212 protein-coding genes and 1 riboswitch (2 of these 213 running past the window's edge) are annotated in these 226,342 nt (G+C 64.1%); of the genes, 115 read left to right on the top strand and 97 right to left on the bottom strand.

Annotation, left to right across the window (positions count from 1 at the left end; translation table 11 throughout):
• The 8 genes from AB3N21_RS01300 to rpsA form a co-directional block, all read right to left on the bottom strand.
• On the bottom strand, window positions 1-267 hold the 5' portion of the coding sequence (locus AB3N21_RS01300; protein WP_367933514.1) for a PepSY domain-containing protein. It extends 252 nt beyond the left edge of the window; 267 of the gene's 519 nt are visible here — the first part of the coding sequence; the start codon lies at window positions 265-267; the stop codon falls past the left edge of the window.
• A 155-nt stretch (window positions 268-422) separates the two neighbouring features.
• Window positions 423-1,670 (bottom strand): tryptophan synthase subunit beta, encoded by a 1,248-nt coding sequence (gene trpB / locus AB3N21_RS01295; protein WP_367933513.1) that lies wholly within the window; start codon window positions 1,668-1,670, stop codon window positions 423-425.
• A 152-nt stretch (window positions 1,671-1,822) separates the two neighbouring features.
• Window positions 1,823-2,053 (bottom strand): N-(5'-phosphoribosyl)anthranilate isomerase, encoded by a 231-nt coding sequence (locus AB3N21_RS01290; RefSeq protein WP_367933512.1) that lies wholly within the window; start codon window positions 2,051-2,053, stop codon window positions 1,823-1,825.
• A 33-nt stretch (window positions 2,054-2,086) separates the two neighbouring features.
• Complete coding sequence (locus tag AB3N21_RS01285; protein ID WP_367933511.1) at window positions 2,087-2,734, bottom strand: phosphoribosylanthranilate isomerase; 648 nt, start codon at window positions 2,732-2,734, stop codon at window positions 2,087-2,089.
• A gap of 8 nt (window positions 2,735-2,742) precedes the next feature.
• Window positions 2,743-3,096 (bottom strand): lipopolysaccharide assembly protein LapA domain-containing protein, encoded by a 354-nt coding sequence (locus AB3N21_RS01280; protein ID WP_367933918.1) that lies wholly within the window; start codon window positions 3,094-3,096, stop codon window positions 2,743-2,745.
• A 7-nt stretch (window positions 3,097-3,103) separates the two neighbouring features.
• Window positions 3,104-3,388: an integration host factor subunit beta gene (gene ihfB / locus AB3N21_RS01275; RefSeq protein WP_171176765.1), complete on the bottom strand. Its 285-nt coding sequence runs from the start codon at window positions 3,386-3,388 to the stop codon at window positions 3,104-3,106.
• A gap of 246 nt (window positions 3,389-3,634) precedes the next feature.
• Window positions 3,635-4,249: a LysE family translocator gene (locus tag AB3N21_RS01270; RefSeq protein ID WP_367933510.1), complete on the bottom strand. Its 615-nt coding sequence runs from the start codon at window positions 4,247-4,249 to the stop codon at window positions 3,635-3,637.
• 145 nt (window positions 4,250-4,394) lie between these two features.
• Window positions 4,395-6,074 (bottom strand): 30S ribosomal protein S1, encoded by a 1,680-nt coding sequence (gene rpsA / locus AB3N21_RS01265; protein ID WP_171176769.1) that lies wholly within the window; start codon window positions 6,072-6,074, stop codon window positions 4,395-4,397.
• Between the two features lie 275 nt (window positions 6,075-6,349).
• On the opposite strand from rpsA, the gene AB3N21_RS01260 reads away from it, so the two are divergent.
• Complete coding sequence (locus tag AB3N21_RS01260) at window positions 6,350-6,742, top strand: hypothetical protein (protein WP_367933509.1); 393 nt, start codon at window positions 6,350-6,352, stop codon at window positions 6,740-6,742.
• An 11-nt stretch (window positions 6,743-6,753) separates the two neighbouring features.
• Entirely contained in the window at window positions 6,754-8,223 is a 1,470-nt protein-coding gene (locus AB3N21_RS01255) for a sulfatase-like hydrolase/transferase (protein WP_367933508.1), read from the top strand.
• A gap of 1 nt (window position 8,224) precedes the next feature.
• Here the strand turns inward: AB3N21_RS01255 and AB3N21_RS01250 are convergent, their stop codons facing one another.
• From AB3N21_RS01250 to AB3N21_RS01240, 3 genes are all read right to left on the bottom strand, one after another.
• Window positions 8,225-8,350 (bottom strand): hypothetical protein, encoded by a 126-nt coding sequence (locus AB3N21_RS01250; RefSeq protein ID WP_367933507.1) that lies wholly within the window; start codon window positions 8,348-8,350, stop codon window positions 8,225-8,227.
• A gap of 166 nt (window positions 8,351-8,516) precedes the next feature.
• On the bottom strand, window positions 8,517-10,199 hold the full coding sequence (locus tag AB3N21_RS01245; protein ID WP_367933506.1) for a tryptophan halogenase family protein: 1,683 nt from the start codon (window positions 10,197-10,199) through the stop codon (window positions 8,517-8,519).
• Between the two features lie 313 nt (window positions 10,200-10,512).
• Window positions 10,513-11,028, bottom strand: coding sequence for a hypothetical protein (locus AB3N21_RS01240; protein WP_367933505.1), 516 nt, complete (start codon window positions 11,026-11,028; stop codon window positions 10,513-10,515).
• Window positions 11,029-11,254: 226 nt separating this feature from the next.
• Between AB3N21_RS01240 and AB3N21_RS01235 the strand changes: the two genes are divergently transcribed.
• On the top strand, window positions 11,255-11,734 hold the full coding sequence (locus tag AB3N21_RS01235; RefSeq protein ID WP_367933504.1) for a YHS domain-containing (seleno)protein: 480 nt from the start codon (window positions 11,255-11,257) through the stop codon (window positions 11,732-11,734).
• A 54-nt stretch (window positions 11,735-11,788) separates the two neighbouring features.
• Here AB3N21_RS01235 and AB3N21_RS01230 read toward each other — a convergent pair whose 3' ends face one another.
• Window positions 11,789-12,406 (bottom strand): d(CMP) kinase, encoded by a 618-nt coding sequence (locus tag AB3N21_RS01230; RefSeq protein ID WP_367933503.1) that lies wholly within the window; start codon window positions 12,404-12,406, stop codon window positions 11,789-11,791.
• Between the two features lie 65 nt (window positions 12,407-12,471).
• Here AB3N21_RS01230 and bchE point away from each other — a divergent pair, with 65 nt between their 5' ends.
• The gene (bchE, locus tag AB3N21_RS01225; protein ID WP_367933502.1) at window positions 12,472-13,974 is read left to right on the top strand and encodes a magnesium-protoporphyrin IX monomethyl ester anaerobic oxidative cyclase; all 1,503 of its coding nucleotides are present in this window, start codon (window positions 12,472-12,474) and stop codon (window positions 13,972-13,974) included.
• Window positions 13,975-13,979: 5 nt separating this feature from the next.
• Here bchE and aroA read toward each other — a convergent pair whose 3' ends face one another.
• From aroA to miaB, 11 genes are all read right to left on the bottom strand, one after another.
• Entirely contained in the window at window positions 13,980-15,326 is a 1,347-nt protein-coding gene (aroA, locus tag AB3N21_RS01220) for a 3-phosphoshikimate 1-carboxyvinyltransferase (RefSeq protein ID WP_367933501.1), read from the bottom strand.
• A 158-nt stretch (window positions 15,327-15,484) separates the two neighbouring features.
• Window positions 15,485-16,195, bottom strand: coding sequence for a tRNA (guanosine(46)-N7)-methyltransferase TrmB (trmB, locus tag AB3N21_RS01215; RefSeq protein WP_367933500.1), 711 nt, complete (start codon window positions 16,193-16,195; stop codon window positions 15,485-15,487).
• A 68-nt stretch (window positions 16,196-16,263) separates the two neighbouring features.
• On the bottom strand, window positions 16,264-17,070 hold the full coding sequence (locus tag AB3N21_RS01210; RefSeq protein WP_367933499.1) for a sulfotransferase domain-containing protein: 807 nt from the start codon (window positions 17,068-17,070) through the stop codon (window positions 16,264-16,266).
• A 262-nt stretch (window positions 17,071-17,332) separates the two neighbouring features.
• Window positions 17,333-17,845, bottom strand: a complete 513-nt coding sequence (locus tag AB3N21_RS01205) for an AAA family ATPase (RefSeq protein ID WP_367933498.1) — start codon at window positions 17,843-17,845, stop codon at window positions 17,333-17,335.
• A 70-nt stretch (window positions 17,846-17,915) separates the two neighbouring features.
• Window positions 17,916-19,097, bottom strand: coding sequence for a methionine adenosyltransferase (gene metK / locus AB3N21_RS01200; protein WP_367933497.1), 1,182 nt, complete (start codon window positions 19,095-19,097; stop codon window positions 17,916-17,918).
• A gap of 5 nt (window positions 19,098-19,102) precedes the next feature.
• Window positions 19,103-19,153: riboswitch (SAM-SAH riboswitch) on the bottom strand.
• Window positions 19,154-19,195: 42 nt separating this feature from the next.
• On the bottom strand, window positions 19,196-20,701 hold the full coding sequence (lnt, locus tag AB3N21_RS01195) for an apolipoprotein N-acyltransferase (RefSeq protein ID WP_367933496.1): 1,506 nt from the start codon (window positions 20,699-20,701) through the stop codon (window positions 19,196-19,198).
• Window positions 20,698-21,585 carry a hemolysin family protein gene (locus AB3N21_RS01190; RefSeq protein WP_367933495.1) on the bottom strand — a complete coding sequence of 296 codons (888 nt, stop codon included), beginning with the start codon at window positions 21,583-21,585 and terminating at the stop codon, window positions 20,698-20,700. Before AB3N21_RS01190 ends, lnt begins: the two co-directional genes overlap by 4 nt.
• A gap of 35 nt (window positions 21,586-21,620) precedes the next feature.
• The gene (gene ybeY / locus AB3N21_RS01185) at window positions 21,621-22,115 is read right to left on the bottom strand and encodes an rRNA maturation RNase YbeY (protein ID WP_367933494.1); all 495 of its coding nucleotides are present in this window, start codon (window positions 22,113-22,115) and stop codon (window positions 21,621-21,623) included.
• 50 nt (window positions 22,116-22,165) lie between these two features.
• Complete coding sequence (locus AB3N21_RS01180) at window positions 22,166-23,197, bottom strand: PhoH family protein (RefSeq protein ID WP_367933493.1); 1,032 nt, start codon at window positions 23,195-23,197, stop codon at window positions 22,166-22,168.
• A 152-nt stretch (window positions 23,198-23,349) separates the two neighbouring features.
• Entirely contained in the window at window positions 23,350-24,114 is a 765-nt protein-coding gene (locus AB3N21_RS01175; protein ID WP_367933492.1) for an outer membrane protein, read from the bottom strand.
• Window positions 24,115-24,298: 184 nt separating this feature from the next.
• Window positions 24,299-25,618 (bottom strand): tRNA (N6-isopentenyl adenosine(37)-C2)-methylthiotransferase MiaB, encoded by a 1,320-nt coding sequence (miaB, locus tag AB3N21_RS01170; RefSeq protein ID WP_367933491.1) that lies wholly within the window; start codon window positions 25,616-25,618, stop codon window positions 24,299-24,301.
• 121 nt (window positions 25,619-25,739) lie between these two features.
• Here miaB and AB3N21_RS01165 point away from each other — a divergent pair, with 121 nt between their 5' ends.
• Both AB3N21_RS01165 and AB3N21_RS01160 read left to right on the top strand, forming a co-directional pair.
• Window positions 25,740-26,606 (top strand): hypothetical protein, encoded by an 867-nt coding sequence (locus tag AB3N21_RS01165; RefSeq protein WP_367933490.1) that lies wholly within the window; start codon window positions 25,740-25,742, stop codon window positions 26,604-26,606.
• 51 nt (window positions 26,607-26,657) lie between these two features.
• Entirely contained in the window at window positions 26,658-27,014 is a 357-nt protein-coding gene (locus AB3N21_RS01160; RefSeq protein ID WP_367933489.1) for a hypothetical protein, read from the top strand.
• A 13-nt stretch (window positions 27,015-27,027) separates the two neighbouring features.
• On the opposite strand, the gene AB3N21_RS01155 is transcribed toward AB3N21_RS01160, so the two are convergent.
• The gene (locus AB3N21_RS01155; protein ID WP_367933488.1) at window positions 27,028-27,825 is read right to left on the bottom strand and encodes a phytanoyl-CoA dioxygenase family protein; all 798 of its coding nucleotides are present in this window, start codon (window positions 27,823-27,825) and stop codon (window positions 27,028-27,030) included.
• An 89-nt stretch (window positions 27,826-27,914) separates the two neighbouring features.
• Here AB3N21_RS01155 and AB3N21_RS01150 point away from each other — a divergent pair, with 89 nt between their 5' ends.
• Window positions 27,915-28,811, top strand: a complete 897-nt coding sequence (locus tag AB3N21_RS01150) for a LysR family transcriptional regulator (protein ID WP_367933487.1) — start codon at window positions 27,915-27,917, stop codon at window positions 28,809-28,811.
• Here the strand turns inward: AB3N21_RS01150 and irrA are convergent, their stop codons facing one another.
• Entirely contained in the window at window positions 28,812-29,231 is a 420-nt protein-coding gene (gene irrA, locus AB3N21_RS01145) for an iron response transcriptional regulator IrrA (protein WP_171176813.1), read from the bottom strand.
• Between the two features lie 189 nt (window positions 29,232-29,420).
• Here irrA and fabA point away from each other — a divergent pair, with 189 nt between their 5' ends.
• Genes fabA through AB3N21_RS01125 form a run of 4 tightly spaced genes read left to right on the top strand, consistent with a single transcriptional unit; the run spans window position 29,421 to window position 32,472 of the window.
• Entirely contained in the window at window positions 29,421-29,930 is a 510-nt protein-coding gene (gene fabA / locus AB3N21_RS01140) for a bifunctional 3-hydroxydecanoyl-ACP dehydratase/trans-2-decenoyl-ACP isomerase (protein ID WP_367933486.1), read from the top strand.
• A 49-nt stretch (window positions 29,931-29,979) separates the two neighbouring features.
• The gene (gene fabB, locus AB3N21_RS01135) at window positions 29,980-31,209 is read left to right on the top strand and encodes a beta-ketoacyl-ACP synthase I (RefSeq protein WP_367933485.1); all 1,230 of its coding nucleotides are present in this window, start codon (window positions 29,980-29,982) and stop codon (window positions 31,207-31,209) included.
• Window positions 31,210-31,213: 4 nt separating this feature from the next.
• Window positions 31,214-32,005 (top strand): enoyl-ACP reductase, encoded by a 792-nt coding sequence (locus AB3N21_RS01130; RefSeq protein WP_367933484.1) that lies wholly within the window; start codon window positions 31,214-31,216, stop codon window positions 32,003-32,005.
• A gap of 59 nt (window positions 32,006-32,064) precedes the next feature.
• Window positions 32,065-32,472 (top strand): hypothetical protein, encoded by a 408-nt coding sequence (locus AB3N21_RS01125; protein WP_367933483.1) that lies wholly within the window; start codon window positions 32,065-32,067, stop codon window positions 32,470-32,472.
• 47 nt (window positions 32,473-32,519) lie between these two features.
• On the opposite strand, the gene AB3N21_RS01120 is transcribed toward AB3N21_RS01125, so the two are convergent.
• On the bottom strand, window positions 32,520-32,948 hold the full coding sequence (locus tag AB3N21_RS01120; protein WP_367933482.1) for a peptidylprolyl isomerase: 429 nt from the start codon (window positions 32,946-32,948) through the stop codon (window positions 32,520-32,522).
• 129 nt (window positions 32,949-33,077) lie between these two features.
• On the opposite strand from AB3N21_RS01120, the gene AB3N21_RS01115 reads away from it, so the two are divergent.
• The 12 genes from AB3N21_RS01115 (at window position 33,078) to AB3N21_RS01060 (ending at window position 44,897) form a co-directional block, all read left to right on the top strand.
• Window positions 33,078-33,764 carry a haloacid dehalogenase type II gene (locus AB3N21_RS01115; RefSeq protein WP_367933481.1) on the top strand — a complete coding sequence of 229 codons (687 nt, stop codon included), beginning with the start codon at window positions 33,078-33,080 and terminating at the stop codon, window positions 33,762-33,764.
• On the top strand, window positions 33,764-34,591 hold the full coding sequence (locus AB3N21_RS01110; protein WP_367933480.1) for an alpha/beta fold hydrolase: 828 nt from the start codon (window positions 33,764-33,766) through the stop codon (window positions 34,589-34,591). Before AB3N21_RS01115 ends, AB3N21_RS01110 begins: the two co-directional genes overlap by 1 nt.
• A complete protein-coding gene (locus AB3N21_RS01105) occupies window positions 34,588-35,562 on the top strand; it encodes a threonine/serine dehydratase (protein WP_367933479.1) in 975 nt (324 codons plus the stop codon). The genes AB3N21_RS01110 and AB3N21_RS01105 overlap by 4 nt, the downstream gene beginning before the upstream one ends.
• A complete protein-coding gene (locus AB3N21_RS01100) occupies window positions 35,559-36,014 on the top strand; it encodes a macro domain-containing protein (RefSeq protein WP_367933478.1) in 456 nt (151 codons plus the stop codon). Before AB3N21_RS01105 ends, AB3N21_RS01100 begins: the two co-directional genes overlap by 4 nt.
• Window positions 36,015-36,029: 15 nt before the next feature.
• A complete protein-coding gene (locus AB3N21_RS01095) occupies window positions 36,030-37,229 on the top strand; it encodes an endonuclease/exonuclease/phosphatase family protein (protein ID WP_367933477.1) in 1,200 nt (399 codons plus the stop codon).
• Between the two features lie 275 nt (window positions 37,230-37,504).
• On the top strand, window positions 37,505-38,380 hold the full coding sequence (locus AB3N21_RS01090) for a hypothetical protein (protein ID WP_367933476.1): 876 nt from the start codon (window positions 37,505-37,507) through the stop codon (window positions 38,378-38,380).
• A 217-nt stretch (window positions 38,381-38,597) separates the two neighbouring features.
• The gene (gene pcaD, locus AB3N21_RS01085) at window positions 38,598-39,386 is read left to right on the top strand and encodes a 3-oxoadipate enol-lactonase (protein ID WP_367933475.1); all 789 of its coding nucleotides are present in this window, start codon (window positions 38,598-38,600) and stop codon (window positions 39,384-39,386) included.
• A gap of 57 nt (window positions 39,387-39,443) precedes the next feature.
• The gene (locus AB3N21_RS01080) at window positions 39,444-40,781 is read left to right on the top strand and encodes an adenylosuccinate lyase family protein (RefSeq protein WP_367933474.1); all 1,338 of its coding nucleotides are present in this window, start codon (window positions 39,444-39,446) and stop codon (window positions 40,779-40,781) included.
• Window positions 40,782-40,853: 72 nt separating this feature from the next.
• Window positions 40,854-42,053, top strand: coding sequence for a TCR/Tet family MFS transporter (locus AB3N21_RS01075; RefSeq protein ID WP_367933473.1), 1,200 nt, complete (start codon window positions 40,854-40,856; stop codon window positions 42,051-42,053).
• Between the two features lie 83 nt (window positions 42,054-42,136).
• A complete protein-coding gene (locus tag AB3N21_RS01070) occupies window positions 42,137-43,243 on the top strand; it encodes a Zn-dependent alcohol dehydrogenase (protein WP_367933472.1) in 1,107 nt (368 codons plus the stop codon).
• A gap of 24 nt (window positions 43,244-43,267) precedes the next feature.
• Complete coding sequence (locus AB3N21_RS01065) at window positions 43,268-44,500, top strand: mandelate racemase/muconate lactonizing enzyme family protein (protein WP_367933471.1); 1,233 nt, start codon at window positions 43,268-43,270, stop codon at window positions 44,498-44,500.
• 115 nt (window positions 44,501-44,615) lie between these two features.
• Window positions 44,616-44,897, top strand: coding sequence for an ArsR/SmtB family transcription factor (locus tag AB3N21_RS01060; protein ID WP_367933917.1), 282 nt, complete (start codon window positions 44,616-44,618; stop codon window positions 44,895-44,897).
• 114 nt (window positions 44,898-45,011) lie between these two features.
• On the opposite strand, the gene AB3N21_RS01055 is transcribed toward AB3N21_RS01060, so the two are convergent.
• Entirely contained in the window at window positions 45,012-47,969 is a 2,958-nt protein-coding gene (locus tag AB3N21_RS01055) for an ABC transporter transmembrane domain-containing protein (RefSeq protein ID WP_367933916.1), read from the bottom strand.
• Window positions 47,970-48,224: 255 nt separating this feature from the next.
• Between AB3N21_RS01055 and AB3N21_RS01050 the strand changes: the two genes are divergently transcribed.
• Window positions 48,225-48,614, top strand: coding sequence for a DUF3307 domain-containing protein (locus AB3N21_RS01050; protein ID WP_171176847.1), 390 nt, complete (start codon window positions 48,225-48,227; stop codon window positions 48,612-48,614).
• A gap of 45 nt (window positions 48,615-48,659) precedes the next feature.
• Here the strand turns inward: AB3N21_RS01050 and AB3N21_RS01045 are convergent, their stop codons facing one another.
• On the bottom strand, window positions 48,660-49,118 hold the full coding sequence (locus AB3N21_RS01045; protein ID WP_367933470.1) for an Lrp/AsnC family transcriptional regulator: 459 nt from the start codon (window positions 49,116-49,118) through the stop codon (window positions 48,660-48,662).
• A 148-nt stretch (window positions 49,119-49,266) separates the two neighbouring features.
• On the opposite strand from AB3N21_RS01045, the gene AB3N21_RS01040 reads away from it, so the two are divergent.
• Window positions 49,267-52,680 carry an indolepyruvate ferredoxin oxidoreductase family protein gene (locus AB3N21_RS01040; RefSeq protein ID WP_367933469.1) on the top strand — a complete coding sequence of 1,138 codons (3,414 nt, stop codon included), beginning with the start codon at window positions 49,267-49,269 and terminating at the stop codon, window positions 52,678-52,680.
• Window positions 52,681-52,751: 71 nt separating this feature from the next.
• On the opposite strand, the gene AB3N21_RS01035 is transcribed toward AB3N21_RS01040, so the two are convergent.
• From AB3N21_RS01035 to AB3N21_RS01005, 7 genes are all read right to left on the bottom strand, one after another.
• On the bottom strand, window positions 52,752-54,056 hold the full coding sequence (locus AB3N21_RS01035) for an NAD(P)/FAD-dependent oxidoreductase (protein ID WP_367933468.1): 1,305 nt from the start codon (window positions 54,054-54,056) through the stop codon (window positions 52,752-52,754).
• Entirely contained in the window at window positions 54,053-54,727 is a 675-nt protein-coding gene (locus AB3N21_RS01030) for a TetR/AcrR family transcriptional regulator (protein ID WP_367933467.1), read from the bottom strand. The genes AB3N21_RS01035 and AB3N21_RS01030 overlap by 4 nt, the downstream gene beginning before the upstream one ends.
• Complete coding sequence (locus AB3N21_RS01025) at window positions 54,728-56,248, bottom strand: trimethylamine methyltransferase family protein (protein WP_367933466.1); 1,521 nt, start codon at window positions 56,246-56,248, stop codon at window positions 54,728-54,730.
• A complete protein-coding gene (locus AB3N21_RS01020) occupies window positions 56,245-58,647 on the bottom strand; it encodes an FAD-dependent oxidoreductase (RefSeq protein WP_367933465.1) in 2,403 nt (800 codons plus the stop codon). Before AB3N21_RS01020 ends, AB3N21_RS01025 begins: the two co-directional genes overlap by 4 nt.
• Window positions 58,648-58,766: 119 nt before the next feature.
• Window positions 58,767-59,396 (bottom strand): glutathione S-transferase family protein, encoded by a 630-nt coding sequence (locus AB3N21_RS01015; protein WP_367933464.1) that lies wholly within the window; start codon window positions 59,394-59,396, stop codon window positions 58,767-58,769.
• A 96-nt stretch (window positions 59,397-59,492) separates the two neighbouring features.
• The gene (locus tag AB3N21_RS01010) at window positions 59,493-60,638 is read right to left on the bottom strand and encodes an acetate/propionate family kinase (protein WP_367933463.1); all 1,146 of its coding nucleotides are present in this window, start codon (window positions 60,636-60,638) and stop codon (window positions 59,493-59,495) included.
• A gap of 425 nt (window positions 60,639-61,063) precedes the next feature.
• On the bottom strand, window positions 61,064-61,561 hold the full coding sequence (locus AB3N21_RS01005) for a class I SAM-dependent methyltransferase (RefSeq protein WP_367933462.1): 498 nt from the start codon (window positions 61,559-61,561) through the stop codon (window positions 61,064-61,066).
• Between the two features lie 230 nt (window positions 61,562-61,791).
• On the opposite strand from AB3N21_RS01005, the gene AB3N21_RS01000 reads away from it, so the two are divergent.
• From AB3N21_RS01000 to AB3N21_RS00980, 5 genes are read left to right on the top strand one after another with little or no spacing between them, the layout of a single operon-like run.
• Window positions 61,792-63,564 (top strand): dipeptide ABC transporter ATP-binding protein, encoded by a 1,773-nt coding sequence (locus tag AB3N21_RS01000; protein ID WP_367933461.1) that lies wholly within the window; start codon window positions 61,792-61,794, stop codon window positions 63,562-63,564.
• Window positions 63,557-65,473, top strand: a complete 1,917-nt coding sequence (locus tag AB3N21_RS00995) for an ABC transporter substrate-binding protein (protein WP_367933460.1) — start codon at window positions 63,557-63,559, stop codon at window positions 65,471-65,473. Before AB3N21_RS01000 ends, AB3N21_RS00995 begins: the two co-directional genes overlap by 8 nt.
• A gap of 13 nt (window positions 65,474-65,486) precedes the next feature.
• A complete protein-coding gene (locus tag AB3N21_RS00990; protein ID WP_171176870.1) occupies window positions 65,487-66,515 on the top strand; it encodes an ABC transporter permease in 1,029 nt (342 codons plus the stop codon).
• The gene (locus AB3N21_RS00985; protein WP_367933459.1) at window positions 66,512-67,666 is read left to right on the top strand and encodes an ABC transporter permease; all 1,155 of its coding nucleotides are present in this window, start codon (window positions 66,512-66,514) and stop codon (window positions 67,664-67,666) included. Before AB3N21_RS00990 ends, AB3N21_RS00985 begins: the two co-directional genes overlap by 4 nt.
• Window positions 67,663-69,018: a CoA transferase gene (locus AB3N21_RS00980; RefSeq protein WP_367933458.1), complete on the top strand. Its 1,356-nt coding sequence runs from the start codon at window positions 67,663-67,665 to the stop codon at window positions 69,016-69,018. The genes AB3N21_RS00985 and AB3N21_RS00980 overlap by 4 nt, the downstream gene beginning before the upstream one ends.
• 87 nt (window positions 69,019-69,105) lie before the next feature.
• Here the strand turns inward: AB3N21_RS00980 and AB3N21_RS00975 are convergent, their stop codons facing one another.
• Entirely contained in the window at window positions 69,106-71,490 is a 2,385-nt protein-coding gene (locus AB3N21_RS00975) for a mechanosensitive ion channel family protein (protein ID WP_367933457.1), read from the bottom strand.
• Between the two features lie 466 nt (window positions 71,491-71,956).
• On the opposite strand from AB3N21_RS00975, the gene AB3N21_RS00970 reads away from it, so the two are divergent.
• Genes AB3N21_RS00970 through AB3N21_RS00940 form a run of 7 tightly spaced genes read left to right on the top strand, consistent with a single transcriptional unit; the run spans window position 71,957 to window position 78,452 of the window.
• Complete coding sequence (locus AB3N21_RS00970) at window positions 71,957-73,171, top strand: glycosyltransferase family protein (RefSeq protein WP_367933456.1); 1,215 nt, start codon at window positions 71,957-71,959, stop codon at window positions 73,169-73,171.
• Complete coding sequence (locus tag AB3N21_RS00965) at window positions 73,168-74,418, top strand: glycosyltransferase family 4 protein (protein ID WP_367933455.1); 1,251 nt, start codon at window positions 73,168-73,170, stop codon at window positions 74,416-74,418. The genes AB3N21_RS00970 and AB3N21_RS00965 overlap by 4 nt, the downstream gene beginning before the upstream one ends.
• Complete coding sequence (locus tag AB3N21_RS00960; protein WP_367933454.1) at window positions 74,415-75,491, top strand: glycosyltransferase family 4 protein; 1,077 nt, start codon at window positions 74,415-74,417, stop codon at window positions 75,489-75,491. Before AB3N21_RS00965 ends, AB3N21_RS00960 begins: the two co-directional genes overlap by 4 nt.
• Window positions 75,488-76,069 (top strand): histidine phosphatase family protein, encoded by a 582-nt coding sequence (locus tag AB3N21_RS00955; RefSeq protein ID WP_367933453.1) that lies wholly within the window; start codon window positions 75,488-75,490, stop codon window positions 76,067-76,069. Before AB3N21_RS00960 ends, AB3N21_RS00955 begins: the two co-directional genes overlap by 4 nt.
• Entirely contained in the window at window positions 76,066-77,208 is a 1,143-nt protein-coding gene (locus tag AB3N21_RS00950) for a glycosyltransferase family protein (RefSeq protein ID WP_367933452.1), read from the top strand. The genes AB3N21_RS00955 and AB3N21_RS00950 overlap by 4 nt, the downstream gene beginning before the upstream one ends.
• Window positions 77,205-77,957, top strand: a complete 753-nt coding sequence (locus tag AB3N21_RS00945; RefSeq protein ID WP_367933451.1) for a polysaccharide deacetylase family protein — start codon at window positions 77,205-77,207, stop codon at window positions 77,955-77,957. The genes AB3N21_RS00950 and AB3N21_RS00945 overlap by 4 nt, the downstream gene beginning before the upstream one ends.
• Before the next feature lie 18 nt (window positions 77,958-77,975).
• Complete coding sequence (locus AB3N21_RS00940; protein WP_367933450.1) at window positions 77,976-78,452, top strand: class I SAM-dependent methyltransferase; 477 nt, start codon at window positions 77,976-77,978, stop codon at window positions 78,450-78,452.
• 106 nt (window positions 78,453-78,558) lie between these two features.
• Here AB3N21_RS00940 and AB3N21_RS00935 read toward each other — a convergent pair whose 3' ends face one another.
• Window positions 78,559-79,701: an alpha-D-ribose 1-methylphosphonate 5-triphosphate diphosphatase gene (locus AB3N21_RS00935; RefSeq protein ID WP_367933449.1), complete on the bottom strand. Its 1,143-nt coding sequence runs from the start codon at window positions 79,699-79,701 to the stop codon at window positions 78,559-78,561.
• Window positions 79,702-79,754: 53 nt separating this feature from the next.
• Here AB3N21_RS00935 and AB3N21_RS00930 point away from each other — a divergent pair, with 53 nt between their 5' ends.
• Complete coding sequence (locus AB3N21_RS00930; protein ID WP_367933448.1) at window positions 79,755-80,438, top strand: DUF1045 domain-containing protein; 684 nt, start codon at window positions 79,755-79,757, stop codon at window positions 80,436-80,438.
• On the opposite strand, the gene phnN is transcribed toward AB3N21_RS00930, so the two are convergent.
• The 8 genes from phnN to phnG form a co-directional block, all read right to left on the bottom strand.
• Window positions 80,420-80,965, bottom strand: a complete 546-nt coding sequence (phnN, locus tag AB3N21_RS00925) for a phosphonate metabolism protein/1,5-bisphosphokinase (PRPP-forming) PhnN (RefSeq protein ID WP_367933447.1) — start codon at window positions 80,963-80,965, stop codon at window positions 80,420-80,422. The genes AB3N21_RS00930 and phnN overlap by 19 nt on opposite strands.
• Window positions 80,962-81,645, bottom strand: coding sequence for a phosphonate C-P lyase system protein PhnL (gene phnL, locus AB3N21_RS00920; protein ID WP_367933446.1), 684 nt, complete (start codon window positions 81,643-81,645; stop codon window positions 80,962-80,964). The genes phnN and phnL overlap by 4 nt, the downstream gene beginning before the upstream one ends.
• Before the next feature lie 24 nt (window positions 81,646-81,669).
• Window positions 81,670-82,440, bottom strand: a complete 771-nt coding sequence (gene phnK / locus AB3N21_RS00915; RefSeq protein ID WP_367933445.1) for a phosphonate C-P lyase system protein PhnK — start codon at window positions 82,438-82,440, stop codon at window positions 81,670-81,672.
• Window positions 82,441-83,298, bottom strand: a complete 858-nt coding sequence (locus AB3N21_RS00910) for an alpha-D-ribose 1-methylphosphonate 5-phosphate C-P-lyase PhnJ (RefSeq protein WP_367933444.1) — start codon at window positions 83,296-83,298, stop codon at window positions 82,441-82,443. It lies immediately after the preceding gene.
• On the bottom strand, window positions 83,295-83,636 hold the full coding sequence (locus tag AB3N21_RS00905; protein WP_367933443.1) for an endonuclease domain-containing protein: 342 nt from the start codon (window positions 83,634-83,636) through the stop codon (window positions 83,295-83,297). The genes AB3N21_RS00910 and AB3N21_RS00905 overlap by 4 nt, the downstream gene beginning before the upstream one ends.
• A gap of 167 nt (window positions 83,637-83,803) precedes the next feature.
• Window positions 83,804-84,907, bottom strand: coding sequence for a carbon-phosphorus lyase complex subunit PhnI (locus AB3N21_RS00900; RefSeq protein ID WP_367933442.1), 1,104 nt, complete (start codon window positions 84,905-84,907; stop codon window positions 83,804-83,806).
• 3 nt (window positions 84,908-84,910) lie between these two features.
• Window positions 84,911-85,486, bottom strand: a complete 576-nt coding sequence (gene phnH / locus AB3N21_RS00895) for a phosphonate C-P lyase system protein PhnH (protein WP_367933441.1) — start codon at window positions 85,484-85,486, stop codon at window positions 84,911-84,913.
• Window positions 85,486-85,944, bottom strand: a complete 459-nt coding sequence (gene phnG / locus AB3N21_RS00890; RefSeq protein WP_367933440.1) for a phosphonate C-P lyase system protein PhnG — start codon at window positions 85,942-85,944, stop codon at window positions 85,486-85,488. Before phnG ends, phnH begins: the two co-directional genes overlap by 1 nt.
• 103 nt (window positions 85,945-86,047) lie before the next feature.
• On the opposite strand from phnG, the gene phnF reads away from it, so the two are divergent.
• Window positions 86,048-86,758, top strand: a complete 711-nt coding sequence (phnF, locus tag AB3N21_RS00885) for a phosphonate metabolism transcriptional regulator PhnF (RefSeq protein WP_367933439.1) — start codon at window positions 86,048-86,050, stop codon at window positions 86,756-86,758.
• A gap of 206 nt (window positions 86,759-86,964) precedes the next feature.
• Here the strand turns inward: phnF and AB3N21_RS00880 are convergent, their stop codons facing one another.
• The 5 genes from AB3N21_RS00880 to phnC all read right to left on the bottom strand — a co-directional run bounded on the left by AB3N21_RS00880 (window position 86,965) and on the right by phnC (window position 91,672).
• Window positions 86,965-87,579, bottom strand: a complete 615-nt coding sequence (locus tag AB3N21_RS00880; RefSeq protein WP_367933438.1) for a chloramphenicol acetyltransferase — start codon at window positions 87,577-87,579, stop codon at window positions 86,965-86,967.
• A 21-nt stretch (window positions 87,580-87,600) separates the two neighbouring features.
• Complete coding sequence (gene phnE / locus AB3N21_RS00875) at window positions 87,601-88,968, bottom strand: phosphonate ABC transporter, permease protein PhnE (protein ID WP_367933437.1); 1,368 nt, start codon at window positions 88,966-88,968, stop codon at window positions 87,601-87,603.
• A complete protein-coding gene (gene phnE / locus AB3N21_RS00870) occupies window positions 88,965-89,834 on the bottom strand; it encodes a phosphonate ABC transporter, permease protein PhnE (protein ID WP_367933436.1) in 870 nt (289 codons plus the stop codon). The genes phnE (AB3N21_RS00875) and phnE (AB3N21_RS00870) overlap by 4 nt, the downstream gene beginning before the upstream one ends.
• 65 nt (window positions 89,835-89,899) lie before the next feature.
• Window positions 89,900-90,802, bottom strand: coding sequence for a phosphonate ABC transporter substrate-binding protein (phnD, locus tag AB3N21_RS00865; protein WP_367933435.1), 903 nt, complete (start codon window positions 90,800-90,802; stop codon window positions 89,900-89,902).
• 66 nt (window positions 90,803-90,868) lie between these two features.
• Window positions 90,869-91,672 carry a phosphonate ABC transporter ATP-binding protein gene (gene phnC, locus AB3N21_RS00860; protein ID WP_367933434.1) on the bottom strand — a complete coding sequence of 268 codons (804 nt, stop codon included), beginning with the start codon at window positions 91,670-91,672 and terminating at the stop codon, window positions 90,869-90,871.
• Window positions 91,673-91,846: 174 nt separating this feature from the next.
• Between phnC and rpe the strand changes: the two genes are divergently transcribed.
• Together rpe and AB3N21_RS00850 are read left to right on the top strand one after the other, a co-directional pair.
• Window positions 91,847-92,536: a ribulose-phosphate 3-epimerase gene (rpe, locus tag AB3N21_RS00855; protein WP_367933433.1), complete on the top strand. Its 690-nt coding sequence runs from the start codon at window positions 91,847-91,849 to the stop codon at window positions 92,534-92,536.
• A 535-nt stretch (window positions 92,537-93,071) separates the two neighbouring features.
• A complete protein-coding gene (locus AB3N21_RS00850) occupies window positions 93,072-93,317 on the top strand; it encodes a hypothetical protein (RefSeq protein ID WP_367933432.1) in 246 nt (81 codons plus the stop codon).
• Between the two features lie 145 nt (window positions 93,318-93,462).
• Here the strand turns inward: AB3N21_RS00850 and AB3N21_RS00845 are convergent, their stop codons facing one another.
• The 7 genes from AB3N21_RS00845 to AB3N21_RS00815 all read right to left on the bottom strand — a co-directional run bounded on the left by AB3N21_RS00845 (window position 93,463) and on the right by AB3N21_RS00815 (window position 101,850).
• Window positions 93,463-94,953 carry a class I adenylate-forming enzyme family protein gene (locus AB3N21_RS00845; protein WP_367933431.1) on the bottom strand — a complete coding sequence of 497 codons (1,491 nt, stop codon included), beginning with the start codon at window positions 94,951-94,953 and terminating at the stop codon, window positions 93,463-93,465.
• 24 nt (window positions 94,954-94,977) lie between these two features.
• On the bottom strand, window positions 94,978-95,748 hold the full coding sequence (locus AB3N21_RS00840; RefSeq protein ID WP_367933430.1) for an oxepin-CoA hydrolase, alternative type: 771 nt from the start codon (window positions 95,746-95,748) through the stop codon (window positions 94,978-94,980).
• Complete coding sequence (locus AB3N21_RS00835; protein WP_367933429.1) at window positions 95,745-96,170, bottom strand: PaaI family thioesterase; 426 nt, start codon at window positions 96,168-96,170, stop codon at window positions 95,745-95,747. Before AB3N21_RS00835 ends, AB3N21_RS00840 begins: the two co-directional genes overlap by 4 nt.
• The gene (locus AB3N21_RS00830) at window positions 96,151-97,278 is read right to left on the bottom strand and encodes an acyl-CoA dehydrogenase family protein (RefSeq protein ID WP_367933428.1); all 1,128 of its coding nucleotides are present in this window, start codon (window positions 97,276-97,278) and stop codon (window positions 96,151-96,153) included. The genes AB3N21_RS00835 and AB3N21_RS00830 overlap by 20 nt, the downstream gene beginning before the upstream one ends.
• A gap of 4 nt (window positions 97,279-97,282) precedes the next feature.
• Window positions 97,283-98,473 carry an acyl-CoA dehydrogenase family protein gene (locus AB3N21_RS00825; RefSeq protein ID WP_367933427.1) on the bottom strand — a complete coding sequence of 397 codons (1,191 nt, stop codon included), beginning with the start codon at window positions 98,471-98,473 and terminating at the stop codon, window positions 97,283-97,285.
• A gap of 105 nt (window positions 98,474-98,578) precedes the next feature.
• On the bottom strand, window positions 98,579-99,754 hold the full coding sequence (locus AB3N21_RS00820) for an acetyl-CoA C-acyltransferase (protein WP_367933426.1): 1,176 nt from the start codon (window positions 99,752-99,754) through the stop codon (window positions 98,579-98,581).
• On the bottom strand, window positions 99,754-101,850 hold the full coding sequence (locus AB3N21_RS00815; protein ID WP_367933425.1) for a 3-hydroxyacyl-CoA dehydrogenase NAD-binding domain-containing protein: 2,097 nt from the start codon (window positions 101,848-101,850) through the stop codon (window positions 99,754-99,756). Before AB3N21_RS00815 ends, AB3N21_RS00820 begins: the two co-directional genes overlap by 1 nt.
• A gap of 291 nt (window positions 101,851-102,141) precedes the next feature.
• Between AB3N21_RS00815 and AB3N21_RS00810 the strand changes: the two genes are divergently transcribed.
• The 4 genes from AB3N21_RS00810 (at window position 102,142) to AB3N21_RS00795 (ending at window position 104,673) form a co-directional block, all read left to right on the top strand.
• Window positions 102,142-102,873, top strand: coding sequence for a type 1 glutamine amidotransferase (locus AB3N21_RS00810; RefSeq protein ID WP_367933424.1), 732 nt, complete (start codon window positions 102,142-102,144; stop codon window positions 102,871-102,873).
• Between the two features lie 180 nt (window positions 102,874-103,053).
• A complete protein-coding gene (locus AB3N21_RS00805) occupies window positions 103,054-103,872 on the top strand; it encodes a cyclase family protein (protein WP_367933423.1) in 819 nt (272 codons plus the stop codon).
• Window positions 103,873-103,874: 2 nt separating this feature from the next.
• Window positions 103,875-104,270, top strand: coding sequence for a carboxymuconolactone decarboxylase family protein (locus AB3N21_RS00800; RefSeq protein WP_367933422.1), 396 nt, complete (start codon window positions 103,875-103,877; stop codon window positions 104,268-104,270).
• A 184-nt stretch (window positions 104,271-104,454) separates the two neighbouring features.
• Window positions 104,455-104,673 (top strand): DUF1127 domain-containing protein, encoded by a 219-nt coding sequence (locus tag AB3N21_RS00795; RefSeq protein WP_367933421.1) that lies wholly within the window; start codon window positions 104,455-104,457, stop codon window positions 104,671-104,673.
• A gap of 19 nt (window positions 104,674-104,692) precedes the next feature.
• On the opposite strand, the gene AB3N21_RS00790 is transcribed toward AB3N21_RS00795, so the two are convergent.
• The 8 genes from AB3N21_RS00790 to AB3N21_RS00755 all read right to left on the bottom strand — a co-directional run bounded on the left by AB3N21_RS00790 (window position 104,693) and on the right by AB3N21_RS00755 (window position 113,906).
• Entirely contained in the window at window positions 104,693-105,973 is a 1,281-nt protein-coding gene (locus tag AB3N21_RS00790; RefSeq protein ID WP_367933420.1) for an aspartate aminotransferase family protein, read from the bottom strand.
• Window positions 105,974-105,982: 9 nt separating this feature from the next.
• Entirely contained in the window at window positions 105,983-107,086 is a 1,104-nt protein-coding gene (locus AB3N21_RS00785; protein WP_367933419.1) for a mandelate racemase/muconate lactonizing enzyme family protein, read from the bottom strand.
• A 118-nt stretch (window positions 107,087-107,204) separates the two neighbouring features.
• Entirely contained in the window at window positions 107,205-108,320 is a 1,116-nt protein-coding gene (locus tag AB3N21_RS00780; protein WP_367933418.1) for a mandelate racemase/muconate lactonizing enzyme family protein, read from the bottom strand.
• Window positions 108,317-108,601: a cupin domain-containing protein gene (locus tag AB3N21_RS00775; protein ID WP_367933417.1), complete on the bottom strand. Its 285-nt coding sequence runs from the start codon at window positions 108,599-108,601 to the stop codon at window positions 108,317-108,319. Before AB3N21_RS00775 ends, AB3N21_RS00780 begins: the two co-directional genes overlap by 4 nt.
• The gene (locus tag AB3N21_RS00770; RefSeq protein WP_367933416.1) at window positions 108,598-109,704 is read right to left on the bottom strand and encodes a mandelate racemase/muconate lactonizing enzyme family protein; all 1,107 of its coding nucleotides are present in this window, start codon (window positions 109,702-109,704) and stop codon (window positions 108,598-108,600) included. The genes AB3N21_RS00775 and AB3N21_RS00770 overlap by 4 nt, the downstream gene beginning before the upstream one ends.
• Window positions 109,701-110,279: a dimethylsulfonioproprionate lyase family protein gene (locus AB3N21_RS00765; RefSeq protein ID WP_367933415.1), complete on the bottom strand. Its 579-nt coding sequence runs from the start codon at window positions 110,277-110,279 to the stop codon at window positions 109,701-109,703. The genes AB3N21_RS00770 and AB3N21_RS00765 overlap by 4 nt, the downstream gene beginning before the upstream one ends.
• A complete protein-coding gene (locus AB3N21_RS00760; RefSeq protein WP_367933414.1) occupies window positions 110,276-111,358 on the bottom strand; it encodes an alcohol dehydrogenase family protein in 1,083 nt (360 codons plus the stop codon). Before AB3N21_RS00760 ends, AB3N21_RS00765 begins: the two co-directional genes overlap by 4 nt.
• Before the next feature lie 94 nt (window positions 111,359-111,452).
• Window positions 111,453-113,906, bottom strand: coding sequence for an FAD-dependent oxidoreductase (locus tag AB3N21_RS00755; RefSeq protein WP_367933413.1), 2,454 nt, complete (start codon window positions 113,904-113,906; stop codon window positions 111,453-111,455).
• 68 nt (window positions 113,907-113,974) lie between these two features.
• On the opposite strand from AB3N21_RS00755, the gene AB3N21_RS00750 reads away from it, so the two are divergent.
• The 14 genes from AB3N21_RS00750 to AB3N21_RS00685 all read left to right on the top strand — a co-directional run bounded on the left by AB3N21_RS00750 (window position 113,975) and on the right by AB3N21_RS00685 (window position 124,852).
• Complete coding sequence (locus AB3N21_RS00750; RefSeq protein ID WP_367933412.1) at window positions 113,975-114,862, top strand: MurR/RpiR family transcriptional regulator; 888 nt, start codon at window positions 113,975-113,977, stop codon at window positions 114,860-114,862.
• Complete coding sequence (locus tag AB3N21_RS00745; protein ID WP_367933411.1) at window positions 114,859-115,950, top strand: aromatic ring-hydroxylating dioxygenase subunit alpha; 1,092 nt, start codon at window positions 114,859-114,861, stop codon at window positions 115,948-115,950. The genes AB3N21_RS00750 and AB3N21_RS00745 overlap by 4 nt, the downstream gene beginning before the upstream one ends.
• Window positions 115,943-116,458, top strand: a complete 516-nt coding sequence (locus AB3N21_RS00740) for a hypothetical protein (RefSeq protein ID WP_367933410.1) — start codon at window positions 115,943-115,945, stop codon at window positions 116,456-116,458. The genes AB3N21_RS00745 and AB3N21_RS00740 overlap by 8 nt, the downstream gene beginning before the upstream one ends.
• Window positions 116,455-116,871: a GFA family protein gene (locus tag AB3N21_RS00735; RefSeq protein ID WP_367933409.1), complete on the top strand. Its 417-nt coding sequence runs from the start codon at window positions 116,455-116,457 to the stop codon at window positions 116,869-116,871. The genes AB3N21_RS00740 and AB3N21_RS00735 overlap by 4 nt, the downstream gene beginning before the upstream one ends.
• Before the next feature lie 5 nt (window positions 116,872-116,876).
• Window positions 116,877-117,695, top strand: a complete 819-nt coding sequence (locus AB3N21_RS00730; protein ID WP_367933408.1) for a hypothetical protein — start codon at window positions 116,877-116,879, stop codon at window positions 117,693-117,695.
• A 54-nt stretch (window positions 117,696-117,749) separates the two neighbouring features.
• Window positions 117,750-118,490, top strand: coding sequence for a sulfotransferase family protein (locus tag AB3N21_RS00725; protein ID WP_367933407.1), 741 nt, complete (start codon window positions 117,750-117,752; stop codon window positions 118,488-118,490).
• Between the two features lie 30 nt (window positions 118,491-118,520).
• The gene (locus AB3N21_RS00720) at window positions 118,521-118,913 is read left to right on the top strand and encodes a carboxymuconolactone decarboxylase family protein (RefSeq protein WP_171176964.1); all 393 of its coding nucleotides are present in this window, start codon (window positions 118,521-118,523) and stop codon (window positions 118,911-118,913) included.
• 194 nt (window positions 118,914-119,107) lie between these two features.
• Window positions 119,108-120,310: a 3-oxoadipyl-CoA thiolase gene (gene pcaF, locus AB3N21_RS00715; RefSeq protein WP_367933406.1), complete on the top strand. Its 1,203-nt coding sequence runs from the start codon at window positions 119,108-119,110 to the stop codon at window positions 120,308-120,310.
• 72 nt (window positions 120,311-120,382) lie between these two features.
• A complete protein-coding gene (gene paaA, locus AB3N21_RS00710; protein ID WP_367933405.1) occupies window positions 120,383-121,390 on the top strand; it encodes a 1,2-phenylacetyl-CoA epoxidase subunit PaaA in 1,008 nt (335 codons plus the stop codon).
• Window positions 121,391-121,473: 83 nt separating this feature from the next.
• The gene (gene paaB, locus AB3N21_RS00705; RefSeq protein WP_171176970.1) at window positions 121,474-121,758 is read left to right on the top strand and encodes a 1,2-phenylacetyl-CoA epoxidase subunit PaaB; all 285 of its coding nucleotides are present in this window, start codon (window positions 121,474-121,476) and stop codon (window positions 121,756-121,758) included.
• Window positions 121,758-122,528 (top strand): 1,2-phenylacetyl-CoA epoxidase subunit PaaC, encoded by a 771-nt coding sequence (gene paaC / locus AB3N21_RS00700; protein ID WP_367933404.1) that lies wholly within the window; start codon window positions 121,758-121,760, stop codon window positions 122,526-122,528. Before paaB ends, paaC begins: the two co-directional genes overlap by 1 nt.
• Window positions 122,529-122,534: 6 nt before the next feature.
• Window positions 122,535-122,996: a 1,2-phenylacetyl-CoA epoxidase subunit PaaD gene (gene paaD, locus AB3N21_RS00695; RefSeq protein WP_367933403.1), complete on the top strand. Its 462-nt coding sequence runs from the start codon at window positions 122,535-122,537 to the stop codon at window positions 122,994-122,996.
• 10 nt (window positions 122,997-123,006) lie between these two features.
• Window positions 123,007-124,080 (top strand): 2Fe-2S iron-sulfur cluster-binding protein, encoded by a 1,074-nt coding sequence (locus AB3N21_RS00690; protein WP_367933402.1) that lies wholly within the window; start codon window positions 123,007-123,009, stop codon window positions 124,078-124,080.
• Between the two features lie 13 nt (window positions 124,081-124,093).
• Complete coding sequence (locus AB3N21_RS00685; RefSeq protein WP_367933401.1) at window positions 124,094-124,852, top strand: Phenylacetic acid catabolic protein; 759 nt, start codon at window positions 124,094-124,096, stop codon at window positions 124,850-124,852.
• A gap of 132 nt (window positions 124,853-124,984) precedes the next feature.
• Here AB3N21_RS00685 and AB3N21_RS00680 read toward each other — a convergent pair whose 3' ends face one another.
• From AB3N21_RS00680 to paaG, 5 genes are all read right to left on the bottom strand, one after another.
• Window positions 124,985-125,272 carry a hypothetical protein gene (locus AB3N21_RS00680; protein ID WP_367933400.1) on the bottom strand — a complete coding sequence of 96 codons (288 nt, stop codon included), beginning with the start codon at window positions 125,270-125,272 and terminating at the stop codon, window positions 124,985-124,987.
• 90 nt (window positions 125,273-125,362) lie between these two features.
• Window positions 125,363-125,959 carry a TetR/AcrR family transcriptional regulator gene (locus tag AB3N21_RS00675; protein WP_367933399.1) on the bottom strand — a complete coding sequence of 199 codons (597 nt, stop codon included), beginning with the start codon at window positions 125,957-125,959 and terminating at the stop codon, window positions 125,363-125,365.
• Window positions 125,960-125,962: 3 nt separating this feature from the next.
• Entirely contained in the window at window positions 125,963-127,273 is a 1,311-nt protein-coding gene (gene paaK / locus AB3N21_RS00670; RefSeq protein ID WP_367933398.1) for a phenylacetate--CoA ligase PaaK, read from the bottom strand.
• A 15-nt stretch (window positions 127,274-127,288) separates the two neighbouring features.
• Window positions 127,289-127,717: a hydroxyphenylacetyl-CoA thioesterase PaaI gene (paaI, locus tag AB3N21_RS00665; protein ID WP_367933397.1), complete on the bottom strand. Its 429-nt coding sequence runs from the start codon at window positions 127,715-127,717 to the stop codon at window positions 127,289-127,291.
• Between the two features lie 2 nt (window positions 127,718-127,719).
• Complete coding sequence (paaG, locus tag AB3N21_RS00660) at window positions 127,720-128,505, bottom strand: 2-(1,2-epoxy-1,2-dihydrophenyl)acetyl-CoA isomerase PaaG (RefSeq protein ID WP_367933396.1); 786 nt, start codon at window positions 128,503-128,505, stop codon at window positions 127,720-127,722.
• Window positions 128,506-128,611: 106 nt separating this feature from the next.
• Here paaG and AB3N21_RS00655 point away from each other — a divergent pair, with 106 nt between their 5' ends.
• The 6 genes from AB3N21_RS00655 (at window position 128,612) to AB3N21_RS00630 (ending at window position 136,736) form a co-directional block, all read left to right on the top strand.
• Window positions 128,612-130,648 carry an FAD-dependent oxidoreductase gene (locus AB3N21_RS00655; protein WP_367933395.1) on the top strand — a complete coding sequence of 679 codons (2,037 nt, stop codon included), beginning with the start codon at window positions 128,612-128,614 and terminating at the stop codon, window positions 130,646-130,648.
• Between the two features lie 70 nt (window positions 130,649-130,718).
• Complete coding sequence (locus AB3N21_RS00650) at window positions 130,719-131,738, top strand: TRAP transporter substrate-binding protein (protein WP_367933394.1); 1,020 nt, start codon at window positions 130,719-130,721, stop codon at window positions 131,736-131,738.
• 61 nt (window positions 131,739-131,799) lie between these two features.
• Window positions 131,800-132,306: a TRAP transporter small permease gene (locus tag AB3N21_RS00645; protein WP_171176993.1), complete on the top strand. Its 507-nt coding sequence runs from the start codon at window positions 131,800-131,802 to the stop codon at window positions 132,304-132,306.
• A complete protein-coding gene (locus tag AB3N21_RS00640; RefSeq protein ID WP_367933393.1) occupies window positions 132,303-133,655 on the top strand; it encodes a TRAP transporter large permease in 1,353 nt (450 codons plus the stop codon). Before AB3N21_RS00645 ends, AB3N21_RS00640 begins: the two co-directional genes overlap by 4 nt.
• A 137-nt stretch (window positions 133,656-133,792) precedes the next feature.
• The gene (gene paaZ, locus AB3N21_RS00635; RefSeq protein ID WP_367933392.1) at window positions 133,793-135,823 is read left to right on the top strand and encodes a phenylacetic acid degradation bifunctional protein PaaZ; all 2,031 of its coding nucleotides are present in this window, start codon (window positions 133,793-133,795) and stop codon (window positions 135,821-135,823) included.
• A gap of 109 nt (window positions 135,824-135,932) precedes the next feature.
• Window positions 135,933-136,736 (top strand): PaaX family transcriptional regulator C-terminal domain-containing protein, encoded by an 804-nt coding sequence (locus AB3N21_RS00630; protein WP_367933391.1) that lies wholly within the window; start codon window positions 135,933-135,935, stop codon window positions 136,734-136,736.
• 32 nt (window positions 136,737-136,768) lie between these two features.
• Here the strand turns inward: AB3N21_RS00630 and AB3N21_RS00625 are convergent, their stop codons facing one another.
• The 6 genes from AB3N21_RS00625 to AB3N21_RS00600 form a co-directional block, all read right to left on the bottom strand.
• Window positions 136,769-137,014, bottom strand: a complete 246-nt coding sequence (locus AB3N21_RS00625; protein WP_367933390.1) for a MoaD/ThiS family protein — start codon at window positions 137,012-137,014, stop codon at window positions 136,769-136,771.
• Window positions 137,007-139,265, bottom strand: a complete 2,259-nt coding sequence (locus tag AB3N21_RS00620) for a xanthine dehydrogenase family protein molybdopterin-binding subunit (protein WP_367933389.1) — start codon at window positions 139,263-139,265, stop codon at window positions 137,007-137,009. The genes AB3N21_RS00625 and AB3N21_RS00620 overlap by 8 nt, the downstream gene beginning before the upstream one ends.
• Complete coding sequence (locus AB3N21_RS00615) at window positions 139,265-139,744, bottom strand: (2Fe-2S)-binding protein (RefSeq protein ID WP_367933388.1); 480 nt, start codon at window positions 139,742-139,744, stop codon at window positions 139,265-139,267. Before AB3N21_RS00615 ends, AB3N21_RS00620 begins: the two co-directional genes overlap by 1 nt.
• Window positions 139,741-140,607, bottom strand: coding sequence for a xanthine dehydrogenase family protein subunit M (locus tag AB3N21_RS00610; protein ID WP_367933387.1), 867 nt, complete (start codon window positions 140,605-140,607; stop codon window positions 139,741-139,743). Before AB3N21_RS00610 ends, AB3N21_RS00615 begins: the two co-directional genes overlap by 4 nt.
• A 447-nt stretch (window positions 140,608-141,054) precedes the next feature.
• Window positions 141,055-141,891, bottom strand: a complete 837-nt coding sequence (locus AB3N21_RS00605) for a tryptophan 2,3-dioxygenase (RefSeq protein ID WP_367933386.1) — start codon at window positions 141,889-141,891, stop codon at window positions 141,055-141,057.
• Between the two features lie 5 nt (window positions 141,892-141,896).
• The gene (locus AB3N21_RS00600) at window positions 141,897-142,670 is read right to left on the bottom strand and encodes an alpha/beta hydrolase (RefSeq protein WP_367933385.1); all 774 of its coding nucleotides are present in this window, start codon (window positions 142,668-142,670) and stop codon (window positions 141,897-141,899) included.
• A 121-nt stretch (window positions 142,671-142,791) separates the two neighbouring features.
• On the opposite strand from AB3N21_RS00600, the gene AB3N21_RS00595 reads away from it, so the two are divergent.
• From AB3N21_RS00595 to AB3N21_RS00570, 6 genes are all read left to right on the top strand, one after another.
• Window positions 142,792-145,086 (top strand): bifunctional salicylyl-CoA 5-hydroxylase/oxidoreductase, encoded by a 2,295-nt coding sequence (locus AB3N21_RS00595; RefSeq protein WP_367933384.1) that lies wholly within the window; start codon window positions 142,792-142,794, stop codon window positions 145,084-145,086.
• Complete coding sequence (locus tag AB3N21_RS00590) at window positions 145,083-145,550, top strand: MarR family winged helix-turn-helix transcriptional regulator (RefSeq protein WP_367933383.1); 468 nt, start codon at window positions 145,083-145,085, stop codon at window positions 145,548-145,550. The genes AB3N21_RS00595 and AB3N21_RS00590 overlap by 4 nt, the downstream gene beginning before the upstream one ends.
• Entirely contained in the window at window positions 145,547-146,344 is a 798-nt protein-coding gene (locus AB3N21_RS00585) for an enoyl-CoA hydratase family protein (RefSeq protein WP_367933382.1), read from the top strand. The genes AB3N21_RS00590 and AB3N21_RS00585 overlap by 4 nt, the downstream gene beginning before the upstream one ends.
• A gap of 81 nt (window positions 146,345-146,425) precedes the next feature.
• Entirely contained in the window at window positions 146,426-147,571 is a 1,146-nt protein-coding gene (locus tag AB3N21_RS00580) for an acyl-CoA dehydrogenase family protein (RefSeq protein ID WP_367933381.1), read from the top strand.
• Window positions 147,572-147,574: 3 nt separating this feature from the next.
• Complete coding sequence (locus AB3N21_RS00575; RefSeq protein WP_367933380.1) at window positions 147,575-149,197, top strand: AMP-binding protein; 1,623 nt, start codon at window positions 147,575-147,577, stop codon at window positions 149,195-149,197.
• 12 nt (window positions 149,198-149,209) lie between these two features.
• A complete protein-coding gene (locus AB3N21_RS00570; RefSeq protein WP_367933379.1) occupies window positions 149,210-149,605 on the top strand; it encodes a RidA family protein in 396 nt (131 codons plus the stop codon).
• Window positions 149,606-149,759: 154 nt separating this feature from the next.
• Here AB3N21_RS00570 and AB3N21_RS00565 read toward each other — a convergent pair whose 3' ends face one another.
• Window positions 149,760-150,620, bottom strand: a complete 861-nt coding sequence (locus tag AB3N21_RS00565; RefSeq protein WP_367933378.1) for a LysR substrate-binding domain-containing protein — start codon at window positions 150,618-150,620, stop codon at window positions 149,760-149,762.
• Window positions 150,621-150,747: 127 nt separating this feature from the next.
• Here AB3N21_RS00565 and AB3N21_RS00560 point away from each other — a divergent pair, with 127 nt between their 5' ends.
• From AB3N21_RS00560 to AB3N21_RS00520, 9 genes are all read left to right on the top strand, one after another.
• Window positions 150,748-152,292, top strand: a complete 1,545-nt coding sequence (locus tag AB3N21_RS00560; protein WP_367933377.1) for a trimethylamine methyltransferase family protein — start codon at window positions 150,748-150,750, stop codon at window positions 152,290-152,292.
• Window positions 152,292-153,605 (top strand): aspartate aminotransferase family protein, encoded by a 1,314-nt coding sequence (locus AB3N21_RS00555; RefSeq protein WP_367933376.1) that lies wholly within the window; start codon window positions 152,292-152,294, stop codon window positions 153,603-153,605. The genes AB3N21_RS00560 and AB3N21_RS00555 overlap by 1 nt, the downstream gene beginning before the upstream one ends.
• On the top strand, window positions 153,602-156,076 hold the full coding sequence (locus AB3N21_RS00550) for an FAD-dependent oxidoreductase (RefSeq protein WP_367933375.1): 2,475 nt from the start codon (window positions 153,602-153,604) through the stop codon (window positions 156,074-156,076). The genes AB3N21_RS00555 and AB3N21_RS00550 overlap by 4 nt, the downstream gene beginning before the upstream one ends.
• Complete coding sequence (locus AB3N21_RS00545) at window positions 156,073-158,484, top strand: FAD-dependent oxidoreductase (RefSeq protein ID WP_367933374.1); 2,412 nt, start codon at window positions 156,073-156,075, stop codon at window positions 158,482-158,484. Before AB3N21_RS00550 ends, AB3N21_RS00545 begins: the two co-directional genes overlap by 4 nt.
• A gap of 4 nt (window positions 158,485-158,488) precedes the next feature.
• The gene (locus tag AB3N21_RS00540; protein ID WP_367933373.1) at window positions 158,489-160,159 is read left to right on the top strand and encodes a thiamine pyrophosphate-binding protein; all 1,671 of its coding nucleotides are present in this window, start codon (window positions 158,489-158,491) and stop codon (window positions 160,157-160,159) included.
• Between the two features lie 310 nt (window positions 160,160-160,469).
• The gene (gene pcaC / locus AB3N21_RS00535; RefSeq protein WP_367933372.1) at window positions 160,470-160,847 is read left to right on the top strand and encodes a 4-carboxymuconolactone decarboxylase; all 378 of its coding nucleotides are present in this window, start codon (window positions 160,470-160,472) and stop codon (window positions 160,845-160,847) included.
• Entirely contained in the window at window positions 160,844-161,572 is a 729-nt protein-coding gene (gene pcaH, locus AB3N21_RS00530) for a protocatechuate 3,4-dioxygenase subunit beta (protein ID WP_367933371.1), read from the top strand. Before pcaC ends, pcaH begins: the two co-directional genes overlap by 4 nt.
• On the top strand, window positions 161,572-162,192 hold the full coding sequence (pcaG, locus tag AB3N21_RS00525) for a protocatechuate 3,4-dioxygenase subunit alpha (protein ID WP_367933370.1): 621 nt from the start codon (window positions 161,572-161,574) through the stop codon (window positions 162,190-162,192). The genes pcaH and pcaG overlap by 1 nt, the downstream gene beginning before the upstream one ends.
• A 31-nt stretch (window positions 162,193-162,223) precedes the next feature.
• The gene (locus AB3N21_RS00520) at window positions 162,224-163,054 is read left to right on the top strand and encodes a 3-keto-5-aminohexanoate cleavage protein (protein ID WP_367933369.1); all 831 of its coding nucleotides are present in this window, start codon (window positions 162,224-162,226) and stop codon (window positions 163,052-163,054) included.
• A gap of 115 nt (window positions 163,055-163,169) precedes the next feature.
• Here the strand turns inward: AB3N21_RS00520 and AB3N21_RS00515 are convergent, their stop codons facing one another.
• Complete coding sequence (locus AB3N21_RS00515; RefSeq protein WP_367933368.1) at window positions 163,170-166,382, bottom strand: reductive dehalogenase; 3,213 nt, start codon at window positions 166,380-166,382, stop codon at window positions 163,170-163,172.
• Between the two features lie 75 nt (window positions 166,383-166,457).
• Here AB3N21_RS00515 and AB3N21_RS00510 point away from each other — a divergent pair, with 75 nt between their 5' ends.
• On the top strand, window positions 166,458-167,360 hold the full coding sequence (locus AB3N21_RS00510; protein ID WP_367933367.1) for a LysR family transcriptional regulator: 903 nt from the start codon (window positions 166,458-166,460) through the stop codon (window positions 167,358-167,360).
• Between the two features lie 93 nt (window positions 167,361-167,453).
• On the opposite strand, the gene AB3N21_RS00505 is transcribed toward AB3N21_RS00510, so the two are convergent.
• The gene (locus AB3N21_RS00505; protein ID WP_367933366.1) at window positions 167,454-168,302 is read right to left on the bottom strand and encodes a LysR substrate-binding domain-containing protein; all 849 of its coding nucleotides are present in this window, start codon (window positions 168,300-168,302) and stop codon (window positions 167,454-167,456) included.
• A gap of 104 nt (window positions 168,303-168,406) precedes the next feature.
• Here AB3N21_RS00505 and AB3N21_RS00500 point away from each other — a divergent pair, with 104 nt between their 5' ends.
• On the top strand, window positions 168,407-169,111 hold the full coding sequence (locus tag AB3N21_RS00500; RefSeq protein WP_367933365.1) for an SDR family oxidoreductase: 705 nt from the start codon (window positions 168,407-168,409) through the stop codon (window positions 169,109-169,111).
• A gap of 88 nt (window positions 169,112-169,199) precedes the next feature.
• Here the strand turns inward: AB3N21_RS00500 and AB3N21_RS00495 are convergent, their stop codons facing one another.
• The 4 genes from AB3N21_RS00495 to AB3N21_RS00480 are packed head-to-tail and all read right to left on the bottom strand — an operon-like array spanning window position 169,200 to window position 174,917.
• The gene (locus AB3N21_RS00495) at window positions 169,200-170,480 is read right to left on the bottom strand and encodes an NAD(P)/FAD-dependent oxidoreductase (RefSeq protein ID WP_367933364.1); all 1,281 of its coding nucleotides are present in this window, start codon (window positions 170,478-170,480) and stop codon (window positions 169,200-169,202) included.
• 22 nt (window positions 170,481-170,502) lie between these two features.
• A complete protein-coding gene (locus tag AB3N21_RS00490) occupies window positions 170,503-171,540 on the bottom strand; it encodes an ACP S-malonyltransferase (protein WP_367933363.1) in 1,038 nt (345 codons plus the stop codon).
• Window positions 171,537-173,726 carry a dehydrogenase E1 component subunit alpha/beta gene (locus tag AB3N21_RS00485; RefSeq protein WP_367933362.1) on the bottom strand — a complete coding sequence of 730 codons (2,190 nt, stop codon included), beginning with the start codon at window positions 173,724-173,726 and terminating at the stop codon, window positions 171,537-171,539. Before AB3N21_RS00485 ends, AB3N21_RS00490 begins: the two co-directional genes overlap by 4 nt.
• Window positions 173,727-173,750: 24 nt before the next feature.
• Window positions 173,751-174,917, bottom strand: coding sequence for a pyridoxal phosphate-dependent aminotransferase (locus AB3N21_RS00480; protein ID WP_367933361.1), 1,167 nt, complete (start codon window positions 174,915-174,917; stop codon window positions 173,751-173,753).
• Between the two features lie 100 nt (window positions 174,918-175,017).
• Between AB3N21_RS00480 and AB3N21_RS00475 the strand changes: the two genes are divergently transcribed.
• The gene (locus AB3N21_RS00475) at window positions 175,018-175,917 is read left to right on the top strand and encodes a LysR substrate-binding domain-containing protein (protein WP_367933360.1); all 900 of its coding nucleotides are present in this window, start codon (window positions 175,018-175,020) and stop codon (window positions 175,915-175,917) included.
• A 30-nt stretch (window positions 175,918-175,947) separates the two neighbouring features.
• Here AB3N21_RS00475 and AB3N21_RS00470 read toward each other — a convergent pair whose 3' ends face one another.
• From AB3N21_RS00470 to AB3N21_RS00445, 6 genes are all read right to left on the bottom strand, one after another.
• On the bottom strand, window positions 175,948-176,616 hold the full coding sequence (locus AB3N21_RS00470) for a phosphoribosyltransferase (protein WP_367933359.1): 669 nt from the start codon (window positions 176,614-176,616) through the stop codon (window positions 175,948-175,950).
• Window positions 176,617-176,727: 111 nt separating this feature from the next.
• Window positions 176,728-177,885 (bottom strand): acyl-CoA dehydrogenase family protein, encoded by a 1,158-nt coding sequence (locus AB3N21_RS00465; RefSeq protein ID WP_367933915.1) that lies wholly within the window; start codon window positions 177,883-177,885, stop codon window positions 176,728-176,730.
• A gap of 106 nt (window positions 177,886-177,991) precedes the next feature.
• Window positions 177,992-178,783 (bottom strand): TIGR03084 family metal-binding protein, encoded by a 792-nt coding sequence (locus tag AB3N21_RS00460; RefSeq protein WP_367933358.1) that lies wholly within the window; start codon window positions 178,781-178,783, stop codon window positions 177,992-177,994.
• A 3-nt stretch (window positions 178,784-178,786) separates the two neighbouring features.
• On the bottom strand, window positions 178,787-180,754 hold the full coding sequence (locus AB3N21_RS00455) for an acetyl-CoA carboxylase biotin carboxylase subunit (protein ID WP_367933357.1): 1,968 nt from the start codon (window positions 180,752-180,754) through the stop codon (window positions 178,787-178,789).
• Between the two features lie 2 nt (window positions 180,755-180,756).
• Complete coding sequence (locus AB3N21_RS00450; RefSeq protein WP_367933356.1) at window positions 180,757-182,376, bottom strand: acyl-CoA carboxylase subunit beta; 1,620 nt, start codon at window positions 182,374-182,376, stop codon at window positions 180,757-180,759.
• Between the two features lie 13 nt (window positions 182,377-182,389).
• Window positions 182,390-184,153 (bottom strand): acyclic terpene utilization AtuA family protein, encoded by a 1,764-nt coding sequence (locus tag AB3N21_RS00445; protein ID WP_367933355.1) that lies wholly within the window; start codon window positions 184,151-184,153, stop codon window positions 182,390-182,392.
• 120 nt (window positions 184,154-184,273) lie between these two features.
• Between AB3N21_RS00445 and AB3N21_RS00440 the strand changes: the two genes are divergently transcribed.
• Window positions 184,274-184,879: a TetR/AcrR family transcriptional regulator gene (locus tag AB3N21_RS00440; protein ID WP_367933354.1), complete on the top strand. Its 606-nt coding sequence runs from the start codon at window positions 184,274-184,276 to the stop codon at window positions 184,877-184,879.
• Window positions 184,876-186,033 (top strand): acyl-CoA dehydrogenase family protein, encoded by a 1,158-nt coding sequence (locus AB3N21_RS00435; RefSeq protein ID WP_367933353.1) that lies wholly within the window; start codon window positions 184,876-184,878, stop codon window positions 186,031-186,033. The genes AB3N21_RS00440 and AB3N21_RS00435 overlap by 4 nt, the downstream gene beginning before the upstream one ends.
• Before the next feature lie 240 nt (window positions 186,034-186,273).
• Here AB3N21_RS00435 and AB3N21_RS00430 read toward each other — a convergent pair whose 3' ends face one another.
• Window positions 186,274-186,840: a TetR family transcriptional regulator gene (locus AB3N21_RS00430; protein WP_367933352.1), complete on the bottom strand. Its 567-nt coding sequence runs from the start codon at window positions 186,838-186,840 to the stop codon at window positions 186,274-186,276.
• A 292-nt stretch (window positions 186,841-187,132) separates the two neighbouring features.
• On the opposite strand from AB3N21_RS00430, the gene AB3N21_RS00425 reads away from it, so the two are divergent.
• Together AB3N21_RS00425 and AB3N21_RS00420 are read left to right on the top strand one after the other, a co-directional pair.
• Window positions 187,133-187,597, top strand: coding sequence for a DUF1348 family protein (locus AB3N21_RS00425; RefSeq protein ID WP_367933351.1), 465 nt, complete (start codon window positions 187,133-187,135; stop codon window positions 187,595-187,597).
• Between the two features lie 14 nt (window positions 187,598-187,611).
• Entirely contained in the window at window positions 187,612-188,238 is a 627-nt protein-coding gene (locus AB3N21_RS00420; protein ID WP_367933350.1) for a pyridoxamine 5'-phosphate oxidase family protein, read from the top strand.
• Between the two features lie 227 nt (window positions 188,239-188,465).
• On the opposite strand, the gene AB3N21_RS00415 is transcribed toward AB3N21_RS00420, so the two are convergent.
• Window positions 188,466-190,157, bottom strand: coding sequence for a thiamine pyrophosphate-binding protein (locus AB3N21_RS00415; protein ID WP_367933349.1), 1,692 nt, complete (start codon window positions 190,155-190,157; stop codon window positions 188,466-188,468).
• 103 nt (window positions 190,158-190,260) lie between these two features.
• On the opposite strand from AB3N21_RS00415, the gene AB3N21_RS00410 reads away from it, so the two are divergent.
• Genes AB3N21_RS00410 through AB3N21_RS00400 form a run of 3 tightly spaced genes read left to right on the top strand, consistent with a single transcriptional unit; the run spans window position 190,261 to window position 192,154 of the window.
• Window positions 190,261-190,950, top strand: a complete 690-nt coding sequence (locus tag AB3N21_RS00410; protein WP_367933348.1) for a GntR family transcriptional regulator — start codon at window positions 190,261-190,263, stop codon at window positions 190,948-190,950.
• 7 nt (window positions 190,951-190,957) lie between these two features.
• Window positions 190,958-191,698, top strand: coding sequence for an aspartate/glutamate racemase family protein (locus AB3N21_RS00405; protein ID WP_367933347.1), 741 nt, complete (start codon window positions 190,958-190,960; stop codon window positions 191,696-191,698).
• Between the two features lie 60 nt (window positions 191,699-191,758).
• Window positions 191,759-192,154: a hypothetical protein gene (locus tag AB3N21_RS00400; protein ID WP_367933346.1), complete on the top strand. Its 396-nt coding sequence runs from the start codon at window positions 191,759-191,761 to the stop codon at window positions 192,152-192,154.
• 57 nt (window positions 192,155-192,211) lie between these two features.
• Here AB3N21_RS00400 and AB3N21_RS00395 read toward each other — a convergent pair whose 3' ends face one another.
• Complete coding sequence (locus AB3N21_RS00395) at window positions 192,212-192,859, bottom strand: TetR/AcrR family transcriptional regulator (RefSeq protein WP_367933345.1); 648 nt, start codon at window positions 192,857-192,859, stop codon at window positions 192,212-192,214.
• Between the two features lie 78 nt (window positions 192,860-192,937).
• On the opposite strand from AB3N21_RS00395, the gene AB3N21_RS00390 reads away from it, so the two are divergent.
• From AB3N21_RS00390 to AB3N21_RS00355, 8 genes are all read left to right on the top strand, one after another.
• Window positions 192,938-194,254 (top strand): flavin-containing monooxygenase, encoded by a 1,317-nt coding sequence (locus AB3N21_RS00390; RefSeq protein ID WP_367933344.1) that lies wholly within the window; start codon window positions 192,938-192,940, stop codon window positions 194,252-194,254.
• The gene (locus tag AB3N21_RS00385) at window positions 194,251-195,153 is read left to right on the top strand and encodes a bile acid:sodium symporter family protein (RefSeq protein ID WP_367933343.1); all 903 of its coding nucleotides are present in this window, start codon (window positions 194,251-194,253) and stop codon (window positions 195,151-195,153) included. Before AB3N21_RS00390 ends, AB3N21_RS00385 begins: the two co-directional genes overlap by 4 nt.
• A complete protein-coding gene (locus AB3N21_RS00380; protein ID WP_367933342.1) occupies window positions 195,150-196,076 on the top strand; it encodes an SDR family oxidoreductase in 927 nt (308 codons plus the stop codon). The genes AB3N21_RS00385 and AB3N21_RS00380 overlap by 4 nt, the downstream gene beginning before the upstream one ends.
• Complete coding sequence (locus AB3N21_RS00375; RefSeq protein ID WP_367933341.1) at window positions 196,073-196,831, top strand: SDR family NAD(P)-dependent oxidoreductase; 759 nt, start codon at window positions 196,073-196,075, stop codon at window positions 196,829-196,831. The genes AB3N21_RS00380 and AB3N21_RS00375 overlap by 4 nt, the downstream gene beginning before the upstream one ends.
• Window positions 196,832-196,990: 159 nt before the next feature.
• Window positions 196,991-199,465, top strand: a complete 2,475-nt coding sequence (locus tag AB3N21_RS00370; RefSeq protein ID WP_367933340.1) for a heavy metal translocating P-type ATPase — start codon at window positions 196,991-196,993, stop codon at window positions 199,463-199,465.
• A gap of 9 nt (window positions 199,466-199,474) precedes the next feature.
• The gene (gene cueR / locus AB3N21_RS00365; RefSeq protein ID WP_171177086.1) at window positions 199,475-199,864 is read left to right on the top strand and encodes a Cu(I)-responsive transcriptional regulator; all 390 of its coding nucleotides are present in this window, start codon (window positions 199,475-199,477) and stop codon (window positions 199,862-199,864) included.
• 91 nt (window positions 199,865-199,955) lie between these two features.
• Window positions 199,956-200,828: an NAD(P)-dependent oxidoreductase gene (locus AB3N21_RS00360; protein WP_367933339.1), complete on the top strand. Its 873-nt coding sequence runs from the start codon at window positions 199,956-199,958 to the stop codon at window positions 200,826-200,828.
• A gap of 194 nt (window positions 200,829-201,022) precedes the next feature.
• Window positions 201,023-204,079 (top strand): aminotransferase class III-fold pyridoxal phosphate-dependent enzyme, encoded by a 3,057-nt coding sequence (locus tag AB3N21_RS00355; RefSeq protein WP_367933338.1) that lies wholly within the window; start codon window positions 201,023-201,025, stop codon window positions 204,077-204,079.
• Between the two features lie 69 nt (window positions 204,080-204,148).
• On the opposite strand, the gene AB3N21_RS00350 is transcribed toward AB3N21_RS00355, so the two are convergent.
• Both AB3N21_RS00350 and hemP read right to left on the bottom strand, forming a co-directional pair.
• A complete protein-coding gene (locus AB3N21_RS00350; RefSeq protein WP_367933337.1) occupies window positions 204,149-204,625 on the bottom strand; it encodes a hypothetical protein in 477 nt (158 codons plus the stop codon).
• Window positions 204,622-204,789 carry a hemin uptake protein HemP gene (gene hemP, locus AB3N21_RS00345; RefSeq protein ID WP_171177094.1) on the bottom strand — a complete coding sequence of 56 codons (168 nt, stop codon included), beginning with the start codon at window positions 204,787-204,789 and terminating at the stop codon, window positions 204,622-204,624. The genes AB3N21_RS00350 and hemP overlap by 4 nt, the downstream gene beginning before the upstream one ends.
• A 289-nt stretch (window positions 204,790-205,078) precedes the next feature.
• On the opposite strand from hemP, the gene AB3N21_RS00340 reads away from it, so the two are divergent.
• Window positions 205,079-206,002 (top strand): MBL fold metallo-hydrolase, encoded by a 924-nt coding sequence (locus AB3N21_RS00340; protein ID WP_367933336.1) that lies wholly within the window; start codon window positions 205,079-205,081, stop codon window positions 206,000-206,002.
• Between the two features lie 294 nt (window positions 206,003-206,296).
• The gene (gene gph, locus AB3N21_RS00335) at window positions 206,297-206,956 is read left to right on the top strand and encodes a phosphoglycolate phosphatase (protein ID WP_367933335.1); all 660 of its coding nucleotides are present in this window, start codon (window positions 206,297-206,299) and stop codon (window positions 206,954-206,956) included.
• On the opposite strand, the gene AB3N21_RS00330 is transcribed toward gph, so the two are convergent.
• A complete protein-coding gene (locus tag AB3N21_RS00330; protein WP_367933334.1) occupies window positions 206,935-207,342 on the bottom strand; it encodes an acyl-CoA thioesterase in 408 nt (135 codons plus the stop codon). The two genes, gph and AB3N21_RS00330, sit on opposite strands and share 22 nt — an antisense overlap.
• A 220-nt stretch (window positions 207,343-207,562) precedes the next feature.
• Here AB3N21_RS00330 and AB3N21_RS00325 point away from each other — a divergent pair, with 220 nt between their 5' ends.
• The 10 genes from AB3N21_RS00325 (at window position 207,563) to speB (ending at window position 218,917) form a co-directional block, all read left to right on the top strand.
• Complete coding sequence (locus tag AB3N21_RS00325; protein WP_367933333.1) at window positions 207,563-208,834, top strand: imelysin family protein; 1,272 nt, start codon at window positions 207,563-207,565, stop codon at window positions 208,832-208,834.
• Between the two features lie 388 nt (window positions 208,835-209,222).
• Window positions 209,223-209,516, top strand: a complete 294-nt coding sequence (locus AB3N21_RS00320) for a bacterioferritin-associated ferredoxin (protein WP_367933332.1) — start codon at window positions 209,223-209,225, stop codon at window positions 209,514-209,516.
• Complete coding sequence (gene bfr / locus AB3N21_RS00315; protein ID WP_367933331.1) at window positions 209,464-209,949, top strand: bacterioferritin; 486 nt, start codon at window positions 209,464-209,466, stop codon at window positions 209,947-209,949. The genes AB3N21_RS00320 and bfr overlap by 53 nt, the downstream gene beginning before the upstream one ends.
• The gene (locus tag AB3N21_RS00310) at window positions 209,909-211,456 is read left to right on the top strand and encodes a di-heme oxidoredictase family protein (RefSeq protein ID WP_367933330.1); all 1,548 of its coding nucleotides are present in this window, start codon (window positions 209,909-209,911) and stop codon (window positions 211,454-211,456) included. Before bfr ends, AB3N21_RS00310 begins: the two co-directional genes overlap by 41 nt.
• A 3-nt stretch (window positions 211,457-211,459) precedes the next feature.
• Window positions 211,460-212,473, top strand: a complete 1,014-nt coding sequence (locus AB3N21_RS00305) for an imelysin family protein (RefSeq protein WP_367933329.1) — start codon at window positions 211,460-211,462, stop codon at window positions 212,471-212,473.
• A gap of 1 nt (window position 212,474) precedes the next feature.
• Window positions 212,475-213,560 (top strand): DUF1513 domain-containing protein, encoded by a 1,086-nt coding sequence (locus tag AB3N21_RS00300; RefSeq protein ID WP_367933328.1) that lies wholly within the window; start codon window positions 212,475-212,477, stop codon window positions 213,558-213,560.
• A gap of 107 nt (window positions 213,561-213,667) precedes the next feature.
• The gene (gene speA, locus AB3N21_RS00295; protein ID WP_367933327.1) at window positions 213,668-215,554 is read left to right on the top strand and encodes a biosynthetic arginine decarboxylase; all 1,887 of its coding nucleotides are present in this window, start codon (window positions 213,668-213,670) and stop codon (window positions 215,552-215,554) included.
• A gap of 24 nt (window positions 215,555-215,578) precedes the next feature.
• Window positions 215,579-216,790: a saccharopine dehydrogenase family protein gene (locus tag AB3N21_RS00290; RefSeq protein ID WP_367933326.1), complete on the top strand. Its 1,212-nt coding sequence runs from the start codon at window positions 215,579-215,581 to the stop codon at window positions 216,788-216,790.
• A 105-nt stretch (window positions 216,791-216,895) separates the two neighbouring features.
• Window positions 216,896-218,065: a carboxynorspermidine decarboxylase gene (gene nspC / locus AB3N21_RS00285; protein WP_367933325.1), complete on the top strand. Its 1,170-nt coding sequence runs from the start codon at window positions 216,896-216,898 to the stop codon at window positions 218,063-218,065.
• 9 nt (window positions 218,066-218,074) lie between these two features.
• The gene (gene speB, locus AB3N21_RS00280) at window positions 218,075-218,917 is read left to right on the top strand and encodes an agmatinase (RefSeq protein ID WP_367933324.1); all 843 of its coding nucleotides are present in this window, start codon (window positions 218,075-218,077) and stop codon (window positions 218,915-218,917) included.
• Here speB and AB3N21_RS00275 read toward each other — a convergent pair.
• Entirely contained in the window at window positions 218,893-219,780 is an 888-nt protein-coding gene (locus AB3N21_RS00275) for a LysR substrate-binding domain-containing protein (protein WP_367933323.1), read from the bottom strand. The two genes, speB and AB3N21_RS00275, sit on opposite strands and share 25 nt — an antisense overlap.
• Window positions 219,781-219,891: 111 nt before the next feature.
• On the opposite strand from AB3N21_RS00275, the gene AB3N21_RS00270 reads away from it, so the two are divergent.
• Together AB3N21_RS00270 and AB3N21_RS00265 are read left to right on the top strand one after the other, a co-directional pair.
• Window positions 219,892-221,271 carry an MmgE/PrpD family protein gene (locus tag AB3N21_RS00270; RefSeq protein WP_367933322.1) on the top strand — a complete coding sequence of 460 codons (1,380 nt, stop codon included), beginning with the start codon at window positions 219,892-219,894 and terminating at the stop codon, window positions 221,269-221,271.
• The gene (locus AB3N21_RS00265; protein WP_367933321.1) at window positions 221,268-222,821 is read left to right on the top strand and encodes a trimethylamine methyltransferase family protein; all 1,554 of its coding nucleotides are present in this window, start codon (window positions 221,268-221,270) and stop codon (window positions 222,819-222,821) included. The genes AB3N21_RS00270 and AB3N21_RS00265 overlap by 4 nt, the downstream gene beginning before the upstream one ends.
• A gap of 42 nt (window positions 222,822-222,863) precedes the next feature.
• Here AB3N21_RS00265 and AB3N21_RS00260 read toward each other — a convergent pair whose 3' ends face one another.
• A complete protein-coding gene (locus AB3N21_RS00260) occupies window positions 222,864-223,472 on the bottom strand; it encodes an HD domain-containing protein (protein ID WP_367933320.1) in 609 nt (202 codons plus the stop codon).
• A gap of 99 nt (window positions 223,473-223,571) precedes the next feature.
• On the opposite strand from AB3N21_RS00260, the gene AB3N21_RS00255 reads away from it, so the two are divergent.
• The 3 genes from AB3N21_RS00255 to AB3N21_RS00245 all read left to right on the top strand — a co-directional run.
• The gene (locus tag AB3N21_RS00255; protein WP_367933319.1) at window positions 223,572-224,411 is read left to right on the top strand and encodes a LysR family transcriptional regulator; all 840 of its coding nucleotides are present in this window, start codon (window positions 223,572-223,574) and stop codon (window positions 224,409-224,411) included.
• 108 nt (window positions 224,412-224,519) lie between these two features.
• Entirely contained in the window at window positions 224,520-225,185 is a 666-nt protein-coding gene (locus AB3N21_RS00250; protein ID WP_367933318.1) for a response regulator transcription factor, read from the top strand.
• Window positions 225,182-226,342: the 5' portion of a sensor histidine kinase N-terminal domain-containing protein gene (locus AB3N21_RS00245; protein ID WP_367933317.1), read on the top strand. Its footprint extends 225 nt past the window's final position; 1,161 of the gene's 1,386 nt are visible here — the first part of the coding sequence; its start codon is at window positions 225,182-225,184; its stop codon lies off the right edge, out of view. Before AB3N21_RS00250 ends, AB3N21_RS00245 begins: the two co-directional genes overlap by 4 nt.

The following is a 226,342-nucleotide window of genomic DNA, read 5'->3' as shown; positions in this document are numbered from 1 at the left end:
GATACCGCCCCCCTGCAGGTCTCGGGCGGTGGCGGGCTCGGTCTCCTGCTTGACGATCTGGCCGGTGGACCGGTCATAGACAACTTCCAGCTTGGTCGTTCCCCTGATGGCCTCGACCTTGGTCTGGGTCGGGCCGTTCTTGACTTCGGTTGTCCGGAACCCCTGCTGCGCCAGCGTGTCGATCACACGGTCGGCGAAGGTCTGTGCATTCGCTGGCAAAACAGCGGCAATTGCCATAGCGGCAGTCAAGGCATACATACGCTTCATCCCGGTCTCCATCTGCGCTTTGCCCGCCGGGGAAAAACCGGGCGGGTCCCGCGTCGATGGGACCACGAGGGGACGGTTAGGCCCATCTGCATGAGGTTTATTTCGGGCCGCATAAACCTGCAGACCTATACGCCTAAACCAAAGTTACATGCGGCTCAGATGGCCTCCCGGCCCTCGGTGTCGGACATGTCAAAGCCCAAATACTTGGCGACCGTCTGCACATCCTTGTCTCCCCGTCCGCACATGTTCATGCAGATCAAGTGATCCTCGGGCAGGTCAGGGGCGATTTTCATCACATGGGCCAGCGCGTGGCAGGGCTCGAGCGCCGGGATGATCCCCTCGGTCGCGCAGCACAACTGGAACGCCTCAAGCGCCTCCTTGTCAGTGATCGAGACATATTGGGCGCGCCCCACTTCGTGCAGCCAGGAATGTTCGGGGCCGATGCCGGGATAATCGAGACCCGCCGAGATCGAATACCCCTCGAGGATCTGACCGTCATCGTCCTGCAGCAGATAGGTGCGGTTGCCGTGCAACACGCCCGGGCGGCCTCCGGTCAGCGAGGCGCAATGCTCCATCTTAGCGTTCACACCCTTGCCACCGGCCTCGACACCGATGATGTTGACCGACTTGTCGTCCAGGAAGGGATAGAATAGCCCCATCGCGTTCGATCCACCGCCGATGGCGGCAATGATCGTATCGGGCAGACGGCCTTCGGCCTTGTGCATCTGCTCCTTGGCTTCCTTACCGATGATCGACTGAAAGTCGCGCACCATCGCCGGATAGGGGTGCGGACCGGCCACGGTGCCGATGCAGTAGAACGTGTCGCGCACATTGGTCACCCAGTCGCGCAGCGCGTCGTTCATCGCATCTTTCAGCGTACCGCGCCCGGACGTCACCGGGATCACCTCGGCACCCAGCAAACGCATGCGGAACACGTTCGGGGCCTGACGCTGAACGTCATGGGCACCCATGTAAACCACGCATTTCAGGCCAAACTTGGCGCAGACCGTGGCTGTGGCCACGCCATGCTGCCCTGCCCCGGTCTCGGCAATGATCCGGGTCTTGCCCATGCGGCGCGCCAGGATGATTTGGCCCAGCACGTTGTTGATTTTGTGCGCGCCGGTGTGGTTCAGCTCATCCCGCTTGAGATAGATCTTGGCCCCGCCCAGATGCTCGGTCAGCCGCTCGGCAAAGTAGAGCGGCGAGGGGCGGCCCACGTAGTTGGCCCAGAGGTCGTCCATCTCGGCCCAGAAGGTGGGATCATCCTTGGCCTTTTCGTATTCCTCTTCCAGCGACAGGATCAGCGGCATCAGGGTTTCGCTGACGAACCGTCCGCCGAAGATGCCGAAGCGTCCCTGTTCATCGGGTCCGGACATGAAGGAGTTGAAAAGGTCGTTGGCCATGGTCGCGCCCTCTGTTGGGTTTTGTCTGTCCTAGAGCGCGCGGGCGGCAAGGGCAAGCCAAGGCATTTCGAAATGCCTTGAGAAACGCGGTTTTCAAACGGCGTTCAAAGCCGCTTACAAGCGGCTTGGGCAAGGGCTTTCGAAAGCCCTTGTCAGCGCACCATCCGAATGGGGTTGTCGTTGCAGAAGATCACGAAATGGCGCCCGTTCTCGACTGCCTGGAACCCGCGCCGTTTGACCTCGCGGGCAAAGACCGCCCGTCCGACCAGCCGCTCGACATCGCGGACCTGCCGCTTGACGATACCACCGCGCATCGCCTCATTCGAGCCAAAGACCTGCGACAGCCAGAGTTCAGGGGTCAGGTGTTCCGGTAGCTTGGCCATGCCGCACTTTCCCCGGTCATAGTTAATGTCGGGTTAAGCCCGGGCCGCGTCCAGAAATGCACGGATGCGCCCGCTGTCCTTAACCCCGGGCGCGCGTTCCACTCCGGACGAAACATCGAGCTGCCGCGCCCCGGTCATGCGGATGGCCTCGGCCGCATTATCCGGTGCCAGCCCCCCCGCCAGCATCCAAGGTCGCCGCCAGTATTTACGGCCCGCAAGCAAGCGCCAGTCGAAGGACAGGCCATTGCCACCAGGCAATTCCGAGTGTTTGGGCGGCTTGGCGTCAATTAAAAGCTGATCGGCCACATCGGAATAGAGGTCGATCTGGGCCAGATCCTCTTCATCGGCCACACCAACGGCCTTCATCACCGGCAGGCCATACCGATCCTTCACCTCGGCCACGCGGTCGGGACTTTCCTGCCCGTGAAGCTGCAACATGTCCAGTGGAACCGAAGCCAGAATATGATCCAACTCGGCATCCGTTGCATTCACCGTCAGGGCCACCTTGGCAACGCCGGGCGGCACCTCGGCGGCCAGTTGGGCAGCTAGAGGCACATCAATGTAGCGCGGGGATTTGGGGAAGAAGACAAGACCCACGTACCGGGCTCCGGCCTCGACCGCAGCACGCACATGTTCCGAAGCGGTCAGACCGCATATTTTGACGCTGATGTCGGACGACATGAGGGCCCTCAGGCGGCGGCATCGTCAAGGATCGCCAGAACCTCGTCTTTGCCTTCATTCTGCTTTTTCTTGAGCGACTTCACCTCGCGCTCAAGTCGGCGCACCTCGCGGTGCTTCACATCGGCCTGACGGCGATGCTTGTGTTCGCGCAGCCATTCCCAGATGAAACCGATCACCAGACCTGCCACAACCCCGCCCAGCACAACCAGGAACAATGGCAGCGCGATGGTGAAGTTGAACCCCAGCAGATCGGCCAGATCATCCGGCATCAGCTTGAGGGTGACAAAGGCACGGTTTGCCAGCGACACCGAGATCAGGACGATCCCCAGCGCCGCGAGGAAGGCATAGCGAATGTAACGCATCATGAGTTCAGGCTTTTCCGTTCAAACGATCCCGCAGCAGTTTGCCTGTCTTGAAGAACGGCACATGCTTTTCCTCCACATGCACCGTTTCGCCGGTTCTTGGATTGCGACCAATGCGCGCGTCGCGCTGTTTTACCGAAAACGCGCCAAAGCCGCGCAACTCCACCCGGTCGCCCCGGGCCATGGCATCGGTCACCTCTTCGAACACCGTGTTCACGATCCGCTCGACGTCACGCTGATAGAGATGCGGGTTTTCATCGGCGATTTTCTGGATCAGTTCAGAACGGATCATGTGCTGTTCCCCTCCCAAGGCAACGTGGTGGCGATGTGTTATTAGTCTGGGAGTATAGGAAAAAATCCGGTTCGGGGAAACGACGTGTGGTGCCGCTTTCGTCGGTTTTTTGGGCGGTTTGCGGGCGGATATCCACGACTCGGTGCCGCTCGGCATAACTTCGCCGTTGCCGCGACGCAGCAATGCGCCCCGCGGCGGGCATCCGGGAAGCCATTGATTCGGAACGCAAAGCGATGGCGTTTGAGGTCAGCGGTCAGCGCGCGCCAGCGACAGGCCGACGCTTGAGGCGAAGTAAAACAGCCCGGTCAGCCGGTGCCGCAGCCGCCCCAGCCGCCGGATCGGCCGCCGCGCGGTCTGGGCCATGGCGGCCCAGCAGAGATCACTGCCAAAGATGACAACCAGATGGATCAGTGCGGCCAGAACCAACCCTTGTGACCCGGCGCTCACCGGCACGAACTGCGGCAGGAAGGCCGCACTGAACAGCAATGTCTTGGGGTTGATCAGGGCCATGCCCAGCCCCTGCCAGAACACCAGCCGGACCGGGCGGCCCGAGGCCGCGACCTCGGGCATGTCACGTGCGCCCTGCCGCCAGGCGGTCACACCGAGATAGAAGAGATAGGCGACCCCCACCCATTTCAGCCAGAGAAACGCGCCTGCGGCCAGATGCAGCAAGGCGCCAAGACCTACCACCACCAGCGCAAGCTGCAGCGCGATGCCCAGCGTGGTACCTAGAACAGTGATCGCACCAAAACGGAACCCATGCGCCAGCGTGTTGGCAATGATCAACGCCACGTTGGGTCCCGGGATGGCCACCAGAACGGCGGTCGCCACGATCAGCGCCAGGATCAGGTCTAGGGGCATCTGTTCTCTCCGTCAGCGGGCATGTCTTTGCCCGAAACTGACTTATACCACAGATGGCAGCCGTGGTACCGATCAGAAACCGGCGAACAAAAAAAGCCCCGCAGCCAGCGCTGCGGGGCCTTCCATTCCTCGAAAGCCGTAAGGCTTAGTCGCCCGACTTGAGCGCTGCGCCCAGAATGTCGCCCAGCGATGCACCCGAATCCGACGAACCGTACTGTTCCACGGCCTCTTTCTCTTCGGCGATCTCGCGTGCCTTGATCGACAGGCCCAGACGGCGGGTCTTGCTGTCGACATTGGTGACGCGGACGTCGACCTTGTCACCAACCGAGAAGCGTTCGGGGCGCTGCTCGGCGCGGTCACGCGACAGGTCCGAACGGCGGATGAAGGATTTCATGCCCTCGTATTCCACCTCGATGCCGCCATCTTCGATTGCGGTCACGTTCACAGTCACGATCGAGCCACGCTTCACGCCGCCCACGGCTTCGGCGAACTTGTCGCCGCCCAGGGCTTTGATCGACAGCGAGATACGCTCTTTCTCGACATCCACTTCCGAGACAACCGCCTGAACGACGTCGCCCTTGCGGTAGTTCTGGATGGCATCCTCGCCCCGCTCGTCCCAGCTGAGGTCGGACAGATGAACCATGCCGTCAATGTCGCCGTCGAGGCCAATGAACAGACCAAATTCGGTGATGTTCTTGACTTCGCCTTCGACCTGAGTGCCCTCGGGGTGCGTCTCGGCAAAGACTTCCCACGGGTTGCGCATGGTCTGCTTTAGGCCCAGAGACACGCGGCGCTTGGCACCGTCGATTTCCAGAACCATGACGTCGACTTCCTGGCTGGTCGAAACGATCTTGCCGGGGTGGACGTTCTTCTTGGTCCAGGACATCTCGGACACGTGAACCAGACCTTCGACGCCCGGCTCCAGCTCAACAAACGCACCGTAGTCGGTGATGTTGGTGACGCGGCCCTTGTGCACCGAACTCAACGGGTACTTGGCGCCGACCAGATCCCACGGATCTTCCTGCAACTGCTTCATGCCCAGGCTGATGCGGTGGGTTTCCTTGTTGATCTTGATGACCTGAACCTTGATGGTCTCGCCGATCGACAGGATTTCCGACGGGTGGTTCACACGGCGCCATGCCATGTCGGTGACGTGCAGCAGGCCGTCAACGCCGCCCAGGTCAACGAATGCACCGTATTCGGTGATGTTCTTGACGACACCCTCGACGGTCTGACCTTCGGACAGGTTGCCGATGACCTCGGCACGCTGTTCGGCACGCGATTCTTCCAGGATTGCGCGGCGCGACACAACGATGTTGCCACGGCGACGGTCCATTTTCAGAATCTGGAACGGCTGCTTCAGACCCATCAGCGGGCCAGCGTCGCGCACGGGGCGGACGTCAACCTGCGAGCCGGGCAGGAACGCAACAGCACCACCCAGATCGACGGTGAAGCCACCTTTGACCCGGCCAAAGATTGCACCTTCGACGCGCTGGTCGTCGGCATATGCTTTTTCAAGACGGTCCCATGCCTCTTCACGGCGGGCCATCTCGCGCGAGATGACAGCTTCGCCACGGGCGTTTTCTGCGGCGCGCAGGTAAACTTCGACCTCGTCACCAACAGCGATTTCAGGGGCTTCGCCGGGATTTGCGAATTCTTTCAGATCGACGCGGCCTTCCATCTTGTAGCCTACGTCGATGATGGCCTGGCCCGCTTCAACAGCGATCACCTTGCCTTTGACGACAGTACCCTCTTCGGGTGTGTCCATTTCGAAGCTTTCGTTCAGGAGGGCTTCGAAATCCTCCATCGATACGTTTTGAGCCATGAGGTCTCAGGTTTCCTTTTCACTTCGGTTTTTCTGGCCGAGCGGTTGTCTCCGCCGGTCTTAGGGGTTGGTCCGGGCGACCTGGGTCTCATGCCGCAAAACAAAGAGGGCCGGACGCTCCCGACCCTGCTCGTCTCTTTCTTTTATGGCTCACATCGCCTTGTCGACGCGCGTGTCTTAGTCCGGGTTTCACCAAAAGGCAAGCCCGCTCATCAGGCGAGTTGCGGCATGCCGCGCATATGCTAGGGTCCCGGCAGACGCGAGGGAGGATCACGATGACCTTTGAAGAGGCGCTTGCCGTTCAGTCGCTTTGGGTGCGGATCTGGGTGACCTGGCTGGTCATCGGCGCCTTCATCCTTCCGTTGGGGCTTCTGATCTGGCGCAACACCAGAATCGCCGGGCTGGTGACGGTCGCCGCCAGCGTCGTGGCCGGGATGGGCGTCCAGTGGATTTACGACCAGCTTGGCTATGTCCGCCTGATGGGTCTGCCGCATATCATCATCTGGGTGCCGGTTGTCCTGTATCTCTACAGGCTGCAGGGCAACAGGGAACTGTCGCCATGGGCGGTTCGGCTGATCTGGGTCATCATGGCGACACTGCTGGTGTCTCTGGCCTTTGATATCGTCGATGTGGGTCGCTACGCGCTTGGCGAGCGGGAACCGTTCTGAAGGGATCGGCAATGACACCAAATTTTCTGGTCATTATTTCGGACGAGCATCGCAAGGACGCGATGGGCTGCGCCGGGCATCCGATTGTCAAAACGCCGAACCTGGACGCTCTGGCCGCGCGCGGGACACTGTTCGAGGCCGCATATACCCCCTCGCCCATGTGCGTGCCGACCCGGGCGGCGCTGGCAACTGGCAACTGGGTGCACCGGACCGGCCACTGGGACAGCGCCACGCCTTATGCGGGCGAGCCCCGTAGTTGGATGCGGCAGCTCCGCGATGCGGGGCGCGAGGTGGTGTCCATCGGCAAGCTGCATTTTCGCTCGAACAAAGATGACAATGGGTTCTCGCAGGAAATCCTGCCCATGCATGTGGTGGGCGGCGTCGGCTGGGCCGTTGGCCTGCTGCGTGAGAACCCGCCACCCTACGACTCGGCAGAGGAACTGGCGGGCGACGTGGGCACAGGCCCCAGCACCTACACCGAGTATGACCGCGCCATCACCGAAGCCGCCGAGGCCTGGCTGGCCGATCCGACACGGGGTGAACAGCCCTGGGCGGCTTTCGTCTCTCTGGTCAGCCCCCACTACCCGCTGACCTGCCCCGAGGAGTGGTATGCGCTCTACGATCCGGCCAAGATGGATCTTCCGGTGGGCTATGGCGAAGGGCTGCCGGACCACGAAGAGCTGCGCAACATCGCCGATTTCTTCAACTACGGCGACTATTTCGACGAGCAGAAGATGCGCGAGGCCAAGGCGGCCTATTACGGTCTGACCTCTTTCATGGACAATTGCGTGGGCCGTGTTCTGCGCACGCTTGAGGCCAGCGGGCAGCTTGAAACCACAGTGGTGCTCTATGTCTCGGATCACGGCGACATGATGGGGGATCAGGGGTTCTGGACCAAGCAGGTGATGTATGAGGCCAGCGCAGGCGTGCCGATGATCGCCGCCGGGCCCGGTGTGCCCGTCGGGCATCGCGTTGCGACCTGCACCAATCTCACCGACATCGCCGCCACCGCGCGCGAGGTCTGTGGCGTGGCTGATGACGTGGGCAATGCGGGGCAGCCCGGGCAGTCCCTGCGTGTTATCGCCAGCGCGCCCGATGACCCGGACCGCACGGGTTTCAGCGAATACCACGATGGCGGGTCAAAGACCGGCAGCTTCCTGGTGCGTTGGGGGCGGTGGAAGTACGTGCATTATGTCGGCCAGCCGCCGCAGCTGTTCGATCTGCAGAGCGACCCGCACGAACAGGTGAACCGCGCCATGGACGGGGTGAACGACCCTGATATCCGCGCGGCACTGACCGAAGGCGAGCGCCGTCTGCGTGCCATCTGTGATCCGGACGAGGTCAACGCCCGCGCCTTTGCCGATCAGCGCCGCAAGATCGAGGAACTGGGCGGTGAAGAGGCCTGCCGCACCGCCTTTGTCTTCAACCATACGCCGACGCCCACCGAACAGGACGAAATGCGCGAGGGCTCGCCGCTGTAGCTCAGAGTTCCTCGCCCTTCTTCAGCAACTCCTCGATCAACTGCCGCTGCAGGTTGCAGCTGTCACCGCCACCGAACTGCCCCGCCCCGCCGGAATAGAGCGTGCCGTAGGTCTTGGCGGTGTTCACCCCCTGAGCGAGACCCCACGATCCCTACGCATCCCACACTGAATTTTTGCATCAGTGCGCTACCAAGACCAATTTGAAACCCTAGTGGCCGTCCTGAAGGCAGAGGTTTAACTCTCCGCCCCCATCTTCATCTCAAAACACTCTCCGCGCGGACCGCACAGAATTTCTAGAACAGTTGCAAATCCTTCACGCCGCACTGGATTTCGGCGAAGTTCGGCATGTTCTGAATCGCCACGGGTGCCGGTGCCGCGCCCGGCACCGCCACTGTCGGTTTCGCCGCCGCCTTGCCAAAGGCTGGTCGCTCCAACTCCCCTCGGATATCGAGCAGCAGCGTTTTGTGATCCGGCATCGTTTTGAGTATCTGGGCGAGGTCCACTTTCGCACCCTTCCACCACTGGAACCAAATCGGTTTCTTCAACGGCCGCAGACGATCGCGGATGCCAGTACCATATCCCGTGTCATAGACTTGTTTGCCCAAAAGAACCGTCTGATACACGCGAAAGTTAAATAGCGTTGCGAACTCGATATCGCTTTCAATTGGCAGGCGGTTCTGCCACAAATCCAGGTTCTCGGCCAACCGGTCCGGCAGCTTCATCTCTGTACGCGCGTCGATCCAATATTGATCATCCGTGCGGTTGCCCAATCGATAGTGCAGACAGATGAACTCCAGAACCTCGTTATAGAGCTTATCCATCTGCCGATTATATCTGGCCCGCAGGGACGGCTCGATGTCTCGCGTCGGCAAATGCTCGGCGAACCAGCGTATTGCATGGTCAATCATATGGATCGCGGTACTCTCAAGCGGCTCAATAAACCCCCCGGACAGACCGATCGCCAAACAGTTCTTGACCCAGGCATTGCGTACGCGCCCTACACGCATCGGGATCACGCGCGGCGTCAGGCCCTTTCCGCTGTCACCCAGCCATTCGAGGTATTCATCCGCCGCCTGATCATCGGTACGATGGGCGGACGAGTACACGTATCCTGTGCCCACACGGTTGTAGAGCGGCACCCGCCATGTCCAACCTGCGCCAAGTGCGGTAGACCGTGTGACGCTTTCGATCTTGTCTGGATCGGGATGCTCGACCTGCAACGCCATGGCGCGATCGTTTGGCAAATAATCCGAGTAATCCAGAAACGGCTCGCCAAGTGCCTGGTTGATGATCAGCCCGCGGAACCCGGTGCAATCTACGACCATCTCGATGTCATGGCGGCCTTTACGCTCCAACATCAGGTGGCTGACGTTGCCCTGTTCATCCAGCTCAACCGATTGCACCTCATCCTGGATGTGTTCCACACCGCGTTTCGTGCAAACCTTGGTGAGCATACCTGCGAATTTCACAGCGTCCAGGTGATAGGCATAGCCAAAGCGCTGCTCGAATTCGGGCTGACCCAATTGCCGCGCGCCTTTGCACAGGCGGGCCAGATCATCGTGTGGCGAGATGGATTGGGTAAAATCCCGATCCCCATTGCCGAAGCGCAAGAAATACTCGGCAGCCTCCAAGCCCTCTAACAACTGGCCATGGGCAAAGGGGTTGACGTAATCAATGCGATTTCCCTTGGCGTCCTTGTTCCAATTGCAGAACTTGACACCGAGTTTGAACGACGCGTTGGTCTCGCAAAAAAAATCCCGCTCCGAAATGCCCGCCTGACGGAGCGTGACCGGCATGCGCGGCACCGTGGCCTCGCCTACACCCACGGTCGCGATATTGGGGCTCTCGATCAGACAGATGCGCGGGCGATCCCTTTGCGCTGAAGTGCGAGAAAACACCATATCCAGGATCAGCGCGGTCATCCAACCCGCCGTGCCACCACCCACGATGGTGATTTTGCGCAAACGATTATTCATGTATTTCTGTCCCTGTTGGCTCGGGGGATTATATTGCTGCCGCCCCTTTTTAGGTTTTGGGGTTTGTATAGCAGCTTTCCCTTTTGGCTTGAGGAGAACTATAGCAGCTTTCCTGCGTCCAGCTAGAGCCTATGACGCCCCAAGCCAGCATGCCCAACCGGCCCCCGCGACCGACAGTGACGGACCCTTCGCCCCCAAGGGCTCCGCACAAAACGCCAAGCGTTCAAAACAACCCCCAACGCGTATCTTACTCTGCATGGTGGCTTCTGCGAGACAGGCTGGCATCAGGGTAAGCGCGAATTCTAGGCGTGTGTCAGATTTCTTCGCCTTTTTTCAGAAGTTCTTCGATCAGAGCGCGCTGCAGATCATGGCTGTCGCCCCCTCCGAATTCCGCCGCACCACCGGTGTACAAGGTGCCGTAGGTCTTGGCGATGTTCACGGTCTGGGCCAGACCCGAGATCAACTGGTCCTTGTCCAGTCTAGACAAGGGGTGGATGAACGCAGCCCATAAAGTACCATTGGCGATCGCATAACGCGCATCCAGCGTACTGTCGAAATTCGCCTGCATCATGCGTTGCAGGTCCTCGGGCGACAAATCTGCGGCGCTGCCGATTGCCACCATCGCCCGCATCCGGTCCGCAGCGGTATCTGTGACAACCAGCACCGTTACGTCCGCAACCGTCAACTCAAACCCCGGCCCAAGCGGTTGCGCCTCGGGGTCAAGTGCAAAAATGATGTTGCCCAACCGTTCATAGGTCATCGGCGGCTCGGCCTCCTGCGCCGAACAAAGGCCGGCGAGCAGGGTCAGGACAAGGGCAAGTCGGATCATCGGCATGGCTCCCGGGTGGTGATCCCGCCAGCCTAGGATGCCAGCCACGCTCAGGCGATACACAGCTTGGTGAACCAGCCCGTTTTGCCGTTCCCCCGCCGCTTTGAACGATCTGCAAGAAACTCTGGCGGATCGGCGATAACGCCCCCGGCCACCCCCTCCTACCTTGAGCGCATCGGGCCAGCAACGGTCCCGTCCTGAAACCCAGATTTGAAGAGGAAACCCGATGAAGTCCTTCGTTCTTACCGCGCTGATCGCCGCCCTGCCATTGGCCGCCGCGCCTGCTTTTGCCGCTGACGAGATCAACGTCTCGAACGGCATCTCCGCCGCCGGAGCTCCCTTGGCCGCCCATGGGGTGGATCTGGTCGCGCTGGTCAACAACGGCAACCCGGTCGAAGGGTTCGCCAACTACTCGTCGACCTATGACGGCGCGTCCTACTATTTTGCCTCGGAAGACAATCAGAAAGCGTTCGAGGCCAACCCGGCGGCCTACCTGCCCCAGCATGGCGGCTTCTGCTCGTACGGGGTGTCGGTGGGCAAGAAGTTCGACGGCGATCCGGATCAGTATGTGCTGGCCGATGGTAAGCTGTTCCTGTTCCTGAACGCGGCCACCCGGTCGGCGTTCCTGGAGGATCTCACCGGAACCGCCGCGACCGCCGACGATCAGTGGGCCAAGATCAAGCACGTCGCCGTCGGCGAACTGTAAGGTCCACCAAGTTGTCGGGGTGAGGCTCCAGGCCCGGCAACCGCCCGCGAAAGATTACCCTTTCGCGGGCATCTTTGCTTCGACGGCAGCAATGCCGGCGGCCAGCGCCGCCTCGATGCTCAGGTCTGACGTGTCGAGCGAGACCGCATCCTCGGCTGGCTTCAACGGCGCCTCGCTGCGGTCCGTATCCCTCGTATCGCGTTCCCTGACATCGGCCAGCACCTGCGCGCGGTCCACATCCGCGCCTCTGGCGCTAAGCTCCAGATAGCGCCGCTCGGCCCGCACCTCGGCACTGGCCGTCACGAACAGCTTCACCTCGGCCTCGGGGCAGATCACCGTCCCGATATCGCGCCCGTCCAGAACCGCCCCACCCGAGCGCCGCGCAAAGGCGCGCTGGAAATCCACCAACGCCGCGCGGACCTCGGCGATCACCGCCACCTTGGACGCCGCCTGCGCCACGTCCGCCGTGCGCAGATCATCCCTTTCCAGATCCTCCGGAACCAGCGCCCGGGCCGCATCGACCGGCTGTTCGCCATCCAGCATCCGGCGGCCCACCACCCGGTAGAGCAGGCCAGTATCCAGATGCGCCAGCCCGAAATGCGCGGCGACCCCTTTCGAGATCGTACCCTTCCCTGCCGCTGCCGGGCCGTCGATGGCTACGGTAAATCTCATCATCTTCTCCGGAAAATCTGCACGGGTAAGGCCTTAGCAACAGGGTGAACGGAAAGGAACCGAAAATGCGACTTACCCTGCTGCATCCACCTCACACCGCGATCGGAAGCCGAATCCCGAAAGAGAACCTGCCCCCGTTCGGCCTGCTCTGTATCGGTGGACCCCTGATCGATGCCGGGCATCAGGTCTCACTGGTCAACGCGGATCTCGGCCCGATGCGCTTGGCGGACTGCGTCAACGCTGTTCTTGAAACCGACCCGGACGTGGTGCTGATCGGCCATTCCGGATCAAGCTCTGCCCACCCGACCGTTCTTGAACTCTCCGCCATGATCCGAGCCGTCAGACCCCAGGTGAAGATCATCTATGGCGGCGTCTACCCCACCTATCATTGGAAAGACGTACTGAAGGAGTGCGATGCCATCGACATCATCATCCGGGGTGAGGGCGAGGCCACAACACCGGCTGTCATCGCAGCGCTGGAAACCGGGCGCGATCTCTCGGCAATCCCCGGCATCGCCTACCGTGGCGACACAGGCCAAATCCGCGCGACCGCGCCCGCGTCGGTTCTCACCGATCTCGATGCGCACAGGATCGGGTGGGAACTGATCGATTTCGACGACTATTCCTATTGGGGCGGGCTGAAATCGGTGATCCTGCAGTTTTCACGAGGCTGTCCGCATCTGTGCAGCTATTGCGGTCAGCGGGGATTCTGGACCCGCTGGCGCCATCGTGATCCGGTGAAACTGGCCCGCGAAATCGCCTGGCTGGTGCGCGAACAAGGCGTCGAACTGGTCAATCTTGCCGACGAAAACCCCACATCCTCTCGCCGCAAATGGAAGGCGTTTCTTGAGGCGCTGATTGAAGAGAACGTCAACGTCACGCTGATTGGATCGACCCGCGCCGATGACATCGTGCGCGACGCGGACCTGTTGCCGCTCTACAAGAAGGCTGGTGTTCTGCGGTTCCTGCTGGGGCTGGAAAGCACGGATGAAGCAACGCTGTGCAAGATCCGAAAAGGCGGGACCACGACCAAGGACCAGCAGGCCATCCGACTGCTGCGAAACCACGGCATGATCGGGCTGTGTACCTTCGCCGTCGGGTTCGCGGATGAACGCGACCGGGATTTTCTGAAGATCCTGCGCCAGCTCATCCGATACGATCCAGATCAGATCATGTCGATCTACGCGACCCCTCACCGCTGGACCTCGTTCTTCGGAACGGTGCGCGGTCATCAAGTCATCCAGCCCGACCTGCGCCGTTGGGACTACAAGCATCAGGTCGTCGAAACACCGAATATTCCGGCCTGGCGGGTCTTTTTTTTTGTGAAAACGATTGAGGTCGCAGTGACCCTGCGCCCCCGCAACATCTGGCGGCAATTGACCCAGACCGACCCGGACCTGAGGCATGCCATGCGCTGGTACAGCCGTATGGGCCGCCGGGTGATCCTGCACGAGGTCTGGCAGTTTCTGTTTCGGACCCGCCGCAGCCGAGCGGGCACCGTGGCAGAGTTCTTGGGCGGGGCTGAACAGCTGCCCGAAAATGCGATGGCCCGACTGCCGCGCAAATGAACCCGTCAGTCGCGAACCAGTTTCGCACCCAGACCTGACATCAGCGGCTCGAAGATCGGGAAGGAGGTCGCAATCGGGCCGCCGTCATCCACCGAAACCGGCGCCTTGGCGCCCATTCCCAGCACCATGAAGGACATGGCGATCCGGTGGTCCAGAAAGCTCTCGCAGGTGGCGCCACCGGGCACCTGCCCGATGCCCAGCCCGTCGACCGTCCACCAGTCATCGCCCTCGTCCACCGTCACACCATTGGCGCGCAGGCCGCAGGCCATGGCGTCGATGCGGTCGCTTTCCTTGACGCGCAACTCCTTGACGCCGCCCATCATCGTGGTGCCCGTCGCATTCGCTGCAACCACCGACAGCACCGGGTATTCGTCGATCATCGAGGCCGCACGCTCGGGCGGCACGGTGATGCCCTTCATGTCGGGCGAATAGCGCGCGCGCAGGTCGGCCACAGGCTCGCCGCCCTCTTCGCGCATGTTCTCGAAGGTCAGATCGGCGCCCATCTCCTGCAGCGTGTAGTAGAGACCGGCGCGGGTCGGGTTGAGGCCGATATTCGACACCAGCACATCCGATCCCGGTGTGATCAAAGCGGCGCAGACCGGAAAGGCGGCACTGGACGGATCGCGCGGCACCGCGATCTCCTGCGGCTTCAACTCAGGACGCCCGGTCAGGGTGATCACCCGACCCTCGTCGGTCTCCTCGACCGTGATCTCGGCGCCAAAGCCCGCCAGCATCCGTTCCGAGTGATCACGGGTCGCTTCCTTCTCGATCACCACCGTCTGGCCCGGCGCATTGAGCCCCGCCAGGAGGACGGCGGATTTCACCTGCGCCGAAGGCACCGGCACCTCGTAACGCACCAGCACCGGATCGGCGGCCCCCACGATGGTCATCGGCAGCCGCCCGCCCGCGCGGCCCACCGACCGGGTGCCGAACAGCGCCAGCGGATCGGTCACCCGCGCCATCGGGCGCCCGTTCAGGCTCGCATCCCCAGTAAAGGTCACGGAAATCGGAGAAGTCGCCATCGCGCCCATGATCAGCCGCACGCCTGTACCCGAATTGCCGCAGTCGATCACCTGATCCGGCTCGGCAAAGCCGCCAACGCCAACTCCGTGCACCGACCAGTTGCCACCGCCGTGATTGACCACTTCGGCGCCAAAGGCCTGCATCGCCTTGGCCGTGTCCAGCACATCCTCACCTTCAAGCAGGCCCGAGATTTTCGTCTCGCCCACCGCCATCGCGCCTAGGATCAACGAGCGGTGCGAGATCGACTTGTCGCCCGGCACCTCTGCCGTGCCGGTCAGCGGGCCGCAGGGATGCGAGGTCATCGGGATGGGCGTGCCGTGTCCGGACATGGGGGCTCCTTTTGCGCTATCATCACTGGCCGATTAGCGAATTGGCGCCACAGGGTCCAGCACCAAAGCCTCTACCGCTTCTTCTCGCTGATAAATACGCATATCCCGCAGGCCCCGCCGGGCGCACCGACAGGCAGGATCGCAACCGCTCCCGCCGCTCAACCGGCGCGACGAAAGGTCAGATAGTGGGGAACACGCCCCTCGCGCAGAGCTTTCTGCTCGTACCGGGTCGAAATCCAGTCATCCCACGGCGCGCGCCAATCCGAGGGGCGTTCGGCCAACCATTCGAACCCGGCCTTCGGCACCTCTTCCAGCGTCTGGCGCACATAATCGGGAATATCCGTCGCCACCCGAAAGATCGCGCCGGGTTTCAGGACCCGGGCCAGAGGTTCCAGATGCTCGGGCGTCACGAACCGGCGGCGGTGATGGCGCTTTTTGGGCCAGGGGTCGGGATAGAGCAGGAACGCGCGCGAGATGCTCTGATCGGGCAGCACGTCGAACAGATCGCGCGCATCACCCGCATGCACCGCCAGATTGCTGACCCCGGCGCGGCGGATCTTGCCCAACAGCGTGGCGACGCCGTTGATATAAGGCTCAGCCCCGATGATTCCGATACCGGGATTGCTTTCCGCCTGATGCACCAGATGCTCGCCGCCTCCAAACCCAACCTCGAGCCAGACAGGCCGCCCGCCGAACAGCCCTCCCAAATCCAGCGGCGTGCGCTCGGGATTACTGTCCCAATCGACGGCGCCGGGCGCGAACGCGGCCAGATCCTCGTCCAGATAGGCCTTCTGGCTCTGCTTCAAGGATTTGCCCTTGAAACGGCCGTAGAAGTTGCGACGGGGTCTTTGAGGATGGTCGGTGTTCATGCGCACGGCCCATAAATGCTTGGGTCTTGAGAGGCAAGCCGGTGTCCTGTTTGATCCCCCAAATACCCCTACCGGTCCTGCGAGCTCAACCCATATCCCATGTCCTGCAACACGTCGCCGCAGCGGGTCTCGAAAGCCGCAATATCCTCGGGTGACATCTCATCAAGGAATGCCCCGGACACCCCCCGCCGGACGAACATCGCATCCTTTGGCCAGACCTCGTTGTCCCAACCCTGTTTCTTTTCGCGCTTTTGCATCCGGGAAAAGGACGAAGTGGAAATGACCTGCGCCAGCCGCTCGTCGTCGCAATTTATATCCAAAAATTTGGCGACACGGCGCAGCTGCGGCTGGGGATCGCCCAGAAGGTCTTCGTACCGAACCGTCAGGACCTCGGCCCCATACGGATTTGTTTTCCAGCTTTTGGTGTGTTCCCACCAGTTTGCGTAGACCTTGTCGGTCTCGCCCATCAAATCGGACATGGAGCCGGTATAGCCCAGGGCCTTTCGAAAATGCCAATACGAGACAAGCGCGTCCCGCCCATCCCGGACCAGATGAATGACGCGCCGAAATTGAGGCTGCGGCATGTGATGAGATTTAAAAACCATGGTGTCGGACATGACCACGCCGGTACGGTTCTGATGCAGATCCGGAACCAGTGTCTGGATCAGACGATCCGGTGCGTTGGAGCTGTCCACACCATATTGCAAGCCGGCGACGAGGCATTGCATCCACGTATTGCCGGATTTCGGCCAGGCAGCGATCACCACATCGCTGTCACGGACCGCCTCCACGTCAAACCGCGCCAGCCCGTATTGCTGAAAGGTCCTGGCATCGAGCCGCACCTTTGCCTGCCTCAGCAGCCGTCTTAACCCCATGAGTGTCGTTCCCCTTGTCAAAATCGCGATAGCGCATCGCATGGCGCTGAACGCCGGGCAAGAGCTGGGGATTTCAACCAATCTCGTCAAGGTAAGATAACTTACCAAGCTCCATTCGGGCCATTTGCCGCACGCAACCGGCAAACGGCTTGCTGCACTGCGTCCTTTGGGCCGAGGCACGGCCCCAGAGAGGCCCGATATCCTTATGTGACGGCGCGCAAAACTCGCCAAAAAAGCAGGCAATCTCCACCATACTCAGTCTCTATCTCGCCAAAAACTCGGACAGAAAATCCTCGACCTGCCGCCGCGACGTCAGCACACGGACGTTGCGGCGGCCCCGCCAGTCGTCGATGAACCGAAGCGCGCGCAGGCGTCCGTTGCTGTCATAGCTCCAGCAAAACTCCAGAAAGGCACGGTCAAACCGTTCGGGGCAGTTCGGCCCCATATCCGGCCGGGTATGGCCGTGGAAACGCAATGACCGCCACAGAACCCGCCACATGCGCAACACGCGGGGCATGTCGAGGAACACGATCAGATCGGCACGTTCCGCCCGGTATGCCATCGAGGCGGAGTGGTTGCCCTCGAACACCCATTCCGGGCGGTCGGCAGCTTCCTTTGCCAGGCGCATCGCCTCGGTCTTGTCGCGCTCGACCCAATCGCCCAGCCAGTAGATCGGATCCATATGCACCACCGGAAGGCCCATCCGTGCGCCGAGTTTCCGGCCAAGCGTGGACTTGCCCGAGCCCGGCCCGCCGATGACCATGATCCTCTGCATCACCCGTCCTCACCAATGCAAAACGGGCGGTCACTGAAACCGCCCGTTCAACTTAACCAATGGAACCGGATCAGACTGCTTTTTTCAGCGCGTCCACCAGATCCGCGCGTTCCCAGCTAAAGCCGCCATCGGCGCTCGGCTCGCGGCCGAAATGGCCGTAAGCCGCAGTGCGTTGATAGATCGGCTTGTTGAGCCCCAAATGCTTGCGGATACCGCGCGGGGTCAGGTCCATGACTTCGGCCACCGCCTTTTCGATCTCCGCGGGTGCGACCTCGCCCGTGCCGTGAGTGTCGGCGTAGATAGACAGCGGTTTGCTGACACCGATGGCATAGCTGAGCTGAATGGTGCAGCGCTCGGCCATGCCCGCCGCGACTACGTTTTTGGCCAGATAGCGGGCCGCGTAGGCCGCCGAGCGGTCCACCTTGGTCGGGTCCTTGCCCGAGAAGGCTCCGCCGCCGTGCGGGGCGGCCCCGCCATAGGTGTCCACGATGATCTTGCGCCCGGTCAGGCCGGCATCGCCATCGGGGCCGCCGATGACGAACTTGCCGGTGGGGTTCACATGCCACTCTGTCTCGTTCGTAAGCCAGCCCTCGGGCAGCACTTCGCGGATGTAAGGCTCAACAAGCGCGTGAATATCGGCGCTGGTCAGCGCCTCGTCCAAATGCTGGGTCGACAGGACGATCGAACTGACACCGACCGGCACACCGTCGCGGTAGACCACCGAAAGCTGCGATTTTGCGTCCGGGCCAAGCGTCGCTTCGCTGCCGTTTTTGCGCACCTCGGCCAGGCGGCGCAGAATCGCGTGGGAATACTGGATCGGCGCCGGCATCAGCGCCGGCGTCTCGGTGGTGGCGTAACCGAACATGATGCCCTGGTCGCCCGCCCCCTCGTCCTTGTCTTCTGCTGCATCCACACCCTGCGCGATATGCGCGGATTGTTCGTGCAGCAAGTTGGTCACCTCGCAGGTGTTCCAGTGGAACTTGTCCTGCTCGTAACCGATATCCTTGATGCAGTCGCGGGCGATCTGGTCGATCCGCCCCATATATTCGCGCAGCTTGTTCTGATCCGACAGCCCAACCTCTCCGCCGATGACCACGCGATCGGTGGTGGCAAAGGTTTCGCACGCAACGCGCGCTTCGGGTTCTTCGCTGAGAAAAGCATCAAGTACGGCATCGGAAATCCGGTCACAGACCTTATCCGGGTGACCTTCGGATACGGATTCCGAAGTGAAAATGTAGTTCTGTCGGGACATGAAAGCGCTCCATTGAGATAACAGCCCGTCACGCCAGGAAGCCGTTGTGACGGGCGACGGACGAGATACGCGCTGCCGCACGAATGGTCAATCGGTAATTATCTCCCGGCAGGACGGGTGATGCGCAACAGCCCCAACGTCAGGACGATCAGCAGCAGTAGCACAGGACTGTCGCCAGTCCTGGCATAGAGCGTCGGCGACACAGGCGCGAGCAGCTGTGCGTCGACATAACCTGCTTCACCCAGAGGCAGCGACGCCTCGATCCGCCCCAGCGGGTCGATCATCGCCGAGACGCCGGTATTGGCCGTCCGGATCATCGGCAATCCCTGTTCAATTGCCCGCATCCGGGCTTGGGCGAGGTGCTGATAGGGGCCCGACCAGGTTCCGAACCACGCATCGTTGGTGATCTGCAGCAGCATCTCGGGCCGATCCGGTGCAGCCAGGATGTCCTGCGGAAAGATCGCCTCGTAACAGATCAGGGGCAGAGCCCGGCCCAGGGCGCCAAGCTGGATCAGCCTCGCCCCCGGGCCAGAGCTGAACCCCTGCCCGGCATTGGCCGCAAATCCATAGAGCCCGAAGCGCGCCATCAGATCGCCGAAGGGCACGTATTCGCCGAAAGGCACCAGATGGTGTTTGTCATAGAGCCCCACCTGAGCACCGCTTTCATCCAGATAGATCATGGAATTGTAGATGCGCGCGCCGCCGCGGCGCTGAATGCCCAGCACCACCGGGCTGCCTTGCGCCGCATCAGCGATTACCGACAACGTTTGCTCGGCATTCTCCAGCCAAACCGGGATCGAGGTTTCCGGCCAGACGATCAGGTCCGGGCGGGCGCCTTCGGCCGTGAACCCGACCTGCCTCTGAAAGAACACCGGCGCATAGGCCGGATCCCATTTCTGATGCTGCGGCGCGTTGGGCTGAATCAAGCGGACGGTTTTCCCTGTCGAGGTCACCTCAGGGCGGGTCGCGCTATATCCCAGTGCGGCAGCAGCGAAGAGTAGCGCGGGCAGCGCATGTCCTGCCAACGCGCGTGTTCCGCGCCATCCGGCCAACGACAGGCCAAGCGGCAGTGCGATTGCGAGGGTCAGGGCACCCAGAGCGTTCGGGCCGACAAGCGCCAGCATCTGTGCTGCACCGGTGTCCACCCAGATTTGCGCCAGCCCGGCCCATGGGAACCCGGTCAGCACGTAACCGCGCGCGAACTCCGCCAATGAAAGGACGAGAACCAACAGCCAGATCTGAGCACTGGCCGAGCGTCCGGGGCTTTTGGCCAGCCAGAAGGCCGCCGCCCAGAACAACGCCAGCCCGCCCGCCATGAAGACCAGCGCAAAAGGCGCCATCCACGCGTGGCGTTCGGGGTCGACCATGAAGGGCTCGACGATCCAGATCAGCGCGTAACCGAAATACCCGGTCGCGAAAGCCCAACCCAGCCACGCCCCGCGTCCGCGCGTTTCGCAGGACAGAAACAGGCGCGGCAGGCAGATCAGTGCTGCCAGCGTTGCCACCCAAATCCCCAGCGGAGCAAGCCCAAAGGCCGCGAGAACACCGAGCGCGCCCGCTCCGGCCATGCGCTGCCAGAATGGCCCGCCTGCCGATAGGTTCATGCGGCGCGGTCCGACAGCATGACGCGCAAACGTTTGATACGGCGGGGATCGGCGTCGATCACCTCGAACTCGGGACCATCCGGATGCAGCACCACCTCACCGCGCGCCGGAACCCGGCCCGACAGCATGAAGACCAGCCCGCCCAGCGTTTCGATGTCTTCTTCATCGACATCCTCGTGATGGGTCAGCGAGCAACCAATCTCGGCTTCGAACTCCTTGAGCGGCGTGCGGGCCTGCACGATGTAGCAGCCCAGTTTCTCTTGCACCCAGAGTTGATCCTCGTCGGCGTCGTGTTCATCTGCGATCTCACCAACGACCTGTTCGATCAGGTCCTCAATGGTCAGCAAGCCGTCAACGCCGCCATATTCGTCGATCACCAGCGCCATGTGGCGGCGTTCGGTCTGCATCTTGGTCAGCAGCACGCCGATGGGCATCGACGGCGGCACGAAGAGCAGCGACCGCAGCATGGCGGTCAGATCAAGCTCGGTGGAGTTGCCGTTGAACCCGTGCGTGAGGGCAAAGTCCTTGAGGTGGACAAAGCCTAGCGGCGTGTCCAGCGTGCCTTCATAGACCGGGATGCGGGTCATACCGCTGTCGCGGAACACCTGCACCAGTTCATCTTTGGAAATGGTGTTTGGGACCGAGACGATTTCCGCCGTTGGAATGGCCACATCCTCGACCCGCATGCGGCGGAGGTTGATCATGCCGCGCGGCTGTACTGCCGAGGCCGGATGGCCGTTGACCTGCGCGTCTTCCGGTGTTTCGGAGGAAGAGAATGCATCCATGATGCGGGAGAAAAATCCGGTTTTCTCTTCGGTTATGTCATCGCCGTTCTCGGGTTGCGCGCTTTGCGCCGCCATAGAACTGCCGTCTGTGTCGCCCATTTTCCTGTTCCAAATGACCGGGCCCCGGGGCCCACTTATTCAGTATATGGGTTATCGATACCCAATTTGCCAAGTATCTCGATTTCGAGCCCTTCCATCAAGGTGGCGTCAGGGTCACGGATATGGTCGTACCCCAGAAGGTGTAACAGCCCGTGAATCAGCAAATGCGCGGTGTGATCGGACATGGTTTTTCCCGTCGCCTCCGCCTCACGCGCGCAAGTGTCGTAGGAAATCGCGATATCACCCAGCGCGATCTCACCGGTGAAATCGGGCTCAGGCGCGTGCGGCTGCCCGCCGGGGGTGTCGGCGGACAGATCCTCGGCGGGCCAGCTCAACACATTGGTGGGCTGCGGCTTGGCACGGAATTCCGAGTTCAACTCGGCGATGCGGGCATCGTCGCAACCCAGCACACTGATTTCGCAAATCTCTGAATCCAGACGCTGGTGCGCCAAAGTGACCGCAATCGCACGGTCGGCCAGTGCTTCGAGGTCCTGCCAGCGGGGGTCTTCCAATGTCAGATCGACGGTCATCTGCGGTCTCAGCCCAAGTGGGGGCCAGCCCCCACACCCCCGGGATATTTTCAAACAGAAGAAGGTTGGGGACGGCCTGAATCGGCCTCATACGCCTCAATGATGGCGGCGACAAGCGGGTGACGCACAACATCCTTGGAGGTGAAGTAGTTGAAGCCGATATTCGGAATGGTCTTGAGCAGCCGTTCCGCATCGGTCAGCCCCGATTGCACGCCGCGCGGCAGGTCGACCTGGCTGCGATCACCAGTGATCACCATGCGGCTGCCCTCGCCCAGGCGGGTCAGGAACATCTTCATCTGCATGGTGGTGGCGTTCTGCGCCTCGTCCAGCACCACGAACGCATTGGCCAGCGTCCGGCCACGCATGAAGGCCAGCGGCGCGATCTCGATCCGTTTTTCCTCGATCAGCTTGGCCAGCTGCTTACCCGGAAGGAAATCGTTCAGCGCGTCATAGAGCGGCTGCATGTAGGGATCGACCTTGTCCTTCATGTCGCCGGGCAGGTAGCCGAGCTTTTCACCCGCTTCGACCGCCGGGCGGCTGAGGATGATGCGGTCCACATGGCCGCCCATGAACATCGACACGCCCACGGCCACAGCCAGATAGGTCTTGCCGGTGCCTGCCGGGCCGATGCCGAAGGCCAGTTCGTTTTCGAACAGAGACCGGACATAGGCCTTTTGCGCGTCGGTGCGCGGTTCGACCAATTTCTTGCGGGTCTTAATCTCGACCGTTTCGCCCTTGAACATCTCAAGCTGGTCACCGTCACGGACGCCGGTGCCCTGCTCGGAATTGCCCATGCGCAGCTCGCGGTCCACATCCGCCGCCTCGACCGGGCGGCCCGCCTGCAGGCGGTCATAGAGCGCGTGCAGCACCTCGGCGGCCTGCTTTTGCGGCGCCTCTTCTCCGAGGATCGCCAGCTGATTGCCGCGGCGCAGAATCTGCACGGACAAGGCGCGCTCGATCTCGGCCAAGTTGCGGTCATATTCACCGCACAGGTCGATCAGCAATCTGTTGTCTGGAAATTCAACAAGCACCTCGTTGGGGGGCATGTCTTGTGGCGGTGGGGTCACTGCACCGATGGCCAATCCGTTCTCCTGTCTTGGCGTTTGTTTCGACCGTAGCCAAGTTGCCCTTGGCAGCGCAAGCGCCAAGGGCAAAAAATCGTGGCTTGCCTGACGGAAACTTCGGAACCGATCGGTTTCAGAACTGGCCCCGCCAACAACTCCCACATCGCAGATCAGAAGTTATAATTCAGACCCAGGCGAACGTTGCTGAAACTGGGCGTCGCAACCGTCGAGGACCCGTCGGAATCAGTCAGCGTGTAGGAGCTTATTCGGGTGTAATCCACTTCGAACACCAACGACAGACGGTCGTTGAGATTGTGTTCGACCCCAAGTCCCAGCAAGAACCCGTCTCGGTCCGACTGATCGGATACGTCGATCAGATCACCACCTGCAAAGCCGGTCACCGCATAATCCAGATCGCCCCGCACATAGCCGAGCGTGCTGTAATACAACGTGTTGCCCCGGACACTGGTGATGCCACTCTTGAGCCGGAATGACTTGGCGTTTTCCAGCTCAACCTCGGCTGAATGCGTGCTGGCAACAAACGAATCCGAAATGCTTCCGGTATCGTATCCCAACTCGAACGCGTACACCCATTTGCGATCAACCAGTGGCAGCCAGTTGCGCCAGCCGAACCGCAGGCCAAAACTTGTTCCGCTGGGCGTCAGGGTTCCTGGGCTGGCTACAAGTGTACCGGCCGGGTTTGTATGACCGATATCGTCGTCCTGACCAAAGGTGTATCCGACGGTACCGCCGACGTAGAAACCACTCCAGTCAAACTCGCGGGCCTTGGGCCGAAGTACTTCAGGATCAGCGACCGGATCGAGGACATTCCCTGCGGCTGCGTCTGACGCCACCAGGGAACACATGCCCATGATGGACGCGCTGACCAGCAGGCGCGTGCAGGCGGCAGGTCTCCTGCCGACTTTCTTAAACATTTGAAACCTCATTCACTCATTACTTGGCAGACGACGCTGCCCGGATATCCTGACACAATTGTGTCGGCTTTTCGGCGCTCGCGGGAATTCAGCTCGTTTGCGAAATCGTTACGTAAAACTTCATCTAAATTAACGCCAAACATTCGCTGTCTCCCTTATGGCCTGGCAGGGCCTCGCCCGGTTGTCAGACAAGTTCTCCTGCCAAAGAATTTGCTCCCGAAGCGGTGATCCGCACGCGTCGCAGATCACCGGATGTAACGTTGGCCCCGCCAACATGGACCGCGTGCAGATATTCCGATTTGCCGACCATCTGCCCCTCGAGCCGTCCTGCTTTTTCAAAGAGCACACGGACCTCGCGGCCGACCATGTCATCCTGTACCTCCCGCTGATGGCGGGTGATCAGGGCCTGCAGGCGATGCAGGCGGTCCGTGGCCTTATCCTCGGGCACCTGCGGACGTTCGGCGGCCGGGGTGCCGGGGCGGGTCGAATACTTGAAGGAATAGGCGTAGCCATACCTGACCTCTTCCACCAGATCGAGCGTGGCCTGAAAATCCTCTTCGGTCTCTTCGGGGAACCCGACGATGAAATCACCCGACATCAGAATATCGGGGCGCGCTGCCCGAATACGTTCGACCAACCGCAGATAGCTGTCTGCCGTATGGCTGCGGTTCATCCGTTTCAGGATCTTGTCCGAACCCGCCTGCACCGGCAGGTGCAGATAAGGCATCAGCTTGTCGCAGGTGCCGTGCGCCTCGATCAGGTCGTCGGTCATGTCGTTGGGATGCGAGGTGGTAAAACGGATGCGCTCAAGCCCGTCGATCTTGTTCAACTCCCAGATCAGCCCGGCCAGAGACGTATCTCCGTTCGGCCCGGCGCCGTGATAGGCGTTGACGTTCTGCCCCAGCAGCGTGATCTCACGCACCCCGCGTTCGACCAGATCGCGGGCCTCGGTCAGGATGCGGTCGGCAGGACGGCTGACCTCGGCACCACGGGTATAGGGCACCACGCAGAAGGCGCAGAACTTGTCACAGCCCTCCTGCACGGTCAGAAACGCCGTGGGGCCGCGCGTGGCCTTGGGGCGGCTTTTCAGTTTCTCGAACTTGTCCTCTTCGGGGAAATCGGTGTCCAGAGCCTTTTCGCCCGCGCGGGTCTTGGCCTCCATCTCGGGCAGGCGGTGATAGCTCTGCGGGCCGACCACCAGATCGACCAGCGGCTGGCGACGCATGATTTCCTCGCCTTCGGCCTGCGCCACGCAGCCCGCAACCCCGATCTTGAGGTCGGGCTTGTCCGCCTTCAGCCCCTTGAACCGGCCAAGCTCGGAATACACCTTCTCCGCCGCCTTTTCGCGGATGTGGCAGGTGTTGAGCAGGATCATGTCCGCGTCATCGGGGCTTTGCGTCTCGACATAGCCCTGCCCGCCCAGCGCCTCGGCCATGCGTTCACTGTCGTAAACGTTCATCTGGCAGCCGTAGGTTTTGATGAACAGCTTTTTGGGTTCAGACATGGAGCGGGCCTTTGTAGTCGCAGGATCGGCGCCATGTATCCGGATCAGGCACCGCTTGCAATGCTGGCGCAATTACCCGAATTTGCCCCCGAAAGCCAGAAGTTCGCATCAGGACCGCCATATGCGCTATGCCACGCTCGACATTTTTCTGAAAACCGGCGCCGGTGTGCTGGCCAAAGGGCCTGTCGCGATGGTTTTTGTCGAGGACGATGTCGAGGTCGAGGCCACCCTGCACCATCATCTGGACCGCGGCTTCAAGACTGTCCTGGCGTTCATGCCCGACGCCTTTCAACTGCCCGAAGAGGTCGAGGCGCAAATACACCGCATCTCGTTTCAGTGCGGGCCGCGCGAGGTCGTCGTGACCGCGATCAACCAGATCATCGACGCCGCACCGGGCATCTGGATGTACTACTGCTATAACGCCGAGTTTCTGTTCCATCCCTTCTGCGAATCCCGAACTGTCGGAGAGATGCTGGCCTTTCACACCGAGGAACGGCGCGACGCGATGCTGGCCTATGTCATCGACCTCTACGCCGCCGATCTGAATGCGCACCCCAACGCGGTCTCGCGGGACGAGGCGCTGCTGGACAGGTCCGGCTACTACGCCCAATCCCGCTGGGACACGCAGAACAACTGCGCGCTGGACCGGCAACTGGATTTCTTTGGCGGCGTGCGCTGGCGGTTCGAGGAACACATCCCCTTCAACAGCCGCAAGATCGACCGCATCGCGCTCTTCAAATCCAAACCGGGCCTGAAGCTGCTTGCGAACCACACGTTCAACGAGCCGGAGTACAACACCTATGCCTGCCCCTGGCACCACAACCTGACGGCGGCCATCTGTTCCTTCCGCACCGCCAAGGCGCTCAAGCGCAACCCCGGCTCGGCCTTCGAGATTCAGAGCTTTCGCTGGCGCAATTCGGTTCCGTTCGACTGGACTTCGGGTCAGTTGCTGGATCTGGGGCTGATGGAACCGGGGCAGTGGTTCTGAACTGAGCCTGATTGCAGAAAATTTGGAAGCGCACCTGACAGGAGTTGATCCTTGCGGAAGAAATACACAAAGAACCTAACCAAACTCACCTATTTCGGAATTGATGAGAACATCCCGGCGGGCGAAACAGTCGAAGTTAATCTACGTGATCTATTGAAGGTGCATGCGACACTTCAGGAGTTAAACCGCTTTTTTCATCAGCCACTCCACTACGACAGCTTGGAGGACGTTGAGGAGTATTTGGGAACATATCGCAGCAACCGTGCCCTGAGGCTAATAAACGTCGCGCGCGGTCAGCTCATGCGCCACATGTTTCCGAAAAAGTTAGAGCAGATGTTTGACGAGGGCGTTTTTGACCCCCCCGAGAGGCCATATTACTTTCGTGCGCGCAGGAAGCGCAAAGCTTAAGAACTCCTGGCTTTCATCGCCTCAAGAGAATCGGGAACCAATCCTCGCGCAGGCGTTGGCCCGGCTGCATGTCGTGGCCGGGATAAGGCGGCGAGGTGCGGCCCGGGCGCTCGACATAGCGCGCGTCGTCGCCCACCAGACGCAGCGAAAATGCACGGCGGCGTGACGGCGACGTGTTGCCACGCGCGCCGTGCAGGATGCGATAGTTGAAGGCCACGGCGTCGCCCGGCTCCATCTCGAACTCGGCGATCTTCATCCCTTCGGCGTCGGGATCAGGGATTGGCATGTACTGGCCTTCGTCCGGAAAGAACCCCTCTTCCGAAACCCAGCGGGTCGGCAGCACCTCTTTCTCCCACAGATGCGAGCCCGCCACGCAGCGCAGCGTCGCCTCTTTCACCGGATCGAGCGGCGACCAGAAGCTGACGGTCTGCTGCCCCTCGACAAAGTAATATGGCCCGTCCTGATGCCAGGGCGTCGCCATCGAGGTGCCGGGTTCCTTGACTAGCACGTGATCATGGAACATCTGCACGCTGTCCGATTGCATCAGGTCGGCCGCAACCTCTGCGGCCGGAGAGGTTTCGATCACCTCGCGAAACTGCAGGATGCGGGTCCAGTTGCAGTAGTCATCGAAGAACCGCCCGGTCTCACCCTCTTTCTTGTTTTCCGAAGCATACGGCCCCGGCTCGGCCATGTTCGCATCGATACCCGCGCGCAGGGTGTCGACATGATCGGAAAAAAGGCCGCGCACCAGAACGACGCCATCGCGCTGATAGGTGTCGATCATCTCGGGGGTGACGAGCGGATGGGGCATGGGGGCCTCCGAATGGCTGTTGGCCCGGTGATTTGCCCATAGTTGCAATTCGTGTTCAAATCATATCTCCGAAAAACGAACATAACCTGATGTTATATCTGACACTCCGCCACTACGAATATGTCTGCGCCATCGGACGGCAGGGCAGCCTGTCGGCGGCGGCAGGGCAGCTCAATGTCTCGCAACCCGCCCTGTCGGCAGCGCTGACCCGGATCGAGGCGCATCTGGGCCATCCCCTGTTCATCCGCCGCCGCGGCGCGGCCATGGCGGTGACGCCGCAGGGGCGGCGCTTCATCGACGAGGCCGAAGCGCTGCTGGCCCGCGCCGCCCGGATCGAAGACCCGGCCCACCCCCGCCCCGCCGCGCGCCGTTTGCGACTGGGATGTTTCGTCGATCTGGCCCCATTCCAGTTGGCCCCTGCCCTGCACGGCCTGCGCGTTGCGTTACCGGATGCGACCGTCACCTATCGGGCAGACGGGTTCGAGGCGCTGATCTCGGCCATGCTGAAAGGGCAGATCGACATCGCGCTGACCTATGATCTGGGCATGGATGCGGGGTTTGCGCGGCAACGGCTGTTCGAAAGCCACCCCAACGCGCTGGTAGCCCCGGATCACCCGCTGAACGAACAGGGCCGGATTTCATTGGAGACCCTGACCTCCCATCCACTGATCCTGTCCGAGGAGGGTCTGTCAGCCCAACACGTACTGGGCCTCTTCCGCCGCAAGGGGCTGAACCCGGTTGTGGCGCATCGGGCGGCCTCGCTGGAAATCCTGCGCAGCCTCGCCGCGCATGGTGAAGGGGTCGGTGTCAGTTATACCAACCCGCCCGCCGCCGCCAGCTATGACGGCAAGCCGCTTGTCAGCCTGCCTATCCCGGACCCCGAGGCGCGCGAATCCGTGGTGCTGGCCCGACATGGAACCGGCCCTGCCGATCCGCTGGTGGCAGAAGCGACGGAGGTACTATCGGAAATGTTCAGGCAGGACTGATCAGGCCTTGCGGCGCAGGCGGATCACCACATCGACCGAGGCGATCTCGACCCCGTCCGGAGCTTCGGGCAGCCGCTGGATCACCAGCTGCTCGGACGGAGCATCCGACAGCCGCCCCTCATCCTCCCAGAAGAAATGCGGATGGTCGTGGGTGTTGGTGTCGAAATAGCTTTTCGAGCCATCCACCGTGATCTCCTGCAACACGCCCGCGTCGCAGAAGGCACGCAGCGTGTTGTAGACGGTGGCAAGCGAGACGGCGGCGCCGGTGGACTTGGCGGCTTCGAACAGGCTCTCGGCGGTCACGTGGCGATGCTTGCCGTCGCCAACCAGCAATTCGGCCAGCGCAACACGCTGCCGGGTCGGTCGCAGACCGGCAGTGACCAACCAATCGGTGGCGATTTCCTGGCTCTGTGGCGTCATGACTTATCATCCGCGTTTCGCTGACAGTATATATAAGGCGCCCCCGGGCGGAAATTCAAATGAAATTCATTCGCAACGGTTGGCTTTACAGTCACGACATAGAGCGTGGCCGCTCTTGCAGGACCTTGCGCACGGGTGCTAGAGGGGGCCTGATACGACGGACAGAACCATGGCAGGAGAGGCGGCAGAATGGCCCAATTCCCGAGCAGCTTTGACAAGGACGATCTGCTGAAATGCGCCCGCGGCGAGTTATTTGGCCCCGGCAACGCACAGCTGCCCGCCCCGCCGATGCTGATGATGGACCGGATCACCGATATCTCCGGCGATGGCGGTGCCCATGGCAAGGGCCATGTGGTGGCCGAATTCGACATCACACCGGAGCTTTGGTTTTTTGACTGCCATTTCCCCGGCAACCCGATCATGCCCGGCTGCCTGGGTCTGGACGGGTTGTGGCAGCTGACCGGTTTCAACCTGGGCTGGCGCGGCTGGCAGGGGCGCGGCTATGCGCTGGGTGTGGGCGAGGTCAAGCTGACCGGCATGGTCCGCCCGGACCGCAAGATGCTGACCTACCACATCGATTTCACCAAGGCGCTGCAGACCCGCCGCCTGACCATGGGTGTGGCGGATGGCCGGGTCGAGGCCGATGGCGAGTTGATCTATCAGGTCAAAGACATGAAGGTTGCATTGTCGGAAAGCTGACCCCAGCTTGACCGGCGGGCACTAGGGAACGGAACACAGGAGTACGCTTATGCGTCGCGTCGTCGTCACCGGTCTGGGGATCGTCTCCTCTATCGGGAACAATGCCGAAGAGGTCACCGCATCGCTCAGGGCCGGGAAATCCGGCATCGAAGCGAACGCGCAGATGGTCGAGCATGGCTTTCGCAGTCAGATCGCCGGATCGCTGAAGATCGACGTGACCGAGCATGTGGACAAGCGTACCCTGCGCTTTATGGGCCCCGGCGCGGCTTATGCCCATATCGCCATGAGCCAGGCGATTGCCGATTCCGGTCTGAGCGAAGATCAGGTGGTCAATCCGCGCACCGGGCTGGTGGCCGGATCCGGCGGCCCCTCGACCAGCGCCATGCTGACCGCGCATCAGACGGTTTTGAAAAACGGCGCGACCAAGCGGATCGGACCCTTTGCGGTGCCGAAATGCATGTGTTCGACCATATCCGCGAACCTCGCGACGGCGTTCAAGATCAAGGGCATCAACTACTCGATCACCTCGGCATGCTCCACCTCGCTGCATTGCATCGGCAATGCGGCGGAACAGATCATGCTGGGCAAGCAGGACGTGATGTTTGCAGGCGGCGGCGAGGAGTTGGACTGGACCCTCTCCTGCCTGTTCGACGCTATGGGCGCGATGTCGTCGAAATACAACGACACGCCCGAGAAAGCGTCGCGCGCCTTCGACCAGGATCGCGACGGTTTCGTGATCTCCGGCGGTGGCGGCATCGTGGTGCTGGAAGAGTTGGAACACGCGAAGGCGCGCGGCGCCAAGATCTATGCCGAGGTGACCGGCTATGCAGCCACTTCGGACGGGCATGACATGGTGGCCCCATCAGGCGAGGGCGGCGAACGCGCCATGCGGCTGGCGCTGGCCACCCTGCCCGAGGACCGCAAGGTCTCGTACATCAACGCGCACGGCACCTCGACCCCGGTGGGCGACGTGGGCGAGGTCGAAGCCGTGCGCCGCATCTTCGGCGAGGGCAACGTGCCGCCGATCTCCTCGACCAAATCCATGACCGGGCACGCGCAGGGTGCGGCGGGCGCGCTCGAGGCGATCTTTTGCCTGCTGATGCTGCGGGGTGACTTCATCACGCCGTCGATCAATGTCGACACGCTGGCTGAGGGCATCCATCCCGGCGAAGTCGCAACCGAGGTTGTCGAAAACGCCGGTCTGGACAGTGTCATGACCAACAGCTTCGGCTTTGGCGGCACCAACGGGTCAATGGTCCTTTCCAAGTATCACGGGTGAAAAAATGTCGGATCTTATGAAAGGCAAACGCGGCCTGATCATGGGGGTGGCCAACGACCGCTCCATCGCCTGGGGTATCGCCAAGGCCATGCACGAAGCCGGTGCCGAGCTGGCATTCACCTATCAGGGCGAAGCGTTCGGCAAACGGCTGGAGCCGCTGGCCCAGAGCGTCGGCAGCGATTTCATGGTGGACGCGGATGTGACCGACGACGCCTCGCTGGACCGCGCCTTTGACGAACTGGCAGCGCGTTGGCCCACCATCGACTTCGTGGTCCATGCGATTGCCTATTCGGACAAGTCCGAGCTGACGGGCCGGTTCCTGAACACCACACGGGCGAATTTCAAGCATTCGATGGATGTCTCGGCTTATTCCTTCATCGAGGTGGCGCGCCGTGCATACCCGCTGATGAAAGACAATGGCGGCTCGCTGCTGACGCTGACCTATCAGGGTTCGAACCGGGTGGTTCCGAATTACAACGTGATGGGCGTGGCCAAGGCGGCGCTGGAATCGGCGACCCGCTATCTGGCCAACGACCTTGGCCCTGACGGCATCCGCGTCAACGCGATCTCGCCTGGCCCGATGAAAACGCTGGCCGGTGCCGCCATCGGTGGCGCGCGCAGAACCTACAAGTTCTGTGACCAGAACGCGCCCATGCGCTCGAACGCCACGCTCGAAGCGGTGGGCGGTACGGCCGTCTACCTGACCTCGGATGCAGGCGCCTGCACCTCGGGTGAGATCATCCGGGTTGACGGCGGTTTCCACGTTCTGGGCATGCCACAGCCGGACTCAATGTGACCTGATCTTTCCCCGGGCTTGCCAAGTTTTGACCACACTCGCTTGGCAGGCTCGATGCTATGGCACAGGTAGATACGGAATTTGACACCCCCACAAATCAACCCTCGATAAGGGCCGGAACGGTCATGCGCCTCATGCTTCTGCTGATGTGCGGCGCGATGATGGGACTCGTCGTTTTGTCCCTGCCCTCGGTGAGACTCCAAATCAGCAGTCTCGCGGGTTTTTCCACGACAACCGAAGCGCCCACTGCGGCCATGATTGCCGAAGCACCTGCCGTCGAAGTCTCGGTTGCCGATGTCGTTTCATCCGAAGCGCCTGCCGACTCCAAAGCGTCCGCAATCACGCTCAACTGGGACCTGTCGCCGGATTTCGGCGGTGATTCCGCGTCCGACCCGGAAATCCAGGTCAGCCAGAACACCAATACCAAGGTCACGATCCGGCATGGCGTGACCGTTATCGGAGACTGAGGCGTTTCCGCGATCAGCCGAAACGCCACCGCGCCGCAGTCAACGCATCAGTTGATCGACACCACTTCGATATCAAAGATCAGGTCCTGCCCGGCCAGTGGGTGATTGGCATCCAGCGTCACCGTTGCCTCGTCCACCTCGACCACCGTCACCGGCAGGGCCTGCCCTTCCGGCGTCTGCATCTGTAACTGTGTGCCGAGCTCAAGCGGGATGTCGTCCGGGATGCCTTCACGCGGAATTGCCTGACGCATGGCCGGGTTGATCGGGCCGTAGGCCTCAACACAGGGCACCTCGACCTTCTTCGTGTCACCAACCGTCATACCGGACATGGCCGCATCCAGACCGGCGATGATCTGGCCCGATCCCACCACAAACTCCAACGGATCGCGCCCTTCGGAACTGTCGAAGGTTTTGCCGTCCAGCAGCGTGCCGGTGTAGTGGATGCGAACCGTGTCGCCTTGTTTGATTTCGTTCATGGGGTCTCCGGTCCGTTGCTGAATTGGGTCAAGGCGCCCACCCTAGGAGGTCTCACACCAATGTAAACCCTTGCCCCTTCCCCACCCTGCCCGCCTGTGCAAACCTGCGCGCGAAAAGGGGAGAGGACGATGCCGATCACAACCTGCATTTTCGATGCCTACGGCACGCTGTTCGATGTAGCGGCCGCCGCCCGTCAGGCGGCTGCCGAGCCGGACCACGACGCGCTGCGCGACAGGTGGCCGGAATTGGCGAACCACTGGCGCCTCAAGCAGTTGCAATACACTTGGCTGCGGGCGATCACCGATGCGCATACCGATTTCTGGGAGGTGACGCAGAACGGGCTGGACTGGGCATTGGAAGCGACCGGCTTGGACGGAGACGCCGCCCTGCGCCAGCGACTGCTGGATCTTTATTGGGAGTTGCAGGCCTACCCCGAGGTGCCCGAAATGCTGCGCGCGCTGAAGACGGCGGGCAAGCAGACAGCGATCCTGTCGAACGGCTCTCCGGCGATGCTGGACGGAGCGGTGCAGTCGGCGGGGATCGGAGACGTTCTGGACGATGTGCTGTCGGTCGAAAGCGTCGGCATCTTCAAACCCGACGCGCGGGTCTACGATCTAGTGCAAGGCCGGTTCGGCGGTTCCCGCGAAGAAGTGCTGTTCGTCAGCTCCAACGGCTGGGACGCGGCCGGCGCCAGCGGCTATGGCTTCACCACTGCCTGGGTCAACCGCGCGAGCGAGCCGATGGACCGCTTGCCGTGGACGCCTGCCCATGTACTGTCCGATCTGACAACGATTCCGCAACTTGCAGGGGCCTGATGGCGTTCTTCACCACTTCCGACGGCAAGCAGCTTTATTTCGAGGATACCGGGAGGGGCCAGCCGCTGTTGTGCCTGCCCGGGCTGACCCGTTGCAGCCGCGATTTTTCGTTTCTCGCGCCGCATGTCACCGACCTGCGGATGATCGCGATGGACTACCGGGGGCGCGGACGGTCGGATTATGACCCCGACCACATGAATTACAACATCCTGCGAGAGGCGCAGGATGTGATCGAATTGCTGGACCATCTGGCACTGGAGCGGGTCACCATTCTCGGCACCTCGCGTGGCGGGCTGATCGCCCTGACGCTGGCCGCTGGCCACCCGCAGCGGCTGGCCGGGGTAATCCTGAACGACGTGGGGCCGGTGGTCGAACTGGCAGGCATTGCCCGGATCATGGAATACGTGGGCAAAGCGCCCACCTCGAAAACCCACGATGAGGCAGCACATCTGCTCAAGGACGCCGCAGCGTCGCAATTCCCCGGCGTGCCGCTGGAGGTCTGGCGTAAACAGGCCGAAATCCAGTATGACGCCACGCCCGACGGGTTGAAACTGCGTTACGATCCGGCGCTTTATACCGCACTGGTCGAGCAGGCCGCCGCCGGACCGCCCCCGGACCTGTGGCCTCTCTTCGACGCCCTGAACGGCATTCCCACCGGCGTGATCCGGGGCGCCAATTCCGATATCCTCGGGCCCGCAACACTGGCCGAGATGCACGCCCGTCACCTAGGCCTGATCTCGGCTAACGTGCCGGATCGTGGCCACATGCCGTTTCTCGACGAACCGCAATCCCTCGACATCATCCGCCGCGTTCTGGAGGCTGCATGAGCTCCTTGCAAATGATCGAAGCCGCCGCCGAACGGTTGAACAGCCACGCCCGACGCACGCCGCTGCTGAGCTCCCCGTTTCTGGACGAGATCGCCGGACGGCAGGTGCTGGTGAAACCGGAATGCCTGCAACATACCGGCAGCTTCAAGTTCCGCGGCGCCTGGTCGGCAGTCTCGGCGCTGGATCAGGATAGCCGCCAGCGCGGTGTTATCGCCTTTTCCTCGGGCAACCATGCCCAGGGCGTGGCGATGGCGGCGGCGAAACACGGTGTGGCGGCAGTGATCGTCATGCCCTCGGACGCGCCGCAGCTCAAGATCGACAACACCCGCGCGCTGGGGGCCGAGGTGGTGCTTTACGACCGTGCCAGCGAAAGCCGGGAAGAGATCGGTGCGGCGCTGGCTGCCGAACGCGGCCTGACCCTGATCAAGCCTTATGACGAGCCGCAGGTGATCGCCGGACAGGGCACCACCGGGTTGGAAATCGCCCAACAGGCGGCAGAACTGGGCGTGACTGAAGCAGATGTGCTGATCTGTTGCGGCGGCGGCGGGCTGACCTCTGGCATCGCGCTGGCATTCGAGGGGCACGCGCCCGGGCTGCGACCCCGGCCATGCGAGCCCGAAGGCTTTGACGATGTGAAACGCTCGCTGCTCTCGGGCGGGATCGAACGCAACAACCGGACCTCGGGCAATATCTGCGACGCGATCCTGACGCCCGCGCCGGGGCAGATCACGTTCCCGATCCTCAAACGCCTCTGCGGCCCCGGCCTGAGCGTGTCCGAAGACGAGGCGATGCAGGCGATGTCACTGGCCTTCAACCGGCTCAAGATCGTGCTGGAGCCGGGCGGCGCCGTCGCCCTCGCCTCGGCTCTCTTCCGCCGCGACGAGATTGAAGGTGATGCGGTGATCGCGGTGGCCTCGGGTGGCAACGTGGACCCGGACGTCTTTCGCACGGCCTTGGAGCGGCACCCATGAACCGGCGCGAGGGAGACCTGATCGCGCTGGCCCTGCAGCGCGAATTCGACGTGATCGTGCACGGCTGCAACTGCTTTCACACCATGGATGCGGGCGTCGCCAAATTCATTGCCCGCACCTTCCCTGAGGCGCTGGCCGCCGACCGGGCCACCGAACATGGCAGCCGCACCAAGCTGGGCACGGTCTCCGTCGCCCAGACCATCCGTGACGGCCATGAAATCACCATCGTCAACGCCTATACCCAGCACCATTGGCGCGGAACCGGACGGCTGGTGGACTACGACGCCCTGAGTACCTGTTTCGGCCTTATCGCCCGGCGCTTTCCCGCCGCCCGCATCGGCTATCCCATGATTGGTGCGGGGCTGGCGGGCGGCGACTGGGACGAAATTGCACCTATGATCGACACCGCCCTGACCGGGCTCGACCACACACTGGTCGTCCTCCCTTCCTGACACGCGGAGCCTCTTTTGACCCGTTTCACCATCGCCTCGTTCAACGTCAAGAACCTGATCGGACCGGATCAGGAGTATTACGAGTTCCAAAGCTACACGCCCGAGGAGTATGCGTGGAAACAGGACTGGCTGGCCGATCAATTGCTGACCATGGATGCCGACATCGTGGGCTTTCAGGAAATCTTCGACGAGGCCCCCCTGCGCGACCTGATCGAGGAAACCGACAAGCGCGGGGCCGAGGCTAATGCGGCCACGGTCCCCGGCCCCTCCAAGCGCTATCACAAGCGGGCGATTTTCCGGAAACTGGCCTTTGGCGGTTATGGCGAGGCGGCACTGGCCTTTGCCCCGAACGCCTCGGACAGCGGTGAGCCCGGCCGACGCCGCCCCGGCCTCGCAATACTGTCGCGCAACGGGTTCGAGGGCACGCCCGAGATCATCCAGACCCTCCCCGAACCGCTGACCATCCCGATGTCGGCCTTGGGTGGTGGCTCGGATGCGGGGCATTACACAATCCGCCGCACCTCGCGCCCCATTCTCAAGGCGCGCATCCCGGTGGGCGACACCGTGATCACCGTGTTCAACTGCCACCTCAAATCCAAGCTGGGCGAGTACATCACCCCCGAAGGCGCCGACTTCGCGCCCGAGGCCGACCTGACCAACTACGACCCGCTGGGCCGCGCCATGGGCTCGCTGCGCGCCGCCCTGCGCCGGATGGCCGAGGCGTGGCTCTTGCGGCGCGAGATCGTGGCCGAGCTGGAACGGGGTCACCCGGTCATGGTTCTGGGCGATTTCAACGATGGCGAACATGCGGTGAGTTCCGAGATCATCTCGGGCGAGGTGCCGTTCAAGAACTACTCATGGATGCTGCGCCATGACGCCAGCCACGCCAATGACCGCTACACGCGAGAAGAGAACCGCCAGATCACCGAAGACGTGGATCGCCTGCGCCTGCGCTCGGCGGAAAAGATGTTCGTCCGCAAATCCCTGCGCGACATGGTCTACACCTCGGCCTTCGGCGGCATCTACGAAAGCATCGACCAGATCTACATGTCGCGCCATTTCGATGGCACCCATGGTGGGGCCATCGGCGAGATGGACTACTACAGCGTCTTCAACGACCACCTGACCGACGGCAGCCACCCCGAGGCGCCCTACAACAAGCTCGCCTCGGATCACGGCCAGATCATGGCGCATATCCGGCTGGGTGAGGATTAGGGCCGGAGGCGCGGGTAGTGGATCAACGGGCCATGGATGAGCACGATGGAAGGGCCACTGGAAAATACAGTCGAATGGCAACTCCGAGCCCGAAGTGTAACGAACCCTTGGTTAAAATGCTGCACAGTGAAGGCAATGTCTGTATCGGAAAAAAGCAGGCTCTTCGCGCTTCATCGTCATAGTCGCGCCATAATACTGGCGGAATTACTCAATATCGCGCACCTGAAACCACATATCTGTTTGGAAGGGGCACGTGCGGTTCTTGACCGCCTCTTATGGGACTCATTGTCAAATCATTCACTTTGTCGTTTGGCGTTTTTGGGCGCATGATCCTTCCCATTCTTGCCATCATGGTTGTTTCGTCCATCTTATGGGGCCTGCTGAACCTCATCTCGGGAGGATATCTGAGTTTTCTGAGCGGACCAATCACTGCGACCTTCATCGGCCTCTTTGGCATTCGCACGGCTCTTGCTCTCATGGGCGACAACCGCCGCACGGAATATGAAATCCTGATACTATATTCTGTTCTTTATGGCGTTTTCCTCCTCATCGCGAAGGGCGGGGCGCTCTTGCTATCCGACATTGCTGCGGTGGCCTACGCCGATTGGCGACTTGGCGATGCCGTCTCGTTCCGCAATTTCCTGAATGCAGAGAAGTCGCTTCAATTGGCCTTTGGGTTTTATGCACTTAGTGCAAAAGCCGTTGTGTCGCTGGTGATGTACACGTCGGTCTGTGTGGTCATGGCCGTTCCGCTTGCCAGTGCGGCGCGGGCCGCAGGCCGCGGAACCCCGAGCGCCGGCTTTTTCGCTGGAGCGGGACGCAGTTTTATCCCGTTGTTTTGTATCTTTGCTGTGTCATTCTTCCTTCAGTTCTTCTTCGAACTGTTCACTTCTCTGTTTGCAATGATTCCGCTCTTATTGTCGGTAATATCAATCGTGTTCTCTCAGACTATTCCAGACTTTGACCTCGATGCCCTTTTGAAAGGAGCAGCTGCAAGCGCAGGCCTTTTGTGGCTCCATTCTTGGATCTGGGCCGCTTCCGCCGTGGCGCTGGGGAAAGCGGACCAAAGTTCCGAACAGCAACTCACTGCTGCTCCCGCTCAGGCGGCGACGACAATAGACATGCGCGCCTTGCGGAAATCTCGTGAATAGAAGTTTCTTGCATAAAGCGGACTTTGGCGAAATTTGAATGTGGGACCGTCTTGTCCCTCAAACTGACCGTTAGCTTGATCCGCGAGCATCCGCTCAGCAAACGCTGTGATCGCCACATTTACCGACCATTTGCCGCCTCACCCCCACGGCACCCACTTTACCTCGCGCTTCCGGCGCGACTAGGGTGCGGCAGGAGCCATGCACGAGGAGAGTGCCGATGCAGATCGCCGATCTGGGGGATGTCCAGCTTCACTATCGGATCGACGGCGATCCGGAGGGCGCGCCAGTTGTCTTTGCCAACTCGCTGGGCACCGATCTGCGCCTGTGGGACGCGATGCTGCCACTGCTGCCCGGGGGGCTGAAGCTGATCCGTTACGACAAACGCGGGCATGGGCTGTCCTCCGCGCCGTCTGGCCCCTACTCCATGGGTGCGCTGGTGCGCGATGCCGAGGCGTTGCTGGATATGCTCGAGGTGCGCGATTGCGTCTTCGTGGGTCTTTCCATCGGCGGCATGATCGCGCAGGGGCTGGCGGTCAAACGCCTGGACCTGATCCGCGCGATGGTGCTGTCGAACACCGCCGCCAAGATCGGCACCCCGGCCATGTGGGACGACCGCATCGCCGCCGTCCGCGCGGGCGGTATCGAGGCGCTAGCCGACAGCATCATGGAGCGCTGGTTCTCCAAGGCCTTCCGCGCCACGCCCGATTTGAGCGCTTGGCACAACATGCTGACCCGGCAACCGGCCGAGGGCTATGTGGGCTGCTCCGCCGCCATTTCCGGCACCGATTTCTACACGCCCACCAGCGGCTTGCGTCTGCCGACGCTGGGTATCGCAGGCAGCGAGGACGGCTCGACCCCACCCGATCTGGTGCGCGAAACTATCGACCTGATCCCCGGCTCGCAGTTCCGCCTGATCCGCAAGGCGGGGCATCTGCCTTGCGTGGAACAGCCCGAGGAATATGCCGCCATCCTCACGCAATTCCTGCGGGATGCAGGCCATGTCTAATCCGTTGGCCGTGCATCGGGGACAAGCTGCACCCTCCAAAAACGAAAGGCAGATCTGATGGCCGGCTCCGTCTTTGACAGCGCGCTCTTCTCGCGGCTTTTCCCGACCGGAGAGCTGGGCCGCCTCTTCACCGACAGCGCCGAGCTGCGCGCCATGCTGCTGGTCGAGGGGATGCTGGCCAAGGTGCAGGGCGATCAGGGGATCATCCCGGTTGAAAGCGCTCAGGCCATCACCCGCGCGGCGATGGAGGTGCAACTGGACCCCGACGCATTGGCGCAGGCGACAGGTGAGAACGGCGTCAGTGTTCCGGCGCTGGTTACGGCCTTTCGGACCGAGATGCAGGCGCCGGAACATGCCGCCTTTGTGCATTGGGGCGCGACCTCGCAGGATATCATCGACACCGGCCTGATGCTGCGCCTGCGTCAGGCGCTGAGCCTGATCGAGGCCGACCTGACCGCAATTTTGAACAGCCTTGGCGATCTGGCCGAAACCCACGCCAACCTGCCCATGCCCGCCCGCACCTATGGCCAGCACGCTACACCCACCAGTTTCGGCGCGGTGATTGCAAGCTGGGGGATGCCCCTGCTGGGGCTGCTGGATGAACTGCCGGGGCTGCGGCAGCGATACCTGTTGGTCTCGCTCTCAGGCGCGGCGGGCACCAGCGGCGCGCTGGGTCCGCAAGCGGCAGAGACACGCACGGCGCTGGCCAAGCTGCTCAACCTACAGGACCCGGGCCACAGCTGGCACACCGACCGCGCGCCGGTGCTGCGGCTGGCCGACTGGTTCACCCGCGTGACGCTGACGCTCGGGAAGCTGGGCGAGGATGCCGTCGAACTCAGCCAGACCGGGATTGGAGAGATCCTGCTGGGCGAAGGCGGAGCATCCTCGACCATGCCCCAGAAACAGAACCCGGTGGCGCCCTCGGTTCTGGTGGCGCTGGCACGGCAGCAGGCGGGGCTGTCTGGCGTATTGCAGGGGGCCGCGATGCATCGCTACCAGCGCGACGGTGCGGCGTGGTTCACCGAATGGATGTGCCTGCCCCAGATCGTTCTGGGCGCCGGGGCCGCCGGCCAGACCGCGCGTGCGCTGACCGAACGGATCAAGCCCAACCCGGACGCCATGCAGGCCGCACTCGACAGCCATCTGGGCATGATCCATGCCGAGGCGCTGAGCTTTGCGCTGGCCGAACACATGCCCCGCCCCGAGGCGCAGGCGGCCACGAAGTCGCTCTGCCGCGAAGCCACCGAGACGTCAATGCCGCTGCGTGATGTCGTCGCCCGTTATTGGCCGCAGATCGATACCGCCCGCCTGTTCGACCCGGGCGAGCAACTGGGGCTGGCCCCCGACGAGGCCCGCAATTTCGCCCGCAAAGTGACGGAACGTCCGAACGGCTGATCGCAAGACCGCCCCTTTCCCGCCAGCACCGGCGCGGCTACGGTCGCGCCAGAACCAATGTCCCGAGCCTGCATGCGCCTGCCGTTCCTCTTCGTGCTGACAACCGTGATGATCGACGCCATGGGCATCGGTCTGATCATGCCGATCATGCCCGACCTGATCGTCGAGGTTCAGGGCGGCTCGCTGGCCGACGCGGCGATCTGGGGCGGTATCCTCAGCACCGCCTTCGCGGCCATGCAGTTCCTGTTCGGCCCGGTGCTGGGCAATCTCTCGGACGCCTATGGGCGCAGGCCGGTGCTGCTGGTGTCGCTCTTCGTGATGGCGCTGGACTACATCGTGATGGCCATCGCGGGCAGCATCTGGCTGCTGCTGGCGGGCCGCATCGTCGGCGGCATCACGGCGGCCACACACTCGACCGCCTCGGCCTACATGGCCGACGTGTCGAAACCGCATGAAAAGGCGGCCAATTTCGGCCTGCTGGGTGCGGCCTTCGGCGTCGGCTTCGTCCTCGGCCCGATGATCGGCGGGCTGCTGGGAGAGTTCGGGACGCGCGCGCCCTTCTGGGCCGCCGCAGCGTTCGCCGGGTTGAACTTTGTGATCGGCTGCTTCGTGATGACCGAGACGGTGACCGACGCCAACCGCCGCCCCTTTCACTGGCGCCGCGCCAGCCTGTTCGGTGCGTTCCGCGCCATGACCAACATCCCGAACATCGCGCCGCTCTTGTGGGTCTACTTCCTCTATTCGGTCTCGATCTACGTCTACCCGGCAATCTGGTCCTACTTCACGCAGGAGCGTTTCGGCTGGTCGCCGCAGATCATCGGCCTGTCGCTGGGCATCTACGGCATCGGCATGGCAGCCGTACAAGGCGGCCTGATCCGGCCCATCATCCGCTGGCTGGGCGAGCGCGGGGCGGTGATCTACGGGTTTGTGTTCGAGGTCGTTAGCTTCCTTCTGCTGGCGTTCCTCACCAACGGCACCATCGCCCTGATGCTGATCCCTATCACAGCCCTTGGCGCGGTGGTCACCCCCGCACTGCAGGCGATCATGTCCAAATCCGTGCCTGATGCGCAGCAGGGAGAGTTGCAGGGCGTGCTAACGGCGGTGCATGCGCTGTCGATGATCGTCTCGCCTCTGGCGATGACGGCAGTTTTTGCGCAATTCACCCGTGAGGGCACGCTGTTCTACCTGCCCGGCGCCCCGTTCCTCGTCGCGCTGGTGCTGATGGTCATCGGGTCCGTGATCTTTCTGCGCGCAAGGATATCCGTAGCGTAAGAACGACACAGGCGTGACGGTTTCCACCTTGCAGAGCGCCCTGCCACAGGCCACCGTGAGCGGCAGGAAACGGGGAGAGTTCCATGCAGACCATCAAGGCGGCCGTGTGCCGGGAGTTCAACACACCTCTGGTCATCGAAGAGGTCCAGATCGCCCCGCCCGGCATGGGCGAGGTCGAGGTGACGCTGGATGCGGTGGCGATCTGCCATTCCGACATCACCTATGCCAGCGGCGCCTGGGGCGGGTTCCTGCCGGCGGTCTACGGGCATGAAGCTGCGGGCGTGATCTCGGCCGTCGGCGAGGCTGCAAGCGACTTCAAAGTGGGCGACTCGGTGGTCGTCACCCTGATCCGTGCCTGCGGTTCCTGCCCCTCCTGCGCGGGCGGCAAGCCCACGATCTGCGAAACGCCGTATGACACCGTGAAGGGCCCGCTGCGCACCGCCGATGGCGGCCCGCTGGACCAGGCGATGGCCTGCGGCGCCTTCGCGGAGAAAGTGGTGGTCAACCACCGCCAGATCGTGCGCATCCCCGATACCATGGCCAAGGATGTGGCCAGCCTGCTGTCCTGCGGCGTCATCACCGGGGTCGGCGCAGCGGTGAACGCCGCCCAATTGCGCCCGGGTCAGGACGTGGTGGTAATCGGCGCGGGCGGCGTCGGGCTCAACGCCATTCAGGGCGCCCGCATCGCAGGCGCGCGGCGGATCGTGGCCGTGGACATGACCGAGGAAAAACTTGAGATCGCCAGGGAATTCGGCGCCACCCACGGCGTTCTGGCCACGCTCGATGCGCCGTGGAAGGCCTCCTACAAGGCGCTCGGAGGGCGCGGAGCCGACGCGGTGCTGATCACCGTCGGCGCCATCCCCGCCTATGATCAGGCGCCGCGCTATCTGGGCCGAGGCGGCAGGGCAGTCATGATCGGCATGCCACATTCCGGCGCACAGGCCAGCTATGAGCCGGTCATTCTGGCCGCCATCGGTCAGGGGCTGATCGGGTCCAAGATGGGCGATGTGGTGATCCAGCGTGACATCCCGTGGATGATCGACCTTTATGAACAGGGGCGGCTAAAGCTGGATGAACTGATCTCGGGCCGCTGGTCTTTGGAGCAGATAAACGAGGCCATCGCCGACACCAAGACTGGCAGTGCCAAACGCAACGTGATTGTGTTCGACCGGGGCGCGGTGGCGGGCTGAAGCCCGCCCTACGGAGGAGAGCCGATGAAGCTGCAAGATCTCGATGTGATCGTCACCGCGCCGCCCGCCCCCGGCTGGGGCGGGCGCTATTGGATACTGGTGAAGGTGACCACCGATACCGGCATCACCGGCTGGGGCGAATGTTATGCCTCATCGGTGGGGCCCGAGGCGATGACGCATGTCATCCGCGACGTGTTCAACCGGCACATGGCGGGCGAAAACCCGGAAAACACCGAACTGATGTTCCGCCGCGCCTATTCCAGCGGCTTCACCCAACGCCCGGACCTGACGGTGATGGGCGCCTTCTCGGGGCTTGAGATTGCCTGCTGGGACATTCTCGGCAAGGACCGCGACCGCCCGGTTCATGCGCTGATCGGCGGGCGGATGAACGACCGTATCCGCGCCTATACCTATCTTTACCCGCTGCCGCAGCACGATCTGACCGGGTTCTGGACCTCCCCCGAACAGGCCGGGGAATGCGCCGCCGAAATGGTCAGGCAGGGTTATACGGCAGTCAAGTTCGATCCGGCGGGGCCCTACACCTTGCGTGGCGGCCACATGCCCGCGATGACCGATATCTCCCTGTCGGTCGCCTTCTGCAAGGCCATCCGCGAGGCGGTGGGCGACAAGGCCGACCTGCTGTTCGGCACCCATGGCCAGTTCAACACCGCAGGCGCGATCCGCCTGGGTCAGGCGCTGGAGCCCTATTCGCCGCTCTGGTTCGAGGAACCCACACCCCCCGACAATATCGGGGACATGGCCCGCGTCGCCCGCAATGTCCGCATCCCGGTGGCAACCGGCGAGCGGATGACCACCAAGGCCGAGTTCGGTGCCGTCCTGCGCGCGGGCGCGGCGGAAATCCTGCAACCGGCCCTGGGCCGCGCGGGCGGGATCTGGGAGATGAAGAAGGTCGCCGCCATGGCCGAGGTCTTCAACGCACAGATGGCCCCGCATCTCTATGCCGGACCGGTGGAATGGGCCGCAAACATCCACCTCGCCGCCTCGATCCCCAACATCCTGCTGCTGGAGAGCATCGAGACACCGTTCCACGACGCGCTCATCAAGGGCTCGATCCGGGTCGAAAACGGCTTCGTCACCCCACCCGAGGCGCCGGGGCTGGGCATCGAGGTGGACGAGGATCTGGCCCGCGCCCATCCCTATACCGGTGACGGGCTGCACCTGGAGATGCAGGAAGAGCCCTGCAACTACAAAGGCGGCAATGCTTTTCAGGGCGGCGCCCCGGCGCGGGAGGGGTGACATCGCCCGGCAGGTTGAGGCAATATGCCTTCACCTTCTGACCTGCAGGACGACTAGCCCCGTGACGATCCACCCGCATCCCGCCCAGACCCTGTCGCCCGACACACCCAAGGACATGGAACAACGCGCTGCCGAGGCTGCCGGGTTCCTCAAGACGCTGGCACATCAGGGGCGGCTGATGATCCTGTGCCATCTGGGAACCGGCGAGAAATCGGTGGGAGAGCTGGAAAGCCTGCTCGACATGCGTCAGGCGGCGGTCAGCCAGATGCTTGCGCGGCTGCGGGATGAGGGTCTGGTGTCCACCCGGCGTGAGGGCAAGGCGATCTATTATTCGCTGTCGGACGAGAACACCACGCAGATGATCGATTTGCTCTACCGGTTGTTCTGCAAACCCTGATCCTTTGACGCACAACGGCTCGACCGGGGCCAAGCCGCTTGCAAGCGGCTTCCACGCGGTTTGCAAACCGCGTGATAAGGCGTTTGCAAACGCCTTTTTCGCACTACTCCAAAGTCAGTTCGACACGTACCCGGCCACGACCTGCAACAGCTTGAACGCCGTCGCCGCGTCGTTCTCGACCACCGCCAGGAACTCTTCTTCCCCGATACGCAGGCAGGTCAGGTCAGTCTCGGCCACCATGCTCAACGCGCGCGGCTCCTTGCGGATCAGGCCCAGCTCGCCGACCAGCGTCCCGGCCCCGACCCGGGTGATCAACTGATCCGCCTCGCCCTCTTTCGGCAGGTAAAGCCCGGCCTCGCCTTCGAGGATCATATAGGCGCCGTCCTTCGGCTCGTCGTCCTTGAGGAACACAACATCGCCCGCCGCCGCATCGAACCAGCGCGCACCAAAGGCCAACAGCCGCAGCTGCCGCCGATCCAGCCCTGAAAACAGCGGCGTCTGTTCCAGCGCCCGCAGCTTGCGCGCCAGATCGGCCGAGGCGGCGCTGTCCTCTTCGACCTCGGCAGGTCCTTCCTCGCTGACGATCCGCCCCTGCCGGATCTCGATATGCAGATCGAATGCCTCGGGCGTCTCGAACTGGTCGTTGAGATAGATCACCGTGGTTTCGGGCAGCAGCTCGCGCAGGTTCTTGTAGACCGAAACCTGCGTCTCCATGTCGTAGCTCGCCAGTGCGCTGTCGAGGATCAGGACATCCGGCTTCTTGATCGTCGCGCGGGTAAAGGCCAGCGGCTCGGCAAAGACCGCAGGCAAGTTCTGCCCGCCAAGCGCCACCGGCACGTCATAGATCAACCCGACCACCAGCGGCTTGGCTCCGTTGCCCGCCAGAACGCCGACAACCAGCTTGCGCAGCTCATCCGTGCGCGCACCGCCCACCTGGCTGACCTTGCCGAACAGGGCGTTTTCCAGAACCGTCAGCCCCGGCGCAAAGCTCTCTGGATCAAGCGGCACAAAGACATCATGTAGCGATTCGAGCAACTTCGCCGAATGGCTGTGGCGCAGCTCGAGAATGCGGGTCTTGAGCTCGTCCGAGAACGCCGGACCGATCTGATCCGCCGAGATGCGGAAAGGCACCGCCAGCAGGTTCGCCAACTCGGTATCGTTCAGCGCCGCCGCACCGTCGCTGCGGGTCTTCTCGACCAGATCCACCGCCGCCTCATAGGTCTTCACCTCAAGCCCCAGCTTGCGGAACAGCGGATGACCGGTGCCGTCCAGACCGAAGATCTGCCGCAGCATGTCGATCACGTCCTGCGTCAGGCTGACCAGCGTCTCGTCCAGCCCCAGTTCGCGCAATTGGCCCAAAAACACGGTCTGTTCCGCCAGCAATTCCTGCGTCACCGGCACGCAGGGCGTGGCGAACAGCAGGTTTTCGGCCACCGGCAGGGCGGGATTGTAATCGTCCGCGTCAAAGATATAGGCCTGCTGCTCAAGTCCAGCCTCGCGCACCGCCTGCTGCACCGCAGGGCGCAACTCTACCAACTTCGCGGCAAGCTCGGGATGCTCAACGGGGTCGAAAACCTGATCGGCCCCGCGCCGGAACAGGGCACCCCCCGAGCCCATGCCCTCGATCAACCGCAGCCACCACTGGCGCAGAGCGGCGTCATCGTCGAACCCGGCAAGCGCCGGGTCCAGCCAATCGGCGCGGTAGGGATCGGCGCTGTTGCCCGCACGCACGGTCTCGCCATGAAACGCCTCATCCAGCGGGCCACCCTGCGGGCGGGGCCGCATCGGCATCATCACATTGTCCCCGAACGTGCCCTGAAACATCACCGGGCGCGAACTGGCGTGACCGATCCGCGAGGCGACGACGGCCTGATGCAGGCCGGACAAGTCTTGACCATCCAGCGTGACCTTGCCCGCGCTTGGCGGCACCTCGCGGGTCAGCAGTTGGGCGACGGCCTGCCGGTCCTCTTCGCTGGGCGCCGAAATCCCGATCACACGACCTCCGGGCAGGGTCGCGTCCAGATCGTCCAGCACCAGATTGCCATCCGCGTCGCGCACCGAGACATGGTCCAGCACGATGTCTCCGTTCAGGCGCGGGCGCTCCTTGGGCTCTCCCTCGAACAACGCCTCGTCCACCATGCCGGGCGGCGCAAAACGCTCAACCACCACCTCCCAGCGCAGGGACATGTCCTGGGTCTGGTTGTAGTAGGCCAACAGCTCTTTCCACGGGCTGGAGAGATCCTTGTAGGCCGCCAGCGCCGCCACCAGCGCGCCCAGCGACACCTGCCCCTGCAAGACCAGAAAACCGCCGACCGAGTAGAACAGGAACGGGGTCAGCTGCGAAATGAAGTTGTTGAGGAACTTCATGAAGAATTTCTTCTGGTAGATCTCGAAGCGGATCGCAAAGAGACGTCCCAGTTGGTACGACACCATCGCCCGGCGATAGCGCCAGCCGCCATGGCCGCGCAGGGTCGAGGCCCCCGCCGCGCTTTCACCGATCTGCGCGGCCAGCACCCGCACCTCCTGAATTCGGGTCTTGTTGAGCAGGTTGATCTGGCGCTGAAGCTTGGGGATCAGCCAGGCCTGCAGCGGGATCAGCGCCACCGCCGCCAGCCCGAACCACACGCTTTGCAGGAACAGGAACGACAAGATGGTCAGCATCTGCCCGGCCTGCAGCACCGGCTGGCTGATCGCGTCGCCCATCAGGCCGCCCATCGGCTCGCTTTCGGCGGTGACCATCGAGACCAGCTCACCCTGGCTGACCCGCTCGAAATAGGGCTGCGGAAAGCGCAGGATGCGGCTGATCAACTGATACCGCAGGCGCCGCAACATCCGCTCGGACAACACGCCCTTCATCGTGTTGATCCGCATTTTCATCAGCCCGTGCGCCAGCACCGCCAGCAGAAAACCCACACACAGAATCGCCAGGAACGCGATCTGATCGACCGTGTAGCCAAGAACTTCGATCGTCGGATCAGCCGCACCGATGGCGTCGTTGATGATACGCTTGGGCAGCTCCAGCGTCAGATAGAGTAGCGGAAACAGCGTCGAGGTCACGGCCAGCAGGATCAGCTGATCGCGTTTCGAGTACTTCCAGATAAAACGGAAAAGCGTGCGTTCGATGGGGCCGGTCCCTGCGTTCTGGTGTGGAAGAAATATCCAGGGCAAAATCTATGGGTTTCAACGCGCCTAACTTATCGCGGCGGTGCCCGGCGACGCAAATGGAATTCCGTAGCGTGAGCATACCCCTTGTGTGAACTAGTTCATTTGCGCGAAACATGTGATCGTCATAGTCTGGCAATCGGCTTGATTCTTGGGAGGATCTTCTTGCCCGTTTCGATTGGCACGGTATTGCTTGTGCTCTGCCTTCTGCAGATTAAGCACATGTTTGCCGATTACTTCCTGCAAACGCCAAAAATGCTCGCGGGACGCGGCGAGTATTTTCATCTCGGCCGCGCGCAACATGCCGGTGTGCATGTGATCGGCTCGGCGGCGATCTTCCTGTTGGTTGGCGCACCGATCGGATTCGTTCTGATCATGGCGGTGCTGGAATGGGTGGTGCATTTCAACATCGACTTCGGCAAGGCCTGCTATTCGGACAAAAAGGGATTGCAACCCAATCAGCCCGCATTCTGGCGCGCCGCTGGTCTGGACCAAGCCCTGCATCACCTGACCTATATCGCCATGACTTGGGCCTGGGTCGAGTTCGCGCACTAGGCGCCTACCCCTCGGGCACCCTGCCTCCCGCACCAGGCAATCCCCTCAAACAGTCACCGGCCGGTTCCGCTTGATCGCGCGCAGCACCACATTCGTCTGCGCGCTGGCCACCGCCGGAAGGCGAAACAGGAAGCCTTCGAGAAACTCGTTGTAGGCAGCAAGATCGGGGCACAGCACCCGCAGGTGATAATCCGACTGACCGGTGGTGGCGTAGCAGTCCTGCACAGCAGGGCTGACCTCAACCGCGCGGATGAACTCGACAATCCGGTCGGGGTCATGGCGGGTCAGGTGCACATGCACGATGGCCTCGAAGCCCAACCCCATCTCGACCGGATTGACCACCGCCCCGTAGCGCTCGATCACGCCCGCATCCTCAAGGCTGCGCACCCGGCGCCAGAGCGCCGAGGCGGACATGCCCACCTGCTCTGCCAGATCCGCGTTCGAGATCCGGCTGTCCTGTTGCAGCAGTGTCAGAATCCGCAGATCTCTCTCATCAAGCTCCATGAAACTGAAGAAGCCATCCTACAAATCATCCATGTTCGGATAAAATACCCACATTTTTCGCAATACAAGGGTAAAACTGAAAGCTCTTTTCATCGAATGTGGTCTAATCTTCCGGTCTCACCGCCAGTCTGCCACGGATAGCCCAGCCATGACCCACCCCACCCCCGGATTTCAGACCTACCAGCTAGAAGACCGCTACCGCCTGACAACAGGTCGCGTGTTCCTGACCGGCACCCAGGCACTGGCGCGGATCATGATGGACCAGGCCCGGCGCGACCGCGCGGCGGGGCTGAACACCGCAGGCTTCATCTCGGGCTATCGCGGCTCACCGCTGGGCGGGCTGGATCTGGAGCTTTGGCGCGCTCGCGAGCGGCTGACCGCGGACCGCATCAACTTCATGCCCGCCGTCAACGAGGATCTCGGCGCAACGGCGGTGCTGGGGGCGCAGCAGGCCACGCTCGACCCGCAATGCGAGGTCGAAGGCGTGTTTTCCATGTGGTACGGCAAGGGCCCCGGCGTGGACCGTTCGGGCGATGCGCTGAAACACGGCAACGCCTATGGCTCGGCCCCCAAGGGCGGCGTGCTGGTGGTGGCGGGCGACGACCATGGCTGCGTCAGTTCCTCGATGCCGCATCAGTCCGACGTGGCCTTCATGGCGTGGTTCATGCCGACGCTGAACCCGGCCTCGGTCGAGGAATATCTGGAGTTTGGCGAATACGGGCTGGCCCTGTCGCGCTTTTCCGGCACCTGGGTGGGGTTCAAGGCCGTCAGCGAAACCGTCGAAAGCGCCCGCTCGGTCGAGCTGCGCCCTGACCGGCAATTCACCCTGCCCGAGATCGAGCTCCCCCCGAACGGGTTGCACGTGCGCCCTGCCGATCTGCCCTCCCCTGAGATCGAGACCCGCATCAAGCACAAGCTGCGCGCCGTGCGCGCCTTTGCCGAGGCCAACCCCATCGACCGGCGCATCTATGACCTCGACAAGGCCAAGTTCGGCTTCGTCACCACCGGCAAGGGCCATCTGGACCTGATGGAGGCGCTGCGCTTGCTGGGCCTTGATGAGACCAAATGCCGGGAGCTGGGCATCGATATCTACAAGGTCGGCATGGTCTGGCCGCTGGCCCGCCGCAACGCGCTGCGTTTCGTGAAGGGCAAGGCCGAGGTGCTGGTGGTCGAGGAAAAGCGTGGCATCATCGAGAGCCAGTTCAAGGAATACTTCTACGACTGGCCCGGCGACAAGCCGCACAAGATGGTCGGCAAATACGACAGCCATGGTGAGCCGCTGATCCCCTGGACCGGCGAACTCAGCCCGCTGATGCTGGCCCCCGTCGTCGCCGCGCGGCTGCACACATTCTTCCCCGAGGAGGGCCTGCCCGCCAAGGCCAAGGCCCTCACCGACAAGCCCCCGCAGCTGATCAACGTCACCGGCGCAACGCGGACGCCCTATTTCTGCTCGGGCTGTCCGCATAACAGCTCGACCAAGGTGCCCGAAGGGTCGACGGCGGCCAGCGGCATCGGCTGCCACGTGATGGCGTCGTGGATGGACCGCCAGACCGTGGGCTATGCGCAGATGGGCGGCGAAGGCGTGCCGCATGTGGTGGCGTCGAAATTCAACGGCGGCAAGCATATCTTCCAGAACCTTGGCGAAGGCACCTGGTATCATTCCGGCAGCCTCGCGATCCGGCAGGCGGTCGCCGCCGGCACCAACATCACCTACAAGATCCTCTACAACGACGCGGTCGCCATGACCGGCGGCCAACCGGTTGACGGCCCGGTCAGCGTGCCCGGCATCGCCCAGACCTGCCGCGCCGAGGGGGTCGAGCGGATCGCCGTGGTCTCGGACGACATCTCGAAATTTCACAACGCGGATTTCCCGTCGCAGACCACATTCCACGACCGCGCCGAAATGGACCTGCTCCAGCGTGAACTGCGCGACATCCCCGGCGTCACCGTCCTGATCTATGAACAGACCTGCGCCACCGAAAAGCGCCGCCGCCGCAAGCGCGGCACGATGGAGGAACCCAAGCGCTTTGCCTATATCAACGATCTGGTCTGCGAGGGCTGCGGCGATTGCTCGGTCGAGGCGAATTGCCTGAGCGTCGAGCCCCGCGAAACCCCGCTTGGGCGCAAGCGCAAGATCAACCTCAGCTCGTGCAACAAGGATTTCTCGTGCCTGAACGGGTTCTGCCCCAGCTTCGTCACCGTCGAAGGCGCCACCCGCCGCAAACGCGCGGTTTCGCTGAACCTGACCGAGCTAGAAACCGGCCTGCCCGCCCCCGACCTGCCTTCCCTCGCCCAGCCCTATGACCTGCTGGTCACCGGCGTCGGCGGCACTGGCGTCGTCACCGTCGGCGCGCTGATCACCATGGCCGCGCATCTCGAAGGCAAAGGCTCATCCGTGCTCGACTTCACTGGTTTCGCGCAAAAATTCGGCACGGTGCTGAGCTATATCCGCCTCGGCACTGCACCGGATACGCTCAATCAGGTCCGCATCGATCAAGGCGCGGCAGATGCCGTCATCGGTTGCGACATCGTGGTCAGCTCCGCGCCCAAGGCCTCGGCCCACTATCGCCCTGGCACGCGGGTCGTGCTGAACCGGGCAGAGATGCCGACCGGAGACCTCGTCCTGCGCCGCGACGCCCAACTCCGGGTCGATGCCCGCGAAGAGGCCATCGCCAGTGTCGTGGGCGCGGATCATGTGGCAGGTTTCGACGCCAATGCAGCCGCCGAGGCACTGCTGGGCGACGCGGTCTTTGCCAATGTGATGATGCTGGGCTTTGCCTGGCAAAAGGGTCTGATCCCGGTCTCGGACGCGGCACTGGGGCAAGCCATCCTGCTCAACGGCGTGGCAGTCGAGAAAAACCGTCTGGCCTTTGCCATCGGCCGCTGCATGGCCGCCGATCCCGCGCGTCTGAGCGGCTATACCGATCCCCAGCCCGAAACCGAAACGCTCGACCAAATGATTGCCCGCCGCGCCACGTTCCTGACCGGCTACCAGAACGCGGCCTACGCCAAACGCTACACCGACCGCATCGCCGCCTTCCGCGCCGCCCTGCCCGACGCGCCTGAGGACCTATTCCGCGCCGCAGTACGCAACCTGTTCAAGCTGATGGCCAACAAGGACGAATTCGAAGTGGCCCGTCTGATGACCGATGACACCTTCACCCGCGAACTGGCCGACCGGTTCGAGGGAGATTTCACCCTCAGATACCACATGGCCCCGCCGCTCCTGAACTGGCGCACCGACGCCCGCGGCCGCCCCGCCAAACGCGCCTTCGGCTCCTGGCTGCGTCTGGTCCTGCGCGGCCTTGTCCGCCTGAAAGGACTGCGCGGCACGCCTCTGAACCCCTTCCGCCACCACAGCGAAGCCCGCCTGCACCGCGAAACGCTGGCCTGGTATGAGGCGCTGCTGGACAAAGCCCAGCGCGCCTATTCGCCTGACAGTCACGAAGAATGGCAATCGGCGCTGGCAAGCGCCGATGACATCCGCGGCTACGGCCCCGTCCGGGAAGAGGCCGCCGCCCGGGTACAAGCGGAAACCGATCGCCTTTTGAGCGACCTTTGATCGTCGAAACGCCCTTTCCACCCGCAAAGCCCTCTCCCCTCGGGGGAGAGGGTTGGGTGAGGGGGAAGCCCCTACCCCAGAACCGAAAAACTGCTCTCTTCGTTGATCGGGCGCCTGCGCGAATAGAACCCCACATCGATGCTCCGCCCGACATAAGGCAGCGTGAATTGCAGCGGCGCCGCATCATGATCGGCCCCGCCCTCGCAATACTCCACCAGGGCCGCCATCATCTTGCCCGCAATCGGCGCATTCTTGTACTGGTTCCCGCTGGTGCCGCAGGCCATGTAGAACCCCGGCAGGCTGGATTTGTCGTAGATCGGTATCCAGTCGGTCGAGGCATCATACAAATCCACCACACCGCGCATCTTCGACGGGATGCCCAGGGTTGGCACCCGCTGCCCATAACGCATCGCCTGCGTGGTCCATTGATCGGTGAAATCGCGATCATAGTGCAGATCGTCCTCGCACCACTGATGCGGGTCGCATTCCGGGTCTTCCGAGCCGATCAGGATGTGATTGCTATGTTCGGGCCGCACGTAGCAGGCGATATCGCTGTCCGAAACGATGGTGCCCTGCGCCTCGAAATCGAACCCTTCAGGGCTGGGCACATGTACCACCTCCTGCCGCAATGGACGGGTCTCAATGGTCATATCTTCCAGAACCCCGGCCATGCGGTTGATGATCGACGAGCCCGGACCGGCGACATTGATCACGACCGCTGCCTGGATCTCCTCGCCCGAGGCCAGCCGGACACCCCGCACGCGGCCCTCTGATTGCAGGATCTCGACCACCTCCGCCCCTGTGCGTACCTGTGCCCCGTGGAGCCTTGCCGCCTCCATCAGGTTCTGCGCCGACAGCGCGGGGTCGGTGACATAACCACCGTTGGGCCAGTAGACCGCCCCACCCATCCGGGCTCCGTTCGGTTTTCCAAACTCGGGATCGTCCATCCGTTTGGCCGGCGCGAAACTGTCCAGCGAATAAATCGGCAGCCGCTCCAGAACCTCCTCCCCGGTCCACTCCTCAAACGGACACCCAAGCTCGGCGGAATACTGCATGTGCTTTTCCAGATGCCCGTTGGCCTCGGTCTTCATGACCAGACAGCCGGTTTCGCGGAACTGCGCCAGATTGGCCCCATCAGGCAGGCCCAGATACGCCGCCCAGTCGCGCCAATAATGGTACCCTTCCCACGCGAATGCAGTCCCGTCGAAGGTCGAATAATGCATCCGGATGATCGCGCAGGACCCGGCGGTCGACCCGTGGCCCACCTGCGCATTGCGGTCCAGCGACAGGGTTTTCCAGCCTGCCTTCGCCATCTCGAAAGCGGTGGCGGCTCCGATCACGCCAGAGCCGATGATGATTGCGTCCGGGTTGCTCATGTCTCCCGCTCCTCCCAAAAGCGCCTTGCATAGGCGCTGAATTCCTCGATTTCCTCCGGGCGTCCCTCGACGCCGGTGAAGACCAGCAGGTAATGCGGCAGCAGCTTCAGACGGAACTCCACCGGCTCGTTGAGCTGCGCCAGATCGTAGCCAAGCTGCATGTAATAGAGGACGCGGGCCCGGGTGATCGCCTCGACCTCTTCATAGCCAAAGCGCTGGAACATGGCCTGCAGCGCCTCGACCCTGCGTGCATCTGATTGATCCAGCATCCGCCGCACCTTGCCCGCCCGCCGCGCCCAGTCGCGCACGGCAAAGTCGAGCGCGGTGTCGAACAGCTCCGGATTGACCACGCAGCGATGCACGTTGCAGACGGCGGCGGTAATGGTGGCCGCGTCCGCCTCGGCTTGGGCAATCAAAGCGGCGGTGTTGGTCGCCTGCCAGCGCGCCAGCAGCGCATCCAGCAGGTCCTGCCGGGATTTGAAATACCAATAAAACGAGGACCGCGACACCGCCATCCGCTCGGCCAGGTTCATCACCTTGACCTGCTCGACCCCGTCCGAGATCAGCACGTCCATCGCCACGTTCAGCCAGTCATCGCGTGTGACCTTGATATTGCCCACCAGCGGCTCGGCATCCGGATCGTCACGGTGCAGAATCGGTTTCGTACTCATTCAGCTCTCCGGTGCCGCGCCGCCCTCTTCCGTGCGGCGAGCGATGAAATCCTGCAGGGCGGCCACCCGGACGGGGTCATGCGCGGGGGCCTCGAAATTGTCCACGATGTTCTGCCAGATGCCGGTGGCGCGGTGATTGGCGTCGACGGACCCGCGCTCGGTCCAGGTGCCAAAGTTGGACCAGTCGCCCACCAGCGGCTCATAGAACTGGGTCTGATAGCGCTCCATCGTATGACCCGCGCCGAAGAAATGCCCCGAGGGCTGCACCTCACGCAGCGCATCCAACGCGATATCGGCGTCGGTGGCGGGGGTTCCAGCGCACAGCTCGGCCACCATCTGCAGCACCTCCAGATCGGTGATGATCTTCTCATAAGACACGGTCAGCCCGCCTTCGAGCCACCCGGCGGAATGGATCACTACCGTCGCTCCGGCCATCAGGCAGCCCCAGAGGCCGAACTGGCTCTCATTCGCGGCCTGCGCGTCGTTGACATTGGCGGCACTGCCCCCGGCGCAACGCCAGGGCAGGCCCAGCTTTCGCGCCAGTTGCCCGGCCACCAGCGAGGCGGTGAAATGTTCCGGCGTGCCAAAGGCGGGCGCACCGGATTTCATGTCCACATTGCTGGTGAAGGTGCCGTAGCAGACCGGCGCGCCGGGTTTGGCAAGCTGGGTCAGCGTGATCGCCGCCAGCGCCTCGGCATGGCTTAGCGTCATCGCCCCCGCCACCGTGATCGGCGCCATCGCCCCCATCAGCGTGAAGGGCGTCACGATCGACATCTGGCCCGCACGGGCAAAGTCGATCAGCCCCTGCGCCATCGGCATGTCGATCACCCGCGGAGAATTGGTGTTGATGATCGTGTAACACCACGGCTGGGCGTGGAATTCGGCATCCGACAGCCCCCGGAATTCCCGGATCATCTCGAACCCGTCCATCACCTGCGGCGTGCCGCGCGAATAGATGAACGGCACCTTGTCGCTGAGCGTCAACTCGGCCTGCGTCATCGCGTAGTGGCGCAGATGCATCGGGATGTCCTGCGCCTCGACCAGAGGCGGCATCATCTGCAACACGTCGAAGGCTTGCGTGATCTTCACCATCTCCCGGTAGTCGCTGAGCGTTCCCGGACGCCGCCCGCGCACCAGATCGGTGGCATGGGGCGCACCGGCACCGGGCTGGAACACCAGCCGCCCCAGCTCCAGCACGATATCGCGCGCGGGCACCGCGCCTTTAACGGTGAAAGACCGGGGGGCGGTGTCCAGCGCGACCTTGATCATCTCGCGCCCGATGAACACCATCTCATCCTCGACCCGCCCGCCGCCCTGCCGGAACAGCCTGCGCGCCTCGGGCAACAGCACCTTGATCCCGATCTCTTCCAGCACCGTCAGCGAGGCGGCATGCAGCGCCTCAATCCGGTCCTCGGTAAAGGCATTCATCGCCGGGAACGGGTTGCGCAGGTTGTGATAATCCACCTTGCGCTGCGGCGCCTCAGCGGCAGCCGCACGTCCCCGCCGCCCTCTTCGGGTCATAACCGCATCGCCTTTCCGTCCGGATCGTAGGGAGACGGCGCGATCACCTTCGCGGCGCGCTCGACGCCAACCACATGCACCGACAACTCGGCTCCCACCCCGGCCTTGTCCCGGTTCACCAGCGCCATCGCCAGCGATTTGCCCAGCGTATGTCCATAGCCGCCCGAGGTCACAAAGCCCACGCGCTCACCGCCGGACCAGATCGGCTCATACCCGCTGGCATCCGCATCCACCGAGTCGATTTCTAGCGTCACCTGCATCTGCGCCGGGCCGTTGCCATCGCGCTCGGCCAGCGCGGCCTCTTTGCCGATGAAAGCCTTGTCCCAGTCGATCCAGCGATCCATGCCGGTCATGCCCGGCGTATACCCTTGGGTGAACTCCGCCGACCAGATGCCAAAGCTCTTCTCCAGCCGGGTCGAGAGCATCGCATTGAACCCGCACTCGCGGATGCCTTCGCTGGCTCCGGCCTCCAGCAACATCCGCCGCAGCGCGATGTGGTCGCCATAGCGACAGTTGATCTCATAACCTTTCTCGCCGGTCACCGACATCCGGGCCACCCTGGTACTGACCACACCGATATCGAACGCCCCACAGCCCATGAAGCCGAGCTGTGAGATATCCTGTTCCGCCAGCTTATCGACCACCGCCTGCGATCTCGGACCCACGACGGCAAAGCCGCAAATCTCCTCGCCCAGATCGCGGACGGTGACGCCATCCTCCATATGATCACTGAACCAGCGCATGTGCCAGGTGCGCAGGTAATAGCTGCCCATGATCCAATAGGTGCCGTCGCCCCAGTTGAGTACCGTCAGATCGCCCTTGAGCTTGCCGGTCTCGCTCAGCATCGGCGCCAGCTTTGCGCGCCCCAGCCCGGGCAGTTTGCTGGCCATGATCCGGTTCAGCCACGCCTCAGCACGTGGCCCCGACACCTCGAACCGCGAGAAACCGGTGATATCCAGCAAACCCACGCCCTCGCGCAGCACCCGGCATTCCTCGGCCACGATGTCAAAGGCGTTCGAGCGTTTCAGGGTCGGCGCCTCCTCGAACCCCTCCGGCGCGAAATGAAGCGGCACTTCCAGATCCCAGCTCACGCCCCATTTGCAGCCCGCCGCCGTCATCGCGTCATGGGCCGGGGCCATCTTCAGCGGACGGCCCGCGGGCAATTGCTCGTTCGGGTAGGTCATCACGAAACGGCGGGAATAGAACTGACCCGTGGTCTCGCGGATATAGCGTCGGTTCTCGGCGTATTTTCCGTAGCGGGCCACATCCATGCCATAGACATCGGCCTCGGGCTCGCCATGGATCATCCACTCGGCCAGCGACTTGCCCACACCGCCACCCTGCAGGAACCCGGCCATCACCGCGCAGGCGGTCCAGTAGCCGCGCTTGCCCGGTACCGGACCGACCAGAGGGTTGCCGTCGGGCGAGAAGGTGAACGCGCCGTTGACCCATGTCTTGATGCCCACATCGTTCAGGCAGGGATAGCGCTGGAACCCCAGCATCAGCTCGTTTTCGATCCGCCCCAGATCCTCCTGCTGCAGCTCGAACCCGTATTCCCACGGCGCGCCGTCCTGCATCCAGTGATCGTGGTCGATCTCGTAGATCCCCACCAGCATCCCCTTCTGGTCCTGCCGCATATAGGTGAACCCTTCCAGGTCCACCGTCATCGGCAACTCATGATCCAGCGCCGCCACCTCGGGGATCGAGTCGGTGATCAGGTAGTGGTGGTTGAGCGGTGAGACAGGCAGTTCGACCCCCGCCATGCGCCCCACCTGCTTGGCCCAGAGCCCGGCGGCATTGACCACATGCTCGCAGGTCACCGTGCCCTTCTCGGTCACCACCTGCCAGCCATCGGCGGTCTGGTTCAGTTCCAGCACCCGGTTGTTCTCGACCACCGCGGCGCCGTGTTTCTTCGCCGCCCCGGCATAGGCCTGCACGGTGCCCGTGGTGTCGATATAGCCCTCGCGGTCGGCCCAGAGCCCGCCAAGGATGCCATCCCCCGACATCACCGGGTTCAGCGCCACCGCCTCTTCCGGCGTGACCAAACGGCAATCCTCGATCCCGATGGTCTGGAACACGCGATAGGCCGATTGCAGCCATTCCCAGCGCTCGGGCGTGCCCGCCAGCGTCAGGCCACCGGTCATGTGCATACCCACCGACTGGCCGCTTTCACGCTCGATCTCGCTGAGCAGGTCGATGGTATAGGCCTGAAGGGCGGCAATGTTGGGATCCGCGTTCAGCGCATGAAACCCGCCCGCCGCGTGCCAGGAGGAACCGGCGGTCAGCACCTTGCGCTCGATCAGGCAGACATCGGACCAGCCGAACTTGGCCAAATGGTACAGAACCGAGGCGCCGACCACGCCGCCCCCGATGACCACCACGCGATAATGAGACTTCATCCGCCCCTCCCAAAGCTGCCACGGTCAGGACGCTAGCCGCACTGTTCACTTCTGTCTAGACATTTCTGTACAGTTCTGTGCATCGCACAGCTGTGGCCATGCAACCGCTTGCGAAACCGTCAGAGCTGCGCGCTGGGACGGGACCGTATCGCGTCGTACCAGGCTTTGGTCGCGGTGTTGCTCTCAGGGATGCGCATCCGGATCACCCGGGCGAAATCCACGAACACAAACGTGGTAATATCGGCCAGAGTGAAGTGATCGCAGGCCACAAACGGGTTGTCCCGCAGCCGTTCCTCAAGCAGATCGAAAAAGCGTTTCGCCCGATCAATACCCCGTTCGGCCAGCGCCGGAAGCTGTTCATAGTTCACCGGCCCCGGAACGGCGCGGTCCTTGAAGAACGGGCTAGTGTTGCGCAGCGCCTCACCAATCGGCAACCCGCCCTGCTGCTCGGCAATGGCGTTCCACATCATCACCAACCCGCGCTCGTCCGACGTCCGGCCCATCAGCGGCGGCTCGGGGAACTGCGCCTCAAGATAGGCGGCGATGCCGAGGTTTTCGGTCAGCACCGTGCCCTCATCCGTCACAAGCACCGGGATCGTTGCGCGCGGGTTCACCGCCTTGAACGCATCCTGCAACTGCTCGCCATCCGCGATCGAGATATTTTGGGTTTCGATCTCCAACCCCTTCTCGGCAATGAACATCCGCGCGCGGCGGGGATTGGGGGCGGTGGAGCAGTCATAAAACAGCATGGCGGGACCTTTTGGATCAGCGGCGCTCCGGCACACGATAGGCAATGGCCGCGCCATACCGCCAGCCCCTGTCCCGCGTGACCCCACGGCAAAAACTCAGGCCAGCGCGGCGCTGACCGCGCGGGCAATCACCCGCTCTTCATCGGTCGGGATCACCAGAACCGGCGTGTCACCTTGGGAAATCACCGTCGAGTTGCTGTCATTGGCCTCGGAGTTCACACGCAGGCCCAGAAACTCCATGCCTTCCAGCACCCGTTCCCGGATCGGCGCCGCGTTCTCGCCAATACCGCCGCAGAACACAACCGCGTCGAGCCCGCCGAGGATCGCCGCCATCGCGCCCAGCTCCCGCCGGATTCGGAACACGTAATAATCAATTGCCTCACCCGCGCGCGGATCGTCGCTAGCCAGCAGGGTGCGCATGTCGTGGCTGATCTCGCTGAGCCCCAAAAGCCCGCTTTTCTTGTAGAGGATATGGGTAATCGCCTCGACCCCATGCCCCTGCTCCATCAGATAAAGCAGCACGCCCGGGTCCAGTTGCCCGCACCGGGTGCCCATCGGCAAGCCGTCCAGCGCCGAAAAGCCCATGGTCGAACCGATGCTCTGCCCATCCCGCACCGCGCACATCGACGCGCCGTTGCCCAGATGAGCGATCGCCACGCGGCCCCGGGCAAGCTCGGGGTAGTCCTGCCGCAACCTGCCCGTGATGTAATCATAAGACAGCCCGTGAAACCCGTATCGCCGCACGCCTTTCTCATAGAAGCGGCGCGGCAAGGCGAAGGCGTCGTTCACGAACGGGTGGCCAAGATGGAACGAGGTGTCGAAACAGCCGATCTGAACCGCACCGGGAAACGCCGCCTGCGCTGCACGCACGGCGGCCAGGTTGTGCGGCTGGTGCAGCGGGGCGAGCGGGATGAATGCCTCAAGCTGCGCAATCACCTCTTCGGTCAACTCCACCGGCCCAGCGAACCGCTTGCCGCCATGCACGATCCGGTGGCCGACCCCGTCGACCTGTTGCCCGTCCAGCACCGGCACGACCGCGTCCAGGATCGCGCGCACGCCCGCCGCGTGATCGGCGGGCCCGATCTCGATCAGCCGTTTCTGGGGCCACTGCAGTTCCATCTGCGCCACGGGCCCGAGGTTTTCCACCTGCCCCAGCTGCAACAATTCCGGCTCGACCCCGGCCTGATAGACCCCGAACTTGATCGAAGAACTGCCCGCGTTCAGTGTCAGGATCGCACTCATCTCACCTCTCCCACTATCCCGCGCACCCTATGGGCCGCGCGGTGACAACGGCAATGGATGAGATGCCGCAGCGGCCGGGGACGCCAATTTCAAAAAAAAACCTCAGACTGCTCACAGACCTCAAGAATCGGGAGGGGCTGGGAAACTGTGCCGCGCGCCGGTTGAATGGGTGTGACAAGGGCCGCGCCCGACCCTGGGTGGGCGCTTGCGACACGCAAGAGTAATGGGAACCACTCAAAATATGAGACCTTGTGAAAGACTTGCACGACATCGCAAATGCGCCCTCCCGGGGGGAGGGTCGGGCGCGGCCCGGGCTGACGCCCGCGCCAAACGGATGGGGGATCGTGTTTTGGAATAGCTCCCCGGAATTTGAGGCTAGGTTGGCTTGTCAACGCTCCTAGGCGTTCTCAAACGCCTTTTCCGCCTCAGCGCCGGTAGATGAAACACCGCCCCTCGACCGCGCCCTCCGGCAACGGCAGCTCGGTCAGCGTCTCGAAATACATCCGGTCGCTCGACACCATCAGCCCGCCCGGCGCCAGCAGCGGCTCGATCAGGGGCGAGACGAAACGTGCAAACGCATCGTTCTTTTCCCGGTTGTGCCCGCCCAGATCCGCATGGATCAGGCTTGCCACGGGGCCAAGCAGCTCCAGCGACGCCGGCAGCGTCTCGCGCACGTCGCCCAGGATCAGCATGTCGTCGGGCGGCGTCGAATCCGGGTGCGAGGCCACGGCGCGTTCGAACACGTGGATATCCCGCCCCGCAACCCGGTTGCGCATGTGATGATAGGTGCGCCCGTTGCCCAGCCCCAGCTCGAACACCGGGCCCGGCATCGACGCGGTCTCGGCAATGGCGAAATCCAGACAGGCGCGCTGCGACACCATGCGGTCGATGAACAGATCCAGGCGGCTTTGATCCTGCGTCACGTGCGCGGTCTCCTTTTCGACATCAGGCGCCGGGATCGCGCGCCAACCCGGCCCTCATGCCAAATCCTCAAGAAATTGTGTAGTCACAGTTGACACGTTTTCCCGATTTCCGCGACGTTGGGCAAAAGACGGGTTTGACGAGTCACGCCCGCGCGGGTGAGGATGCACCCAAAAAACAGGGAGTTGAAGAAGTCGATGTCGTTTCACGGCCAAGCGGGTGGAAAACCCGGATGACGCCATTGTTATCCGTCCGAGATCTGAGCATCGGCTTTGGTACAGCGGAAGCGGTTGTACGGGATGTCAATTTCGACGTGATGCCGGGCCAGACACTGGCGCTGGTGGGTGAGTCCGGGTCGGGCAAGACCATCTCGTGCCGCGCAGTCCTGCGCATCCTGCCCCGCACCGCACAGATCCGCACCGGCGCCGTCACCCTGAACGGCGGCAAGGCCCCGCAGATCCTGTCGCAACTGGGTGAGCGCCAGATGCGCGATGTGCGCGGCGACCGGATCTCGATGATCTTTCAGGAGCCGATGCGCTCGCTCTCGCCACTGCACAAGATCGGCAATCAGGTGAGCGAGGTGCTGTGGCTGCATCGCGGCGCCTCCGAGAAGGAGGCTAAGCGCACCGTTCTGGCGAAATTCGAACGGGTGGGATTCCCGGACCCGGAACGCGCCTACAACTCTTATCCGTTCGAGATGTCGGGCGGCATGCGCCAGCGGGCGATGATCGCAATGGCGATGGTGTCCAAGCCCGATCTGCTGATCGCGGATGAGCCGACCACCGCGCTGGACGTGACCACGCAGGCGCAGGTGCTGGGGCTGATCAAGGAGTTGCAGCAGGAAACCGGCATGGCGCTGATCCTGGTCACTCACGATCTGGGCGTGGTGGCCAACATGGCCGAGCAGGTGGTGGTGATGCACAAGGGCCGGGTGATGGAATCAGGTCCCGCCGCATTGATCCTGGAAAAACCGGCGCATCCCTACACGCAACAGCTCTTCAACGCCGCCCCCGCCATTCCCGATCAGGAGACGGTGGGCCTTCCGATGCCGCAAGAGGATCTGATCCTCGAAATGAAGGACGTGTCCAAGACCTATACGATGCGCTCGGGCAAAGGATGGAAGGCCGACAAGCTGATCCATGCCTGCCGGGGGGTCGATCTGAGGCTTGCCCGCGGCAAGACGCTGGCCATCGTCGGCGAAAGCGGTTCGGGCAAGACCACGGCGGCGCGGATCGCGCTTGGCGCCGAGCTGCCCGACCCCGGCGGTCAGGTTCTGTTCCGCGCAACGCCCGACGGCGAGCCCATCACCGTGCATGAAATGTCACGCGCCCAGCGCACCGCGTTCCAGCGGCAGGCGCAGATGGTGTTTCAGGACCCCTACAGCTCGCTCAGCCCCCGGATGCGCATCCAGGACGCGATGACCGAGCCGCTGGAAATCCATCGTATCGGCACCCGCGCCGAACAGCGCGACAAGGCGGCCGAGATGCTGCAGCGGGTGGGGCTGAACGCGGACATGCTCAAACGCTATCCGCATGCGTTTTCCGGCGGACAGCGCCAGCGCCTGTCGGTGGCCCGCGCCATGATGCTGGACCCGTCGCTGATCGTCTGCGACGAGCCGACCTCGGCGCTGGACGTGTCCGTGCAGGAGCAGATCCTGACCCTGCTGGAAGACCTGCAGGACAGCCTGAAACTCTCCTACCTCTTCATCTCGCACGATCTGGCCGTGGTGGCCCGGATCGCCGATGAGGTCGCCGTGATGCGGCAGGGGCTGGTGGTGGAACAGGCCCCGCCCGACACATTGTTCTACAATCCTCAACACCCATACACGAAGGCGCTGATCGCCGCTCAACCGGAACCCGACATCAACCGCCCGATCGACCTGAAACTGGTTGCTCAAGGCGCGGGATCGCCAGAGAGTTGGGCCGAAGCCTTCCGTTTCTCCGACGCCATGATACCCTCACTCGTGGAGATGGAGCCCGGCCATAAGGTACGTTGTCATGTTTAAGATCCCCCGCACATCCCTTGTCCTCGCCGCGTCTCTCGCGCTGGCCGGCCTGATACCGGCCCGCGCCGAACCCATCCCGCCATTGCAGGAAAGCGCCTTCTGGAAATCCGAAGTCGAGATGGGTGATCTGCCACCGGTCGAGGAACGCATCCCCGACGATCCGGTCATCGTCGATCTGGCCGCCAAGGGCCGCGAATTCGGTCATCAGGGCGGCACCCTCAGAACCATGGTCACCCGCTCCAAGGACATCCGGCAGATGGTGGTCTACGGCTACTCGCGGCTGATAGGTTACAACGAGAAATACGAGCTGGTACCGGATATCCTCGCCTCCTACGAAAACGCGGACAACCGCACGTTCACCCTGCATCTTCGCGAAGGGCACAAATGGTCCGACGGAGCCCCGTTTACCTCGGCGGATTTTGCCTATTGGTGGAACGATGTGGCGAATAACGAGCTGCTCAGCCCCTCGGGTCCACCCGATTTCCTGAGGGTCGAGGGAGAGTTGCCGCAGGTCTCGTTCCCCAATGAGACCACCGTGGTCTTCGAATGGGCCGATCCGAATCCGAACTTCCTGCAATCGCTGGCGCAGGCACGCCCGCCCTTCATCTACCGGCCCTCGCATTTCCTCAAACAATACCACGCCGATTACGCCGAGGCCGACGCGCTGGCGGCCGAGGTCGACGATGCCCGCGTCAAGAGCTGGGCCGCGCTGCACAACAAGCTCGACAACATGTACAAGTACGACAACCACATGCTGCCGACATTGCAGCCGTGGCTGAACGCAAGCTCGGGCAAGAAGATCCGCCACAACTTCGTGCGCAATCCCTACTATCACCGCATCGACAGTAACGGGGTGCAACTGCCCTATATCGACGTGATCGAGATGGAGATCGTGGCCCCCGGGCTGGTCGCCGCCAAGGCCAACGCGGGCGAGACCGACCTGCAGGCGCGGGGTCTGGATTTCCGCGATGTGTCAATCCTGAAAAAGGGCGAGGCCGAGGGCAATTACAAGACTTATCTGTGGCAGACCGGCGTGGCATCGCAGATCGCCATATTCCCGAACCTGAACTATGCCGACGAGGGCTGGCGTGAGGTTCTCCGCGACGTCCGCGTGCGCCGCGCCCTGTCGCTGGCCATCGACCGCAAGACGATCAATCAGGCGCTTTATTTCAAGCTGGGCAAGCCCGGGGCCATGTCGGTGCTGCCCGCCTCACCCTTCTTCGATGAAAAGAACCTGAAGGCCTGGGCGGATTACGACCCGGATCGGGCCAACACCCTGCTGGATGAGGCCGGACTGGACAAACGCGACAGCAGCGGCACCCGGATGCTGCCTGATGGCCGCCCGATGGAGCTGGTGGTCGAGACCGCGGGCGAACGACAGGAGGTTGAGAACGCTCTTCAAATCGTCACCGACACCTGGCGCGAGATCGGCGTGAAACTGGTGATGCGCCCGCTGGACCGCGATATCCTGCGCAACCGGGTGTTCGCGGGCAACACCATGGCCGCGGTCTGGTTCGGCTGGGACAACGGTATTCCGCAAGTCTACACCTCGCCTGCATTCCTGGCCCCCACGGATCAGGTGTTCCTTGCCTGGCCGAAATGGGGGCAATACTACCAGACCAGCGGCGATGTGGGCGAAGCGCCCGACATGCCCGCAGCCCAGCGCCTGATGGAGCTGGCCCATGACTGGGACGCCGCCACCACCGATGAACAACGCGCCGCCGCCTGGAAAGAGATGCTCGATATCCACGCCGATCAGGTCTATGGCATCGGTATTCTGGCCGGCGCCCCGCAGCCTGTCGTGGTCTCGAACGCTCTGCGCAACGTCCCGGAAAAGGCGATGTGGGCCTGGGACCCCGGCGCGCATTTCGGCATCCACCGCGTGGACGAGTTCTTTTTCGCCCAATGACAAGGATCGCTGAATGACCATTCTGCGCTACGCGATCTATCGCTTTGGCACCATGCTGCTGACGCTGCTGGTGGTCTCGGCGCTGATTTTCATCATCATCAACCTGCCGCCGGGCGATTACCTCAGCAACCAGATCGCCGAGCTGCAGGCCTCGGGCCAGTCCGCCGGTGTGGCCAAGGCCGAGTTCCTGCGCAAGGAATACGCGCTCGACCGGCCGCTTTGGGAACAATACATGATCTGGATGGGCTTCATGCCCGGCCCGCACGGGTTCTCCGGCCTGATCCAGGGCAATTTCGGCTGGTCTTTCGAGTTCGACCGCCCGGTCTCCGAGATCGTCGGCGAAAGCCTGTGGCTGACCGTGCTGGTAAACGTGGCGGCGGTGCTCTTCGTCTATCTGGTGGCCCTACCGCTGGGCGTGCTGGCAGCGGCGCGGTCGCGGACCTGGGTGGACTACACTTCGGCCTTCATCGGCTATCTAGGACTGGCGACGCCCAACTTTCTGCTGGCCCTGATCCTATTCTACTACGGCCACCGCTATTTCAACCTGCCCATCGGCGGCCTGATGGACCCCAGTTTCGAAGGCCAGCCGATGAGCTATGAAAAAATGAAGTCGATCCTGGTTCACCTGATCGTGCCCACCTTCGTGATCGGCACATCCGGCGCCTCGGCGATGATGCAGCGGCTGCGGGCGAACATGCTGGACGAGCTGGGGAAACCTTATGTCGAAACCGCCATCGCCAAAGGCATGGCCCCCTCGCGGATGCTGACCAAATACCCGCTGCGGGTGGCCTTCAACCCGTTCGTGGCCGATATCGGCAACCTGCTGCCCTCGATGGTGTCCGGCTCGGTGCTGGTTTCGGTGGTGCTGGGCCTGCAAACCATCGGCCCCACCCTGCTGACCGCGCTCAAGACACAGGATCAGTTCCTGTCGGCCTTCGTGCTGATGTTCGTGGCCCTGCTGACGCTGATGGGCACGATGATTTCCGACGTGCTGCTGGTTCTGCTCGACCCGCGCATCCGCTATGAGGGGCGCGAGACATGACCCAGCTACCCGACGGTCGCTATGTCGACGACGCCCCCTACGATCCGCAGGCCTCGATCCAGCAGCTCGAACGCCGCGATCTGGACGCCCCCAACTGGGTGCTGATCTGGCGCAAGTTCAAGACCCACAAGCTGGGCCTGATCTCGGGCATCTTCCTGCTGATCGCCTATTTCCTGATCCCCTTCGCCGGGTTCATCGCGCCCTACGGCCCCAATGAACGCTTTTCCGAGCACCTCTATTCCCCACCCCAGTCGATCAAGCTGTTCCACGAGGGCAAGTTCATCGGCCCCTTCGTCTATCCGATGACCTCCGAGGCCAATCTGGAAACCTTCCAGTGGGAGTTCAAACCCGACACCTCGCGCCCGCTCAAGCTCAAATTCTTCTGCGAAGGCAGCACCTATAATCTGGCCGGGTTCATCAAGAGCAACCGGCACCTGTTCTGCGCCACCGAGGACGCGACGATCTTCATCATGGGCTCAGACCGTCTGGGCCGCGACATCTTCAGCCGGGTCTCCTACGGCGCTCAACTGTCGCTGACGGTCGGCCTGATCGGCATCACGGTCTCGTTCGTGCTCGGCATCTTCTTCGGCAGCGTCGCGGGCTATTTCGGCGGCCGGATCGACTGGTTCATCAACCGGGTGATCGAGATTCTGCGCAGCCTGCCCGAATTGCCGTTATGGCTGGCGCTCTCGGCAGCCGTGCCGTCGAACTGGAGCCCGGTGGCGGTGTTCTTCATCATCTCGGTCATCCTCGGCATCCTCGACTGGCCGGGCCTTGCCCGCGCGGTGCGGGCCAAGTTCCTGTCCCTGCGGGAAGAGGAATACGTGCGCGCCGCCGAGATGATGGGCGCAAGCTCGGGCCGGGTGATCCGCAAACATCTGCTGCCCAATTTCATGAGCCACCTGATCGCCAGCGCCACCCTGTCGATCCCGGCCATGATCTTGGGCGAAACCGCGCTGTCCTTCCTCGGTCTGGGGCTCAGGGCGCCCGCGGTCAGTTGGGGCGTGATGCTGAACGACGCGCAAAACCTCGCCTCGATCGAGATCTACCCGTGGACCGCCATCCCGATGGTGCCGATCATCATCGTGGTGCTGGCCTTCAACTTCCTCGGTGACGGGTTGCGCGACAGCCTCGACCCCTATCAGCAATGACCCAGCTCAGCACGCTTCCGGCCCCCGGCACCTATCGGGTGACCGGGTCGGGTCATCGTCCCAGCGCCTTTGCCGTCAGCGAGCTGGCCACCGCCTCTTTCGCGGCGGTCGGCGTGCAACTGGCACGGCTGGTGGCGGCACTGAACCTTGAACCCTCGGCGCCCGAAATCACCGTCGACCACCGGCTGGCCTCGCTCTGGTACGGCTGGTCCTTCCGCCCCGACGGGTGGGAGATGCCCGACGCCTGGGACCCGATTGCCGGAGACTATGAAGCCGCGGACGGCTGGATCAAGCTGCACACCAACCTGCCACATCACCGGGCCGCGGCGCTGCAAGTCCTGGACTGCGCGCCCAAGCGTGACGCGGTCGCAAAGGCCTTGGCGGGCTGGCAATCGGACGCGCTCGAAACCGCCATCGTGGCTCAGGGCGGCGTGGCCGCAGCGATGCGCAGCCGGGCGGATTGGGCGGCGCATCCGCACGGCAGGGCCGTCGTTTCCAGCCCGCTGATCGCATGGGCGGGACCGCGCCGGGTCACCCTGCGCGACCGCCCCGAGGCCACCGCCAAGCGCCCGCTCGCCGGGCTGCGCGTGCTCGACCTGACCCGGGTGCTGGCCGGTCCGGTCTCGACCCGCACGCTGGCCGGCTTTGGCGCCGAGATTCTGCGGATCGACCCGCCCGGGTGGGACGAGCCCGGGGTGATCCCCGACATCTCGCTGGGCAAACGCTGCGCCTATCTGGACCTCAAACAGGCCGCTGATCTCGACCGGCTCAAGACGCTCATGGCCGAGGCGGATGTGCTGATCCACGGCTACCGCCCCGGCGCGCTCAAGCGGCTGGGGCTGGACCGCGCAACCCGCGACCAAATCGCCCCGAACCGGATCGAGGTCACGCTCAACGCCTATGGCTGGCAGGGCCCATGGTCCACCCGGCGCGGCTTTGACAGTCTGGTTCAGATGAGTTCCGGGATCGCCGCCGCCGGACGCGACTGGGCTGGAAACAAGAAACCCACGCCCCTGCCGGTGCAGGCGCTGGACCATGCCACAGGCTACCTGATGGCCGCCGCCGCCCTCTCGGCACTCGCCACCGCTGCCTCGGAAGAGGCCGTAACCGACGCGAAACTCTCACTGGCCCGCACGGCAGAGCTGCTGGCCGCGCTCGCAAAAACCGCCCATGGCGTCGAAATCACCGCCGCCAAGACCAAGGATTTCACGCCAAAGGCCGAAGCCTCAGACTGGGGCCCGGGCCACCGCCTGCGTCCGGCTTTGAAAGTCGGACAGGCGCGTATGCACTGGCCCTCGCCCGCCTGCCAGCTCGGAACTCATCCTCCCGCCTGGCAAGAGCTACCGGACTGACGCCCCCCCGCGCGGAACGCGCGGGCCGGGCCCAACCTCGAGAAGCCTCTCGCCAGAGAGGCGCCGAGGGGGCGGGAGCGCCACCGCCTACCGGTCGTCGCCGCCCGGGCCGATATCGTCCAGATAATCCTCGTCGATGGCGGCCTGCACCGCGCCGGTCACCGCCTCGCGCTGTTTCGGCGTCAGATCCTCGGAGCTCTTGTCATCGGCCAGCCGCACCGTCACCTCGCGATGCGCGAACCTGATCCCCTCGCGCGCGAACAGCTCGCGGATTTCCTGGTAAACCTTTTTGCGCACCAACCACTGATCGCCCGGCTTGGTCATGAACTTGACCCGGATGATCATCGCCGAATCCTGCATCTCGATCACGCCCTGAGACTTCAGCGGCTGGATGAAGTTCTCACCGATCACCGGGTCGTCCAGCAATTGAACCCCCAGCTTCTTGATCAGCTTGCGCACCTTTTCGACGTCGGTGTCATAGGTCACCCGCAGCGGCAGTTTCATGATCACCCAGTCGCGCGAATAGTTGGTCAACACCTTGATCTCGCCAAAGGGAATGGTGTTGAGCGCGCCCAGATGGTGGCGCAGCTGGAACGACCGGACCGAGATCTTTTCCACCGTCCCCTTCACGTCGCCAATGTCGATATATTCGCCTTTGCGGAACGCATCGTCGATCAGGAAGAACGCGCCCGAGAAGATGTCGCGCACCAGTGTCTGTGCACCGAACCCCACGGCCAGACCGACCACACCGGCACCGGCAAACAGCGGGCTGACATTGATCCCCAGCTCCATCAGCGCAATCAGCGCAATCGAGACCACAACCACCGCCAGAATAGCGCCCCGGAACAGCGGCAACAGCGTCGCCAGACGGCTCTGCCCGCCTTCGCCGCCCTCGTCGCCCAGCTCGGCCTCGGCCGAACCGTCATCGGCCTCCTCGGCGATCTTGCTGTCGATCCAGATGCGGAAGAAGTGAAACAGGATATAGCCGATGAACAGGATCACCATCAGATCCAGCGCCCGTTCGACCGGCAGGTCCTGAGTCCAGTCCGCGTCCGGGTACCAGATCACCACCAGCGCATAGGCGCCCACCACAAAGGCCAGAATACCGGCCACGCGCCGGGCCAGATCCTCATAGGTGGCAATCGGATGACGCTGCGGCTCGGGCACCTCCGTATCGTCGGTATCTGTATCGGCCTCGCTCTCGTCTTCCGCATCGGCGGCCTCGGCATTCAGCTCGTCGATCTGGCGCGAGCGGTCGAAATAGCGCTCAAGCAGATAGTTCATCGCCCCATAGGCAATGACCACCGACATAAAGATCGCATAGGTGCCTGCCACCAGCGGGATCGAGGCCGGGTTTTCCAACACCAGATCAAGCGCCAGCTTGAACCAGCTGAAGGCGATATAGATCACCAGCACCGGCGCCCAGGCAAACGCAACAAGCTGCAGGATCCACGACACGTCCTCGGGCTTCCTGCCGCCGCGGATCGCATGAGAAATCGCCCGCGCGTTGAACAGAACCATCAGCACGTTGCCGAGCGCGCCCACCAGCGTCAGACAGCCATAGACCATGGCATAGACGTTATAGTTCAGCCCGAAATCCGCGACCCAGGTCGCAAACATCACCACCGAGATATCGAACGTCGCCAGCGCCGAGGCCCAGATATACAACCGCTTGGCATCGCGGTCGGAAAACGGCGGCAGCCGGTACTGGCTGAGAAACGGCGACAGCACCATGCGCCACAGGTCCGACACGGTGCGGGCCAGAAAGAACGTGACAAAGATGGTTGTCACCGTGAACTGGATCGAGATGTCCTTTTCAGTCCCGATGAAAAACAACTCGCCAACGATATAGGCCAGCAGCATTGCAAAAAGCGTCGCGCCGATCCCCATGAGGAAACGAAAAACCAGAAACGGCATCTTTTCGCGAAAGCCGACCGGGTTTTTCTTGATCCGCGACACGACCAGATGCTTTGCAATCCGCTTGGCGTAGATCTCGATCGACAGCCAGCGTCCGATCATCAGGAACAATACGGCCCATAACAGCACTTCGACATAGGTCATCATCCGCCCGTCGGGACTGGTCTGGCGCAGGACGTACTGGACCTCGAATATCGAATAGGGCAGCGCCTCAAGCCGGGATTCCAGCGAACTGCGGAACTCCGAGAACCGCTCCTGCGCCTTCATCAACTGTGACCCTTCGGCCATGTGATCGCCGGCGTTCTCGGCCGTGCCCGAGGCATCGCCCGTCTGCCCCGACGACACCAGCTTGCCAGTGCTGTCGATCACGATCACGCTGGCACCGGCCTCCGACGCCTCGCGGATCGCGGCGGCAAGATCGCCGTCGGTGGCGGTCGCTTCGTCCCCCGCCGGATACCCGGGAATCAGCGAGGTCTGCGCATATGCCGCAGGAACGACCGTCAGAAAAGCGACCCAAAGCGTCAGGATCAGGCGGAGAAGAAACACTTGCGTCATCAGGTCTTGCGTCCAGTTTCTATTGCTCGCGCCAACTTACAGGAGCGGTTGCGCCTCTTCAAACAGCAACCTTGCCCATTCACCGGATCTCGCAGGGCCGTGCCCATCCGGCACCGCCGCGCCAGAAGGGTGTTTTCAAGTCCGCCGGATTTGAATATGACCGATTCAGGTCACCTGTCGGGTTCCGCCCGGGATCAGGGGTGGAAAGCTAGACGGCGGCTCTTTCGGAGGGCCGCGCATCAAAACGACAGGGGCGCAATAACTCCATGACGGGCTCAGCATCTGCCACTGCACGCGACGGCTGGCCTGGACGCCATGGCAACAGGCGCACGGCTGTTGCCCATTCGCAATGTCCCGGGCTCATCGGTGGGGTCCTGAGGGCGTTTGATAAGCCAAGCCCGCAAAATTGCGCTAACAGGTTCTTACACGCGGGCCCAGCATCGCAACCGAAACCACGGGCACAGGCATGAGCCGACACAGTACCGCAACCCCCTCCGGCCGCACGCCGCGTATCATGTTCTACAGCCACGACACGTTCGGGCTGGGGCATCTGCGGCGCTCACGCGCGCTGGCGGCGGCCATTACCGAAGCCGATCCAACTGCTTCGGCCCTGATCCTGACCGGATCGCCGGTTGCGGGCCGGTTCACCTTTCCCCGCCGCGTCGACCACGTGCGCCTGCCCGGTGTGACCAAACGGGCTGACGGATCCTATGCCGCACGCACCATCGGCATGGGGATCGAAGAGGTGACCGAGCTGCGCTCGAGCCTGATCCGCACCGCGGTCGAGCAATACAATCCGGATGTTCTGATCGTCGACAAGGAACCCACCGGCTTTCGTGGTGAGTTGCTGCCCTCGCTCGAAATGCTGGAACAGCAGGGGCAGGCCAAACTGGTTCTGGGCTTGCGCGACGTGCTGGACGAACCCGAAGTGTTGGCCGCCGAATGGGCCCGCAAAGAGGCAATCGCGGCGACCGAGCGGTTCTATCACGAGATCTGGGTCTACGGTCTGCGCTCGATCTACGACCCGACCTCGGGCCTGCCGCTGAACGCGCAGACCCAGGCCCGGATGCACTGGACCGGTTATCTGCGACGCGATCTCGGCCCAATCGGCGAGCCACCGGAACAGCCCTATATCCTGATCACACCCGGGGGTGGCGGCGACGGCAAGGCGATGGTCAATCAGGTTCTCTCGGCCTACGAAAAGGACCCTGATCTGCAACCCCGCGCCGTGCTGGTCTATGGCCCGTTCCTGTCGGGCGATCTGCGCGCCGAGTTCGAAACCCGCGTCGCCGCTCTGGGCGGACGGGTCACCGCGGTGGGCTTTGAATCGCAGATCGAAACGCTCTTTGCCGGTGCGGCGGGCGTTGTCTGCATGGGCGGCTACAACACCTTTTGCGAGGTTCTCTCCTTCGACAAACGCGCGGTCATCGTGCCGCGCATGGTGCCTCGCCTCGAACAATGGATTCGCGCCTCGCGCGCCGAGGATCTGGGGCTGGTCCGGATGCTGGACGAAACCCGCGACGGGCTGTCGGCGGATGCGATGATCCAGGCGATCCGCGCCTTGCCGCACCAGCCGTTGCCGTCGCAGGCGATGACCAGCGGCCTGCTAAACGGACTGGACTATGTCACCGCGCGGATCAGCGCGCTTTTGGGCGGGGCACAGGAACGGGCGGTGGGATGACACAAGGCACGGCCAATCTGGCGGTGCTGGTCAAGGGATGGCCACGCCTGTCCGAGACGTTCATCGCGCAAGAGCTTGTGGCGCTGGAAGAGGCCGGGCACCGCTTCGACATCTGGTCCCTGCGCCACCCCACCGACACCAAACGCCACCCCCTGCATGACCGGCTGCACGCGCAGGTGCATTACCTGCCGGAATATCTCTATCAGGAGCCACAGCGCATCTGGCACGCCCGCGCCATCGCCCAGCGGCTGCCTGGCTATGCCGAAGCCTACACCGTCTGGCGCGCCGATCTGGCCCGCGACCGCACCCATAACCGCATCCGCCGCTTCGGGCAGGCCTGCGTGCTGGCCGCCGAACTCCCCGAAGGGGCCGAGGGGCTCTACGCCCATTTCATGCACACCCCATCCTCGGTCGCCCGCTACGCCGCGATCATGCGCGACCTGCCATGGAGCTTTTCGGCCCATGCCAAGGATATCTGGACCTCGCCGGAGTGGGAAAAACGCGAGAAGCTGCAAGCCGAAACCCACGGCGCCACCTTCGGCGCCACCTGCACCGCCTTTGGCGCGCAGCACCTCCGCGAATTGACCGATGATCCGACCCGGATCGACCTGATCTACCATGGCCTCGACCTGTCCCGCTTCCCTCCCCCGCCTGATCGGACGCTACGGGCGGAGGGCGATCCGCTGCACATGCTTTCGGTGGGACGGCTGGTCGAGAAGAAGGGCTTCGACCGGCTGATCGCCGCCTTCGCCCTGCTGCCTGCTGAGCTCGACTGGTACTGGACCCATATCGGCGGCGGCGGCTCCCGCGAGCGGTTGCAGGCGCAGGCCGAGACCGCCGGTATCGCCCACCGCATCACATGGCGCGGCGCCTGCGATCAGCCCGAGGTGGTCGAGGCGATGCGACAGTCGGACCTGTTCGTCCTGCCCAGCCGGGTAGCGGCGGATGGCGACCGCGACGGGCTGCCGAACGTGCTGATGGAGGCCGCCTCACAGCTCCTGCCGATCCTCTCCACCCCGGTCTCGGCCATCCCCGAATTCATCGAAAACGGCACCCACGGCACCCTGTCCGAGGACGCGCCGAAAGCGCTGGCACAAGCCATCCAAGACATCGCAAACGCCCCCGGCACGACTGCCAGAATGGCGCAAGCTGCCCGCGACAGATTGGTGTCGGAGTTCGGCATGGCCCCGGGCATCGCACAACTGTCCCAACGGCTCCACGCGCTCTGCGCGGACGGATCGTCATGACCCGCATCGCCTTTTACGCGCCGATGAAATCTCCGCACAGTACGGTGCCCTCGGGGGACCGTGAAATGGCCCGCAACCTGATGACCGCCATCGCCGCCGAGGGGGCGCAGGTCGATCTGGTCTCGGAGTTCCGGACCTACGACAAGACCGGGGATGCCGATCTACAGTCCCGCCTGCGCGCCGCCGCTCAGGCCGAGGCGCAGCGGCTGATCGAAACTCTACCCGCTGATACGGGGCTCTGGGTGACCTATCACAACTATTACAAAGCCCCCGACCTGCTGGGCCCGCAGGTCTGCCGCGCCCGGAACATTCCCTACATCCAATTGGAAAGCACCCGCGCCACCAGCCGCCTGACCGGGCCCTGGGCCGGATTTGCCGAAGCCGCGCATCAGGCCTGCGACGCGGCGCAGGTGATCTTCTATTTCACCGCCAACGACCTGATCACGCTCAAGCGGGAACGGTTCGGGTCGCAGGCGCTGGTGCATATGCCGCCTTTTCTGCCCACAACGACCCTGCCCGCCGCCTCGGATTGTGCGGGCCCCATGCTAACGGCGGGGATGATGCGTGCGGGGGACAAGCTCAGGTCCTACCGGATCATCGCCGAGGCGCTGGCCCATCTCGACGGAGACTGGAAACTAGACATCGCCGGAGACGGCCCCGCCCGCAATCAGGTCGAGGCGCTGATGGCACCCTATGGCGACAAGATCCGGTTTCTTGGCCAGTTGGACCGTGACGCGATGCAGGCCGCCTATCAAAGGGCCTCTCTGTTCCTCTGGCCCGGCGTGAACGAAGCCTATGGCATGGTCTATCTTGAGGCACAGGCCGCCGGCCTGCCCGTGGTGGCACAGGACCGCCCCGGCGTGCGCGACGTTCTGGCGCCGGGAAGCTATCCTACGCCCGAGGGTGGTCCCGCCGCCCTGGCCCATGTCATCGACGCCCTACGCAACGACCCCAACCTGCACCGCACCCGGGGCACCGCAGCGCGCGCGCATATCGAGGCACACCACCTGAACCCATCAGCCACCCGAACCTTCTGGTCCGCGGTTTCACCGCTTCTGGAGGACACCGCGTGAGCCGCCTCGCCCTGCTGCGCCACGGCCACACCGAATGGAACCGCGCCGGGCGGATACAGGGCCGCAGCGACATCCCGCTGGACAACACCGCCCGTGCCGAACTGGCCGGGTACCACCTGCCACCCCCATGGGACGCTGCCGATCTCTGGTCCAGCCCGTTGGCCCGCGCACGCGAAACCGCCGCGCTGGTGGCGGGCCGAGAGCCGCAACTGGCGCCGGAACTGACCGAGATGAACTGGGGCGCTTGGGAAGGCCAGCGCGGCATTGACCTCATCGCCGACCCGGAAAGCGGCTATCGCCATATCGAAGACTGGAGTTGGGAGTTCCTCCCGCCCGGCGGTGAGACCCCGGCAGAGCTGTGGCAACGCGTGGCGGCATGGCTGAACCGAATCGAGCGGGATAGCGTCGCCGTCTGCCATATCGGCATCATGCGGGTAATTCTGGCCAAGGCCTGGGGATGGGATTTCGACGGCCCGGCCCCGTTCCGCATCAAGCGCAACCGGCTCTACATCGTTGACCTCAACGGGATGCGCCCCGAACCTGAACCGGTACGCCTGCTGACGGGAGACGCGCCGTGAAGATCATGATCGCCGTCACCCATCTGCTCGGCACCGGCCATCTGAGCCGGGCACTGACGCTGGGTCGCGCGTTCCGGAATGCGGGCCATGCGGTGCTGCTGGTCTCGGGCGGCATGCCCGCACCGCAGCTGAACAATGACGGTCTCGATCTGCTCGGGCTGCCACCGCTGCGCTCGGACGGCACCGTTTTCTCGCGCTTGCTGACCGAAAGCAGTGAGGTGGCGGATGAGGCTTACCTGCACGCACGGATCACGGCGCTGCAAGCTGCAATCACACAATTCGCGCCGGATGTTCTGATCACCGAACTCTATCCCTTTGGCCGCAGAGTTCTGGCCCGCGAGTTCCAGGCCCTGTTGCAAGCAGCACATGAACTTACCCCGCGCCCCGTCATTCTCAGCTCGATCCGCGACATCCTGGCTCCACCCTCGAAGCCGTCCCGGGTTGAGCAAACCGAAGCAATGGTCACCGGTTTCTATGACGGCGTTCTGGTCCATTCCGACCCGCACAGCACAAAGCTGGAGACCAGTTGGCCCGTGTCCGAGGCTCTGGCACAAAGGCTGCACTACACCGGCTACGTCGCCCCGCCCCCCGCCGAACCGCACCCGTCGCAGGCCGGAGACGGCGAGGTTCTGGTCAGTGCGGGCGGCGGATCGGTTGGCGCGCCCATCTTCCGCGCGACCATCGAGGCCGCCCGTAAGATCACCAACAGGCGCTGGCGCCTGTTGGTGGGCGGGCGGGACGCGAATGCGCGCATTGCCGAACTGCGCGCTCATGTCAGCGATGCGCCAGTCGAGATCGAACCAGCCCGTGCCGACTTCCGGCAAATGCTGAATCATGCCGCCGCCTCGGTCAGCATGTGCGGCTACAATACCACGCTTGATCTGCTGCAGAGCGGTATCCCGGCGGTCCTGATCCCCTTCGATGACGGCAAGGAAGTGGAACAGGGATTGCGCGCCCAAAGCCTTGCACGACTGCCCGCTATCGAGGTGCTTAAGAGCGACGATCTGTCTCCGGACGCACTAGCGAAGGCGATCGAACGCGCCATTGCCGCAGGCCCACGCACCGGGCCGGACCTGAATTTCGACGGCGCGGCCCGCTCCGTCGCCATCGCCGAAACCTTGCTGGAGGCCCGCCGATGACACCGGACTGGAGCCCGCTGGATCGTGAACTTGCAATCTGGCAAGACAAGGGCCTGACCCTGCCCCTGTGGTGGCGGGACGACGACGCAACCGCTCCGACCCCACATCTGATCCGGCTGTCCGAGCTGTCGCAGCGGCTGGGCCTACCGGTGCACCTGGCCGTGGTCCCCAAACCGGCGGAGGAGGCACTGGCGGATTACATCGCCACCCACCCGCACCTGATCCCCGTGGTGCATGGCTGGGCGCACAAAAACCACGCCCCGAAGGATGAGAAAAAGGCCGAGTTCCGGCTGCACCGTCCACTGGAACAGGTTCTGACCGATGCCGAAACCGGGATGGACCGGCTACGCAGTCTCTTCGGCGCCACGCTGCGTCCGATGTTCGTACCGCCCTGGAATCGGATCGCGCCCGAGACCGTGTCCGGCCTGCCCGGCCTCGGCTTCCGGGTCTTGTCGACCGCCACGCCCCGCATGGCGGCACAGGCCGCACCGGGGTTGGAACAGGTGAACACGCATCTCGACCCGATCGACTGGCGCGGGACCCGGGGGCTGGTGGTCCCGGATATCCTGATCGGCCAGTTGGTCACCCTGTTACAGGACCGGCGCGCGGGCCGGGCCGACAACGATGAGCCGCTCGGCCTGTTGACCCATCATCTTGTCCATGATCAAGACATCTGGACCTTTACCGAGGCGCTGGTCACCCGTCTGATGGCCAGCCCCGTCCGCGTCTGGACCGCGCCCGCAAACTGAACCGCAAAGGATGTTCCGATGAGCCGACTGGATTCCATGCTGCGCCGCCTGACCGCCCAACGGGACGGCCTGAACTGGGCAGCGGGGTTGATCTCGGGGCTTGAGGGTGATGTGCTGGACATGGGGCTGGGCAACGGGCGCACCTATGACCACCTGCGCGAGGTCCTGCCCGACCGCCGCATCTGGGTGATGGACCGGGTGCTGCAATGCCACCCGTCCTGCGTGCCGCCCGATGAGGACTTCCTGCGGGGCGAGGCCGAACCGATGCTGGAGAGGCTGGCCGACGGCAGCCACCAGATCGCGATGGCGCATTACGATTTCGGCATGGGGATCAAGGCGGATGATGTGGCCGAGGCGGCCCGGCTCAGCCCGCTGATCGCGCGCGTGATGGTGCCCAGTGGCCTGCTGATCTCGGGCCAGCCGCTGGTGGGGTTTGAACAGATCGCCGGACCCGACACCATCGCGCCCGACCGCTACCTGTTCTACCGGGCCTGATTACGCGCCGCCTTCGCCGCGCGCGGTGACAAGGCGTTCGCAAACGCCTTGAAGCGGTTTTCAAACCGCTTAAGCCGCTTGCAAGCGGCTTGGCCTGCCACATGGCTCATGAAACGCGCTGCCCCCGCGACCAGACGGCCCGCAGCGCCGGAACACCCGCCCGCATCCGGAACCGGATCAGATCGGCGCGCGCTCCGATGCGAATCTCCCCCCGATCCTCAAGCCCCACCGCCTGCGCCGGGGCCTGCGTCACGGTCCTCATCCCGCGTGCCACATCGCCCCAGATCTCGCCCAGCCGCGCCGCCGACAGCAGCAGCGCCGAGGGTACGTAATCCGACGACACGATATCGAGCAAGTCCATCTCGGCCAGTTCCTGCGCGGCCACATTGCCGGAATGCGACCCACCCCGGATCAGATTGGGCGCCCCCATCATCACCTGAATGCCATGCGCGTGACAGGCCTGCGCCGCCTCGACCGTCGTCGGGAATTCAGCCAGCCGAATGCCGTGACCCGCCGACACCTGCACCTGATCGCGCGTCGTGTCGTCGTGGCTCGCCAGCACCGCCCCGAACCGGCGCGCGGCCCTGACCGCCTCGACCTCATGCACCGTGCCATATTCATCGCGCAGCGCCTTGAGATGGGCGACATGCTGCAGGAACTGGTCATCGCTCATCCCGTGCTTGCCCCGCACATAAGCCTCAAGCTTGGCCATGTCGCGGAACTGGCGCTGGCCCGGCGTGTGATCCATCAGCGAAACCAGACCCACGCGATCCTCGGCCCCGAACTCATCCAGTTCCTCGACCAGCGTATCCGAGCAGACCTCGGCGCGCAGATGCAGGAAATGCGAGATCTTCAGCGCATCCGCATCCCGCAATTCCAGCAATTCGCTGGCCAGCCGGCGGGCGTATTTGCCATAGCTGCTCTCCTTGCGGGTCACCGATCCCACCCGCATCGCATCGAACACGGTGGTAATGCCGGTGCTGGCCAGCTCCGCATCATGGGCGATGATGGCGGCGGCATGGGGCCAGTCCACACGCGGGCGCGGCATGATATGGCGCTCCAGATTGTCGGTGTGCAGCTCGATCAGGCCCGGGGCAACATAATCCCCGCCGCAATCCACCGCCCCCGCCGGAACCGCGCTGCCCTGATCCATTTCGGTGATGGCCTCACCCACGATCCGGACACTGCCAGTGACGGTTTCACCGGGCAGAACAAGCGTGGCATTGGCAAGGATCAACTCTTCTGTCATCTGAACTTCACGTGGTTTGAGCTATGGGATGGGCCACGACGCAGGAGGCCAATGTGACATTCACGCGATACGCGATCTACTACGCTCCGCCCGCCGATGCGGACTGGGCCCGGTTCGGAGCCGCCTGGCTGGGCTGGGACATGGACACGGGAACCGAGATCGCGCATCCGCAGGTGGACCGCCTCGACGTCCCGGCCATCACGGCCACGCCGCGCAAATACGGGCTGCACGGCACGTTGAAGCCGCCGTTCCGTCTGGCCGAGGGGCAAAGCCTGCCCCCCCTGCAAGATGCCTGCGCGGCGCTCGCTGCCACGTGCGCGCCGGTCACACTTGCGGGGCTGAAAATCGCCCGTCTGGGCCGGTTCCTCGCGCTGCGTCCACTGGGTGACACCAGCGGGCTGAACGCTCTCGCCGCCGCCAGCGTGCGCGAACTCGACGGCTTTCGCGCCCCCGCCTCCGACACCGAACTCGCGCGCCGCCGCGCCTCGGGGCTCACCCCGGCGCAGGAGCAGAACCTCTCGCAATGGGGCTACCCTTACGTGATGGATGACTTCCGCTTTCACATCACCCTCACCGGGCGGCTGGACAAACCCACGCTGGCGCAGGTGCAAACGGCGCTGGAGACCCGGCTTGCACCGATGCTGCCGCAGCCGTTCACCATCGCCGATCTGGCGCTGATGGGCGAGGCCGAAGACGGGCGGTTTCACCTGATTCATCGCTACGCCCTTTCCAGCTGAAGCCGGTCGAGGATCACCGCGACCGTCGCATCCAACGGGCCGGAATTGTCAGTCTCGATGACACGGGCGAGCCCCTCAGGCAGAGGTGCGGCCCGGGCCAGACGTCGGGCGCGCCCGGCCGCATCCTCCCGCCCGCGCGCCGCCAGCCGCTGCGCCAGAACCTCGGGCGCGGCCGTCAGGGATATGACGATCAGTGAGCCGAACACATCCTGCGCCCGCAACAGAACCCTGCGCGACAGGTTGACCACAACCGCTTGCGCCTCCTGACGCCGCATCTCGATCTCAACCGGCACGCCATAACGCAACCCATGCGCCGACCAGCTCAGCACGAACGCTCCGGCACCTTCCATCCGATCGAACTCAGCCTCTGAGACTCGGGCAAAGTCTTCGCCGCCTGCGCCTTCGGGCCGGGTGATCACCCGGCACATCCGGTGGATGCCTGGCGCCCGCGCCACCAGCGCATCAATGACGCTGTCCTTGCCGACACCCGAGGGGCCGACCACCGCGATGACCGGTGCGCGCGTCACGCCGCCACTCCGGGCGCAAAACGGGACACATCCACCTCACGATCACAGACGCGGGCCCGCGCCTCGACGTCGTGGAAGATACCGACAATGGCCGCCCCGCGCGCCTTGGCCTCTTCGATCAGGGACAATACGATTTCCCGGTTCTGCGCATCCAGGCTCGCCGTCGGCTCATCCAGCAGCATCGCCGGATAGTCATGTGCAAACCCGCGCGCGATGTTCACTCGCTGCTGCTCACCGCCCGAGAATGTCGTCGGGCTCAACGACCACAATCGTTCCGGGATGTTCAGCCGCACCAGCAACCCGGCGGCCTTGTCCCGCGCCGCCTGTCTCTCGACCCCCACCGCCAGCAACGGCTCGGCCACTACATCCAGCGTTGCCACCCGAGGCACCACCCTCAGGAACTGGCTGACATAACCCAGGACCTCGCGCCGCAGCGCCAGAATCTCGCGCGGCTCGGCCCGTGCCACATCCAGCCCGCCCACAAGCACCCGCCCCGAGGCGGCCAGATAATTGCCGTAGATCACCCGCATCAGCGTAGATTTCCCAGCACCCGAGGCCCCGGTCAGCGCCACGCACTCCCCCGGCCCCACCGCTAGCGCAGCACCCTCCATCACCGGGATCACGGCACCGCCCTGATTGTGCAGGGTAAAGCTCTTGCTCACATCGGTCAGCTCAATCATCGCATTTCATCTTTTCAAAAATACTCAAACCTGCAGAACGCTCGACACAAGCAACTGCGTATAGGCATGCTGCGGATCGTCCAGCACCTGATCGGTCAGACCGGCCTCGACCACGCGGCCATCCTTCATCACCATCAGCCGGTCGGCGAGCAACCGCACCACCGCCAGATCATGGGTCACGATGATGGCGCTCAGCCCCATCTCACGCACCAGCCCGCGCAGCAGGTCCAGCAGCCGCGCCTGAACCGAGACATCCAGGCCCCCCGTCGGCTCATCCATGAACACCAGCCGCGGCCCGGTCACCAGATTGCGCGCGATCTGCAACCGCTGCTGCATGCCGCCGGAAAAGGCGGTGGGGCGGTCATCGACGCGGGTCGCGTCGATCTCGACCCGGCCCAGCCAGTCCAGAGCTCGTTCCCGGATATGCCCATAGTGGCGACCGCCGACGGCCATCAGCCGCTCACCGATATTGCCGCCCGCACTCACCGACATGCGCAGCCCGTCGCGGGCATGCTGATGCACAAAGGCCCAATCGGTGCGGCCCAGCATCCGGCGTTCGGGCTCGGACATCGTAATGGTATCCACCGGCCCGTCAGCACGGGTATCAAAGACCACCTGCCCCGCATCTGGCTCCAAATGCCCTGCCAGACAGTTGAGCAGCGTCGACTTGCCCGAGCCACTCTCGCCCACAATCCCCATCACCTCACCGGGATAGAGATCAAAGCTCACATCCGCGCAGCCCATCCGCGCGCCATAGCACTTTTTGATGCCCTTCACCTGCAACAACGGCGTCATCTATGCATCCTCCCGGCCCATGCGGCCCACATGCCCCGCCTCGCGGCGCGACCGGCAGTAATCGGTGTCCGAGCACACAAACATCCGGTTACCGGCGTCATCCATGATTACCTCGTCCAGATAGCTGTCCTCAGCGGCACACAGATCACAGGGATGATCAGCCTTGGTGGGCTCGAACGGATGGTCCTCGAAATCCAGACTGACCACCTTGGTGTAGGGCGGCACGGCATAGATCCGCTGCTCGCGCCCGGCACCGAACAACTGGATGGCGGCCATCTCCATCTTCGGGTTGTCGAATTTCGGGATCGGCGACGGGTCCATCACATACCGGTCCGCCACCCGCACCGGATAGGCATATGCGGTCGAGATCGCACCGTGCTGGCTGATATCCTCGTAGAGCTTCACATGCATCAGCCCGTTTTCCTCAAGGGCGTGCATCTTGCGGGTCTCGGTCTCGCGCGGCTCCAGAAAGCGCAACGGCTCGGGGATCGGCACCTGATAGACGAGGATCTGCTCCTCGGTCAGCGGCGCCTCGGGGATGCGGTGGCGGGTTTGTATCACCGTGGCCTTTTCAGTCTCTTCGGTCGTGGCCACGCGGGCTGTGTTCTCAAAGAACTTGCGGATCGACACCGCGTTGGTGGTGTCATCGGCCCCCTGGTCGATCACCTTGAACGTATCGTCAGGCGTCAGTGTTGCCGCCGACACCTGCACCCCGCCGGTGCCCCAACCGTAAGGCATCGGCATCTCGCGGCTGGCAAACGGCACCTGATAGCCCGGCACCGCAAGCCCCTTGAGGATGGCCCGGCGGATCATCCGCTTGGTCTGTTCGTCCAAATAGGCGAAGTTGTACTCGCTCATCTCTCGATCTCTTCTGAGAGCCGGGCCAACACGCCCGGCAGGTTGGTCAGGATGTCGGAGTTCGAAAATCGCAGAACACGAAACCCCTGCCCCTCAAGCCACTGATCGCGGCGCTGGTCGGTCAGGGCATCCGCATGCTGCCCGCCATCCGCCTCGACCACCAGCGTTCGCTCAGCGCAGAGAAAATCCACGATGTAAGGGCCGATCGGAACCTGACGGCGGAATTTCAGACCCCGAAACTGCCGCGCCCGCAACGCAAACCACAATCGTTTCTCAGCTTCGGTCTGATCCTGGCGCAATTGCCGGGCCCTAGCCGTCTGCAATGTGTTCTGGCGCATATTCCCCCTCACCCTGACCCTCTCCCCCGAGGGGAGAGGGAATGTCGCATGCGGCCAAACCTGCGCCCCACATGGTGAACGGTCCGTTAACCCGCGCCGCCGCCGGCCAAGGCCGTCCCCTCTCCCGTCGGGGGAGAGGGTCAGGGTGAGGGGCTGCAACATCGCGGTCATTCCGCCGCCTCCGGAACATCGGCACCACTCGCCACCCGCGCCTCGGCTTCACGCCGCAACTTGCGCACCAGTTCCAGCTCGGACTGGAAATCCACGTAATGCGGCAGCTTGATATGTTCGAGAAACCCGGTCGCCTGAATGTTGTCCGCGTGGCTCAGGACAAACTCCTCATCCTGCGCCGGGGCACCCAGATTGTCCTCGCCCAGTTCCTCCCAGCGCAGCGCCCGGTCCACCAGCGCCATGGCGATGGATTTCCGCTCGGACTGGCCAAAGACCAGCCCGTATCCCCGGGTGAATTGCGGCGGCTCAGTCTTTGACCCCTTGAACTGGTTCACCGTCTCGCATTCGGTCAGTTCGATCTCACCGATCTCGATGGCAAAGCCCAGTTCCGGGACCTCCATCTCGACCGCGACCTTGCCGATCCGCAACTCGCCCACAAAGGCATGGTTGCGCGCATAACCGCGCTGGGTCGAGTAAGCCATGCCGAGGACAAACCCCTCATCCCCGCGCGTCAGCGACTGCAGGCGAAGCGGCCGGTTTGACGGAAACTCCATCGGTTCGCGCGAGAGGTCGCCGGGGAGTGCATCGCTCTCGTGCTCGCGCTGAATGATATCCTCGCCCTGCAGAAACTCGGTGATATGCGGCGTCCGCTCGTCACGCGGTTCAGCGGTTGCAGCACGCGGCACCTCACCCTCGGCGGCCAGTTTGAAGTCCAGCAGCCGGTGAGTGTAGTCGAAGGTCGGCCCCAGCACCTGCCCACCCGGCGCGTCCTTGAAGGTGGCCGAGATGCGGCGGTCGCAGGCCATCTGACCAGTCTCGACGGGCTGCGTATAGCCAAATCGCGGCAGCGTGGTGCGGTAGGCTCGGATCAGAAAGATCGCCTCGATCAGATCGCCCCGTGCCTGCTTGATCGCCAGCGCGGCAAGATCCGGGTCGTAAAGCGAGCCCTCGGCCATCACCCGGTTGACCGCCAGACTGAGCTGCTCTCGGATCTGGGCCAGACTGAGTTCCGCGACATCGGTATCCCCACGCCGCTCCTCGGCCAACCAGGCGTGAGCGTTTTCAATGGCGGTCTCACCGCCTTTGACTGCAACATACATTGCTCAAACCTCCGCCATGACTTGCGTGCTGCGCGGCAGCGCCGCGACCTGCGCGCCGCTGGTCAGGAAGAAATCGCACCCCAGCGGATAAAGCGCCGCATTGGCCTGCATCGCCGGAACGTCCGGCACAGACAGGCGGGCGCGTTCCCTGATACCGGGGCCGCGCAGCACCGCGCCCGATTGTGCCAGCGCATCGCATTCCACGATCAGCGTGGCGGAGCGGTCGGGGTATTCCGGCGTGCCCATGCGATAGGTATCGAGCGGCGCCAGCGCCTGCCAGCGGCCAACCGCAAAATCGGCCTCGGCAGCGGTCACAAGCGGCGCCCCGGTGTGGAAGGCCAGCCATTGCCGCACCTCTGCCGTGTCGGCCTCACCAGCCAGATGAATGCCGGTCTCCGGGTCACAAAGGGTCAGCAGCAGCGTTCCGGCCGCCACCGACAAAGGCGCCGGAGGTTCGGCCCCGGTCAGTTCGCGAATCTCTCCGGGCCGCGCCATCACCGTCATCGCAGCACGGAAGGCATGCGCCGCATCCAGAGGCGCATTGCCGAACCCGCCAGAGAACAGGGTTTGCGCGCTCATCAATCCTCTCCCCGCACCATGGTGAAGAACTCGACCTTGGTGGCCGCGGCCTTGGCCGCCCGCGCCGCCTTGGCCGCACGCATCTGCTCGGCCAGCGGGTCCAGCACCACGGCTCGCACGGAAGCCGCCGCTCCGGTCTGCATCAGCGCGTCAATCAGCGCCGCGGCCTCGACCTTGGATTTGGACCGCCCCTGCACATAGCCATGCCCGACAGTCCCGTCCGCCAGCACCAGCGAACAGCGCGTCACCGTCATCTCGCCCAGATTGAAGGCCCCGCCGGTGCCGCCCATACGGCCTCGCACCATCACGCCACCCACCTCGGGCGCGCGCAGCCACTCAAAGGCGGGGCGTTCCGCCACTTTCCCCCACAACGCCATCAACGCGCTTTCGGGGGCCTTGGCCAGCAGGCTCATCCACCCTCTGCGCGTCTCAGCGTCGATTTCCGTCTCGTTTGCCATGAAAGCCTCTTGGCCCGGTTGCCTACATGAACTATACAACTAGACAAATCATACGCCTCCCAAGGCAATCGCGCAATCCTCCCGCCCGTGAAGTTTTGATGACATGAGCCGCACACCCGTCTGGAAAAGCATCGCGCTCAGCCTGACCTCCGACATCGCCGAGGGTCGCTATGGCACCGGAGACCGCCTGCCGACCGAGGCGCAATTGTCCGCAACCCACGGGGTGAACCGCCACACGGTGCGGCGGGCGCTGGCCGAGATGGCGGAACAGGGGCTGGTCCATGCCCGGCGCGGAGCGGGGGTGTTCGTGGCGGCACGACCGACGGAATACCCGATCGGCAAGCGGGTGCGCTATCACCAGAACATCTCGGCCAGCGGCAAGATCCCGGGCAAGAAGATCCTGTCGCTAACGACCCGCGCGGCGGATGAAACTGAGGCCGAAGCGCTGGAGCTGCACCCAGGCGACCCGATTCATGTCTATGACGGCCTGTCCCTGGCCGATGGCCAACCCATCGCCGTGTTCCAAAGCGTATTCCCCGCCGCCCGCTTTCCCGACCTGCTCACCGCGCTGACCGAGACCCAATCGGTGACGAAAGCGCTGCGAATGAACGGCGTCGCCGACTACACCCGCATCTCGACCCGCCTGACTGCCCGTCAGGCCAGCGTCACCCAGGCCCTGCACCTGCGCCTCTCCGAAGGGGCACCGGTGCTGCATTCGGTCGGCATCAACGCCGATCCCGACGGCAGGCCGGTGGAATATGGTCGTACCTGGTTCGCAGGCGAGCGGGTGACCCTGACCCTCACCGACAACTGATCCTCAGGGCCCGTTCCCGGACCAGAAGTGCTCCCTCCTGCCTTCGGCCTCCTTACGGAGACCTCAGCCAGTTGGGCCTGGCACCGCGCAAAGCGCGGTGCCAGGCCCAAAGCCGCCAGGGATCATCGGCACAGCCGATGATCCTGCGGGCGCGGGAGCCCCACCGGGTTGATCATTGTGACCCTCCGCACGGTATGCGAGTTCCGTCACTCGTATTTTTCGAGGAGCTTTTCAGCCCGCATCGAGCGGAAATCCGGTAAGGCCGCACGCAAACGGACATTGTCCCAATCCCACCAGGCCAGCGCCATCATACGCTCGGCGGTGCCTTCAGAAAACCGCCGGCGGATCGGCTTTGCGGTCACCCCAGCGACAATCGTGTAAGGAGCCACGTCCCGGGTCACGATGGCGCCCGACGCCACCACAGCGCCATGGCCGATGGTGACCTCGGGCTTGATGATCGCCGCGTGGCCGATCCAGGTGTCGTGGCCCACATACGCCGTCCGACCGGCCCGATGTGCGAACCAGTCGGTATCATGCTCCGCGTCGTCCCAATAATCCGCAGACCGGTAATGGAAATGGTGCAGCGAGGCTTTCTCCATCGGGTGATCCGTTGCCCCGATCCGGGTGAAGCTGGCGATATTGGCGAACTTACCGATATGCGCATTGGCGATGTCGCAGGTCCGGTCGCAATAGGAATAGTCTCCGAACACGGTGTTGGCGATCCGGCTGCCCGCACCGATCTCGACATATTCGCCAAAGGAACTGTCGGTGATCTGACAATCGGGGTGGATGAACGGCTGGTCGGACCGCAGGCGCGCCATGGGCTCTGTCCTCAAACTCGATTACGGCAACAGGAACGGCCTGGCCTTCGGATCGCGCGGCCTGCGCCGTGCCCGACCCTCACCCCGGATCAACCGCCTGCGCAACCAGCCCGAGAACCAGTCCATCAGCATCACCATCAGGATGATGAGTACGATGTAATAGGCGACCTCTTCCCAATCCTTCTGTGTGATGATCGCCTGCGTCAGCAGCAACCCAATCCCGCCCCCGGTGATCGCGCCGATGATAGTGGCGCTGCGGGTGTTGGATTCCAGAAAATACAGCAACTGGCTAAGCAGCACCGGCGTGATCTGCGGGATCACCCCAAAGCGATAGCGCTGCGGCGCATTGGCGCCGGTGGACTGCACCCCTTCGATCTGCTTCTGGTCCACATTCTCCAACGCTTCCGAGAAGATCTTACCGAAGGTGCCGGTATCGGTGATCAGGATCGCCAGAGCCCCGGTCAGCGGGCCGGGACCGAAGGCACGCGCCAGCACCACGGTCCAGATCAGCGCATCGACCCCGCGCACGAAGTCGAACACCCGGCGCATGGCGAACCGCACCGGCCGAAGCGGGTTGAAGTTGCGGGTGGCAAGGAACGCCAGCGGCAGCGCCACGATCCCGGCGCCCAATGTGCCGAGAAAGGCCATCAGGATGGTCTCGAAAATCGCCCAGACCACATCCTTGTGGCGCCACATGGCGTTGTTCCAGAAGTCGTGCCAGATCGCCCCGCCCTCGCCGGTCGCGGCCAGACGCGCCAATTCGGGCAGGGATTTGCCGTGATAGGGGCTGTCGAGGGTGAACCAGAACAGCTCCCACCCCGCGAAGTAGCGGAACACTTCCGCCCGGTTGCGGGTGACGGTCAGGCGGCCCGCGTCAGTGGTGATCGCCAGCCGGTTTTTCGAGACATTGATCCACTCGGGCACCGCACCCGGCGGCAACTCGGCCTGCACGCCTGCCGACCGGCTGGGCGTGGCACGCACGGTGCCATAGCCGGGAATGTCATACTCCACGGTCTTGGGACCGAACCGCACCACATAACCGTCTTCCAGATCGACAACGGTGGTGTCCCCCAGCGCCACCCAATCTGGCGACATACCCTCGGGATACGCGCCCTTGCGCTCGCCCTCGATGGCCACCGAGACCGCGCCCGAACGATTGTCCCGGGTCACATGGGTCTTGTAGCTGTAGCTGTCGGAGACCAGCGTCCTGCCGTTCTTCCAGCTTGCGCCACCATGCAGCCCCGGCACATCGAAGGCGAAGAAGATATAGATCAGATAGATCAGCACCAGCGCGGGCAGGCCAAAATTCAGCAGCCGCTTGCGGGCGAACAGACGCCCGGCCCCCAGCTTCAGCGCATCGGTGGACAGGTCGGTTGCAAAACTGCTCATGCCTTCGCTCCATGGGTCAGACGATCACGCAGGTGGCCCGATATCTGGTCCACCACGACAATGGTGACGAAAAGCAGGATGAAGATCGCAGCAACCTCATCGTAACGCCCCTGCCCCCAGGACATGGCATTGCGCAGCTCATACCCGATGCCGCCCGCACCGACGAAGCCGAGGATGGCCGAGGCGCGGATATTGATCTCGAACCGCAGCAGCGCATAGCTGACATAGTTCGGGCCCACCTGCGGGATCACCCCCAGATACATGCGCTGCGACCAGTTGGCGCCGACGGATTGCAGCCCCTCAACCGGTTTCAGCGAGGCGTTCTCGTTCACTTCGGAAAACAGCTTGCCCAGCGCGCCTGCCGTGTGAATGGCGATTGCGATCATGGCCGGGACCGGGCCGCCGCCCAGAACGAAGATCAGCGCCAGCGCAATGACGATCTCGGGGATCGCCCGGCAGATATCCGAGATGCGGCGAAACAGCGGGATCAGCGCGGGCCACATCGCCATGCCCCGCGTGGACTTCAGGGCCAGGAACGTGCCCGCGATCAGACCGATCAGGGTCGAGGCGGCGGCGATGTTCAGCGTCTCGATCAGCGCCGGCAGAAAATGCACCAGATGCGCGGGCAACTGGCCGATCTCGGCCCAGGCCTCGGCCAGCACCTCGGAGGGGTAATCGAGGATACGCCGCCAGCCATCGGCGAAACTGCCCGCATTGCGCGCGTCCGCGGTGCGGAACCCCGCCGCCATCAGGGCCACGAACAGGATCAGGAGGATACCGCCATAGATCCGCTTGCGCCGTGTGAGCGCGGTATAGTCCTCGCGGATTTGGGCGAGGCTCGCGGCGCCCGCGGTCAGGTCTGTCATGGAATGCTCCCGGGAAGGACAGAGCCCGGCGCTCAGGCCGGACCCTGCAAATTGCAGCGCAGGCCTCAGTTCGACTTCAGCTTGCGGGCCTCGATGATGATCTCATAGGCCTCATGGGTGATCGGCTCGAACGCCTTGGCCTCGCCTGCCGCGACACCGTAGAAACACTCGCGGTCCTTCTCGGCCAGCCCGGCCATCAGGGCGGTCATCTTCTCCTTGACGTCCCCGGGCAGCGCGGTGCGCAGCACCACCGGGCCTTCGGGGATCGGCTTGGACCGCCAGATCATCACCAGATCGTTCATGTCGACCAGACCGGCATCCACCGCGCGGCGCAGGGCGCCCGAGTTGAACCCGTCTTCCCACTCACCCAGGCCATCGGCCCAGGTCACGCCGCCATCCACATCGCCATTGTTCACCGCAACGATGGTCTGCTCGTGCCCGCCGGTGAATTTCACGTCCCCGAAATACTTGCCCGGCTCCATGCCGGCGCCGGTGGCCTGCGGGATCTCGATGGAGGGGATCAGATAGCCACTGGTCGAGTTCGGATCGCCAAAACCAAAGCGCTTGCCCTTCATGTCCGCCAGCGAGGTGATGCCGCTGTCCTTGCGGGCAAAACCGATCGAGTAATAACCGTATCCGCCATCGGTGTTCACCTTGACCAGAACCGGCTCGACCGCTTCGGGATCGCTCAGATAGGTCTTGGCATAGCCCGAGGCGCCCAGCCACGCCATGTCGATGGTGCCGCCCAGCAGCCCCTGGATCACGCCGTTATAGTCGGCAGGCGCGAATAGCTTGGTCTCGACCCCCAGTGTTTCCTCGGTGTACTGGCGCAGGCACTCGTTGTTGTTCAGACGGTCCTGAGCGTTTTCACCGCCCAAGATTCCGATGCGGAATTCCGTGATCTCTTCGGCCATGGCGGGGCCTGCCAAGGCGGTTGTGGCCACAAGGGCTGCAATCAGTTTCTTCATCTGTCTCTCTCCGGTTTGGTTGCCCTGGCCTCTCACCGGGCCGGGCGATGAAAGGCGGGGGTTGGCTCAGACGGTTTCCGGGACGGGCGCGTCGAGCCTGTCGATCTCGGTCGAGGTCGCGGCCTCTGAGAAGTTGGAATCGGCGCCATAGATCTCGCGCGCGACGCCGGTGGTCAGTTGCTCGGGCAGGCCGTCGAACACGATGCGCCCATCCCGCATACCCACCACCCGGTCGCAATAGCGCCGCGCGGTATCCAGCGTATGCAGGTTGGCAATGACGGTGCGGCCGTCCTCTTCATGGATGCGGCGCAGGGTCTGCATCACCACCTGCGCGTTCATCGGGTCGAGCGAGGCGATGGGCTCATCCGCCAGAATGATCCTGGGGTCCTGCATCAGGGCGCGCGCTATGGCGACACGCTGCTGTTGACCGCCGGACAGCGCCTCGGCGCGTTTGGGCGCGTGTTCGGCAATGCCCAGACGGTCGAGGATGTCGATCGCGCGGTGGATATCCGCCATCGGGAACAGGTTGAACACGGTCGCCAGCGTCGAGCGCCGGTTGAGCGTGCCATGCAGCACATTCGAAACCACATCCATGCGCGGCACCAGATTGAACTGCTGAAAGATCATCGCGCAGTCTGCCTGCCACGCGCGTTTCTCGCGACCTTTCAACTGCGTCACATCGCGATCCTCAAAGAGGATGTGCCCCTCCGAGGCATCGGTCAGCCGGTTGATCATCCGCAAGAGCGTCGATTTGCCCGCCCCCGACCGGCCGATGATCCCGATCATGCAGGGCTTGTCCACGTCCAGCGTCGCAGCATTCACCGCCACGTTCTCGCCGAACCGCTTCGTCAGTCTGTCGATGCGCAGCACGTGCCACCCCCCGGTCTTGTTGGGCGGTGGCCTAAGACACCGACTCAAACCTCATGTGTCAGCGCGGTGAAAGTTTTGTAACGCCCCTCGTCGATCTCCGCCGCCGGACACTACCCTTCGGCCCGGATCGCGGGTATATGCGCACCCGACTCTCTCTCATGCATGAGGCTGCCCATGAGCTTTGACCGCAAGATCAAGATCGCCCCGTCGATCCTGTCCGCCGATTTCGCCAATTTCGGCCAGGAGATTCAGGCCATCGAGGCGCAGGGGGCCGACTGGGTCCATGTGGACGTGATGGACGGGCATTTCGTGCCGAACCTGACGTTCGGCCCGATGGCGGTCAAAGCGTTCCGCCCGCATGTGAAGACGGTGATGGACGTGCATCTGATGATCGCGCCGGTCGATCCCTATATCGACGCCTACGCCGATGCCGGTGCGGACGTGCTGACGGCGCATGTCGAGGCGGGCCCGCATATCCACCGCACATTGCAGGCGACCCGTGCAGCAGGAATGAAGGCCGGCGTAGCGCTGAACCCCGGCACTCCGGCCGAGGCGGTGGCCCATCTGCTGGACCTGACCGACCTGATCTGCGTGATGACAGTGAACCCCGGCTTCGGCGGACAGAAATTCATCGACATGACCGCCAAGATCCGCCGGGTGCGCGAGATGATCGGCGACCGCCCGGTGCATATCGAGATCGACGGCGGCGTCGATCCCAACACCGCCCCGCTGGTGGCACAGGCCGGCGCGGACGTGCTGGTGGCGGGCTCCGCCGTGTTTCGCGGCGGCTCGGTCTCCAACCCCAGCGCCTACGGCGAAAACATCCGCTCGATCCGAGCCGCCGCCGAGGGCGTGTGGGCCTGATCCAAAGGTTTGCAGGAGGCCAGAGCGCTCCCGCCCGTCGTTGATCTCCCTCGCGGGACATCTCCTCCCGTTGGGCCCGGCACCGCGCCACAGGCGCGGTGAGTCAGCCAATTGTGACCCAAGCGTCAAGAAGTTCTGACCTGACGTCGGCTAAGCGGACTTTGCCGTCATTCGTTTAATGTCTTCGCTGTCGCAGAATCCGTTCGCAGGCGCGGCACACAATTTGGTGCAACGCAGAGCATGTCACCGAACTGGTCGTTCGCAAGCGTCGATTTATAGCCTCACCGCGACTGTAACTTCTCCGCAGTCAGGTCAGACAACAGAGCCGCGAGCCTTTGCTGGCAATGCGTGGGTTTCACCCACCCTACAATTCCCACAAAACCTGAGACACAACCAATGCAGGTATGGTTTCCCTGACTGGTCGCGCCGACCCCTCTGCCCTTACACTCTGCTCGCCCAACTATATTTTAAGGGCTGCGACTTTTCAGCGAAAGGAAATTACACGATGCCACAGGAATATTTTGTTCCGATGAAAATGAGTAAGATCAAAGGCGATACCAAGCTGCATGGCCAGTTCATCATCGACGGCGATGTCACCTTCAGTGCGTCGTCATCGGATGATGACGATGATGTACCGGTTCTGAATTTCGATCCGGACAAGCTCTTCTACGACGTGAAATGGATTGCCTGGCCGGGTTCGGCCTCGGCTGCGTTCGGGGCGTCGATGGGGTACGATGTCGTCTCGCCGGATGATCTGAGCTATCCACCGCCCCGCAGGTAATCGCGGGTGCTTTGGCACAGCAAATCGGAAACGCTCCTTCGGGGGCGTTTCTTTTTATCTGCCGCGTCCATCATTGCCGACGCACAGCGCAGCAATTTCTGTACTGCGTGCGCGCACAGTACAAAATCAAATTAACAGTTCGGGCTCAGTCCAGCCGATCCGCGAAGACATCCAGGAGCCTGTGCTTGAGGATCTTGCCGGTGGGCGCCGCAGGCAAGTCCGTGGCAACGACGATCCGGCTCGGGCGCTTGTAGCCCGCCAGCCGTTTGGCGGCAAAGACGCGCAGCTCTTCCGCTGAGGGCGCGTCCCCTTCCGCGACCTGCACGAAAGCCACCACCTTTTCGTCTCCGGCCACCATCTGCCCCACGACCGCCGACTGGATAACCTGCGGGTGGTCGTTCAGCGCCGCCTCCACTTCGGGCGGGTAGACGCTGAACCCGCCATGGATGATCAGCTCCTTGCAGCGCCCGGCGATGTGCAAATGGCCCCTACCGTCAAAATACCCCAGATCACCGGTCCGCAGCCAGCCATCCTGCAGCGCGGCCGCCGTGGCCTCGGGGTTGTGGTAATAGCCCTTCATCACATGGGGGCCCCGGGTCAGCACCTCGCCAACACCCTTGCCACCCCCGGCCACCGTTTCGTCCAGCTTCACCTCCACGCCGGGCAGCGGCGGGCCGACCGAGATGTCGGGATCGCCGATCCCGTTGCGCGACGCGCAGACCCCGGCGGTGCTTTCGGTCAGGCCATAGCCGTTCTGCAGGGCAACCCCATAAAACGCCTCGGCCTTGCGCTTCCACGCCGGATCCAGCGGAGCCGCCCCCGAGGAGGTATAGCGCAGCGTGCCGCCGGGCAGACGGTCGTATCCCTGCTCTTTCGTGTACTGCATCAGCAGCGCATGCATCTGCGGCACCGCCGAGAACAGGGTCACGCCCGAGGTCAGCGCGCGATAGGTCCGGGCCGCCGTGAACCGGGCCTCAAGCCGCACCGGCGCGCCTACATAGGTCGCCGCCGTCACCACCGAGGCCAGACCGAAGACATGGGTGATCGGCAGCACGCCATAGATTACGTCGTCCACCACCATCCCCCTCAGTTCCGCCGACGTGCGCCCGCCAAAGCGCAAATTGCCATGGGTCAGCATCACCCCCTTGGGCGTTCCGGTGGTGCCGGTGGTGAAGAGCATCACCGCCACGTCCTGCAATTCCGGATCGGGATCGCTGGGGAAGGGCGTGGCCAGATGCATCCTGCCGAAGGCACCGGACACCTCCCGGGCCGCAAACCGCCCGGCATGGGCCAACGCGTCGGGTGAAGCGGCTGAGGTGAACAGGACGGCAACAGGATGCGCATGATCCACGATCCGCTGCAACTCCGTGTCAGTCTGGCGCGCGTTGACGGGCAACGCGCAGGCCCCAATCCGGGAACAGGCGAACAGCGCGGCAATGGCCGCGCAGCAATTCTCGGTCAGGATCATGACGCGGTCGCCAGGGCGGGCCCCTGCCGCGTGCAGCTCTGCCTCAAGCGCCGCGATGGCCGCCCCAAGCTGCGCATAGGTCCAGTCGGCACCTCCATCGTCGGAAAAGGCCGGCGCATCTGGGCGCGCGGCGATCTGCGCATCCGGGTAGTCGTGCCATTTCTCCATCGTCGGGCCCCTCCTCTCGGCGCTTCAGAACTTCGTTGGCCGCTTCTCCAGAAAGGCCGCAATCCCCTCGGCAGCTTCGTCACCACCTGCCGCGCGGGCCATGGCGTCGCGCTCGGCATCAAGCTGCCGGGCCTCGGGTGCCTCATAGGCCTGCGCCACCAGCCCCCGGATCACGCCCTGCGCGCCACGCGGCCCCCTGGCCAGTTCATCGGCCAGCGCGTGTGCCGCCGCATCCACCGCGCCCGCCGGAACCACGGCATTGACCACACCCAGCTCCGCCATCCGCTCGGCGGAGACGGGAAGTGCCAGCAAACACATCTCCATCGCCAGTTGACGCGGCACCATCCGGGCCAGAGCCAAGGTCAGCCCCGCATCCGGCACCAGCCCCGCCCTGACATAAGCCGCCGTGAACAGCGCGCCCTCGGCGGCCACCAGCAGATCGCAGGCCAGCGCCAGCGACACCCCGGCCCCTGCCGCACCGCCTTCGACCGCCGCAATCACCGGCACCGGGCAAGCCCGCATCAGACGCACCAGATCATGCAGATCATCCACCCTGTCCCGCCGCTCGGCCTCGGTCAGCTCACGGCGCTCGATCAGCACGTTCAGATCGCCCCCGGCGCAGAAGAACCCGCCCTCGGCGGTCAGGATCACCGCCCGAATACGCGGCTCGGCGGCCTTTTCCATCGCCTCGCGAATGGCCGCGTATAGATCCGCAGACAGCGCCCCGCGCCGGGCGGCGTTCCTGTTGACGACCACCAGCCGGTCGCCCAGATCCTCGACCCGCGCCAGCGTCACGGCGCCAATGCCCGGCGCTTGAACACGCCTGTCGCGGTTGCAACCAGAGTGCCGTCGTCCTGACGCAACTCACCGTTGACATGAACCAGCTTGCGCCCACCTCCCGCCGGTCGCCCCGTGGCCGTCACCATCCCCTCTCGCACCGCCGCAACGTAACTGGTATTGAGCGAGACGGTCAGCACCATCGGATGCTCCGCCCGGTCGAACCAGGCCGAGGCCGCGTTGCCGCAGGCTACGTCCAGCAGCATCGCGATGATACCGCCATGCAGGACCTCCTGACTGTTCAGATGCTGCGGCCCGATCTGCAGATGGCATCGCGCGTGGCCTTCCGGGTCCGACAGGTCGATCTCGAACCCGACCGCGTTCTGACAGCCCGAGCGCCTGACGTTCGGGCGCGCCCCTTCATGCTGCGCTGAGTGCAATGAACCGCTCCAGATGATAATCCGCGTCCCCAAACCGGTGATCGGCCATGACGATGCGCTTGGCAATATGCGCCAGCTCGTATTCCTGGGTCATCGCAATACCGCCGTGCATCTGGATCGCCTCCTCGGCCACCAGCCTGCCCGCCCGTGCGATCAGGTTGCGGGCGGCGGCGATCTGGCGATCACGGTCCCGCGCCTCAAGATGCCCCGCCGCATTGATCACTGCCGAACGTGCCTGTTCCAACTCAATCAGCAGATCCGCAAACCGGTGTTGCAGCGCCTGAAACGTCCCGATGGGCCGCCCGAACTGTTTGCGGGTCATCAGGTACTCCCGAGTCAGCTCCACCGCGCTTTCCATCGCCCCCACCGTCTCGGCCGCCAGCGCCACATTGGCCGCGGCCACCGCATCCATGAGCGGGGCAAAACCCTTGCCCGCTTCACCCAGCCGCGCCGCCCCCGGCAACCGCACCTCGTCCAGCACCACCTCCGCCGCACGGCCACCGGCCAGCATCGGATAGCCGCGCCGGGTCACGCCCTTGGTCCCCACAGGCACAAGGAACAGCGAAATACCATCCAGATCAAAAAACCCGCCACTCTCTCGCGCCGAAACGATCAGATACCCGGCAGCCTCGGCATTGATCACCACCGCCTTGCGGCCATTCAGAACCACATCGCCGCCATCCCCGCGCATCGAGGTCTCCACCCGGCTCAGATCGTAGCGGCTGGCGGGCTCGCCATGGGCCAGCGCCAGATGCAGACCACCGGCAATCACATCACCCAGCAGAGCCTTCTGCCCGTCATCGCCCAGCGCCGCCACCAGCCCGCCACCCAGCACGGCGGTGTCCAGAAACGGCTCCACCACCCCGGCGCGGCCCAGCTCTCCGAACACCGTGGCGATATCGAAGCCCGCACCGCCAAAGCCGCCATCACCTTCCGAAAACAACGCTCCGATCACGCCCAGCTCGGCCAGCTCCGTCCAAATCTCGGCACTGAACCCCGCCTCGCTGTCGATGATCCCGTTGCGCATCTCGGTCGTGTAACGGTCGGTCAGGTAGCGCCGCAACGTCTCCTGCAACATCCGCCGCTCTTCGGTCAGGTTGAAATCCATACCCCTACCCTCCCATCTTCACCTTGGCGATGATCCCGCGCTGAATCTCGTTCGACCCACCAAAGATCGACAGCTTGCGATTGTTGAAATACTGCGCCGCCACCGGCCCGGCATAGTCCGGCCCGATGGGATCGTTGTCGCCCTCAATGGCCTCCGAGGCAAAGGGCATCGCATAAGGCCCCACCGCCCGGCGGGTCAGGTCGTTGATCTCCTGCCGGATGATCGTGCCCTTCACCTTCAGCATCGAGCTTTCCACCCCCGGCGCCTGTCCGGCAGAGGCTTGGCTGACGATCCGCATATTGGTCGTCGCCATCGCCATCAGATCAATCTCGATCTGCGCCAGCCGGGCAGCGAAATGCGGGTTCTCGATCAGCGGGCGGCCACCCGCGCTTTCGATCCGCGCGATGCGTTTGACCGCATCCAGCCCCGCCTGACTGAACCCGACCCCGGCAATATTGGTCCGCTCATGGGTCAGCAGGTATTTGGCATAGGTCCAGCCCTTGTTTTCCTCCCCCACAAGGTTTTCGACCGGCACCCTAACATTGTCGAAAAACACCTCGTTCACTTCCGGCGTACCATCCAGCAGCACGATGGGCCGCACTTCGATCCCCGGCGTCTCCATATCGATCAGCAGGAACGAGATCCCCTCCTGCTGCTTGGCCTCCGGATCGGTGCGCACCAGACAGAAGATCCAGTTGGCGTACTGGCCTAGCGTAGTCCAGGTCTTCTGCCCGTTGACCACGTAATGGTCCCCATCCCGCACCGCCCGCGTCTTGAGCGAGGCCAGATCCGACCCCGCCCCCGGCTCGGAATAACCCTGACACCACCAATGCGCGCCATTCAGGATACGGGGCAGGAAATAGTCCTGCTGCGCTTTCGACCCGAATTTCTGCAGCACCGGCCCCAGCATCGACAGACCAAAGGGCACGATGCGCGGCGCATAGGCCAGCGCGCATTCCTCCTCGAATATATGCCGTTGCACCGCATTCCACTCGGCGCCACCAAATTCGCGCGGCCAGCTGAAGGCCAGCCAGCCCTTTTCGTTCAGCGTGGCGTGCCAGTCGTCATGGCCTTCCTTGCCCAGGCTGACCCCGGCCCGCACCTTGTCCGAGACCTCCTTGGGCAGTTTCTCCGCCAGAAATGCCCGCACCTCCTCGCGAAACGCCTTTTCCTCATCCGTGTAACTCAGATCCATCCCTGCTCTCCTCCCCAAAGCGCCCTTCGGGATATGCCCAGCCCGGCGCCCCGCGCCGGGCCGCGCCTGACCGGCCCTCGATGGGACGGTCAGGCGCAGTTCCGGTCAGTAAATCTCGAACAACCCGGCAGCCCCCATACCGCCGCCGATGCACATGGTGACCACGCCCAGCTTCGCACCACGCCGCCGCCCCTCGCGCAGCAGATGGCCGGTCATCCGGGCGCCGGTCATGCCGAACGGGTGACCGATGGCAATCGAGCCGCCATTGACGTTGCATAACTCGTCGTCGATCCCCAGCCGGTTGCGACAGTACAAGGCCTGGCTGGCAAAGGCCTCGTTCAGCTCCCACAGGTCGATGTCGTCCACCTTCAGCCCGTGCCGCTTAAGCAGGCGCGGCACCGCAAAGACCGGGCCGATGCCCATCTCATCCGGCTCACAGCCCGCCACGCAGAACCCCCTGAAGGCGCCCATCGGCTCAAGGCCCCGCTTCTCCGCCTCGTCGCTGTCCATCAGAACCAGCGCCGCCGCGCCATCCGAAAGCTGGCTGGCATTGCCCGCTGTGATGAAATTGCCCTCGCCCCGCACCGGCTCCAGCCCGGCAAGCCCCTCCGGCGTGGTGTTCGGGCGGTTGCACTCATCGCGGTCCACCGTGACATCGTGCTGGGAAATCTCACCGCTTTCCTTGTCCTTCACTGCCATGGTGGCCTGCATCGGCGCGATCTCGTCCTCGAACGTGCCCGCCGCCTGCGCCGCCGCGATCCGCTGCTGCGAGCGCAGCCCGTATTCATCCTGCTCCTCGCGGCTGATGCCATAGCGCTTGGCCACGATATCCGCCGTCTCGATCATCGCCATGTAAATCGCGGGCTTGTGCTCCAAAATCCAGTCCTCGGGCGCGGGCCGCGTCTTGGGCTGCACCAGAGAGATACTCTCGACCCCGCCCGCCACGATCGGCCCCGCGCCGCCCCCGGTGATCGCCTGCGCCGCCAGCGCCACGGTCTGCAACCCGGATGAACAGAACCGGTTCACCGTCATGCCCGACGCGGTCACCGGCAGGCCTGCGCGAATGGCGATCTGCCGGGCGATATTGCTGCCGGTCTCGCCCTCGGGAAAGCCGCAGCCGATGATGCAATCCTCGACCTCGGCCCCGTCCAGTCCGGCCCGCCCGACCGCCGCCTGCACCGCATGACCGCCCATGGTCGCGCCATGGGTGGTGTTGAACGAGCCGCGAAAGGATTTGGCAAGGCCCGTCCGGGCAGCGGATACGATTACGGCCTGTTTCATCATGCGGCGTCCTTGTTCAGATCATCGAAAGTGCGGCCCTCGGCCACCAGTTGCTTCAGCAAAGGCGCGGGCTGCCAGAAATAGGCGTCTTCTCCAGCCCAGGTCTCGATATCGGCCAACAGCCCGGGCAGCCCCTGCATATCCGCCCATTTCAGCGGCCCGCCGCGATAGCGCGGGAATCCGTAGCCATAGAGCAGCGTCATATCCACATCGAGCGGGCGCCGCGCGATCCCTTCGCCCACCACCTTGGCCGCCTCGTTGACCATCGCCGCCATGTAGCGGCGGACAATCTCGGCATCGGTGAAGTCGCGCGGGGTGATCCCCTGCTCGGCCCGCTCGGCCTCGATCAGCGTCATCACCTCCGGGTTCGGCACGCCCACCCGGCTGCCCGCCTCGTAGATGTAATACCCCTTGCCGGTCTTCTGCCCGTAATGCCCCTGCTCGCACAGCTTGTCGGCATAGCTCGCATCGCGGGCGCGCGGGTCCAGCCCCTCGGCCCGCCTGCGCTTGCGCACCGCCCAGCCGATATCCAGCCCGGCCAGATCCGCCACCGCAAACGGCCCCATGGCAAAGCCGAAATCGGTCAGCGCCGCATCGATCTGATAGGGGCTGGCCCCATCCAGGATCATATGATCGGCACAGGTGCGATAGGCGCTCAGGATGCGGTTGCCGATGAACCCGTCGCAGACACCCGCCCGCACCGTCACCTTGCGCATCCGCTTGCCCAGCGACAGCCCGGTCGCCACCACATCGGCCGCGGTGCTGTCCGGCACCACCACCTCCAGCAGCCGCATCACATGGGCCGGAGAGAAAAAGTGCAACCCGATCACATCCGCCGGCCGGCCGGTGACCGAGGCAATCTCGTTGATGTCCAGATACGAGGTGTTCGAGGCCAGCACTGCCCCCGGCTTGCAGGCCGCATCGAGCTGGGCAAAAACCTTTTTCTTGACCTCCATATCCTCGTAAACGGCCTCGATCACCATATCGACGCCCGACAGCTCGTAATATTCGGTCGCAAGCGTCAGCGCGGTCCCGACCATCTCGTCATACTGCGCCCGGGTCAGCTTGCCCCGCTTCACCGCGCCACTCAGATTGTTTCCGATCCGGGCCCTGGCCGCCTGCACCGCTTCCTGCGACATCTCCAGCAGCACCACCGGCAGGCCCGCCAGCAGCGCGGCGGTGGCAATCCCCGCGCCCATCGTGCCGCCCCCGATCACACCGACGGTGTGCAGCACCCGTGGCTCAACACCCTTGAGTTCCGGCAGCTTGCCCACCGCACGCTCAGCAAAGAACGCATGGATCAGCCCCTCGCGCTGGTCCGAGGCCATCAGCTCCATGAACAACTCACGCTCCTGCCGCATCCCCGCGTCAAAGCTCTCGGCCTCGCAGGCCGCTTGCACCGCCCGAACGGCGGTGGCGGGCGAGATCTGACCCCGCCCCTTTTTTAGCACCTGCTCATAGACCGCATCGAAATCCACGGGCGCGGGCGCGGGTATCTCACTGACCGGCCGGCGCGCCGCACCGCTGGCCAGCAACTCGGCCACGTAGGCCAGCCCGACCTCACGCGGATCGCCTTCCTCCACCTTGTCGATGATCCCCAGCGTCAGCGCCTCGTCCGCCCGCACATGCCGCCCGCTGGTGATCAGGTCCAGCGCGGCCTCAACGCCGGTCACACGCGGCAACCGCTGGGTGCCACCGGCGCCGGGCAGGATGCCCAGATGCACCTCGGGCAGGCCGACTTGCGCCGAGGGCAGCGCGATGCGGTAATGGGTGGACAGCGCCACCTCCAACCCGCCGCCCAAAGCGGTGCCATGAATGGCCGAGACCACCAGCAGCGGCGAGGCCTCGATCCGCGCGCAAAGCTCGGGCAGCCACGGGTCCTGCGGCGGCTTGCCGAACTCGCGAATATCGGCCCCGGCAAAATAGGTCCGGCCCTGACCGTAGATCAGCACCGCCTTCGCACCCTCGTCCTCGGCCCGCTCGATCCCGGCCAGCAGCCCCCGGCGCACATCCACGCCCAGCGCATTGACCGGCGGGTTGTTGGCCGCCAGCACGGCAATATCCCCGACCCGTTCGTATTCCACAGCCTCGGACATGCGGCCTCTCCTCCCTTGTCTGCCGGGCGGTTTCGCGACTCGCCCGCACTCCCATAGTGCAGAGACTAGCCTCCGACCGGGCGGCGGCGCGGAAAACCTTGCGTCACACCCCGATCGCCGGCGGATGTCATGCCTGCAGCGGATTTCTGTTTCCCCGCAAGGGTGGTTTGGCTGGCAGATGAGATCAAGCGGAATCCGGGCACGCAGACCCGGTCGGCAACACTTGTCCCCACCTTTCCGGGACCGTCATATGCCGATAGGTTCAGACGTCCCGACACCAAGGCACGCCACATGCATCTCGCGATCCTGATGACCAATACCGACGAAAGCGCCTTTGCGCAGGCGCATCCCAGGGATGGTGAGACCTTCACCGCGCTGATCCACCTCGCCCGCCCGGATTGGAGCACCGAGGTCTTCTCGGTCAAGGACGGAATCTTCCCCGACGACATGGCGCGGTTCGACGGGGCGATGATCACCGGCAGCCCGGCCTCGGTGCGCAACGGCGCGGGTTGGGTGGAACAACTGTTCGGCCTGATCCGCGACATGGAGCAGGCACGGCAGCCGCTTTTCGGCGCCTGTTTCGGGCATCAGGCAATCGCGGTCGCGCTGGGGGGCAAGGTCGACTGGAACCCCGGCGGCTGGGTACACGGGCTGACCCGCAACCGGGTCTTGGCCCGCCCCGGCTGGGCCCGCGACCTGCCCGATATGATCCGGCTCTATGGCTGTCACAGCGAGCAGGTGACGGTCTTGCCCGAGAACGCGCTGAACCTGACCTGCTCCACTGCCTGCGCCACCACCGGTTTCGCCATCGGCCATCACATCTACACGACCCAGCACCATCCCGAGATGGAGCCGCGCTTTGTCAGGGCGCTGACCGAAGAAATGGCCGACACGCTGGGCCCTGAGATCTGCCGGGCCGCCCTGGCATCGCTCAAGGACCCCGCCGATCAAAAGGCCTATGCCGAAAGCATCGCACGCTTTTTTGAACAGGCCCCGCACATCCACCGGGACCAAGGCGTTTGAAAACGCCTTGAAGCGGTTTGCAAACCGCTTAAGCCGCTTGCAAGCGGCTTGGCCCGCCCGCGGAGAAACGCTCCCCTCACTCTTAGGTGATTGACTTTGTTGCAATTGTGCTAGGCTCCTTCCGAGGCACGGCGGACCCGAGCCCGCCGCAGCCGTCGATCAGCAACAGGGAGCGATGCAATGTGCGATATCTGCGTTATGAATGCCGTCAAGGACCGGATGCTGTCCCGCAGGTCTTTCTTCAAGGCCGGTGCAGCCGTGGCGGCCGGCGCGGCATTGGGGTCGGCCACCACGACGCCGGCCATGGCCATGGGGCACGGCAATGTCACCGACATGACGCATGTCTATGACGCCGATTTCCCCACCTATTTCGGCGCGCCCGGGATCGAGATGACCCAGGGCTTCAACTTCAAGGACAACGGCTTCAACCTGTTCAATCTCGCCGTCAACGAACATACCGGCACCCATATCGACGCCCCTTTGCATTTCTCTGAGGACGGCCAGTCGGTGGACGAGATCCCGGTATCGAGCCTGGTCTGCCCGCTCTGCGTGGTACACATCCACGAAAAGGCCGCGGCGGATGCCGACGCGCAGGTGACACCGGACGACCTCAAGGCCTGGATCGACACCAACGGCCCGATCCCCGACGGTGCCTGCGTCGCCATGCATTCGGGCTGGGGCGGCAAGACCGGCGGCGACGGCTATCGCAATGTCGATGGCGAGGGGAAGATGCACTTCCCCGGCTTCCACGTCGAGGCCGCGCAGATGCTGATCGAAGAGACCGGCGCGGTGGCGATTGCGGTGGACACCCTGTCGCTGGATCACGGCCCCTCGGCGGATTTCGCCACCCACTACGCCTGGCTGCCCACAAACCGCTACGGGATCGAGAATCTCGCCAATCTCGACCAAGTACCCGCCAGCGGTGCCACGCTGGTCGTCGGCGCGCCGGTTCATCGCGGCGGCTCGGGCGGACCGGCCCGTATCTTCGCGATGGTGTAGGCATGGCAACAGTTTCCCTGTTGTCCGACAACGAGGTCAGCGCCGAGGCGCTGGCCGTTTTCGACGACATCCGGGCAGTGCGCGGCACCGATTACGTGAACAACTTCTGGCGCGCGCTGGCCCACGATCCCGCCCTGCTGCGCGCCACTTGGGAGCGGCTCAAGGTGATCATGGCCCCCGGCGCGCTGGACCCGCTGGTCAAAGAGATGCTCTATATCGCCGTCTCCAGCGCCAATGGCTGCGACTATTGCGTGCACTCCCACTCGGCGGCGGCGCGCGCCAAGGGCATGACGGACGAGATGTATGGCGAGTTGCTGGCCGTGATCGGCATGGCCTCGCAAACCAATGCGCTGGCAAACTGTCTGCAGGTGCCGGTGGACGAGGCGTTCACGGCCTGATCTCCGCCAAAACAAGTCCCGGCCGTGCCTCCGCTCCGGCACGGCCGACCCGGTCCCAAACACACATTTCCGCCGCAGATTTGCGCTCAACGCACAGCGGCTATTCCGTCTGTTGTCTGGCTCCCGCAGCCCGCGCGGCATAGATCACGCGGGAACGAAAACCCGCAGACGGGACGGCATTGCCATGGCACATTCAACCGCACAGCTTTCCTCATTCCACGGCCTCGTCACCGCCGTGGCCGATATCTTCAGCGGCATCTTCGATGCGCTGGTCCGCATAGGCGAGGCCAACTCCAAAGTCCGCCAGATCGAGGCACTGTCGGCGCTCAGCGATGAAGACCTCGCCGCACGCGGCATCGCGCGCGAGGATATCATCCGCCACGTCCTGTCCGACGTCGTGTGACCGGCACAGCGGCGAGGTTCTACATCCCCGCCACCGCCTCAGCCGCCTTGGCATAGGCCCGCTCGCACAGTTCGAAATCCGCCTCGGTCAACGCGAGCGACGGATAGGTCTTGCCCGGCGACTTGAACATCCCGTTCTGCATCAACACCGCGTTGAACCGGCCCGTGCGCTCCCCGTCCGAGCGGAACACATCGCGATAGTCGCGAATATCTGTGTCGGCAAAAACGATCTCGAACAGGGTCGGATCGCCGACAATGCGATGCGCGATGCCGTGCGCGTCCAGAGCCGCCCCGGCCATCTCCATCAACCGCCGCCCATTGGCGCGCAGCTTGTCATACTGCCCGTCGCGGCGCAGCACCTCCATGGTCTTGAGCCCCGCCACTGCAGCCACCGGGTTGCCCGACAGCGTGCCAAGCTGCATCAGCCATCTGTCAGAGCCCACAGCACCCTTGTCGAAATGCGCCATGATATCGGCCTTGCCCGCAATCGCGGCCAGCGGGAAGCCACCGCCGATGATCTTGCCCAGCGTGGCGATGTCGGGGGTCACACCATAGAGCTCCTGCGCGCCGCCATAGGCAAAGCGGAACCCGGTCACCACTTCGTCAAAGATCAGCACGATGCCGTATTTGTCGGCCTCTTCCCGCAGCAATTGCAGGAAACCGGGTTCGGGCGGGATGATGCGCTGCAGCGGCTCGACGATGATCGCCGCCACCTGTTCGCCATGCTCGGCCAGCAGCGAGCGGATGTAGTCCGGATCGTTGAACGGCGCGATCAGCATTTCGGCGCGCACGCTTTCGGGGATACCCGCGCTGTCCGGCACCGCCTGCGGAAAGTTGACCATCTTGGACGGAGCAAGGCTCATCTGCGCCTCGGCGCTCATCCCGTGATAACCGCCTTCGAATTTCACGATCCGGTCGCGGCCCGTATAGGCGCGCGCCAGCCGGATCGCGTACATGTCCGCCTCACCACCGGAGGAGACATAACGGATCTGATCGGCACAGGGGACGGCGGAACAGATCTCCTCGGCCAGTTCGACCGCACGCGCATTGTTGGTGAAAAACGTCATACCCCTGGGCAGTTGCTCGGCCACCGCTTCCATCACCTCGGGATGACCATGACCCAGCAGCATCGGGCCGGAACCGATCAGGAAGTCCACATATTCCTTGCCGTCCTCGTCCCAGACCCGGCTGCCCTTGCCCTCGCGGATGAATTTCGACGGATCGAAATTGCCCAGGCCGCCGCCGGGCAGCACGGATTTGGCCCGTTCGATCCAGTCGGCCTGACTGAGTGTGGTGAGCATGATGGCCTCCTATTCCAAAACCAGATCGGGTTCGCCGAGCGTAGCGCGGTCGGGCGCCACGCCCAGACCGGCCCCTTCGGGCGGCGCGATACGTCCAGCCTTGCGCACCGGTCCGTCCGGCGCAAGCCGGGGCGCGACATAGCCGGACAGATCGCAGACATTCATCAGCCGCGCGGGATCGGTGCTGGCGCCCAGATGCAACAGCGCGGCCGTGGCGATGTCCGAGCCCCAGGTGTCCTCGACACACATCTTTGCGCCCAGATGCAGGCACAGATCGCGGGCCCGCCGCGCCGGAGACAGCCCGCCGAATTTCGACAGCTTCACCGCCACGGCATCCATGCAGCCCTGCGCATGACCCGCCAACAGGCTTGCCGTGTCATGGGCGCTTTCGTCCAGCTTCATCGGCAGGCCCGTCGCGGCCCGCACCCGTGCACAGTCCTCAATCGTGGCGCAGGGCTGCTCCAGCATCACATCCAGATCCGCCACCGCCCGGCCCACCCGGGTGGCATCGAGCGAGGTCGCTCCGCAGTTCCAGTCGCCGTAAACCAGCGGACCGTCGCCCACCGCCTCGCGCACCAGCCGGAGCCGCGCCACATCGGCCTGCCAGTCACTATCCGCGCCCAGCTTGACCTGAAACTGGGCAATCCCCTGTGCTTGTGCCTCGCGTGCGATGCGCGCCATCTCGTCCGGCGCGATGCAGGTGATCGAGTGATAAAGCGGCATGTCCCGCGCCTGCCGTCCGCCGAGCAGAGCATAAAGCGGCAGACCCGCCACCTGCCCTGTCAGATCCCAGAGCGCGATATCGACCGCCGATTTAGCATAGACATGCCCGTGCAAATGACGGTCCAGCCGGGCCATCAGCGCCTCGGGCCCCACCGGATCGGCGCCCAGCAGCACCGGCGCCATCTCGGCCACCGCCGGGGCCACGCCACGTGCATAGGCGGGCAGGTAATGCGGGATCGGGCAGACCTCGCCCCAGCCGGTCAGGCCACTATCGGTCTCGAGCGCAAGCACCACCGTCTCGACCGTGTCGCAGCTCTTGCCATCGGCCATATAATAGGCCTGATGGCTGGTCAGCAGTACATGCCAGATCGAGATGCGGGTGAGTTTCATGCTTGCCCCTCGCCGGTTTTGCGCCGCGCGTTGCGCGTCGCCGGGGGGAAGGGGGGCTTCGCCCCCCTCTTGGCCTGCGGCCAATTCACCCCCCAGCGTATTTCTGGCAAGAAGAAGGTCATTGTTCTGCCTCGTATACCGCCACGGGGGCGCCCAGCGTATCCTCGTCGGGATGGACGCCCAGACCCGGGCTTTCGGGCAGGTTCAGGTGGCCGTCGCTGTTTCGGGGACCGCGCCCGCCCGCGATGTCCAGCGTCAACATGTCCTGACAGGCCCAGATGCCCAGCAGGTTGTGATCGGGGATGGTGGCGGCCAGATGCAGCGCCTCGGTATCGGCCAGAACCGAGCCGCCAGTGGCCATCACGAACATGTCGATGCCGTGGGCCAGAGCGATGTCGCGGATGCGGACGGCCTTGGTCAGGCCGCCGACGCGGTTGAGCTTGATGCCGAACACCTCGGCCAGCCCCTCGCGGGCGATGCGGGCCGCGTCCTGCAGGGTGACGAGGCTTTCATCGACACTGACCGGGGCCGCGTGCAGGGCCCGGATCGCGGCGATATCGTCCAGCGTTTCGCCGGGCTGTTCGAACATGACGCCCAGATCCTCGGTCGCCTTCATCACCCGCAGCGCCTGCTGCCGGGTCCAGGCGCGGTTGACGTCATAGAGGATGCGTTCACCACGCGGCCGGTGCGCCTCGACATCGCGGATGCGCTCGATATCGCGCTCGGCATCGCCGCCCACCTTGACCGAATGCACGTGGTAGCCGCGCTGGCGGTAACGGTCCATGACCTCGCGGGTTTCCTGAACCGTCTTGGCGCCCACGGATGAGGCTATGGGGGCCGGCGTGCGCGAGCCGCCGCCCATCAGATCGGCAATCGGCAGGCCCGCCGCCTGCCCGGCGATGTCCCAGCAGGCCATGTCGATGGGGGATTTGGCGTATAGATGCCCCGGCAGCGCCAGATCCATCGCGCGTTCGACCTCTAACACCTTGCGCGGGTCGAGGCCGAGGATAAAGGGAGCCATGGTCTCGATCCCGGCGCGGATACCGGGACCATGGGCGGGCACATAAGTGTGGCCCCAGGGCGTGCCCTCGCCCCAGCCGGTCAGGCCCGCATCCGTCTCGATCTTCACGAACGTAGCGTCCAGCACCTCGAATTTCAGCCGGCCGCCGGAGAGCCAGTAGGGATGTTCGAGCGGCAAATCGACATGATGGACCGAAATGCGGGTGATCTTCATTTCAGTTCCACTTCGACAAAGGACATGGGCGTGTCCCCGGCGTTGATCACGTTGTGTTCGACGCCCTCGTCGCGGCGATAGGCGGTTCCCGCCGGGACCACGACTTCGCTGGCCGTGCCGTCCGGCAATTCCAGGCGCATGTGGCAATCGGTGATGGCGGTGATGACGTAATCCATCTCATGGCGGTGCCATCCGGTTTCCGCGTCGGGGGCAAAGTCGAAACGCGTGACCCGGACGCGCGCATCGTCGATCATCATGGTCGCTACAGCCTGCGGTCTCATTGGGCGAACTCCTCAATCGGCGCACCAAGACTGTCGAAATCGGGCCGGACGCCCAGACCCGGCGTGTCGGGCGCATAGAGCTTGCCGTCCCGCGCCACCGGCCCGCCGATCCCGGTGGAGCGGGTGTTGTAGTTCATCAGATCGGTGGTGTTGTGCAGGTATTCTTCCGGCGTCGTGGCGGCGAAATGAGCCAGCGCGGCGCTGGCGATCTCTCCGCCCCAAGTGTCTTCGGCCACGACCGGAATGCGGTTTTCGATCAGGTAATCCCGCACCCGACGCGCCTTGGAGAGGCCGCCGAGATTGGAGATCTTGAGACAGACCAGTTCCGCCGCGCGGTCCGCCACGATCTGCTGCGCGGCGGCCATGCCGGTGACGCATTCGTCCAGCTTCATCGGCAGGTCGATCCGGGCGCGGACCTGAAGGCATTCGGCGTAGGTGCGGCAGGGCTGTTCGAAGATATAGTCCAGATCCCGCGTCGCCCGCGCCACGCGCAGGGCGTCGTCCACGCGCCAGCCCTGATTGGCATCCGCCATCGCCTTCTCGCCGGGTTTGAGCAGCGGTACGGTGGCGCGGATACGCTCGATATCCGCGACCCAATCGCTGCCGACCTTGATCTGGAACTGGCGGTAGCCCTGCGCGCGATAGCGCTCCATCTCGGCGATGGTGCCCTCGGTGTCCTTCTGCGGCGCAACCCGATACATCGGCGCGCCATCGGTCAGCTTGCCGCCCCAGACCGCCCAGAGGGGCGCATCCAGCGATTGCGACAGGATATCCCAGCAGGCGGCATCGAAGGGTGATTTGGCATAGCCGTGCCCCTGCACCAGATGGTCCATGATCTGCTCGATCCGCGCCACGTTGCACGGGTCTTCGCCCAGCAGATGCGGCGCCACCAGACGAGCCAGCGCCGGAACGCCTTCGGAATGCGCGATCATGTAGTTCTCACCACACGGCGTGAACTCTCCGCAGCCCTGCAACCCCGCATCCGTGTCGATCACCACCACCGAGGCAGTGGCGGTTTCAATCGCATTGCCCGCACCCCAGACATAGGCCCCGCCCACGTAAGGCAACCCGGTCTGGAAGATGCGGATGCGGGTGATCTTCATGCGGCGTCCATCCGCGGCAAGTCCGCCATCCCCTCGCCGCGCCAGAGCACGAAGGTCAGGATCGGCCGGTCGGTTGTGACCATCGCGTGGCTCTGCCAGCTCACATGGGCCCGGGTCTGGCCGGGACCGACATGAGCCTCATCGCCCGCGATCCGGAAATCCGCACCACCGGCAAGGGTCAGGTATATCTCTTCGGCCTGATGGCTGTGCCAGTCATAGCTCAGCCCCGCGCCCCAATAGCCGATATAGCCGCGCAGCCGGGTCGAATGAAAATGCCCGGTGGGCCCGAATAGCTCGTAATAGCCGTAGCGGTTGCGAAAATCGGCTCCCACTTCGGCTTCGGTATAGGTGCGCTTCCAATGCGCCAGATGCGCCGTGGCCCGCACCGCTTCGACCAGAGCCTGCGTCTGCCCCGTGCCGTCCAGCGCAAATCCGGCGACCAGATCCGTGGCCGGGATGGCGCGCGGCTGCAGACCGGTTTGGGCCAGCACGTCCGGCCAGGCGCCAAAACCCCGCAGGTCGTCATGCGCCCGGTGCAGTTGGCGCGCGGCTTCAAGAACGTCGTCGAGTGTCACGGGATCACCACAATGTTGCCGGTATGCGTTTTGTCGATAAAGGCCTGCTGGGCCTCACGCAGATCAGCTAACGGGTATGTGGCGGCCAAAGCTGGCTTGATCTTGCCATCCTCTATGTATTTCACGACATCGGTGAAATTTTCCGGCCTGTTCACGGTCGACCCGGTAAAGGTCAGGTCGCGCAAATAGAAAGTACGCAGATCGAGCTCGACCAGCGGGCCCGCAATCGCGCCGGAGCAGGTATAGCGGCCGCCCCGCTCCAGACTGTCGATCAGGTCGGGCCAGATCGGACCGCCCACCACGTCGGCTACGACGGTGATCTTCTCGCCCTTCAGCGCCGCTTTCAGGTTGTCCGGGCTGCGCGGCAGAATGCGGTCCGGTCCCAGCTTGGCAACCTCATCGTGCTTGGCTTCGGATGCCATGGCGATCACCCGCGCGCCGCGCAGTTTCGACAGCTGGATCAGCGCGCCGCCCACACCGCCCGAGGCACCGGTCACCAGCACCGTGTCGCCCGCGCCCACATTTGCGCGATCCACCATCCCCTCGGCGGTGACGTAAGAGCAGATGAAGGTCGCCAGTTCCGCGTCGCTCAACTCGCTCTCGATGGGCGCAATGCCCCGCACATCCGCCTTGGTGTATTCGGCAAAACCGCCGTCACATTCCGAGCCGAAATACCCCGCTTTGTCGCGGTTCATCGGATCGTCCCAGTCACGCAGCCACCCGGCCACCATGACCCGTTTGCCGATCAGCCCGGGATCTGCTCCCTCGCCCACCGCCACCACGGTGCCGACCGCATCGGCCCCCTGAATGCGCGGAAAGGTCAGCGGCGCGCCGCCCCAGGTGCTGTCGGTGTCATCCACCTCCGAGTAGGCGCCGCCGGTCGTGGCCTCGTCCACCGTCTTCGAGTACCAGCCCGACCGCGTGTTCACGTCGGTATTGTTCAGCCCGCAGGCGCCGACCCGGATCAGCACCTCCATCGGCCCCGGCTGCGGCGTGGGCCAGTCCTCGTGCCACTCGTATTTGTCCAGATCGCCGTGGCCGGTCAGAACCATGGCCTTCATCGTCGCAGGGATGGTCATCGGTGTGTTCCTGTCTCGGGCACATGGGGGCTCTGCCCCCGCCGCGCGTTGCGCGTCTCCCCCGGAGTATTTTCGAAAAGATGAAGCCGGGGTCTCATTCCGCGGGCTCCAGGACGACATCGGTGCGGGGCAGCACGCTTTGCGGATCATAGGCGGGTTCGCCCAGAACACGGCCCCGGCGCGGTTGCCCGGCGATTACGACCTCGATCTGGGTTCCCGGCTCATTGGCGTGCGTTTTGACATAGGCAAAGGCGAGGATCTTGCCGACCGTGTGGCCATAGGCAACCGAGGCGGTCGAGCCCACGACCGCGCCATCCAGCAAAACCGCCTCGCCGCCATGGCCGTCCTCGACCCCATCGGGTTCGATCTCCAGATAGGCGCAGACCCACGGCAGATCTTTGTTGAGCGTCTTGTCCTTGCCCAGATAGTCCTTGTCGGTGCGGGCAAAGCGCAGCACATCGGCCTCGGCCAGCGTGACCTCGTTGGTGAGTTCTCCGGCGCCCTTGAAACCCTTTTCCATCCGCAGCGCATTCATCGCGAATGAGCCATAATCGGCGATCCCATGCGGCTCACCCGCCGCCCAAAGCGCATCATAAACCGCCAGCGTGTTGTCGCGCGGGATATGCAGCTCCCAGCCCAGTTCGCCGGCATAGGACATGCGGAAGGCCCAGAGCGTGTGCCCGGCCACTTCGATCTGCTGCGCGGTCAGCCATCTGAACCCGGCATTGCTCAGGTCCGCGTCCGTACAGGCGGCCAGAACCTCGCGCGCCTTGGGACCGTTCAGGCTCAGCGCCGCCCAGTCGTTCGAACGCAAGGTGATATCGACGGTTTCCTCCGCGCGCTGGTGATTCAGATGATCCAGCAGGCGCTGTTCGAAGAACGCCGCGCAGACGAGGTAGTACCGCCCCTCGTCCAGCTTCACGATCGTGGTTTCCAGCTCGATCCGGCCCCGGCGGTTCAGCATGTGGGTCAGCGCGATGCCGCCCGTCTTTTGCGGCAGGCGGTTGGCCACCAGCCGATCCAGCAGCGCTTCGGCATCCGGCCCGGCCACTTCGACCTTGGTAAAGGCCGAGATATCCATGATCCCCAGCGCCTCGCGCACGGCCTTGCACTCGGCCCCGACCATGTCGTGCACCACGTTGCGGCGGAAGGAATAGTGATCGCGCTGCTCCACCCCGTCACGCGCAAACCAGCGCGGGCGCTCGTGGCCATAGACCTCTTCGTAGACTGCGCCTTTTCCCTTCAGCCGCTCATAGAGCGGCGAGGGTTTGATCGGGCGCCCCTCCAGCCGGTTGAAATGCGGGAACGGGATCTCGTGGCGCAGCTTGTAATCCTCATGCGCCTTGGTGACCTGCCAGTCCTTAGTGGCGTAGGACCCAAAGCGGCGCGGATCGTATTCGCGCATCGAGATATCCGCCGCGCCATGCACCATCCACCGCGCCAGTTCGCGGGTCAGCCCCGGCCCCCAGCCGATCCCGATCTGGGTGCCGCAGCAGCACCAGTAGTTCCGCACCCCCGGCGCAGGCCCGATCAGCGGATTGCCGTCGGGCGGGTGCGAGATCGCCCCATGCACCTCGCGCTGAATGCCCAGTTCCGCAAAGATCGGCATCCGGTTCAGGCTTTCCTCGAGCCACGGCATGATCCGGTCGTAATCGGCATCGAACAGCCAGTTCTCATAGTCCCACGGGCAATGATCGTGCCAGACGGAATTCGAGTTCTCTTTCTCGTAGATCCCGATCAGCCCGCGCTTTTGCTCCATCCGGATATAGCCCGAGACCTTTTTGTCGTCGCGGATGACCGGCAGTTCGGTGCCGAGATTTTCAAATTCGGGCACAGGCTCGGTCACGAAATAGTGGTGCGTCATCGAAGTCATCGGCAGCTGCAGCCCAGACCATTCGCCCATCTGACGCGCATAAGTGCCGCCCGCATTCACCACATGTTCGCAGCGGATGGTGCCTTTTTCGGTCTCGACCACCCATTCGCCAGTCTCGGCTTGGGTGATGTTGGTGGCCCGGCACTGACGGATGATCCTCGCCCCTAGCTGACGCGCGCCCGCCGCCATCGCCATGGTGACGTTGGTCGGGTCCACATGGCCGTCATCGGGCGTATGCAGCGCACCCAGAACCCCGTCGAGATTGTAGAACGGATGCAGTTCCGCCACCTTCTCCGGCCCGACCAGCTCGATATTGAACCCAAGCGACCGGCCCACCGACAGTGTGTGCCGCAGCCAGTCCATCTCGTCTTGCGTGTAGGCCAGCCGGAACGACCCGCAGCCATGCCAGGTCACCGCCTGCCCGGTCTCGGCCTCCAGCGCGCCGGAATAGAGGCCAATGTTGTAGTCCACACACTTGCCCAGCCCGAACGAACTGGTCGAATGGGTGATCTGCCCCGCCGCATGCCAGGTGCTGCCACTGGTCAGTTCCGCCTTTTCCAGCAGAACCACATCGGTCCAGCCCTCATGCGCCAGATGATAGGCCAGACCGACGCCCATGACCCCGCCTCCGACGATGACCACGCGCGCGTGGGTGGGCAGTTTGCTCTGGGACATGATTTTTCCTCTTCCCGAGTCGCGTTTCTGCTCGACAGGCTAATTCCACATTTGTACCATCGTCAATCATGAATGACACAAATGTATCATCAACCGTCCTCGACCGCCTCACCGAAGAATGGGACGCCCTCACGCCCGAGGCGCAGAAGGCCGCGCGTTACGTGCTGGAAAACCCCACAGATGTTGGGGTTTCAACGGTGCGCGAGATTGCCGAGGCCGCCAAGGTCAAGCCCAACACCTTCGTGCGCATGGCCCGGCAGGTGGGGTTTGACGGCTACGAGGATTTCCGCGCCCCCTTCCGCGATGCGATTCGCCGCGGCACCGTGTCGTTTCCCGACCGCGCCCGCTGGCTGCAGAACATCGGCAAATCCGGCGAACTGGGCGGGCTCTACGCCGACATGGTCGGCGCCGCGATCCGCAATATCGAGGATACCTTCGCCGGGATCGACGCCACGCGCCTGAAGGCCGCTGCCGAGGACATCTGGAACTCGCGGCAGGTCTACACGCTGGGCGTGGGCGTCAACAATTCGAACGCCCGGAACTTCACCTACCTCGCCTCGACCGGCATGAAACAGTTCCACGCCATTCCCCGCCCCGGCTCGACCCCGGTGGACGACCTGGCCTGGGCCGGCGAGCAGGACGTGCTGATCGCGATGACCTGCAAGCCCTACCGCACCGAGGTGATCGAGGCCGTCAAGCTGGCCCGCGAGCAGGGGCTGACGGTGGTCGGCATCTCCGACAGCCCGGCCAGCCCGATCATCCTGACCGCCCATCACGGCTTTGTCGTTGCCGCCGATACACCGCAATTCTTCCCCTCATCCGTCTCGACCATCGCCCTGCTGGAAACGCTGCTCTCCTTCGTGATCGCCGTCTCCAGCGACGAGATCGTCGATCGGGTCGAGCGTTTCCACCGCCGCCGCCACCAGCTTGGCCTCTATGCCGAGGAACCCCAATGAACGCGCCCCTGACTCACTCGCTGGACGCCCGCTACTACACCGACCCCGCAATCTTCGCACAGGAGATGCGGGGACTTCTGGCCCGCACATGGCAGTTCGCAGGCCACATCGCGCAGGTCCGGGAAACCGGCGACTATTTCGCCTTTGAGATCGCTGGCCAGAACCTCTTCTGCATCCGCGGCCGCGATGGCGAGATTCGCACCTTCTACAATGTCTGCCAGCACCGCGCCCACGAGATGGTCACCGGCGCCGGCAACACCCGCGTCGTCGTCTGCCCCTACCACGCCTGGACCTATGAGCTCTCCGGCCAGCTGCGCGCCGGGCCCAACATCAAATCCGTCCCCGGGTTCGACCGCAGCGCCATCTGCCTGACCCCGGTCCGCACCGAGGTCTTCAACGGCTTCATCTTCGTCAATCTCGACGATGACGCCGCCCCGATGGACAACTGGTTCCCCGGCGTGCGCCAGGAACTCCGCGCCTTCGTCCCGCATATCGACGATCTGGAGCCGCTGGAATGGGTCGAGATCCCGGAAACCTGCAACTGGAAGGTCAGCATCGAGAACTACTCGGAATGCTACCACTGCCCGACCAACCACCCGACCTTCGCCGAAGGCGTGGTCAAGCCCGAGACCTATGACATCCAGCCCGACGCCGGCGGCGGCTATGTGCTGCGTCACACGACCGAATGCCAGAGCCTCGACAAGATGACCTACCCCATCGACCTGTCGGTGCCCCATGCGGGCGACTACCAGTCGTGGTTCCTGTGGCCGATGTTCTCGTTCCAGTGCTACCCGGGCAACGTGCTGAACACCTATCACTGGCGCGCGGGCGACGCCGATCACTGCACCGTCTGGCGCGGCTGGTACACCGAGGGTGGCTCGGAAAGCGCGGTGATCCGGCAACTGGCCGTGCAGGACCGCGAAACCACGGTCGAGGAAGACATCCGCCTGGTCGAATCCGTCCACCGCGGCCTCAAATCCCGCGGCTACCGCCCCGGCCCGCTGGTCCTCGACCCCGGCTGCGGCGTGATGTCGGAACATTCCATCGCCCGCCTGCAACAATGGATGCGCGAGGCCGTGGATGGCTGACTTCCGCACCACATACACCAAACCCGTAGGGCGGGCTTCAGCCCGCCACCCGATTGCAGCCGCACGGGATTGGATACGCAAATCCCTGCTCTCGCTTGCAGGTCTGTGTCTGACATCGCTTCCAACATCGGCCTGTTATACGCCAGAAATGGGCTCTTACTTCTTTTGGACCAAACTCTCCGAAGAACTACTGGAAAAGGAATTTGCCGCAAAAATCAGGGTGAAATCCTTTGAACCAACGATGTGGGAATCCGTCGAATACAAACTTTCCGATGGCACAACACATCAAGGCCGTCAGCTGATCAGCTGGCCAACGATCGAATTTGAGGTGGTTGAATTATTCCGGGGCAAACTGGACGTGACGACATCCGTGCAGAAACTAATGGTGGACAGCTGCAATTCAGGTGTGAAGCTCGCGCCGGGAGATGAACGCTTCGTTGCGGGGCGGATAGTCGACGGACGACCCGTTTTGCAGAAAATTCACTACCACACCGGAGGGTGGGAATGACGGAAACGCTTGTCGGCCAATGCATGTGCGGCGCGGTCAACTGGTCCTCATCCGGCCGGATCACCCGCCGCCTGTCCTGCCATTGCGGCGACTGCCAGAAAGCCACCTCATCCCCGTTCACGACGTTCGTGGGCCTACCCCCGGAAACCGTCGAATGGACGGGCGAGATCAATCACTATGAAAGCTCGCCCGGCACCCATCGCGGGTTCTGCCCGAAATGCGGCACGCGCCTCTATTTCCGCTCCGACAAATGGCCCGGAGAGATCCACATCCATGCGGCAACGTTGACCGACGCCACCGGCTACACCCCCGACGCCCATGTCGTCATGGCCAGCGCCGTTCCCTGGCTGCATCTGGCCGATGACATTCCCAAACACCAGAGCTTTCAGGCCGAGCCCGCCGATCAGGAGTAGAACCCATGCTGATGCCCGGTGAGTGGCAACCCGAACACAAACTGTTCCCGCATCAGGTGGGTTTTACATCTCCACCTTTCGACTTTGACGCCGCACCATCGGACTTCCTGCGCATGTGCCCCGAGACCGTCGGCGTGCACGGCTGGATGCTGCACGTGCCCGACTATGTGCACGGGCTGGACCAGCGCAAACAGAACTTCGGCATGCTTGATGATTTCGTCCATTGCATGTCTCGCAACGGCGTCGATGTCTGCGGACAGGTCGGCTCAAACTGGGTGCATGCCTGCGGTCTAGGGGTCGAGGGCGTCCGGCAGCATTGCGAAGACCTCTCCGACAAGTACGGCATCCGCTTTCACATGGCTGGCTATGCGATGGTCGAGGCGCTGCGCGAGATGAATGTCGAGAAGGTCGCGCTCAACGCCGCCTATCACTGGCCGGACTGGTGGCAGGGCACGGTGGGCTTTCTGCGCGAGGCCGGATTCGACGTCCTCTGGGCGGGCAACTTTCACGATCAGGGCTGGTTCGCCAGTCAGGAAGAGGTCAACGCATACCGCTGGGTTTTCGACGGCGATCTGGCAATGAAGAGTTTCGAATATGTCGCCGAGCAAGCCCCTCAGGCCGACGCGATCCTGATTAACGGAATGTGCAACTTCCGCACGGGTCCCGACGGGTTACCGCAACGCCCGTTGCATCTGGCCGACGATCTCGAGACCGCGCTTGGCAAACCGGTGATCGGCCATGACATCGCGCTCTACTGGCGCATCTTCAAATCGCTCGGCATCGCGCCCGAGACACCACATGGGCAGCTTTTGAGGCGGCTCTAGTCACCGAAAAAGCGTGTACAAGTCGAACACTTCGCATCCGGGAGCCGGTACAAAATGCACAAAATCCTTGCCCTGTGGGCTATGCCCCGCTCAACCTCGACCGCCTTTGAATGGATGATGCGCCAGCGCGGCGATCTGGACTGTCTGCACGAACCGTTCGGCGAGGCATGGTATCAGGGCGAGGAACCGCTCTGGCATCGGTTTCAGCCCGGCGAGAAAACGACCCCCGGCCTGACCCTGGAAAGCGTCTGGGACGACATCCAGCAACGTGCCCACAAGGGGGCCGTGTTCCTCAAGGATTTTCCTCATTATATCAACCACATGTGGGACACAGAGTTTCTGTCGAACTTTACCCACGCCTTCCTGATCCGGGACCCGGCCAAGACGATAACCTCGATGTACAAGCAATGGCCGGATTTCGCCGAAGGCGAGGTCGGCTTCCCCGAACAGCGCGCCCTGTTCGATCTGCTGACCGCTCTGAACGGCGCCCCGCCCCCGGTGATCGACAGCGACGACCTGCTGGAAGACCCCCATGCCATGACCAGAAAATTCTGCGATTCCATGGACATACCCTTCATCGAAGAGGCGCTGACATGGCAGGCCGGCGGTGACCCTTCCGCCCATAGCTGGTGGGACGGCGGCTCGTTTCACGGCAATCTCGCGAAGTCCACCGGACTGGTGCCGCAGCCGCGCAGACATATCTCGATCGAAGATGCGCCCGACCGGGTCAAACAGGTGTATCGCCGGATGAAGCCGCACTACGATCACCTCTATAAACACCGCATCCAGCCGTGATTTCCACCACGACCAAACCGGAGACAAAACATGGCAGACACATTTGACGAAGACCTTTTTCTGAAAGGTCTGGAGCAGCGCAAAGGCACGTTGGGCGCTGAATATGTTGAGAAAAACCTGGCCGCCGCCGACGATTTCACCCGCCCCTTTCAGGAGGCGATGACCGCCTGGTGCTGGGGCTTTGGCTGGGGCGACGATGTGATCGAGCCCAAGACCCGCTCGATGATGAACCTCGCCATGATCGGCGCACTCGGCAAGATGCACGAATGGGAAATCCACTGCCGCGGCGCGCTGAACAACGGCGTCTCAAAGGAAGAGATCCGCGCCATCGTCCATGTGGTCGGCATCTATTGCGGCGTCCCGCAGGCACTGGAATGTTTCCGGGTGGCCCGCAAGGTTCTGGCAGAAGCCGGACAGCTTTGAGGCCATGCCGAAGGATGTTTTGAAGGCCCGCCCTCGTGGCGGGCTTTTCTTTTGGCGCCTCATGACATGTTACGAAAAAAATCGCCATCGGAAAATTCCGTTACATTTTGTCTTGCCGCGAATCGCATTCCAGCGTATTACCCGACCAAGCGGTCACTTAATGACGCCCTACGCAAGACCGGAGTTTCTGACGCATGGACGCTTTCATCTGCGACGCTCAACGCACGCCCATCGGGCGCTATGGCGGAGCCCTTTCTCAGGTGCGCACGGACGATCTGGCAGCAATGCCGCTGGCGGCCCTGAAGGAGCGTAACCCGGACGTCGATTGGGCCAGTGTCGATGACGTAATCTATGGCGATGCCAATCAGGCCGGGGAGAGCAACCGCAATGTGGCGCGCATGGCCGCCCTGCTGGCTGGCCTGCCGGTCGAAGTCCCAGGCACCACAATCAACCGGCTGTGCGCCAGCGGGATGGATGCGGTGGGCATGGCCGCCCGCGCGATCAAGGCGGGTGACTACGACATGGCCGTCGCTGGCGGCGTCGAGAGCATGTCGCGGGCACCTTTCGTGATGCCCAAAGCGACCAGCGCCTTTACCCGCGCGAACGCGGTTTATGACACCACCATCGGCTGGCGCTTTGTGAACAAGAAGATGCACGAGATGTACGGCACCGACTCGATGCCGCAGACCGCCGACAACGTGGCCGAGGATTATCAGATCAGCCGCGCCGATCAGGACGCGTTCGCCGCCCGGTCGCAGGCCCGTTGGGCGGCAGCACATGAGGCGGGCGTATTTGCCGACGAAATCACGCCAGTCACCATCCCGCAGCGCAAGGGTGAGCCCATTGTAGTGGACACCGACGAACATCCCCGCCCCGGCACCAGCGCCGAAAAGCTCTCGGGCCTCAAGGGTGTCAACGGGCCGGACAAAACGGTGACGGCGGGCAATGCCTCGGGCGTGAATGACGGCGCGGCGGCGATCCTGCTGGCGAATGCGGCGGCGGCGGCACAGAACAACCTGACCCCGATGGCTCGTGTGGTGGGCATGGCGGTGGCCGGGGTCGAGCCGCGGGTGATGGGCATCGGACCGGTGCCCGCCAGCCACAAGGTTTTGGCCCGCGCAGGTCTCAGCATCGACCAGATGGATGTGATAGAATTGAACGAAGCCTTTGCGTCGCAGGGCCTTGCGACTCTGCGCGCGCTTGGCGTGGCCGATGATGCACCCCATGTTAATCCCAACGGGGGCGCCATCGCGATCGGCCACCCGCTGGGCATGTCCGGCGCGCGACTGGTGATGACCGCCGCCTATCAGTTGAAACGCACCGGCGGGCGCTATGCGCTGTGCACCATGTGCGTTGGCGTGGGCCAGGGGGCCGCACTTATTCTCGAACGCGTGTAGAGCGCGGCCCAAAACGTGGAAACCGGTTTTTCGGTTTCCGCCGCGCGGCGTCAAAATGGGAGGAGACCCGATATGTACGCTCAGATGATCAAGACAGCAGGAACCGGCGTCAAATCCCGCGAGGAAATGACCGACCAGGAACGCGCGTTTCAGGACAAGATCGACGCCGATATCAAGATCGAGCCGCGCGACTGGATGCCCGATGACTATCGCGCCACGCTGATCCGTCAGATCGGACAGCACGCGCATTCCGAGATCGTGGGGCAGCTGCCCGAAGGCAACTGGATCACCCGCGCGCCCACATTGGAACGCAAGGCGATCCTGCTGGCCAAGGTACAGGACGAGGCGGGGCATGGCCTGTATCTCTACTGTGCTGCCGAAACACTGGGTGTCAGCCGCGACGAGATCACCGAGATGCTGCTGGACGGCCGCATGAAATACTCGTCGATCTTCAACTATCCGACGCTGAACTGGGCCGATATCGGCGCCGTGGGATGGCTGGTCGATGGTGCGGCGATCATGAACCAGGTGCCGTTGCAGCGGACATCCTATGGCCCTTATTCGCGCGCGATGATCCGCATCTGCAAAGAAGAGAGCTTTCACCAGCGTCAGGGCTATGACGCGATCCGCAAGATGGCCGAGGGCACGCCCGAGCAGCGCAAGATGGCGCAGGATGCGCTGAACCGGTTCTGGTATCCGTCGCTGATGATGTTCGGACCTTCGGACAAGGAGTCGGTGCATTCGGCGCAGTCGATGGCGTGGAAGATCAAGATCAACACCAATGACGAGCTGCGTCAGAAATTCGTCGATCAGACCGTGCCGCAGGCCGAGTATCTGGGCCTGACCATCCCCGATCCTGAGCTGAAGTGGAACGAACAGCGGGGGCACTACGATTTCAGCGAGCCGGATTGGTCCGAATTCTTCGACGTGATCAAGGGCAATGGCCCGTGCAACGTGGACCGCCTCGCCGACCGCAATAAGGCCTGGGATGACGGCAAATGGGTGCGCGACGGGTTGCTGGCCCATGCCGAGAAGAGAAAGGCCCGCAAATCCGCCGCCGCCAAAGTGGCAGCCGAGTAAAACATGGACGATCCGCTGCGCGAAGCTGCCGGTTTTTGCCACCGGAATCAGAACCCGCGCCCAGCCAGGAGGAGAACTGAGCGATGAAAAACGAATGGCCCCTGTGGGAAATCTTCATCCGCGGCCAGCATGGCATGAGCCACCGCCACGTGGGCTCGCTGCATGCGCCTGACGCCGAGATGGCGATCAAGAACGCCCGCGACGTCTATACCCGCCGCAACGAGGGCGTGTCGATCTGGGTAGTTGAGGCAAAGCATATCAGCGCCACCGCGCCGGGCGACAAGGGCCCGCTGTTCGAGCCGTCGGAATCCAAGATCTACCGTCATCCGACGTTCTTTGACATTCCCGACGAAGTGGGGGCGATGTGATGACCGCCCCGATCACACGCGATGAAGCGTTCCTGCAATTCCTGCTGCGGATGGGGGACAACACCCTGATCCTTGGCCACCGGGTCAGCGAATGGTGCGGCCACGCGCCGGTGCTGGAAGAGGACATTGCGCTGGCCAACACCGCGCTGGATCTGATCGGCCAGACCCAGATGTGGCTGGGGCTTGCGGGTGAGATCGAGGGCGGCAAGAGCGCCGACGATCTCGCCTTTCTCCGCGACGCCTGGGATTTTCGCAATGTGCTGATGGTCGAGGTGCCCAACGGCGATTTCGGCCGCACTCTGATGCGCCAGTTCCTGTTCGACGCATGGCAATCGATCATGCTGGGACGGCTGATGACATCTTCGGATGACCGCGTTGCCGCCATCGCCGAGAAGGCCAGCAAGGAGGTTTCCTACCACCTGGAACGCTCAGGCGACACCGTTGTCGGTCTGGGCGACGGCACCGAGGAGAGCCATGCCCGGATGCAGGAGGCGCTGGACTATCTCTGGCCGTATGTCGGCGAGATGTTCGCCAGCGATGCGGTGGATGCCGAGATGGCAGCAGCCGGGATCGCTCCCGACCCGGCGGGCCTGCGCGAGGAATATGACGCGCTGGTGGGCCGCGTGCTGGGCGAAGCAACGCTGACGATCCCGGAAAGCCGCTTTGCCCACAAGGGCGGGCGCGACGGGCGGATGCATACCGAGCATCTGGGCCATCTGCTGACAAGCATGCAGTGGCTGCAGCGCGCCTATCCCGGCGCAAGCTGGTAAGATCCGATGACGCGCGCCTCGATCAAACAGGTCTGGGACTGGCTCGACGCCGTTCCCGACCCCGAGATCCCGGTGATCTCGGTCGTCGATCTCGGCATCGTGCGGGATATCGCGTGGGATGAGGATACGCTGACGGTTACCGTGACGCCCACCTACTCGGGCTGCCCGGCGACCTCGGTGATCAGCTGGGATATCGAAACCGCCCTGCGCAATCACGGGATCAAGGACATTCGTCTGCAAACCCGAATCTCGCCCGCCTGGACGACGGACTGGCTGAGCGACAAGGGCCGCGCGACGCTCGAGGAATTCGGCATCGCCCCGCCCCAACCCGCGGGCGGCCCCGAGCGCTGCCCGCGCTGCGGCAGCACGGCAGTGGAAAAGGTCAGCCAGTTCGGCTCGACCCCATGCAAGGCGCATTGGCGCTGCACCGACTGCCTTGAACCTTTCGACTATTTCAAGTGCATCTGAGGAGGACCGGATGGCACGCTTTCACGATCTGGAAGTCACCGACATCCACAAGACCATCCGCGACGCGATCGTGGTGACGCTGAAGCCGATGAACGGCTCGGCCGAGGAATTCGATTTCACCCAAGGCCAGTATCTGACCTTTCGCCACAACTTCGACGGTGAGGAACTGCGCCGCTCCTATTCGATCTGCGCGGGCAAGGATGATGGCGTTCTGCAGGTGGGCATCAAGCGGGTCGATGGCGGCGCCTTTTCGACCTGGGCCAACGAGGAGTTGAAGGTCGGCGACAAGATGCAGGCCATGCCGCCGATGGGCGGCTTCTTCACCCCAATCGATCCGGAGGCCGAGAAATCCTATCTTGGTTTTGCCGGAGGGTCCGGCATCACGCCGGTCCTGTCGATCCTCAAGACCACGCTGGCACGTGAGCCCAGGTCGCAATTCACGCTGGTCTATGCCAACAAGGGCGTGAACACGATCATGTTCCGCGAGGAACTGGAGGACCTCAAGAACCTCTACATGGGCCGCCTGAACGTGATCCATATCCTTGAGACCGACGCGCAAGAGATCGACCTGTTCACCGGACTGGTAACGCAGGAGAAATGCGCGGAGCTTTTTCAGCACTGGATCGACATCGAGAATACCGATGCGGCCTTCATCTGCGGCCCCGAGCCGATGATGCTGGGCATCGCGGCGGCACTGCGCGCGCATGGGCTGGACGACAGCCAGATCAAGTTCGAGCTGTTTGCCAGTGCCCAGCCGGGCCGCGCCAGACGCAAGGCGGTTTCGGCCGAGGCGGCGACCAGCGCCAACCAGACCAAGGCGGCGATCACGCTGGACGGGGCGACCCAGACCATCACCATGCCCAAGGATCTCTCGATCCTCGACGCCGCGCTGGAAAACACCATGGACGCGCCCTATGCCTGCAAGGCCGGGGTCTGCTCGACCTGCCGCTGCAAGGTGATCGAAGGCGAGGTCGAGATGGTCGCGAACCATGCGCTTGAGGATTACGAGGTCGAGAAAGGCTATGTGCTGAGCTGCCAGGCCTTCCCACTGACCGACACAATCGTCGTCGACTACGACCAGTAAGGGGAGAGGTACAATGGCCGAAGACATGACGATCGAGAGCTATCTGGCCGCCGGTGGCGTGCTGACCAATCCCATGAACGTGCCTCCGCGCTATAGGGCCGAGTTGATGAAGCTGATGGCAACCTTCGTGGACAGCGAACTGGCCGGGGCCGCGGGCTTTGCCGACATCATCAACGAGGGGCCCGGCATCAAGGAGCGGATCGCGGCGGCGAAGATCGTGTTGGAAAAGACCGACAATGCCGACTGTGTGCTGCGTATCATGGGCGAGTTCGGCGCCAACACCGAACGCTACGCGACCCACCATCCTTGGACTGCCCGGCTGGAGCGTTCGGCGGATATCGGTGCGACCCGATCCGAGCATGACATGCGGCTGGCCGTCTTCAACTATCCGATCGAGGGCTGGGTCGATGCGGTGGTGATGAACCTGCTGATGAGCCGCGCCGTCGTCGTGCAATTGGCCGAGTTCTCGATGATCTCCTATCAGCCGCTGGCCGAGGCGTTCCGGACCATTGCGCCCATCGAGGCCCATCACGGCGAACTGGCGCTGGAAGGGGCGGTCAAGCTGGTGGAAGAGGGTCACGCAGCGGGGATGCAAGGCTCGGTCGACTACTGGTGGCCACGCGTGGCGGCCAGTTTCGGAACCGGGTCATCCAAAAAAGCAGGCAGCCTGCGTGAGATGGGGCTGCGTAAATCCTCCAACACCGAACTCCGCACCCGATGGGAAGCGGAAGCAGGAAGCCTGCTGGAAAATCTCGGCCTCAAAAAGCCCTGAGCACACGCAAACGGAGACCGGGCGGCTCCCGCCCGTCGCCCGCGCCTGCGGCGCGGCCTCCCGTTGGGCCGGGCCGCGCACGCCAAGGCGTGCGCGGCGGCATCTCATCCCAAAGACGGTGACGCCAGCGGCTCACTCTCCGCGCGGCGGGCGCGGAACGTCGAAACCAGCGCGCGGGTGACCCGCCGCTTTTGATCGCGGTCTCAGCGGGTTTTTGGGGCGGCTGATCAAACCGAATTTCAAGGCGAAAGATCGCAAGGACATGCGTTTGCGGGTCGTGCTGCGGGGTGATCTGCTCAGCACCGTCCCACCGGTTCGGTTGAACTCATAGACGTCGATCACTTTCTCGGCGCAGCCGCAGGCCTCGCCCAGACCGACCTTGGTGTAATAGAACTTCTCAAAGCTTTCCGGTCTTTGCATCGCACACCTCCCTGCCCTCATGAAGCCAAAGGCCACCCGGCTCGACAAGCCTATTGCGACCGGCTCAGCCGAATGTGAGAGCTGCGGCGCCTAAAGCCCCGGCACCCCGTGCAGGGTCAAGTTGCTGACCATCCGCGCATATTCCTCGCGCGCATCGGACCCCGCGCCGGAATTCCACATGTAATACCAGTTCAGCATCCCGAAGACTGACATTGTGGCCGAGCGCAGCTTGACCGCGTCGCCCCGGAACACATCCGGCGCAATCTCGGCGATGATGCCACTGAGGAACTCCACCATGTCGCGCTGATAGCTGCGCAGCAGTTTCTGCTGATCTTCCGGCAGGGCGGACATGCCGCTGGTCTGCACCCGGTGCTCGTCATCGACCCCCTGGTAGGCCAGCAGGATCTCGGCCACCACCTTGTGCAGCCGTTCCGCCGCGCTGAGCCCGTCCATCTCGATGCCGCAGATCAGGTCGCGCAGCTCGCGCAGGTAGGTCTCGAGGATGTCGAACAGGATCGCATCCTTGCTGTCGTAATAGTGGTAGATATTGGCCTTCGAGATCCCGCACTCGCGCGCAAGCTGGGTCATCGACGCGCGGTCGAACCCTTCGCGGGCAAAGACGCGCGCGGCGGATTTCAGGATCTGCGCGCGCTTCTGGTCATGGTCTTTGGCAATCGTACGGGCCAAACCTCACTCCTTATCCCGGTTGTCGACAACGCGCTTGGCCTTGCCCTGAGAGCGCTCGACATCGCCGGGCTCCCCTACAACAATCTCGGTGGAAACGCCAACGATGTCCTTGATCCGCTTGGTCAACATGCGGGCGGCGGCGGTCTTGCTGAGCTCATCCGCCGCATCCGGCATCGCCTCGACATAGACCCGCATCGCGTCCATCCGGCCCGCCTTGTAAAGCTCGATCTGATAGTGCGGGGCCAGGCCACCGGTGGCCATCACCTGTTCCTCGACCTGGCTGGGGAAGACGTTGACGCCGCGCAGGATGATCATGTCGTCAGAACGGCCGGTGATCTTCTCCATCCGCCGCATCGACCGCGCTGTGCCCGGCAGCAGCCGGGTCAGGTCGCGGGTGCGGTAGCGGATCATTGGCAGGCCTTCCTTGGTGAGCGTGGTGAACACCAGCTCACCCATCTCGCCATCGGGCAGCACCTCACCCGTCTGCGGATCGATAATCTCGGGGTAGAAATGATCCTCCCAGATCACCGGGCCGTCCTTGGTCTCGACGCATTCGTTGGCGACGCCCGGGCCCATGATCTCGCTGAGGCCGTAGATATCCACGGCGTGCATGTCGAAGGCCTGTTCGACCTCTTTGCGCATTGCGTCGGTCCAGGGTTCGGCCCCGAACACGCCCACCGACAGAGAGCTTTCGCGCGGGTCCATGCCAACCTTGTGGTACTGCTCGAGTATGTTGAGCATGTAGGACGGGGTCACCATGATCCCGTCGGGCCTGAAATCGGTGATCAGGCCCACTTGTTTCTCGGTCTGCCCGCCACTCATGGGCACCACGGTGGCACCCAGACGTTCGATCCCGTAATGGGCGCCCAGACCGCCGGTGAACAGGCCGTAGCCATAGGCGTTGTGGATCATGTCGCCCCTGCGCAGGCCGCTGGCGCGCAAGGAGCGGGCCACCAGATCGGCCCAGTTGCTGATGTCGCCCGCCGTATAACCCACCACAGTCGGCTTGCCGGTGGTGCCCGAGGAGGCATGCAGACGCATGATCTGCTCGCGCGGAACGGCGAACAGACCGAACGGGTAGTTGTCACGCAGGTCGTTCTTGTAGGTGAACGGGAATTTCGCCAGATCGCTCAGGGATTGCAGGTCGTCGGGATGCACCCCGGCCTCATCACAGCGCTGCCTGTACATCGGCACGTTGTCATAGGCATGGCGCAGCGACCATTTCAGCCGGTCCAGCTGCAGGACGCGAATCTCGTCGATCGAGGCAATCTCGATCGGGTCCAGATCGGCTTTGTTCGGGGTCAGGTCCTTCATTGAGTCCTCCTCGCCTTATTCCTCGTCAAACAGGGTGCCGTTGATCGCGCGGGAAAAGCCCCGGAATTCGGCGATCTTTTGGCCGTCCTGATTGGTGACTGTCACGTCGTAAATCCCGCTGCGCCCGGTCAGGCTCAGCTCGGTGGCGTTTGCGGTCAGCCGGTCGCCGAGCCGCCCAGGCGCGACGAAGCTGATCACGTTGTGCTGGGCAACCGTGGACTGGTTGCGGCTGTTGCAGGCAAAGGCAAAGGCGCTGTCGGCAAGCATGAAGCTGACCCCGCCATGGCAGATGCCGTGCCCGTTGCAGTGATGCGCCTCGACCGTCATTTCCAGCGTCGCGGTGCCCTCGTCGATATGGGTAATCTCCATCCCCGCCCATTTCGAGGCATTATCCTCCGCCCACATGGCGGCCGCGGCTTTTTCGGCGCGTTCCTTCGGTGTCATGATCACCTGCCCTGAAATTTCGGCGCGCGTTTTTCGAGGAAGGCGGTGACGCCCTCGGCATAATCCGCGCTTTCACCGCAGGTTTTCATCGCATCCGCCTCGAGTTCAAGGTGATCCGTCAGCGTATTGACCGCCGCCGCCTGAATGGACTGTTTGGTCAAGCCCAGACCCAGCGTCGGGCCATTGGCAAACTGCTCGGCCATCGCGCGGGCCTCAGTCATCAGTAGATCGTTGGGCAGCGCCTTCCAGATCAGGCCCCAGTCCTCGGCCTGTTTCGCGGACAGCGGCTGCGCGGTCAGGGCGAGCCCCTTGGCGCGGGCCTCGCCCAGTAGGCGCGGCAGGTGCCAGCTGCCGCCGGTGTCGGGGATCAGGCCGACCTTGGAAAAGGACTGGATGAACTTGGCGGATTCGGCGGCCAGCACGATGTCACAGGCCAGAGCGATGTTGGCCCCGGCCCCGGCGGCCACACCGTTTACCGCGCAGATGACAGGAAAGTTCAGCGAACGGATCAGGCGCACCAGCGGCGCGTAGAATGTGCGCACCGTTTCACCCAGATCCGTTGGGCCATCCATCTTCGACGGATCGCGGTCGCCCAGATCCTGCCCGGCGCAAAACCCCCTGCCCGCCCCGGTCAGCAGCACCGCACGGGCGCCGGTGTCGCGCGCATTCTCAAGCGCGGCGCGCAGGGCGTAATGCATCTCGTCGGTGAAACTGTTCAGACGATCCGGGCGGTTCAGCGTGATTTCCACCCAATTTCCATGGTCCTGCGCAAGAATCGTATCGCTCATCGCCGCCCCGCTTTGCAGATGTTTCGACAAATATCTTGCATTAACCGAACGGTTGGTCAATAAATTTCTTGAATGTGACGATTCTCCGGATTGAGAAAGGCAAGGCATGGCGCAGAGCCCGGTCGTAACGGTGACGCAGGACGGTGACATCGCGTGGGTCGAGATCGACAACCCGCCGGTCAACGCGACATCCACTGCGGTGCGGGCCGGGCTGGCGCAAGCCGTGGCCGAGGTTCAGGGCGCCAGGGTTGCGATCCTGACCTGCGCGGGGCGGACCTTTGTTGCCGGAGGTGATATGTCCGAGTTCGACCGCCCGGCGGAAGAGCCGCATCTGCCGGATGTGGTGCAGTTGATCGAGGACAGCGACACGCCGTTTGTGGCGGCGATGCATGGCTCGGTACTGGGCGGCGGGTTCGAGATTGCCATGGGCTGCGCCTGGCGGATCGCGACTCCGGACACCAAATTTGGCCTTCCGGAAGTCAATGTGGGCCTGATCCCCGGCGCCGGCGGCACCCAGCGGGCGCCGCGCCTGATCGGGATGCAGGCGGCCATCGACATGGCGTGTTCGGGCCAGATCTTGGATGCCGACCGGATGCTGGCGTTGGGGGGCATCGACAAGGTGGTCTCGGGAGACCTGAAAGTGGCGGCCCGGGCCTTTGCCGCCGACCTGCCCCCGCGCCCGGCCAAGGTAAGGGACCGCGAGGCCGTTGCACTGGACCCCGAAGCCAATGCGGCAGCCGTGGCAAGCCTGAAAAAGCGCGCGAAAGGGCAACAATCACCGCTCTTGAACCTTGAAGCACTGCAATGGGCCGCTCTGCCCTTTGCCGAAGGCCAGTCCAAGGAACGCGCCCGCCATCTGGAGCTGCGCCAGTCCCCTGAAAGCAACGCGCTGCGCTATGCGTTTTTTGCCGAGCGCGCTGTGAGCAAACCCAAGGCGATTGAGGGGGTCACGCCCCGCGATCTGCATCATGTTGCCATCGTCGGCGGAGGCCTGATGGGTGCGGGCATCGCCATGGCCTGCCTGACCGGCGGTCTGCACGTGACCCTGATCGAGCGCGATGCCGAGGCCGCCTCAGCCGCCCAAGACCGTGTTGCGGGGCTGATTGAGGGCGGCGTGAAACGAGGCAAGATTTCGGAAGCGAAACAGGCCGACATGCTGGCTTGTCTGGTCACCACGGGCAGCTATTCTGACGCGGCACAGGCCGATCTGGCCATTGAGGCGGTGTTCGAAGACCTCGACGTAAAAAAAGCCGTCTTCGCCCAACTGGCCAAAGTCATGTCCGAGGATGCGATCCTTGCCACCAACACCTCTTACCTCGACCCGACGCTGATCTTCGACGGCATCCCGAACCCGTCTCGCTGCCTCGGCCTACACTTCTTCAGCCCCGCGCATGTGATGAAGCTGCTGGAGATCGTGCAGGCCCCAGATACATCGCCCGAAGTGCTGGCGACCGGCTTCGCGCTTGGCAAACGCCTGCGCAAGGTCTCGGTCCTCTCGGGCATCTGCGACGGGTTCATCGGCAATCGAATACTAGCCGCCTATCGGCGCGAGGCCGAGTATCTGCTGGCCGACGGTGCCCTGCCGCATGAGGTCGATGCCGCCATGCGGGCGCAGGGCCTGACCATGGGGCCATTCGAGTTGCAGGACCTGACCGGGCTGCAGATCGCTTGGGCCAACCGAAAACGGCAGGCCGCCACCCGTGATCCGAAGGAGCGCTATGAGCGCATCGCCGACACGCTGTGCGAAATGGACCGGCTGGGCCAGCACGCCGGCAAGGGATGGTACACATACAAAGACGGCTCACGCAGCCCGGAACGTGATCCGGAGGTGGAGCGGCTGATCGAGGATTATTCCGCCCAACGCGGCATCCGCCGACGCAGCTATACCGCGCAGGAGATCTCCGACCGCCTGCTGGCGGTGCTCGCCAACGAAGGCGCCCGTATCGTGCAGGAGGGAATCGCCGAACGAGCAGAGGATGTGGATATGGTGAAGCTCCATGGCTATGGATTTCCACGCTGGCGCGGCGGGCCGATGCATCTGGCCGCCGAGACGGGCTGGGAAAAGACGCAGAAGATCATGCAGATGGTCGCTGATGAAAGCCCTGATTCCTGGGTCATCGCGGCCCAACCCGAAAACCCTTAACCTGTTGATGGTTACAAAAAGGACCATTAACGCATTCTTGACTCACGTTTCTCAGGGAGGAGACAGACCCATGAAATTCACCAAGTTGAGCACCCTTCTGGCCTCAGCGGCGCTGGCCGTGTCGGGCACTGTGGCGCTGGCGGCGGATTACACGCTGACCATTTCCAGCTGGGCACCGCCGACCCACGGCATCAACGCCAAGATGTGGCCCAAATTCGTCGAGATGGTCGAAGCGGCCACCGACGGCAAAGTGACCGCCGAGCTGAAGCTGGGCATCGCCCCGCCGCCCGCGCAGATGGACCTGATCCAGGACGGCGCGGCCGATGCCTCGATCATCTTCCACGGCTACCAGCCGGGCCGCTTCGTCACCACCAAGCTGATCGAACTGCCCGGCTACGAAGGCTCGGCCGAAGCTGCCTCGGTCGCCTATTGGCGCGCCTATGAGAAATACCTGAGCGAGGCCAACGAGCATCGCGGCGTCAAGCTGATCGCGCTCCATACTCATGGCCCGGCACAGCTGCATTCCAGCGCCTCGGTGACCGATCTGGGCCAGATCTCCGGCCTCAAGGTCCGCATCCCCGGCGGTGTCGGCGGTGATGTCGGCACGGCTCTGGGCGCCACCGGTATTCAGGTGCCAGCCCCCAAGGTCTATGAAACGCTGGCCTCGAAGGCCGCCGATGGCGTCGTGATGCCGTTCGAATCCCGCAAGGGCTTCAAGCTGACCGAGGTGGCGCAGAACGTCTATGAAATGCCGGGCGGCCTCTATCGTGGCTCCTTCGCCTTCATCATGAACGAGGACACCTTTGCCGACCTGCCCGCCGACCTTCAGGCCGCGCTGGACGAGAAGGTGTTCGGTGAGCCGCTGAGCCGCGAGATCGGCAAGATCTGGGACGAGATCGACGCCATTGGCCGTGAGGCCACCGAAGGCGCCGACGGCAACGCGATCAACGCGGCCTCGGACGCGGACCTTGAGGCATTCGGCACCATCGCGGCGGATGTCCGTGAAAAGGTCATTGCCGAAGTCACGGACGCAGGCGTCGACGCCCAAGCCGCCTATGACATGATCAAGTCGGAAATGGCCGCCAACTAAGCCATCGCCAGCGGGGCGGCCCAGTTCGCCGCCCCGCAACCAGCCCCGTGGGAGGAACCCCATGACATCCCTCATCCAGCTCATCCGCCGCGCCAGCGCGCTGCCGGTCATCGTGGCAAGTGTCGCGCTGTTCATCCTGATGGTGATGACGTTCTGCGACGTGATCCTGCGGTCGGTGTTCAATTCGCCCATCGAGGCAGCGACCGAACTGACCCGCATCCTGATGGCGATCCTGGTGTTTTCGGTGCTGCCGATCATCTCGGTCACCAATGGTCAGATCGCGGTGGACCTGACCGATGGCATCTTCAACCGCCTGCGCCTGAGCCGGTTGCGGGACGGGATCATCTATGTGGCGAGCGGAGTGATGCTCATTTGGCCGATCCAGCGGGTCTGGGTTCTGGCCGAACGTGCGCGTGACTATGGGGATGTCACCGAGTACCTCTCGATCCCCACCTATCTGGTGGGCTGGTTCATTACCTTCTCGGTGGCGGTCACTGCACTCGCCATGGTGATCACCGGCCTGCTGCACCTCTTTGCCCCCAGCCTGCTTGCGGAGCCCGCGAAATGACCGCCGCCCTGATCGGATTTGCCCTTGTTCTGGTTCTGGTGCTGGTGCGCCTGCCCATCGTCTTTGCAATGGGCCTGGTGGGTACGCTGGGGTTCGCCTATGAGCGCGGCGGCTCGATTTTCTCGGAACGCGGTCTCAAGGCCGCCATGTCGATGGTGGGCCGCCAGATCACCGACACCGCACAGGATTACGGCCTGTCGGTGGTGCCCCTCTTCATTCTGATGGGGTTGTTCGTGAACAAGGGCGGCATGGCACGTGAGCTTTATGCCGTATCGAACGCGTTTCTCGGCCACCTGCGCGGCGGTATCGCCATGGCAACGGTCGCGGCCTGTGGCGGGTTCTCAGCCATCTGCGGCTCGTCTCTGGCCACAGCGGCCACCATGTCCAAGGTCGCCATGCCGCAGATGCGCCGCTATGGCTATTCGGACGAACTGTCCACCGCCTCCATCGCCGCCGGCGGCACGCTGGGCATCCTGATCCCGCCCTCGGTGATCCTGGTGATCTACGGCCTGCTGACTGAAACCTCGATCGGCAAACTGTTCATGGCAGGCATCATCCCGGGCCTTCTGGGCATCCTGTTCTACCTCTTTGCCGTCCGTTGGACGGTGTGGCGCAACCCCGAGGCAGGACCCGCTGGCGAGCGCTCCGGCTGGGGCGAGCGGTTCAAGGCGCTAGGATCGGTCTGGGCCGTGCTCCTGCTGTTCTTTCTGGTGATCGGCGGGCTCTACGGTGCCTTCGATTTCCACCCGCTGAACCTGACCTTCTCGCCGACCGAAGCGGCGGGCATGGGTGCCGCTGGTGCCTTCCTGATCGCGCTTTTTCGGGGTGGGCTGACCGTCGGCTCCACCTTCGATGTGCTGAAGGAAACCAGTTTTACAGCCGCCGCCCTGTTCTCGGTTTTGATCGGCGCGCAGGTGTTTTCTAACTTCATCAACCTCGCCGGTCTGCCCGAGGCGCTGATCGCCATGGTTACGGCCTACGAGGTCGCGCCTTTCATGGTGATCCTGATGATCCTCGGCATCTACATCATCCTTGGCTGTGTGTTCGAATCGCTGTCGATGCTGCTGCTGACGGTGCCGATCTTCTTCCCGCTGGTGACCTCGTTGGGCTACGATCCGATCTGGTTCGGCATCGTGGTGGTGGTGGTGACCGAGATCTCGCTGATCACCCCGCCCGTGGGCCTGAACGTGTTCATTCTCAAGGGGGTTGTGGGCGATGTCTCGACCGGCACCATTTTCCGAGGCGTAACCCCGTTCTGGGTTGCCGACATCTTCCGGCTGGCCCTGATCGTTCTGGTGCCCATCGTGGTGCTTTATTTGCCGCAACAGATGGGCGCGCTGGGACACTAAGCAGTTCGCGGCCGGGGCAATCGCTCCGGCCGTTTGTTTTTCAGACCTTGTATACAGATTTATTGACCGATCGTTCGGTTAATTATATGATAACACAAAAGCCGCTGCTACCGGCGTGACAGGAACAGGAGAGCCCGATGACGCTACAACAGATTTCCAGCTTTGCCGCCGGTAAGTGGATCGCGCCCGGCTCTGGTGCCCGCACCATCGCCTCGGCCATCACCGGTGAGCCCATCGCCACTGCCGGAAACGACGCGCTGGACGTACAGGCCATGCTGGACTTCGCCCGCAACACCGGCGGCCCGGCTCTGCGCCGGATGACCTTTCACGAACGCGCCAAGATGCTCAAGGCGCTGGCCCAGATGCTCGGCTCCCGAAAACAGGCGCTCTACGATCTGAGTTTCGACACCGGCGCCACCCAGAGCGATCATCTGATCGACATCGACGGCGGCATCGGCACCATGTTCGTCTTTGCCTCGAAGGGCCGTCGTGAGATGCCCGACGGCCAGGTCTATCTGGACGGCGATGTCGAGCAGCTGTCGCGCAACGGCACGTTCCTGGGCCAGCATGTCTGCACACCGCTGCAAGGCGTGGCGGTGCATATCAACGCCTTCAATTTCCCGGTCTGGGGGATGCTGGAAAAGCTGGCCCCCACCCTGCTGGCAGGAGTTCCGGCCATCGTGAAACCGGCAACCAACAGCTGCTACGTCACCGAACTGGCGGTGAAGATCATGCTCGACAGCGGCCTCCTGCCCGCAGGCGCGTTGCAACTGGTTTCGGGCGGTCTGGGCGACATGCTGGACCGGCTCACCTGTCAGGATGTGGTCAGCTTCACCGGCTCAGCGGACACCGCGCTGAAGCTGCGGCAAAGCCCTGTGATCCTGCAGAACTCGGTACGCTTCGTGGCCGAACAGGACAGCCTGAACGCCTCGATCCTCGGCCCCGACGCCGATCCCGGCACACCAGAGTTCGATCTCTTCGTCAAAGAGGTCGCCCGCGAAATGACCACCAAAGCGGGTCAGAAATGCACGGCCATCCGCCGCATCATCGCGCCGCAAGCGCGGATCGAGGCGGTGATCGAAGCGCTTTCCGCCCGTCTCGCCAAAACCGTCATCGGCGATCCGCGGCTGGAAACCACCCTCATGGGCGCGCTGGTCTCGAACGGGCAAAAGGTGGATGTGCTGGCCAAGGCCGATATCATCGGGCAGGAGGCCGAGCGGGTGTTTGGCGACCCCAACAATTTCGACGTGCAGGGCGCCGACAGCGCCAAGGGCGCTTTCGTGCCGCCGATACTGTTTCACTGCGCCGACCCTGACAGCGCCCAACGCGTGCATGACACCGAAGCCTTCGGCCCGGTCTCGACCATCATGGGCTACCGTGATCTGGATCACGCCATCGTCCTCGCCAATCGCGGGCAGGGCTCACTGGTCACATCGCTGATCACCCACGACCCGAACACCGCGCGGCAGGTAGTGCTGGGCGCGGGCGCCTATCACGGGCGGATCTACATCAACAACCGCGACTCGATGAAGGAATCGACGGGCCACGGCTCCCCGCTTCCGCATATGGTCCATGGCGGTCCGGGTCGCGCAGGTGGCGGCGAGGAAATGGGCGGCGTGCGCGGCGTGAAACACTACATGCAGCGCACCGCCATACAGGGCTCGCCCGAAATGCTGGCCTGCATCGGCGGGACATGGGTGCCCGGTGCGGCTGAGATCACAGGCCCCGCCCACCCCTTCACCCACAAGTTCGGTGAGCTTTCGATCGGAGAAACGCTCCACACCGCGCCCCGCACCGTCACCATGGATGACATCGAACACTTCGCCCATTTCACCGGCGACACATTCTATGCCCATATGGATGAGGACGCTGCCAAACGAAACCCGTTCTTCCCCGGCCGCGTGGCACATGGTTACCTGTTGCTCAGCTTTGCCGCCGGCCTCTTCGTCGAACCGAACGAAGGCCCGGTGCTGGCCAATACCGGCCTCGACGGGCTGCGCTTCATGAAACCGGTCGGCGCCGGTGACAGCATCAAGGTCCGCCTGACGGTCAAAAAGAAAACCCGCCGCACCGACGAATACGGAGAAGTGCGCTGGCACGTGACGCTGACGAATCAGAACGACGAAATGGTGGCGGAATACGAGTTGCTGACCATGAACGCCTACTAGGCATCGACCCATCCGCTGGCGCCCCTCTCCCCTCGGGGTGAGGGCCGGGGGAAGGGGTTCACACAGGAATCTGTTTTTCATATCCGTCACACGGCCTTAGACTGGGTTCATGACCCAAAACGACGCGTGGTTCGAAACGGCCGTTACCGAACTGATTGACCCGCAAAACCAACGGGTCTGGTCGATCATCGTCTCACTGTTCGGCGATCTGGCGCAGGAGCGCGGCGCCCAGCTCTCAGGCGGTGCCGTGACCCGCATCATCGAGCCGATGGGCATCAAGCCCGAGGCGATCCGCGTGGCCCTGCACCGGCTGCGCAAGGATGGATGGATCGAAAGCGCGCGCAGCGGGCGGGCCTCCATGCACTTTCTGACCGATTATGGCCGCGCACAATCGGCGCAGGTCACCCCCCGCATCTACGCGCGCGAGCCTGAGATTGCACAGGATTGGCACCTGCTGATCGCCGAGGACGGGCCGGGCATCCGCACGCTGGACGACCTGATGCTGACCAAGCCCTACACTCCCATTGGCCGCGCCGTCGCCTTGGGGGCGGGTCCGTTGCCCGCCGATTGTGAAGATCTGGCCGCCTTCGAGGTAACCGCCCGCGCGGCACCCGCTTGGCTGCAATCCCGACTCTGCCCACCTGATCTGATCGCCGCCTGCACCAGCCTGCACGACGCTGCGCAGCGGGTGCGCAGAACCCGTCCCGCAGACTGGCAGCCAACGCCACTGCAAATCGCCACGTTGCGCACCCTGATCGTCCACCGCTGGCGCCGCGTCGTGCTGCGCCATCCCGACCTGCCTGAGGTGTTTTATCCCGACGATTGGACCGGCGAACTGTGCCGGGCCGAAGTCTTCCGCCTGCTCGATACGCTGCCTTTCACCGGTCCCGCCGAGGTAAATGCCGCTGTCTGATATTCGCCGGTCGAGGTTAGAATTGCCTAGCCTCACCCTCCGCGCAGGCGCTGCATCAGATAGACTTCGCTGTCGGGGTGGATCGGCTCGTTCAGGCTGCCCGCGATGATCCGCCCGTCGACGGCCACGGACACGCCCGCGTCGATAGGACCTTGCAGCGCCGGATAGGCGCGGACCAGTTCGCGCAACAGCTCGCCGGTATCCGAGGCCTCGACCTCGACCACCTGCCGGCCCCCGGTCAGAGACCGAAGGCCGGACCAGAGGTTGACCTCAACCATTGTCCCTGAGCGCCGCGAGGATGCGCGGCGGTGACATCGGCAATTGGCGCATCCGCACACCCGCTGCGTTCGACACGGCATTGGCGATGGCCGCCAGCGGCGGCACGATGCCGGTTTCCCCGACCCCGCGCACGCCGAACGGATGACCCGGATTCGGCACCTCTACGATCACCGTGTCGATCATCGGCAGATCCGAGGCCACCGGAATGCGGTAGTCGAGGAAGATCGAGTTCTGAAGTCGTCCGTCCTCGCCATAGATGTACTCTTCGTTCAGCGCCCAGCCGATACCCTGCACCGCGCCGCCCTGATATTGCCCCTCGACATAGGCCGGATGGATCGCCTTGCCCGCGTCCTGGATGACGGTGTAGCGGGTGACAGCGGTCTTACCGGTTTCCGGATCAACCTCGGCATCGACGATATGGGTGCCGAAGGACACGCCGGCCCCTTCCGGCGTCGCCTCGAAATGGCCTGAGATCGGACCACCGGTCGAGCCCATATTGGCCGTGATATCGGCCAGTGGCATCGGGTCGAAATCGCCCGCGTTGGGGCCCGAAGGCACGGCGCAGCCATCCTCCCACTTCACCGCATCGACCGGAATGCCCCACTTGGCAGCCGCCCGTTCGCATAGCTTTTCGACCGCATTGTGCGCGGCCTTGATGGTGGCGAGACCCGATGCATAGGTCACGCGCGAGCCGTGGGAGACGTCGTTGTAACCCAAGGTGGCTGTGTCCGCGACGGTCACCCGAATGTTCTCGTACGGGATGCCCAACACCTCGGCCGCCATCAGCGCCATGGATGCGCGCGAGCCGCCGATATCCGGCGTGCCGACCATGAGCTGGGCCGAACCATCCTCGGACAGCGCCAGCGACACGGAGGTTTCGCCGCCATGGTTGAACCAGAACCCGCAGGCAATCCCGCGCCCCTGCCCCGGTTTCAGCGGCGCTGCGTAGTGCGGATGCGCCTTGGCGGCCTCAAGCGTTTCCACCAGCCCGATCCGTTCATAGCGCGGTCCATAGCTGGCCTTAGTGCCCTCATGCGCCGCGTTTTTCAGGCGGACATCAATCGGGTCGAGGCCCAGCTTGTTGCACAGCTCGTCGATGACCGATTCCACCGCAAACGCTCCCATCGGTGCGCCCGGCGCGCGATAGGCCGCCTGTTTCGGACGGTTGGCCATCACGTCATAACCCACCTGCCGCACATTGGTCAGGTTGTAAGGCGCAAAGCCGCACATCGCGGTCATGTCACCCGGCGCACCGGGGAACGCCCCCCCTTGCAGGCGGAAGATCCCCTCGGCTGCGGTGATGGTGCCGTCCTTCTTCATGCCGATTTTCACATCCATCGACGCGGACGAGGTTGGCCCCGTGGCCCGGAACACCTCGGAGCGGTTCATCACCACCTTGACCGGCCGGTTGGCCTTGCGGGAGAGCGCCAGCGCCACCGGTTCGATGAACACGGTGGTCTTGCCGCCGAAACCGCCGCCAATTTCCGAGGCGGTGACCCGCAGGTTCGAGGTTTCCATGCCCAGGAGCGCCGAACAGGTCTTTTGCACGATCCAGTGGCCCTGCGTACAGCACCACAACTCGCCCTTGCCGTCATTGCCCAGCGAGGCCAGGCAGGCATGCGGCTCGATATATCCCTGATGAGTGGCCTCGGTGACAAAGCTGTCCTCGATCACCAGATCGGCCTCGGCAAACCCGGTCTCGACATCGCCATGGCCGCTTTCGTGATAGCGCACCACGTTCGGGTGCATCCCCTCGGGCACCGAATAGTCGGCGGCCCCTTCGCGGATCACCGGAGCGTCCGGCGCCATTGCCTTATCCACATCGGTGACGTGCGGAAGCACCTCATATTCCACCTCGATCAGCTTCAGTGCATCCCGCGCCGCCAGTGCCGAGGTCGCGGCCACGGCCGCCACCGCATGCCCGTCATAAAGCGCCTTTTCGCCCGCCATGACGTTTTCCAGCACGTTCCAGAACTCGCCCTCGAGCCCCGGTTTGAACGGCACCTTGTCCGAGAAATCGGCGCGGGTGATGACCGCCTTGACGTCCTGATGCGCCTCGGCCTTCGAGGCGTCGATCTTCACGATCCGCGCATGGGCATGCGGGCTGCGCAGGATCGCGCCATGCAGCATCCCCGGTGCATGGGCATCCGCGCCGAACTTTGCCCGCCCCGTCACCTTGTCCAGACCGTCGGGGCGGTCAGGCCGGGTTCCTACGAATTTGAAATCGGATTTGCGATCGTCCAGAGCCATCACGAAGCCTCCCGCATCTCAGCCGCCGTATCCATCACGGCGCGGATGATCTTGTCATACCCGGTGCAGCGGCACAGGTTGCCCGCCAGCCAGTACCGGGTTTCCTCTTCGGTCGGGTCGGGGTTCTTTTCCAGCAGCGCCTTGGCGGCCACCAGAACCCCCGGTGTGCAGACGCCGCATTGCAGCGCGGCATATTCGATGAACTTTTTCTGCAGCGGATGCAGCTCTTCGCCATCCGCCATGCCTTCGACGGTTTCGATCTGCCTGCCCTCGGCCTCGGCCCCCAGCATCAGGCAGGAACAGACCAGGCGGCCGTCGACCGTCACCGAGCAGGCGCCGCAATCGCCGGTGCCGCAGCCCTCTTTGGCGCCGGTCAGGTTCAGCCTGTCGCGCAGGCAATCCAGCAGGGTTTCGCGCGGATCGCATAGATATTCGACCGTATCGCCGTTTACGGTGGTCGAGACGTGGATCTTGCTCATGCTTGTTCTCCCTTGGCACGGGCATAGGCGATCTTGGCGGCGCGCTTGGCCAGCACACCGGCGACCTCGGTACGGAATTCGATGGTGCCGCGCTTGTCGTCAATCGGGTTGCAGGCGGCAGAGGCGGCGGCGGCCAGCTTATCCAGCGCAGCATCGTCCAGTGCAGTGCCAATGATGGCCTCGGCACAGTCCTCGACCAGCAGCACGGTCGGCGCAACGGCCCCCAGCGACACCCGCGCCTCGGCAATCGTATCGCCATCCAGCCGCAGGTTCACGCCGCAGCCCACCACCGCAATGTCCATCTCTGTGCGCGGAATGAAACGGAGATAAGCATCCCCCGCATTCCGCCCGCGCGCGGGCACATGTACGGCCGAGATCAGCTCTCCCCTTCCCAGCGAGGTGCGGCCCGGCGCGGTCGGGATATCCTCGACCGCAACAACCCGGTCTCCGCCGGGGCCTGTTACCGTCACGGTAACACCAGCGGCGATCATGGCCGGAACGGAATCGGCTGCCGGTGAGGCGTTGCACAGGTTGCCGGTGAGCGTCGCGCGGCCCTGCACCTGGGTCGAGCCGATCAGGTCCATCGCCTCGACCAGCCCGGGCCAGTCGCGGCCAAGCTCGGGATGTTCGCTCATCTCGGCGCCGGTCACGGCAACGCCGAGCGTCCAGCTGCCATCGGCGTTCCGGGCAATGTCCCGCACGCCGCCTATCTTCTTGATGTCGATCAGCGTGTCCGGAGTCACGATATCCGCGCGCAGCTGCACCAGCACATCGGTGCCGCCGGCCAGAAACCGGGTGATGCCCGTTGCATTTGCAGCCAGCGCCGAGGCCTCGGCAAAACTGGCGGGGCTGTGGTAGTCCATCAATATACCTCGCACCTGTTGGTCAGGATTGACTGGGGTGTTCGCCGCGAAGGTAGTGCAGCAATCCGCCCTCGTCCATGTCATGAGCGACGGAAATTTTACCCCTGAAATGTCGTGAACAGACAAAGGGAGGGGCAGGTTTGTCGACTGGTTATGTCAGTTGACTGGACAGCGCCGCTCTCAAGTCTTTACCAGCCGGCTTTTTGGACCGGAATCAAGGGCGAAGCCCGCCGGGCCGCGACCTCCCTCCCCCTTGGAAGGGCGCATTGGCGATGTCCCGCGCCGCCCGGCCGTCCTTCAGGACTTTTGAGATAAAGCGCTAATCTCATCCGCCATGAGCGCCCACCCGAGGGAGGCCGCGGCCCTCTGATCGGCTCGGGAGGCCACCGTCATCGGAGCCGCCCGCGCGGCTTGCCAGTTTTACCAAGCCCGAATCACGCGTCAGGATCACAGTTCACCACGCAAATGCCAAAGCTCCGGAAACAGTTCCACCTCGAGCATCCGGCGCAGATACTGCACGCCCGAGGTGCCACCGGTGCCACGCTTGAAGCCGATCACCCGCTCAACCGTCGTCACATGGTTGAACCGCCAGCGGCGAAAGTAATCCTCAAGATCCACCAGCTTTTCGGCCAGCTCGTAGAGATCCCAGTACCGCGCGGTGTCCTCATAAACCATCAGCCACGCCTGCCGCACCTCCGGATCGGCGGCGTGAGGGCTGTCCATCCGCCGGACCTGCGCCCCGAACGCCACCCCGGTCCGCGCCGACAGCGCATCCAGCGCCACGTGGTAGAGCGAGGGGCGCTTCAGTTCCTCCGCCAGCATCCGATGCAGTTCCGGCCGGTGCTCATGCACCTTCATCATCGCCGTATTGCGATTGCCCAGCATGCACTCGATCAGCCGATACTGATGCGACTGAAAGCCCGAGGAACTGCCCAGCGCCTCGCGGAACGCGGTGTAATCGCTGGGCGTCATCGTCCGGAGCACGTCCCAGGCCGAGTTCAGCTGATCGAAGATCCGCGCCACCCGGCTGAGCATCTTGAAGGCGGGCCGGAAATCCTCGCCCTGCTGCAGCAATTGACGCGCCGCCGACAGCTCGTGCAGCACCAGCCGCATCCACAGCTCGCTGGTCTGGTGCTGGATGATGAAAAGCAGCTCATCATGAGCATCGGAGTGCAACTGATGGGTCGCCAGCAGCTCATCCATATGCAGATAGTCGCCATAGCTCATGTCCTTGGCATAGGACATCTTGGCGCCGTCCTGGCTGGGGTCGTAGGCTTTGGGCATCTGGTTCAGTCCTCAAGCAGTTCCGTAAGCAGCGCAGAGCCGGGCCGGCCCAGCTCCTCGACCACGCTGAAGTGATCGTGGCCCGGGTCGAAAACGTTCGGCACCTGCCACGCTTCGGACAAAACCCGCGTTTGGCGCACCAGTTCCGGGCGCTCGTTTGCGCCGACCCAGCAGGTAACCTGCACCCCTTCGCGTCTGGACAACAGCGCCGGGCTCTGCGCGGCGGCCTCGGCCGCATCCAGGCGCAGGGTTTGGCTCATTTCAGTATGCAGCAACGGGCGCAGATCGTGGATACCGCTGACCGCAACCACCTTTTCGACCCGATTCGGCAGCGGCCCGTCCGCACAAGCCATGCGCGCCACCAAATGCCCGCCCGCCGAGTGGCCGACCAGACGGATCGGCCCGGCGACATGCCGCGCCGCCTCTTCGATCGCCGCCCGCACCTCGTCCACGATCCGGCTCAACCGCGCCTCGGGCGCCAAAGTATAGCTGGGAATGGCCAGCGCCCAGCCCTGCGACAGCGGCCCGGCGGCGAAATGGGACCAGTAGCTCTTGTCGAGCATCTGCCAGTAGCCCCCATGGATGAACACGACCAGCCCCCGCGCCTCACCTTCGGGGCGGAACAGGTCCAGCCGGTTGCGCGGGGCATCGCCATAGGCGATGTCGAACTCTCCACCTTGCTCGCGCCATGTGGCCGCCTCGGCCGCCCAGCGCGCGGGCAGCTCATCGGACCCGGGCACATAGCCGGAATTGTCGAACGCATCGTCCCAGTCGATCATGCACCTCTCCTCCGCCTTTCAGGCTACGCTTGCACCCCAATTACTTCAAGCCTGAAACTTTATACTTGAAATAAAACCGCCGCCGCGCAACCATACCCTTGCGGGCATGGGGAGGACACGAATGCGCGTTGCATGTCTGGGAGGCGGCCCGGCGGGCCTCTACTTTGCGATCTCGATGAAGCTGCGGGACCCCTCGCATGAGGTCACCGTGATCGAGCGCAACAAGGGCGACGACACGTTCGGCTGGGGCGTGGTGCTGAGCGACGACGCTCTGGAGAACCTGACCGCGAACGACCCCAAGAGCGCCGAGGCGATCCGCGCGAATTTCGCCTATTGGGACGATATCGCGGTGATCCATGACGGGCACCGCACCGTCTCGGGCGGGCACGGGTTCGCCGGGATCGGACGCAAGGCGATGCTGCTGCTGTTGCAGGATCGCGCCCGCGAGTTGGGTGTTGATCTGCAGTTTCAGACCGAGGCGCGCCCGGTGGCCGAATATCAGGCCGAGTACGATCTGATCGTGGCCTGCGACGGGCTGAACTCGCGCGTGCGCAGCGATCTGGCCGAGCATTTCAAACCCGATATCGACACCCGAAAGTGCAAGTTCATCTGGCTCGGCACCCATCAGAAATTCGACGACGCCTTTACCTTCATCTTCGAGAAGACCGAACACGGCTGGATGTGGATCCACGCCTACCAGTTCGACGCCGACACCGCGACGGTGATCGTGGAATGCAGTCAACAGACCTGGGACGCCTGGGGCTTTGAACACATGTCCAAAGAGGACAGCATCGCCACCTGCGAGCGCATCTTTGCGGCACATCTGGACGGGCATGCGCTGATGTCCAATGCCAGCCACCTGCGCGGTTCGGCGGTGTGGATGAACTTCCCCCGGGTGCTCTGCGAGACATGGCACCACCAGAATGTGGTGCTGATGGGCGACGCGGCGGCAACCGCGCATTTCTCGATCGGCTCCGGTTCCCGGCTGGCCTTCGACAGCGCGATCTCGCTGGCCAATTACCTGCATTCCGAGCCGACCATGGAACAGGCGTTCCAGCGCTATCAGGAGGAGCGGCGGCTTGAGGTGTTGCGCCTGCAATCGGCGGCGCGGAACTCGCTGGAATGGTTCGAGCAGGTGGAACGCTATCTCGACATGGACCCGGTGCAATTCAACTACGCGCTGCTGACCCGGTCGCAGCGGATCAGCCACGAGAACCTGCGGCTGCGGGACGGCGCATGGCTGAACGGGGCGGAAGGATGGTTCCAGACCCGCTCGGGCGGCGCATCCGAACCGGTGCGTGCACCGATGTTCGCCCCCTACCGGCTGCGCGGCATGGAGCTGACCAACCGCATCGTGGTTTCCCCCATGGCGCAGTACAAGGCGGTCGAGGGCTGCCCCACCGACTGGCATCTGGTGCATCTGGGCGAGCGCGCCAAGGGCGGTGCCGGGCTGGTCTATACCGAGATGACCTGCGTCAGCCCCGAGGGCCGGATCTCACTGGGCTGTCCGGGGCTGTATGCGCCCGAGCATGAGGCCGCGTGGCGGCGGATCGTCGATTTCGTCCACGCCGAGACCCGCGCCAAAATCTGCTGCCAGATCGGCCATTCGGGCCGCAAGGGGTCGACCCAGCTGGGGTGGGAGGAGATGGACGCGCCGCTGGAGAACGGCAACTGGCAGGTCATGTCGGCCTCCCCCATCCCATGGTCCGCCAAAAACCAGATCCCCCGCGAGATGGATCGCGACGACATGAACCGCGTCCGGGATCAGTTCGTTGCGGCGGCAGGGATGGCCGGGCGCGCCAGGTTTGACATGATCGAGCTTCACGCCGCCCACGGCTATCTGATCTCGTCCTTCATCTCGCCGATCTCGAACCAGCGCACCGACGATTATGGCGGCTCGCTTGAGAATCGCATGCGCTATCCGCTGGAGGTCTTCGCCGCCATGCGGGCGGTCTGGCCTGCGGAGAAACCGATGTCGGTGCGCATCTCGGCCAATGACTGGGTCGGCGAACATGGCGTGACCCCGGAAGAGGCGGTTGAAATCGCCCGCCAATTCAGCGCCGCCGGGGCTGATATCATAGACGTCTCCGCCGGGCAGACCACGACCGAGGCCCAGCCGATCTACGGTCGCATGTTCCAGACCCCGTTCTCGGACCGTATCCGCAACGAGGCCGGGATCGCCACCATGGCGGTGGGCAATATCTATGAGGCGGACCATGCCAACTCGATCCTGATGGCGGGCCGCGCCGATCTGATCGCCATCGCCCGCCCGCACCTGGCCGACCCCTACTGGACCCTGCACGAAGCTGCCCGGATCGGCGACCGCCACGCCGAGTGGCCCCTGCCCTATCTGGCGGGCCGGGATCAGGCCTGGCGGCTGGCGGATCGCGAGGCGGAAATGGAGATACGGGCATGACTGCAATCGCAAAACGGACCGAACGGGAACCCGACAGCAAGGCGCGCCTGCGGCTCTGGCTGAAGCTGTTGAAAGTGTCCCGCGGCATCGAGGCCGACCTGCGCGAGAACCTGCGTGTCGAGTTCGCCTCGACCCTGCCGCGCTTTGACGTGATGTCCGCGCTCAGCCGCCATGGCGACGGGCTGAAGATGAGCGAGTTGTCGGGGCTGCTCAAGGTCTCGAACGGCAATGTTACCGGCATCGTCGAGCGGCTGGTGGAGGAAGGCTTTGTCCTGCGCGAGGCGGTGCCGGGCGACCGCCGCGCCTCGCGCGTGCGGCTAACGCGGAAGGGGGCCGAGGAGTTTGCCCGTCAGGCTTCGGAGCATGAGAACTGGGTGGATCAGTTACTGGGCGCGCTGAGTCCGGATGAGGCGGCAGAGATGACCGAACAGCTGGACAGGATACTGACGGAGGGACCGGCATGAGCGAGGCGACACATTTCCTGTGCGAGATCGGCGACGGCATCGCCCGCATTGCGCTGGACCGGCCCGAGCGCAAGAACCCGCTGACCTTCGACAGCTATGCCGAGCTGCGTGACTGGTTCCGCGATCTGCACTACCGCGAGGATGTGAAGGCAGTGGTCTTTGCGTCGAACGGCGGCAATTTCAGCTCAGGCGGAGATGTGCATGACATCATCGGGCCGCTCACGCGCATGACCATGAAAGAGCTGCTGGCCTTCACCCGGATGACCGGCGACCTGGTCAAGGCGATGGTGAATTGCGGCAAGCCGGTGATTGCGGCCATCGACGGCATCTGCGCGGGCGCCGGCGCAATCATCGCCATGGCCTCGGATCTGCGGATCGCCACGCCCGAGGCAAAGGTGGCGTTCCTGTTCACCCGCGTCGGGCTCGCCGGTTGCGACATGGGCGCCTGCGCCATCCTGCCCCGGATCATTGGCCAGGGCCGCGCGGCGGAATTGCTGTTCACCGGCCGAGCGATGAATGCCGAAGAGGGACACGCCTGGGGTTTTCACAATCGGTTGGTTTCAGGCGCTGAATTGGACGGCGCCGCACGGGAGATGGCGGCGCAGCTGGTGGCGGGGCCGAATTTTGCCCACATGATGACCAAGACCATGCTGGCGCAGGAATGGTCGATGTCGATCGAACAGGCCATCGAGGCCGAGGCGCAGGCGCAGGCGCTTTGCATGCAGACCGGCGATTTCGAGCGGGCCTACACGGCTTTTGTCGCCAAGGAGCGGCCTGTGTTCGAGGGGGATTGATCCGATGATCTTGCGCATGTGGCAAGCTGCGGGAGCCTCCGGCGGGAGTATTTGGGAAAAGATGAAGGGAGGAAGCCGCACATGCCTGACCGAAGTTTCCTGAACTGGCCGTTTTTCGAGGACCGGCATCGCGGCTTGGCGGCGGAACTGGAGCAGTGGTGTGCGGCGCATCTGGAGGTGGATCATGCGGATGTGGACGCGGCCTGCCGCGCGCTGGTTCGGGATCTGGGCGATGCGGGCTGGTTGCAGCATACCGGCGGTGCGCTGGATGTCCGCACGTTGTGCCTGATCCGCGAGACGCTGGCGCGGCATGACGGGCTGGCGGATTTCGCCTTTGCCATGCAGGGGCTGGGGACCGGGGCGATATCGCTGTTTGCCACCGCCGAGCAGCAGGCGGAGTGGTTGCCGCGCACCCGGTCCGGCGCGGCGATGGCCGCCTTTGCGTTGACCGAGCCGCAGTCGGGCTCGGATGTGGCGAATTCGACGATGACGGCGGTGCAGGATGGCGATGACTATGTGCTGAACGGCGAGAAGACCTGGATTTCGAATGGCGGGATTGCCGATGTCTACACCCTCTTCGCCCGCACCGGTGAGGGGCCGGGCGCGAAAGGGCTGAGCGCCTTTGTCATTCCCGCCGGCTTACCGGGGTTCGAAGTGGTCGAGCGGCTTGAGGTGATGGCGCCGCACCCGCTGGCCCGGTTGCGGTTCACCGATATGCGGGTGCCGCGCTCGGCGCTGCTGGGGGCAGCAGGCGAAGGGTTCAAGGTGGCGATGGCGACGCTTGATGTGTTCCGTTCGACCGTGGCAGCGGCAGCGCTGGGATTTGCGCGGCGGGCGCTGGATGAGGCGCTGGCGCGGGCCTCGGCGCGGCAGATCGGCGGCGCGCCGCTGTTCGATCTTCAGATAGTGCAAGGCCATATCGCCGACATGGCGGTTGATGTGGACGCCAGCGCCCTGCTCACCTATCGCGCCGCCTGGGCCAAGGATATGGGCGCCGCGCGGGTCAGCCGCGAGGCGGCGATGGCCAAGCTCTACTCCACCGATCAGGCGCAAAGGGTCATCGACAAGGCGGTGCAGCTTTTCGGCGGCGACGGCGTACGACGCGGCGAAAAGGTCGAGGAGCTGTACCGCGATATCCGCGCCCTGCGCATCTACGAAGGCGCATCCGACGTGCAGCGCGTCGTGATCGCGCGGCAGACCATGGGGGCGTTTCAGGGAGGAGGCTGAACCATGCTGGGACCAACGGCACATGTGGACACGTTCGCGCGGGACAACCTGCCGCCGCCCGATCTGATGCCGGATTTTCTGCTGGACGGGTTCGACTACCCCGAACGGCTGAACGTGGGCGTCGAGTTGACCGACGCCATGGTCGGCAAGGGTTATGGCGATCACACCGCCCTGATTGGCAACGGACGGCGGCGCACCTACAAGGAACTGTCGGACTGGACCAACCGCCTGGCCCATGTGCTGGTCGAGGATCTGGGTGTGAAACCCGGTAACCGGGTGCTGATCCGGTCGGCCAACAACCCCGCCATGGTCGCCTGCTGGCTGGCCGCCACCAAGGCGGGTGCGGTGGTGATCAACACCATGCCCATGCTTCGGACGCGAGAGCTGACCCAGATCGTCGATAAGGCGCAGATCACGCACGCACTCTGCGACACGCGGCTGATGGAAGAGCTGGTGAAATGCGCCAAGGCCTCGGGCTATCTGAAATCCGTGGTGGGGTTCGACGGCACCTCGAACCACGATGCCGAGCTGGACCGGTTGGCACTGGAGAAACCGGTCCTGTTCGACGCGGTCGAGACCGGACGGGACGATGTGGCGCTGTTGGGGTTCACCTCCGGCACCACCGGAGAGCCCAAGGCGACGATGCATTTCCATCGCGATCTGATGATCATCGCCGATGGCTACGCGCGGGAAATTCTGGGCGTGACCGAGGAGGATGTCTTTGTCGGCTCCCCGCCGCTGGCCTTCACCTTCGGGCTGGGCGGGCTGGCGGTCTTTCCCCTGCGCTTCGGTGCAGCGGCGACGCTGCTGGAACAGGCCTCGCCCCCGAACATGGTCGAGATCATCGAGACCTATAAGGCGACCGTCTGCTTCACCGCCCCCACCGCCTATCGCTTCATGCTGCAGGCGATGGATGAGGGCGCCGACCTCAGCTCGCTGCGGGCAGCCGTGTCGGCGGGCGAGACCCTGCCCGCACCGGTCTATGACGAATGGATGGAGAAGACCGGCAAGCCGATGCTCGACGGGATCGGCGCCACGGAACTGCTGCACATCTTCATCTCCAACCGCTTCGACGACCACCGCCCGGCCTGCACCGGCAAGCCGGTCGCGGGGTATGAGGTCAAAGTGCTGGATGCCGACGGCAACGAGACCCCACGCGGCGAGGTCGGCAAGCTGGCGGTGCGCGGGCCTACCGGCTGCCGCTATCTGGCCGATGACCGGCAGGCGGAGTATGTGCGGGATGGCTGGAACATCACCGGCGACAGTTTCATGATGGATGAGGGCGGGTACCTGCATTTCGCCGCCCGCAGCGACGACATGATCGTGTCCTCGGGCTACAACATCGCAGGGCCCGAGGTCGAGGCCGCCCTGCTCGCCCACCCCGCCGTGGCCGAATGTGGCGTGATCGGCGCCCCGGACGAAGCGCGCGGCCAGATCGTCGAGGCGCATGTAGTGCTGGCCGAGGGGCATGAGGGCGACGCGCTGATGGTCAAGGTCCTGCAGGATCACGTGAAGGCCACCATCGCCCCCTACAAATACCCCCGCAGCATCAAATTCATCACCGAACTGCCCAAAACCCAGACCGGCAAAATCCAGCGCTTTCGCCTGCGCGCGGATGAGGCCTGAGCGGAGACAGATATGGCACATGAGATCATTCAACCCGACGGCTGGGCCCCGGCAAAAGGGTATGCCAACGGTATGCTAACTGAGGACGGGCAGCTCTTTGTCGGCGGGCAGATCGGCTGGAACGCGCAGCAGGTCTTCGAAACCCATGACTTCATCGGCCAGATGGAACAGGCGCTGCGTAATATCCTCGATGTGGTCGAGGCCGCCGGGGGGCGGGCAGAGCACATCACCCGCCTCACCTGGTATGTCACCGACAAACGCGAATACCTCGCCCGCCAGTCCGAGATCGGCGCCGCCTACCGCCGGATCATGGGCCGCCACTTTCCGGCCATGGCCATGGTGGTGGTCGCAGGCCTGATCGAGGACGAGGCACTGGTCGAGATCGAGGCGACCGCAGTGATAAGCTGATGCGGCGGCACGTGAGAAAAAGCCGGGACCAACTTCTACGGCCACACAAGTATCGACGCGATACATTTCGGATCAAATCCCGGAGTTCTCCGCACATTCGTCAATTGGCCGCTTTTGGTGACATATCAGGTACTCGGGGTGTGGTTGCGGCGAGTTATTGAGGCAGGGCATGGTTCAATGAAACCAACCAATTGAAAACGGATTGTATGTCCTTTCTGGGTCGGGCTCCCGCCCGCAGCTCGGCGAAATACCCATGTGTCGGGGCGATCTTCTCGTCAAACAGCCGAACGATCCGCCCATCCCTCAGGTCCTGCTCGATCAGTGGCAGCCAGCCGACAATGGCGCCCTGCCCCTCGGCGGCGCCTCGCAACATGACATTGGCATCCTCAAAGAGCGCACCGCGCAAAGCTTCGGAGGGTTTCACACCCTGGGCCGAGAACCAGTCGAGCCAGCCCCAGTGATTGCGTTGGTGCAGAATGGGCGCCGATAGCAGGTCGCCGGGGTCAGCGAAGGGGCCATGCCGCTCGACGAAAGCGGGGCTCGCCACTGCGACGGGCTCAAGCTCAAGCAGCTTGGTGGCATGCGCCGGCATGTCCTGCACCCGCTCCCACCGGATCACGATATCGGCGGACCCGGTCGCCAGATCGCCGGGCCGGTAGGAGGGAAGAAACTCAAGCTCAAGATCCGGATGGCGTTCCCAGAATTCACCGATGCGAGGCATCAGCCATCGGGCGGTGAAAATGGGCCCTGCCGCGATACGGACAACCTTTCGCGGCGCCTCGCGCAGAGCGTCAACAGCCCCCTCCAGCAGCCCGAACGCCTGCCGGGTCGCCTCTGAAAGCTTCTTGCCGTCTTCGGTCAATACAACGGTGCGCCCGGTCCGGTCGAAAAGGCGCCGTCCAAGCTGCTGTTCGAGGCCGCGTATGTGATGGCTGACTGCAGTTGCGCTGACCGACAACTGCTCAGCTGCCGCCCGGAAACTGCCCAGCCGGGCGGCCGCATCAAATGCACGCATGGCAGGCAGGGAAGGAAGCATTGCGGAACATCCATGAGTTTTGCTCATCATTTGTCGAGAAAAATGCCTTTGTAAATAGGACCGTTTCCGAGGAGCCTGGCTTGAGTAAATTCTATCCGAGGCAATCATGCCGAACCCCGTCACCCGGCGAGGACGCAAAAACCGCGCCAACGCGGCAGCTCAGCCGGATGCAAACCCACCGGTCTGGCCCGGGGTTGTTGGCGGCCGGTTCAAACCGCTGTCGGATGATGAAGTCGCGCTGGTCGAAAATGCTACGCTTGACTTGCTCGAAACCCTGGGGTTGAGCCAGGCAACCGAAGCCATGATCGACAAGGTCACTGCCGCCGGGGGCAGAGTGACCGACGACAAACGCCTACTGTTTCCCAGAAAACTGGTTCGCGAAACCATCGCCAACGCGCGGCGGGATTTCACCCTGTGCGGCCAGACCCCTGAACATGATCTGCGAATCGAAGGGGCACGGGTACACATGTCGACTGGAGGCGCGGCCCCCGGTGTCTTCGATCTAGATACCGGGGTCTATCGGGACTCATCACTGCAGGATCTCTACGATGCCGCCCGCATCACCGACCGGATGGAGAACATTCATCACTTCAGCCGTTCGGTCGTTGCCCGCGACCTGCCCGACAACGCGGCGATGGACATCAACACCGCCTATGCCTGCCTGATGGGCACGTCGAAACATGTCTCAATCTCGATCACCGAACCCGCCAATGTCGCCGATGTCGCGGCGCTCTGCTACCGGATCGCAGGGGGCGAGGCGGCGTTTCGGGCGCGGCCCTTTTTGACGGTCATGGTCTGTCATGTGGTGCCGCCGATGCGCTTCGCCGAAGAGGCCTGCGACGTGCTGGACGCGGCGATCCTTGCGGGCTTTCCCGTGCAACTGATCAGCGCCGGACAGGCCGGAGCGACAAGCCCCGCCACCATTGCCGGTTCACTGGCGCAGGCGGTGGCCGAAACACTGGCCGGGCTGGTCTTTGCGCGGCTGGTCGACCCTGAGGTGCGGGCCATTTTCGCCCCCAAGCCGCTGGTTGCGGATCTGCGGACCGGATCGATGTCCGGTGGCGGTGGCGAGCAGGCGATCCTCATGGCAGGTGCCGCACAGATGGGGCGCCATTGGAACCTGCCCACCAGTTCCATCGCGGGGATCACCGATGCCAAGACGCTGGATGCGCAATACGGCTCAGAAAAAGCCTTGGCCGTGACAATGGCGGCCCATGCAGGCGCTAACCTGATCACGCAGGCTGCGGGCATGATGTCGAGCCTCTTGGGCGTCAGCCACGCCGCCTATGTGGCCGACAACGACATGTTGGGAAACATACTGCGCACCGTGCGCGGGATCGAAGCGACACCAGAAAACGTTGCCGCCGACGTCATCGCAGGCGTGTGCCGGGGCGAAGGTCACTACCTGGGCCAGCAACACACGTTCGAACGTATGAAAGCCGACTATTTCTACCCGAATGTCGGAGATCGGCGCGCTCCGGGGGATTGGGAGGCCGACGGCGCCCACCCGGTCGGAGACGCGGCGGGCGACCGGGCAAAAGAGATCCTCACCAGCCATTTCCCCGCGCATATCGACGACGACACGGACCGCGCATTGCGGGCCCGGTTCGACATCCGCCTGAGCCGGAAACAGATCGGGAGGGCAAGCTGATGACCCAATTGCGCGACACCGCCGGAAACGCCAACTGGACCACCCGGGCCCGCGCCGTGATCCCCGGCGGCGCCAGTCACGAATTCCGCTACCGACAGCCGCACGCGATCTATTTCACCCGGGCGAAGGGCGCGGAAAAATGGGACGTGGAAGGCAAGCGCTATATCGATTTCAAGCTGGGCGCGGCGAGCCAGATTCTGGGCCATGCCCACCCCGAGATCGCCGTGGCCGTGGCCCGGCAGATGCATCAGATGCCCTATACCGGCGATTGCCATCCGCTTGAGGTCGAATGGGCCGAATGGCTCTGCCGCCTGTTTCCCTCGGCCGAGCGGGTACGTTTCACCGGATCGGGTAGCGAGGCGACCATGCTGGCGTTGCGGGTCGCCCGGGCCCATAGCGGCAGGGAGAAAGTGCTGCGGATCGACGGGCATTTCCACGGCTGGCACGACCTGCTGCTGACCGGGGCGAAGCCCGGCACCGACACGCCGCCCTCTCTGGGCGTGCCGCAGGCAATGTCCGATCTGACCGTGGTCGCGCCGCCCGAACTTGCCCGGATCGGCGAAATTTTGGCGCAGGACACCGGGATCGGCACGATCTTCGTCGAAGCGTCGGGCGCAAACTATGGCTCCGTCCCTCTGCCCGATGGGTTCCTGCAGGGCATCCGCCGTCTCGCGGACGATCTCGACCGGGTGCTGGTCTTTGACGAGGTCATCACCGGCCTGCGCTGGTCGCCGGGCGGGCGGCAAGCGCTCGACGGGGTGGTGCCGGACCTCACCACGCTGGCCAAGATCGCCACCGGCGGGCTACCCGGCGGCGCGCTGGTCGGGAAGGCCGAACTGATGGAGCTTCTTAGCCCGCTCGAGGTGCGCGACGGCCTCACCCCCCCGGTCAGCCACAAGGGCACGTTCAACGCAGCACCAATGGTGGCCGCTGGGGCGATCCGCGCGATGGAAATTCTGTCAACCGGCGAGGTGCAGGCGCATGCGGATGCCATGGCCGCCCGGCTGCGCGACGGCTTCAACGGCGTTTTCGCCCGCCACGGCCTTGCCGCAACGGCCTATGGCAACAGCTCCACCTGCCATCTCTATTTCGGCGGCCCCTCGGTCACCGGGCTGGATGCCGCAACGATCCGCAAGGTGCCGCCCGGGCTGGTCAAGGGACTGAAGGACGGGTTGCTGGAACGTGGGGTCGATTTCATGTCCCACACTTCCTGCGTTACCGGGCTGCCGCACACACCGGACCTCGTGGACGAAGCGGTGGCCGCCTTTGACGCCGTGATCGGCGATCTGATCCGCGATGGAGTGCTCGCATGACCCTGCCCACCCATGCCCGCACCGTCGTCATCGGGGGCGGCATCATCGGCTGTTCCATCGCTTACCATCTCGCCCGTGAGGGGCGGCAGGATATCGTGGTGCTGGAACGCTCGAAACTGACCAGCGGCACCTCCTGGCATGCCGCTGGCCTGGTCCGCCGCCTGCGCCCCTCGGCCACGCTGACGAAACTCATCAACTACTCGATCGACCTCTACGGCGCGTTGGAAGGCGAGACCGGGCAGGCCACCGGCTGGGTCCAGACCGGATCGCTGACGCTTGCCACCAACCCGGACCGGCTGACCAACATTAAACGGCAGGTCAGCCTGGGCCGCGCCTTCGGGCTTGAGGCTGAGGTGGTCGATGCGGGCCAGGCCAGGGAACTCTGGCCCCTGATCGAAACTGATGACGTTATCGGCGCGGTCTGGTCGCCTGCGGATGGCCGGGTGAACCCGTCCGACGTGGCGCTGGCGCTGTCGAAGGGAGCGAAGGCGCGTGGCGTGCGGTTCTTTGAGGACACACTCGTGACCGGTCTGCGCAAGACGGGCGGGCGGATCAGCGGTGTCGAGGTGGGTTCGCATCTGATCGAGGCCGAGGAAGTGGTGATCGCCTGCGGGCTCTGGTCGCGCGAGGTCGCGGCGATGGCTGGCGCCCACATGCCTCTTTTTGCCTGCGAACATTTCTACATCCTGACCAAGCCGCTGGCAGAGGTGCAGGCACTGGGCAAGGGCACCCATCTACCGACGCTCAACGATCAGGATGCCTTCCTCTATACTCGCGACGATGTCGAAGGGTTGCTGGTGGGCAGTTTCGAGCCCCACGCCAAGGGCCTGCCGCTCGACCGCCTGCCCGCCGATTTCAGCTTTGACCTGCTGGATGAGGACTGGGATCATTTCATGCCGATGATGGAAAACGCGCTGCACCGCATCCCGGCGCTGGAGCGCGCCGAGGTGCGGATGCTGCTGAACGGGCCGGAAAGCTTCACGCTTGACAGCCAGTTCATGATGGGTGAAAGCCCAGAGGTGCCGGGATTGTTCCTGCTCGGCGGCATGAACTCCACCGGGATCGCGCTGGCCGGTGGCGCGGGCCGGGCGATGGCCGAATGGATCATTACGGGCGAACCGACGATGGAACTGGCCGAGGCCGATATCCGCCGCTTTGGTCCCGAGATGAACGTGTTGGCCGCGCTTGAGGCGCGTATCCCCGAGGTGCTGGGCCGCCACTACGACAACCCGTATCCGGGCCGGGCGATGGAAACCGCGCGGGGACAGCGCCGCTCGCCCATCCATGCCGGGCTGGTGGCCGCCGGGGCCCGGTTCGAAGCGCGCGGCGGCTGGGAAAGGGCGGTGCATTTCGGCGGAGCTGCGGCGCATCTGCCGCTGACGTTCGGAGTGCCTAAATGGCGCGAACAGGTGGGGCATGAGGTTGAGGCCTGCCGCAGTGGCGCGGCCATTCTGGACCAATCCGCCTTTGGCAAAATCTGGGTGCACGGGCCGGATGCGTGCGCCTTTCTCAACCGCCTCTGCACCGCGCAGATGGACATTTCCGTGGGCCGGATCGCCTATACCCAGATCCTCAACGCGCGCGGTGGCATCGAAAGCGACCTTACCGTTCAGCGGCATGGCCCCGAGACCTATCTGATGATCGTTGGTGCTGGAGAGGTCGTGCGGGATCTCAAGCGGATGCGCGAGACCAAGGGCGGATCCCGGGTGGAATTCGCAGACGTGACCAGCGGTTACGCGATCCTCGGACTGGCGGGCGCAAGGGCGCATGAGGTGCTGCAAGCGTGTTCGAACACGCGTGTGCCCCAACTCAAACGTTTCCACTTCGCCCCGGTCGAGATCGGCCTTGCCTGCGGCTGGGTCGGGCGGCTGTCGTTTACGGGCGAGGATGGCTACGAACTGTACATTCCCTCCGACATGGCCGCAGCCGCGCATGAGGCGCTGGTCGCGGCAGGGGCGAGCCATGCGGGGCTCTATGCGTCCGGCAGCTTGCGCATCGAAAGCGGGTTTCGGGCCTTCGGACATGAACTCTCGCCCGGAACCACCCCGTTCGAGGCCGGTCTGGAGGCGTTTTGCGCCTGGGGCACGGGCTTTGTGGGCGAGGACGCGCTGTGCCATCTGTCGGGGGAAAGCGGTTTGGAAACCGCTTTTCAAGAGCCTTCGAAGGCTCTTGATCAAGGCGTTTCGAAACGCCTTGGCGCGGGACGTCGGATCGTTTCACTCCTGTTCGACGACCCGGATGCGATCCCGATCCACGATGAGCCGGTCTGGTTCGATGGCCGCGTGGTAGGCCAGATCACCTCGGCCGCGTGGAGCTACCGCTTTGGCCACTCGGTCGCCTTGGCCATAGTCGACGCGGCGCTCGACCGGCTTGCCTCCGAACCGGTCGTGGACGGGCTAGAGGTTGAAATAGCCTGCACCCGGTTCACCGCCCGCGCCTCACTCAAACCTGCCAAGGAGGCGTTTGCATGAGCGACACCACCCGCACCACGCAAGTCGCCATCATCGGGGGCGGCATCATGGGCGTCGCCGCGCAGTTTCAACTGGCCGAGAACGGCTGGACCGACACGATCCTTTTTGAAAAGGCGGAGCTGACCAGCGGCTCGACCTGGCACGCCGCTGGTCAGATCGCCCATGCCGTCGGCAGCCGCATCGCGGGCTGGATCAATAAGACCTCGATCGAGACCTACAAGCGGGTCGAGGCCGAAACGGGTCAGTCCATCGGCTGGCACGAGGTCGGCGGCTTCCGTATCGCCACCACCGACGACGAGGTCGACTGGATGAAGTCGATCTTGGGCGTGGGCCGTTTGCTCGATCTGCCGATGGAGCTTGTGGGCCCGGAGGAGGTCGCCAAAGGCAACCCGTTCTACAAGGTCGATGACGTCAAGGCTGCCGTGCAGACCTTCAAGGACGGTCACATCGACCCTTCAGGTGTAACAATGGCGCTGGCGGCGGCAAGCCGGTCGCGCGGGGCCCGGATCGAACGACGCAACCTTGTGACGGGCGCCGGCCGCAAAGGCATTGCCTGGCACCTGCACACCGAGCAGGGCGATGTGCTGGCCGAACATGTGGTGATCGCCGCAGGATCCTACGCCAATCAGGTCGGAGAATGGTTCGGATTGAAAATCCCCTCCGTCTCCTGCCTGCACCACTACCTTGTCACCGACACCGTGCCGGAATTCGCTGGTCGCCCCGAGTTTCCGGTGATGCGCGACAATGCCTTTGGCGGCTATATCCGGCAGGAACAGCAATCCGGGCTGATCGGCATTTACGAAGGTCATCGCTGCCCCACCGTCTGGGAAATGCCCGAGGGCGCGCCCTGGGCGGCTGAGAATGAGCTGTTCGAGGCCGATTACGACTCGATTGGCGATTTCCTGATGGTGGCCTTCGGCAAGATGCCGATCCTTGCCGATCTCGGGATCAAACGCGTCGTGCGCGGGGCGATCACCCACACGCCCGATGGCGGCATGCTGGTGGGACCCTCCGGGGCGCCTAATGTGTGGCTGGCCTGCGGGTCCTCCATCGGGCTGGCCTGGGGCGGTGGCGCGGGCAAGGTGCTGGCCCACTGGATGGTGCATGGCGAGACACCGATCAACACCCGCTCCCTCGACCCGCGCCGCTATGGCGATTTCGCAACCGACGCGTTCATCGTCGAACGCACCACAGACGAGTTCATGCGCCGCCATGACACGCCGTGCCCCGGCAAACAGTTCGCAAGCCTGAGGCCGGTCAGGCGCCATCCGCTCTATGACCGGCTGGCCGCCAAGGGCGCCGTGTTCGGAGAGATCGCCGGCTGGGAACGCCCGCGCTATTTCGGCGCGGTCGGCGAGACCGAACAGATCGGCTGGGGGCGCCCGCCCTGGCACGAGAACGCTAAGGCCGAGGCCATGGCGACCCGCCGCGCAGCGGGCGTGATCGACCTCTGCGCCTTTGCCCAGTTCAAGATCACGGGCAGGGATGCGGACCGTCTGCTCGGCCGGCTTTCGGCGAACCGCATCCCACGCTCGGACGGTCGGATCAGCCTCAACCACCTATTGACCGAACAGGGCCGGTTCGAGACCGAAATCACGATCTGGCGTATGGGCGAGAACCGCTATTTCACCGGCTCAGCCATCGCTCGCGCGGGGCCGGATTTCGACTGGATCCGCACGCATATCCGTCCCGGCGAGGATGTGACGATGATCAACCGCAGCGCCGATTGGGGCATGCTGGCCCTGTCCGGCCCTGCCTCACGCCGCATCCTGCGCGATCTGACCGATGGCGATCTCTCCAACGCGGCCTTTCCGCGGCTGTCGGGTCAGGAAATCGAGGTGGCGGGGGTGCCCTGTTACGCCCTGCGGGTCTCATTCGTGGGCGAACTGGGCTGGGAGCTGCACGCGCCGCTCGACCGCATCGCCGAGCTTTATGACGCCCTCTTCGCAGCTGGTGAAAAGCACGGGTTAACCGATCTGGGGTCATACGCTTTCAACGGCATGCGAATGGAAAAGGCCTATCGCGCCAGCGCCGAGCTGACCACCGATATAGGGCCGTTCGACATCGGCCTTGACCGGTTCGTTGTGACCGACGGGCGCGACTTTGTCGGCAAGCAGGCGCTTCTGTCCCGGGCACCGGAATGGGAGTTGCTCTATGCCGAACTGCACGCCGAGGGGATCGACATTCATGGGGGCGAACCGGTGCTGCTGGGGGATCGGGTTGTCGGGCTGACAACCTCGGGCGGGTATGGTTACACGGTCGGCAAATCGCTCGGCTGGCTGTTTGTCCGCAAGGGCACCCCGCGCGACGGGTTGGCCGTGCAAATCCTCAACGCCACCCACCTTGTAACCATCCACGACACCGCGCTGTTCGACCCCGAGAACCTGCGCCCGAGATCCGAGGAGTGACCATATGACCACCATCAACGGAGGTGAGGCCGTCTATCGCGTCCTCAAGGCCAACGGGATCGATACGGTGTTCGGCTTGCTCGGCGGTTCAATGCTCGAGCTTTATGATGCCCTGCACAAGGGCGGCGAGATCGCCTATGTCGGCGCCCGGGACGAGCGTGCGGCGGGTCATATGGCGGATGCCTGGGCGCGGATGACCGGCAAACCGGGCGTGGTGCTGGGCGCTCAGGCGGGTCCCGGTGTCGTCAACATCGTCACTGCCGTGGCCGAGGCGCATCTGGCCTACTCGCCGCTGGTGGTCATCGCCGGGGCGATCACGCGGGCCGATCAGGCCAAGGACACCTTTCAGGAGGTCGACCAGGTCGCGCTGTTTCAACCCATCTGCAAGCGCTCGGTGATGGTGACCGACCCCGTGCGGCTTGTACCGATGCTGGAAGACGCGATCCGGCTGGCCAATTCGGGACGCCGCGGGCCTGTCGTGCTGCACGTGCCGCGCGATATCTTCGCGGCGGACATGCCCTCCGTGGACCCTCAACCGGTCAGGATCGCCCGCCCGGGACCGGCAGCGTCGGAAGATATAGCTGCCATCGCGTCCCTCCTCGGCGCCGCGCAGCGCCCGGTCATCTTCGCCGGGGCCGGGTTCAAATGGGGGCATGGGCGTGACGCTCTCGTTGCACTGGCCGAAGCGCTGGAAGTTCCGGTCGTGGCCTCGACCGGTCATGCCGACGTGATGCCGCATCGCCATCCATGGTTCGCCGGGCAGGCCGGGCCGCGCGGCAACCGGGTGGCCAGCAGACTGACGAAAGAGGCTGATGTCATGGTCGTGCTCGGGGCGCGGTTGGGGTTCAACTCGACCTTTCATTCGAACGACTATGTAGGCGAACACACCCGGATTGCCCATGTCGATATCGAAGGCTCTGCCGTGGGTCGTTATTTCCCTGCCGAAATCGCGGCGCAGGGGGATGCCCGCCTGACGGCGGAGGCACTGCGCGAGGTCACGTCAAGGCCCGATTGCGACGACTGGCGCAAGAGCTTTCAAGCAGACATGGAGGACCTGTGGGCGGAGCGAGCCGAAGAGGGCCAGATCGACACCATGCCGCTGCACCCGCGCCGGGCGCTGGCCGAGATACGGGGCGCCCTGCCCGAGGATGCCATCGCTACGCTCGACACCGGCAACACCTGCCTACAGGCCGCCGACCGGCTGGCCCACTACGCGCCGCTGTCTCTGATCACCCCGCTCGATTTCGGGCTTGTCGGCTTCGGCCTCGCCGCCGCCATCGGCGCCAAGGCCGCTGCCCCGGACCGCCCGGTGGTGGCGATCATGGGCGACGGCGCCATAGGCTATACGATGATGGAGATTCAGACCGCCGTTTCGCATAATCTGCCGGTGGTTGTCGTCGTACTCGACAATCAGGCCTGGGGCGCCGAGAAGGCCTATCAGCGGGAGTTTTTTGGTGGCCGCCTTCTGGGCGCCGAAATCCGCTCACCCCGCTTCGACCACTTCGCGGAAAGCTGCGGCGGCAAGGGCATCTGGGTGGACGGTCCGGGTGGCATGGGACCGGCCATCAAAGAGGCGCTGGACAGCGGACAGACCACCGTCATTCAGGCCCGGATCGATCCCGGCGCGCTAATGACCCTGCGCAAGGATCTGTTTAAGGCAACGGGAAAGGAGTGACCCCAAGCCAGTCTGGGACACGATCATCGTCGGGGTGACCTCACGCTTGGCCGATATTTGCGCCGGCGATTTTTAGCGCCCACTCGCGCCCATGAAACGGGCCGCAACGTCTGGCGCAACCGGCTCAGACCACACATAACGCGGCTCCCCAACTGTCGGCATTCTCCTCATATGGATCGGTCACATACCGACGACCAAGATATTTGGCTGGCCGTTCACCGTATTTTGGTCAAATCTGTGCACGGGAGGAAACAGTGATGCAGAAGCGACAAGATCGGCGCCGCCCGCCCGGGCCAGAGGTTCACCAGCAATGAACCGTCGCGACAAAGGCATGGAGATCCGCCGCGCGGTTCTGGGCGACGCCCATGTGGACCGCGCCGAGGCTGCCAAAACCGATCTGGACACCCCGTTTCAGGACCTGATCACCGAGGCCGCATGGGGCACCGTCTGGGCCAGCGATGGCATCTCCCTGCGCGAACGCTCGATGCTGACCCTGGCCCTGCTGGCCGCCACCGGGAATTTTGACGAAATCCCCATGCATATCCGCGCCACCGCCCGGACCGGGGCATCAAAACAGGACGTGCTCGAAACCTTCCAGCATGTGGCTATCTACGCCGGTGTGCCCCGCGCCAACCATGCGCTGAAACTGGCCAAGGCCACCTATGCCGAGATGGAGGCAGAGCCATGACCAAATCCGCCGAATTCTACGCCCGCGACCGGCGCTGGCACCCGCCCGCCTATGCGCGCGACTACAAGACCTCGGTCACCCGCTCACCGCAATACGCGGCGATCAGCCTGGAAAACACCGTCTCGGAAATCACCGGCCCGGTCTTCGGACACAGTGATATCGACCCGCTCGACAACGACCTGCTGGCAAACTTTGCACAACCGGGCCAGAGCCCCATCGGCGAGCGCATCATCGTGCACGGGCGGGTGCTGGACGAAAACGCACAGCCTGTGCCCAATACGCTGGTCGAGATCTGGCAGGCCAACGCCTCGGGCCGCTACCGGCACCGCAAGGACACCTATCTGGGCGCGCTCGATCCCAATTTCGGCGGCTGCGGACGGACATTAACCGACGCCGAGGGCCGCTATCATTTCCGCACCGTCAAACCCGGCGCCTATCCGTGGCGCAACTGGATCAACGACTGGCGGCCCGCGCATATTCATGTCTCGGTCTTCGGCACCGGCTTTGCCCAGCGCATGATCACCCAGATGTATTTCGAGGGCGATCCGCTGATCGCCCGCTGCCCCATCGTCAACACCATCCCCGACCCGGCCGCCATCGACCGCCTGATCGCACCGCTCGATATGAACGCGACCATCCCGCTCGACACCATCGCCTACCGCTTCGACATCGTGCTGCGCGGGCGGCGTTCGACCCTGTTCGAAAACCGGTTGGAGGGGAACTGATGCCGCCCAAGCTGCCCTACCTCAAGGAAACCCCCTCGCAAACCGCCGGGCCATATGTCCATATCGGCCTCGCCCCCGGGGCGGCGGGGTTCGATATCTACGACCACGAGCTTGGCCATGACATCGCAGGCCCCAATGCGCGCGGCGAGCGTATCCGGGTCGAGGGGCTGGTGATCGACGGCACCGGCTCACCGGTCAGGGACGTGCTGCTCGAGGTCTGGCAGGCCAATGCGGACGGTATCTATGCCCATCCCGAACAGCCCGGCAAGACCGAGGGCGGCTTTCGCGGCTGGGGCCGGGTGATCACCGATTTCGACACCGGAGAATGGGGTTTCGACACCGTCAAACCCGGCCCGACCCCGGGGCGGAACGGCGCCGTTCAGGCCCCCCACATCAACCTCTGGATTGTGGCGCGCGGCATCAATCTGGGCCTCAACACCCGGCTCTATTTCAGCGACGAGGCCGAAGCCAACGCAACCGACCCGGTCCTAACCCTCATCGAATGGGAACGCCGCCGCGCCACCCTGATCGCCCAGCGGTCCGAGCGCGACGGCAAGGCGCTTTATCGGTTCGACATCAGGATACAGGGCGAGGAAGAAACCGTATTCTTCGACATCTGAACCGAGCTGTTACAAACCTAGGACCCCGCCCATGACCAAACCCTGCATCCTCTGCTGCGCCATCACCGGTTCCGTCCCCACCAAGGCCGCCAATCCGGCGGTCCCCACCTCGATCAGCGAACAGATCGAAAGCAGCCACGCAGCAGTCGAGGCGGGCGCATCGATCATCCACGCCCATGTGCGCAACGATGACGAGAGCCCCAGCTCGGACCCCGAGAAATTCGCGCTGCTGAAGGAAGGGCTGGAGAAACACTGCCCCGGCGTGATCATCCAGTTCTCGACCGGCGGCCGTTCGGGCTCAGGCCTGGAACGCGGCGGCATGCTGCCGCTGAAACCGGACATGGCCTCGCTGTCGGTCGGATCGAACAACTTCCCCACCAGGGTCTACGAGAACTCCCCCGACCTGATCGCGTGGCTCTCGTCCGAGATGATTAAATACGAAATCACCCCCGAAATCGAGGCCTTCGACCTCAGCCACATCCTGCACGCCATCCGCATGAGCGAGGCAGGTCTGCTCTATGGCAAGCTCTACGTGCAGTTCGTGATGGGCGTCAAAAACGCCATGCCCGCCGACCGCGAGGTGTTCGATTTCTACGCCAAGGTGATGCGCGAGCGCGCGCCGCATGCCGAATGGTGCGCTGCCGGGATCGGCCCAAACCAAATCACGGTCAACGAGTGGGCCATCGCAGCCGGAGGCCACACCCGCGCGGGCCTCGAGGACAATGTCCGCCTCGACAAACACACCCTCGCTCCCTCGAACGCCGCTCTGATCGCGCGCGCCGCAGACCTGTGCGAGAAATACGAGCGTCCTGTCGCCACCCCGGCCCAGGCCCGCACCATCCTCGACCTGCGCGCCGCCTAAACGAGGTTCCATTCCCGCTTCATCTTTTCAAAATACTCCGGGGAGCGCGAGGGGCTGGCCCCTCGCCGTCACGACGCCTCCCCGAGCGCAACGCTTGAAACCAACGGCCAAGCGGTCAGAGATCGATCTCAACCACGCCGCCCGCCTCTGCCGCGCGACTCTGGCACAGGATGATCGCCCCCTCACGCTGCTTCTTGGACAGCACGAAATCCCGGTGCTCGACCTCACCCGAGACGAGCCCGCATTTGCACACCCCGCAAATCCCGTCGGCACATTTCACGTCCACATGAATTCCCGCCTCGTTGAGCACCTGCGCCGCGTCCTTGTCCTCGGGCACGTGCAGTTCTTGCCCTGACCGGGCCAGCTTCACGGTGAATTCGAAATTCTCGTAATCCGGCTGCTCGGGCACCGAGAAATACTCCAGATGCCGCGCCTCCTCGGGGAACCCCTGCCGTTCGGCGGCCTGCATCACCCCGTCCATGTAGCGGTCCGGCCCGCAGGTGTAGACATGCCAGCCCTCGGCATACCCCGCCAGCACCGCATCCAGATCGGCCCGCGTGCCCTCATCGGAAAAATGCAGATGCACCTTGTCCGCCCAGGGGACCGCCGCCAGATCGTCCAGATACCCCGCCCCGGCGCGGGTGCTGGCCGAGTAATGCAGCTCGAATTCCGCGCCAAGCTGGTGCAACCGATGGGCAAACGCAATCATCGGCGTGATGCCGATCCCGCCGCCCATGAGGAACGTCTTTGTCGCGTTCTCGTCCAGCTCGAAATGGTTGATCGGCTTCGAGATGAAGACCTTTCGTCCCTCGCTGAAGATCCGGTGCAACAGAGCCGATCCACCCCGCCCCTCATCCTCGCGCAGCACGCCGATCTGATATTTCGACCGATCCGCCGGATCGCCGGACATCGAGTACTGCCGCAGGAACTCCGGCGCCACCAGCACATCCAGATGCGCCCCCGCTGTCCATTCCGGCAAAGGCGTGCCATTTGGCGCCGAGAACTCGTATTTGCTCACATCCGCCGTCATCTGCTCGACCCGGGTCAGTTCCACCCGCATCACCGGCGCATCGCCTGCAACCAAATAACGATGCACCGCCGACAGATCGCCCGCCGCCAGCCGCGCCTTGTATTCGTCGGCGCTCACCATCGCCTCATAGGCCGCGATCCCGGCCTCGCGATCCATCGCAAAGGGATAGGGCCACGGATGCGGCGCCAACGGCGCGGGATAGACCGCCAGCGTCTGATCCTCGTATTTCAGGTCCAGGTCCTTTTGCAGGTCCCGCCGGTTCAGCGGATGCTCCGAGGGCCGATACGCCCCATCCGCCTGCAGCTCGATATCCCACCACCATTTCTTGGTGTCGTTCAACCCGCCATTGCCCACCGCATCGTCCAGCTTGGCAAGCGCTGGTGCAGCGGACGGAATGTTCATCGCCGCCCAGCGGAACGGGCGTTCGGCAAACAGCCCTTCAAGGTTCCACGGGCAAGTCTTCATGCAGCGCCCGCACATCGCTCCACCCGGCGTGGTGATCCGGTAGGTGGCGCATTTCTGGCTGTCGGATTTCCAGATCTCATAGCCGTTGAACATCAGCTTCGGCCCGGCGGTGATCGCCCCCGACGGACACTCGCGTGCACATTTGTTGCAACTCTCGCAGAAGGTCTGCAGGCCGAAGTCGATGGGCTTGTCATGCGCCATCGGCATGTCGGTGGTCACTACACCCGATTTCAGGCGCGGCCCCAGATAGGGGTTCAGGATCACCTCTCCGATGCGGCTGATCTCACCCAACCCGCTCAGCAGCAAGAGCGGAGGTTGCAGCACCTCTCCATCCATCACCGTATGCGCCTTGGCCTTGTAGCCGACGTTGCGGATCTGCTGCGCGATCACGCCACCCAGCAGGGAAAACCGCAGATAAGCCCGCATGGATTGCGCCACACTGATCCAATCGTCACCGCTGGCACCCTCCATGGTCTCATAACCCTGATCAACAATCATCGACACCGCCTGATCATGCGGCGGCACGATCTCTTCGCCGGTGGCATCGTGTGAATACCAAATCCATTCCGGACACCGGCTGAGCCCCACCGCGTCGATGCCCAAGAAATAGCTCGCCGCCTTCACGTTCGCCGCGTTGCGCTCCGCATCGGTGGGCTTGGCCACATCGGCGCTCTCGCCGTCCTGCAACAAAACAAACGCCCCCAGCGCCCGCCGCTGTGCAAAACTGGGCGCCGCCTTGCGCGCGTAATGCCCGCCCTTGGCCCCGTCTTGTAATGCCTTCCCCATGTCCCCGAACTGCGCCCGTGCAAACATGTCGGCCCGCTTTGGCACCCGGGCCACATTGGCCTCGTCGATATAAGTGGTGGGTTCATCGACCCGCTCGAGCTTCTCGAACGGGTGCGCGCCGTCCATATAACGGCGCCGGGCATAAGGATCGCGGTTCAGCGCATTCTTGGCAAAGCCCGCACCCAGCCACCATGCGGGGCCCTTCGTGCGGAACCACGGCTGCTCCCCCATCGGCACCAGAGGCCAGTCATGGGCAATCTCCATCTCGGTCGTCACCGCCGCCAGCCCGAACCTCTGCCCCAGCCACGGCGCCACCAGCGCCCCGTCCTCGGCCGAGACCAGCCCCGCCGCCACCGCCAGCCGCCCCAGATCGACATCCGAGGAGGTCACCGTGTGCGCCCGCGCATCAAACCCCAAAAGGCGGATGTAATTGGCGATCACCACCGCATTCTCGGTGGCCAGCAGACAGGCGCGATGATCCTGCGCATCCATGATCCACTCCGCTCCGGGCTCGCCCGGTTCGGGGTCGCGGTTGTGCTCATACAAGAACACGATGGCATGGCGATGGCTGTCGATGGTGGTGGGCTCCGCCTCCATGCTCTCCTTGAGGTCGGCCATGATCACGTCGATGCCCGAGGCCAGCGTCTTGGTCTGCCGCGTCTTCAACGCATGGGACAACCGGTCGATATCCGGGTTTCGGCGCGGCTCGGCCAGCAGGGCCTGTACCGGCAACGGGCCGCAGCCCATCATTGGGGCATCGTTGAAATACCCGAACGCTTTCAGATGGTTGGCGCGTTCCTGCGGATCGCCCGGGATCTCCGCCATGGCCGGGTTCACGAACCCGTCCCGGATCGCATCCATCATCGCCTGAAACTCGCCCATGGCATTGACGATGCTCTCAGGGTTTTCAGGCCGGTGAAAACTCAGCTCCGCCATTTCCGGCACGACGGACAGGTCCGGCATATCGGCACGCCGCCGCAACCGCTCAAGCGGGTACCGCCCCAGATGCACAGGCCGGTTCTTGTCCGAGAAAAAGCGGATGCCCATCGTCTCTCTCCTGTTCCTGCGCCTGACCTAACCCGGATTGGACAGCAAAACCATTCATGGCTAATCATAGATTTCATGAACAAAATCGATTTCACCGATCTCGACGGCAGGGTCCTGCGCACCTTTCTGACCATCCTCGAAGAAAGCTCGGTCTCCAAGGCCGCTGACCGGCTTGGCGTCACCCAATCGGCGGTCAGCCACACGCTGGGCAAGCTGCGCGCTGTGCTGGGCGACCCGCTGTTTGTGCGCTCGGGTCAAGGGCTGACCCCGACCGAACGGGCACTGGCGCTGAAGGAGCCGGTGCAGAAGGTGCTCGACGGGATGCGGGCGCTGACCGAGGGGCGACCCTTCGACCCGCAATCCGAAGAGATGCAGTTCCAAATCGCCGCCAACGACCTTCAGCGGGAACTGATCTTCCCGACCCTTTTGCGCGAAGCCCGAGCCGAGGGGATCCGCCTGCGCCTCGATTTCGTCCCTTCCGGTGTGCCGGACCCGGCAATCCTGCGCAACGACCGATGCCAGCTGATGCTGACCCCCCTGCCGCCCGACGGGCCGGATATCTTCCAGAAACGGCTGCTCACCAGCCCGCTGATGATCTACTACGATGCCGACCACCGCGATCCACCCGAAAGTTGGGAGGTTTATTGCGCCACCGAACATGTCGAAGTGCGCTTTGCCGATGGTCGCAGCGCCAAGGTGGTGATGCGCGGCGTGGACCAGAGCCAGATCCGCCCTGCCACGGTCACCCTACCACATTTCAACGCGATCCCGTCCTTCGTGAGGGGCGGAGACCTCATCTCAACCGACACCGCGCTGATGAGACAGGGACCACTCGCCAGCCTCGACAGCGCTCCGCTGCCCTTCGCCTGCGATCCGGTGTCGATCTACATGGTCTGGCACGAGCGCTCGACCGGCGATCCGGCGCATCGCTGGTTGCGGAACCGGATCGAACGGATCGCGGGGACAATGGCCGAGTGAAACACCGGGATTGGGCGCAACCAAGAAAATTCGAATTTTCTTGGCAACAGCCTTGCAAGGCTGTTGAGCCGCGCCGCTTGCACGGGCGCGCGGTCAGATCTGTGCCAGCAGCCAGCCGCGCATGACCGCCACCAGTTCCGGATGGCGCGGCTGGCGCGGGGCCACGATGTAGAACCCCAGATCAGCCGACAGGCTCTGCGGAAACGGCCGCACCAACCGCCCCGATGCCAGTTCCGCTGAAACCAGCGGCGCATTGGCCAGCGCCACGCCCTGCCCGGCCACGGCGGCGTCGATGGCCAGGCTGGTCTGGCTGAAATTCATCATCCGCGGCGTCGCCGCGACGCCCGCCTCTTCCAGAAACAGCGGCCACAGCCCGTGAGTGTCGTTGAGCAGCGTCTGCTGCGCCAGGTCCTCCACGGCGTTCAGACCGCCCGCCAAACCCGGGCTGCAGACGGCAACATACTCGGTGGCAAACAACGGCTCGGCCACCAGCCCCGGCCCGAAAGGCGGTCGCCCCTGCCGAACGGCGATATCGACGCCGTCGCTCTGGAAATTCGCCAGTCGCTCACGTGCATCCACCTGCACCTCGATCCCGGGGTGCTGCGCTGTAAAGTCGCCCAGACGCGGCACCAGCCATTTCGAGGCAAAGCTGGGCGTCACCGACAGGGTCAGAGGTCGCCGCTCCGCCAGCGTCTCGGCCGCCTCACCAATCAACCGGAACGCTTGCCGCAGCGGCGCATGAAACCGCCGCCCCGCTTCGGTCAACCGCAACCCGCGCGGCAACCGGTCAAAGAGCTGTACCCCCAGCCGCGCCTCCAGCCCGCGCACATGCTGTGCCACGGCACCCTGCGTCACCCCGATCTCTTCGGCGGCGAGCCGGAAATTTAGATGGCGCCCCGCCGCCTCAAAGGCGCGCAGGGCATTGAGCGGGGGTAATGACATGAGAACACCCAGTAGATTTTCTACAGGATTACGGCAGCAGAACTGATTGGTCAAACCGGCCCGTTCTCCCCATCCTTAGGCAAACGATTGAAGGAGACATCAAGATGGCAGAGAAAGTGGCCCTCATCACCGCAGGCGGCAGCGGAATGGGCGCGGATGCGGCACGGCGGATGGCGGCGGATGGTTTCAAGATCGGCATCCTGTCCTCGTCCGGCAAGGGCGAGGCGCTGGCGCAAGAGCTAGGCGGGGTCGGCGTGACCGGTTCGAACCAGTCGAATGACGACCTGCAACGGCTGGTCGACGCCGCGATGAAGCATTGGGGCCGGGTCGACGTGCTGGTCAACTCCGCAGGCCACGGACCCCGTGCGCCGGTGTTGGAGCTGACCGATCAAGACTGGCACACCGGCATGGAGGTCTATTTCCTGAACGCGGTGCGGCCCACGCGGCTGGTCACCCCGATCATGCAGGCACAAGGCGGCGGTGCGATCATCAACATCTCGACCTTCGCCGCGTTCGAGCCCGACCCGGTCTTTCCCACCTCGGGCGTGTTCCGCGCCGGGCTGGCGGCCTTCACCAAGCTGTTCTCGGACCGGTACGCCGCTGACAATATCCGCATGAACAATGTCCTTCCGGGCTTCATCGACAGTCTGCCGGAAAAGGAGGAGTTCCGCGCCCGCATCCCGATGGGCCGCTACGGACGCAGCTATGATGAGATCGCATCAGTCATATCTCTGCTCGCCTCCGAGGGCGGCGGCTACATCACCGGTCAGAACATCCGCGCGGATGGCGGCATCACCCGCTCGGTCTGAGCCTTAGCCCACCGCCCCTCTGCCCGCAGAAGGCGGAAGAAGGCGTTTCGAAACGCCTTCAAGCCGCTTGCAAGCGGCTTTCCCGCCCTCAATATCCGATCCGCGCCTTGATCAGATGGGTCAGCGTGGCTCCGGTCTCGAAATAGGCCTGCCGCACCCGCGTCAGGCTTTCCCTGTGCTCCGCTACAGGCGCAACCGGCAGCGCCTCCGGATCGCCCTTCAGCAGGCTCTCGGCCATACCCCTGCCGAACACCGTACCCGGCCCGATCCCGCGCCCGGAATAGCCATGCGCGGCCAGTGCATTCGGCCCGATCCGGGTGATCTTGGGGATGTGATCCGAAGTCATCGCAATCCGCCCGCACCAGCCCTGTTGCAGCGGCACCCCCGCCAGCGCCGGATAAAGCTGCGCCAGCTTGCGCCGCGCCCACCCGGCATGGATGGCGCTGCCGGGATGGCCCAGATCCCCCATCGCGCCGATGATCATCCGCCCTGCACTGTCCATCCGGAACGAAGACATCACCAGCGCCGTATCCCAGCACCCCTCGCCGCCCGGCAAGATCGCCGCGCGTTGCACCTCAGTCAGGGGCGGAGTGGCGAACTGGAAATAATGCACTGGAACATAGGCCGGAGCCGTGCCGGACAGCTCCGTGTGATAGGCATTCGTCGCCTGAATCAGCGCCTTGGCCCGAACCTCCCCGCCGGGGGTGCGCACATGCCACAGATCGCCCTCGCGCCGGATCTCCAGCGCCGGGGTCCGTTCGTGCAACCTCGCCCCCGCCGCCTGCGCTGCCCGGGCCAGCCCCCGGACATAGCCTAGCGGCTGGATCGTCCCCGCACGGGGATCGAAAAGCGCGCTGTAAAAAGCGGCCGAACCGGTGCGGCGGGCCACCTCTTCTGCCGGGATCATCTCGACCGGAGCCCCCGAGGCCACCAGCTGCGCGTGCCGGGTGTGCAGGTCCTTCAGCCCGGCAGACGAATGCGCACAATGCAGGGTTCCGTTGCGTACCGCCTCGCAGGCAATTCCATGGCGTTCGATCAGGTCAAAAACGACCGAGGGCGCCTCGGACAGCAGCGCGATCAGCCGGTCGCCCCGCTCTGCCCCAAGACGCCCACGGATCTCATCCGGAGACAGCCAGAGACCGGCATTGACCAGCCCCACATTCCGCCCCGAGCCGCCGAACCCGATGGTCTCGGCCTCAAGCAGGCACACATCCGCCCCCGCCTGCGCCCCGTGCAGTGCGGCGGAGCAACCGGTAAACCCGCCGCCAATCACCACCAGATCGGCCTGCACGTCGCCGCTCAGCGCCGGCGCCTCTACCCTTTCAGTGCAGGTCCGGTGCCAGAGATTATCCGCATTCTCCGAACTCACGCCCATCCTCCCCGAACCGGCCTTACTGCGCGGTTACCAGCCCACGCTGATCATCACGGCCCATGGCGATCAGAAACGGTTCCTGCCCCTGAAGCGCCTGAAACCTCGCCTTGTCCGTCATGCCACGCCAGTTGCCCAGCACCAGTGACTGCGCCACCGCACCGCCCAGCGTGGCCCCCGGACCGGTGACGATGAACAGGTCCGGCGCGAACTCGCGCGCCGCCGTCTGCACCGCGCGGGTAAAATCATAAGGCTCGGTCACCTGATGGCCCAGCGTGTAGTCCCAGAGCGCCCGGGTGTCGCTCGCCCCCGGCCACCAGATCTTGCCCCGCCCGTCGATCAGCGGGCGATCAGGCTGGCCGAACGTCTCTGCGGACAATCGCGCGCGCCCCTCGGCCGCGACCGGCGCCTGCAGCGACGTGTGAAAGGCGGCGTGGTTGGCCAGCCGCATCGGAAACCGCACCTGCGCGACAGGCTGCGAGGCCTCAAACGCCTTGAGCCCTTGCTCATTGCCCGCCAGCACCAGCATCCCACCCAGATCGATCGACAGTGCCAGATCGTGCCCCTCCAGCGCGCCGATGCGGGCAACATGGGCCAGCAACTCGGCCTTGCGCGCGGGATCGTCAACCCAATCCTCACCGGTGAAGGGGTAGACCAGTTGCCCGCCGATCAGACGCTCCTGCATCAGCGTGCCCATGGTGTTGACCACCCCGAACCCGTTTTCCGCGCTCAGCGCCCCGGCAGCCGCCAGCGCGATGTACCAGCCCATCGAGTTACCGGTGACCGCGACCACCTCGATATCCCCGGCCAGCGCCTGCGCATCCACCAGCGAGGCGGCATAGATCAGAGGTGAGGCCACATCGCCGCGCGAATACTTGCTGACCGAAAACCGCCCGGCCCCATCCAGCGCCGTCACCGCCTCTTGCCCGGTCTCGGCGCGGATGGCGTCGAATTCGCGGAACAGCTCCATCCGGTCTGCGTGATGGCGGTGCAAATAACCCAGTTCCGGCTTGTTATAGGTGCCCCGGCCAGGGCAGATCACGACGGCTGTGCGGATCATTTATTCGCTCCCGTCAGGGAAAGGGCGGCGGCGATAATGCCATCCTTCGACGGCAGCGGCGCGGCATAGGCAGGCCCGGTGGCGATGAAGCAATCCTCGGCCACGACCCGCGCGGTCGGTATCTCCGAGGCTTCGGTAAACAGCGTCATCAACGCCTCGGATTGGCTGCCGGTGCGGCGGCATTCGTCGACAATCAGCACGTGGGCGCAGCCCTTCGTGGCCTCCAGCAGCGCCTGTTTCGGCAAGGGCGCCAGCCAGCGCATGTCGATGATACGGGTGCCCAGCCCTGCCACCTCCAACTCGGGCAGCGCCTGCTTCGACAGGTAATGCCCGTTGCCATAGGTCACAATGGCCAGATCGCTGCCACTGCCATGTACGCCCACTTCTCCCAGCCCAATCCGCTGGTCGAGCGACGGATAGGTCGTCATCCAACCGCCATCCTGCGCCGCGTGCAGATCGCGCATGGGATAAAGCGCGATGGGCTCCAGAAACACCACCACCCGCTGTTCTTCCCGCGCCAGCCGCACACATTCGCGCAGCATCCGCGCCGCGTCCGCCCCGGTCGAGGGGCAGGCAATGATCACACCGGGGATGTCGCGCAGCACCGCCAGCGAGTTGTCATTGTGGAAATGGCCGCCAAAGCCCTTCTGATAGCCCAACCCGGCAATCCGCAGCACCATCGGGTTGGTGAATTGCCCATTCGAGAAAAATGGCAGCGTCGCCGCTTCGCCCCGGATCTGATCCTCGGCATTGTGCAGATAGGCGAGGAACTGGATCTCAGGGATGGGGAGGAACCCGTTATGCCCCATACCGATGGCAAGGCCCAGAATCGACTGCTCATCCAGCAACGTGTCGATCACCCGGTCGGGGCCAAAGCGCGCCTGCAGCTTTTGCGTGACGCCATAGACCCCGCCCTTGCGCCCCACATCCTCACCCATGCAGACGATCTCGTCATGTTCCAGCATCAGATCGGCCAGCGCCCAGTTGATCAGGCGACTCATCGGTTGCGGGTCATCCATTGCCCGCATGTCACCGCCGAACGCCTTGACCCGCGCCTCGGCACTTGGGCCGTTGGTCGGCTTGCAGTCCCGTTTCGGCGGAATGAGGCTCGCCATCACCTCCGCGGCATTGGCCAGATGCGGACGGGTCGCGGCCTGCGCCGCGATCCGGTCGGTGCGGGTGCAGGTCTCTTCATAGATTTTCAACGCCTGATCCGGTGAAAGCGCCCCAGCCTGATCCAGCAAGCGCACTGAATGCAGCAGAGGATCGTTGGCCTCATCCGCCTCAACTGCGGATTTGCTGAGATAAGTGGTCGGCACATCCGCCCCTGCATGGCCATAAAGACGCACGGTTCTGAGATGCAGGAAAGCGGGTTTGCGGCGAGTGCGCACGTATTCTGCCGCCTCTCGCGCAACCGAATAGGTCTCGTAAATGTCCAACCCGTTTGCCTGAAAATACGTGATCCCCGGCCGATGCTCCATCGACGCCTGTATCCAGTTCTTCGGCGTCTTCACCGAAATGCCGATCCCGTTATCCTCACACACGAACAGCAGCGGCAAGGGCGTGGATTGTACGCTGGTCCAACCGGCAGTGTTGATCGCCCCCTGCGCGGTCGAATGGTTGGCCGAGGCATCGCCGAACGAACACATGGCAATCCCGTCCGCGGGCAGTTCCCGATGCTCGAGATCATGCCTGCGCGCCGCGCCCAGCGAATACGCTGCCCCCACCGCCTTGGGCAGATGGCTGGCGATGGTCGAGGTCTGCGGCGGGATGGTCAGCGCCTTGGACCCCAGCACCTTGTGCCGCCCGCCCGAGGTCGGGTCCTCTTTCGAACAGGCAAAACTCAGCAGCATGTCCCAGGCTATCTGCTGGCCCGGCACCTGGTCGGAGCGGGCGATCTGGAACGCCGCATCTCGGTAATGCAGGAACGCGATATCCGTGGGCCGCAACGCGTGCGCCACCGCCGCCATCCCCTCATGCCCCGACGAGCCGATGGTATAGAACCCCTGCCCGGCCTTCTGCATCGCCCGGCTGGTCCGATCCAACGCCCGGCTGAGCACCTGCGCACGATAGAGCGACACCGCATCGGTCCCGCTCAGCCCCAGAGCAGGGGGCGCACCAGCAGGCAGATCCCGCGCGGCGACGCGGGTCAGGAAATTCTCATGAACGATCTGGGCGCGGTCCATCGCGGGTCCCCGGTCTTGATTGGGTTACAGTTTCGCGGTCGCGTCCGCGATGCGGCGCAACCCTTCTTGCAGGCTTTCGGTGGCATAGGCAAAGGAAAGCCGTAGATGCCCCGGCATCCCGAAGGCCCGCCCCGGCACCAGCGCCACCCCGGCCTCATCCAGCAGATAGCGGCAGAACTCGTGATCCACCGGCATCTTCTCAGGACAGCCCGGAAAGACGTAAAACGCCCCGTCGGGCTGCGCACAACTCAGGCCCGCAGCATTCAGCCCTGCCACCACCAGATCCCGCCGCGCCCGCATCTCGGCCCGGCGCCCGGCCAGCAGTTCCTGTGGCCCGGTGATCGCGGCCAGCGCCGCCGCCTGCGCGATGGAACAGGCCCCGGAGGTGATCTGCCCCTGCACCGCCACCATCGCCTTGATCAGCGGCGCCGGGCCAATGCCCCAACCGATCCGCCAGCCGGTCATCGAATAGGCCTTCGAGACGCCGTTGACGGTCAGCACCCGCCCCGCCAGCGCGGGCACAACTTGCACGAAGGGCGTGAACGGAACGTATGAGAGATGCTGATAGATCTCGTCCGAAATCACCCAGACCTGTGGGTGCCGTTCCAGCACCACCCCAAGCGCCTGCAACTCCGCCTGCGTATAGACCGCCCCGGTCGGATTCGACGGCGTGTTGAGCAGCAGCCAGCGGGTGCGCGGCGTGATCGCGGCCTCTAGCTGCTCCGGCGTCAGCTTGAACCCCTGCTCGCGCGGGCAGTCCACCACCACCGGCACCCCACCCGCCAGCTTCACCATGTCCGCATAGCTGGTCCAGAACGGCGCGGTGGTGATGACCTCACCGCCGGGGTTCAGCGTCGCCAGAAACGCCCCCGCCAGCACCTGCTTGGCCCCAGTCGAGACGATCACATTCGCAGGTTCCACCCCGGCCTGCCCGGCAATCGCAGCCCGCAGGACAGGCGTCCCGGCAGTGGCTGGATAGCGAGTCTGCCCGTCCAGCGCCGCCTTGTGGGCCGTCTCAATCACATGTGCCGGGGTCGGAAAATCCGGCTCTCCGGTGCTCAGCGCGATCACGTCCACACCCTGCGACCGTAACTGCGCGGCCCGTTCCGAGATCTGCACGATCTCCGACAGTTCGATCCCATTGAGCCGCCCGGCCCGCCGAAACTCTCCCGGATTGTTCTGAATGGTCATGGCATCCTCGCCGCTGCGTCCGCGCTTTCTCGCCCTTCATCGCGCCGCGGCAGGGAAAAAACCAGTGACATTCCTTTCGAAAGCCATAAGTATAACTCATATGATTGCTCCCCGCCGCTTCCTTCCCTCAATCTCCTCCCTGCTGGCGCTCGAAGCCGTCGACCGGCTCGGCAGCGCCTCGGCGGCGGCCGAAGAGCTGTCCCTGACCCAAAGCGCCATCAGCCGCCAGTTGAAGGTGATGGAGGAACAACTGGGCGTCGCCCTGATCCAGCGCACGCAAATGCGGCTGCAACTGACCCCTGCCGCGCGGGAATATGTCGAGACTGCCCGCACGGCGCTGCACCAACTGGCGCAGGCCTCTCTCAAGCTCAAGGCCAACCCGACCGGCGGGTCGCTGCACCTGTCGATCCTGCCCGCGTTCGGGATGCACTGGCTGGCCCCGCGCCTGCAGGATTTCGCCCGACGACACCCGGAGGTAACCGTAAACCTCAGCACCCGGCTGCAACCCTTCGACTTCGCCACAGATCCCTTCGACGCTGCCTTCCATTTCGGACAGCAGGACTGGACCGGCGTGAACTATCTGCGGATCATGCGCGAGGATGTGCTGCCCGTCTGCGCCCCCGATCTGGCGCAAAACCAAGCCAAAGACCCCGACTGGCTGCTGACCGCCCCGCTTTTGCACCTCGACACCCGCCCCGACGCGTGGGAGCGCTGGTTTGCCGCGCAGGGCATGACCGCAACCGGGTTGCGGGGGATGCTGTTCGACCAGTTCTCGACGATGATCCAGGCGACGATACACGGGTTGGGCGTGGCGCTGCTGCCCAGCTATCTGGTGGCGCAGGATCTGCAGAGCGGACGGCTGGTGCCCGCCTGGGACGGACCCTCGGTCAGCCTCGGGGATTACTATCTGGTCTGGCCGAAGGGCCAAACCGAGTCCGCACCGCTGAAATCGTTTCGGGACTGGTTGCGGGGGCAGGTGGCGGACCAGCCCAGCATGTGACAAAGCCGGATAGCACGCTCACCCGCCGCTTCAGGGTCCGGATGCCGGGCCTGACCCGGTCGATGCCGGAGCCAACGCCGTTGTCACCGCGTCGTCGGAAACCTGATCGAATTTCCTGTAATACGCGCCAACGGCATAGAACGGTTCAGGCGTTTTCAGACAGATCACTTCGTCGATCCCGGCACTCTCCTCCAGTTCAGCCAACGTGTCTTCGGGCGCAACCGGAACGGCAAGGATCAGCCGCGACGGACCCCGCGACCGAAGATGCTGAAGGGACGCCCGCATCGTGGCACCGGTGGCAATTCCGTCGTCGACGACGATCACGGTCTTGCCCCGGACCGGCAATGCCGCCCGACCACCAAGATAGGAGTCACGCCGCCTCGCGATCTCGCGCAGTTCCGGCTGGGCCAGCTCCCAGATCCGGTCTCTATTCAGACCCGCGCTGCGCGCGATGTCTTCGTTGACGACAAGACCCGGCTCCGCCCCGTTGGTGACGGCGGCCAGCGCCAGTTCGCGGTGGCCCGGAAACCCGACCTTGCGCACAAAAACGATATCGAGCGGTGCGCCGAGCCCTTCGGCGATAATCTCGCCGATCGGCACGCCGCCCCGGGGCAGCGCCACCACCACGGTTTCAGCGGGATCGAGCGCTGGCATCCGCGCCAGCAATTGCCGCCCCGCGTCGGTTCTGTCCTGGAACATTTCCTCCTCCTGCGATCAGGAAGGTATGTCAGGCAGTCTATCGTGCTGACAGATTTCCACCAAGGACCTACAGGACACCCGTGCGGAGGGCTGCCCCGCCGACCGGCAGGATCACACGTCCAGCGAACGTGCGATCAGCTCCTTCATCACCTCGTTGGTGCCGCCATAGATCATCTGCACCCGCGCATCCGCGTAAAGCCGCGCAATCGGATATTCCATCATGAAGCCATAGCCGCCAAAAAGCTGCAGGCATTCATGCATGACCTCATTCTGAACCTCCGAGCCCCAGTATTTCACCATTGAGGCCGTGGGCGCATCCAACTCACCCTTTTCCAGCTTGGCGATGCAGTCGTTGACGAAACTGCGCAGCACTTCGGCCTTGGTCTTGCACTCGGCCAGCTTGAACCGGGTGTTCTGGAAATCCATCACCCGCTGTCCAAACGCCTTGCGCTCCTGCACGTATTTCACCGTCTCTGACAAGGCGAAGTCGACAGCACCCAGCGCCATGATGCCGATGGTCAGCCGCTCCCACGGCAGCTGTTTCATCAGTTGATAAAACCCCTGCCCCTCTTCCGCGCCGATCAGGCTGGTCATCGGCACCTTCAGGTCCTCAAAGAACAGCTCCGCCGTGTCGTTGGCCTTCATGCCCAGTTTCTTGAGGTTGCGCCCACGCCGGAACCCCTCGGCGCCGTCGGTCTCGACCGCGATCAGCGACACGCCCTTGGCGCCCTGGCTCTTGTCGGTCTTGGCGACCACAATCACCAGATCGGCGGTCTGCCCGTTGGTGATGAAGATCTTCGACCCGTTGATGCGGTACGAGTTGCCATCCTTCTCGGCCGTCGTGCGCACCGATTGCAGGTCAGACCCCGTCCCAGGCTCGGTCATGGCAATCGCGCCCACCATCTCGCCCGAGGCCAGTTTCGGCAGCCAATTCCGCTTTTGATCCTCGCTACCATAGGCGGTGATGTAATGCGTCACGATGGATTGGATGCCATAGCCCCAGCCCGCATCCCCGCGCGCCGTCTGCTCGTAGATGGTGACCGAGTCGAACCCCATGCCGCCGCCGACACCGCCATATTCCTCGGGAATCGAACCTGCCATCAGACCGGTTTCCCCGGCCTTGTGCCAGAACCCGCGATCGACGACGCCGTTGTCGACCCAGGTCTCGATATTGGGGACCAGTTCGTCATCCATGAACCGGCCCGCCATCTCGGCAAACATCCGGTGTTCGTCAGTGACCCAGGCCGCTGTGCTGGTGAAAAGAGACATGTTCATTCCTCATCATCCGGGATTGCGCCCAAGCTACAATCGCTTGCGGATCAAGCCAATCCGGGTGACGCGGCGTCCAAGCGGCGCAACGCAACGTATCTTTCGCTCACTGCCCGACGCGATGCCGGACGCCCTTGGCGGGCGGGGTTTCCGGGCCACCGGCAAAGCACTGGGCGATGGACATCCACTCGGTGGCCACCGGTCCCTCGACCCGCAGCGTCGTGTCGGCGACGTTGCGGGTCTGGGCCACCACCTGCGCGAATTCCACCGCAGGGCCGGAGATGCGGTTTTCGCCCGGCTCACCGAATTCCCAAGCGGCACCCGAGGGCGCGGTCAGCTCCAGCCGGGGCATTACTTCGGGCACCTCGCGGCCATGCACCTTGTAGGACCAGCCAAAGGTGTTGACCCCCAGCACCACGATGTTTCGGATCCGGTCGGTTTCCTGCCGTTCGACGCCGAGGATATCGAACACCTCCTGCCCATGCGCCCAGGTCTCCATCTGCCTCGCAGTCATGGACGAGCGCACCGACATCTCTGGCCCCGCCCATTTCACCCGTTGCTTCGGGTCCAGCCCCGCCCAGCGCACACCCATATCCGTATACAGCCCGCGCCACGCGGCGCGCAGCTCATCTCCCCTCTCGGGGATCATCGCATTCTCGGTCGCCCGGAACCCTTGGCTACCGATCCCGTCGAAAGTCTCGGCCAGCCGTGCCTGAAACGCGGCCTCATCGGTCAGGGACAGATCCGCCATCCGGTTCCAGAAATGCAGGTGCACCATCACGTCGTTCAGCGTCCAGCCCTTGAACTGGGTCACCGTTTCCCAGGCATCGCCGGTCACATCCACCAACACGGCATAAAGCGCCTCGCTCTCGTCCAGAAAATCCTTCGCCTGCTCCATTGCTCACCCCTCGTCGATCTCGATCATCACATCGCCCGAGGCCAACTGCTGGCCCGCCACTACATGCACCTCGCGAACCGTGCCCGAGATAGCGGCGGTAATCTGGTGCTGCATCTTCATCGCCTCCAGCACCGCCAGCGTATCTCCCTTGGCGACACTTGCGCCCGGCGCCGCCTCAACCGCCAGAACCAGCCCCGGCATCGGGGCAGTGACCCGACCACCACTGGCCGCCGCCTCATCCTGTGCACCCGCGCGCAGGCGGTGGAATGTCAGCCGCTCGGCCCCGACCGCCAGTTGCACCCTGTCCCCGGCCACATGCGCCACCGCATCGACAGTCTGACCGTTGATTCGGGCGCGCAAGGACCCGTTCTGTCCCTCCAGCGTGACGTCGAGCCGTTCCTCGCCAACCCATACCTGCCACCCACCGCGCATGGCGCTGACCGAAGCGTCAACGCGCCACTCCCCGGCATTCAAGCTCAACCCGCGCGGCAACAGCGGCGCGCTCGACCAGCCGAGCTGATCCGGCGAGACATAACCCGCCCGCACCAGCGCCGCATCCCGGTCATGCTGCATCAGAACCGCCACTGCCAGCGCCACATCGCGCGGCGCGGGTTCGCTGGCCGGAAAGCCTTGCGGATAAGCCCGATCCAGCAGCCCGGTGGTGGCCTCTCCCGCCGCAAAGGCCGGTTGCCCCAGCACATCCGCCAGAAAGGCAGCATTGGTCGTGGTGCCCAGCAGCACCGTGTCCTCCACCGCCCTGACCAGCCGCCGCCGCGCCGCCTCACGCGTCGGGCCATGGGCGATGATCTTGGCCAGCATCGGGTCATAGAAAGGTGAAACCTCCTGCCCCTCGACCACCCCTGCATCAACCCGGACACCCGAACCGGATGCAGGCTGCCAGAGGTCAACCGGACCGGTCACAGGCAGGTAACCATTGGCCGGGTCCTCGGCATAGAGCCGCACCTCGATGGCATGCCCGTTCAGCACCACACCCTCTTGCGTCAGTGGCAAGGCCTCACCCTGCGCCACCGCAATCTGCAATGCCACCAGATCCAGCCCGGTCACCATTTCGGTCACCGGATGCTCCACCTGCAGGCGCGTGTTCATCTCAAGGAAATAGAACGCCCCCGACCCGTCCAGCAGGAACTCCACCGTCCCGGCGCCGCGATAATTCACCGCCCGCGCCGCCTCGACCGCCGCCGCACCCATGGCGGCGCGCAGATCGGGCATCATCACCGGACAGGGGACCTCTTCCACCACCTTCTGATGGCGGCGCTGAACCGAGCAATCTCGTTCGCCCAGATGGATGATGTTGCCGTGGGTGTCAGCAAAGACCTGAAACTCCACATGGCGCGGCTCAATAATCGCTTTCTCAAGGATCAACTCATCCGAACCAAACGCCCCCTTCGCCTCGGACCGCGCCAGCCCCAGTGCCTGCGCCAGATCATCCGCCTTGTGCACCAGCCGCATCCCCCGGCCACCGCCACCCGCCGCCGCCTTGACCATCAGCGGAAAACCGATTTCCTGCGCCGCCTGCGTCAGAGCGGCATCGGACTGATCCGCGCCCTCATGGCCCGGCACGCAGGGCACGCCTGCGGCCTGCATCAGCCGCTTGGCCTCCGCCTTGTTGCCCATCGCGCGAATCGCGCCTGGCTCGGGCCCGATGAACACCAGCCCCGCCGCCTCAACTGCGCGGGCAAAATCGGCATTCTCGGACAGAAACCCGTATCCCGGATGAACCGCCCCGGCGCCCGCCCTCTGCGCAGCACCAAGGATCTTGTCCCCATCCAGATAGCTGTCCCCAACCGGCCCCTCGCCGATCCACACCGCCTCATCCGCCAGCGCCACATGCGGTGCCTTGGCATCCGCCGTGGTGTAAACGGCCACCGTCCGCAGCCCCATCTCGCGGGCCGAGCGGATGATGCGCGCGGCGATCTCGCCCCGGTTGGCCACCAGTATCGCGTCAAACATGCTCAGAACCTCGCCACGCCGTAAGAGCCCGGTTTCACCTTGCGCGCCCGCCCCTCAAGGCAGGTCTCAAGGCAGAACCCCAGCACCAGCCGGGTGTCACGCGGGTCGATCACCCCGTGATCGAGACACCGGCCCGAGGTGTGGAACGCCCCCGCCTGCCGGTCGAAATGGGCGGCAATCGCAGCGCTCTGCTTGGCCAGACGCGCCTCATCGACCTTTTCGCCCTTTCGTCTTGCCCCGGCACGGGCCACCATCTCCATCGTGCCCGCCGCCTGCTCGCCGCCCATGACGCCGGTGGTGGCATTGGGCCACGCAAACAGGAAATCCGGCTCATAGGCATAGCCCGACATGCCATAGTTCCCGGCCCCGAAACTCGCCCCGATGTAAAGCGTGATGCGCGGCACATCGACCGAGGTCACCGCCTGGATCATCTTGGCCCCGTGCTTGATCATCCCGGCCTGCTCATACTGCGTGCCAACCATGTAGCCGGTGGTATTGTTGAAGAAAATCAGTGGAGTATCCGCCTGCCCGCAAAGCTGAATGAACTGCGCCGCCTTGGTCGCACCCGCCGGATCGATCGGGCCGTTGTTGCCGATGATCCCCACCGCGATGCCGTTGATCGCCGCCTGCAGACACACTGTCGAAACCCCGTAGCGTGGCTTGAAATCCTCAAACTCCGAGCCATCCACGACCCGCGCCACCACCTCGCGCACGTCATAGGGAATGCGGTAATCGGTGGGGACCAGCCCGGCAATCTCGTCGATATCCAACCGCGGCTCGGCATAGCTGCGCTCACGCCGTGGCGGCAGGGATTTGTTCCAGTCGAGCCGCGCGATCACGTCGCGCGCCATCTCGACCCCATGCGCATCGTCCTCGGCCAGATACTCGACCAGACCGCTGACCGAGGCATGCATCTCGGACCCACCCAGATCACGGTCATCGGCCTTCTCGCCGGTCGCCGCATGCACCAGCGCCGCCCCGGCCAACGCCGCCATGCCGTTCTTCTTCACGCCCACCACGTAATCCGCCAGCCCCGGCATATAGGCCCCGCCCGCCGTCGAAGGCCCGTGCAGAATGGCCAGATTCGGCAGCCCCGCCGCCGACAGCCGCGCCAGATTGCGGAACAGCTTGCCGCCATTGGCCCACAGCTCGACCTTGTACTCCATCAGGTTCGCCCCGGCGCTTTCCACCAGATGCACGAAGGGCAGGTTCTGCCGCAGCGCCATCTCCTGCGCCGACAGGAACGCGGCCATGGTCATCTGGGTCATCGCGCCTGCCTTGATGCCGCTGTCATCCACCACGACGACACAACGCACGCCCGAGACGAAACCGATCCCGATGATCACGGACGCACCGGGCACCGAGGCCTCAGGGTCGTCGCTATCCACCATGTACCCGGCCAGACTGTGGAGTTGCAGAAACGGCATCCCCGGGTCCAGAAGCCGCGCCAGCCGGTCGCGCGGCGTGATCTGCCCCCGCGCCTCCATCCGCGCGCGGCGCTGCTCGGACAGGGCCACGGGCCGTGCCTCCAGCCCGCGCAACTCCTCGACCAGCGCCAGCATGTCGGCGCGGTTTCTGGCGTAGGTGTCGCTGTCTCGGACGACCTGGCTGACAAAGCCCATCGGCCCCTCCCTGTCAGGAATTCATGTGCAGCCCCGCCGGGATCTCGACCGGCAGGGACAGGAGTTTCTGGGCGAATGCCTTGCCCTGCGCGTCATTGCGCAGCGATGCGACACCGCCGCCGCCCAGCACCCGCGTCATCAGGATGTTCATCGCGGGCAGTCCGGGCAAGTAGAACCGCTCAACCTCGCCCTGCAATTCGTCGCTGAATACTCGCGCCACCGCCTCCGGCGTCAGCGCGGCCCAGATATGGGGCATGTTGGCGGGATGCCGGGCGATCACGCCGATGTTGGCACTGTCGCCCTTGTCGCCCGACCGCGCCCAGGCCAGCGCCTCAAGCGGGCGCGTCTCGGTTTCCGCCGCCGGGTCCGGCGTGGGCGGAACCTCCGCACGGCTCGGCTCATCGGCCATGGGCGGTGGGTCGGGCGGGTTGAACGCCACCGGTTCTCCATCCACGGTCACGCGGTACTCAATCGCCCCCGCATCGACCAGAAACGAGAACAACGCCACCACCGGCGAGGGCTTGGGTCGTCCACCGCCGGTAAAGAAATGCAGCCCCGGCGGCGTGGCCAGCGCGCCTCCTGTCAGTTCTTTCAGAAACACCCCCACCGCGCGCGCATCGTCATGGCGCACGGCGGCCTTGAAGGCGATCTCTTCATAACTCCCGTCCCTGGGCCGCCCGCCAAACGCCTCAAACGACACCTCACGATAATCCGGCGCCCCCATCGCCGCCAGCACGTCCCGCGCCCGGTCCAGCCCGGCCTGCGCAAAGGCCCGCGCCTTGGCCCGCGCGTCGCGGCCGTTCATCTGAAACACCATCCCGGCACGATATCCATCGGTCCAGGTCACCGAGACCTTCAACCGCCCCGTCGGCGCCCGCCCGCGCGCGCCGGTCACGCGCACCCGGTCTGGGCCGTTCTGCGCCATCTCAACCCTGGATAAATCGCAGATCACATCCGGCAGGTGATAGGCCTGCGGATCGCCGATCTCATAGAGCATCTGCTCCCCCACTGACGCGGGCGAAACCACCCCGCTCGTCCCCTCAGGCTTGGTCAGCACCATCGTCCCATCGCCCGAGACCTCGGCAATCGGATAGCCGATCCGCGCCGGATCGCCTGCCTGTTCCCAATCGGTGAAATTACCCCCCGTCGACTGCGGCCCGCATTCCAGCAGATGCCCGGCCAGAGACCCCGCCGCCAGCAGATCGAAATCGCCCGCACCCCAGCCAAAGCGATGCATACAGGCCGCCAAGGTCAGCGCGCTGTCCACGCAGCGCCCGGTGATCACAATATCCGCCCCGGCCTGCAACGCCGCCACGATGGGCGCCGCCCCGATATAGGCGTTGATCGAGGCAACCTTCTCCACCGGCGGCAGCGGCGCGCCCGAGAACATCTCGACCTCGCCCGCAAACTCCGCCGCGCGGGGCATCAGGTCGTCGCCCTCGACTACGGCCACCTTCAGATCCAGCCCGGCCTCGGCGATCTTCGCCCGCAGAGCCTCGGCACAGGCCAGCGGGTTCACCCCGCCCGCGTTGGACAGCACCTTGACCCCGCCCCCGGCAATCGCGGCCAGGTTCCGCCCCATCGCCTCGGTCACGAAATCAGGCGCATAACCGAGGCTCGCATCCTTCATCCGCGCCCGGGCCATGATCGACATGGTGATCTCGGCCAGGTAGTCGTAGACCAGCACGTCCACCCCCGCGCCCAAAAGCTGCGCGGTGGCATGGGTCGCCTCGCCCCAGAACCCACAGGCCCCTCCGATCCGCAGTGCAGAAGTCACGCGACGTCCTTCCCTCTCCAGCCTGACGGCACTTTACAGACCGCCCGTTCTGTTTTTAGGTTGCCCGCAACAGGGGCGGCCGGTCAACGGGGTTCCGCCCGAAACGACGCCACGGAACGGATGACGACAGACAGGCCCAGACCGCAGGACCAGCGCCGCAAGACGATGCAGGCCCGGATCATCCGCGCCGCAATCGCCTGCCTCGATACGTTGGGCTATGCCGAAACCAGCTTTGCCCGCATTCAGACCAAGGCTGGCGTGTCCCGCGGCGCGATCACCCATCACTTCCCCACCAAACAGGCGCTTGTTGCCGCTACCGCGATGGAACTGCTGGCCAACGCGCTGGAGCCGGTGGAACAAGGCGCGCCCGTCCCGGTCCGCGACCTGATCCTGACCGCCTGGGACCGGGTGGTGAATTCCTCCGGCGGCCGCGCCATGGTCGAAATCCTCGTGGCCTGCCGCACCGATACCGAGCTTCACCACCTGCTCGCCGACCACTTGCACGACTGGGACAGGCAGAGCCGCGCCTCGATCGCCGCCAGCTACAAAGGCCACGACGCCGGCGACGCGGAACTTTTATGGAGCATCACCCGCAGCTTCCTGCGCGGCCTGATCCTGCACGAGAAGTTCGTGGACGATCCCGCCGACATGACCCGCATGGTCGACCGCTTCGCCCGCCTGATGGAAACCCAACTGACCCCGCGCACCACCGAGGAGACGACATGACCTGCCCCTCCCCCTTCATGACGCCCGAGCGCAAGGCCTTCCGCGCCAATCTCAAACGCTTCTTCGACGCCGAGGTGAAGCCGCATATCGAAGAATGGGAAGCCAATCGCGCCGTCCCGTGGGAGCTGCACGCGCAACTGGCCGAATTCGGCGTCTTCGGCTTCGGGATCCCCGAGGAATACGGAGGCCTTGGCTTTGACGATGCCTTCATGCGCGCCGATTATGCCGAGCTGGCCTTTGGCTGCGGCGCCTCCGGCGTGGCGGCAGCGGTCGGGGGCCGGATGATCTCGCTCGGTCCCATCGCCCGCTTCGCGCCCGAAGAATTCAGGCGCACGGTGCTGCCCGAGATCGTGGGCGGCCGGATGAACTCGGCACTGGCGATCACCGAACCGGGCGGCGGCTCGGACGTGGCGAACCTGACCACAAGGGCCGAGCGCACCGCACACGGCTGGGTGCTGCACGGCGCCAAGGCCTATATCACCGGCGGCATGGATGCACAGTGGTTCGTGGTTGGCGCCCGCACCGGCGGGCCGGGGATCGCGGGCATCTCGCTGTTTTTGATCGAGGCCGACACGCCCGGCTTCACCCGGACGCCCTTGGGCGGCAAGATGGGCTGGCATTGCTCGGAACAGGCGATGCTGCATTTCGACGCCTGCCACGTGCCAGACACCGCCCTGATCGGCCCCGAAAACAAGGGCTTTCTCGCCATCATGAACAACTTCAACTACGAGCGTCTGGCGATGATCGCAGGCAGCCTCGGCATGATGCGGCTGAGCTACGACGCCGCGCTCGACTGGGCGCGCGAGCGCAAGACCTTCGGTCAGCGGCTGATCGAACATCAGGTGATTGCTCATAAATTCGCCGAGATGTCGGCCCGCATCGACATGACCGAGGCCTATCTGGAGCGTATCTGCTGGGCGATCAATCAGGGCCTCATGCCCGCCGCCGAGATCGCCAAAGCCAAGGCGCAGGCCACCAAGGCGCTAGAATTCGTGGCGTCCGAAGCGATGCAGGTCTTTGGCGGCGCAGGCTATCTGACCGGCAACCCGGTCGAACGTGTCTGGCGCGAGGTCAAGGTCATGGCCATCGGCGGTGGCTCCGAGGAAATCATGCGCGATCTGGCGGTCCGGCAAATGGGGCTTGCCGGGCAATGACCGCAGCACATTCAAGTCATCGCATCGAGAGCCACAAACCGCTCGCCGACAGGAACACACGTATCTTGAGCAGTTGACGACGAAAACCCGGGTGCCGGGGCACACCTGCGTCAAGCAAAGTCTGCGCAAGCTCTCCTTGCTTTCTGCGTCACGACCTTCAAAGCGTAGTGACCGGTCTGTCCATCGACGCGAATGGCATGCGCCGAAGGCATGCCACTTGCAAACTTCTCCGCCCATCGCTCAACCCGCCAAAGCCGCGTCCAGCAGCACCTGCGCCGCCGCCTTTGCATCCTGCGCGGGCGTGCCGCTGCCTAACAGAACCGAGGTCACAATCGCCCCCTCCTTCAGCAGCAGCATCTGAGAGCCCAGCTGCTCCGGGTCCTTCGCACCAGCCTGTCGCGCGAGCCCAGTGAGGTACTCCAGCAGCATCCGCTTATGCTCAGCCGCCTGCACGTGAATCGGATGATCCGCGTCCTGAAACTCCGCCCCGGCCTTGATGAACATGCAACCGCGGTACTTGCCTTCCTCGAACCACTCCGCCAATGCATCGAACCCGGCGATCAACCGTCCTGCGGGCGTCTCCGCCAGTTCCTCGACCCGTCGGCAGAACCAGTTGCGAAACCGCTCGTCCCGCAGTCGCAGCGCCGCCAGGATCAGCTCCTCCTTGGTGCGGAAATGCTTGTACATCGAGGTCTTGGACACACCCGTCTCGACCACCAGCCTGTCCATCCCGGTGGCATGAAACCCGTCCCGGTAAAACACATCCAGCGCTTTACTGACCAGCTCGTCCCGCTTGTTCGGGCGCATGATTCGGCTCCTTCATGTACAGATCAGTACATATAGATCAAACCCTCTCCTTTCAATGTGATCCTCGCAACCCGTTGATTATGAGGAGTTCGACCACATTAGGAAAAACAGAAACCAAAGAATCTCTCCAAGGGACTTGAAATACTTTACCGATCAGTACACTTTACAGATTACGAGTTTACAGATCGGTACACCCAAGGATCACCCCATGCCCGCGTCATCCCTCGCCCGCCACCTGCCCGTCCTTTTGACTCTGGCCATCCTGGCCGCGTCTCTCGCCTGAGCAGCCCCCATGACACGCCCCCCACTACCCCCGTTTACCCGCGAGACCGCCATTCAAAAGGTCCGCATGGCCGAAAATGCCTGGAACAGCCGCGACCCCAACGTCGTCACCCCGGCCTATACCGAGGACAGCCAGTGGCGGAACCGGGCCGAATTCCTGACCGGCCACGACCAGATTCATGCCTTCTTGACCCGCAAATGGCACAAGGAACTGGACTACCGCCTGATCAAGGAACTCTGGGCCTTTTCCGGCAATCGCATCGCCGTGCGCTATGCCTATGAATGGCATGATGACAGCGGCCAGTGGTTCCGCTCATATGGAAACGAAAACTGGGAATTCGCTCTGGATGGCCGCATGGCCCGCCGCCATGCCTCCCTGAACGACCTGCCAATCACCGAGGCCGACCGCCTGTTCCGCTGGTCACAAGGCCCCCGCCCCGACGACCACCCCGGCCTCACCGATGTGGGCCTCTGACCGGAGAACACGATATGCCCCGCGCTTTTGCCGAACTGACCTTCACGCCCGCCGTCCGCGCCCATCAGGCTCGAATGGGATCGGACCGGACCTATGCCAAGTTCATCGACGGCGGACCGCAGCAGGGCCACCTGATCGGTGATGCCGAAAAGGCCTTTATCGAGGCGCGGGACGGGTTCTATCAGGCCACCGTCTCCGAGACCGGCTGGCCCTATGTGCAGTATCGCGGCGGCCCTGCCGGGTTTCTCAAGGTGCTCGGGCCGCAGACCATCGGTTATGCCGATTTCTCGGGCAACAAACAGTATATCTCGCGCGGCAATCTGGATGGCAACGACCGGATCGCCCTGATCCTGATGGATTACGCCAACCAACGGCGGCTGAAGATCCTTGGCCGGATGGCCTTTACCGAAGGCGAGTCCGCCGCCACCAGCCTCTACCCCGAAGGCGCCGAAGCCCCCGCCGAACGCGCTGCAATCATCCATGTCGATGCGCTGGACTGGAACTGCCCCCGCCACATCACGCCCCGCTTCACCGAGGCGGAGCTGAAACCGCATCTGACCGCGCTTGGGGCGCAACTGGCGCAATTGCAGCAGGAAAACGAACGGCTGAAGGCAGAAATCGCCCAACGCCCCTCACCCTGACCCTCTCCCCCGAGGGGAGAGGGGACGTGAACCGGAAAGTTCAGCGCGACCAAAGCCCTCTCCCCTCGGGGGAGAGGGTTGGGTGAGGGGGATGGCCCCAATTTCATTGGGCTCTGCCCACTCGCGGGAGCAACTCTCCAGTGGACCGTTTCCAAGACCGTGGCCGCCCCGGGGCTCCGCCCGTTCGGCGCTGAAATCGGTCCACTGGACCGATTTCCGGGCGCGCCTCACCCCATCCACCGCCGCACCGGCGCGTTGCTTTCCTCCAACGCCTGACAGACCACATCGACCAGCGTCGGCCCGTCATGCGCCACCGCCTCGGCCAACACCTTCTCCAGATCGTCCGGATTCTCAACCCGCCAGCTCTTGACGCCATAAGCCGCCGCCACCGCCGCCTGATCGGTATGGCTGAAATCCACGTTGTAATACCGCGCATCCTTGTCGGCGAACTGGCTGGCCTTGATCCAGCCGAAGTTGGAGTTTGAGAACACCACATACGTAATCGGCGCCCCCGCTCTGCACACGGTCTCCAACTCGCCACAAGTGAACCCGAACGACCCATCCCCCATCAGCGCCACGGTCTTGGACGTCGGCCGCCCAAACCACGCCCCCAGTGCCGCCGACAGGGAATACCCCAGCGCCCCATGCGCCCGGTTGGTGATGAAATGGCGGCCCGGCTTCGGCAGCTGATAATAGGCCGAGAAATACGGGCAGCTGGTACCGGGATCGGAGACCACCGTGGCATCCTCGGGCAGCACCTTCATCAGCGCCGAGATCACCCGCTCGGGCCGGATCGGCGCCTGCGACGACTGCGCCAGTTTCTCGAACACCTCGAACTTGCGCGCCTTCTTCTCGGCAATCACCGCCGCACCGCCAAAGGTCCCGGCCCCCTGATCGCGCGCATCCAGCACCGCGTTCACCTCGGCCAGCGCCAGCCGCAGATCGCCGACCACGGCCACCTCGGTCGGGTAATTGGCATTCATCACCATCGGATCATTGTCGAAATGCACCACTCGCGTGCCCGGCTTCGGCGCCTCCCACCGTGCCGTGGTGGTCGAGCCTGCCCGACACCCCATGAACACCACCAGATCGGCGGCCTCCATCATCTCCCAGGTCTCGTCGGTGCCCCCATTCGAACCCACGACGCCCAGACAGTTCGGATGCGCCTCGGCCAACGAACCCTGCCCCGAAATCGAGGTCGCCACCGGAATGTCCAGCCGCTTGGCCAGCCGGTCCAACTCCTCCCAGGCTTGCGCGATCACCACTCCGCCGCCACAGACAATGAGCGGGTTTCTCGCTGACAGAATCGCCTCAACCGCCGCTTGCGCCGCACCCGGTGCGGGGGCCTGCGGGTAAGCCGGATAAGACGCCGTGGCGCTGTCAGCCCAGATATCCGACGCTTCGACCGCATCATACTGCACGTCATAAGGCAGCCCGATATGCGCCGCCCCGGACCGCCCCGTGGTCATCGCCCGGAACGCCGCCCGCACCATGCGCGGGATGTGATCGGCGCGCTTGATCACCGTGTTCCACTTGGTCAGCGGCGCCATCAGCGCCTCCTGGTTCACTTCGGTCAGCGGATACTTCCCGTAGGACGCCACCGAGATATCCGTGGTGATGCCAAGCACGGCATACGAGCTTTCGGACGCCTCGATCAGCCCTGGCAGGATATAGGTTGCGCCGCCGCCCGACGGCCCCTCGGCCACACCCACACGTCCGGTCACGCGGGAATAGCCGTCAGCCATATAGGTCGCGCAGCGCTCATCCCGGGTCAGCACATGAGTGATGCCATGATCCAGCCGCAGCATCGCGTCATAGAACGGCAGCGTGGTGTCGCCGCACAGGCCAAAGATATGCTGCACGCCCTGCGCTTCGAGCATCCGCACCATCGCCTCGGCGCCATTCATCTGATTGCTCATCGAGTCACTCCACGGGATTGCGTTCAAAATTGTATACAGTTCTGCATGATGACTTGCGCACATGTCAATCCCGTTCTAATCTCGCCCCGAAGAAGGAGCGGATATGGCGAAATCGGAAAGTAACGTGGACCGGCTCTACGATGCGCTCAGGCGCATGGCGTCGGATTTCGCCTTCAAGCCCGACGCGCGCATCAATGAAAGCGCGCTGGCCACCGAACTCAACGCCTCGCGCACCCCGATTCGCGAGGCACTCAACCGTCTGGTGGCCGAGGGCTTCCTGACCTTCCAGTCGGGGCGCGGCTTCTTCTGCCGTTCGCTCTCGCCGGAGCTGGTCATGGACCTCTACGAGGCCCGCGTCGCGGTCGAGGTCGAGGCGGTGCGCCTGGCTTGCACGCGCGGCCCGGACCCCGCCATCGCGGCGCTCACGCAGGAACTCGATGAGATCGCCCCCGACTACACGCCCGACGCCGACCCCGAGCAGCTGCTGGCGATGGACGAACGCTTCCACGGCCAGCTCTGCCAGCTCTCCGGCAATGCCGAACTGTGCCGGATGCTCACCAATCTCAACGACCGCATCCGCTATCTGCGCCTGATCGACCTGCGCCGCCTGCGCGAGACCGCGCCCGACGGGCAATCCATGGTCTCGGCCCACCGCCGCATTCTGAACGCCGTCGCAGCCCGCGACGCCGACGAGGCCGCCACCCAAATGCGCTTCCATATCGAACGCCGCCGCGAAGGCGCCACGCAGGCCGTTCGCGACGCCTATGCCCAACTCTATGTCCCCGATCTCTGAGGCCAACATGTCCGTACAATCAGGTGGAAAAACCGTCTTTGGCGCCGCGATCGGCATCCTGATGCTGGAAACCCGCTTTCCCCGTATCCATGGCGACATGGGCAACGCCGCGACCTGGCCCTTTCCGGTGCATTACCGCGTGGTGCGCGGCGCCTCGCCCGACAAGGTGGTGCGCGGCAACCCCAAAGAGCTACTGGACACCTTTATCGAGGCGGGCCGCGATCTGGTGGCCACCGGCGCCGACGGCATCACCACCAATTGCGGTTTTCTGGCACTGGTGCAGGACGAGTTGCGCGCGGCCTTGGGCGTGCCGGTCGCAACCTCCTCGCTGATGCAGGTGCCGATGGTGCAGGCGCTACTGCCTCCGGGCAAAAAGACGATCATCCTGACCATCTCCAAAGCCACCCTGACCGAGGCTCATCTGAGTGCCGCAGGCGTCCCGCTGGACACGCCCATCTACGGCACCGATCAGGGCCGCGCCTTTACCCGCGACATCCTCGGCGACGCACCCGAAATCGACTTCGCCGCCTGCCGTCACGACATGCTGGATGCCGCCGACACCATCGTGGCAAATGAACCCGACGCGGGCGCCATCGTTCTGGAATGCACCAACATGGTCCCCTACGCCGCCGACATCCGCAAACGCACCGGTCTGCCGGTCTATTCCATCTATTCCATGATCGAGTGGTTCCAGGCCGGGCTGATGCCGCGCAAATTCGCGCTGGACCTGGACGATCCACGACCCTGACATTCAGGACAAAACCGGCGCATAGTAGCTTGAACTTGGGATAGTTCGGGACACCCCGGAATGCGCGCATTTGAGATCCTGTGGATTGTGCTGTTCAGATTTCACTGGATCGCCCGGATATGGGCCATCCTGCTCATCCTCGTGAACCTCGCGGCACTCCTGTTCCTCGACACGTATTACGCAAAAGCCTGCCTGCTGGCCGCAGCCGCCGGCATTGCGGTGATGATTGCCATCTACCTCAAACAGGGGTTTGTACGCCTGCTCGGGATCGGACATGTTTTCTGGATACCGATGCTGGCGTGGTTTGCCTGGGACCTGCCGGATGCAAGCGAGAACCATGCTCTGTTCGTGTGGGTGGTTCTCCTGATCGCGTTCAATTCCATTTCACTGGTGATCGACGTGCTGGACGTGACCCGCTATCTGCGGGGAGAGCGTGCACCGTTCTACAGATGGTGAATTCCAGCGCGGTTTCAGAGCTGTGACAAGCAATCCGTGTTCCGCCGGTCATACGGCTTACGCCGACGACTGCGCCAGCATCGCCTCGACCCCGGCAACGCAAAAGTCGATCAACTGCTCCAGCCGCACCTCATCGGCCCCCGGGCTCAGCGCCTCGATCCGCCAGCCGGTGTTGAGAAAGGCCAGCATCGCCGACACCGAATAGACCTGCCCGGTCGCAATCAGTTGCGGATCGACCTCGGGATAGAGCGCCGCAATCTCTTCGATGAACCGCCGCGCGGTCGGATCGAAACACTCCGCCGCAATCCACCGCCAGCGCGGATCGGCCGAGACATGCGCCACCAGCCGTCCATAGGCCAGCCAGCCCGGGCCACCGGTTTGCGCCAGCGTGACGTAAGGCCGGATGAAACAATCAATCACCCCGTGCAGCGTGACTGCGCCTCGTGCCTTCAGGGCCTCCAGCCCCTCGATCCTGATCCGCGACAGCTCATCGGCGCGGCGGGCGACGGTCCGGTGAAACAGCTCTTCCTTGCCGCCTCCATGGTGATGCACCAGCCCCACCTGAACACCCGCACGCGCCGCAATGTCCCGGATCGACGCGCCTTCGAAGCCGCGCTCGGCAAACAGGATCTCGGCCGCATCCAATATCCGCGCCCGGGTCTGCAACGACCGCTGCGAAGGTGCCCTCTTGCGTTGTTTTTCCATCCAGACCCTCTTCGCGCCAAAACCATCTTGCCTTATATTGAACGATCGTTCAAGTTAACGGCGCGAATGGGAGGAGACATGACGGAAACGCGCGAGGCATTTGCCCTGATCGGGGCTGGCCCGATGGGGCTGGCGACCGCCAAGGTTCTCAAGGAACAGGGCATTCCGTTTCAGGGATTCGAGCTGCATTCGGATGTGGGCGGGCTTTGGGATATCGACGGACCCAAGTCGACCATGTACGAGACGGCACACCTGATCTCGTCCAAGTCGATGACCGAGTTCACCGATTTCCCGATGGCGGACTCGGTGGCCGAATACCCCTCGCATCGCGACCTCAAGGGCTATTTCCACGATTTCGCCGACCATTTCGGGCTACGCGAACATTACCGCTTCAATGCCGAGGTCACCCAGGCCACCCCGCTCGGCGCCCCCAGCGATGGCTGGCGCCTCACATGGCGCGATGCGCAGGGCGAACAAAGCGCCGAATACGCTGGCCTCCTGATCGCAAACGGCACCCTCTCGGAACCCAACATGCCCGAATTCGCGGGCCACTTCGACGGAGAGCTGATCCACGCCTCGGGCTACCGCTACCCCAGCCAGTTCGACGGCAAGCGGGTGCTGATCGTCGGCGCGGGCAACTCGGGCTGCGACATCGCCGTGGACGCCATCCACCATGCCAAACACTGCGACCTGTCGATGCGGCGCGGCTATTACTTCGTCCCCAAATACCTCTTCGGCAAACCCGCCGACACCATGGGTGGGGCGATCAAACTGCCCATGTGGCTGAAACGCCCGATCGACGCCCTGCTCCTCAGCTGGTTCGTCGGCGATCCGCAGAAATACGGCTTTCCCAAGCCCGACTACCGCCTCTACGAAAGCCACCCGGTGGTCAATTCGTTGGTGCTCTACCACGCGGGCCATGGCGATCTGCGCATCAAGGCGGATATCGAGCGGCTGGACGGCCACACCGTGCATTTCCGCGATGGCAGCCATGAGGACTACGACATGATCCTCGCCGCCACCGGGTACAAGCTGCATTACCCCTTCATCGACTCCGATCTGCTGAACTGGCAGGGCGACGCGCCGCATCTCTACCTCAATGCCATGCACCCCGACCGCGACAACCTGTTCGTGCTGGGCATGATCGAGGCCACCGGACTGGGCTGGCAGGGGCGGCACGAGCAGGCCGAGATGGTGGCGCGCTATATCCGCGGTCTGCGCGACGGCAGCCCGGCCGCACAAGAGTTGAAATCCCTTAAATCCGGCACGTTCGAGCGTGCCACCGGCGGCATGAACTACCTCAACCTCGCGCGCATGGCCTATTACGTGGACAAAGCCACCTATCGCCGCGCCGTCACCGGCTGGATCGACAAGTTCCGAAAGGCCGCGTCATGATCGGCATCGACGAGGTGACGCTGAATTTCAGCGCCGGGTCGCTGACGCTGCTGAATGCCATTCTCGCCGTGGTCATGTTCTCGATTGCCATCGACCTGACGCCCAGCGACTTCCGCCGCCTTCGCGAGGCACCCAAGCCGTTGATCGTCGGCCTGTCCTCACAATTACTGATCCTGCCGCTGCTGACCTTCGCGCTGGTCTGGACGGCGGCACCACGCCCCTCCATCGCATTGGGTCTGATCCTTGTGGCGGCCTGCCCCGGCGGCAATATCTCGAACTTTATCACCCATCGGGCGGGCGGAAACGCGGCGCTTTCGGTCTCGATGACCGCGATGGCCACGGTGGCCGCGATCCTGATGACACCGTTCAACATCGCGCTCTGGGGCGGCCTTTACCCCCCGACCCGCGAAATCCTGCGCGAAACGGCCATCGACCCGGTGCAGATCGCCATCACCGTCGGCCTGATGCTGGTACTGCCTCTGATCCTCGGGATTCAACTCAACCTTCGCAAACCACAGATCACGGCACGGATACGCGCGCCGCTGCAATGGCTTTCGATGGCCATCTTCGTTGCCTTCATCATTCTCGCTCTGGCGGCCAACTGGGGGTTTTTCCTCGGCTTTGCCGGGGCCGTCGCCGGGCTTGTGATCGTGCACAACGCCCTGGCCTTGGGGGGCGGTTGGGTTGTGGCCACTCTGACCCGGCTGTCCCCCTATAACCGCCGGGCCATCACCATCGAAACCGGCATCCAGAATTCGGGCCTGGGCCTGGTCCTGATCTTCGCCTTCTTCAACGGTCTGGGCGGCATGGCCGTGGTTGCCGCCTTCTGGGGGATCTGGCACGCGATTTCGGGGATCGGTCTGGCGGCGGTGATGTCCCGGACCGAGGCGGCGCGATGACCCGCATCCTGATCACCGGCGCCGCCGGCATGGTGGGCCGCGCACTGCTCGACGAGCTTGCGGATCACGCGGTGTGCGCCACTGACCTATTCCAGCCGGACCCACTGCCTTCAAACGCGGTCTTCCACCGGATGGACGTCACATCCGACGACCCGCACCGGGTGATCGCCGAGATAAAGCCGGACGCGATCGTCCATCTGGCCTCGATCGTCACCCCCGGCATGGGCCGCGAGGCCGCCCATCGCGTCGATGTCGAGGGCACCCGCAAGGTGCTCAACGCGGCGCTGGCCCAGGGCGTGCGCCGCCTCGTGGTCACCTCCTCGGGCGCGGCCTATGGCTATCACCCCGACAACCCGGTGCCCCTGCGCGAAACCGACCCTCTGCGCGGCAACCCGGAGTTTCCCTATTCCGATCACAAGCGGCAGGTCGAGGACCTGCTGGCCGAGGCCCGCCAGACCGCACCGCAACTGGAACAGGTCATCCTGCGCGTCGGCACGGTTCTGGGCGACGGGACCGAGAACCAGATCACCGCGCTCTTCCACAAACCGCGCCTGCTGGCCGTGACCGGCAGCGACAGCCCCTTCGTCTTCATCTGGACCCGCGATCTGGCCCGCATCCTGAAACGCGCCGCCACCGACGGCCCGCCGGGCACCTACAACGTGGCAGGAGACGGCGCGATGGGGGTCAATGATCTGGCCCGCGCCTTGGGCAAACCGGTGCTGCGCGTGCCCGCCTGGACGCTCAAGGCGGCACTGACCGTGGCCCGCCCGCTGGGCCTCACGCGCTATGGCCCCGAACAGGTGCGGTTCCTGCAATACCGCCCCGTGCTCGCCAATGACGCGCTGAAATCCGAATTCGGCTACACCCCGGAAAAGACCAGCGCACAAGCATTCGACCACTGGAAACAGCAGGCAGGCCTGTGAAAACCGCCATCATATCAGGCGGCGCCGGCGGCCTCGGTCACGCCCTCTCCACCGCCCTGCAGGCGCGCGGCTGGCGGGTAGTGCTGCTGGATCTCGACGTCTCGGACCTGCCGGAAACGCCAACCCAACTCCCGCTCGCCTGCGATCTGACCGACCCCGACCAACTGGCCCGCTCCACCGCCGACATCCTGCGCCGCTGCGACAGCATCGACCTCGTCATCTACAACGCCGGGATCACCCAGATCGGCGGTTTCGACAGCACCGACGACGCCAGCCATCGCAAAGTGTTCGAGGTCAACTATTTTGCCGCGATCGCCATGGCCCGCGCCTTCCTGCACGCGGTGCGGCAGGCCAAAGGTACCCATCTGGCGATCTCGTCGGTGGCTGGGTTCACGCCGCTCTACCACCGTACCGCCTATGCCGCCTCGAAACACGCGCTCGAAGGGTTCTTCAAATCGCTCCGGTCCGAGGAAAAATCCCATGGCGTGCGCACCCTGATCGCCGCCCCCTCCTTCGTCGCCACCAATCCCGGCAACGCGCAGCGCCAGCCCGACGGCACCGCCCGCCCCGGCTCGGCCACCGACGGGATGGACTACATGACCCCCGAGGCGGCGGCCCAAACCATCCTGCGCGGCGTCGACACATCCCGCCCGATGATCCCCGTGGGCCGCGTCGCCCGCGCCGCATGGCTGCTGAACCGCCTGTCCCCAACGCTCTACCAGCGCCTGATGGAACGGCAGATCGACGGCCGCTGAACGCCCCACACTTCATCTTTTCCCAAATACTCTCGCCGAAGGCATGCCCCGGCCCGCCACGAAACGAAAGATCGGGTCAATTCTGACCACTCACCCCCTTGACCTTCCCGTGACTGGAACCCCTATCTGAAGGGCAACCAGGCTTACTGAACGAGTCGCATGTCCGCATCGCACACCACACATCTCCGCATCACCGGCATGGGCTGCGCCTCCTGCGTGGACCGAGTCGAGGCCGCGCTGAGCGCCGTTCCCGGTGTCGCAGAGGCGCAAGTGAACTTCGCCACCGAAACCGCACAGGTACAGCACGACGGCCCAGTCATCGACCTCACCTCGGCACTGGAAACCGCAGGCTACCCAGCCGCGCAGGACCATACAGTGCTGAAGATCGAAGGGCTCAACTGCGCCTCCTGCGTGGGCCGGGTGCAGCGCGCCCTGCAAGCCGCGCCGGGCGTGGTCGAGGCCAATGTGAACCTCGCCAGCGAAAGCGCCCATGTCACCTACCTGACCGGCGCTACCGACCCTACCACGCTGGCCGCGGCCTCGACCGAGGCAGGCTATGCCGCCCATCCCGAAACACCGGACCACCAACCCAGCGCCAATGACAAGGCGGACGAAATCCAGGTCCTGACCCGCACGACCCTGATCGCGGCAGCGCTTGCCCTGCCGGTCTTCGTTCTGGAAATGGGCGGCCACCTGATCCCCGCCTTCCACCACTGGGTGCACGCCACAATCGGCACCACAGCCAGCCAACTGCTGCAATTCGCGCTCACAACCGCACTGCTTCTGGGCCCCGGACGCATTTTCTATGCCAAGGGCTTCCCCTCGCTGTTCCGCGGCACCCCTGACATGAACGCGCTGGTCGCCCTCGGCACCTCAGCGGCTTATGTCTTTTCCCTCATCGCCACCTTCGCGCCCGCCCTGCTGCCCGCAGGCACCGCCAATGTCTATTACGAGGCCGCCGCCGTCATCGTCGTCCTGATCCTCGTCGGCCGATTGCTCGAAGCGCGCGCCAAGGGACGCACCGGCTCGGCCATCCGCAAGCTGATCGGCCTGCAACCCCGTACCGCGCGGGTCGAGCGCGACGGCGCCACCACCGAACAGCCCATCGAGACCATCGTCACCGGAGAAATCCTGCACATCCGCCCCGGCGAGAAGATCCCGGTGGATGGCGACGTGCTGGACGGGCAGTCCTATGTCGATGAAAGCATGATCACGGGCGAACCAGTCCCGGTCGACAAATCCATGGGCGCCGAACTGGTCGGCGGCACCGTCAATGGCACCGGCGCCCTGCGGATGCAGGCCACGCGGGTGGGCGCCGATACGGTCCTGTCGCAGGTGATCCGCATGGTCGAGCAGGCGCAAGGCGCCAAGCTGCCGATCCAAGGACTGGTCGACCGCGTCACCGCCCGCTTCGTGCCCGCCGTAATCGGCGTGGCCGTCCTGACCGTTGCCGCATGGCTGCTCTTCGGCCCCACCCCGGCACTGCCGATGGCGCTGGTGGCCGGGGTCTCGGTCCTGATCATCGCCTGCCCTTGCGCCATGGGGCTGGCCACGCCTACCTCGATCATGGTGGGCACGGGCCGCGCCGCCGAACTGGGCGTGCTCTTCCGCAAGGGCGACGCGCTGCAACAACTGCAATCCGCCCGCGTCGTGGCGCTCGACAAGACCGGCACGCTGACGATGGGCCGCCCCGAGTTGAGCGACCTGATCCCTGCCCCGGGCTTTGACCGCGACACCGTGCTGCGCCTCGCCGCCGCCGCCGAGGCGCGCTCGGAACACCCCATCGCTGCCGCCATCACCCGGGCCGGGCCTGCCGACCTGCCCGAGGTCACCAGCTTCGAGACCCTGACCGGCCTCGGCCTGCGCGCCACGGTCGAGGGACGCGAGGTCCTGATCGGCGCCGACCGGCTGATGGCACAGCAGGGCATCGACCTCGGCGACCTGCACACACAGGGTCTGGAACTGGCGGCCCAGGGCTGCACCCCGCTCTATGTCGCGATAGACGGGCACGCCGCCGCGGCGCTGGCGGTCACCGACCCGATCAAACCTGGCACCAGCGCAGCCATCGACCGGTTCCACCAGATGGGCCTGACCGTCGCCATGATCACCGGCGACAACACCCGCACCGCCCAATCGCTCGCCAACCGGCTGGGCATCGACCACGTCACCGCCGAGGTGCTGCCGCAAGGCAAGGTCGCCGCCGTCGAGGCGCTGCGGGCCAAGCACGGCACGCTCGCCTTTGTCGGTGACGGCATCAACGACGCTCCGGCGCTGGCGGCGGCGGATATCGGCATCGCAATCGGCACCGGCACCGACGTGGCGATCGAAACCGCCGACGTGGTGCTCATGTCCGGCGATCTGCGCGGCGTGGCCAACGCCTTCGAGGTCAGCCGCCGCACCATCCGCAACATCCACCAGAATCTGGGCTGGGCCTTCGGCTATAACATCCTGCTGATCCCGGTCGCCGCCGGTCTGCTCTACCTCTTGGGTGGGCCCCTGCTGTCGCCGATGCTCGCCGCCGGCGCCATGGCCCTGTCCAGCGTCTTTGTCCTGACCAACGCCCTGCGCCTGCGCCGGGTGCGCGCGGCCCTGCCCGAACAGACCGCCGCGCCCGCGCTGGCCCCTGCCGAATAGAGGCCGATCATGAATATCGGAGATGTCGCCACCCACACCGGCCTGCCCGCCAAAACCATCCGCTATTACGAGGAAATCGGCCTGATCACTCCACAGCGCGAGTTGAACGGTTATCGCCGCTTCCGCGAGCAGGATCTGCACAAGCTGAACTTCCTCGGCCGCGCCCGCGCGCTGGGCTTCACCATCGAGGATTGCCGCACCCTGCTGGCACTTTATGAGGATGAAACCCGCGCCAGCGCCGACGTGAAACGGATCGCGCGCGGCCATCTGGCGCAGATCGAGGCCAAGATCGCCGACCTCAACGCCATGCGCGACACGCTCAGCCACCTGATCGACGCCTGCGCCGGGGACGACCGCCCCGATTGCCCGATCCTGCAGGGTCTGGGCGGCGAAGACTGACAGCAGGGTTGCCCTCGGGCGCCAGCTTTGCTTTGTCTCTGCTGAACGAACCGGCCCGGGGGAGGGGCCGGGCAGCCGAGAGGATCATCAAATGGCAAAAGTCGCATTCCTTGGCCTGGGCGTCATGGGCTATCCCATGGCCGGGCATTTGCAGGCCGCAGGCCAAGACCTCACCGTCTACAACCGCACGGCTGCCAAGGCCGAGGCCTGGGTGACCGAGCATGGCGGCGCGATGGCGGCAACGCCCCAGGAGGCCGCGCGCGGCGCCGCGCTCGTCATGGCCTGTGTCGGTAACGACGATGATCTGCGCATGGTCTGCACCGGCGAGGGCGGCGCGTTCCACGGCATGGATGCAGGCGCGATCTTTGTGGATCACACCACGGTGTCGGCCAAGGTGACCACCGAGCTTTACGAGGCGGGCAAGGCCCACGGCATCTCCTTTGTCGATGCCCCCATCTCGGGCGGACAGGCGGGGGCAGAGAATGGCGTACTCTCGATCATGTGCGGCGGCGATCAGGCCGCGTATGACACTGCAGAACCCGTGATGCAGGTCTATTCCAAGATCTGCCGCCGCATCGGCGACAGCGGCGCGGGGCAAATGACCAAGATGTGCAACCAGATCGCCATCGCCGGTCTGGTACAGGGCCTCAGCGAGGCGCTGCATTTCGCCGAAAAGGCGGGCCTCGACGGCCGCGCGGTGGTCGAGGTGATCAGTCAGGGCGCCGCAGGCAGCTGGCAGATGGTGAACCGGCACGAGACCATGCTGGACGACCATTTCGACTATGGCTTTGCGGTGGACTGGATGCGCAAGGATCTGGGCATCTGCCTGGACGCCGCCAACGAAACCGGCGCCTCGCTGCCGGTAACCGCGCTGGTGGATCAGTTCTACAAGGACGTGCAAAAACTGGGCGGCGGGCGTTGGGACACGTCCTCGCTCTTCAAACGCCTGCGCGCCTTGGACTGACGGCGCGGATGGGGGCTCTGCCCCCGTCGCCCCGGGGGGCGACTCCCCCGGGATATTTTCGAACAGAAGAAGGGGGCGGGCCGTTCACATCTTCTTCTGTTCAAAAATATCCCCGCCGGAGGCTTCGCGTGGCACACGCGAAATCGGGCGCGGCGGCATCGAACTGAACCCTGCTGCAGGACAGGAGAGACATCGTGACCATCACCCACTGGACCGACGCGCTGCGGCAGCACTGGGGCATCGCCGCCGACCTGACCCGGCTGGACGGCGAATATGACCTGAACTTTCTGGCCGAAGCCGCCAACGGACAGGGCTATGTTCTGAAGGTCATGCGGCCCGGATGCGAGGCCGGGCTGGTGGACATGCAGATCAGGGCGCTGGCGCATATCGCCGCCGAGGCGCCCGGCCTGCCCTTTCCCAAGGTTTATCCGGCGCTCGACGGAAAGGCTCTGCCTGAGATCGCAGATGAAGATGGTCAGCCGCGCCTTGTCTGGCTGCTCGGACGTCTCCCGGGCCGATGCTACGCAAAAGCCTCTCCCAAACCCCAGGAACTGATCCTGAAACTTGGTCGCGTGCTGGGGGCCACGGGACGGGCGCTGGAAGGGTTCCAGCATGAGGGGCTGAACCGCGATTTCAAATGGGACCTGACACAGGCAGGTTGGATCAATGACCAACTCGACGCTATTGCCGATCCAGCAAGGCGCGCCCTGCTGGAAGACATCGCCGACAGCTTCAACGCCATCAAGGACCAGCTGGACAGGCTGCCGAAACAGGCGATCCACAATGACGCAAACGACTACAACATCCTGGTCGAGGGTGAACTGTCCGAACCCCGCTCCATCTCGGGCCTGATCGACCTGGGCGACATGTGCGCCGCACCCCGCATCTGCGATCTGGCCATTGCCGGGGCCTATGTGGTGCTGGACCACTCCAAGCCGGAACAGGCGCTGGCCGCGCTGGTGCGTGGCTATCACGCCGCCAACCGCCTGCGCGCGGAAGAGGTGGACCTGATCTGGCCGCTGCTCCGGATGCGGCTGGCGGTTTCCGTGGTCAACTCGACACTCATGGCAGCCGAAAACCCGGATGACCCCTATGTCACCATCTCGCAGGCCCCGGCCTGGCGCTTTCTGGAAAACGATACCGTCAATGGCGGCCTGATGCCCGCCCGGCTGCGCGCCGCCTGCCACCTGCCGGTGACCGACGGGGCCGAGCGCATCCACGCCTATCTGAACAACCACCGGGGTGAGTTCGCGCCCCTCTTCGGCACCGATCTGAGCGACGCCCCCATGGGCTCGCTGTCGGTGGAAAACTCCACCTGGCCCAAGGACCCCTTCCACATGCCGTTGGACGAGGCCGCGCGTGTGGGCGAGGAATTCGGCAAGGGCCTCTGGCTCGGCTATTACAGCGAACCGCGCCTGATCTATGCCGAGCCGGGGTTCCGCAAAGGCCCGTGGAAGGCCAGCGACCGTCGCACCGTACATCTGGCCGTCGATGTCTTTGCCCCGGCAGGCTCCACGCTCTACGCCCCGCTCAGCGGGCGGGTTGAGGCGGTCGAGAACCGCGATGCGCATCTCGACTATGGCGGGGTGGTGATCCTGCACCACGAAACGCCCGAAGGCGATGCGTTCTACACCCTCTACGGCCATCTCGACCCGGAATGCTGCACCCGCCTGAAACCCGGCGACCCGGTGGCACAGGGCGCGGCCTTTGCCCGGCTCGGCGACGCCACGCAGAACGGCGGTTGGGCACCGCATGTGCATTTCCAGCTGGCGCTGACCACCACGGGCATGGAGGCCGACTGGCCCGGCGTCGGCGACCCCGACGAGATGGACCTTTGGCACGCGGTCTGCCCGAACCCAGCGGCCCTGCTGAACCTGCCTGATGACAAGGTGTTCTACCACCCGACCGACAAGATGCATGTTCTGGCCGGGCGGCAGGCCCATTTCGGTGCCAATCTGAGCCTGACCTATGACGACCCGGTGATGCTGGTGCGCGGCTGGCGGCATCACCTGTTCGACGAATGGGGCCGGCCTTATCTGGACGCTTACAACAACGTCCCGCATGTGGGCCACGCCCATCCGCGTATTCAGGCGGTGGCGGCGGACCAGCTCACGCGGATGAACTCGAACACCCGCTATCTACACCCCGCCCAGACCGCCTTTGCCGAGAAAATCCTGTCGAAACTCCCCGACCACCTACAGGTCTGTTTCTTCGTCAATTCCGGCACCGAGGCCAATGAGCTTGCCCTGCGCCTTGCCCGCGCCCACACAGGGGCCAAGGGCATGGTGACCCCCGATCACGGCTATCACGGCAACACCACCGGGGCGATCGACATCTCGGCCTACAAGTTCAACGCGCCCGGCGGCGTGGGGCAATCCGACTGGGTCGAGCTGGTCGAGGTGGCGGACGATTATCGCGGAACGTTCAGACGGGACGATCCCAACCGCGCCCAAAAATTCGCCGATCTGGTGGACGGTGCCATCACCCGGCTGCAAGACAAAGGCCACGGGGTTGCCGGCTTCATCGCCGAAACCTTCCCCTCGGTCGGCGGCCAGATCATCCCGCCCAAAGGCTACCTGCCCGCCGTCTACGAGAAAATCCGCGCCGCAGGCGGCGTCTGCATCGCCGACGAGGTGCAGACCGGGCTGGGGCGGCTGGGCGCGCACTATTTCGGCTTCGAACACCAGGACGCGCTGCCCGATATCGTGGTTCTGGGCAAACCCATCGGCAACGGCCACCCGCTGGGCGTGCTGGTCACCACCCGGGCCATCGCCGACAGCTTTGCGCGGGGACCCGAGTTCTTCTCCACCTTCGGCGGCTCGACCCTGTCCTGCCGAATCGGCAAGGAGGTGCTGGACATCGTCGACGACGAGGGCTTGCAGGACAACGCCCGCCAGATAGGCAATCGCCTGATCGAGGGGCTGCGGCGGATCGACGCCGATTTCGCCTGCGTCGGGGATGTGCGTGGCATGGGCCTGTTTGTCGGGGTCGAACTGATCAACCCGGACGGGTCCGAAGGCACCGAGATCTGCAGATACATCAAAAACCGGATACGTGATCACCGCATCCTGATCGGCAGCGAGGGACCCAAGGACAACATCCTCAAGATCCGCCCGCCCCTGACCATCGAGGCCGAGGATGTGGACATGATCCTCTGGGCCTTGCGTGACGCGCTCTCCGAAGTGGGCGACTACGCCCCCGCCCCCGTTTGCGACCACGATCACCATCACCACGGCTGCGGCTGCTGCTGACGAAAAGGCCCCGGCCCTTGCGGACCGGGGCGGGTCAACCGGACGTCATCGACATCCGAGGGGGGGCCATCAGTGCAGCACCGAGGGCTGTGGGGCATGCGTGGCCTGCGGCTGCAGCGCAGGGCGGACCATCCGGCGCAGGGTCAGGCCCAACTGCTCGGACAGCGCCGCCAGCGCAGGCGCGAAATCGGGGCGCACGATCAGCGCCGCCATCATCATCGCATCCTCGCGCGCGCCTTCCGAGGCTGCTCCCACCATCTGCGCGAAGCAATTCTCGTCCGCGCCCAGACAGGAACAGCCCAGCCCATGCCGGATCAGCGGCCGCCGCCCATGGCTGACGCAGAGGCTGCAAATCTGATCCAGCGTCGTCATCGCCGCCCGCCCTGCGCCAGCACCAAGGGCAATGTCGAAATCACTGGCCGCATCGGCGCGGCCACCGGCACCGTCGCTCCACAGGCGCAGATACATCACCGCGCCAGCCTCGACCGGCGCCAGATCAGCCAGCCTGCCGACCGCGGCCCCGCCACGGGACGAGGGCGCGCTCATTTGGTCAGGATCAGCTTGCCCGCACGGGTGATGCGCAGGGTGTAGAGCTGGTCGCCCAGCTCGATATGAGCCAGATTGCCGCCATTGGTCAGCTCTTCCGCCTTGTGCGACGGCAACATCTGAACGGCATAACCTTGGGTCGGGGTCGGGGTTTGGACAGTCATCTGTTTGTCTCCAGTACGCTGGCAATCCGTTTCATCCGCGGGCGCACCTGAAAGCGGTCGATGAGAGTCCGGCATGACGAGACCTCGGGCTTTGCTTTGGCGCGGTCGCAATGGGTGACTTGACTTGCTGGCCCGAAGCAAAGCGGGTTGGCTGGTGTCTCGCAAGACTAATCTGATAAAAATACTAAGGTATGTCAAGCGCCCTTTTTTCGCATCTGCAAAACATCTTTGCCGCGCATTGTAATTCTTGTTTTTGAATGTGAGAATGTGTTGAAGAGGAGATATCCCAATGACACTGACTCGCCGCACCTTTCTGCAGCAGACCGGCGCCGGGCTGGCCCTGGCCGGAACCGCCGCCACACGCGCCTGGTCCGCCACCGAAACCACCCTCGGCGCCGCCCGGATCACCAGCCTGTCGGACGGGCACCTGACCCTGCCGCCCGAGTTCATCTTCGGCCCGATGCCGCAAGCCGAACTGGCTCCTGTCCTTGACGCTCACCAGATCGGCACCGGCCCGCTCACGCCCGACTGCAACGTCACCCTGCTGCAGGATGGCGAGCGGGTGGTGCTGTTCGACACCGGCTCGGGCCCCGGCTTTCAGGACACGGCAGGCAAACTGACCGAAGCCCTGGACCAGATCGGCGTCGCACCCGAGGACATCACCCATGTGGTCTTCACCCACGGTCACCCCGATCACCTCTGGGGCGTGCTGGACGATTTCGAGGACCCGCTGTTTCCCGCCGCCGAGCACATGATGGGCCGCATCGAATGGGACTATTGGCTGAACCCGGCCACGGTGGACGACATCGGCAACGCCCGAGCCACCATGGCGGTCGGCGCCAAACGGCGGCTGGAAGCGCTGCAGGACGCCATCACCCTCTTCGACGACGAACAGGAGATCCTCCCCGGCATCGCCGCCCACGCCACCCATGGCCACACGCCCGGGCACATGTCTTTTGAAATCCGCTCTGGCACCGACTCGCTGATGGTTGTCGGAGACGCCATCGGCAATCACCACGTGGCCTTCGCCCGCCCCGACTGGCCCTCCGGCTCGGATCAGGACCGACCCACCGCCGCCGCAACCCGCACCCAACTGCTGGACCAACTGGCCACCGATCGGATGCGCCTCATCGGATATCACCTGCCGCAAGGCGGGTTGGGGCATGTGGAACGGGATGGGCAAGGCTATCGGTTCATGCCGCTGGACAGCTAGGCACCCAAGAAAGCCCGGCACGCCGGGCTTGCCTCCGGCGGGGATATTTTTGAACAGAAGAAGCAAGGGAGATCAGATCCAGCCCCCCGCGCTTGGCAGGGGGCCTTCTCCTGTTACGGTCATCGGTGTCCCCACCTGTACCGCAAGAACAGACTGGCGGAAAAAGGTAAACAGATCCCTTCTTCTGTTCAAAAAATATCCCCGCCGGAGGCATGTGCTGCCGCAGGCAGCGCATTTCGGGTTGCGGCGCGGCGGCTGGCCTGACAGGGGTCAGGCGAGCAACCGGAGCCACTCATGACCGCATCCATCGTCTTCGACCTCGACGGCACGCTGGTGGACAGCGCCCCCGACATCACGGCCGCCGTCAACAGGATGCTGGCGGAGGAAGGGCACGCGGCGCTGGATCAGGCCACCGTGACCTCGTTTGTCGGAAAAGGCCTGCCTAACCTGGTCGCGCGTGTCATCACCCATTGCGATATGGACATGAACCACCATAGCCGGCTGGCCCAGGCCACGCTCGACCACTACAACCGCAACTCGTCCACCCTGACGGTCGTGTATCCCGGCCTTGTCGAGGCGCTGGACACGCTCAAGACCCGCGGCTGCGCCATGGGGGTCTGCACCAACAAGCCTGAAGCGCCCGCGCGGCATGTGCTGGAGGCGCTGGGTCTTGCGCGCTTCTTTGACGTGGTGATCGGCGGCGACAGCCTGGCCACCCGCAAACCCGACCCGACAATGCTGCACGCGACCTTTGCCGCGCTGCCGGACCTGCCCCGCCTCTATGTCGGCGACAGCGAGGTGGACGCCGAAACCGCCCGCCGCGCCGACATACCCTTTCTGCTGTTCACCGAAGGTTACCGCAAGGGCCCGGTCGACTCTCTGCCCCACACCGCCAGCTACAGCGACAGCGTGACACTGCCCGAGCTGGTGGATCAGGTGCTGGGCACAAGCTGAGCCGCAATGCGGGCGCGCACCGGATCGGGCCAGGGCTCGGACCGGCCCATACGCCTGATGTGAACCAGCGTCGCGGATGCGCGCAGCCGCAACTCCTCACCGCAATGAGCCGTCAGCTCATAATCGAGGCTGGACCGCCCCAACCGGGTCGGCGTCAGGCAAAAGGTCAGCACGTCCCCGTGGTGGCTGGGCGCCGTGAAGGTGGCGTTGATCTGTGCCGTAGGCGCCCCGTTTTCCCGGATCAGCAGGTCAAACGGCAGGTCCAGCTCGCGCGCGAACCAGTCCTCGACCACGTCGTTGATCATCTCGAAATAACGCGGAAAGAACACGATACCCGCCGGATCGCAGTGACGAAAGCGAACGGGAAACTGAGTGATAAAGGGCACGGGGCCGCCTCCTGTTTCTGACACCAGCACCTTTGCCATGTATCGCACAAAGCTCAAGCGCCCGGCGCTGCTTTCATACAGGACCCGCGCCCAAACCAATTCCCGAGTGAAAAACTAAGATTGACTTATCCGACAGATTAACTCAGTTAATGACGCGATCTCCGCCGACCCAACACGTACAGGCAGGCCGGTCAATGCGAATGAGAAGGACAAAAGCCCAATGATCCACAAAATCCTCGCCACCAGCGCACTCGCCCTGAGCCTGGCCGCCGGCACTATGGCCGCAGCCGCGCCCGAGAAATCCGCGGTTCTGGACACCTATGCCGATATTGCCGAAGCCAAATATGCCGACAGCCTGGCCGCCGCGCGCAGCCTGCAAGCCGCCGTCGACGCGTTGATCGCCCAACCCTCCGCCGAGGCGTTGCAGGCCGCCCGCCACGCCTGGCTGGCTGCCCGCGTGCCCTATCAGCAGACCGAGGTCTACCGCTTCGGCAACGCCATCGTCGACGACTGGGAAGGCAAGGTAAACGCCTGGCCGCTGGACGAAGGCCTGATCGACTATGTGGGCGCAGCCTATGGCGGCCCGACCGACGAAAACGAATTTGCCGCGCTGAACGTGATCGCCAATGCCAGCTTCAGCCTGTCGGGCGAGACCATCGACGCGGGCAAGATCACGCCCGAGCTGCTGGCCGAAACCCTGCACGAGGCGGACGGGATCGAGGCCAACGTGGCCACCGGCTACCACGCCATCGAATTCCTGCTTTGGGGTCAGGACACCAACGGCCATGCACCCGGCGCGGGCAACCGGCCCTGGACCGACTACGCACAGGGCGACGCCTGCACCGGCGGCAATTGCGACCGCCGTGGCGAGTACCTGAAGGCGGCAACCGACCTGCTGGTCAGCGATCTGGAATGGATGACCGGACAATGGGCCGAAGGTGGCGCCGCCCGCGCGGCCCTGATGGAGAACGAGGATGCGGGCGTCAGCGCCATCCTGACCGGCATGGGCTCGCTGTCTTATGGCGAGCAGGCGGGTGAGCGGATGCGCCTTGGCCTGATGCTGAACGACCCCGAGGAAGAGCATGATTGCTTCTCGGATAACACCCACAACAGCCACTATTATGACGGGCTGGGCATCCAGAACGTCTATCTGGGTCAGTATGTTCGCATCGACGGCACCCTGGTTTCGGGCGCCTCGCTGGCCGAGCTGGTGGCGGCCCAAGACCCGGCGCTGGACGCCGAGATGAAGGGCAAGCTGTCCGGCACCATGCTGGCACTGGGCCGGATCAAGACCGCAGCCGAGGCCGGGTTTGCCTATGACCAGATGCTGGAACGTGGCAACGAAGGTGGCGAGGCGCTGATCATGGGCGGCGTCAACGGCCTGATCGACCAGACCAAGAGCATCGAACGGGTGGTGTCGGCGCTGGGCCTCGATCTGATCGAATTCGAAGGTTCCGACAGCCTCGACAACCCGAACGCGGTGTTCCAGTAAACTTGACGCTGGACTGAAGAGTACAAGACAGGCGGCGCCAACCGGTGTCGCCTGCTACGATTGAAAGCGTGCTACCATCAGTTATCCCAAGACCCACAGAGGGCCGCGCCCTCCCTCGGGTGGGCGCTCGCAACGAACGTGGTAAGCGCTTTATCTCAAAAGCCCCGGACGACAACTGAACGGTGCCTGACATCACAAATGCGCCCTCCCATGCGGGAGGGAGGGCGCGGCCCGGCGGCACTGCGTGCCTTTACTCCGGGCCAAAGGCTCGATCGGCGTTTTGATCCGTTGTGAACCGAAAAAACACCCATCCCGCAAATCACCTCTGGACCCCGCCAGTAATCCCGACTAATTAACTAAGAAAATCACAAGGGCCTCTGAGTCTCCCATGATCGTCTGCCACTGTACGAACATTTCAGACCACGAAATCCGCGCTGCCATCGACTGGATGCGCACGGCGGATCCTCAGACCGTCATAACCCCGGGAAAGGTTTATCACGCCCTCGGCAAATCAGCCGATTGCGGCGGATGCATGCCGCTCTTTCTGGACACCATGCGATCAAGCGATAATCTGGAAGTCCCAATGCAGCTCCGCGCCTTGCGTGCCGGATCAACACAGGAGAATGCAGATGAAGGGCGATCCCAAGGTTATCGACTATCTCAACAAATCCCTGCGGCATGAACTGACGGCGGTCAGCCAGTACTGGCTGCATTACCGGCTGCAAGAGGACTGGGGCCTTGGCCACATGGCCAAGAAGAGCCGCGAGGAAAGCATCGAAGAGATGGGCCACGCGGACAAGCTGATCGAACGAATCATCTTCCTCGAAGGTCACCCCAATCTGCAGAAACTGGACCCGCTGCGGATCGGTCAGAGCCCCAAGGAAACGCTGGAATGCGACCTGGCGGCCGAGATCGACGCAAGGGCCCTCTACAAGGAAGCGCGCGAATACTGCCGGGAAGCCGGTGACTATGTGTCGATGTCGCTGTTCGAGGAACTGATGGCCGATGAAGAGGGCCATATCGACTTCCTCGAAACGCAGCTCGACCTGTATGAAAGGATCGGCGAAGCCAATTATGCGCAACTCAACGCATCGAAGATGGACGAGGAAGACTAGCCTCGCGCCCCTTCCGGTGGTCCTGACCCTGACCACCGGAGCCCTTGCAGCCGACCTGCGGGACGAACATCTCAACACCATCCCCAGAACCGAAGGCGAGCGTGCGCGGATCGCCAACGTGCTGTCCTCGCCCGCCGATTTCACCGCGCCGCAGCCGTTCGAGGAACTCAGCGCCGGGGCAACGACGGTGCGCGCCCGCAAGGATGCCGACGCCTTTTCGCAGCCCTCGGACAATCTGAGCTTCGAGCAAGAGCTGGATTTCCGCGTCGGCAACGGGCTGTTCCGCAAACTCTGGGTGTCCTCGCCCTCATCCACGCTGGCCTCGGACGGTCTGGGCCCGCTCTACAACGCCCGCTCCTGCCAGCGCTGCCACATCAAGGACGGGCGCGGCCATCCGCCCGAAACCCCAAAGGACAACGCCATCTCGATGTTCCTGCGGGTCTCGATCCCCGGCACCCCCAAGGACGGCATCCACGCGATCGAGGACTATATCGCCACCCGCCCCGAGCCCACCTATGGCAGCCAGCTTCAGGATTTCGCGCTGCCCGGCCACCCGGCGGAATACAAGCTGAGGGTCAGCTACGACGAGTTCGACGTGACGCTTGCCGATGGCGAGACCGTCTCGCTGCGCCGCCCCACCTACCGGGCCACCAATCTCGGCTATGGCCCCCTGCACCCGGACGCGATGCTCAGCCCGCGGGTGGCGCCGCAGATGATCGGCCTCGGCCTGCTCGAAGCCATCCCCGCCGCCGACATCCTCGCCAGGGCCGACCCTAAGGATGCCGATGGCGACGGCATCTCGGGCCGCGCCAATATCGTCTGGTCCACCGAGTTCGACCGCCCGATGCTTGGCCGCTTCGGCCTCAAGGCCGGCTCGCCCACGGTCCACGAACAAACGGCGGCGGCTTTTGCTGGCGATATCGGCATCTCCAGCCCGCTCTTCCCCGCCCCGCACGGCGAATGCACGGCGGCGCAGACCGATTGCGTGAATGCCCCCCATGGCAACGACGACCCGCGCGGGTATGAAATCGACGCCGAGGGGCTGGATCTGGTCACCTTCTACAGCCGCAATCTGGCCGTCCCCGCCCGCCGCGACGTGGACAACCCGCAGGTGCTGCGCGGCAAAGAGGTGTTCTATACCGCCGGCTGCACCGCCTGCCACCAACCGGCTTATGTCACCCACCGGCTCGAAGACCGCCCCGAACACAGCTTTCAGCTCATCTGGCCCTATTCTGACCTGCTGCTGCACGATATGGGCGAGGGGCTGGCTGACAACCGCCCCGAGGCCCGCGCCACGGGCCGCGAATGGCGCACCCCGCCGCTCTGGGGCATCGGCCTGACCGAGCGGATCTCGGGCCACACCTACTTCCTGCACGATGGCCGTGCCCGTTCCCTGCTCGAAGCGATCCTCTGGCACGGCGGCGAGGCTGAGGCCGCGCGCGACACCGTGGTGGCGCTGCCCAAAGGCGACCGCGAGGCCCTGATCCGCTTTCTGGAAAGCCTCTGACCGATGCGCCTGATTGCCTGTCTCGTCGCCCTGCTGATCCCCGCCACACTGTTCGCACAGGACCGCGCGGCCACACTCACCACAGTCACCGACGCGCATATCCTGCCCGGCTTTGCCGAACTCACCGTCCGGACGGAGGCGCTGAAAACCGCCGCCAAGAAGGATTGCACCCCCGCCTCAGCAGACCTGCAAACCGCCTTCCACGCCGCCTTCGATGCCTGGATCGCGGTCAGCCACCTGCGCTTCGGCCCGACCGAGGTGCAGGACCGCGCCTTTGCGCTGGCCTTCTGGCCCGACACCAAGGGGTTCACGCCCAAGACCCTCTCCGCCCTGATCGCCGCCGAGGACCCGGCGGTGACCGACCCGGATGAATTCGCCTCGGTCTCCATCGCCGGGCGCGGGTTCTTCGCGCTTGAGGTCCTGCTCTACGACGCCAAATTCGCCGAGCGAGGCAGCGCCCCCTATCGCTGCGCCCTGATCCGCGCCATCGCCACCGACATCGACGCGAATGCCGACGCAATCGACGCCGACTGGCAACAGGATTACGCCGCCAGGCTCACCGCGCCCGGCCCCAATAGCCCCTATCGCAGCGGCGACGAAGCGGTGCAGGAGCTGTTCAAGGCGCTCGCCACCGGCCTGCAATTCACCGCCGACACCCGCCTTGGCCGCCCGATGGGCACATTCGACCGCCCGCGCCCCAACCGGGCCGAGGCGCGCCGCTCGGGCCGGTCGCTGCGCCACGTGGTCCTGTCGCTCACCGCCCTGCGCGACCTGGCTGCCCTGCTGGCCGCCGACCACCCGGATGTGGCCGCCGAACTTGACGCGGGTTTTGCCCATGCGCTCGACCGGGCCGGGAAGCTGGACGACCCGACCTTTGCCGATGTCGCCGATCCGCGAGGTCGGTTCCGGGTCGAAACCCTGCAGCAGGCGATCAACGACATTCGCGGCATCGCCACCACACAGCTTGGCCCCACTCTCGGCGTTGCCGCCGGGTTCAACTCGCTGGACGGAGACTGAGATGACCACGCGCCGCGCCTTTCTCGCCGGTCTCGCCGCCACCAGCCTCGCCCCGCGCACAAGCTGGGCCGAGCTTGGCGCCCCGGATTTCCTGTCGGCGGCCCTGTTCCCCGACGGCTCCTACCGGCTGGCCGGTCTGAAAGTGGCAGGCGAGATCCTGTTCTCCCTCCCCCTGCCCGCGCGCGGCCACGCCGCCGCCGCCCATCCCCACCGCGCCGAGGCTGTCGCCTTCGCCCGCCGCCCCGGCACCTTTGCGCTGGTGATCGACTGCACTACCGGTCAGGAACTGGCCAGGCTCACCGCGCCCGAGGGGCGGCATTTCTACGGCCACGGCACATTCTCCCCAGATGGCCGCCTGCTGTTCACCACCGAAAACGATTACGAGGCCGGAACCGGCATCATCGGCCTCTGGGACGCTGCAAACGGATATACCCGTCTGGGCGAATTCAGCTCGGGCGGGGTCGGGCCGCATGACATGGCGCTGATGCCCGATGGCGAAACGCTGGTCATCGCCAATGGCGGGATCGAGACCCACCCCAACACCGGGCGCGCCAAGCTGAACCTGCCGGTGATGCGCCCGAACCTCAGCTATCTCGACCTCACCGGTACCGTGCTGGACCAAATCGAACCACCCGGCGCGCTGCACAAGAACTCGATCCGTCACCTGACCAAGCGCGCCGATGGGCTGGTCGGGTTTGCCATGCAGTGGCAGGGCGACACCGCCGACCACCCGCCCCTTCTCGGCCTGCACCGGCGCGGCGAACCGCCCCGCATGCTGACCGCCCCCGAGGCTGACCAGCGCCGCCTGAACGGCTATGCGGGCAGCGTCGCCTTCTCGCAGGACGGCCAGACCGCGGCCATCACCTCGCCCCGCGGCGGTACGCTGCACCTCTTTGACGTGGCCAGCGGCGCTTTCACCGCCGCCCATGTGATCGAGGATGTCTGTGGCCTCGGACCCGGCCCCGACGGCCTGATCTTCACCGCCGGAACCGGCGCCGTCGGGCAGCTCACCGGCACGGGCGCCAGCGTGTCGGCCCAAGCGAAATGCCAATGGGACAACCATCTGGTTCCTGTCCCACACACCTGACCGTTTGCACCCCGCGCACCCGCCCCAGATAATGCTTGGAAGAATCAGGCCGCTCGCTTAAAGGGCGTGCGCACATCGGAACGCTCAAACGCCAAGGATCCACCTGATTGAAACACCCGTCTGACGCACCGCATTCCATCTATGGGGTTGAGAAATGGGGCAAAGGCCTCATCGAGGTGACAGAGGGTGGCGAGATCGGGCTGCGAAATCCGCTGGCCCCCGACGCGCCCGCAATCAGCCTGCCGGGCATCCTGCACGATCTCGACCAGCGCGGCATCAAATCGCCGATGATCCTGCGCATCAGTTCCTATCTGGAAAGCGAGATCGCCCATATCAACGAAAGCTTCCGCGACGCCATCGCCCGCACCGGCTACAAGGGCAGCTATCGCGGCGTGTTCCCGATCAAGGTCAACCAGCAGGCCCAAGTGGTCGACCGCATCGTCGAGTTCGGCAAACAGTACAATTACGGGCTCGAGGCGGGTTCGAAACCCGAACTGGTCATCGCACTCGCCCACCGTCTGGCGCGCGAGGCATTGATTGTCTGCAATGGCGTGAAGGATGCCGAATTCATCCAGCTCGCCATCCTCAGCCGCAAGATCGGCTTCAACACGGTGATCGTGCTGGAAAGCCCGAAAGAGGCCGATACCGTTATCGGGGTCTACAAGGAACTGGGCATCGAGCCGCTGCTGGGCGTGCGGGTGAAACTCACCAACCAGATCAGCGGCAAGTGGGAGGAAAGCTCGGGCGACCGCTCGGCCTTTGGCATGAACACCGATCAATTGGTGGCCGCTGTGGACAAGCTGCGAGATGCCGGGCTCCTGCATTGCTTGAAACTGCAGCACTCGCATCTGGGCTCTCAGGTTCAGGATGTGAACGACGTCCGCCGCGCCGTGGGCGAGGCCTGCCGCTACTACACCGAGCTGACCCGCGAAGGGGTACCGCTGACCCATCTCGATCTTGGCGGCGGCATGGGCGTGGATTACACGGGCGAAAAGAAGGCGACTGAAAACTCGATCAACTACACGGTCGAGGAATACTGCGCCAACGTGGTCGAAACCGTGGCCTACGCGATGGACGAGGCCGAGGTCGCCCACCCCACCCTCGTCACCGAAAGCGGCCGCGCCGTGGTGGCGACCTCTTCGATGCTGGTCTTCAACGTGCTGGAAAGCACCCTCTATGATGCCCCCAACGGGCCCACGGCAGACCCGGACGACCACCACATGGTCTCGGATCTGGCCGCAGTACACGGATACCTGACCCGCGACCGCCTGCAGGAATGCTGGAACGACGCCACCTTCTACCGCAATGAGTTGCGCGCGCTCTTCCGCCGTGGCTATGTCGACCTGCGCCAGATGGCCCGCGCCGAGCGCATCTACCTGTCGCTGATGGCCCGCATCAAGGCACTGGTGGCCTCCGAACAGGACGAAACCGACGTGGACGACCAGCTGGAAAAACTGGCCGATATCTATCACTGCAACTTCTCGCTGTTCCAATCCCTGCCGGATGTCTGGGCCATCGACCAGCTGCACCCGATCGTGCCGCTGCAGATGCTGAACCAGACCCCCGACCGCCGCGCGGTGCTCAGCGACATCACCTGCGACAGCGACGGCAAGATCGACCGCTTCATCCTCGCCGATGGCGTTTCCCCCAGCCTTCCCGTGCACACCCTGCCCGAGGACGAATACTACATGGGCGTCTTCTTCGTCGGCGCCTATCAGGAGACGCTGGGCGACCTGCACAACCTCTTCGGCGACACCAATGTCGTCACCATCGACCTGCGCCCCGACGGCGGTTTCGACCTGCTGCACGAACAAGAGGGCGACACCATCTCCGAGGTCATGGCCTATGTCGAGTTCGACCCCTCCGACTGCGTCGCCGCCTTCCGCAAAATGGTGGACGAGGCGATCTCAACCGGTACTCTGATGGCCAAGGACCGCAAAACCCTGATGAGCGCCTACCGCGACAGCATCAACGGCTACACCTACTACGAATAACCCCCTGTGAGAGGAGACAACCCGATGGGCAAGACACTGGTTGTTGGCGCGGGCGGCGTATCCCACGCCGCCGTGCACAAGATGGCGATGAATTCGGATATCTTTACCGAGATCACGCTGGCCAGCCGCACCAAGTCGAAATGCGACGCCATCGCCGCAGCCGTGAAGGGCCGCGTGGGCGTCGACATCAAGACCGCCGCGCTGGACGCGTACAACGTCGCGGACACCGTCAAGCTCATCAAGGACACCGGCGCCGAGATCCTGGTCAACCTCGCCCTGCCCTATCAGGACCTCGTGCTGATGGATGCCTGCCTCGAAGCGGGCTGTCACTACCTCGACACCGCGAACTATGAGCCCGAGGACGAGGCCAAGTTCGAATACCACTGGCAATGGGCCTATCAGGACAAGTTCAAAGAGGCCGGCCTGACGGCCATCCTCGGCTCGGGCTTCGATCCGGGCGTGACATCCGTCTTCGCCACCTGGCTCAAGAAACACAAGCTGGACACGATCCGCCAGATCGACGTGCTGGACGCCAATGGCGGCCAGAACGAGCAGGAGTTTGCCACCAACTTCAACCCCGAGATCAACCTGCGCGAAGTGCTGGCCGAGGCCCGCCACTGGGAAAACGGCGCGTGGCAGATCACGCCCGCCATGACCCACAAGGTCGAGTTCGACTTCCCCGGCATCGGGCCAAAGAACATGTACCTGATGTATCACGAGGAACTGGAATCGCTCTCGACCCACTTCCCCGAGATCGAACGCGCCCGCTTCTGGATGACCTTCGGCGACGCCTACATCACCCATGCCAAGGTGCTGGAGAATGTCGGCATGACCCGCATCGACCCGGTGATGCACGACGGCAAGGAAATCATCCCGATCCAGTTTCTGAAAACCCTGCTGCCCGATCCCGGCGATCTGGGGCAGGAGACCAAGGGCAAGGCCTGCATCGGCGACATCGCCACGGGTCAGGCCAAGGACGGCTCGGGCGAGAAGACCTATTACATCTACAACATCTGCGATCATGAGGAATGTTATGCCGAGGTGGGCTCGCAAGCCGTGTCCTACACCACCGGCGTCCCCGCGATGATCGGCGCTGCACAGGTGCTGAAGGGCAATTGGGTACAGCCCGGCGTGTGGAACATGGAACAGCTCGACCCGGACAACTTCATGGACATGCTCAACGAACATGGCCTGCCATGGCAGGTGCATGAGTTGGACGGACCGGTCGAATTCTGAGCGGGCCAAGCCGCTTGCAAGCGGCTTGAACGCGATTTCGAAATCGCGTTGGGAAGGTTTTTCGAAAAGCCTTCCTTGCGCACCGCTCGAAACGAGGGAACGAACATGGCCGAGATGATGACCACTCAGGCGGGCGATGCCGGGGCCTTCCGCAATTTCGACCTCAGCCGCGTCCCCACGCCCTGCTTCGTGGTGGACGAAAAGGCAGTCGAACGAAACCTGCGCATCCTCGCGGATATCTCCGACCGCTCCGGCGCCCATGTCCTCAGCGCGCTCAAGGCCTTCTCCATGTTCGCCCTCGCCCCCCTGATCCGCCAATATCTCGGCGGCACCTGCGCCTCCGGCCTCTACGAGGCCCGGCTGGGGCGTGAGGAATATGGCGGCGAGGTCGCGACCTTCTGCGCCGGCTACAAGGATGCCGACATCGACGAGATCCTCGCCCTGTCGGACCACATCATCTTCAACAGCCCCGCCCAAAAAGACCGCTTCCTAGCCAAAGCCAGCGCCGCAGGCAAACAGGTCGGCCTGCGCATCAACCCCGAACATTCCGAAGGCGAGGTCCCCAAATACGACCCCTGCGCCCCATGTTCCCGCCTTGGCACCCCGGTCAGCCAGCTTGACGCACAGGCGCTGAACGGCGTGGACGGCCTGCACATGCACACGCTCTGCGAACAGGGGTTCGAACCGCTCCAGCGCACATGGGCCTCGGTCGAACCCAAACTCGCGCCCTTCATCGACAGCCTCAGATGGCTAAACTTCGGCGGCGGCCACCACATCACCCGCGACGATTACGACCGCGACGCACTGGTGGAGCTCATCAAAGGCATCCGCAGCAAATACGGGATCGAGGTCTATCTCGAACCCGGCGAGGCCGTGGCCCTAGACGCGGGCATTCTGATCGGCGAAATCCTCGACCTGCCGCAAAACGGCATGAACCTCGCCATCACCGATATCTCGGCCACCTGCCACATGCCCGACGTGATCGAGGCCCCCTACCGCCCCGCGCTGATGGACGAGGCAGACGCGGGTCACACCTATCGCCTCGGCGGCCCGTCCTGCCTCGCCGGTGACGTGATCGGCGACTACACATGGGGCACGCCGCTGCACATCGGCCAGCGTTTCGCCTTCCTCGATCAGGCGCATTATTCGATGGTCAAGACCAACACCTTCAACGGCGTCCCCCTGCCCACCATCGCGCTGTGGAACAGCGAAACGGACGCACTGAACATCGTGAAGCAGTTCGACTATGACGACTTCAAACAGAGACTTTCCTGAGGGCTGGGCATGAGCATTTTTCTCGACAGCGAACTGACCGCATCCGAGCGCAGTGATGAGGCCCGTTTCCGCGTGATCCCGGTCCCGCTGGAGCGCACGGTGTCCTATGGCTCAGGCACCGCGACCGGCCCCGAGGCGATCATCGAAGCCAGCAACGAGCTCGAGCGGATCACCGGCCATGCCGAGCCCTGCGCCGAGGGCATCTTTACCGAAGCGCCCCTCGATTGCGACGGTCCGCTGCCCGAAGTCATGGAGCGCCTCGCCCAGCGCACCGAGGCCGCCATTCGCGCGGGCAAGGTGCCGGTCACCCTCGGCGGCGAGCACTCGCTCACCTACGGCGCAGTGACCGGCGTTACGCGCGCGCTTGGTCAACCGGTTGGTATCGTCCAGATCGACGCTCATGCCGACCTGCGGAACGCCTATCAGGGTGAGACCCATTCCCACGCCTCGGTCATGCACCTGCTGGCCGGGGAAGGCGTCCGTCTGGCCCAGTTCGGCGTGCGTGCATTTTGTACAGAAGAGGCTCAGGCCCGTGTACAAAATGGAATATTCCATGTGGATGCTGAAGAATTGGTTACCGGCAACATCCACGCCATCGACCTGCCAAAGGACTTCCCCGAACTCGTCTATGTCAGCTTCGACGTGGACGGTCTTGACCCCTCACAGATGCCCGCCACCGGCACCCCGGTCCCCGGCGGCCTAGGCTATTATCAGGCGCTGCACCTGGTCGAACACGCGCTGAAAGGCCGCAAATGCGTGGGCTTCGACGTGGTGGAACTGGCGCCCGACGGCAACGCCGCATGGGATTTCACCGCCGCCCAGATCGTCTATCGCCTTATGGCCGCCTGCTGATCCGGGCCGGTCAGCCAGTCCACAAAAACCCGCGCCGCGCGGCTCTCGCCCGCCCGCCCGGTGACACAAGCGAAGTACCCACGCTCGGTTTCCAACCGCCGCGCACAGACCCGGATCAGCTGTCCGGCGGCGATGTGATCCTGCAGCAGATGCTCCCACCCCAGCATGATCCCATCCCCGTTCAGCGCTGCCTGCAGGTAAACGGTGAAGCTGGTGAACCGCTCGGCTGAGCCCGGCGGCGCGGCGTGGACGCCGGTCCCATCCAGATACCGCTGCCAATCGCGCGTGTGGAGGCCATGCACCAAATGCAGCAGACGGTGTTCGGGCAATGCCTCTACCACCAATGGAGCACTCAAATAGGAGGGCGCGCAAAGCGGTACCATCTCTTCGGCAAAGATCAGCGCTTGACGTGCGCCCGGCAACCGGTCGGGCTCATCAAAGACGATGATCACGTCCGAACCGCCCTCGTGATACCGGTCGCTCAGATCGCGCGAGACCAGCTCGACCACGATATCCGGGTGCGCCGCACGGAAAGCGGGCAAGCGCTGCATCAGGTAGCAGCTGGCAAAGCCGATGGTCGTGTCCACCACCAGCGTATTGCGCTCGGTCGGCAGGCGGATCTGCTCGACCGCCGTCTGCACCTGCATCAGACTGCCCGCGACGGCATGAAACAGCACCTCGCCCTCGGGCGTCAGGGTCACCGCCGGGCGGGTGCGGTGCAGCAGGCGCACGCCGAGCTCACTCTCAAGCGCGGCGACCCGGCGGCTCATGGCCGGTTGCAGCACGTTCAGCTCCTGCGCCGCGCGCGAGAAGGTGCCGTTGCGGGCGACCGCCTCGAACGCCGTCAGCAGTTTCCAATTCAATCGAGCCACTTGTATTCCCATACGGAATGAATGCCATTCGCATTTTGGACATGTGCGGACAAAAGGAAAGCCCCTAGCGTCGGTCGAAATGCCCAATGGCTGAGCGCGATAATGACCGAGGCCCGCCCCATTGCCCTAACTGCCCCCGCGCTGGAGCGGCTGGCAGCGTTTGTCACCACGGCACCTCTAGAGCCGGACGCCGCCACGCTGCGGACCCTGCGGGACGGGGTGGTGGATTGTCTGGGCTGTATCTTCGTGGGCTCGGGCACATCGGTGGCGCAAAACGCGCAGGCGGGGGTGAAAGCCCTCGCATCGGGAGGGCGCTGGCCAGTCTACGGCACGGATTTGCAGGTAGGCCGCCCGCAAGCCGCGCTGCTGAACGCCGTGGCGGGCCATGCGCTGGACTTCGATGATTGGGAGGCCCCCGGCAATACCCATCCCACTGTTGTCATCCTCCCGGCCCTGCTGGCGTCGGTAGAAGGCACCACGTCGGGCGCCGACCTGATCGCGCCCTACCTTGCCGGGTTCGAGGTGATCGCCCGGCTGGGCGAGGCCATGAATTTCGAACATTACGACGGCGGCTGGCACACCACCGCCACTCTGGGCGCATTGGGGGCTGCGGCGGCAGTGGCGCGCTTGCTGGGACTGGACACCCTGCAAACCGCACACGCCCTGTCGCTCGCTGCCAGCCGGGCGGCCGGCTATACCTGCCAGTTTGGCAGCAATGCCAAGCCGTTGCAGGCCGGGTTCGCTGCACAGGCCGGGGTGGAGTGCGCCTTTCTGGCGCAGGCGGGCGTCACCGGGCAGGCGCATGTTCTGGATCATCCCAAGGGCATGGCGGCGCTGACCGGAGGGACCGATCCCGCGCGGATAGAGGCGGCGCTGGAGCGGTTGGGCACGCCGCTGGCCCTGACGGAATACGGGTTGATCCTGAAACCCTGGCCCAGTTGCGGCTATACCCACCGGATCATGACCTGCGCGCTGGAACTGGCGCCCGGGCTGGACAGCCCAAACCAGATTGAGCGGATCGACCTGAACCTGCCGGATTTCCACTATGCCATCCTGCCCTTCGACACACCCTCGTACCGCTCCGAGGCGTTGTTCAGCCTACCCTTCGTCTGCGCCATGGGGCTGGCGCGGCAGGACCTGACACTGGCCGATGTGGCCCGGCCCACATGGGACGATCCCGACATCGCCGCGCTCATCGCCAAGACCAGCGTGCACCCGTTCCGGCCCAAACGCCCGGACCAGAACTATGCCCCTGAAGACCCTGACCGGCTGGAGATCACCCTGACCGGCGGGCGCAAACTCACCACCTCCTGCACCTATCCCATCGGCGCGCCGCAGCACCCGATGACCGAGGCGCAGCTCCGCGCCAAGTTCACCGTCAACGCGGGACCGGTATCTCAGGATTGGGTCGATGCCCTGGTCGACTGGCCGCGCGCGCCCTCGATCCTGTCCCTGCTTGACGCGAAAGGAGACCGCCCATGACCCGTTCCAGATCCGGCCGCGCCGCTCGGCGTGCCGCCCGCGCCGATGGCGCGGGGTCCGGCCCCACATCGGCCATCTGGCCTGGCATCGAGGGTGGTCGCTACCGCCCCATCCCGCAGGACGGCATCGCCGCCATTCACGACACGGCGCTGCGCGTTCTGGCCGAGGTCGGCATGGCCCGCGCCACCCCGCGCTGTATCGACACCGTGACGGCAGCGGGTGGCCGCGTCACCGAACAGGGCCGCCTGCTGTTTCCGCGCGAGATGGTCGAGCGGGTGCTGGCCACCGCCGGACGCGGGTTCAAACTCTGTGGCCAAAAGCCGGAACACGACCTCGACCCATCGGGCACTCGTATCCACTTGGGCACGTCCGGCGCCGCCGTCCACATCATCGACAGCGACACGTGTGAGGTGCGCGACAGCACGTTGCAGGATCTTTACGACATGGCCCGACTGGCCGAGGCGCTGCCCAATATCCACATGTTCCAACGCACCGTGGTGGCGCGGGATCTGATCGACCCGCATGAAATGGAGCTGAACACGGCCTATGCCTGCGCCCTGGGCACTGCCAAGCCCATCGGCACTTCGTTCAGCTCGGCCCAGACCATGCGGGATGCCATCGACATCTTCCACCGCATCGCGGGCGGCGAGGCGGCATGGCGCGCGCGTCCCTTCTGTTGTGTCTCCACCTGTTTCGTGGTCCCGCCGCTCACCTTCGCAGAAGAGGCGCTGAGCATCATCGAATGCGCCGCCGACACCGGCACGCCGCTGAAACTGGTCTCGGCGGGGCAAGCGGGCGCCACCTCACCCGCACCGCTGGCGGGTGCGGTGGCACAGCAGACCGCCGAGGTGCTGGCGGGGCTCGTCTATGTCAACCTGCTGAACCCGGGCCATCCGGCGCTGTTCGGCGCGCTGCCCTTTGTCAGCGACCTGCGCACCGGGGCGATGTCGGGGGGCTCCGCCGAACAGGGCGTGCTGATGGCCGCCTGCGCGCAGATGGCGCAGTTCTATGGCATTCCTTGTGCTGTTTCGGCAGGCATGACCGACAGCAAGATGCCGGACTTTCAGGCGGGCTATGAAAAGGGGATCACCGAATTGCTGAGCGCGCTGGCGGGCGCCAACCTGATCTATGAGGCGGCGGGCATGTATGGCTCGCTGCTGGCGGCCTCGAAAGAGAGCTTTGTTCTGGACAATGACCTGATCGGCTCGGTCCTGCGGGCGACGCGGGGGATCGACGTGACCGGGGATACGCTGGCCTTCGACGTGATCCGCGAAGTCTGCACGAACGGGCCGGGGCATTTCCTAGGCGCCGATCAGACGCTGAACCGAATGCAGTCGGACTATTATTACCCCGCACTCGCCGACCGCCGCACGCCGCAGGAATGGGGCGATGCCGGGGGGGACGATTTGCTCGAGCAGGCTCGTGCCCGGACCCGGGCGCTGCTGGCGGAACCGGCGCCGGACCACGTGGCGCGAGAGATTGACGCCGAGATCCGGCGGGACTACCCGATCCGCTTGCCTCACCCTGCGCGCGACACCCGCGCTGCTTGAGAAAACATGAAAGGCCGGAGTAATACTCTGGCCCTTTCATCCCTACTCAGCGGCTTGGTGCGCCTCTTCCGCTGTCTCGTTCAGTTCCATATGCCCCTCACCCTTCGAGAGCACGCGCCGCAGCATCGGCTCGAAGAAATCCAGCGGTTTGGTCGGGTAATCCGGGTCAAAGGCGCATTGGTCGTAGTCGTGGCAGAAGCGGCGGCAATCCTCCCAGTACGGGCTGTCGCGATACTTGTCGCGGGCGTTGCGGTCACCACCGAGATGGTGGTTGTAGTAATACCCCTGGAACACGCAGTGGTGCCTGAGAATCCAATGCGTGCGCTCGCTGACGTAGGGCTTCATCATCGCCGCCGACAGCTCGCCGTGATTGTAAGGGGACAGAATGTCGCCCACGTCATGCACCAGTGCCGCCACCACGATCTCCTCATCCGCGCCATCCTCATAGGCGCGGGTCGCAGCCTGCAGGCTGTGCTGATAGCGGTTCACCGGATAGGGTGTCCACTCTTCGTCCAACGAGCGGATGGCGTCGAGGATACGGTCGGGCAGAGCGGCGTTGTACGCCTCTTCATAATCCATCACGGCATCCCAATCGGCCTTGGTCGCTTCTTCAAAGCTGGTCCAGGTTGGTTTGTGGCTTTTGTCGAGCATGGCGGTTTCCTGTTCTGAACGCTTGACCCCAGTCTAGGCGTGGCCGCCCCATCAACAAAATGAATTGATTTGCTCGTTCTGATGAAGAAATAGTTTCATATGCAGATCAAAGCGCTCGAGACCTTTCTTTGCGTGGCCGACACCGGTGGCTTTCACGCTGCCGCGCGTAAGATGAATGTCACGCAAACCGCCGTCAGCGCCCGCATCCGCGCGATCGAACAGGCGGTGGGTCAGACGCTGTTCACCCGGGGCGCGGGCGGCACCGCGCTGACCGATTTCGGGCGCCAGTTCCGGCCCTATGCCGAGCAGATGGTTGCGCTCTGGGCCTTTTCCTCGCGCGAGTTGCCGGGGCAACAGCCCAACCGCGTATCGATCCGGCTGGGCGCGCAGCTCAGCATCTGGGACCCGTTGCTGGTCGATCTGGCGATCAGTCTTGAGGAGAATTTCGGCAAACTGCTGCTGACCCTGAACTACGACCACGATCTGAACGTGGCCGAGGCCGTCGCCTCGCACGTGCTGGACGCGGCGCTGACCCATGAGAGGCCCCGCGACCGCCAAACCTTGCATGAGGAACTGCCGCCGGAACGATTGATCCTAGTCGAAAACCCTCAGTCCGAGGCCACAGAGGCGTTGTTCGTGAATCTGGAGCTTGGCGAGCGCTATCAGGACCATGTGCGCAACGTGGCCCGGCAGGCCTCGGGTCAGACCATCTTTCTGGGCAATTGCATGATGGCGCTGCGCTATGTGCTGCGGCGCGGCGGGCGGGGGTATTTCCCGGATTATGTGGTTTCGCAGCACCTGCAAAGCGGTGAGCTGGTGCGGGTACCGGAGGCCGAGGACCTGCTGTTGCCGCTCTATCTGGTGTTTCACCCCGACCCGGCCCGGCGCGCGCAGTTCGACGAGATCCTGAGTTGCCTGCGCGATCTGCGCGCCGCGTGAAACAAGGCGCAACGGATGCCCCTATCCCGCCCGCCCATTTGACAAATCGCCGCTTCCGGGCTCATGACTGGAACAACCCATCCCGACCACCGGGCAAGGACACGCAAGATGAGATTCCTTCTGGTCGAAGACAATGCCAGCCTGGCCAAGGCCATCCTCGACCGATTGCGGCTGGACGGGCATGTGGTGGATCACGCGCCGGATGTGCAAAGCGCCGAGGATTTTGCCGCCACCACGGACTACGACCTTATCCTGCTGGATATCATGCTGCCCGACGGCGATGGCCGAACCTTCCTGAAGCAGCACCGCGACCGTCAGATCGAAACGCCGGTCATCGTGCTGACCGCCCGCTCTGAAGTCTCCGACCGGGTGGGCGTGCTGGATCTGGGCGCCGACGACTACATCACCAAACCTTTCGACTTTTCCGAGCTTGAGGCGCGCTGCCGGGCGGTTCTGCGGCGGCGTGGCGGCGGCAGTTCGAACGAGCGGCGCTTCGGCAATCTGTGTTTCGATCCCATGGCTGGAACCCTGTCGATCGGGGATCAGACCATCTCGCTCAGGAACAAGGAACTCCGCCTGCTCGAAGTGTTTCTGAGCGCGCCGGACCGGATATTCTCAAAGGCCAAGCTGGTGGACCGGCTGTTTTCCTATGAAGAGGATGTCTCGGAAAACGCTATCGAGGTCTATGTGGGCCGCCTGCGCAAGCATCTGGTGGGCTCAGGCGTCGAGATCGCCACCGTGCGCGGCCTGGGTTACCGGATGTCGCTGCAATGACCCGGCGGGCCCATGTCAGCGGGTCGATCCGCAGGCGGCTGTTGTTGCAGTTGCTGGGCAGCGCCGCGCTGCTGGCCGCCATCCTGTTCGTGACTGTGCTGGGGTTCGTGCGGGATGTGGCCGAGGAGAGCCATGACAGCATCCTTTTTGCCTCGGCCACCTCGATCATGGATTCGGTTGCGGTGAATGCGGGCGAGGTGTCGGTCGATCTTCCCTATGCGGCGCTGTCGATGCTGGGCAATGTCAGCGACGACCGGGTGTTCTATCGCGTCTCGCGCGCCGGGGAGGTGCTGACCGGATATTCGGACCTGCCGGCAGGCGAAGCCACCGTGCGGGCCGGTCAGCCCGTGTTCGAGACGCTGGATTACAAGGGCGAGACCATCCGCATGGTGACCTCGTCCCGGCGCCTTTCTCTGAACGGCGCGCCCACGGATATCGAGGTGTCGGTGGCGCAGACGCAGAACGGTCAGGCCGCTATTCTCGCGCGGCTGTCCCGGTCAGCGCTCTATTTGGGGATCGGGTTCTTCGTGTTGTCCTCGGCATTGGCGATCTGGTCAGCACAATCCAGCGTCCGCCCGCTGAAATCGCTGGCACAGGCCGTCTCGCGCCGGGGACCCAAGGACCTGCGCCCGGTGTCGCGCCCGGTACCGTCGGAAATGGCGCCGCTGGTCTCGTCGCTCAACACGTTCATCGACCGGCTGGGCGTATCCCTGACCCGGTCCGAGGATTTCATTGCCGAGGCCGCGCACCGGGTCCGAACCCCGCTGGCCACAGTCCGGACACAAGCCGAGATCACCCTGCGGCGGGTCGAAAAGGAAGAAAACCGCGGGAGCCTGCGCGAGATGATCCGCGCCATCGACGAAACCTCACGCGCGTCGGGGCAATTGCTGGATCACGCCATGGTCTCGTTTCGCACCGACAGTCTTGAGCGGGCCGATATCGACCTGGCCGAGCTGGCCCGCGAACTGGTCGAGCGTTTGCGCCCGGTGGCGGATCTGAAGGATATCGATCTGCATTTCGACAGCTCCGGCACCCCCCGCATGTCCGGCGATGCGATCCTGATCCAGAACGCCGTGCGCAACATTCTGGACAATGCCATCAAATACTCCCCGCCCGAGCGGCAGGTGCATATCCGGGTCGCGGGCGACGGCGCGCAG

The organism is Ruegeria sp. (genome assembly GCF_040830605.1).
GTDB lineage: Bacteria > Pseudomonadota > Alphaproteobacteria > Rhodobacterales > Rhodobacteraceae > Ruegeria.
Note: the sequence above shows the minus strand (reverse complement) of the source record. Positions and strands in the feature narration are given on the sequence as shown.

Excerpts from the sequence above, each read along its gene's own strand:
- trpB (WP_367933513.1), bottom strand. The coding sequence starts at position 1,670 with ATGGCCAACGACCTTTTCAACTCCTTCATGTCCGGACCCGATGAACAG.
- AB3N21_RS01290 (WP_367933512.1), bottom strand. The coding sequence starts at position 2,053 with ATGGCCAAGCTACCGGAACACCTGACCCCTGAACTCTGGCTGTCGCAG.
- AB3N21_RS01285 (WP_367933511.1), bottom strand. The coding sequence starts at position 2,734 with ATGTCGTCCGACATCAGCGTCAAAATATGCGGTCTGACCGCTTCGGAA.
- AB3N21_RS01280 (WP_367933918.1), bottom strand. The coding sequence starts at position 3,096 with ATGCGTTACATTCGCTATGCCTTCCTCGCGGCGCTGGGGATCGTCCTG.
- ihfB (WP_171176765.1), bottom strand. The coding sequence starts at position 3,388 with ATGATCCGTTCTGAACTGATCCAGAAAATCGCCGATGAAAACCCGCAT.
- AB3N21_RS01270 (WP_367933510.1), bottom strand. The coding sequence starts at position 4,249 with ATGCCCCTAGACCTGATCCTGGCGCTGATCGTGGCGACCGCCGTTCTG.
- rpsA (WP_171176769.1), bottom strand. The coding sequence starts at position 6,074 with ATGGCTCAAAACGTATCGATGGAGGATTTCGAAGCCCTCCTGAACGAA.
- AB3N21_RS01260 (WP_367933509.1), top strand. The coding sequence starts at position 6,350 with ATGACCTTTGAAGAGGCGCTTGCCGTTCAGTCGCTTTGGGTGCGGATC.
- AB3N21_RS01255 (WP_367933508.1), top strand. The coding sequence starts at position 6,754 with ATGACACCAAATTTTCTGGTCATTATTTCGGACGAGCATCGCAAGGAC.
- AB3N21_RS01245 (WP_367933506.1), bottom strand. The coding sequence starts at position 10,199 with ATGAATAATCGTTTGCGCAAAATCACCATCGTGGGTGGTGGCACGGCG.
- AB3N21_RS01240 (WP_367933505.1), bottom strand. The coding sequence starts at position 11,028 with ATGATCCGACTTGCCCTTGTCCTGACCCTGCTCGCCGGCCTTTGTTCG.
- AB3N21_RS01235 (WP_367933504.1), top strand. The coding sequence starts at position 11,255 with ATGAAGTCCTTCGTTCTTACCGCGCTGATCGCCGCCCTGCCATTGGCC.
- AB3N21_RS01230 (WP_367933503.1), bottom strand. The coding sequence starts at position 12,406 with ATGAGATTTACCGTAGCCATCGACGGCCCGGCAGCGGCAGGGAAGGGT.
- bchE (WP_367933502.1), top strand. The coding sequence starts at position 12,472 with ATGCGACTTACCCTGCTGCATCCACCTCACACCGCGATCGGAAGCCGA.
- aroA (WP_367933501.1), bottom strand. The coding sequence starts at position 15,326 with ATGTCCGGACACGGCACGCCCATCCCGATGACCTCGCATCCCTGCGGC.
- trmB (WP_367933500.1), bottom strand. The coding sequence starts at position 16,195 with ATGAACACCGACCATCCTCAAAGACCCCGTCGCAACTTCTACGGCCGT.
- AB3N21_RS01210 (WP_367933499.1), bottom strand. The coding sequence starts at position 17,070 with ATGGGGTTAAGACGGCTGCTGAGGCAGGCAAAGGTGCGGCTCGATGCC.
- AB3N21_RS01205 (WP_367933498.1), bottom strand. The coding sequence starts at position 17,845 with ATGCAGAGGATCATGGTCATCGGCGGGCCGGGCTCGGGCAAGTCCACG.
- metK (WP_367933497.1), bottom strand. The coding sequence starts at position 19,097 with ATGTCCCGACAGAACTACATTTTCACTTCGGAATCCGTATCCGAAGGT.
- lnt (WP_367933496.1), bottom strand. The coding sequence starts at position 20,701 with ATGAACCTATCGGCAGGCGGGCCATTCTGGCAGCGCATGGCCGGAGCG.
- AB3N21_RS01190 (WP_367933495.1), bottom strand. The coding sequence starts at position 21,585 with ATGGGCGACACAGACGGCAGTTCTATGGCGGCGCAAAGCGCGCAACCC.
- ybeY (WP_367933494.1), bottom strand. The coding sequence starts at position 22,115 with ATGACCGTCGATCTGACATTGGAAGACCCCCGCTGGCAGGACCTCGAA.
- AB3N21_RS01175 (WP_367933492.1), bottom strand. The coding sequence starts at position 24,114 with ATGTTTAAGAAAGTCGGCAGGAGACCTGCCGCCTGCACGCGCCTGCTG.
- miaB (WP_367933491.1), bottom strand. The coding sequence starts at position 25,618 with ATGTCTGAACCCAAAAAGCTGTTCATCAAAACCTACGGCTGCCAGATG.
- AB3N21_RS01165 (WP_367933490.1), top strand. The coding sequence starts at position 25,740 with ATGCGCTATGCCACGCTCGACATTTTTCTGAAAACCGGCGCCGGTGTG.
- AB3N21_RS01155 (WP_367933488.1), bottom strand. The coding sequence starts at position 27,825 with ATGCCCCATCCGCTCGTCACCCCCGAGATGATCGACACCTATCAGCGC.
- AB3N21_RS01150 (WP_367933487.1), top strand. The coding sequence starts at position 27,915 with ATGTTATATCTGACACTCCGCCACTACGAATATGTCTGCGCCATCGGA.
- irrA (WP_171176813.1), bottom strand. The coding sequence starts at position 29,231 with ATGACGCCACAGAGCCAGGAAATCGCCACCGATTGGTTGGTCACTGCC.
- fabA (WP_367933486.1), top strand. The coding sequence starts at position 29,421 with ATGGCCCAATTCCCGAGCAGCTTTGACAAGGACGATCTGCTGAAATGC.
- fabB (WP_367933485.1), top strand. The coding sequence starts at position 29,980 with ATGCGTCGCGTCGTCGTCACCGGTCTGGGGATCGTCTCCTCTATCGGG.
- AB3N21_RS01130 (WP_367933484.1), top strand. The coding sequence starts at position 31,214 with ATGTCGGATCTTATGAAAGGCAAACGCGGCCTGATCATGGGGGTGGCC.
- AB3N21_RS01125 (WP_367933483.1), top strand. The coding sequence starts at position 32,065 with ATGGCACAGGTAGATACGGAATTTGACACCCCCACAAATCAACCCTCG.
- AB3N21_RS01120 (WP_367933482.1), bottom strand. The coding sequence starts at position 32,948 with ATGAACGAAATCAAACAAGGCGACACGGTTCGCATCCACTACACCGGC.
- AB3N21_RS01115 (WP_367933481.1), top strand. The coding sequence starts at position 33,078 with ATGCCGATCACAACCTGCATTTTCGATGCCTACGGCACGCTGTTCGAT.
- AB3N21_RS01110 (WP_367933480.1), top strand. The coding sequence starts at position 33,764 with ATGGCGTTCTTCACCACTTCCGACGGCAAGCAGCTTTATTTCGAGGAT.
- AB3N21_RS01105 (WP_367933479.1), top strand. The coding sequence starts at position 34,588 with ATGAGCTCCTTGCAAATGATCGAAGCCGCCGCCGAACGGTTGAACAGC.
- AB3N21_RS01100 (WP_367933478.1), top strand. The coding sequence starts at position 35,559 with ATGAACCGGCGCGAGGGAGACCTGATCGCGCTGGCCCTGCAGCGCGAA.
- AB3N21_RS01090 (WP_367933476.1), top strand. The coding sequence starts at position 37,505 with ATGGGACTCATTGTCAAATCATTCACTTTGTCGTTTGGCGTTTTTGGG.
- pcaD (WP_367933475.1), top strand. The coding sequence starts at position 38,598 with ATGCAGATCGCCGATCTGGGGGATGTCCAGCTTCACTATCGGATCGAC.
- AB3N21_RS01080 (WP_367933474.1), top strand. The coding sequence starts at position 39,444 with ATGGCCGGCTCCGTCTTTGACAGCGCGCTCTTCTCGCGGCTTTTCCCG.
- AB3N21_RS01075 (WP_367933473.1), top strand. The coding sequence starts at position 40,854 with ATGCGCCTGCCGTTCCTCTTCGTGCTGACAACCGTGATGATCGACGCC.
- AB3N21_RS01070 (WP_367933472.1), top strand. The coding sequence starts at position 42,137 with ATGCAGACCATCAAGGCGGCCGTGTGCCGGGAGTTCAACACACCTCTG.
- AB3N21_RS01065 (WP_367933471.1), top strand. The coding sequence starts at position 43,268 with ATGAAGCTGCAAGATCTCGATGTGATCGTCACCGCGCCGCCCGCCCCC.
- AB3N21_RS01060 (WP_367933917.1), top strand. The coding sequence starts at position 44,616 with ATGGAACAACGCGCTGCCGAGGCTGCCGGGTTCCTCAAGACGCTGGCA.
- AB3N21_RS01045 (WP_367933470.1), bottom strand. The coding sequence starts at position 49,118 with ATGGAGCTTGATGAGAGAGATCTGCGGATTCTGACACTGCTGCAACAG.
- AB3N21_RS01040 (WP_367933469.1), top strand. The coding sequence starts at position 49,267 with ATGACCCACCCCACCCCCGGATTTCAGACCTACCAGCTAGAAGACCGC.
- AB3N21_RS01035 (WP_367933468.1), bottom strand. The coding sequence starts at position 54,056 with ATGAGCAACCCGGACGCAATCATCATCGGCTCTGGCGTGATCGGAGCC.
- AB3N21_RS01030 (WP_367933467.1), bottom strand. The coding sequence starts at position 54,727 with ATGAGTACGAAACCGATTCTGCACCGTGACGATCCGGATGCCGAGCCG.
- AB3N21_RS01025 (WP_367933466.1), bottom strand. The coding sequence starts at position 56,248 with ATGACCCGAAGAGGGCGGCGGGGACGTGCGGCTGCCGCTGAGGCGCCG.
- AB3N21_RS01020 (WP_367933465.1), bottom strand. The coding sequence starts at position 58,647 with ATGAAGTCTCATTATCGCGTGGTGGTCATCGGGGGCGGCGTGGTCGGC.
- AB3N21_RS01015 (WP_367933464.1), bottom strand. The coding sequence starts at position 59,396 with ATGCTGTTTTATGACTGCTCCACCGCCCCCAATCCCCGCCGCGCGCGG.
- AB3N21_RS01010 (WP_367933463.1), bottom strand. The coding sequence starts at position 60,638 with ATGAGTGCGATCCTGACACTGAACGCGGGCAGTTCTTCGATCAAGTTC.
- AB3N21_RS01000 (WP_367933461.1), top strand. The coding sequence starts at position 61,792 with ATGACGCCATTGTTATCCGTCCGAGATCTGAGCATCGGCTTTGGTACA.
- AB3N21_RS00995 (WP_367933460.1), top strand. The coding sequence starts at position 63,557 with ATGTTTAAGATCCCCCGCACATCCCTTGTCCTCGCCGCGTCTCTCGCG.
- AB3N21_RS00990 (WP_171176870.1), top strand. The coding sequence starts at position 65,487 with ATGACCATTCTGCGCTACGCGATCTATCGCTTTGGCACCATGCTGCTG.
- AB3N21_RS00985 (WP_367933459.1), top strand. The coding sequence starts at position 66,512 with ATGACCCAGCTACCCGACGGTCGCTATGTCGACGACGCCCCCTACGAT.
- AB3N21_RS00980 (WP_367933458.1), top strand. The coding sequence starts at position 67,663 with ATGACCCAGCTCAGCACGCTTCCGGCCCCCGGCACCTATCGGGTGACC.
- AB3N21_RS00975 (WP_367933457.1), bottom strand. The coding sequence starts at position 71,490 with ATGACGCAAGTGTTTCTTCTCCGCCTGATCCTGACGCTTTGGGTCGCT.
- AB3N21_RS00970 (WP_367933456.1), top strand. The coding sequence starts at position 71,957 with ATGAGCCGACACAGTACCGCAACCCCCTCCGGCCGCACGCCGCGTATC.
- AB3N21_RS00965 (WP_367933455.1), top strand. The coding sequence starts at position 73,168 with ATGACACAAGGCACGGCCAATCTGGCGGTGCTGGTCAAGGGATGGCCA.
- AB3N21_RS00960 (WP_367933454.1), top strand. The coding sequence starts at position 74,415 with ATGACCCGCATCGCCTTTTACGCGCCGATGAAATCTCCGCACAGTACG.
- AB3N21_RS00945 (WP_367933451.1), top strand. The coding sequence starts at position 77,205 with ATGACACCGGACTGGAGCCCGCTGGATCGTGAACTTGCAATCTGGCAA.
- AB3N21_RS00940 (WP_367933450.1), top strand. The coding sequence starts at position 77,976 with ATGAGCCGACTGGATTCCATGCTGCGCCGCCTGACCGCCCAACGGGAC.
- AB3N21_RS00935 (WP_367933449.1), bottom strand. The coding sequence starts at position 79,701 with ATGACAGAAGAGTTGATCCTTGCCAATGCCACGCTTGTTCTGCCCGGT.
- phnL (WP_367933446.1), bottom strand. The coding sequence starts at position 81,645 with ATGATTGAGCTGACCGATGTGAGCAAGAGCTTTACCCTGCACAATCAG.
- phnK (WP_367933445.1), bottom strand. The coding sequence starts at position 82,440 with ATGACGCCGTTGTTGCAGGTGAAGGGCATCAAAAAGTGCTATGGCGCG.
- AB3N21_RS00910 (WP_367933444.1), bottom strand. The coding sequence starts at position 83,298 with ATGAGCGAGTACAACTTCGCCTATTTGGACGAACAGACCAAGCGGATG.
- AB3N21_RS00905 (WP_367933443.1), bottom strand. The coding sequence starts at position 83,636 with ATGCGCCAGAACACATTGCAGACGGCTAGGGCCCGGCAATTGCGCCAG.
- AB3N21_RS00900 (WP_367933442.1), bottom strand. The coding sequence starts at position 84,907 with ATGTATGTTGCAGTCAAAGGCGGTGAGACCGCCATTGAAAACGCTCAC.
- phnH (WP_367933441.1), bottom strand. The coding sequence starts at position 85,486 with ATGAGCGCGCAAACCCTGTTCTCTGGCGGGTTCGGCAATGCGCCTCTG.
- phnG (WP_367933440.1), bottom strand. The coding sequence starts at position 85,944 with ATGGCAAACGAGACGGAAATCGACGCTGAGACGCGCAGAGGGTGGATG.
- phnF (WP_367933439.1), top strand. The coding sequence starts at position 86,048 with ATGAGCCGCACACCCGTCTGGAAAAGCATCGCGCTCAGCCTGACCTCC.
- AB3N21_RS00880 (WP_367933438.1), bottom strand. The coding sequence starts at position 87,579 with ATGGCGCGCCTGCGGTCCGACCAGCCGTTCATCCACCCCGATTGTCAG.
- phnE (WP_367933437.1), bottom strand. The coding sequence starts at position 88,968 with ATGAGCAGTTTTGCAACCGACCTGTCCACCGATGCGCTGAAGCTGGGG.
- phnE (WP_367933436.1), bottom strand. The coding sequence starts at position 89,834 with ATGACAGACCTGACCGCGGGCGCCGCGAGCCTCGCCCAAATCCGCGAG.
- phnD (WP_367933435.1), bottom strand. The coding sequence starts at position 90,802 with ATGAAGAAACTGATTGCAGCCCTTGTGGCCACAACCGCCTTGGCAGGC.
- rpe (WP_367933433.1), top strand. The coding sequence starts at position 91,847 with ATGAGCTTTGACCGCAAGATCAAGATCGCCCCGTCGATCCTGTCCGCC.
- AB3N21_RS00850 (WP_367933432.1), top strand. The coding sequence starts at position 93,072 with ATGAGTAAGATCAAAGGCGATACCAAGCTGCATGGCCAGTTCATCATC.
- AB3N21_RS00845 (WP_367933431.1), bottom strand. The coding sequence starts at position 94,953 with ATGGAGAAATGGCACGACTACCCGGATGCGCAGATCGCCGCGCGCCCA.
- AB3N21_RS00830 (WP_367933428.1), bottom strand. The coding sequence starts at position 97,278 with ATGGATTTCAACCTGACCGAAGAGCGGCGGATGTTGCAGGAGACGTTG.
- AB3N21_RS00825 (WP_367933427.1), bottom strand. The coding sequence starts at position 98,473 with ATGGATCTGAGTTACACGGATGAGGAAAAGGCGTTTCGCGAGGAGGTG.
- AB3N21_RS00820 (WP_367933426.1), bottom strand. The coding sequence starts at position 99,754 with ATGAAACAGGCCGTAATCGTATCCGCTGCCCGGACGGGCCTTGCCAAA.
- AB3N21_RS00815 (WP_367933425.1), bottom strand. The coding sequence starts at position 101,850 with ATGTCCGAGGCTGTGGAATACGAACGGGTCGGGGATATTGCCGTGCTG.
- AB3N21_RS00810 (WP_367933424.1), top strand. The coding sequence starts at position 102,142 with ATGCATCTCGCGATCCTGATGACCAATACCGACGAAAGCGCCTTTGCG.
- AB3N21_RS00805 (WP_367933423.1), top strand. The coding sequence starts at position 103,054 with ATGTGCGATATCTGCGTTATGAATGCCGTCAAGGACCGGATGCTGTCC.
- AB3N21_RS00800 (WP_367933422.1), top strand. The coding sequence starts at position 103,875 with ATGGCAACAGTTTCCCTGTTGTCCGACAACGAGGTCAGCGCCGAGGCG.
- AB3N21_RS00795 (WP_367933421.1), top strand. The coding sequence starts at position 104,455 with ATGGCACATTCAACCGCACAGCTTTCCTCATTCCACGGCCTCGTCACC.
- AB3N21_RS00790 (WP_367933420.1), bottom strand. The coding sequence starts at position 105,973 with ATGCTCACCACACTCAGTCAGGCCGACTGGATCGAACGGGCCAAATCC.
- AB3N21_RS00785 (WP_367933419.1), bottom strand. The coding sequence starts at position 107,086 with ATGAAACTCACCCGCATCTCGATCTGGCATGTACTGCTGACCAGCCAT.
- AB3N21_RS00780 (WP_367933418.1), bottom strand. The coding sequence starts at position 108,320 with ATGAAGATCACCCGCATTTCGGTCCATCATGTCGATTTGCCGCTCGAA.
- AB3N21_RS00775 (WP_367933417.1), bottom strand. The coding sequence starts at position 108,601 with ATGAGACCGCAGGCTGTAGCGACCATGATGATCGACGATGCGCGCGTC.
- AB3N21_RS00770 (WP_367933416.1), bottom strand. The coding sequence starts at position 109,704 with ATGAAGATCACCCGCATCCGCATCTTCCAGACCGGGTTGCCTTACGTG.
- AB3N21_RS00760 (WP_367933414.1), bottom strand. The coding sequence starts at position 111,358 with ATGACCATCCCTGCGACGATGAAGGCCATGGTTCTGACCGGCCACGGC.
- AB3N21_RS00755 (WP_367933413.1), bottom strand. The coding sequence starts at position 113,906 with ATGTCCCAGAGCAAACTGCCCACCCACGCGCGCGTGGTCATCGTCGGA.
- AB3N21_RS00750 (WP_367933412.1), top strand. The coding sequence starts at position 113,975 with ATGAATGACACAAATGTATCATCAACCGTCCTCGACCGCCTCACCGAA.
- AB3N21_RS00745 (WP_367933411.1), top strand. The coding sequence starts at position 114,859 with ATGAACGCGCCCCTGACTCACTCGCTGGACGCCCGCTACTACACCGAC.
- AB3N21_RS00740 (WP_367933410.1), top strand. The coding sequence starts at position 115,943 with ATGGCTGACTTCCGCACCACATACACCAAACCCGTAGGGCGGGCTTCA.
- AB3N21_RS00735 (WP_367933409.1), top strand. The coding sequence starts at position 116,455 with ATGACGGAAACGCTTGTCGGCCAATGCATGTGCGGCGCGGTCAACTGG.
- AB3N21_RS00730 (WP_367933408.1), top strand. The coding sequence starts at position 116,877 with ATGCTGATGCCCGGTGAGTGGCAACCCGAACACAAACTGTTCCCGCAT.
- AB3N21_RS00725 (WP_367933407.1), top strand. The coding sequence starts at position 117,750 with ATGCACAAAATCCTTGCCCTGTGGGCTATGCCCCGCTCAACCTCGACC.
- AB3N21_RS00720 (WP_171176964.1), top strand. The coding sequence starts at position 118,521 with ATGGCAGACACATTTGACGAAGACCTTTTTCTGAAAGGTCTGGAGCAG.
- pcaF (WP_367933406.1), top strand. The coding sequence starts at position 119,108 with ATGGACGCTTTCATCTGCGACGCTCAACGCACGCCCATCGGGCGCTAT.
- paaA (WP_367933405.1), top strand. The coding sequence starts at position 120,383 with ATGTACGCTCAGATGATCAAGACAGCAGGAACCGGCGTCAAATCCCGC.
- paaB (WP_171176970.1), top strand. The coding sequence starts at position 121,474 with ATGAAAAACGAATGGCCCCTGTGGGAAATCTTCATCCGCGGCCAGCAT.
- paaC (WP_367933404.1), top strand. The coding sequence starts at position 121,758 with ATGACCGCCCCGATCACACGCGATGAAGCGTTCCTGCAATTCCTGCTG.
- paaD (WP_367933403.1), top strand. The coding sequence starts at position 122,535 with ATGACGCGCGCCTCGATCAAACAGGTCTGGGACTGGCTCGACGCCGTT.
- AB3N21_RS00690 (WP_367933402.1), top strand. The coding sequence starts at position 123,007 with ATGGCACGCTTTCACGATCTGGAAGTCACCGACATCCACAAGACCATC.
- AB3N21_RS00685 (WP_367933401.1), top strand. The coding sequence starts at position 124,094 with ATGGCCGAAGACATGACGATCGAGAGCTATCTGGCCGCCGGTGGCGTG.
- AB3N21_RS00680 (WP_367933400.1), bottom strand. The coding sequence starts at position 125,272 with ATGCAAAGACCGGAAAGCTTTGAGAAGTTCTATTACACCAAGGTCGGT.
- paaK (WP_367933398.1), bottom strand. The coding sequence starts at position 127,273 with ATGAAGGACCTGACCCCGAACAAAGCCGATCTGGACCCGATCGAGATT.
- paaI (WP_367933397.1), bottom strand. The coding sequence starts at position 127,717 with ATGACACCGAAGGAACGCGCCGAAAAAGCCGCGGCCGCCATGTGGGCG.
- paaG (WP_367933396.1), bottom strand. The coding sequence starts at position 128,505 with ATGAGCGATACGATTCTTGCGCAGGACCATGGAAATTGGGTGGAAATC.
- AB3N21_RS00655 (WP_367933395.1), top strand. The coding sequence starts at position 128,612 with ATGGCGCAGAGCCCGGTCGTAACGGTGACGCAGGACGGTGACATCGCG.
- AB3N21_RS00650 (WP_367933394.1), top strand. The coding sequence starts at position 130,719 with ATGAAATTCACCAAGTTGAGCACCCTTCTGGCCTCAGCGGCGCTGGCC.
- AB3N21_RS00645 (WP_171176993.1), top strand. The coding sequence starts at position 131,800 with ATGACATCCCTCATCCAGCTCATCCGCCGCGCCAGCGCGCTGCCGGTC.
- AB3N21_RS00640 (WP_367933393.1), top strand. The coding sequence starts at position 132,303 with ATGACCGCCGCCCTGATCGGATTTGCCCTTGTTCTGGTTCTGGTGCTG.
- paaZ (WP_367933392.1), top strand. The coding sequence starts at position 133,793 with ATGACGCTACAACAGATTTCCAGCTTTGCCGCCGGTAAGTGGATCGCG.
- AB3N21_RS00630 (WP_367933391.1), top strand. The coding sequence starts at position 135,933 with ATGACCCAAAACGACGCGTGGTTCGAAACGGCCGTTACCGAACTGATT.
- AB3N21_RS00625 (WP_367933390.1), bottom strand. The coding sequence starts at position 137,014 with ATGGTTGAGGTCAACCTCTGGTCCGGCCTTCGGTCTCTGACCGGGGGC.
- AB3N21_RS00620 (WP_367933389.1), bottom strand. The coding sequence starts at position 139,265 with ATGGCTCTGGACGATCGCAAATCCGATTTCAAATTCGTAGGAACCCGG.
- AB3N21_RS00615 (WP_367933388.1), bottom strand. The coding sequence starts at position 139,744 with ATGAGCAAGATCCACGTCTCGACCACCGTAAACGGCGATACGGTCGAA.
- AB3N21_RS00610 (WP_367933387.1), bottom strand. The coding sequence starts at position 140,607 with ATGGACTACCACAGCCCCGCCAGTTTTGCCGAGGCCTCGGCGCTGGCT.
- AB3N21_RS00605 (WP_367933386.1), bottom strand. The coding sequence starts at position 141,891 with ATGCCCAAAGCCTACGACCCCAGCCAGGACGGCGCCAAGATGTCCTAT.
- AB3N21_RS00600 (WP_367933385.1), bottom strand. The coding sequence starts at position 142,670 with ATGATCGACTGGGACGATGCGTTCGACAATTCCGGCTATGTGCCCGGG.
- AB3N21_RS00595 (WP_367933384.1), top strand. The coding sequence starts at position 142,792 with ATGCGCGTTGCATGTCTGGGAGGCGGCCCGGCGGGCCTCTACTTTGCG.
- AB3N21_RS00590 (WP_367933383.1), top strand. The coding sequence starts at position 145,083 with ATGACTGCAATCGCAAAACGGACCGAACGGGAACCCGACAGCAAGGCG.
- AB3N21_RS00585 (WP_367933382.1), top strand. The coding sequence starts at position 145,547 with ATGAGCGAGGCGACACATTTCCTGTGCGAGATCGGCGACGGCATCGCC.
- AB3N21_RS00580 (WP_367933381.1), top strand. The coding sequence starts at position 146,426 with ATGCCTGACCGAAGTTTCCTGAACTGGCCGTTTTTCGAGGACCGGCAT.
- AB3N21_RS00575 (WP_367933380.1), top strand. The coding sequence starts at position 147,575 with ATGCTGGGACCAACGGCACATGTGGACACGTTCGCGCGGGACAACCTG.
- AB3N21_RS00570 (WP_367933379.1), top strand. The coding sequence starts at position 149,210 with ATGGCACATGAGATCATTCAACCCGACGGCTGGGCCCCGGCAAAAGGG.
- AB3N21_RS00565 (WP_367933378.1), bottom strand. The coding sequence starts at position 150,620 with ATGCGTGCATTTGATGCGGCCGCCCGGCTGGGCAGTTTCCGGGCGGCA.
- AB3N21_RS00560 (WP_367933377.1), top strand. The coding sequence starts at position 150,748 with ATGCCGAACCCCGTCACCCGGCGAGGACGCAAAAACCGCGCCAACGCG.
- AB3N21_RS00555 (WP_367933376.1), top strand. The coding sequence starts at position 152,292 with ATGACCCAATTGCGCGACACCGCCGGAAACGCCAACTGGACCACCCGG.
- AB3N21_RS00550 (WP_367933375.1), top strand. The coding sequence starts at position 153,602 with ATGACCCTGCCCACCCATGCCCGCACCGTCGTCATCGGGGGCGGCATC.
- AB3N21_RS00545 (WP_367933374.1), top strand. The coding sequence starts at position 156,073 with ATGAGCGACACCACCCGCACCACGCAAGTCGCCATCATCGGGGGCGGC.
- AB3N21_RS00540 (WP_367933373.1), top strand. The coding sequence starts at position 158,489 with ATGACCACCATCAACGGAGGTGAGGCCGTCTATCGCGTCCTCAAGGCC.
- pcaC (WP_367933372.1), top strand. The coding sequence starts at position 160,470 with ATGAACCGTCGCGACAAAGGCATGGAGATCCGCCGCGCGGTTCTGGGC.
- pcaH (WP_367933371.1), top strand. The coding sequence starts at position 160,844 with ATGACCAAATCCGCCGAATTCTACGCCCGCGACCGGCGCTGGCACCCG.
- pcaG (WP_367933370.1), top strand. The coding sequence starts at position 161,572 with ATGCCGCCCAAGCTGCCCTACCTCAAGGAAACCCCCTCGCAAACCGCC.
- AB3N21_RS00520 (WP_367933369.1), top strand. The coding sequence starts at position 162,224 with ATGACCAAACCCTGCATCCTCTGCTGCGCCATCACCGGTTCCGTCCCC.
- AB3N21_RS00515 (WP_367933368.1), bottom strand. The coding sequence starts at position 166,382 with ATGGGCATCCGCTTTTTCTCGGACAAGAACCGGCCTGTGCATCTGGGG.
- AB3N21_RS00510 (WP_367933367.1), top strand. The coding sequence starts at position 166,458 with ATGAACAAAATCGATTTCACCGATCTCGACGGCAGGGTCCTGCGCACC.
- AB3N21_RS00505 (WP_367933366.1), bottom strand. The coding sequence starts at position 168,302 with ATGTCATTACCCCCGCTCAATGCCCTGCGCGCCTTTGAGGCGGCGGGG.
- AB3N21_RS00500 (WP_367933365.1), top strand. The coding sequence starts at position 168,407 with ATGGCAGAGAAAGTGGCCCTCATCACCGCAGGCGGCAGCGGAATGGGC.
- AB3N21_RS00490 (WP_367933363.1), bottom strand. The coding sequence starts at position 171,540 with ATGATCCGCACAGCCGTCGTGATCTGCCCTGGCCGGGGCACCTATAAC.
- AB3N21_RS00485 (WP_367933362.1), bottom strand. The coding sequence starts at position 173,726 with ATGGACCGCGCCCAGATCGTTCATGAGAATTTCCTGACCCGCGTCGCC.
- AB3N21_RS00480 (WP_367933361.1), bottom strand. The coding sequence starts at position 174,917 with ATGACCATTCAGAACAATCCGGGAGAGTTTCGGCGGGCCGGGCGGCTC.
- AB3N21_RS00475 (WP_367933360.1), top strand. The coding sequence starts at position 175,018 with ATGATTGCTCCCCGCCGCTTCCTTCCCTCAATCTCCTCCCTGCTGGCG.
- AB3N21_RS00470 (WP_367933359.1), bottom strand. The coding sequence starts at position 176,616 with ATGTTCCAGGACAGAACCGACGCGGGGCGGCAATTGCTGGCGCGGATG.
- AB3N21_RS00465 (WP_367933915.1), bottom strand. The coding sequence starts at position 177,885 with ATGTCTCTTTTCACCAGCACAGCGGCCTGGGTCACTGACGAACACCGG.
- AB3N21_RS00460 (WP_367933358.1), bottom strand. The coding sequence starts at position 178,783 with ATGGAGCAGGCGAAGGATTTTCTGGACGAGAGCGAGGCGCTTTATGCC.
- AB3N21_RS00455 (WP_367933357.1), bottom strand. The coding sequence starts at position 180,754 with ATGTTTGACGCGATACTGGTGGCCAACCGGGGCGAGATCGCCGCGCGC.
- AB3N21_RS00450 (WP_367933356.1), bottom strand. The coding sequence starts at position 182,376 with ATGGGCTTTGTCAGCCAGGTCGTCCGAGACAGCGACACCTACGCCAGA.
- AB3N21_RS00440 (WP_367933354.1), top strand. The coding sequence starts at position 184,274 with ATGACGACAGACAGGCCCAGACCGCAGGACCAGCGCCGCAAGACGATG.
- AB3N21_RS00435 (WP_367933353.1), top strand. The coding sequence starts at position 184,876 with ATGACCTGCCCCTCCCCCTTCATGACGCCCGAGCGCAAGGCCTTCCGC.
- AB3N21_RS00430 (WP_367933352.1), bottom strand. The coding sequence starts at position 186,840 with ATGCGCCCGAACAAGCGGGACGAGCTGGTCAGTAAAGCGCTGGATGTG.
- AB3N21_RS00425 (WP_367933351.1), top strand. The coding sequence starts at position 187,133 with ATGACACGCCCCCCACTACCCCCGTTTACCCGCGAGACCGCCATTCAA.
- AB3N21_RS00420 (WP_367933350.1), top strand. The coding sequence starts at position 187,612 with ATGCCCCGCGCTTTTGCCGAACTGACCTTCACGCCCGCCGTCCGCGCC.
- AB3N21_RS00415 (WP_367933349.1), bottom strand. The coding sequence starts at position 190,157 with ATGAGCAATCAGATGAATGGCGCCGAGGCGATGGTGCGGATGCTCGAA.
- AB3N21_RS00410 (WP_367933348.1), top strand. The coding sequence starts at position 190,261 with ATGGCGAAATCGGAAAGTAACGTGGACCGGCTCTACGATGCGCTCAGG.
- AB3N21_RS00405 (WP_367933347.1), top strand. The coding sequence starts at position 190,958 with ATGTCCGTACAATCAGGTGGAAAAACCGTCTTTGGCGCCGCGATCGGC.
- AB3N21_RS00400 (WP_367933346.1), top strand. The coding sequence starts at position 191,759 with ATGCGCGCATTTGAGATCCTGTGGATTGTGCTGTTCAGATTTCACTGG.
- AB3N21_RS00395 (WP_367933345.1), bottom strand. The coding sequence starts at position 192,859 with ATGGAAAAACAACGCAAGAGGGCACCTTCGCAGCGGTCGTTGCAGACC.
- AB3N21_RS00390 (WP_367933344.1), top strand. The coding sequence starts at position 192,938 with ATGACGGAAACGCGCGAGGCATTTGCCCTGATCGGGGCTGGCCCGATG.
- AB3N21_RS00385 (WP_367933343.1), top strand. The coding sequence starts at position 194,251 with ATGATCGGCATCGACGAGGTGACGCTGAATTTCAGCGCCGGGTCGCTG.
- AB3N21_RS00380 (WP_367933342.1), top strand. The coding sequence starts at position 195,150 with ATGACCCGCATCCTGATCACCGGCGCCGCCGGCATGGTGGGCCGCGCA.
- AB3N21_RS00370 (WP_367933340.1), top strand. The coding sequence starts at position 196,991 with ATGTCCGCATCGCACACCACACATCTCCGCATCACCGGCATGGGCTGC.
- cueR (WP_171177086.1), top strand. The coding sequence starts at position 199,475 with ATGAATATCGGAGATGTCGCCACCCACACCGGCCTGCCCGCCAAAACC.
- AB3N21_RS00360 (WP_367933339.1), top strand. The coding sequence starts at position 199,956 with ATGGCAAAAGTCGCATTCCTTGGCCTGGGCGTCATGGGCTATCCCATG.
- AB3N21_RS00350 (WP_367933337.1), bottom strand. The coding sequence starts at position 204,625 with ATGAGCGCGCCCTCGTCCCGTGGCGGGGCCGCGGTCGGCAGGCTGGCT.
- hemP (WP_171177094.1), bottom strand. The coding sequence starts at position 204,789 with ATGACTGTCCAAACCCCGACCCCGACCCAAGGTTATGCCGTTCAGATG.
- AB3N21_RS00340 (WP_367933336.1), top strand. The coding sequence starts at position 205,079 with ATGACACTGACTCGCCGCACCTTTCTGCAGCAGACCGGCGCCGGGCTG.
- gph (WP_367933335.1), top strand. The coding sequence starts at position 206,297 with ATGACCGCATCCATCGTCTTCGACCTCGACGGCACGCTGGTGGACAGC.
- AB3N21_RS00325 (WP_367933333.1), top strand. The coding sequence starts at position 207,563 with ATGATCCACAAAATCCTCGCCACCAGCGCACTCGCCCTGAGCCTGGCC.
- AB3N21_RS00320 (WP_367933332.1), top strand. The coding sequence starts at position 209,223 with ATGATCGTCTGCCACTGTACGAACATTTCAGACCACGAAATCCGCGCT.
- bfr (WP_367933331.1), top strand. The coding sequence starts at position 209,464 with ATGAAGGGCGATCCCAAGGTTATCGACTATCTCAACAAATCCCTGCGG.
- AB3N21_RS00310 (WP_367933330.1), top strand. The coding sequence starts at position 209,909 with ATGCGCAACTCAACGCATCGAAGATGGACGAGGAAGACTAGCCTCGCG.
- AB3N21_RS00305 (WP_367933329.1), top strand. The coding sequence starts at position 211,460 with ATGCGCCTGATTGCCTGTCTCGTCGCCCTGCTGATCCCCGCCACACTG.
- AB3N21_RS00300 (WP_367933328.1), top strand. The coding sequence starts at position 212,475 with ATGACCACGCGCCGCGCCTTTCTCGCCGGTCTCGCCGCCACCAGCCTC.
- AB3N21_RS00290 (WP_367933326.1), top strand. The coding sequence starts at position 215,579 with ATGGGCAAGACACTGGTTGTTGGCGCGGGCGGCGTATCCCACGCCGCC.
- nspC (WP_367933325.1), top strand. The coding sequence starts at position 216,896 with ATGGCCGAGATGATGACCACTCAGGCGGGCGATGCCGGGGCCTTCCGC.
- speB (WP_367933324.1), top strand. The coding sequence starts at position 218,075 with ATGAGCATTTTTCTCGACAGCGAACTGACCGCATCCGAGCGCAGTGAT.
- AB3N21_RS00270 (WP_367933322.1), top strand. The coding sequence starts at position 219,892 with ATGACCGAGGCCCGCCCCATTGCCCTAACTGCCCCCGCGCTGGAGCGG.
- AB3N21_RS00265 (WP_367933321.1), top strand. The coding sequence starts at position 221,268 with ATGACCCGTTCCAGATCCGGCCGCGCCGCTCGGCGTGCCGCCCGCGCC.
- AB3N21_RS00260 (WP_367933320.1), bottom strand. The coding sequence starts at position 223,472 with ATGCTCGACAAAAGCCACAAACCAACCTGGACCAGCTTTGAAGAAGCG.
- AB3N21_RS00255 (WP_367933319.1), top strand. The coding sequence starts at position 223,572 with ATGCAGATCAAAGCGCTCGAGACCTTTCTTTGCGTGGCCGACACCGGT.
- AB3N21_RS00250 (WP_367933318.1), top strand. The coding sequence starts at position 224,520 with ATGAGATTCCTTCTGGTCGAAGACAATGCCAGCCTGGCCAAGGCCATC.